The sequence below is a fragment of the Rhizobium sp. LjRoot30 genome, from assembly GCF_964253915.1.
In the GTDB taxonomy this organism is placed as follows: Bacteria; Pseudomonadota; Alphaproteobacteria; order Rhizobiales; family Rhizobiaceae; genus Metarhizobium.
Window position 1 is genome coordinate 1 of sequence record NZ_CAXUSG020000005.1, and the last position, 223,733, is coordinate 223,733.

Annotated in this window: 227 protein-coding genes, 13 tRNA genes and 2 pseudogenes (1 of these 242 running past the window's edge); 161 read left to right on the plus strand and 81 right to left on the minus strand. The window is 60.6% G+C overall.

Going from position 1 to position 223,733, the window contains the following annotated elements:
• The coding region (locus ACSQ3I_RS11705; RefSeq protein ID WP_435999657.1) for a CsbD family protein at positions 1–171 on the minus strand (171 nt) is incomplete at its 3' end.
• 481 nt (positions 172–652) lie between these two features.
• Between ACSQ3I_RS11705 and ACSQ3I_RS11710 the strand changes: the two genes are divergently transcribed.
• The 6 genes from ACSQ3I_RS11710 (at position 653) to ACSQ3I_RS11735 (ending at position 5,748) form a co-directional block, all read left to right on the plus strand.
• Positions 653–2,023, plus strand: coding sequence for a hypothetical protein (locus ACSQ3I_RS11710; protein WP_435999018.1), 1,371 nt, complete (start codon positions 653–655; stop codon positions 2,021–2,023).
• Between the two features lie 21 nt (positions 2,024–2,044).
• Positions 2,045–2,779, plus strand: a complete 735-nt coding sequence (locus tag ACSQ3I_RS11715; protein ID WP_435999020.1) for a hypothetical protein — start codon at positions 2,045–2,047, stop codon at positions 2,777–2,779.
• Between the two features lie 78 nt (positions 2,780–2,857).
• The gene (locus ACSQ3I_RS11720) at positions 2,858–3,118 is read left to right on the plus strand and encodes a hypothetical protein (protein ID WP_435999021.1); all 261 of its coding nucleotides are present in this window, start codon (positions 2,858–2,860) and stop codon (positions 3,116–3,118) included.
• Between the two features lie 122 nt (positions 3,119–3,240).
• On the plus strand, positions 3,241–3,894 hold the full coding sequence (locus tag ACSQ3I_RS11725) for a hypothetical protein (protein WP_435999023.1): 654 nt from the start codon (positions 3,241–3,243) through the stop codon (positions 3,892–3,894).
• A gap of 8 nt (positions 3,895–3,902) precedes the next feature.
• Positions 3,903–4,982, plus strand: coding sequence for a helix-turn-helix domain-containing protein (locus ACSQ3I_RS11730; RefSeq protein ID WP_435999025.1), 1,080 nt, complete (start codon positions 3,903–3,905; stop codon positions 4,980–4,982).
• Between the two features lie 277 nt (positions 4,983–5,259).
• Positions 5,260–5,748 (plus strand): hypothetical protein, encoded by a 489-nt coding sequence (locus ACSQ3I_RS11735; protein ID WP_435999027.1) that lies wholly within the window; start codon positions 5,260–5,262, stop codon positions 5,746–5,748.
• 463 nt (positions 5,749–6,211) lie between these two features.
• Here ACSQ3I_RS11735 and ACSQ3I_RS11740 read toward each other — a convergent pair.
• Positions 6,212–6,287 (minus strand) — tRNA-Val (locus ACSQ3I_RS11740).
• A 16-nt stretch (positions 6,288–6,303) separates the two neighbouring features.
• Here ACSQ3I_RS11740 and ACSQ3I_RS11745 point away from each other — a divergent pair.
• The 26 genes from ACSQ3I_RS11745 (at position 6,304) to ACSQ3I_RS11870 (ending at position 30,783) form a co-directional block, all read left to right on the plus strand.
• Positions 6,304–6,477 carry a hypothetical protein gene (locus ACSQ3I_RS11745; protein ID WP_435999029.1) on the plus strand — a complete coding sequence of 58 codons (174 nt, stop codon included), beginning with the start codon at positions 6,304–6,306 and terminating at the stop codon, positions 6,475–6,477.
• 236 nt (positions 6,478–6,713) lie between these two features.
• A tRNA-Asp gene (locus ACSQ3I_RS11750) sits at positions 6,714–6,790 on the plus strand.
• A 61-nt stretch (positions 6,791–6,851) separates the two neighbouring features.
• Positions 6,852–6,928, plus strand: a tRNA-Asp gene (locus ACSQ3I_RS11755).
• Positions 6,929–7,362: 434 nt separating this feature from the next.
• A complete protein-coding gene (locus ACSQ3I_RS11760) occupies positions 7,363–7,728 on the plus strand; it encodes an NADH-quinone oxidoreductase subunit A (RefSeq protein ID WP_435999659.1) in 366 nt (121 codons plus the stop codon).
• The gene (locus tag ACSQ3I_RS11765; protein ID WP_435999031.1) at positions 7,719–8,300 is read left to right on the plus strand and encodes a NuoB/complex I 20 kDa subunit family protein; all 582 of its coding nucleotides are present in this window, start codon (positions 7,719–7,721) and stop codon (positions 8,298–8,300) included. The genes ACSQ3I_RS11760 and ACSQ3I_RS11765 overlap by 10 nt, the downstream gene beginning before the upstream one ends.
• A gap of 17 nt (positions 8,301–8,317) precedes the next feature.
• The gene (locus ACSQ3I_RS11770; protein WP_435999033.1) at positions 8,318–8,920 is read left to right on the plus strand and encodes an NADH-quinone oxidoreductase subunit C; all 603 of its coding nucleotides are present in this window, start codon (positions 8,318–8,320) and stop codon (positions 8,918–8,920) included.
• 155 nt (positions 8,921–9,075) lie between these two features.
• Entirely contained in the window at positions 9,076–10,266 is a 1,191-nt protein-coding gene (locus ACSQ3I_RS11775) for an NADH-quinone oxidoreductase subunit D (RefSeq protein ID WP_435999034.1), read from the plus strand.
• Positions 10,266–10,517, plus strand: a complete 252-nt coding sequence (locus tag ACSQ3I_RS11780) for a hypothetical protein (RefSeq protein ID WP_435999036.1) — start codon at positions 10,266–10,268, stop codon at positions 10,515–10,517. The genes ACSQ3I_RS11775 and ACSQ3I_RS11780 overlap by 1 nt, the downstream gene beginning before the upstream one ends.
• Positions 10,518–10,534: 17 nt before the next feature.
• The gene (locus ACSQ3I_RS11785; protein WP_435999038.1) at positions 10,535–11,656 is read left to right on the plus strand and encodes an NADH-quinone oxidoreductase subunit E; all 1,122 of its coding nucleotides are present in this window, start codon (positions 10,535–10,537) and stop codon (positions 11,654–11,656) included.
• Positions 11,657–11,729: 73 nt separating this feature from the next.
• On the plus strand, positions 11,730–13,034 hold the full coding sequence (gene nuoF / locus ACSQ3I_RS11790; RefSeq protein ID WP_435999040.1) for an NADH-quinone oxidoreductase subunit NuoF: 1,305 nt from the start codon (positions 11,730–11,732) through the stop codon (positions 13,032–13,034).
• Between the two features lie 5 nt (positions 13,035–13,039).
• Entirely contained in the window at positions 13,040–13,747 is a 708-nt protein-coding gene (locus ACSQ3I_RS11795) for a 5' DNA nuclease (RefSeq protein ID WP_435999042.1), read from the plus strand.
• Positions 13,748–13,811: 64 nt separating this feature from the next.
• Complete coding sequence (gene nuoG, locus ACSQ3I_RS11800) at positions 13,812–15,893, plus strand: NADH-quinone oxidoreductase subunit NuoG (protein ID WP_435999044.1); 2,082 nt, start codon at positions 13,812–13,814, stop codon at positions 15,891–15,893.
• 11 nt (positions 15,894–15,904) lie between these two features.
• Positions 15,905–16,948 carry an NADH-quinone oxidoreductase subunit NuoH gene (gene nuoH / locus ACSQ3I_RS11805; RefSeq protein ID WP_435999046.1) on the plus strand — a complete coding sequence of 348 codons (1,044 nt, stop codon included), beginning with the start codon at positions 15,905–15,907 and terminating at the stop codon, positions 16,946–16,948.
• A gap of 39 nt (positions 16,949–16,987) precedes the next feature.
• A complete protein-coding gene (gene nuoI / locus ACSQ3I_RS11810; RefSeq protein WP_435999048.1) occupies positions 16,988–17,479 on the plus strand; it encodes an NADH-quinone oxidoreductase subunit NuoI in 492 nt (163 codons plus the stop codon).
• Positions 17,480–17,618: 139 nt separating this feature from the next.
• Positions 17,619–18,233, plus strand: coding sequence for an NADH-quinone oxidoreductase subunit J (locus tag ACSQ3I_RS11815; protein WP_435999050.1), 615 nt, complete (start codon positions 17,619–17,621; stop codon positions 18,231–18,233).
• Between the two features lie 28 nt (positions 18,234–18,261).
• Positions 18,262–18,570, plus strand: coding sequence for an NADH-quinone oxidoreductase subunit NuoK (gene nuoK / locus ACSQ3I_RS11820; RefSeq protein ID WP_435999051.1), 309 nt, complete (start codon positions 18,262–18,264; stop codon positions 18,568–18,570).
• A gap of 7 nt (positions 18,571–18,577) precedes the next feature.
• Complete coding sequence (nuoL, locus tag ACSQ3I_RS11825) at positions 18,578–20,581, plus strand: NADH-quinone oxidoreductase subunit L (RefSeq protein WP_435999053.1); 2,004 nt, start codon at positions 18,578–18,580, stop codon at positions 20,579–20,581.
• Positions 20,581–22,092 carry an NADH-quinone oxidoreductase subunit M gene (locus ACSQ3I_RS11830; RefSeq protein WP_435999055.1) on the plus strand — a complete coding sequence of 504 codons (1,512 nt, stop codon included), beginning with the start codon at positions 20,581–20,583 and terminating at the stop codon, positions 22,090–22,092. Before nuoL ends, ACSQ3I_RS11830 begins: the two co-directional genes overlap by 1 nt.
• Before the next feature lie 18 nt (positions 22,093–22,110).
• Complete coding sequence (gene nuoN / locus ACSQ3I_RS11835; RefSeq protein ID WP_435999057.1) at positions 22,111–23,553, plus strand: NADH-quinone oxidoreductase subunit NuoN; 1,443 nt, start codon at positions 22,111–22,113, stop codon at positions 23,551–23,553.
• A complete protein-coding gene (locus tag ACSQ3I_RS11840; protein WP_435999059.1) occupies positions 23,553–24,317 on the plus strand; it encodes a biotin--[acetyl-CoA-carboxylase] ligase in 765 nt (254 codons plus the stop codon). The genes nuoN and ACSQ3I_RS11840 overlap by 1 nt, the downstream gene beginning before the upstream one ends.
• Positions 24,318–24,333: 16 nt before the next feature.
• Positions 24,334–26,001, plus strand: coding sequence for a ribonuclease J (locus ACSQ3I_RS11845; RefSeq protein WP_435999061.1), 1,668 nt, complete (start codon positions 24,334–24,336; stop codon positions 25,999–26,001).
• A 23-nt stretch (positions 26,002–26,024) separates the two neighbouring features.
• Positions 26,025–26,429, plus strand: a complete 405-nt coding sequence (mce, locus tag ACSQ3I_RS11850) for a methylmalonyl-CoA epimerase (protein ID WP_435999063.1) — start codon at positions 26,025–26,027, stop codon at positions 26,427–26,429.
• 174 nt (positions 26,430–26,603) lie between these two features.
• On the plus strand, positions 26,604–26,873 hold the full coding sequence (locus tag ACSQ3I_RS11855; protein WP_435999064.1) for a DUF1467 family protein: 270 nt from the start codon (positions 26,604–26,606) through the stop codon (positions 26,871–26,873).
• 566 nt (positions 26,874–27,439) lie between these two features.
• A complete protein-coding gene (gene proS / locus ACSQ3I_RS11860; RefSeq protein ID WP_435999066.1) occupies positions 27,440–28,762 on the plus strand; it encodes a proline--tRNA ligase in 1,323 nt (440 codons plus the stop codon).
• A gap of 14 nt (positions 28,763–28,776) precedes the next feature.
• Entirely contained in the window at positions 28,777–30,084 is a 1,308-nt protein-coding gene (locus tag ACSQ3I_RS11865) for a lipoprotein-releasing ABC transporter permease subunit (protein WP_435999068.1), read from the plus strand.
• Between the two features lie 15 nt (positions 30,085–30,099).
• Complete coding sequence (locus tag ACSQ3I_RS11870) at positions 30,100–30,783, plus strand: ABC transporter ATP-binding protein (RefSeq protein WP_435999070.1); 684 nt, start codon at positions 30,100–30,102, stop codon at positions 30,781–30,783.
• A gap of 21 nt (positions 30,784–30,804) precedes the next feature.
• Here ACSQ3I_RS11870 and ACSQ3I_RS11875 read toward each other — a convergent pair whose 3' ends face one another.
• Positions 30,805–31,389, minus strand: coding sequence for a hypothetical protein (locus ACSQ3I_RS11875; protein ID WP_435999072.1), 585 nt, complete (start codon positions 31,387–31,389; stop codon positions 30,805–30,807).
• Positions 31,390–31,751: 362 nt separating this feature from the next.
• Here ACSQ3I_RS11875 and dnaE point away from each other — a divergent pair, with 362 nt between their 5' ends.
• Positions 31,752–35,252: a DNA polymerase III subunit alpha gene (gene dnaE / locus ACSQ3I_RS11880; RefSeq protein WP_435999074.1), complete on the plus strand. Its 3,501-nt coding sequence runs from the start codon at positions 31,752–31,754 to the stop codon at positions 35,250–35,252.
• A gap of 150 nt (positions 35,253–35,402) precedes the next feature.
• Here dnaE and ACSQ3I_RS11885 read toward each other — a convergent pair whose 3' ends face one another.
• From ACSQ3I_RS11885 to ACSQ3I_RS11900, 4 genes and pseudogenes are all read right to left on the minus strand, one after another.
• Entirely contained in the window at positions 35,403–36,668 is a 1,266-nt protein-coding gene (locus tag ACSQ3I_RS11885; RefSeq protein ID WP_435999075.1) for a L,D-transpeptidase family protein, read from the minus strand.
• A gap of 185 nt (positions 36,669–36,853) precedes the next feature.
• A pseudogene (locus ACSQ3I_RS11890) lies at positions 36,854–38,143 on the minus strand (DNA polymerase IV).
• 132 nt (positions 38,144–38,275) lie between these two features.
• Positions 38,276–38,941, minus strand: a complete 666-nt coding sequence (locus ACSQ3I_RS11895; protein WP_435999077.1) for a hypothetical protein — start codon at positions 38,939–38,941, stop codon at positions 38,276–38,278.
• On the minus strand, positions 38,941–39,249 hold the full coding sequence (locus tag ACSQ3I_RS11900; protein WP_435999079.1) for a DUF3572 domain-containing protein: 309 nt from the start codon (positions 39,247–39,249) through the stop codon (positions 38,941–38,943). Before ACSQ3I_RS11900 ends, ACSQ3I_RS11895 begins: the two co-directional genes overlap by 1 nt.
• A gap of 127 nt (positions 39,250–39,376) precedes the next feature.
• Between ACSQ3I_RS11900 and ACSQ3I_RS11905 the strand changes: the two genes are divergently transcribed.
• Positions 39,377–39,748 (plus strand): response regulator, encoded by a 372-nt coding sequence (locus tag ACSQ3I_RS11905; RefSeq protein WP_028754034.1) that lies wholly within the window; start codon positions 39,377–39,379, stop codon positions 39,746–39,748.
• 18 nt (positions 39,749–39,766) lie between these two features.
• Positions 39,767–41,134 carry a PleD family two-component system response regulator gene (locus tag ACSQ3I_RS11910; protein ID WP_435999081.1) on the plus strand — a complete coding sequence of 456 codons (1,368 nt, stop codon included), beginning with the start codon at positions 39,767–39,769 and terminating at the stop codon, positions 41,132–41,134.
• A 792-nt stretch (positions 41,135–41,926) separates the two neighbouring features.
• Here the strand turns inward: ACSQ3I_RS11910 and rpmG are convergent.
• The 6 genes from rpmG to topA all read right to left on the minus strand — a co-directional run bounded on the left by rpmG (position 41,927) and on the right by topA (position 49,606).
• A complete protein-coding gene (gene rpmG / locus ACSQ3I_RS11915; protein ID WP_003547442.1) occupies positions 41,927–42,094 on the minus strand; it encodes a 50S ribosomal protein L33 in 168 nt (55 codons plus the stop codon).
• Between the two features lie 96 nt (positions 42,095–42,190).
• A complete protein-coding gene (locus ACSQ3I_RS11920) occupies positions 42,191–43,375 on the minus strand; it encodes an MFS transporter (RefSeq protein WP_435999094.1) in 1,185 nt (394 codons plus the stop codon).
• A 12-nt stretch (positions 43,376–43,387) separates the two neighbouring features.
• Positions 43,388–44,083: an NUDIX hydrolase gene (locus ACSQ3I_RS11925; RefSeq protein WP_435999096.1), complete on the minus strand. Its 696-nt coding sequence runs from the start codon at positions 44,081–44,083 to the stop codon at positions 43,388–43,390.
• Positions 44,080–44,535, minus strand: a complete 456-nt coding sequence (locus ACSQ3I_RS11930) for a DUF983 domain-containing protein (protein WP_435999098.1) — start codon at positions 44,533–44,535, stop codon at positions 44,080–44,082. Before ACSQ3I_RS11930 ends, ACSQ3I_RS11925 begins: the two co-directional genes overlap by 4 nt.
• Positions 44,536–44,569: 34 nt before the next feature.
• Positions 44,570–46,927, minus strand: a complete 2,358-nt coding sequence (gene rnr, locus ACSQ3I_RS11935; RefSeq protein WP_435999100.1) for a ribonuclease R — start codon at positions 46,925–46,927, stop codon at positions 44,570–44,572.
• Positions 46,928–49,606: a type I DNA topoisomerase gene (topA, locus tag ACSQ3I_RS11940; RefSeq protein ID WP_435999102.1), complete on the minus strand. Its 2,679-nt coding sequence runs from the start codon at positions 49,604–49,606 to the stop codon at positions 46,928–46,930.
• Positions 49,607–49,636: 30 nt separating this feature from the next.
• Between topA and ACSQ3I_RS11945 the strand changes: the two genes are divergently transcribed.
• Positions 49,637–49,771 carry a hypothetical protein gene (locus ACSQ3I_RS11945; RefSeq protein ID WP_435999104.1) on the plus strand — a complete coding sequence of 45 codons (135 nt, stop codon included), beginning with the start codon at positions 49,637–49,639 and terminating at the stop codon, positions 49,769–49,771.
• A gap of 115 nt (positions 49,772–49,886) precedes the next feature.
• A complete protein-coding gene (locus ACSQ3I_RS11950; RefSeq protein WP_435999106.1) occupies positions 49,887–50,084 on the plus strand; it encodes a hypothetical protein in 198 nt (65 codons plus the stop codon).
• Here the strand turns inward: ACSQ3I_RS11950 and dprA are convergent.
• The 4 genes from dprA to ACSQ3I_RS11970 all read right to left on the minus strand — a co-directional run bounded on the left by dprA (position 50,064) and on the right by ACSQ3I_RS11970 (position 54,232).
• The gene (gene dprA, locus ACSQ3I_RS11955; RefSeq protein ID WP_435999108.1) at positions 50,064–51,215 is read right to left on the minus strand and encodes a DNA-processing protein DprA; all 1,152 of its coding nucleotides are present in this window, start codon (positions 51,213–51,215) and stop codon (positions 50,064–50,066) included. The two genes, ACSQ3I_RS11950 and dprA, sit on opposite strands and share 21 nt — an antisense overlap.
• Positions 51,216–51,833: a glycerol-3-phosphate 1-O-acyltransferase PlsY gene (gene plsY / locus ACSQ3I_RS11960; RefSeq protein WP_435999110.1), complete on the minus strand. Its 618-nt coding sequence runs from the start codon at positions 51,831–51,833 to the stop codon at positions 51,216–51,218.
• A 171-nt stretch (positions 51,834–52,004) separates the two neighbouring features.
• Positions 52,005–53,294: a dihydroorotase gene (locus ACSQ3I_RS11965; RefSeq protein ID WP_435999112.1), complete on the minus strand. Its 1,290-nt coding sequence runs from the start codon at positions 53,292–53,294 to the stop codon at positions 52,005–52,007.
• Complete coding sequence (locus tag ACSQ3I_RS11970; protein WP_109461731.1) at positions 53,291–54,232, minus strand: aspartate carbamoyltransferase catalytic subunit; 942 nt, start codon at positions 54,230–54,232, stop codon at positions 53,291–53,293. The genes ACSQ3I_RS11965 and ACSQ3I_RS11970 overlap by 4 nt, the downstream gene beginning before the upstream one ends.
• A gap of 164 nt (positions 54,233–54,396) precedes the next feature.
• Between ACSQ3I_RS11970 and ACSQ3I_RS11975 the strand changes: the two genes are divergently transcribed.
• Complete coding sequence (locus ACSQ3I_RS11975; RefSeq protein ID WP_435999113.1) at positions 54,397–56,055, plus strand: acyl-CoA dehydrogenase family protein; 1,659 nt, start codon at positions 54,397–54,399, stop codon at positions 56,053–56,055.
• Between the two features lie 22 nt (positions 56,056–56,077).
• On the opposite strand, the gene ACSQ3I_RS11980 is transcribed toward ACSQ3I_RS11975, so the two are convergent.
• On the minus strand, positions 56,078–56,323 hold the full coding sequence (locus ACSQ3I_RS11980) for a type II toxin-antitoxin system VapB family antitoxin (protein WP_435999114.1): 246 nt from the start codon (positions 56,321–56,323) through the stop codon (positions 56,078–56,080).
• 166 nt (positions 56,324–56,489) lie between these two features.
• On the opposite strand from ACSQ3I_RS11980, the gene ACSQ3I_RS11985 reads away from it, so the two are divergent.
• Together ACSQ3I_RS11985 and ACSQ3I_RS11990 are read left to right on the plus strand one after the other, a co-directional pair.
• On the plus strand, positions 56,490–56,654 hold the full coding sequence (locus tag ACSQ3I_RS11985) for a hypothetical protein (RefSeq protein ID WP_435999116.1): 165 nt from the start codon (positions 56,490–56,492) through the stop codon (positions 56,652–56,654).
• Positions 56,651–56,980 (plus strand): DUF6105 family protein, encoded by a 330-nt coding sequence (locus tag ACSQ3I_RS11990; RefSeq protein ID WP_435999118.1) that lies wholly within the window; start codon positions 56,651–56,653, stop codon positions 56,978–56,980. Before ACSQ3I_RS11985 ends, ACSQ3I_RS11990 begins: the two co-directional genes overlap by 4 nt.
• Here the strand turns inward: ACSQ3I_RS11990 and ruvX are convergent.
• Together ruvX and ACSQ3I_RS12000 are read right to left on the minus strand one after the other, a co-directional pair.
• On the minus strand, positions 56,920–57,411 hold the full coding sequence (gene ruvX / locus ACSQ3I_RS11995) for a Holliday junction resolvase RuvX (protein WP_435999120.1): 492 nt from the start codon (positions 57,409–57,411) through the stop codon (positions 56,920–56,922). The genes ACSQ3I_RS11990 and ruvX overlap by 61 nt on opposite strands.
• A gap of 8 nt (positions 57,412–57,419) precedes the next feature.
• A complete protein-coding gene (locus tag ACSQ3I_RS12000; RefSeq protein ID WP_435999122.1) occupies positions 57,420–57,728 on the minus strand; it encodes an alkylphosphonate utilization protein in 309 nt (102 codons plus the stop codon).
• Between the two features lie 76 nt (positions 57,729–57,804).
• Between ACSQ3I_RS12000 and ACSQ3I_RS12005 the strand changes: the two genes are divergently transcribed.
• From ACSQ3I_RS12005 to ACSQ3I_RS12035, 7 genes are all read left to right on the plus strand, one after another.
• Positions 57,805–58,509 carry a metal-dependent hydrolase gene (locus ACSQ3I_RS12005; protein ID WP_435999124.1) on the plus strand — a complete coding sequence of 235 codons (705 nt, stop codon included), beginning with the start codon at positions 57,805–57,807 and terminating at the stop codon, positions 58,507–58,509.
• A gap of 98 nt (positions 58,510–58,607) precedes the next feature.
• Complete coding sequence (gatC, locus tag ACSQ3I_RS12010; RefSeq protein WP_435999126.1) at positions 58,608–58,895, plus strand: Asp-tRNA(Asn)/Glu-tRNA(Gln) amidotransferase subunit GatC; 288 nt, start codon at positions 58,608–58,610, stop codon at positions 58,893–58,895.
• 50 nt (positions 58,896–58,945) lie between these two features.
• Complete coding sequence (gene gatA / locus ACSQ3I_RS12015) at positions 58,946–60,427, plus strand: Asp-tRNA(Asn)/Glu-tRNA(Gln) amidotransferase subunit GatA (protein ID WP_435999128.1); 1,482 nt, start codon at positions 58,946–58,948, stop codon at positions 60,425–60,427.
• Positions 60,424–60,939 (plus strand): N-acetyltransferase family protein, encoded by a 516-nt coding sequence (locus ACSQ3I_RS12020; RefSeq protein ID WP_435999130.1) that lies wholly within the window; start codon positions 60,424–60,426, stop codon positions 60,937–60,939. The genes gatA and ACSQ3I_RS12020 overlap by 4 nt, the downstream gene beginning before the upstream one ends.
• Before the next feature lie 179 nt (positions 60,940–61,118).
• Positions 61,119–61,191, plus strand: a tRNA-Lys gene (locus tag ACSQ3I_RS12025).
• Positions 61,192–61,257 (plus strand) — tRNA-Asn (locus tag ACSQ3I_RS12030).
• Between the two features lie 318 nt (positions 61,258–61,575).
• Complete coding sequence (locus ACSQ3I_RS12035; protein ID WP_435999132.1) at positions 61,576–62,721, plus strand: slipin family protein; 1,146 nt, start codon at positions 61,576–61,578, stop codon at positions 62,719–62,721.
• Between the two features lie 190 nt (positions 62,722–62,911).
• On the opposite strand, the gene ACSQ3I_RS12040 is transcribed toward ACSQ3I_RS12035, so the two are convergent.
• The gene (locus ACSQ3I_RS12040; protein WP_435999133.1) at positions 62,912–63,169 is read right to left on the minus strand and encodes a YjhX family toxin; all 258 of its coding nucleotides are present in this window, start codon (positions 63,167–63,169) and stop codon (positions 62,912–62,914) included.
• A gap of 307 nt (positions 63,170–63,476) precedes the next feature.
• Between ACSQ3I_RS12040 and ACSQ3I_RS12045 the strand changes: the two genes are divergently transcribed.
• The 5 genes from ACSQ3I_RS12045 (at position 63,477) to ACSQ3I_RS12065 (ending at position 67,214) form a co-directional block, all read left to right on the plus strand.
• A complete protein-coding gene (locus ACSQ3I_RS12045; protein ID WP_435999135.1) occupies positions 63,477–63,986 on the plus strand; it encodes an N-acetyltransferase family protein in 510 nt (169 codons plus the stop codon).
• 118 nt (positions 63,987–64,104) lie between these two features.
• The gene (gene gatB, locus ACSQ3I_RS12050; protein ID WP_435999137.1) at positions 64,105–65,607 is read left to right on the plus strand and encodes an Asp-tRNA(Asn)/Glu-tRNA(Gln) amidotransferase subunit GatB; all 1,503 of its coding nucleotides are present in this window, start codon (positions 64,105–64,107) and stop codon (positions 65,605–65,607) included.
• 5 nt (positions 65,608–65,612) lie between these two features.
• On the plus strand, positions 65,613–66,107 hold the full coding sequence (locus ACSQ3I_RS12055) for an N-acetyltransferase family protein (RefSeq protein WP_435999138.1): 495 nt from the start codon (positions 65,613–65,615) through the stop codon (positions 66,105–66,107).
• A gap of 187 nt (positions 66,108–66,294) precedes the next feature.
• Positions 66,295–66,693: an NADH:ubiquinone oxidoreductase subunit NDUFA12 gene (locus tag ACSQ3I_RS12060; protein ID WP_435999140.1), complete on the plus strand. Its 399-nt coding sequence runs from the start codon at positions 66,295–66,297 to the stop codon at positions 66,691–66,693.
• Positions 66,694–66,815: 122 nt separating this feature from the next.
• Positions 66,816–67,214, plus strand: coding sequence for a DUF2155 domain-containing protein (locus ACSQ3I_RS12065; RefSeq protein ID WP_435999142.1), 399 nt, complete (start codon positions 66,816–66,818; stop codon positions 67,212–67,214).
• A gap of 56 nt (positions 67,215–67,270) precedes the next feature.
• Here the strand turns inward: ACSQ3I_RS12065 and aat are convergent, their stop codons facing one another.
• From aat to ACSQ3I_RS12095, 6 genes are all read right to left on the minus strand, one after another.
• The gene (gene aat / locus ACSQ3I_RS12070; protein WP_435999144.1) at positions 67,271–67,885 is read right to left on the minus strand and encodes a leucyl/phenylalanyl-tRNA--protein transferase; all 615 of its coding nucleotides are present in this window, start codon (positions 67,883–67,885) and stop codon (positions 67,271–67,273) included.
• 5 nt (positions 67,886–67,890) lie between these two features.
• Positions 67,891–69,234, minus strand: coding sequence for an acetyl-CoA carboxylase biotin carboxylase subunit (accC, locus tag ACSQ3I_RS12075; protein WP_435999145.1), 1,344 nt, complete (start codon positions 69,232–69,234; stop codon positions 67,891–67,893).
• Between the two features lie 11 nt (positions 69,235–69,245).
• Positions 69,246–69,722: an acetyl-CoA carboxylase biotin carboxyl carrier protein gene (gene accB / locus ACSQ3I_RS12080; protein ID WP_435999147.1), complete on the minus strand. Its 477-nt coding sequence runs from the start codon at positions 69,720–69,722 to the stop codon at positions 69,246–69,248.
• Positions 69,723–69,936: 214 nt separating this feature from the next.
• The gene (locus ACSQ3I_RS12085) at positions 69,937–70,704 is read right to left on the minus strand and encodes a DsbA family protein (protein ID WP_435999149.1); all 768 of its coding nucleotides are present in this window, start codon (positions 70,702–70,704) and stop codon (positions 69,937–69,939) included.
• 314 nt (positions 70,705–71,018) lie between these two features.
• The gene (locus ACSQ3I_RS12090; RefSeq protein ID WP_435999151.1) at positions 71,019–71,267 is read right to left on the minus strand and encodes a hypothetical protein; all 249 of its coding nucleotides are present in this window, start codon (positions 71,265–71,267) and stop codon (positions 71,019–71,021) included.
• A gap of 161 nt (positions 71,268–71,428) precedes the next feature.
• On the minus strand, positions 71,429–74,347 hold the full coding sequence (locus ACSQ3I_RS12095; protein WP_435999153.1) for an Rne/Rng family ribonuclease: 2,919 nt from the start codon (positions 74,345–74,347) through the stop codon (positions 71,429–71,431).
• A 621-nt stretch (positions 74,348–74,968) separates the two neighbouring features.
• Here ACSQ3I_RS12095 and ACSQ3I_RS12100 point away from each other — a divergent pair.
• From ACSQ3I_RS12100 to ACSQ3I_RS12115, 4 genes are all read left to right on the plus strand, one after another.
• Positions 74,969–76,246, plus strand: coding sequence for an N-acetylmuramoyl-L-alanine amidase (locus ACSQ3I_RS12100; RefSeq protein ID WP_435999155.1), 1,278 nt, complete (start codon positions 74,969–74,971; stop codon positions 76,244–76,246).
• Between the two features lie 263 nt (positions 76,247–76,509).
• Positions 76,510–78,969: a penicillin-binding protein 1A gene (locus tag ACSQ3I_RS12105; RefSeq protein WP_435999157.1), complete on the plus strand. Its 2,460-nt coding sequence runs from the start codon at positions 76,510–76,512 to the stop codon at positions 78,967–78,969.
• Positions 78,970–79,070: 101 nt separating this feature from the next.
• Positions 79,071–80,202, plus strand: a protein-coding gene (gene prfB, locus ACSQ3I_RS12110; RefSeq protein ID WP_435999159.1) for a peptide chain release factor 2 whose coding sequence is annotated in 2 segments (ribosomal slippage) — positions 79,071–79,139 and positions 79,141–80,202 — 1,131 coding nt in all. Because the reading frame shifts where the segments join, the coding sequence is not laid out codon by codon here.
• A 258-nt stretch (positions 80,203–80,460) separates the two neighbouring features.
• Positions 80,461–80,865: a hypothetical protein gene (locus ACSQ3I_RS12115; RefSeq protein WP_435999161.1), complete on the plus strand. Its 405-nt coding sequence runs from the start codon at positions 80,461–80,463 to the stop codon at positions 80,863–80,865.
• A 147-nt stretch (positions 80,866–81,012) separates the two neighbouring features.
• Here ACSQ3I_RS12115 and ACSQ3I_RS12120 read toward each other — a convergent pair whose 3' ends face one another.
• Together ACSQ3I_RS12120 and ACSQ3I_RS12125 are read right to left on the minus strand one after the other, a co-directional pair.
• On the minus strand, positions 81,013–81,480 hold the full coding sequence (locus ACSQ3I_RS12120; RefSeq protein ID WP_435999660.1) for a hypothetical protein: 468 nt from the start codon (positions 81,478–81,480) through the stop codon (positions 81,013–81,015).
• 41 nt (positions 81,481–81,521) lie between these two features.
• On the minus strand, positions 81,522–82,295 hold the full coding sequence (locus ACSQ3I_RS12125) for an NAD kinase (RefSeq protein WP_435999163.1): 774 nt from the start codon (positions 82,293–82,295) through the stop codon (positions 81,522–81,524).
• 168 nt (positions 82,296–82,463) lie between these two features.
• Here ACSQ3I_RS12125 and ACSQ3I_RS12130 point away from each other — a divergent pair.
• Positions 82,464–82,539 (plus strand) — tRNA-Thr (locus ACSQ3I_RS12130).
• 286 nt (positions 82,540–82,825) lie between these two features.
• Here the strand turns inward: ACSQ3I_RS12130 and ACSQ3I_RS12135 are convergent.
• Positions 82,826–83,728, minus strand: a complete 903-nt coding sequence (locus ACSQ3I_RS12135; protein WP_435999165.1) for a flagellin — start codon at positions 83,726–83,728, stop codon at positions 82,826–82,828.
• Positions 83,729–84,321: 593 nt separating this feature from the next.
• Here ACSQ3I_RS12135 and ACSQ3I_RS12140 point away from each other — a divergent pair.
• From ACSQ3I_RS12140 to ACSQ3I_RS12150, 3 genes are all read left to right on the plus strand, one after another.
• The gene (locus tag ACSQ3I_RS12140) at positions 84,322–84,531 is read left to right on the plus strand and encodes a cold-shock protein (protein WP_435999167.1); all 210 of its coding nucleotides are present in this window, start codon (positions 84,322–84,324) and stop codon (positions 84,529–84,531) included.
• Between the two features lie 128 nt (positions 84,532–84,659).
• Positions 84,660–84,902, plus strand: a complete 243-nt coding sequence (gene rpsU, locus ACSQ3I_RS12145; protein WP_435999168.1) for a 30S ribosomal protein S21 — start codon at positions 84,660–84,662, stop codon at positions 84,900–84,902.
• Between the two features lie 26 nt (positions 84,903–84,928).
• The gene (locus ACSQ3I_RS12150) at positions 84,929–85,141 is read left to right on the plus strand and encodes a hypothetical protein (protein WP_435999170.1); all 213 of its coding nucleotides are present in this window, start codon (positions 84,929–84,931) and stop codon (positions 85,139–85,141) included.
• Positions 85,142–85,169: 28 nt separating this feature from the next.
• Here ACSQ3I_RS12150 and ACSQ3I_RS12155 read toward each other — a convergent pair whose 3' ends face one another.
• Positions 85,170–86,333, minus strand: coding sequence for a GNAT family N-acetyltransferase (locus ACSQ3I_RS12155; protein WP_435999172.1), 1,164 nt, complete (start codon positions 86,331–86,333; stop codon positions 85,170–85,172).
• 201 nt (positions 86,334–86,534) lie between these two features.
• Between ACSQ3I_RS12155 and ACSQ3I_RS12160 the strand changes: the two genes are divergently transcribed.
• Entirely contained in the window at positions 86,535–87,275 is a 741-nt protein-coding gene (locus ACSQ3I_RS12160) for a hypothetical protein (RefSeq protein ID WP_435999174.1), read from the plus strand.
• A gap of 54 nt (positions 87,276–87,329) precedes the next feature.
• Here ACSQ3I_RS12160 and rlmB read toward each other — a convergent pair whose 3' ends face one another.
• Positions 87,330–88,199 carry a 23S rRNA (guanosine(2251)-2'-O)-methyltransferase RlmB gene (rlmB, locus tag ACSQ3I_RS12165; RefSeq protein ID WP_435999176.1) on the minus strand — a complete coding sequence of 290 codons (870 nt, stop codon included), beginning with the start codon at positions 88,197–88,199 and terminating at the stop codon, positions 87,330–87,332.
• A 199-nt stretch (positions 88,200–88,398) separates the two neighbouring features.
• Between rlmB and ACSQ3I_RS12170 the strand changes: the two genes are divergently transcribed.
• From ACSQ3I_RS12170 to rpoC, 14 genes are all read left to right on the plus strand, one after another.
• Positions 88,399–88,483 (plus strand) — tRNA-Tyr (locus ACSQ3I_RS12170).
• 24 nt (positions 88,484–88,507) lie between these two features.
• A tRNA-Gly gene (locus ACSQ3I_RS12175) sits at positions 88,508–88,581 on the plus strand.
• 128 nt (positions 88,582–88,709) lie between these two features.
• Positions 88,710–89,204 (plus strand): histidine kinase, encoded by a 495-nt coding sequence (locus ACSQ3I_RS12180; RefSeq protein WP_435999178.1) that lies wholly within the window; start codon positions 88,710–88,712, stop codon positions 89,202–89,204.
• 289 nt (positions 89,205–89,493) lie between these two features.
• Complete coding sequence (gene tuf / locus ACSQ3I_RS12185) at positions 89,494–90,669, plus strand: elongation factor Tu (protein WP_435999180.1); 1,176 nt, start codon at positions 89,494–89,496, stop codon at positions 90,667–90,669.
• Between the two features lie 129 nt (positions 90,670–90,798).
• Positions 90,799–91,692, plus strand: coding sequence for an NAD-dependent epimerase/dehydratase family protein (locus tag ACSQ3I_RS12190; RefSeq protein ID WP_435999182.1), 894 nt, complete (start codon positions 90,799–90,801; stop codon positions 91,690–91,692).
• Positions 91,693–91,879: 187 nt separating this feature from the next.
• A tRNA-Trp gene (locus ACSQ3I_RS12195) sits at positions 91,880–91,955 on the plus strand.
• 196 nt (positions 91,956–92,151) lie between these two features.
• On the plus strand, positions 92,152–92,352 hold the full coding sequence (gene secE, locus ACSQ3I_RS12200) for a preprotein translocase subunit SecE (RefSeq protein ID WP_435999184.1): 201 nt from the start codon (positions 92,152–92,154) through the stop codon (positions 92,350–92,352).
• 17 nt (positions 92,353–92,369) lie between these two features.
• Positions 92,370–92,900, plus strand: coding sequence for a transcription termination/antitermination protein NusG (gene nusG / locus ACSQ3I_RS12205; RefSeq protein WP_435999185.1), 531 nt, complete (start codon positions 92,370–92,372; stop codon positions 92,898–92,900).
• Positions 92,901–93,050: 150 nt separating this feature from the next.
• Entirely contained in the window at positions 93,051–93,482 is a 432-nt protein-coding gene (gene rplK / locus ACSQ3I_RS12210) for a 50S ribosomal protein L11 (protein ID WP_435999187.1), read from the plus strand.
• A 1-nt stretch (position 93,483) separates the two neighbouring features.
• Positions 93,484–94,182 (plus strand): 50S ribosomal protein L1, encoded by a 699-nt coding sequence (rplA, locus tag ACSQ3I_RS12215; RefSeq protein WP_435999189.1) that lies wholly within the window; start codon positions 93,484–93,486, stop codon positions 94,180–94,182.
• A 344-nt stretch (positions 94,183–94,526) separates the two neighbouring features.
• Positions 94,527–95,048 carry a 50S ribosomal protein L10 gene (rplJ, locus tag ACSQ3I_RS12220; protein ID WP_435999191.1) on the plus strand — a complete coding sequence of 174 codons (522 nt, stop codon included), beginning with the start codon at positions 94,527–94,529 and terminating at the stop codon, positions 95,046–95,048.
• A 57-nt stretch (positions 95,049–95,105) separates the two neighbouring features.
• Entirely contained in the window at positions 95,106–95,483 is a 378-nt protein-coding gene (rplL, locus tag ACSQ3I_RS12225) for a 50S ribosomal protein L7/L12 (protein WP_435999193.1), read from the plus strand.
• Between the two features lie 254 nt (positions 95,484–95,737).
• A complete protein-coding gene (rpoB, locus tag ACSQ3I_RS12230; RefSeq protein ID WP_435999195.1) occupies positions 95,738–99,874 on the plus strand; it encodes a DNA-directed RNA polymerase subunit beta in 4,137 nt (1,378 codons plus the stop codon).
• 189 nt (positions 99,875–100,063) lie between these two features.
• On the plus strand, positions 100,064–104,272 hold the full coding sequence (gene rpoC / locus ACSQ3I_RS12235) for a DNA-directed RNA polymerase subunit beta' (protein WP_435999197.1): 4,209 nt from the start codon (positions 100,064–100,066) through the stop codon (positions 104,270–104,272).
• An 80-nt stretch (positions 104,273–104,352) separates the two neighbouring features.
• On the opposite strand, the gene ACSQ3I_RS12240 is transcribed toward rpoC, so the two are convergent.
• Positions 104,353–104,646, minus strand: a complete 294-nt coding sequence (locus tag ACSQ3I_RS12240; RefSeq protein ID WP_435999199.1) for a transcriptional regulator — start codon at positions 104,644–104,646, stop codon at positions 104,353–104,355.
• Positions 104,647–105,153: 507 nt separating this feature from the next.
• On the opposite strand from ACSQ3I_RS12240, the gene rpsL reads away from it, so the two are divergent.
• The 31 genes from rpsL (at position 105,154) to rplQ (ending at position 124,484) form a co-directional block, all read left to right on the plus strand.
• A complete protein-coding gene (gene rpsL, locus ACSQ3I_RS12245) occupies positions 105,154–105,525 on the plus strand; it encodes a 30S ribosomal protein S12 (RefSeq protein ID WP_003547537.1) in 372 nt (123 codons plus the stop codon).
• 78 nt (positions 105,526–105,603) lie between these two features.
• Positions 105,604–106,074 (plus strand): 30S ribosomal protein S7, encoded by a 471-nt coding sequence (rpsG, locus tag ACSQ3I_RS12250; protein ID WP_109459251.1) that lies wholly within the window; start codon positions 105,604–105,606, stop codon positions 106,072–106,074.
• 30 nt (positions 106,075–106,104) lie between these two features.
• Entirely contained in the window at positions 106,105–108,204 is a 2,100-nt protein-coding gene (gene fusA / locus ACSQ3I_RS12255; RefSeq protein WP_435999207.1) for an elongation factor G, read from the plus strand.
• 72 nt (positions 108,205–108,276) lie between these two features.
• Entirely contained in the window at positions 108,277–109,452 is a 1,176-nt protein-coding gene (gene tuf, locus ACSQ3I_RS12260; RefSeq protein WP_435999180.1) for an elongation factor Tu, read from the plus strand.
• Between the two features lie 291 nt (positions 109,453–109,743).
• Positions 109,744–110,052: a 30S ribosomal protein S10 gene (gene rpsJ / locus ACSQ3I_RS12265; protein WP_003507767.1), complete on the plus strand. Its 309-nt coding sequence runs from the start codon at positions 109,744–109,746 to the stop codon at positions 110,050–110,052.
• Between the two features lie 172 nt (positions 110,053–110,224).
• A complete protein-coding gene (gene rplC / locus ACSQ3I_RS12270; protein ID WP_435999222.1) occupies positions 110,225–110,866 on the plus strand; it encodes a 50S ribosomal protein L3 in 642 nt (213 codons plus the stop codon).
• A gap of 12 nt (positions 110,867–110,878) precedes the next feature.
• The gene (rplD, locus tag ACSQ3I_RS12275; protein ID WP_435999224.1) at positions 110,879–111,499 is read left to right on the plus strand and encodes a 50S ribosomal protein L4; all 621 of its coding nucleotides are present in this window, start codon (positions 110,879–110,881) and stop codon (positions 111,497–111,499) included.
• Positions 111,496–111,789 (plus strand): 50S ribosomal protein L23, encoded by a 294-nt coding sequence (locus ACSQ3I_RS12280; protein WP_435999226.1) that lies wholly within the window; start codon positions 111,496–111,498, stop codon positions 111,787–111,789. Before rplD ends, ACSQ3I_RS12280 begins: the two co-directional genes overlap by 4 nt.
• An 11-nt stretch (positions 111,790–111,800) precedes the next feature.
• Positions 111,801–112,637 (plus strand): 50S ribosomal protein L2, encoded by an 837-nt coding sequence (rplB, locus tag ACSQ3I_RS12285; RefSeq protein ID WP_109459245.1) that lies wholly within the window; start codon positions 111,801–111,803, stop codon positions 112,635–112,637.
• Between the two features lie 15 nt (positions 112,638–112,652).
• On the plus strand, positions 112,653–112,931 hold the full coding sequence (rpsS, locus tag ACSQ3I_RS12290) for a 30S ribosomal protein S19 (RefSeq protein ID WP_028735901.1): 279 nt from the start codon (positions 112,653–112,655) through the stop codon (positions 112,929–112,931).
• Positions 112,932–112,933: 2 nt separating this feature from the next.
• Positions 112,934–113,323: a 50S ribosomal protein L22 gene (gene rplV, locus ACSQ3I_RS12295; protein WP_435999228.1), complete on the plus strand. Its 390-nt coding sequence runs from the start codon at positions 112,934–112,936 to the stop codon at positions 113,321–113,323.
• Positions 113,323–114,060, plus strand: coding sequence for a 30S ribosomal protein S3 (rpsC, locus tag ACSQ3I_RS12300; protein ID WP_109459243.1), 738 nt, complete (start codon positions 113,323–113,325; stop codon positions 114,058–114,060). Before rplV ends, rpsC begins: the two co-directional genes overlap by 1 nt.
• 37 nt (positions 114,061–114,097) lie before the next feature.
• Complete coding sequence (gene rplP, locus ACSQ3I_RS12305; protein WP_003573792.1) at positions 114,098–114,511, plus strand: 50S ribosomal protein L16; 414 nt, start codon at positions 114,098–114,100, stop codon at positions 114,509–114,511.
• 11 nt (positions 114,512–114,522) lie between these two features.
• A complete protein-coding gene (gene rpmC, locus ACSQ3I_RS12310; RefSeq protein ID WP_109459242.1) occupies positions 114,523–114,723 on the plus strand; it encodes a 50S ribosomal protein L29 in 201 nt (66 codons plus the stop codon).
• 11 nt (positions 114,724–114,734) lie between these two features.
• Positions 114,735–114,971: a 30S ribosomal protein S17 gene (rpsQ, locus tag ACSQ3I_RS12315; protein ID WP_435999233.1), complete on the plus strand. Its 237-nt coding sequence runs from the start codon at positions 114,735–114,737 to the stop codon at positions 114,969–114,971.
• A gap of 233 nt (positions 114,972–115,204) precedes the next feature.
• Positions 115,205–115,573 (plus strand): 50S ribosomal protein L14, encoded by a 369-nt coding sequence (rplN, locus tag ACSQ3I_RS12320; protein ID WP_007770138.1) that lies wholly within the window; start codon positions 115,205–115,207, stop codon positions 115,571–115,573.
• Between the two features lie 12 nt (positions 115,574–115,585).
• The gene (gene rplX, locus ACSQ3I_RS12325; protein WP_435999236.1) at positions 115,586–115,894 is read left to right on the plus strand and encodes a 50S ribosomal protein L24; all 309 of its coding nucleotides are present in this window, start codon (positions 115,586–115,588) and stop codon (positions 115,892–115,894) included.
• Positions 115,887–116,444 carry a 50S ribosomal protein L5 gene (rplE, locus tag ACSQ3I_RS12330; protein ID WP_435999238.1) on the plus strand — a complete coding sequence of 186 codons (558 nt, stop codon included), beginning with the start codon at positions 115,887–115,889 and terminating at the stop codon, positions 116,442–116,444. The genes rplX and rplE overlap by 8 nt, the downstream gene beginning before the upstream one ends.
• Before the next feature lie 32 nt (positions 116,445–116,476).
• Complete coding sequence (rpsN, locus tag ACSQ3I_RS12335) at positions 116,477–116,782, plus strand: 30S ribosomal protein S14 (RefSeq protein ID WP_109459239.1); 306 nt, start codon at positions 116,477–116,479, stop codon at positions 116,780–116,782.
• Positions 116,783–116,794: 12 nt separating this feature from the next.
• The gene (gene rpsH, locus ACSQ3I_RS12340) at positions 116,795–117,193 is read left to right on the plus strand and encodes a 30S ribosomal protein S8 (protein ID WP_435999240.1); all 399 of its coding nucleotides are present in this window, start codon (positions 116,795–116,797) and stop codon (positions 117,191–117,193) included.
• A gap of 44 nt (positions 117,194–117,237) precedes the next feature.
• Positions 117,238–117,771 (plus strand): 50S ribosomal protein L6, encoded by a 534-nt coding sequence (rplF, locus tag ACSQ3I_RS12345; RefSeq protein ID WP_435999242.1) that lies wholly within the window; start codon positions 117,238–117,240, stop codon positions 117,769–117,771.
• Between the two features lie 12 nt (positions 117,772–117,783).
• A complete protein-coding gene (gene rplR / locus ACSQ3I_RS12350) occupies positions 117,784–118,146 on the plus strand; it encodes a 50S ribosomal protein L18 (RefSeq protein ID WP_109459236.1) in 363 nt (120 codons plus the stop codon).
• 144 nt (positions 118,147–118,290) lie between these two features.
• Positions 118,291–118,860 carry a 30S ribosomal protein S5 gene (rpsE, locus tag ACSQ3I_RS12355; RefSeq protein ID WP_435999244.1) on the plus strand — a complete coding sequence of 190 codons (570 nt, stop codon included), beginning with the start codon at positions 118,291–118,293 and terminating at the stop codon, positions 118,858–118,860.
• Positions 118,861–118,874: 14 nt separating this feature from the next.
• On the plus strand, positions 118,875–119,075 hold the full coding sequence (gene rpmD, locus ACSQ3I_RS12360) for a 50S ribosomal protein L30 (protein ID WP_435999246.1): 201 nt from the start codon (positions 118,875–118,877) through the stop codon (positions 119,073–119,075).
• Between the two features lie 13 nt (positions 119,076–119,088).
• Positions 119,089–119,559 (plus strand): 50S ribosomal protein L15, encoded by a 471-nt coding sequence (rplO, locus tag ACSQ3I_RS12365; protein ID WP_435999247.1) that lies wholly within the window; start codon positions 119,089–119,091, stop codon positions 119,557–119,559.
• A 234-nt stretch (positions 119,560–119,793) separates the two neighbouring features.
• The gene (gene secY, locus ACSQ3I_RS12370; protein ID WP_435999249.1) at positions 119,794–121,134 is read left to right on the plus strand and encodes a preprotein translocase subunit SecY; all 1,341 of its coding nucleotides are present in this window, start codon (positions 119,794–119,796) and stop codon (positions 121,132–121,134) included.
• Positions 121,131–121,781 (plus strand): adenylate kinase, encoded by a 651-nt coding sequence (locus tag ACSQ3I_RS12375; RefSeq protein ID WP_435999251.1) that lies wholly within the window; start codon positions 121,131–121,133, stop codon positions 121,779–121,781. The genes secY and ACSQ3I_RS12375 overlap by 4 nt, the downstream gene beginning before the upstream one ends.
• Positions 121,782–122,007: 226 nt before the next feature.
• Positions 122,008–122,376, plus strand: coding sequence for a 30S ribosomal protein S13 (gene rpsM / locus ACSQ3I_RS12380; RefSeq protein WP_435999253.1), 369 nt, complete (start codon positions 122,008–122,010; stop codon positions 122,374–122,376).
• Between the two features lie 135 nt (positions 122,377–122,511).
• On the plus strand, positions 122,512–122,901 hold the full coding sequence (rpsK, locus tag ACSQ3I_RS12385) for a 30S ribosomal protein S11 (protein WP_435999254.1): 390 nt from the start codon (positions 122,512–122,514) through the stop codon (positions 122,899–122,901).
• Positions 122,902–123,004: 103 nt separating this feature from the next.
• Positions 123,005–124,015 (plus strand): DNA-directed RNA polymerase subunit alpha, encoded by a 1,011-nt coding sequence (locus tag ACSQ3I_RS12390; protein WP_109459229.1) that lies wholly within the window; start codon positions 123,005–123,007, stop codon positions 124,013–124,015.
• Between the two features lie 43 nt (positions 124,016–124,058).
• Entirely contained in the window at positions 124,059–124,484 is a 426-nt protein-coding gene (gene rplQ / locus ACSQ3I_RS12395) for a 50S ribosomal protein L17 (RefSeq protein ID WP_435999256.1), read from the plus strand.
• A gap of 175 nt (positions 124,485–124,659) precedes the next feature.
• Here the strand turns inward: rplQ and msrQ are convergent, their stop codons facing one another.
• Both msrQ and msrP read right to left on the minus strand, forming a co-directional pair.
• Positions 124,660–125,301 (minus strand): protein-methionine-sulfoxide reductase heme-binding subunit MsrQ, encoded by a 642-nt coding sequence (gene msrQ / locus ACSQ3I_RS12400; RefSeq protein ID WP_435999258.1) that lies wholly within the window; start codon positions 125,299–125,301, stop codon positions 124,660–124,662.
• Positions 125,301–126,251 (minus strand): protein-methionine-sulfoxide reductase catalytic subunit MsrP, encoded by a 951-nt coding sequence (gene msrP / locus ACSQ3I_RS12405; protein WP_435999259.1) that lies wholly within the window; start codon positions 126,249–126,251, stop codon positions 125,301–125,303. The genes msrQ and msrP overlap by 1 nt, the downstream gene beginning before the upstream one ends.
• A gap of 308 nt (positions 126,252–126,559) precedes the next feature.
• On the opposite strand from msrP, the gene ilvD reads away from it, so the two are divergent.
• Complete coding sequence (gene ilvD / locus ACSQ3I_RS12410; RefSeq protein ID WP_435999260.1) at positions 126,560–128,395, plus strand: dihydroxy-acid dehydratase; 1,836 nt, start codon at positions 126,560–126,562, stop codon at positions 128,393–128,395.
• Between the two features lie 88 nt (positions 128,396–128,483).
• Here the strand turns inward: ilvD and ACSQ3I_RS12415 are convergent.
• Positions 128,484–128,833, minus strand: a pseudogene (locus tag ACSQ3I_RS12415) (lysozyme inhibitor LprI family protein).
• 284 nt (positions 128,834–129,117) lie between these two features.
• On the opposite strand from ACSQ3I_RS12415, the gene ACSQ3I_RS12420 reads away from it, so the two are divergent.
• Positions 129,118–130,518: a DegQ family serine endoprotease gene (locus ACSQ3I_RS12420; RefSeq protein ID WP_435999261.1), complete on the plus strand. Its 1,401-nt coding sequence runs from the start codon at positions 129,118–129,120 to the stop codon at positions 130,516–130,518.
• A 98-nt stretch (positions 130,519–130,616) separates the two neighbouring features.
• A complete protein-coding gene (locus tag ACSQ3I_RS12425) occupies positions 130,617–131,909 on the plus strand; it encodes a replication-associated recombination protein A (RefSeq protein ID WP_435999263.1) in 1,293 nt (430 codons plus the stop codon).
• A gap of 25 nt (positions 131,910–131,934) precedes the next feature.
• Here the strand turns inward: ACSQ3I_RS12425 and ACSQ3I_RS12430 are convergent, their stop codons facing one another.
• From ACSQ3I_RS12430 to ACSQ3I_RS12450, 5 genes are all read right to left on the minus strand, one after another.
• A complete protein-coding gene (locus tag ACSQ3I_RS12430; protein WP_435999265.1) occupies positions 131,935–132,258 on the minus strand; it encodes a DUF1883 domain-containing protein in 324 nt (107 codons plus the stop codon).
• Between the two features lie 96 nt (positions 132,259–132,354).
• Positions 132,355–132,621, minus strand: coding sequence for a hypothetical protein (locus tag ACSQ3I_RS12435; RefSeq protein WP_435999266.1), 267 nt, complete (start codon positions 132,619–132,621; stop codon positions 132,355–132,357).
• A 26-nt stretch (positions 132,622–132,647) separates the two neighbouring features.
• Positions 132,648–132,839 (minus strand): hypothetical protein, encoded by a 192-nt coding sequence (locus tag ACSQ3I_RS12440; protein WP_435999268.1) that lies wholly within the window; start codon positions 132,837–132,839, stop codon positions 132,648–132,650.
• Positions 132,840–132,984: 145 nt separating this feature from the next.
• The gene (gene dapA, locus ACSQ3I_RS12445; RefSeq protein WP_435999269.1) at positions 132,985–133,917 is read right to left on the minus strand and encodes a 4-hydroxy-tetrahydrodipicolinate synthase; all 933 of its coding nucleotides are present in this window, start codon (positions 133,915–133,917) and stop codon (positions 132,985–132,987) included.
• Between the two features lie 26 nt (positions 133,918–133,943).
• Positions 133,944–134,132, minus strand: coding sequence for a hypothetical protein (locus ACSQ3I_RS12450; protein WP_435999271.1), 189 nt, complete (start codon positions 134,130–134,132; stop codon positions 133,944–133,946).
• A 219-nt stretch (positions 134,133–134,351) separates the two neighbouring features.
• Here ACSQ3I_RS12450 and ACSQ3I_RS12455 point away from each other — a divergent pair, with 219 nt between their 5' ends.
• Positions 134,352–135,251, plus strand: coding sequence for an alpha/beta fold hydrolase (locus ACSQ3I_RS12455; protein ID WP_435999661.1), 900 nt, complete (start codon positions 134,352–134,354; stop codon positions 135,249–135,251).
• Positions 135,252–135,466: 215 nt separating this feature from the next.
• Here the strand turns inward: ACSQ3I_RS12455 and ACSQ3I_RS12460 are convergent, their stop codons facing one another.
• The 8 genes from ACSQ3I_RS12460 to ACSQ3I_RS12495 form a co-directional block, all read right to left on the minus strand.
• On the minus strand, positions 135,467–135,895 hold the full coding sequence (locus tag ACSQ3I_RS12460; RefSeq protein ID WP_435999273.1) for a GNAT family N-acetyltransferase: 429 nt from the start codon (positions 135,893–135,895) through the stop codon (positions 135,467–135,469).
• A 94-nt stretch (positions 135,896–135,989) separates the two neighbouring features.
• Complete coding sequence (locus ACSQ3I_RS12465; protein WP_435999275.1) at positions 135,990–136,334, minus strand: helix-turn-helix domain-containing protein; 345 nt, start codon at positions 136,332–136,334, stop codon at positions 135,990–135,992.
• Positions 136,315–136,593 (minus strand): BrnT family toxin, encoded by a 279-nt coding sequence (locus tag ACSQ3I_RS12470; RefSeq protein ID WP_435999277.1) that lies wholly within the window; start codon positions 136,591–136,593, stop codon positions 136,315–136,317. Before ACSQ3I_RS12470 ends, ACSQ3I_RS12465 begins: the two co-directional genes overlap by 20 nt.
• A gap of 27 nt (positions 136,594–136,620) precedes the next feature.
• A complete protein-coding gene (locus ACSQ3I_RS12475) occupies positions 136,621–140,427 on the minus strand; it encodes a vitamin B12-dependent ribonucleotide reductase (RefSeq protein ID WP_435999279.1) in 3,807 nt (1,268 codons plus the stop codon).
• A 625-nt stretch (positions 140,428–141,052) separates the two neighbouring features.
• On the minus strand, positions 141,053–141,640 hold the full coding sequence (locus tag ACSQ3I_RS12480) for a hypothetical protein (protein ID WP_435999281.1): 588 nt from the start codon (positions 141,638–141,640) through the stop codon (positions 141,053–141,055).
• A gap of 72 nt (positions 141,641–141,712) precedes the next feature.
• Positions 141,713–142,210: a xanthine phosphoribosyltransferase gene (gene gpt, locus ACSQ3I_RS12485; RefSeq protein WP_435999283.1), complete on the minus strand. Its 498-nt coding sequence runs from the start codon at positions 142,208–142,210 to the stop codon at positions 141,713–141,715.
• A gap of 237 nt (positions 142,211–142,447) precedes the next feature.
• On the minus strand, positions 142,448–143,290 hold the full coding sequence (locus tag ACSQ3I_RS12490; RefSeq protein WP_435999285.1) for a universal stress protein: 843 nt from the start codon (positions 143,288–143,290) through the stop codon (positions 142,448–142,450).
• A gap of 111 nt (positions 143,291–143,401) precedes the next feature.
• Positions 143,402–144,175 (minus strand): competence/damage-inducible protein A, encoded by a 774-nt coding sequence (locus ACSQ3I_RS12495; RefSeq protein ID WP_435999287.1) that lies wholly within the window; start codon positions 144,173–144,175, stop codon positions 143,402–143,404.
• A gap of 226 nt (positions 144,176–144,401) precedes the next feature.
• On the opposite strand from ACSQ3I_RS12495, the gene wrbA reads away from it, so the two are divergent.
• From wrbA to ACSQ3I_RS12520, 5 genes are all read left to right on the plus strand, one after another.
• Positions 144,402–145,001, plus strand: a complete 600-nt coding sequence (gene wrbA, locus ACSQ3I_RS12500) for an NAD(P)H:quinone oxidoreductase type IV (RefSeq protein ID WP_435999289.1) — start codon at positions 144,402–144,404, stop codon at positions 144,999–145,001.
• Positions 145,002–145,163: 162 nt separating this feature from the next.
• Positions 145,164–146,222, plus strand: a complete 1,059-nt coding sequence (locus tag ACSQ3I_RS12505) for a GNAT family N-acetyltransferase (protein WP_435999291.1) — start codon at positions 145,164–145,166, stop codon at positions 146,220–146,222.
• A 52-nt stretch (positions 146,223–146,274) separates the two neighbouring features.
• Positions 146,275–146,359 (plus strand) — tRNA-Leu (locus ACSQ3I_RS12510).
• 182 nt (positions 146,360–146,541) lie between these two features.
• Positions 146,542–146,814, plus strand: coding sequence for a hypothetical protein (locus tag ACSQ3I_RS12515; RefSeq protein ID WP_435999293.1), 273 nt, complete (start codon positions 146,542–146,544; stop codon positions 146,812–146,814).
• Between the two features lie 179 nt (positions 146,815–146,993).
• A complete protein-coding gene (locus ACSQ3I_RS12520) occupies positions 146,994–147,848 on the plus strand; it encodes an AraC family transcriptional regulator (RefSeq protein WP_435999295.1) in 855 nt (284 codons plus the stop codon).
• 43 nt (positions 147,849–147,891) lie between these two features.
• On the opposite strand, the gene ACSQ3I_RS12525 is transcribed toward ACSQ3I_RS12520, so the two are convergent.
• Together ACSQ3I_RS12525 and ACSQ3I_RS12530 are read right to left on the minus strand one after the other, a co-directional pair.
• The gene (locus ACSQ3I_RS12525; protein WP_435999297.1) at positions 147,892–148,515 is read right to left on the minus strand and encodes a glutathione S-transferase family protein; all 624 of its coding nucleotides are present in this window, start codon (positions 148,513–148,515) and stop codon (positions 147,892–147,894) included.
• Between the two features lie 199 nt (positions 148,516–148,714).
• Complete coding sequence (locus ACSQ3I_RS12530) at positions 148,715–149,929, minus strand: NADP-dependent isocitrate dehydrogenase (protein ID WP_435999299.1); 1,215 nt, start codon at positions 149,927–149,929, stop codon at positions 148,715–148,717.
• A 226-nt stretch (positions 149,930–150,155) separates the two neighbouring features.
• Here ACSQ3I_RS12530 and ACSQ3I_RS12535 point away from each other — a divergent pair, with 226 nt between their 5' ends.
• The 4 genes from ACSQ3I_RS12535 (at position 150,156) to murI (ending at position 154,400) form a co-directional block, all read left to right on the plus strand.
• Positions 150,156–150,695: a hypothetical protein gene (locus tag ACSQ3I_RS12535; protein ID WP_435999301.1), complete on the plus strand. Its 540-nt coding sequence runs from the start codon at positions 150,156–150,158 to the stop codon at positions 150,693–150,695.
• Between the two features lie 10 nt (positions 150,696–150,705).
• A complete protein-coding gene (locus ACSQ3I_RS12540; RefSeq protein WP_435999663.1) occupies positions 150,706–152,721 on the plus strand; it encodes an FUSC family protein in 2,016 nt (671 codons plus the stop codon).
• Positions 152,722–152,788: 67 nt separating this feature from the next.
• Positions 152,789–153,619: an RNA methyltransferase gene (locus ACSQ3I_RS12545; protein WP_435999303.1), complete on the plus strand. Its 831-nt coding sequence runs from the start codon at positions 152,789–152,791 to the stop codon at positions 153,617–153,619.
• A complete protein-coding gene (gene murI / locus ACSQ3I_RS12550; protein ID WP_435999304.1) occupies positions 153,591–154,400 on the plus strand; it encodes a glutamate racemase in 810 nt (269 codons plus the stop codon). The genes ACSQ3I_RS12545 and murI overlap by 29 nt, the downstream gene beginning before the upstream one ends.
• Before the next feature lie 80 nt (positions 154,401–154,480).
• Here the strand turns inward: murI and ACSQ3I_RS12555 are convergent, their stop codons facing one another.
• From ACSQ3I_RS12555 to ACSQ3I_RS12585, 7 genes are all read right to left on the minus strand, one after another.
• Positions 154,481–155,032, minus strand: a complete 552-nt coding sequence (locus ACSQ3I_RS12555; RefSeq protein WP_435999306.1) for an OmpA family protein — start codon at positions 155,030–155,032, stop codon at positions 154,481–154,483.
• Positions 155,033–155,137: 105 nt separating this feature from the next.
• Positions 155,138–155,701, minus strand: a complete 564-nt coding sequence (locus tag ACSQ3I_RS12560) for a GNAT family N-acetyltransferase (protein ID WP_435999308.1) — start codon at positions 155,699–155,701, stop codon at positions 155,138–155,140.
• A gap of 1 nt (position 155,702) precedes the next feature.
• On the minus strand, positions 155,703–156,557 hold the full coding sequence (gene sseA / locus ACSQ3I_RS12565; RefSeq protein ID WP_435999310.1) for a 3-mercaptopyruvate sulfurtransferase: 855 nt from the start codon (positions 156,555–156,557) through the stop codon (positions 155,703–155,705).
• A 17-nt stretch (positions 156,558–156,574) separates the two neighbouring features.
• Positions 156,575–157,312, minus strand: a complete 738-nt coding sequence (locus tag ACSQ3I_RS12570) for an alanyl-tRNA editing protein (RefSeq protein WP_435999312.1) — start codon at positions 157,310–157,312, stop codon at positions 156,575–156,577.
• Between the two features lie 8 nt (positions 157,313–157,320).
• Positions 157,321–158,358, minus strand: coding sequence for a cysteine synthase A (locus ACSQ3I_RS12575; RefSeq protein ID WP_435999314.1), 1,038 nt, complete (start codon positions 158,356–158,358; stop codon positions 157,321–157,323).
• 233 nt (positions 158,359–158,591) lie between these two features.
• On the minus strand, positions 158,592–158,882 hold the full coding sequence (locus ACSQ3I_RS12580; protein WP_435999315.1) for a type II toxin-antitoxin system ParD family antitoxin: 291 nt from the start codon (positions 158,880–158,882) through the stop codon (positions 158,592–158,594).
• 63 nt (positions 158,883–158,945) lie between these two features.
• A complete protein-coding gene (locus ACSQ3I_RS12585) occupies positions 158,946–160,205 on the minus strand; it encodes a class I SAM-dependent methyltransferase (RefSeq protein WP_435999317.1) in 1,260 nt (419 codons plus the stop codon).
• 208 nt (positions 160,206–160,413) lie between these two features.
• On the opposite strand from ACSQ3I_RS12585, the gene ACSQ3I_RS12590 reads away from it, so the two are divergent.
• On the plus strand, positions 160,414–160,662 hold the full coding sequence (locus tag ACSQ3I_RS12590; RefSeq protein WP_435999319.1) for a hypothetical protein: 249 nt from the start codon (positions 160,414–160,416) through the stop codon (positions 160,660–160,662).
• Here ACSQ3I_RS12590 and ACSQ3I_RS12595 read toward each other — a convergent pair.
• The 5 genes from ACSQ3I_RS12595 to ACSQ3I_RS12615 form a co-directional block, all read right to left on the minus strand.
• Positions 160,646–162,091, minus strand: a complete 1,446-nt coding sequence (locus tag ACSQ3I_RS12595; RefSeq protein ID WP_435999321.1) for a cryptochrome/photolyase family protein — start codon at positions 162,089–162,091, stop codon at positions 160,646–160,648. The two genes, ACSQ3I_RS12590 and ACSQ3I_RS12595, sit on opposite strands and share 17 nt — an antisense overlap.
• Before the next feature lie 146 nt (positions 162,092–162,237).
• Positions 162,238–162,423 carry a hypothetical protein gene (locus ACSQ3I_RS12600; protein WP_435999323.1) on the minus strand — a complete coding sequence of 62 codons (186 nt, stop codon included), beginning with the start codon at positions 162,421–162,423 and terminating at the stop codon, positions 162,238–162,240.
• Between the two features lie 168 nt (positions 162,424–162,591).
• Positions 162,592–162,759, minus strand: a complete 168-nt coding sequence (locus ACSQ3I_RS12605) for a hypothetical protein (protein WP_435999325.1) — start codon at positions 162,757–162,759, stop codon at positions 162,592–162,594.
• Positions 162,760–162,886: 127 nt separating this feature from the next.
• Complete coding sequence (locus tag ACSQ3I_RS12610) at positions 162,887–163,891, minus strand: anion permease (RefSeq protein WP_435999327.1); 1,005 nt, start codon at positions 163,889–163,891, stop codon at positions 162,887–162,889.
• The gene (locus ACSQ3I_RS12615; protein ID WP_435999329.1) at positions 163,891–164,535 is read right to left on the minus strand and encodes a DUF47 domain-containing protein; all 645 of its coding nucleotides are present in this window, start codon (positions 164,533–164,535) and stop codon (positions 163,891–163,893) included. Before ACSQ3I_RS12615 ends, ACSQ3I_RS12610 begins: the two co-directional genes overlap by 1 nt.
• Before the next feature lie 148 nt (positions 164,536–164,683).
• Here ACSQ3I_RS12615 and ACSQ3I_RS12620 point away from each other — a divergent pair, with 148 nt between their 5' ends.
• Complete coding sequence (locus tag ACSQ3I_RS12620) at positions 164,684–166,330, plus strand: Na/Pi cotransporter family protein (RefSeq protein ID WP_435999331.1); 1,647 nt, start codon at positions 164,684–164,686, stop codon at positions 166,328–166,330.
• A 24-nt stretch (positions 166,331–166,354) separates the two neighbouring features.
• On the opposite strand, the gene ACSQ3I_RS12625 is transcribed toward ACSQ3I_RS12620, so the two are convergent.
• The gene (locus ACSQ3I_RS12625) at positions 166,355–167,083 is read right to left on the minus strand and encodes a response regulator (RefSeq protein ID WP_435999333.1); all 729 of its coding nucleotides are present in this window, start codon (positions 167,081–167,083) and stop codon (positions 166,355–166,357) included.
• 135 nt (positions 167,084–167,218) lie between these two features.
• Here ACSQ3I_RS12625 and ACSQ3I_RS12630 point away from each other — a divergent pair, with 135 nt between their 5' ends.
• The 6 genes from ACSQ3I_RS12630 (at position 167,219) to ccoP (ending at position 173,705) form a co-directional block, all read left to right on the plus strand.
• A complete protein-coding gene (locus tag ACSQ3I_RS12630; protein WP_435999335.1) occupies positions 167,219–167,968 on the plus strand; it encodes a cyclic nucleotide-binding domain-containing protein in 750 nt (249 codons plus the stop codon).
• A 22-nt stretch (positions 167,969–167,990) separates the two neighbouring features.
• Positions 167,991–169,913, plus strand: a complete 1,923-nt coding sequence (locus ACSQ3I_RS12635) for a PAS domain S-box protein (RefSeq protein ID WP_435999337.1) — start codon at positions 167,991–167,993, stop codon at positions 169,911–169,913.
• 399 nt (positions 169,914–170,312) lie between these two features.
• Positions 170,313–171,932, plus strand: a complete 1,620-nt coding sequence (ccoN, locus tag ACSQ3I_RS12640) for a cytochrome-c oxidase, cbb3-type subunit I (RefSeq protein WP_435999338.1) — start codon at positions 170,313–170,315, stop codon at positions 171,930–171,932.
• A gap of 10 nt (positions 171,933–171,942) precedes the next feature.
• Positions 171,943–172,674: a cytochrome-c oxidase, cbb3-type subunit II gene (gene ccoO, locus ACSQ3I_RS12645; protein WP_435999340.1), complete on the plus strand. Its 732-nt coding sequence runs from the start codon at positions 171,943–171,945 to the stop codon at positions 172,672–172,674.
• Positions 172,675–172,686: 12 nt separating this feature from the next.
• A complete protein-coding gene (locus tag ACSQ3I_RS12650) occupies positions 172,687–172,839 on the plus strand; it encodes a cbb3-type cytochrome c oxidase subunit 3 (RefSeq protein ID WP_435999342.1) in 153 nt (50 codons plus the stop codon).
• A gap of 2 nt (positions 172,840–172,841) precedes the next feature.
• On the plus strand, positions 172,842–173,705 hold the full coding sequence (ccoP, locus tag ACSQ3I_RS12655; RefSeq protein WP_435999344.1) for a cytochrome-c oxidase, cbb3-type subunit III: 864 nt from the start codon (positions 172,842–172,844) through the stop codon (positions 173,703–173,705).
• Between the two features lie 2 nt (positions 173,706–173,707).
• Here the strand turns inward: ccoP and ACSQ3I_RS12660 are convergent, their stop codons facing one another.
• Positions 173,708–174,139 carry a type II toxin-antitoxin system VapC family toxin gene (locus tag ACSQ3I_RS12660; protein ID WP_435999346.1) on the minus strand — a complete coding sequence of 144 codons (432 nt, stop codon included), beginning with the start codon at positions 174,137–174,139 and terminating at the stop codon, positions 173,708–173,710.
• Complete coding sequence (locus ACSQ3I_RS12665) at positions 174,126–174,524, minus strand: hypothetical protein (protein WP_435999348.1); 399 nt, start codon at positions 174,522–174,524, stop codon at positions 174,126–174,128. The genes ACSQ3I_RS12660 and ACSQ3I_RS12665 overlap by 14 nt, the downstream gene beginning before the upstream one ends.
• A gap of 109 nt (positions 174,525–174,633) precedes the next feature.
• Between ACSQ3I_RS12665 and ccoG the strand changes: the two genes are divergently transcribed.
• From ccoG to ccoS, 4 genes are read left to right on the plus strand one after another with little or no spacing between them, the layout of a single operon-like run.
• Positions 174,634–176,217 (plus strand): cytochrome c oxidase accessory protein CcoG, encoded by a 1,584-nt coding sequence (ccoG, locus tag ACSQ3I_RS12670; RefSeq protein WP_435999350.1) that lies wholly within the window; start codon positions 174,634–174,636, stop codon positions 176,215–176,217.
• A complete protein-coding gene (locus ACSQ3I_RS12675; protein WP_435999351.1) occupies positions 176,214–176,714 on the plus strand; it encodes a FixH family protein in 501 nt (166 codons plus the stop codon). Before ccoG ends, ACSQ3I_RS12675 begins: the two co-directional genes overlap by 4 nt.
• Positions 176,711–179,002, plus strand: a complete 2,292-nt coding sequence (locus ACSQ3I_RS12680) for a cation-translocating P-type ATPase (protein WP_435999353.1) — start codon at positions 176,711–176,713, stop codon at positions 179,000–179,002. The genes ACSQ3I_RS12675 and ACSQ3I_RS12680 overlap by 4 nt, the downstream gene beginning before the upstream one ends.
• On the plus strand, positions 178,999–179,142 hold the full coding sequence (ccoS, locus tag ACSQ3I_RS12685; protein ID WP_435999355.1) for a cbb3-type cytochrome oxidase assembly protein CcoS: 144 nt from the start codon (positions 178,999–179,001) through the stop codon (positions 179,140–179,142). Before ACSQ3I_RS12680 ends, ccoS begins: the two co-directional genes overlap by 4 nt.
• Before the next feature lie 51 nt (positions 179,143–179,193).
• Here the strand turns inward: ccoS and ACSQ3I_RS12690 are convergent, their stop codons facing one another.
• From ACSQ3I_RS12690 to ACSQ3I_RS12715, 6 genes are all read right to left on the minus strand, one after another.
• Entirely contained in the window at positions 179,194–179,952 is a 759-nt protein-coding gene (locus tag ACSQ3I_RS12690) for a FadR/GntR family transcriptional regulator (protein WP_435999356.1), read from the minus strand.
• A 17-nt stretch (positions 179,953–179,969) separates the two neighbouring features.
• Positions 179,970–180,932 (minus strand): galactofuranose ABC transporter, permease protein YjfF, encoded by a 963-nt coding sequence (gene yjfF, locus ACSQ3I_RS12695; RefSeq protein WP_435999358.1) that lies wholly within the window; start codon positions 180,930–180,932, stop codon positions 179,970–179,972.
• A 5-nt stretch (positions 180,933–180,937) separates the two neighbouring features.
• Positions 180,938–181,951, minus strand: coding sequence for an ABC transporter permease (locus ACSQ3I_RS12700; RefSeq protein ID WP_435999360.1), 1,014 nt, complete (start codon positions 181,949–181,951; stop codon positions 180,938–180,940).
• On the minus strand, positions 181,948–183,465 hold the full coding sequence (gene ytfR, locus ACSQ3I_RS12705) for a galactofuranose ABC transporter, ATP-binding protein YtfR (protein WP_435999362.1): 1,518 nt from the start codon (positions 183,463–183,465) through the stop codon (positions 181,948–181,950). The genes ACSQ3I_RS12700 and ytfR overlap by 4 nt, the downstream gene beginning before the upstream one ends.
• 137 nt (positions 183,466–183,602) lie before the next feature.
• Positions 183,603–184,565, minus strand: a complete 963-nt coding sequence (gene ytfQ / locus ACSQ3I_RS12710; protein WP_435999364.1) for a galactofuranose ABC transporter, galactofuranose-binding protein YtfQ — start codon at positions 184,563–184,565, stop codon at positions 183,603–183,605.
• A gap of 814 nt (positions 184,566–185,379) precedes the next feature.
• Entirely contained in the window at positions 185,380–185,559 is a 180-nt protein-coding gene (locus ACSQ3I_RS12715) for a hypothetical protein (protein WP_435999366.1), read from the minus strand.
• Positions 185,560–185,721: 162 nt separating this feature from the next.
• Between ACSQ3I_RS12715 and ACSQ3I_RS12720 the strand changes: the two genes are divergently transcribed.
• Positions 185,722–185,982, plus strand: coding sequence for a hypothetical protein (locus ACSQ3I_RS12720; RefSeq protein WP_435999368.1), 261 nt, complete (start codon positions 185,722–185,724; stop codon positions 185,980–185,982).
• Between the two features lie 150 nt (positions 185,983–186,132).
• Here the strand turns inward: ACSQ3I_RS12720 and ACSQ3I_RS12725 are convergent.
• A tRNA-Cys gene (locus ACSQ3I_RS12725) sits at positions 186,133–186,206 on the minus strand.
• A 51-nt stretch (positions 186,207–186,257) separates the two neighbouring features.
• The gene (locus ACSQ3I_RS12730) at positions 186,258–186,611 is read right to left on the minus strand and encodes a hypothetical protein (protein WP_435999369.1); all 354 of its coding nucleotides are present in this window, start codon (positions 186,609–186,611) and stop codon (positions 186,258–186,260) included.
• Positions 186,612–186,761: 150 nt separating this feature from the next.
• Here ACSQ3I_RS12730 and ACSQ3I_RS12735 point away from each other — a divergent pair.
• From ACSQ3I_RS12735 to exoR, 8 genes are all read left to right on the plus strand, one after another.
• Positions 186,762–186,836, plus strand: a tRNA-Asn gene (locus tag ACSQ3I_RS12735).
• Positions 186,837–187,053: 217 nt separating this feature from the next.
• On the plus strand, positions 187,054–187,704 hold the full coding sequence (locus ACSQ3I_RS12740; RefSeq protein ID WP_435999665.1) for a protein-L-isoaspartate O-methyltransferase family protein: 651 nt from the start codon (positions 187,054–187,056) through the stop codon (positions 187,702–187,704).
• A 310-nt stretch (positions 187,705–188,014) separates the two neighbouring features.
• The gene (locus ACSQ3I_RS12745; protein WP_435999371.1) at positions 188,015–189,394 is read left to right on the plus strand and encodes a TolC family outer membrane protein; all 1,380 of its coding nucleotides are present in this window, start codon (positions 188,015–188,017) and stop codon (positions 189,392–189,394) included.
• Positions 189,395–189,587: 193 nt separating this feature from the next.
• A complete protein-coding gene (locus tag ACSQ3I_RS12750) occupies positions 189,588–190,520 on the plus strand; it encodes a PopZ family protein (RefSeq protein ID WP_435999372.1) in 933 nt (310 codons plus the stop codon).
• A gap of 124 nt (positions 190,521–190,644) precedes the next feature.
• On the plus strand, positions 190,645–193,572 hold the full coding sequence (locus ACSQ3I_RS12755; protein WP_435999374.1) for a valine--tRNA ligase: 2,928 nt from the start codon (positions 190,645–190,647) through the stop codon (positions 193,570–193,572).
• A 525-nt stretch (positions 193,573–194,097) separates the two neighbouring features.
• Positions 194,098–195,249: an OmpP1/FadL family transporter gene (locus ACSQ3I_RS12760; protein ID WP_435999376.1), complete on the plus strand. Its 1,152-nt coding sequence runs from the start codon at positions 194,098–194,100 to the stop codon at positions 195,247–195,249.
• 229 nt (positions 195,250–195,478) lie between these two features.
• Positions 195,479–195,910, plus strand: coding sequence for a hypothetical protein (locus tag ACSQ3I_RS12765; protein WP_435999378.1), 432 nt, complete (start codon positions 195,479–195,481; stop codon positions 195,908–195,910).
• Complete coding sequence (exoR, locus tag ACSQ3I_RS12770) at positions 195,904–196,701, plus strand: exopolysaccharide production regulator ExoR (RefSeq protein WP_435999380.1); 798 nt, start codon at positions 195,904–195,906, stop codon at positions 196,699–196,701. The genes ACSQ3I_RS12765 and exoR overlap by 7 nt, the downstream gene beginning before the upstream one ends.
• A gap of 15 nt (positions 196,702–196,716) precedes the next feature.
• On the opposite strand, the gene xth is transcribed toward exoR, so the two are convergent.
• Both xth and erpA read right to left on the minus strand, forming a co-directional pair.
• Entirely contained in the window at positions 196,717–197,502 is a 786-nt protein-coding gene (gene xth / locus ACSQ3I_RS12775; protein ID WP_435999382.1) for an exodeoxyribonuclease III, read from the minus strand.
• Positions 197,503–197,623: 121 nt separating this feature from the next.
• Positions 197,624–197,956, minus strand: coding sequence for an iron-sulfur cluster insertion protein ErpA (erpA, locus tag ACSQ3I_RS12780; protein WP_435999384.1), 333 nt, complete (start codon positions 197,954–197,956; stop codon positions 197,624–197,626).
• Positions 197,957–198,177: 221 nt separating this feature from the next.
• Here erpA and ACSQ3I_RS12785 point away from each other — a divergent pair, with 221 nt between their 5' ends.
• From ACSQ3I_RS12785 to ACSQ3I_RS12845, 13 genes are all read left to right on the plus strand, one after another.
• The gene (locus ACSQ3I_RS12785) at positions 198,178–199,395 is read left to right on the plus strand and encodes a deoxyguanosinetriphosphate triphosphohydrolase (RefSeq protein ID WP_435999386.1); all 1,218 of its coding nucleotides are present in this window, start codon (positions 198,178–198,180) and stop codon (positions 199,393–199,395) included.
• A 65-nt stretch (positions 199,396–199,460) separates the two neighbouring features.
• Positions 199,461–201,221 carry an arginine--tRNA ligase gene (gene argS, locus ACSQ3I_RS12790; protein ID WP_435999388.1) on the plus strand — a complete coding sequence of 587 codons (1,761 nt, stop codon included), beginning with the start codon at positions 199,461–199,463 and terminating at the stop codon, positions 201,219–201,221.
• 60 nt (positions 201,222–201,281) lie between these two features.
• Positions 201,282–204,662: an SPOR domain-containing protein gene (locus tag ACSQ3I_RS12795; RefSeq protein WP_435999390.1), complete on the plus strand. Its 3,381-nt coding sequence runs from the start codon at positions 201,282–201,284 to the stop codon at positions 204,660–204,662.
• 252 nt (positions 204,663–204,914) lie between these two features.
• The gene (gene nagZ, locus ACSQ3I_RS12800) at positions 204,915–205,928 is read left to right on the plus strand and encodes a beta-N-acetylhexosaminidase (protein ID WP_435999392.1); all 1,014 of its coding nucleotides are present in this window, start codon (positions 204,915–204,917) and stop codon (positions 205,926–205,928) included.
• A gap of 70 nt (positions 205,929–205,998) precedes the next feature.
• Positions 205,999–206,796, plus strand: a complete 798-nt coding sequence (locus tag ACSQ3I_RS12805) for a segregation and condensation protein A (RefSeq protein ID WP_435999667.1) — start codon at positions 205,999–206,001, stop codon at positions 206,794–206,796.
• A 3-nt stretch (positions 206,797–206,799) separates the two neighbouring features.
• Complete coding sequence (scpB, locus tag ACSQ3I_RS12810) at positions 206,800–207,522, plus strand: SMC-Scp complex subunit ScpB (RefSeq protein WP_435999394.1); 723 nt, start codon at positions 206,800–206,802, stop codon at positions 207,520–207,522.
• Between the two features lie 220 nt (positions 207,523–207,742).
• Positions 207,743–207,937, plus strand: coding sequence for a twin-arginine translocase TatA/TatE family subunit (locus ACSQ3I_RS12815; protein ID WP_109459111.1), 195 nt, complete (start codon positions 207,743–207,745; stop codon positions 207,935–207,937).
• A gap of 54 nt (positions 207,938–207,991) precedes the next feature.
• Positions 207,992–208,576, plus strand: a complete 585-nt coding sequence (gene tatB / locus ACSQ3I_RS12820; protein ID WP_435999668.1) for a Sec-independent protein translocase protein TatB — start codon at positions 207,992–207,994, stop codon at positions 208,574–208,576.
• Positions 208,573–209,397 (plus strand): twin-arginine translocase subunit TatC, encoded by an 825-nt coding sequence (tatC, locus tag ACSQ3I_RS12825; protein WP_435999396.1) that lies wholly within the window; start codon positions 208,573–208,575, stop codon positions 209,395–209,397. Before tatB ends, tatC begins: the two co-directional genes overlap by 4 nt.
• A 114-nt stretch (positions 209,398–209,511) precedes the next feature.
• Positions 209,512–210,792 carry a serine--tRNA ligase gene (gene serS, locus ACSQ3I_RS12830; RefSeq protein WP_435999398.1) on the plus strand — a complete coding sequence of 427 codons (1,281 nt, stop codon included), beginning with the start codon at positions 209,512–209,514 and terminating at the stop codon, positions 210,790–210,792.
• 19 nt (positions 210,793–210,811) lie between these two features.
• Complete coding sequence (gene surE / locus ACSQ3I_RS12835) at positions 210,812–211,585, plus strand: 5'/3'-nucleotidase SurE (protein WP_435999399.1); 774 nt, start codon at positions 210,812–210,814, stop codon at positions 211,583–211,585.
• Positions 211,582–212,235, plus strand: a complete 654-nt coding sequence (locus ACSQ3I_RS12840; protein WP_435999401.1) for a protein-L-isoaspartate(D-aspartate) O-methyltransferase — start codon at positions 211,582–211,584, stop codon at positions 212,233–212,235. The genes surE and ACSQ3I_RS12840 overlap by 4 nt, the downstream gene beginning before the upstream one ends.
• A gap of 170 nt (positions 212,236–212,405) precedes the next feature.
• Positions 212,406–214,019, plus strand: coding sequence for a peptidoglycan DD-metalloendopeptidase family protein (locus ACSQ3I_RS12845; RefSeq protein ID WP_435999403.1), 1,614 nt, complete (start codon positions 212,406–212,408; stop codon positions 214,017–214,019).
• Positions 214,020–214,085: 66 nt separating this feature from the next.
• Here ACSQ3I_RS12845 and ACSQ3I_RS12850 read toward each other — a convergent pair whose 3' ends face one another.
• Positions 214,086–214,952 (minus strand): ATP-binding protein, encoded by an 867-nt coding sequence (locus ACSQ3I_RS12850; protein WP_435999405.1) that lies wholly within the window; start codon positions 214,950–214,952, stop codon positions 214,086–214,088.
• 218 nt (positions 214,953–215,170) lie between these two features.
• Between ACSQ3I_RS12850 and yajC the strand changes: the two genes are divergently transcribed.
• The 4 genes from yajC (at position 215,171) to ACSQ3I_RS12870 (ending at position 217,530) form a co-directional block, all read left to right on the plus strand.
• Positions 215,171–215,521 (plus strand): preprotein translocase subunit YajC, encoded by a 351-nt coding sequence (gene yajC / locus ACSQ3I_RS12855; protein WP_435999406.1) that lies wholly within the window; start codon positions 215,171–215,173, stop codon positions 215,519–215,521.
• A gap of 35 nt (positions 215,522–215,556) precedes the next feature.
• Positions 215,557–215,943 (plus strand): Mth938-like domain-containing protein, encoded by a 387-nt coding sequence (locus ACSQ3I_RS12860; protein WP_435999408.1) that lies wholly within the window; start codon positions 215,557–215,559, stop codon positions 215,941–215,943.
• 20 nt (positions 215,944–215,963) lie between these two features.
• Positions 215,964–216,818, plus strand: coding sequence for a phytoene/squalene synthase family protein (locus ACSQ3I_RS12865; RefSeq protein WP_435999410.1), 855 nt, complete (start codon positions 215,964–215,966; stop codon positions 216,816–216,818).
• Between the two features lie 253 nt (positions 216,819–217,071).
• Entirely contained in the window at positions 217,072–217,530 is a 459-nt protein-coding gene (locus ACSQ3I_RS12870; protein ID WP_435999412.1) for a hypothetical protein, read from the plus strand.
• 6 nt (positions 217,531–217,536) lie between these two features.
• Here the strand turns inward: ACSQ3I_RS12870 and trmFO are convergent, their stop codons facing one another.
• From trmFO to ACSQ3I_RS12890, 4 genes are all read right to left on the minus strand, one after another.
• Positions 217,537–218,949 (minus strand): methylenetetrahydrofolate--tRNA-(uracil(54)-C(5))-methyltransferase (FADH(2)-oxidizing) TrmFO, encoded by a 1,413-nt coding sequence (gene trmFO / locus ACSQ3I_RS12875; protein ID WP_435999413.1) that lies wholly within the window; start codon positions 218,947–218,949, stop codon positions 217,537–217,539.
• A 121-nt stretch (positions 218,950–219,070) separates the two neighbouring features.
• Positions 219,071–219,466 carry a DUF1236 domain-containing protein gene (locus tag ACSQ3I_RS12880; RefSeq protein WP_435999415.1) on the minus strand — a complete coding sequence of 132 codons (396 nt, stop codon included), beginning with the start codon at positions 219,464–219,466 and terminating at the stop codon, positions 219,071–219,073.
• A gap of 198 nt (positions 219,467–219,664) precedes the next feature.
• Complete coding sequence (locus ACSQ3I_RS12885) at positions 219,665–219,808, minus strand: DUF1127 domain-containing protein (RefSeq protein WP_109459097.1); 144 nt, start codon at positions 219,806–219,808, stop codon at positions 219,665–219,667.
• A 295-nt stretch (positions 219,809–220,103) separates the two neighbouring features.
• Positions 220,104–220,250, minus strand: coding sequence for a DUF1127 domain-containing protein (locus tag ACSQ3I_RS12890; protein ID WP_109459096.1), 147 nt, complete (start codon positions 220,248–220,250; stop codon positions 220,104–220,106).
• 714 nt (positions 220,251–220,964) lie between these two features.
• Between ACSQ3I_RS12890 and ACSQ3I_RS12895 the strand changes: the two genes are divergently transcribed.
• From ACSQ3I_RS12895 to tig, 4 genes are all read left to right on the plus strand, one after another.
• Positions 220,965–222,068, plus strand: a complete 1,104-nt coding sequence (locus ACSQ3I_RS12895; protein WP_435999417.1) for a DUF2157 domain-containing protein — start codon at positions 220,965–220,967, stop codon at positions 222,066–222,068.
• On the plus strand, positions 222,065–222,634 hold the full coding sequence (locus ACSQ3I_RS12900; RefSeq protein ID WP_435999419.1) for a GDYXXLXY domain-containing protein: 570 nt from the start codon (positions 222,065–222,067) through the stop codon (positions 222,632–222,634). The genes ACSQ3I_RS12895 and ACSQ3I_RS12900 overlap by 4 nt, the downstream gene beginning before the upstream one ends.
• Positions 222,635–222,770: 136 nt before the next feature.
• Positions 222,771–222,855: transfer RNA gene (locus ACSQ3I_RS12905), tRNA-Leu, on the plus strand.
• Positions 222,856–223,037: 182 nt separating this feature from the next.
• On the plus strand, positions 223,038–223,733 hold the start of the coding sequence (gene tig / locus ACSQ3I_RS12910) for a trigger factor (RefSeq protein ID WP_435999421.1). The gene runs 783 nt beyond the window's last position; the window shows 696 of its 1,479 coding nt (coding positions 1–696); it begins with the start codon at positions 223,038–223,040; its stop codon lies off the right edge, out of view.

Below are 223,733 nucleotides of genomic sequence, written 5' to 3' on the forward strand. Positions count from 1 at the left end.
GTCCTTGCGGGCGCGGTCCTTTTCAATGCCGTAGCGTTCCTGGATCTTGCCTTCCAGCTGGTCGCGCTTGCCGGCGATCACATCCAGATCGTCATCGGTGAGCTTGCCCCACTGTTCCTTGACATTGCCCTTGAACTGCTTCCAGTTACCTTCGACGCGGTTCCAGTCCATGGATTACTCCTTTCGTTGTGTCCTAAAGGGTAAATGCGTGAAAAGGAATTTTGTTCGACTGAACTTCAAGTGGGATGAAATCCAAAAAGAGGGTGCGGGGAGTAGGGGGTGACCCGCACCCACATCGCGCAAATGTCCGATCACACTCACGCGACGGGTGCGGGATAACAATCCAGATGTACTAAAGCAATACCTAAAGTACGGACAGATTGTCTCAGCCGCCTGCATCAACCCATGGCGTTGACGACCATCCAAAGCGGCAGACCGGCTGTCACGACCGTCGCCAGCAACACAATGAGAAAACTGCTGTTTTCGGACAATCACGGGATTTTCCCGTGTATCCCAGGCGCGACAAATTGTTCAATAGGCAATCTTCTTCATCTTCATCGCCTCAAGTTCGGAGATCAACAGGAACTCTCATTTCTCGTAATTGCCAAGCCCTCAACCGCTGACTACTGTTCGGAAAATATGGGAGGGTCAAATGCCAATTTCTCGATGCAGCAGAGGAAAAAACCCGTTCAAGCGATCGGCTATGTACCTCGCGGTAATCGGCTTGACGGCGCCTTTTCTTTTGATGATCTCCGCTTCTGCAACATCTGCCGCGGATCTCCAACTATCATCTGTCGAGCTTGGAATGGAAGCTTCGGATGCGATCGAGCACATCAAGACTTTTTACTCCGGTGCCACACTCACCGAGACAAAATACTACACCGGTAAAAACTTTGGTTCATTAACCCCCTGTGAAGATCTGGCAGAAAGGGGTGGCGCGCTCACTGCAGAATGTGAGGACGAGTTGAAGCGGAAGCTTGAACTCGTCGCAGCGTATGATGTTGATCTGTCAGGCGGCAAACGCGAGAGAATTGAGATCTACACTGCCGGCAAGCCAGGGATCGCAGCGATCTACAGGCAGATCGATACCGCCTCAAAACCTTCGATGTCTCAACAAATCATTTCTGCTCATGGAAAAGGCGTTGATCTGGGCGCAAAGGAAGGGATGATCTGGGGACCAAGCTGGACGAAAAGCGATGCCTTTGGTGAGCGAGGTGATCCGCGATGTAAAGATATTTGGGGCGATGCACCTTTCCCAAAACAAAACATCCACGTTGATTGTGGCCAGTATCTGCGAACGGACTACTATCGAGCAGTCCTTATCGACAGTTCGCAAACCTCGGAATTCCTTGGCGGTGTGAAAGCGGTGCTTAAAGAGCCGCCGAAGCAGGAAGTGGTCGTAGCGGAGCAGCCAGTGGCGGATGGCGCAATCGCTTCAAGCCGCCAACCGGTACTGAGATCATCGGGCTATGAGCAACACGCGGCGCGGATATCAGGCGGCCAGCCGTTTGAGTTTTCGGACGTAAGCTATCTCTTTACAGGAGGTGTTGCCTACGAGCTTTTGTCGACCTGCAGCCGCGGAAATCTGAATGACGATGATCTCGCTGAAGCGCAGACGTTCGCGTATGCGGTCGCTCAAAGAGCCATGGTCGGCAACCAGTGGGGAAATGACGACCTTGGCAAAATGATGGGCTCTCAAGCCCAAGGGATGACGGTTTTTTCCGCCGGAAATTTGTCGGCCCGCGCACTGAAATGCGAGGGCGCGGACATCATTCTCCAGAATGTTGCGACTATCATCAGGTCGAACAAATTAGGCAACTCGGGTGGCGAGGCCATTTTCATCAGCACTTGCAGCCCGGTTCACGGTGAAGCGGGATGCGGATGCTTGGCGCGCCTTGGCAGTGCCGTTTATCCCAACATCTATCAGCTGCAATACTCTCATGACCTCATGGCAGGTATCGTTCAAGGCAATCCCATAGTCGCCCTTCAGATCGTGGGTGCGTGTGGCATCATGAATTACTAATTCGACGTTTTCGGAGAGCTCATGCGATCGACAGCAATCGGAACCCTCTGCTTTTCACTCCTTTCGATGCCGGTTTTCGCGGAGGAAGATCCGATGGAGTTGCAGCGCTGCATCTGGCAATGCCAAGCGAACTACGGCACGGAGAGTTCCAAGTACCCTGAATGTGTCGAGAAACTTTGCGAGGGTGGTGGAGTAGAGGAGCAGCCCAAGGCAGCCGTCAAACAGGAGGGCCGCTGGACGTACGGTGATCATCCAGTTTTGGGCCGATCAGCTTACGTCGAAGTCGGAGATGCTGCTCTCGGTATCGCTTGCGTCGGCGATCAAGGAAGCTTTGTCGTGTCGCACAGAATGACCTCTGGCATCGTCAATGATCCCGCCCAGCCCGACGGTGGGGTGATGACGATGTTTCAGAAGCCCTTTTCTGTTGGTGGGGCGTTCGTGTATCAAAAAAATCCCGCCGGATTCTTCGAGAGGATCGCAGCATATTGCGATAGCGAAATTGCAGAAATGCAGCGTTCCACATCAATCGTATTTCTGAGCGGAAAGTTCGTCGGGCTGCATTTTGAAAACGATGGTAGCAAGATGACGGTGGAACAGGCCGGGCAGTCAATCGTCGTCGCCAGTGAAGCCGATCTCGAGAAGCTCTCGGATTCCCGAACGATCTCCCTGTCTGGGTCTTCCGCGGCGATCAAACAACTGACCAAGGAATGTCCGGCATTGCGGCAGCAAATTGCCGAGGGGTGCGACGAGTTCTGATTTGCGCTGCGCTCCTGTATTCGGTGCGAGCTAGTCCAGTTGCCCAGCCGCACTATCTCCTTGTCGGAGGAGATAGCAATGCCCGAACTCAAAGACATTCCCGGTCCCCGCCATCACGGCGCCTATCCAGAGCGAGCCGCAGATTGCCGAAATGCGATCGAGCCGGCGTACATGGACCATGTAAACGCCGGCACCGAGGACGAGGAGAAGCTGGCGGCCGGAGAGCTTTCCGACGTCATGATCGCCCTCAGTAACCGGGCCAGCCATGCGGGCTGGTCGACAGAAGAAGCTGACGCCGCGATCACGGCGATTGCCGCCCAGCGCGTTGCTGGCGGCTGACAGGCGCGATTAAAAATTCTCGTTGTTGGTTATTTTGTGCACGGAGATCCCCGCTGCTGTCTTGACCGTGTTAATTTTTGCGTCCACAAATGAGGGGCGGAAAATTAACAAGGGATTCGCAGATGCGTCGTGCAGCACCGTCCTCTGAGTACCACGAGAGCACAATCATTGCCGATCCCTCGGAGGTCGCGCAATATGTTGAAGATCTCAACTTGTCGGTTCCAGGCTTGCTGGCGGTTCGTGATGCTGCCTATGCGCAACGAAACGATGCAAGCCCACTGATGGCCATCAACGCCCCTGGGTCGCTGGCCTACCACTATGGTGTTCTCGAAATCCGGCAGCAGTTTCTCGGCGAATTCTGGCAAATTGACCGCATCGCCGGCATTGAAGGGATTTCGCACACTTCTCGCAACATGAAACTCGCGTTTCAAAACGTTGACGAGGCCTGTTCGAAAATTTTCGACCCGAAGCCATGTTCGGACAAGGGTGCGGGTGCAGAAAGAGAGTGCGAGGGTAACCTTTTCGAGGCCAGTGGCGTGTCCGCACCGAAAATGGTGCGGATCACTAAAGTCCATAAAGCCAGCTACTACGTTATGGTCGATGAAAAGGGTGCGGTTGAGCTTTCGCGACCCGTCATCGAGAATGGACGCTACTCTGGTTTCATCGAGCGTGTGTTTATCTCCGACGGCAGCGATATCGGCGGCCTCAAGTTGGATATCGACGGCGGCGCACCGCCGCCGATCAACGACTTCGACGTTACTATCGCGCGGCGATAGGAAACAAAATGTTCAATCGCAAACGCTTAACCCTCGCCCGTCAAAGGCGAGGGCTTTCAGGCATTCAACTCGCTGAGAAATCGGGGATCACCGCGGTCACCATTTCTCGTCTCGAGAGCGGACAAACCCGGAATCCAGACGAAGATACGATCGCCAGTCTTGCGCATGCGCTGGATTATCCCGCCGCATTCTTCACCTTGGCCCAAGATGTCGAGGAATTGGACCCGGATACGGTCAGTTTCCGAAGTCTCAAAAAGATGAGTTCCAAAGAGAAGGATGCCGCCCTGGCTGCGGGATCCCTTGGGCTAGATCTCTATGATTGGGTAGAGACAGAATACAGTTTGCGCTCCCCTGATCTTCTGGACTTGGGAAGGATTGGTGACCCCGAAAGCGCTGCGCGCCTGCTAAGACAGCACTGGGGTTTGGGTGATCGCCCAATCGGCAATGTCCTTAGGCTCCTCGAATCCAAAGGTGTCCGAGTGCTTTCACTCTCTGAGAGGACGCATAACGTGGACGCATTTTCCTTTTGGCGGAAAAATCTCCCATTCGTATTCCTCAATACATTTAAGACACCTGAACACACAATCTTTGATTGTGGACACGAATTGGGACACCTTATTCTTCATCAACACGCAGGACCGAGACAATCAAAGTCGGCCGAGATGGAGGCAAATCGGTTTGCAGCGGCATTTTTGATGCCTGAACACGACATTAAGGCGGTTGTTCCCCGCCATGGGTTAAGCGTTGGTCTCATTATCAAGGCCAAGCAGCGTTGGCGTGTATCCGCGATGGCGTTGACAGTTCGTCTCAACCAGCTTGGCTGGCTGTCCGATTGGCAGTATCGGACATTCTGTATTGAACTAGGCCGGCGCGGTTTTAGAAGTTCTGAGCCGAACGGTATTGAGCGCGAACGCTCAGAGATATGGCAACAAATTTTGGCCGATCTCTGGAAACGAAGGATGACAAAGAAGGATATCGCACAGCAGCTCAATCTCCCGCACGATGAAGTTGAAAGCTTGATTTTTGGTCTTGCGGGAATGACAACGGCGCCGTCAATCTTCGAGAAACCGCGCCTGGTATCAAAATAGGAAGTTGAGAGCCGATGCCTCTCACGGAGGCATGTATCCACGCTCATCTTAAACTAAACGTGAGGTTAGCCTTCCTTATAGCGGAAGAGCAGGCTTCGCAGTGTGTAGATTATGCGTAGACTCCGCAACCACCAAAAAAGCCGACAGCTTTCGCGGCAGAACTGCGCTTTCAACGCGTTGGAATGAGCACGACCGCTGACGGATGAGAAGCTTTCCTAACGCCCTGTGCTCCTGTTACGATCAGTCATGTTTGGTCCGCGCCACTAGCGAGGAAGATATGGTTTCAACAGACGTGTGGCAGGTTGAGCAAGAAGCTGAGCTTCTAACCGAATACGGTAAGGTGTGTGTTCGATGGGCCGCTGTGGACTTCAAGCTTTACCAAATGGCGGCAATCGCGCTCAACAACGACTTGGCGGCACAAAGGCTGATCATGGGAAACGCTGTTTCCGGACGCCAGAGGTTTGAGGCTCTAAAAGATATAGTCGGGGCTTCCGGCTTTGACCAAACGGATAGAGCTGAAATTTTCCGTTTTGCAGATAATCTTCTCAGGTTGCAAAAAACTCGAAATGACATTGTCCATTCGCCGCTCTTATCCCGATTGGAGGTCACCGAGGGAAAGCTTCGTTGGTATCTAGTGAAATTTGATAGGAAGGGGCGGCAAATCCAAATCAACCTCGGTGAGGTCCGAGAGCATGTCGCTCAAGTCGGTGACCTCTTGAGGCAGATCGAGGACTTCATCGACACGTTGATCGATAAGTATGTTTGATACTCAACTGCGCGTCATGCCAGCTACTCTGAAGCCGGGTTCGCGTCGGCTAACTTCCGCACCGCCTGTCTTAAACCCTGGCTGCCATTTCCGGGATTTGTCACGACCGGCAGGCCGCGGTGAAGTCGCATTCTTTTTTAATAGGGCCGTCTAAGCCTCGCCCCGAAGAGTAATTGGCGGGTTTCCCGAAGCGTCATTAAAGTTGTCCGGCGCCAAATCGTCGCCGAAAGGATTTACCGCTTTCGATTCGCCTTTCGCAAGGAATCAATTGTGGCAGTCCACTGCTGCCCCGACTCACGAATCCTTCCGCCACACACTTTATACATAGGGCCTGAAATAGGTGAGGGACACGTTTCAGGATTCGCAATGAAAACAATGGTCCTGGCCGGGCACTAGGTGAGGGGAAAATAAAGCCCAAAAAAGCAAAAAGCCCTGTAAAAACAGGGCTTTAGAATAGGGTATTTGGTGGGCGATGAGAGACTCGAACTCCCGACATCCTCGGTGTAAACGAGGCGCTCTACCAACTGAGCTAATCGCCCGTCTGCGGTGCGGATCATGTCCGCCGCTTCGGTGGGCGTGATGTATGCGGAGCCGACAAAAACCGCAAGAGCGATTTTGATTTTTTTTGAATTTTTTCTGTGCTGCAATTTTCGCAGCACGGAAGAGGGGAGTGAAAAAGGGCCAGGTGCAGGATTTCGGTCGGTGGCCTGTCGTGCGTCACCCGATTGAGAAGAGCCTGTGGATAATTTTGTTCCGCAACGCTTTTCTGGTCACCGGCGATGCGCAGCCGTGTCCCGCAAAGGGCAGCCGCTGGGCCGCGCCAACGAAATTCCCATCTGTCATGGATTTGTATTCAAACCCGCTTGACACCCAAAGCCGAACCCCGTAGTTAGCCGCTCATCGAAACGGCAAGTCCGGTTCGGCGCCGGGGAGCAGATGATGTTCGTCGGGTTTGAAACGAAAGTGCGGGTGTAGCTCAGTCGGTTAGAGTGCCGGCCTGTCACGCCGGAGGTCGCGGGTTCGAGCCCCGTCACTCGCGCCAGTTTCAAAGAAAATGCCGCAAGTTTGCGGAATGAAGATGGATCGCTCCTGCGATCCGATGCGCGGGTGTAGCTCAGTCGGTTAGAGTGCCGGCCTGTCACGCCGGAGGTCGCGGGTTCGAGCCCCGTCACTCGCGCCATTTCTTCTCTTCCCGTTTTCCTTCTCTTTGCTGTCGTGGATTGCGCTGCTGCGCGGCAGTCCAGTTTTTTCCGTTCTGCGGTGTTGCCGTCGAATCGCTGCCGGTGATTTTCCGGATGGACTGATTCTCCTTTCATTCGTCTTTTGGTGTGCGGGAAGGGGTGCGGGAGGGCGGATTCTTTTCCGCACGTGCGTGCCTTCATCAATGCCTTAAGAAATTGTGATTTTATCCGCGCATGGCTGCCTTGCATTGATTTGCCGCGACATTTTTTCCTTGGCTTGATAAAGTCTTGGCAGGCATGGTTGAAATGATGGTCCAAGTCTTGCATGAAGCCACGGCCTGCGCTAACCACGGCTTGTTGCAACGCTCTTTTCGGCTTGTCGGCCAGCGCCTGGGTATCGCCCGATACCTGAAGACAAGCATGGATGGAAATGATGACAGAACTTCTCAGTTCCTACCTTCCGATCGCGATCTTCATCGGCATTGCCATGGTGATCGGTCTCGCTCTTTTGATCGCGCCTTTCGCTGTCGCGTATAAGGCGCCCGATTCGGAAAAGCTCTCAGCCTATGAATGCGGCTTTAATGCATTCGACGATGCCCGCATGAAATTCGACATCCGCTTCTATCTGGTGTCGATCCTTTTCATCATCTTCGACCTCGAAGTAGCCTTCCTGTTTCCGTGGGCCGTGTCTTTCGGCGATATCGGCTGGTTCGGCTTCTGGTCGATGATGGTGTTCCTCTTCGTGCTGACCATCGGCTTTATCTATGAATGGAAAAAGGGAGCACTCGAATGGGCGTAGCTCAAGGCGGAAGCACTCTGGTCGCGCCGCAGCCGAAGGGGATCATCGATCCCTCTACCGGCAAGCCCATCGGTGCCAATGATGCATTTTTCGGCGAGATCAACAACGAGCTCGCCGACAAGGGTTTTCTGGTCACCTCGACCGATGAACTCATCACCTGGGCCCGTACCGGATCGCTGATGTGGATGACCTTCGGTCTCGCCTGCTGCGCGGTCGAGATGATGCAGCTCTCGATGCCGCGTTACGACGTCGAGCGTTTCGGTTTTGCGCCGCGCGCCTCGCCGCGCCAGTCGGACGTAATGATCGTCGCGGGCACGCTGACCAACAAGATGGCGCCGGCGCTGCGCAAGGTCTACGACCAGATGCCCGAGCCGCGTTACGTCATCTCGATGGGATCGTGCGCCAACGGCGGCGGTTATTACCATTATTCCTATTCGGTGGTGCGCGGTTGCGATCGCGTCGTGCCGATCGACGTCTATGTGCCGGGCTGTCCCCCCACGGCAGAGGCGCTTCTTTACGGCGTCTTGCTGCTGCAGAAGAAGATCCGCCGCACCGGCACGATCGAGCGGTAAGTTAGGGGATCGAGCAAATGAGTGAAGCCCTGAACGAGCTTGCATCCCACCTTGCCGAAGCGCGCGGTGCGTTGATTGCCAATTCGGAGATCCGCTACGGCGAACTGACGTTGACGACGACTGCAGAAAACGTTCTGCCGTTGTTGACCTTCCTGCGCGACGACGTGCAGTGCGGTTTCGTCAACCTCGTCGATATCTGCGGCGTGGACTGGCCGAAGCGCGAGCAGCGTTTCGATGTCGTCTATCATCTCCTCTCTCCCCGCCAGAACCTGCGCATCCGCGTCAAGGTCGCGACGGCAGAGGAAGAGCCCGTGCCGTCCGCCACCGCCGTCTATCCGGGCGCCGACTGGTTCGAACGCGAAGCCTGGGACATGTACGGCATCCTTTTCACCGGTCATCCCGATCTTCGCCGCATCCTGACGGACTACGGTTTCGAAGGTCATCCGCTGCGCAAGGATTTTCCGACCACCGGTTTCGTTGAAGTTCGTTATGACGACGCGGCAAAACGTGTGGTTTACGAGCCTGTCGAGTTGAAGCAGGAATTCCGCAACTTCGATTTTCTCAGTCCTTGGGAGGGTACGGATTACGTTCTCCCGGGTGACGAAAAAGCGAAGCAATAGTGTGCGGCCAGCCGGTTGGGCTGGCTCGGAGTTTTGGGTGCGAATGCCGGATACGCCCGTCAGGGCGAGCCGGTGACGACAAATCGAGAATAGGTGTTTGAGGCGATGTCGTTTCACTGCACGCTATTCGCTGCTGAGGCGCGGAGCTGACCGCCATGACTGAACATAACGTCCGCAATTTCAACATCAATTTCGGACCGCAGCATCCGGCGGCACACGGCGTTCTGCGTCTGGTGCTGGAGCTGGACGGCGAAATCGTCGAGCGCGTCGATCCGCATATCGGCCTCTTGCATCGCGGCACCGAAAAGCTGATCGAGACCAAGACCTACCTGCAGGCCTTGCCCTATTTCGACCGCCTCGACTACGTGGCGCCGATGAACCAGGAGCATGCCTATTCGCTGGCGGTCGAAAAGTTGCTCGGTATCGAGATCCCGATCCGCGGCCAGCTGATCCGTGTGCTGTATTCGGAAATCGGTCGCATCCTGTCGCATCTGCTCAACGTGACGACCCAGGCCATGGACGTCGGCGCACTGACGCCGCCGCTCTGGGGTTTCGAAGAGCGCGAAAAGCTGATGGTGTTTTATGAACGTGCCTCCGGCTCGCGCATGCACGCTGCTTACGTCCGCCCGGGTGGTGTCCACCAGGACCTGCCGGACGCGCTGGTCGAGGATATCGGCAAGTGGTGCGACCCGTTCCTCAAGACGCTCGATGACATCGACGACCTTCTGACCGGCAACCGCATCTTCAAGCAGCGCAACGTCGATATCGGCGTCGTGTCGCTGGAAGATTGTTGGGCCTGGGGTTTTTCGGGTGTCATGGTCCGCGGTTCCGGCGCTGCCTGGGACCTGCGCCGTTCGCAGCCTTACGAATGTTATTCCGACCTCGAATTCGACATTCCGATCGGCAAGAACGGCGACTGTTATGACCGCTACCTGATCCGCATGATCGAGATGCGCGAGTCGGTAAAAATCATGCGCCAGTGCGTCAATCGCCTGATGAGCGATGCCAAGGTCGGGCCGGTGTCGTCGCTGGACGGCAAGGTGGTGCCGCCGAAGCGTGGTCAGATGAAGCGCTCGATGGAAGCCTTGATCCATCACTTCAAGCTCTACACCGAAGGGTATCACGTGCCGGAAGGCGAGGTTTATGCCGCCGTTGAAGCGCCGAAGGGCGAATTCGGCGTCTATCTCGTGTCCGACGGCACCAACAAGCCTTATCGCTGCAAGATCCGCGCCCCGGGCTATGCGCATCTGCAGGCGATGGACTTCATGTGCCGGGGTCACCAGCTCGCGGACGTGTCCGCCGTGCTCGGTTCCCTCGACATCGTGTTCGGTGAGGTGGATCGCTGATGCGTCTTGCGCTTGCCATGGCTGCGACGTTGCTCGGATCGTCTATCGCTGTTGCCCAGCAACAGGATGATGCTCTCGGTGCATCGGCGGCGCAGTCGGCAAGCATGGCGCAACTGCTGTCACAAGGATATGAAATCAAGGCTGCCGTGCCGAACGGCAGCCGGTTCGTAGTGTTTATGCAAAAAGACCAGTCGGCCTACGCCTGCGAATTCGCGTCGATCGCGAATACCCGGTGTAGATCCATAAACTGAGATAGGCGTGAGGAAGAATGTCCGTTCGTCGACTAGCCGAAGAGAACGTCCAGCCGGCAAGTTTTGCCTTCAACGCGGAAAACGCGGTCTGGGCCGAGGCAACCATCAGGAAGTACCCAGCGGGCCGTCAGCAATCGGCGGTGATCCCGTTGCTCATGCGTGCGCAGGAGCAGGATGGCTGGGTGACGCGTGCCTGTATCGAGGCGGTCGCCGACATGCTGGATATGGCCTATATCCGCGTGCTCGAAGTCGCGACCTTCTATACCCAGTTCCAGCTGAAGCCGGTCGGTACGCGCGCCCACATTCAGGTATGCGGTACGACGCCCTGCATGCTGCGCGGTTCGGAAGAGCTGATCAGCCTCTGCAAGCGCAAGATCCATCCCGAGCCGCTGCACCCCAATGAGAGCGACACGCTGTCGTGGGAAGAGGTGGAATGTCAGGGCGCCTGCGTCAACGCGCCGATGGTGATCATTTTCAAGGATGCCTACGAGGATCTGACGCCTCCGCAGCTTGAATACATCATCGACCGTTTTGAGGCAGGCCGTGGCGGTGACGTCAAGCCGGGTCCGCAGATCGACCGGCAGTTCTCGGCGCCGTTCGGCGGCGCGACGACGCTGACCGAAGAGATCGTGCCGCCGAAGTCGCAGCTCGCTGTCGAACAGGAAGCGGCTGCCGATGCGGTCAGCATTCCGCCGTCGAATGCCGGCCGCGCCAATACGGCTGCTGAAGAAACCAATCCGACGCTGAAGACGCCGGCAACGGCGCCCGCCGCGGCTGCGGAAAACGTCAAGGCCGTTGAAGCCCAGGCGCCGTCGGGCACAGCGGATGCCGAGAAGGCGAGCACCAAGCCGTCTCTCGACGATCCGAATCGCCCGAAGGGGATCGAGAAGCCGGAGAAGGCGGACGATCTCAAGATGATCTCCGGCGTCGGCCCGAAGATCGAAGGCACGTTGCACGAACTCGGTATCTTCACCTTCGCGCAGATCGCAGGCTGGCAGAAGGCCGAATGCGACTGGGTCGATGGTTACCTGAACTTCCGGGGCCGCATCGAGCGCGACGACTGGATTCACCAGGCCAAGGTTCTCGCCGAAGGCGGTGAAGAAGAATATATCAAGGTCTTCGGCAAGAAGCCCCGATAAGTGTATGTAGAAACTCGGTTGAAGCGCATCGGAAGCGTCTCGACAATATCGACGAACCGGCGGAATAAGAGCCATGCTAGCTGATCAGGATCGCATCTTCACCAATATCTACGGCCTCAAGGACAAGTCCCTGAAGGGCGCCATGAGCCGTGGCCATTGGGATGGCACCAAGCAGATTCTCGAAAAGGGTCGCGACTGGATCATCAACGAGATGAAGGCGTCGGGCCTGCGCGGCCGCGGCGGCGCCGGCTTCCCCACCGGCCTGAAGTGGTCCTTCATGCCGAAGGAAAGCGACGGCCGGCCGCACTACCTCGTCGTCAATGCCGACGAATCGGAGCCCGGTACCTGCAAGGACCGCGACATCATGCGCCACGATCCGCATACGCTGATCGAAGGCTGCCTGATTGCCTCCTTCGCCATGGGCGCCCACACCGCCTACATCTATATCCGTGGCGAATATATGCGCGAGCGCGAAGCCCTGCAGGCGGCGATCGACGAATGCTATGACGCCGGTCTGCTCGGCAAGAACAACAAGCACGGCTGGGACATGGACGTGTTCCTGCACCATGGCGCCGGCGCCTATATCTGCGGCGAAGAAACCGCGCTGCTCGAAAGCCTCGAAGGCAAGAAGGGCCAGCCGCGCCTGAAGCCGCCGTTCCCGGCCAACATGGGTCTCTACGGCTGCCCGACCACGGTCAACAACGTCGAATCGATTGCCGTTGCGCCGACGATCCTGCGCCGCGGTGCCAGCTGGTTCTCGGCCATCGGCCGGCCGAACAATGTCGGCACCAAGCTGTTCATGGTTTCCGGTCACGTCAACAAGCCGTGCACCGTCGAAGAAGCGATGGGCATTCCTTTCCGCGAACTGATCGAGCGCCATTGCGGCGGCATCCGCGGCGGCTGGGACAATCTTCTCGGCGTCATCCCCGGCGGCTCGTCCTGTCCTGTGGTGAAGGGCGAGGATATTCTGGATGCGCCGATGGATTTCGATGGCATGCGTGACGTGAAGTCGTCCTTCGGTACGGCCGCCGTCATCGTCATGGACAAGTCGACGGATATCGTGAAGGCGATCTGGCGCCTGGCGGCTTTCTACAAGCACGAAAGCTGCGGCCAGTGCACGCCCTGCCGCGAAGGTACCGGCTGGATGATGCGGGTGATGGAGCGCATGGTGAAGGGCAATGCCCAGAAGCGCGAGATCGACATGCTCTTCCAGGTATCGAAGCAGGTGGAAGGTCATACGATCTGTGCGTTGGGCGATGCTGCGGCCTGGCCGATCCAGGGCCTGATCCGCAACTTCCGCCCGGAGATGGAAAAGCGTATCGACGAGTTCACACGCAACGCCACGGCGCATGGCGCCGTTCTGGAAGCAGCGGAGTAAACGACATGACGGAAACGGCAGGCAAGAGCACGAAAGAGACGGCGAACGACACCGCTGGCACCGCGCTGCCGCCGTTGCATCCGTTCGCCGCGCATCCGGCTGCAGCATTTGCGGCCGCCGCGACCATCGGCTTCGGCTTCTCCACGCAGATGGCCGGTGCGTTTCTCGGCGCGCTGCAGAGCGCGGTCGAAACCAGCCAGCGTTTTTCCGCTCTTCTCGAAAAACAGATGGCGGAAGGGCAGGGGGCGGCTGCGAAGGTTGAACCCGTCGCCAAGGAAGCCAAGCCAGTCGTGGTGCGGACGGAGACCGCGAAGGTCGTTCCGTTGAAGCCGGTGCTGCGTGCGGTCGAAGAGCCGGTGGTGGAAGCCAAGGCTGAACCCGTTGCCAAGCCAGTTTTGAAAGAGAAGGTAAAGCCGGTCGTGACCGCCAAGGCCACGCCGAAAGCCAAGGAAGAGAAACCGGTTGTCGCCACCCCCGTTAAGGCGGTGCGGCGGACGAAGGCGGACGATCTCAAGCGTATCGACGGCATCGGCCCGAAGCTGGAGCAGGTTCTGAACGGTAAGGGTGTTTCCCGTTTCGCCGATATTGCCGGCTGGAGCGAGGACGACATCAAGCGGTTTGACGCCGAACTCGGCGTCGAGGGCCGCATCGGCCGTGACGACTGGATCGGCCAGGCCAAGGCGCTTGCCGGCACGAAGACGACGAAGAAATAAGACGCCCCGGCGGGCGGACGAAGGACAGGTTTGCGGCAGCAGACAAAACAGGACGTAAGGTACGATGGCGAAGCTAAAAGTTGACGGTAAAGAGATCGAGGTACCGGATCATTTCACGCTGCTGCAGGCGTGCGAAGAAGCCGGCGCCGAGGTTCCGCGCTTTTGTTTTCACGAGCGTTTGTCGGTTGCCGGCAATTGCCGCATGTGTCTCATTGAAGTAAAGGGCGGCCCGCCGAAGCCGGCAGCCTCCTGCGCCATGGGTGTGCGCGACGTCCGCGGCGGCCCGAACGGCGAACTTCCCGAGATCTTCACCAACACGCCGATGGTGAAGAAGGCCCGCGAGGGCGTAATGGAATTCCTGCTGATCAACCACCCGCTGGATTGCCCGATCTGCGACCAGGGCGGCGAATGCGACCTGCAGGACCAGGCGATGGCCTTCGGCATCGACACGTCGCGCTATCAGGAAAACAAGCGCGCCGTCGAAGACAAGTATATTGGCCCGCTGGTCAAGACCGTGATGAACCGCTGCATCCACTGCACGCGCTGCGTCCGCTTCACCACCGAAGTCGGCGGTATCACCGAGCTCGGCCTGATCGGCCGCGGCGAGGATGCCGAGATCACCACCTATCTCGAGCAGGCGATGACCTCCGAGTTGCAGGGTAACGTCGTTGACCTTTGCCCGGTCGGCGCGCTGACCTCCAAGCCCTTCGCCTTCACCGCCCGTCCGTGGGAACTGAACAAGACCGAATCGATCGACGTCATGGACGCGCTCGGCTCGGCGATCCGCGTCGATACCCGCGGTCGCGAAGTCATGCGCGTTCTGCCGCGCGTCAACGAGGCGATCAACGAAGAGTGGATCTCCGACAAGACCCGCTTCATCTGGGACGGCTTGAAGACCCAGCGTCTCGACCGGCCGTACGTGCGCCGCGACGGCCGCCTGCAGCCCGCCACGTGGGGCGAAGCTTTTGGCGCTATCAAGGCTGCTGTCGCCGGCACCTCTGGAAACAAGATTGGTGCGATTGCCGGCGATCTTGCTTCCGTCGAAGAAATGTACGCCCTGTCGGAACTGATCAAATCGCTCGGCTCGGAAAACCTCGACTGTCGCTTGGACGGGACGGCGCTTGATCCGTCGCTCGGTCGCGCAAGCTACCTCTTCAATCCGACCATTGAAGGCATCGAAGCCGCTGACGCCCTGCTGATCATCGGTGCCAATCCGCGCTTCGAGGCTGCCGTTCTCAACGCCCGCATCCGCAAGCGCTGGCGCCGCGGCGGTTTCCCGATCGGCCTGATCGGCGAAGCCGGCGAACTGCGTTATGATTACGAATACATCGGTGCCGGCACCGACAGCCTGGCGGATCTCGTCGCCGGCAACCACTCCTTCCTCGACAAGCTGAAGGGCGCCAAGAACCCGCTGATCATCATCGGCCAGGGCGCGCTCGCCCGTGCGGACGGTGCGGCGATCCTGTCGCAGGCAGCTGCACTTGCCGTTTCGGTCGGTGCGATCACCGAAGAGTGGAACGGTTTTGCCGTGCTGCACACCGCAGCATCGCGCGTCGGCGGCCTGGATCTCGGCTTCGTGCCGGGCGCCAATGGCGTCAACGCCGCCGAGATGCTGAAGTCGATGGACGTGCTTTTCCTGCTCGGCGCCGACGAATTCGACACCTCGGCCAAGACCGCCAAGTTTACCGTCTATATCGGTTCGCACGGCGACAACGGCGCGCATGGCGCCGACGTCATCCTGCCGGCTGCGACCTACACCGAAAAGTCGGGCATCTGGGTTAACACAGAAGGCCGCGTTCAGATGGGCAACCGGGCCGGCTTTGCACCGGGCGACGCCAAGGAAGACTGGGCAATCATCCGCGCTCTGTCGGACGTGCTCGGCAAGCGTCTTCCCTTTGATTCGCTTGGCGCTTTGCGTGCAAAACTCTATGCCGCGCACCCGCATTTCGCCCACACGGACGAGATCGCCGCAGGCAATGCAGGCGAAATTGCCGCACTGGCGGAAAAAGGCGGTGTCATCAACAAATCCGGGTTTGCGTCGACCGTGAAAGACTTCTATTTGACGAACCCGATAGCGCGCGCTTCGGCCGTCATGGCGGAGTGCTCGGCGCTTGCCCGCAACAATTTCAAAGTCGCGGCAGAGTAAGGGCAGGGACCATGGACTCTTTCGTTTCTAACTACGTCTGGCCGGCGGCCATCATGGTCGGACAGTCGCTGCTGCTTCTCGTCTGCCTGCTCGTCTTCATCGCTTACATCCTGCTTGCCGACCGCAAGATCTGGGCTGCCGTGCAGCTTCGTCGCGGCCCGAACGTCGTCGGTCCTTGGGGTCTGTTCCAGTCCTTTGCCGACCTTCTGAAGTTCGTCTTCAAGGAGCCGATCATTCCGGCCGGCGCCAACAAGGGCGTCTTCCTGCTCGCCCCGCTCGTCGCCGTGACCTTGGCGCTCGCCACCTGGGCGGTGATCCCGCTCAACGAGGGCTGGGTGGTCGCCAACATCAACGTCGGCATCCTCTACGTCTTCGCGATCTCGTCGCTGGAAGTCTACGGCATCATCATGGGTGGCTGGGCTTCGAACTCGAAGTACCCGTTCCTCGGCGCGCTCCGCTCCGCCGCGCAGATGGTGTCCTACGAAGTCTCGATCGGCTTCGTCATCGTCACCGTGCTGCTCTGCGTCGGTTCGCTGAACCTTACGGACATCGTCATGGCCCAGAAGGATGGTCTCGGCACCATGATGGGCATGCCTGCCTCGTTCCTCGACTGGCACTGGCTGGCGCTGTTCCCGATGTTCATCATCTTCTTCATTTCGGCGCTGGCAGAAACCAACCGTCCGCCCTTCGATCTTCCGGAAGCGGAATCGGAACTGGTCGCTGGCTTCATGGTCGAATATTCGTCCGCGCCCTACATGATGTTCATGCTCGGCGAATATGCGGCGATTGTGCTGATGTGCTCGCTGACAACGATCCTGTTCCTCGGGGGCTGGTTGCCGCCGCTCGATATCGCGGTCCTCAACTGGGTGCCGGGTATCATCTGGTTCGTCATCAAGGCGACAATGGTGTTCTTCATGTTCGCCATGGTGAAGGCCTTCGTACCGCGCTACCGCTATGACCAGCTGATGCGTCTGGGTTGGAAGGTCTTCCTGCCGATTTCGCTCGCCATGGTGATCATTGTTGCATTCGTGCTGAAGCTGATGGGTTGGGCCTGATCATGAACCCATCCGTTTCTGGCAAATTTGGAGATTAAGATGGCCGGTCTTTCGCAAGCCGTCAGTTCGCTCTTCCTGAAGGAATTCGTCGGCGCCTTTTTCCTGTCGATGCGTTACTTCTTCCGCGCCAAGGCGACGGTGAACTACCCGTTCGAAAAGGGACCGGTTTCTCCGCGCTTCCGCGGCGAACATGCACTGCGCCGTTATCCCAACGGTGAGGAGCGCTGCATCGCCTGCAAGCTGTGCGAAGCCATCTGTCCCGCCCAGGCGATCACCATCGAAGCCGGGCCGCGCCGCAACGACGGCACCCGCCGCACGGTGCGCTACGACATCGACATGGTGAAGTGCATCTATTGCGGTTTCTGCCAGGAAGCTTGCCCGGTCGATGCCATCGTCGAAGGTCCGAACTTCGAGTTCGCGACGGAAACGCGCGAAGAGCTCTATTTCGACAAGGCCCGTCTGCTCGACAATGGCGACCGCTGGGAGCGCGAAATCGCGCGCAACATCGCGATCGACTCGCCGTACCGCTGATCGGCTTTTGAATGTATGCCGCCCCGGGAACATCCCGTCGCGGTTCAATTAAAACGGAGCGCCGGCAGCGTCATCGAGGCCGGCAAAACTCCATCGGGCAGGGGACAGTCCGCCCGGGGGAAGACGAAAAGGCACCAACATGGGTCTGCAGGCTCTTTTTTTCTATCTCTTCGCCTTCATCGCTGTGGCGTCGGCGTTCATGGTGATCTCGGCACGGAATCCGGTCCATTCGGTTCTGTTCCTGATCCTCACCTTCTTCAACTCCGCCGGCCTTTTCCTGCTGACGGGCGCTGAATTCCTGGCGATGATCCTGCTGGTCGTTTATGTCGGCGCTGTGGCGGTTCTCTTCCTCTTCGTCGTGATGATGCTCGATATCGACTTCGCGGAGTTGCGCTCGGGCGTTCTCGAATATGCGCCAATCGGTGCGCTGATCGGGGTCATCCTGGCGGCGGAACTGATCATCGTCATCGGCGGCAGCGTGATCTCGCCGGAAATCGGCAAGACGGTGGCGATGCCCATTCCGGCGCTGACGGAACGCACCAACACGGCGGCGCTCGGCGACGTTCTCTATACCCACTATGTCTATTTCTTCCAGATCGCCGGCCTTGTGCTCCTGGTCGCGATGATCGGCGCCATCGTGCTGACGCTGCGTCACCGCCAGAACATCAAGCGGCAGGATATTTCCCAGCAGGTCGCCCGCACGCCGGCAACCGCCGTCGAGGTGGTCAAGGTCAAGCCGGGGCAGGGCGTCTGAAGCGCGCACGAGGTCAAGGAAACAAAATATGGAAATCGGTCTTTCCCATTACCTGACGGTCAGTGCCATCCTCTTCACGCTCGGTGTTTTCGGCATTTTCCTCAACCGCAAGAACGTCATCGTCATTCTCATGTCGATCGAACTGATCCTGCTTGCGGTCAATATCAACATGGTCGCCTTCTCTTCCTTCCTCAACGACATCACGGGTCAGGTCTTCGCCCTGTTCATCCTGACGGTGGCGGCGGCGGAAGCGGCGATCGGTCTTGCAATTCTCGTGGTCTTCTATCGTAACCGCGGCTCCATCGCCGTCGAAGACGTCAATGTGATGAAGGGCTGAACCGGCTATGATCCTTTACAAAGCCATCGTTTTCCTTCCCCTGATCGGCGCCATCATCGCCGGCCTGTTCGGTCGCGCCATCGGCGCCAAGGCTTCGGAATACGTCACCACCGGCCTGATGATCGTGGTGGCGATCCTCTCGTGGATCGCATTCTTCACCGTGGCGCTCGGCCATGGCGAAGGCCATGAGGTGATCAAGGTCTCCGTCCTGCGCTGGATCCAGTCCGGCGGCATCGACGTCGAGTGGGCCTTCCGCGTCGATACGCTGACCTCGGTGATGTTCGTCGTCGTTAACACCGTCTCGACCCTGGTGCACCTCTATTCGATCGGCTACATGCACCACGATCCGCATCGGCCGCGCTTCTTCGCCTATCTGTCGCTGTTCACCTTCATGATGCTCATGCTCATCACGTCGGACAACCTGCTGCAGATGTTCTTCGGCTGGGAAGGCGTGGGCCTGGCGTCCTACCTGCTCATCGGCTTCTGGTTCAAGAAGCCCTCAGCCAATGCGGCGGCGATGAAGGCCTTCATCGTCAACCGTGTCGGTGACTTCGGCTTCATCCTCGGCATCTCCGGCGTCTTCGTTCTGTTCGGCTCGATCAACTTCGAGACGATCTTCGCAACGGCTGCGACCTACCTGCCGGCCGAAGGTGCTGTCGAGGGCGGCGAAGCCGTGATCAACCTCTTCGGCATGCATCTCGACAAGGCGCATGCGCTGACCGCCGTCTGCCTGCTGCTCTTCATGGGCGCCATGGGCAAGTCGGCGCAGTTCCTGCTGCACACCTGGCTGCCGGACGCCATGGAAGGGCCGACGCCGGTATCGGCGCTCATCCACGCCGCAACCATGGTCACCGCCGGCGTGTTCCTCGTCGCCCGCATGTCGCCGCTGTTCGAACTGTCGCATGATGCGCTGACCGTCGTCACCGTCATCGGCGCCATCACCGCCTTCTTTGCGGCGACCGTCGGCCTGGTGCAGAACGACATCAAGCGCGTCATCGCCTATTCGACCTGCTCGCAGCTCGGCTACATGTTCGTGGCGCTGGGCGTCGGCGCCTATGGCGCTGCGATCTTCCACCTGTTCACGCACGCCTTCTTCAAGGCGCTGCTGTTCCTTGGCGCCGGCTCGGTCATCCATGCCGTCGACGGCGAGCAGGACATGCGCTACATGGGCGGCCTGCGCAAGCACATCCCGGTGACCTTCTGGATGATGACCATCGGCACGCTGGCACTGACCGGCGTCGGCATCCCCGGCACGATGTTCGGCTTTGCCGGATTCTTCTCCAAGGACGTGATCATCGAATCCGCCTACGCCTCGCATTCGGCGGTTTCCGGCTTTGCCTTCACGCTGCTGGTCATCGCCGCGCTGTTCACCAGCTTCTATTCCTGGCGCCTGGCCTTCCTCACCTTCTTCGGCAAGCCGCGTGCGTCGCACGAGGTCATGCATCACGTGCATGAATCGCCGATGGTGATGTTGCTGCCGCTTTATATCCTGGCAGTCGGCGCGGTTCTCGCCGGCGTGATCTTCGAAGGTTACTTCTTCGGTCACCACTATGCCGAATTCTGGAAGGGCGCATTGTTCACCCTGCCGGAAAACGAGATCCTCGAACACTTCCATCATGTGCCACTGCTGGTGAAGTGGAGCCCGTTCATCGCGATGGTCACCGGTTTCGTCACCGCCTGGTACATGTACATCAAGTCGCCGGAAACGCCGAAGATCCTGGCCCAGCAGCATCGCGTGCTCTACCAGTTCCTGCTCAACAAGTGGTACTTCGACGAACTCTACGACTTCCTGTTCGTCCGTTCCGCCAAGGCGCTTGGCCGCTTCCTCTGGAAGAAGGGTGACGTTGCCGTGATCGACACCTACGGCCCGAACGGCATTGCCGCCCGCGTCGTCGACGTGACCAACCGCGTTGTGCGCCTGCAGACCGGTTACCTCTATCATTATGCCTTTGCCATGCTGATCGGCGTTGCGGCGCTCGTCACCTGGATGATGCTCGGGAGTTCCTTCTGATGACCGATTGGCCCATTCTTTCAACGGTCACGTTCCTGCCGCTGGTCGGCGTCCTCTTCCTGCTGCTCACGAGGGATGACACGCCGAACGGCCGGCGGAACGTGCTGAACGTCTCGCTGTTCACGACGCTGTTCACCTTCCTCGTGTCGCTGTTCATCTGGATCGGTTTCGACAATTCGAACCCGGGCTTCCAGATGGTAGAAAAGGCTGCATGGCTCGGCACCGGCATCGGCTATCACGTCGGCGTCGACGGCATTTCTATGCTGTTCGTCATCCTGACGACGCTTCTGATGCCCTTCTGCATCCTCGCCAGCTGGCTCTCGATCGAGAAGCGGCTGAAGCAGTATATGATCGCCTTCCTGATGCTGGAAACGCTGATGATCGGCGTCTTCGTGTCGCTCGACATCGTGCTGTTCTACGTCTTCTTCGAAGGCGGCCTGATCCCGATGTTCCTGATCATCGGCGTCTGGGGCGGCAAGGATCGCGTCTACGCCAGCTACAAGTTCTTCCTCTATACGCTGCTCGGCTCGGTGCTGATGATGCTCGCCATCATGGCGATGTACTGGCAGGCTGGCACCACCGACATCACCGAACTGCTGAAGTACCAGTTCCCGGCAGGTCTGCAGACTTGGCTGTGGCTCGCCTTCTTTGCTTCGTTTGCGGTGAAGATGCCGATGTGGCCGGTACACACCTGGCTTCCGGATGCGCACGTTCAGGCGCCGACCGCAGGGTCGGTCATCCTGGCCGGCATTCTCTTGAAGCTCGGCGGCTACGGCATGATCCGCTTCTCGCTGGCCATGTTCCCGCTCGCTTCCGACTATTTCGCGCCGATGGTCTTCGCCTTGTCCGTCATCGCCATCATCTACACCTCGCTGGTGGCGCTGATGCAGGAGGACATGAAGAAGCTGATCGCCTACTCCTCGGTCGCCCACATGGGTTACGTGACGATGGGTATCTTCGCGGCCAACGTCCAGGGCGTCCAGGGCGCGCTGTTCCAGATGATTTCGCACGGCTTCGTGTCGGGCGCGCTCTTCCTCTGCGTCGGCGTGGTCTATGATCGCCTGCATACCCGCGAGATCGCTGCCTATGGCGGCCTGGTCAACAACATGCCGAAGTATGCCTTCGCCTTCATGGTCTTTACCATGGCGAACGTCGGCCTGCCCGGTACGTCCGGCTTCATCGGTGAATTCCTGACCCTGATCGGCGTCTTCCGCGCCAACACCTGGGTTGCGCTCTTCGCCGCGACGGGTGTGATCCTGTCGGCTGCCTATGCCATGTGGCTCTATCGCCGCATGGTTTTCGGCGCGCTGGAGAAGGAAAGCCTGAAGGCGCTGTTCGATCTCTCCCCGCGCGAACAGGTTCTTCTCTACCCCCTGATCGTTCTGACGATCTTCTTCGGCGTCTACCCGGCACCGATCTTCGATGCGACGGCAGCCTCCGTGGATCTGCTGGTCAACAATTATACTGCAGCCTTGCAGGCAGCGCACGATGTCGCGCTGTCGGTGAAATGACGACAGGAATCTTAGGACATGACGGCTGAAATTCTGCTCGCAAGTCTGCATCTCGCAACGCCGGAAATCATTCTGGCGATAGGCGCCCTGGCGCTTCTGATGATCGGTGTGTTCTCCGGCGAAAAGTCGGGGACCACGGTAACCGTGCTCGCCATCCTGCTGCTGGTCGTCTCCGGCGGCTGGATGCTGCTGTCGGGTGCCGACGGCCTGGCGTTTGGCGGTGTGTTCGTATCGGATGCCTTTGCCCGCTTCCTCAAGGTCGTGGCGCTGATCGGTTCGGTGGTGGCGATCATCATGACGCTCGGTCAGTCGCGCTCCGAACATCTCAACCAGTTCGAGTTCCCGGTACTTCTGGTGCTGGCGACGCTCGGCATCCTGTTGATGATCTCGGCCAACGACCTGATCTCCGCCTATCTGGCGCTCGAACTGCAGTCGCTGGCGCTCTATGTCGTCGCGGCCATCAACCGTGATAGCCTGAAGTCCACCGAAGCCGGCCTGAAATATTTCGTTCTCGGCGCTCTGTCTTCGGGCATGATGCTCTACGGCATGTCGCTGGTCTACGGCTTCACTGGCCATACCGGTTTTGCCGAAATCGCTACCGCGCTTTCCAGCGAAACCCGCTCCGTCGGCCTGCTGTTCGGCCTCGTTTTCGTGCTGACCGGTTTTGCCTTCAAGATCTCGGCCGTGCCGTTCCACATGTGGACGCCGGACGTATACGAAGGTGCGCCGACCCCGGTGACCGCCTTCTTTGCCGCAGCACCGAAGATCGCCGCCATGGCCATGCTCGTGCGCATCGTCGGCACCGCCTTCGAGCCGATCAAGCTCGACTGGCAGCAGGTGATCTCCTTTATCGCCATTGCCTCGATGGTGCTCGGTGCCTTCGCTGCCATCGGCCAGCGCAACATCAAGCGACTGATGGCCTATTCCTCCATCGGTCACATGGGTTACGCGCTCGTCGGTCTCGCGGCCGGCACCAAGACCGGTGTTTCCGGCGTACTGATCTACATGACCATCTACATGGTCATGACGCTCGGCACCTTCGCCTGCATCATGGCGATGCGCCGCAAGGACGGCGGCGTGACGGAAAACATCGACGATCTCGCCGGTCTTTCCGCCACCAACCCGTTCATGGCGGTCGTGCTGACGGCGCTGATGTTCTCGCTTGCCGGCATTCCGCCGCTCGCCGGCTTCTTCGGGAAGTATTTTGTCTTCGTCGCGGCCATCGAGGCCAAGCTCTATGCGCTGGCGATCATCGGTGTGCTCGCTTCCGTCGTCGGCTGCTACTACTATCTGCGCGTCATCAAGCTGATGTGGTTCGATGAGGCCAAGGGTGAGTTTGCCCGCACCTCCGGCGTGCTGCGTCTGGTCTTTGGCCTGTCCGGCCTGTTCGTCGCAGGCTACGTGCTGATCGGCGGCCCGCTCGGGGCTGCTGCGGAAGCGGCCTCCGCTTCGTTCTTTTGATGGATGACAGGAGACATAGCCGGGCGACGCAGACCGATGTCCGGCACGAGGCGCTCGGCGATGTCTCTTCCACCAATACCGAATGCCTGGCGCGTGCGCGCGCCGGCGATCCGGGGCAACTCTGGATCACAGCCCGCCGTCAGACCGGCGGGCGCGGCCGCCGCGGGCGGCCCTGGGCCTCGGAGCCCGGCAATCTCTACGCTTCCCTTCTGCTGATCGATCCCGCGCCGCTTGACCGGCTGCCATCCCTGCCGCTTGCCGTGGCTGTTGCCGTGCACGATGCAATCCGCAAGGTGGTGCCGCCTGGCGCCGAACCCGTCGAGATCAAATGGCCGAATGATATCCTGATCGGCCGCAAGAAGACCTGCGGCATCCTGCTCGAAAGCGAAAACCTTTCCGACGGACGCCAGGCGCTGGTCATCGGCATCGGCATCAACATCGCCGTCATGCCCGATAGCGCTCAATATCCGGTCACCTCGTTGGCTGCACAGGGTGCCGCCGTTTCTCCCGACGAACTGTTTGCGCATCTCTACGTTTCGATGAACGATATGTTGGTGCTTTGGAACCGCGGACGCGGTATCGCTTCGGTGGTGGAGTTGTGGCGTCGGGGCGCCTGCGGGGTTGGAGAAAAGATTACCGTCAACCTGCCGGACAAGTCGCTTTCCGGGCAGTTCGCAGGTATTGATGACAACGGTTTGCTGATGCTCGATACCGGCGGCGGGCGGTTGTTGCCGATTGCTGCGGGCGACGTCTTTTTCGAATGATTTGGAACCAGATAATATGACAAATAAAGAAGAACTGGTGTTTGTGCCGCTCGGCGGCGTCGGCGAGATCGGCATGAATCTCGCGCTCTACGGTTATGGGGCGCCTACCAATCGTCAATGGATCATGGTCGATTGCGGCGTGACCTTTCCGGGTCCGGACCTGCCGGGCGTGGACCTCGTCCTTCCGGACATCAGCTTCCTCGCCAGTGAGCGCAAGAACCTCAAGGCGATCATCATCACCCATGCGCATGAAGACCATTATGGTGGCCTGAACGACCTCTGGCCTGGCCTCAACGTGCCGGTCTACGCCTCCGGTTTCACGGCCGGCCTGCTGGAGGCCAAGCGCCGTTACGAGGAATCGCGTGGCGATATTCCGGTAACGCCGTTCAAGGCGGGTGACGTGATCAATGTCGGCCCGTTCAGCATCGAGGCTGTTGCCGTCAATCACTCGATCCCCGAGCCGATGGCGCTGGTGATCCGCACGCCGCTCGGCAATGTCGTCCACACCGGCGACTGGAAGATCGATGCTCAGCCGTCGCTCGGTCCGCTGACCAACGAGAAGCGCTTTCGCGAGATCGGCGACGAAGGCGTCCTCGCCCTGATGTGCGACAGCACCAATGCGCTGCGCGATGGCGTTTCGCCCTCGGAGCAGGAGGTTTCCGACAGCCTGCAGAAGGTCATTGAAACCGCTGAGGGCCGGGTGGCGATCACCACGTTCTCCTCGAATGTCGGCCGTATCCGTTCGGTCGCCGAGGCCGCCGACAAGGCAGGCCGCGAAGTCCTGCTGCTCGGCAGTTCGCTGAAGCGCGTCGTCGACGTGGCCCGCGACGTCGGCATCATGGAAGGCATCAAGCCGTTTATCGGCGAGGACGAATACGGTTACATCCCCCGCGACAAGGTCGTCGTCATCCTGACCGGCAGCCAGGGCGAACCCAGAGCGGCGCTGGCCAAGCTGGCACGCGACGAGATGCGCAACATCGCGCTCACCGCCGGCGACCTCGTGGTTTTCTCCTCACGCGCCATTCCCGGCAATGAGAAGGCGATCCAGGACATCAAGAACGGCCTCATCGAGCAGGGCGTGCAAGTGCTGACCGATTCCGAGGCGCTCGTGCACGTCTCCGGCCATCCGCGCCGCAGCGAGTTGCAGCAGATGTATGCGTGGACGCGGCCGGAAATCCTCGTTCCCGTCCACGGCGAGGCGGCGCATCTGACGGCGCAGCGCGAACTCGGCCTGCAGTCCGGCATCGCCAATTCGCCGCGCGTACGCAACGGCGACATCCTGCGGCTTGCTCCGGGGCCGGCCGAGGTGGTGGGCGAGGCGCCGCATGGCCGCATCTTCAAGGATGGCAAGCTGATCGGCGATTTCGACGAGATGGGTATCGGCGAACGCCGCAAGCTGGCCTTCGTCGGCCATGTCGCGGTGAATGTGCTGCTCGACAGCCGTTTCGATTTCGTTGGCGACCCGGTTGTCGTGCCGGTGGGCCTGCCGGAATTCGACTATGAAGGCGAGGACATGAACGACACGCTGTACGATGCCGTGCTCGGCGCCGTCGAAAGCATCCCGCGTGCCCGTCGCAAGGATCTCGACACCGTTCGCGAGGCGGTCCGTCGTGCCATTCGCGCCGCTGCAAACGAGGCATGGGGTAAAAAGCCTGTCGTCACTGTCTTCCTGACGAAGATCTGACCGGACCTGGGGAGGAGACCGTCATGCTCGGACGCATCAACCACATCGCCATCGCCGTGCCGGATATCGGCAAGGCCTCCGACGCCTATCGCGACACGCTGGGTGCTGCGGTGTCGCAGAAGCAGGCCCTACCGGAACACGGCGTTACGGTGGTTTTCGTGGAACTGCCGAACACCAAGGTGGAACTGCTGGAGCCGCTTGGCGAAAACTCTCCGATAGGTGCCTTCCTGGCGAAGAACCCGGACGGGGGTATGCATCATATCTGCTACGAAGTGGATGACATCCTTGCCACCCGCGACCGCCTTGTCGCTGCCGGCGCTCGGGTACTCGGTAACGGCGAGCCGAAGATCGGTGCGCATGGCAAGCCGGTGCTTTTCCTGCATCCCAAGGATTTTTTCGGCACCCTGATCGAGCTGGAACAGCTGTGACAATAAGGCCGGTTTGAGCTTGGCCGGCTTTGGCCCTATAAGGCCTCTCCATTGCCGCGTGCCTCTCGAGACGTACTAAAGCACTGTAGCACCATGCAGTAAGCCGTTCGCCCGGCTGAAACCAAGCGATGGGCAACTCCGCATGCAGAGCGGCAAGGCCCGGAAGGACGACCGATGCAGCTTTTTTCCATCTTTGCAGTGTATTTCATCGTCTGGTGGATCACGCTTTTCGCAATCCTGCCGATTGGCCTGCGCACGCAGGCGGAAGACGACCATGTCGTGCCAGGTACCGTGGAAAGCGCCCCGACGCGCTTCCAGGCGAAAAAGGTGCTGCTGCTGACGACGCTGGTCTCGGCTGTGCTCTACGGCACGTGGTATCTCTGTTCCGTCTATCTCGGCTTCGGCCTCGATTCCTTGCCGCGCTTCGTGCCCAAATTCGATTGAGTTTGCCGTGCCGGGCCGAAAACGGCCGATTGCAGCCTTTCGTCATACGGATTTCATAAAATCCTGCGAAGAGGGGCTGCTTTTGAAAAGCGGCGTCGCGAAGGCTGCGCAGACGGTTAAAAGCAAAAAAAAACAAGGCTAGAAGCCTTGTTTTTGAAGTATCGCGTGATCTTTGACCGTTACCGGGGCTGCGAGCGAGCGCGCCTAAGACCTAATCCTCCCAAGACTTTGACCGCGAAACGACAAGAATTTAATCTCCTTGCCTCTTTTGTGAGCCGAAACTAGCTCAGAGATTGGGCTTTGTCATCCGATTTTTTTGCATTTTTGCTACACTTCGGTACATTTTTTCTGTTGACAAGCGGTGAGTGTAATTTCAATCCTAGCTCGCCTCAATTCTGCCGTGAAATCATATTTCGAGTGGCCGCTATTCGAGCTTGACGCCTTAAATGCATGTTTTAGGCGGGTTTCTTTCGCCCCGCGAAGCGGCTAAGAACATCTTCCAAAATTGCCCCTGTTCATTGATTCCCGGCTGTCGAGGAATCTTAAAAATTTCCGGACCAGAGCTTATGCGCCTTTCCCGCTTTTTCATGCCCATACTGAAGGAAAATCCCAAGGAGGCCGAGATTGTCTCCCATCGGCTGATGCTGCGTTCCGGCATGGTCCGCCAGCAGTCTCAGGGCATCTACAGCTGGCTGCCGATGGGCAAGCGGGTTCTGGACAAGGTCAACAAGATCATCCGCGAGGAGCAGAACCGCTCCGGCGCCATCGAGCTTCTGATGCCGACCCTGCAATCCGCCGAACTCTGGCAGGAAAGCGGTCGTTACGACGCTTACGGCAAGGAAATGCTGCGCATCAAGGACCGCCAGGAGCGCCCGATGCTCTACGGTCCGACCAATGAGGAGATGATCACCGACATCTTCCGCTCCTACGTCAAGTCCTACAAGAACCTGCCGTTGAACCTCTATCATATCCAGCTGAAGTTCCGCGACGAGATCCGTCCGCGTTTCGGCACCATGCGTTCGCGCGAGTTTCTGATGAAAGACGCCTATTCCTTCGACCTGACGAAGGAAGGCGCCGAGCACTCCTACCGCAAGATGTTTGCTGCCTATCTGCGCACCTTCTCGCGGCTTGGCCTGCGCGCCATTCCGATGCGCGCCGACACCGGCCCGATCGGCGGCAATCTCAGCCACGAATTCATCATTCTTGCCGATACCGGCGAATCGGAAGTCTTCTGCCACAAGGATTTCGTCGATTTCGACATTCCGGCTGAAAACACCGATTTCGACAGCGTCGCCGGCATGCAGTCGATCTTCGACCAGTGGACGTCGGTTTACGCTGCGACCTCGGAGATGCATGACGAGGCTGCGTTCAACGCCATTGCCGAAGGCGACCGGCTTTCGGCCCGCGGCATCGAGGTCGGCCATATCTTCTATTTCGGCACGAAATATTCCGAGCCGATGGGCGCCAAGGTGCAGGGACCGGACGGCAAGGAACACCTTGTCCACATGGGTTCCTACGGTATTGGCCCCACCCGCCTTGTTCCAGCCATCATTGAAGCATCGCATGACGAAAATGGAATCATCTGGCCGGCATCCGTCGCGCCTTTCGATTCCGTTATCATCAACATGAAGGCGGGCGACGAGGCCTGCGATGCGGCCAGCGAACGGCTGTATGCGGCTCTCGGCAATGCCGGTCAGGATGTGCTTTACGACGATACGGACGATCGCGCCGGCACGAAGTTCGCCGCCGCCGATCTGATCGGTGTTCCGGTCCAGGTCATCGTCGGTCCGCGCTCCATCGCCAATGGCGAGGTGGAACTCAAGGACCGCAAGACCGGGGCACGCGAGACGCTGACCGTTGAAGCGGCATTGAACAAGCTCATCGGCTGACAGAAGGGGAAGACATGGCGGTGGATGCGGTGAAGGAAACGGCGGAGAAGCCTGGCAAGAGCAAGGCCGGCCGACCGTTTTCCGCCTTCGAACGGATCGTGGCCTGGCGTTATCTCCGGGCGCGGCGCAAGGAGGCCTTCATCTCCGTCATCGCCGGCTTCTCCTTCATCGGCATCATGCTCGGTGTCGCGACGCTGATCATCGTCATGGCGGTGATGAACGGTTTCCGCACCGAGCTGATCTCCCGCATTCTCGGCGTCAACGGCCACATGATCGTGCAGCCGATCGACACGCCGCTCGACAACTACGACGAACTGGCCAAGAAGTTTGCGGCCGTTCCCGGCGTCACCATGGCCTTGCCACTGGTCGAAGGGCAGACGCTCGCTTCCGGCCGCGGCGGCGCAGGCACCGGCGCGCTGGTGCGCGGTATCCGTCCTGAAGACATCGAATCCCTGAAGACCGTCTCCGGCAATATCAAGAGTGGCGATCTCGTCGGTTTTGCCGCCGGGCAGGGCGTGCTGATCGGCTCGCGCATGGCGAACCAGTTCGGTCTCAACGCCGGCGACCAGATCACGCTGATGTCGCCCGAGGGCGATATCACGCCGCTCGGCGTCAATCCGCGCATCAAGTCCTATGTCGTCTCCGGCATCTTCGAGATCGGCATGTCGGAATATGACTCCTCCATCCTCTACATGCCGCTTGAGGAGGCGCAGCTCTATTTCAACGCCGAAGGCGTGGTGCAGTCGATCGAGCTGTTCGTCGCCAATCCCGATGCCGTCGACGAACTCCGTCCGAAACTCGAGGAAGCCGCAGGCCGGCAGGTGTTCATCACCGACTGGCGGCAGCGCAACCAGACCTTCTTCTCCGCCTTGCAGGTGGAGCGCAACGTCATGTTCATGATCCTGACGCTGATCGTGCTGGTGGCGGCGCTCAACATCATCTCCGGCCTGATCATGCTGGTGAAGGACAAAGGCAGCGATATCGCCATCCTGCGCACCATGGGAGCCACCTCCGGCTCGATCATGCGGATCTTCTTCATGACGGGGGCCGCCATCGGCATCGCCGGCACGCTGGCCGGCGTCCTGCTCGGCGTCATCGTCTGTCTCAACATCGAATCGATCCGGCAGTTCTTCTCGTGGATTTCCGGCACGGTGCTGTTCGACCCGGAACTCTATTTCCTCAGCCAGCTTCCCGCCGATATGAATGTCGGCGAAACGGTCTCTGTGGTGATCATGGCGCTGACCCTGTCGTTCCTCGCCACGATCGTTCCCGCCTGGCGCGCTTCACGGCTCGATCCCGTGCAGGCGCTGCGTTACGAATAAGGACGACACGCATACATGAAACGCAAAATCGCACTGCAGCTATCCGGGGTCGAGCGCCATTATGGCCAGGGCGACACGGTTCTGTCGATTCTCAAGGGCGCGGATTTCACGCTGCATTCCGGCGAGATCGTCGCCCTGGTGGCGCCATCCGGCACCGGCAAGTCGACGCTGCTGCACGTCGCCGGGCTGCTGGAGCATCCGGATAAGGGCGACGTCTTCATCAACGGCAAGAGCTGCAACAATCTCTCCGACGAGCAACGCACCGCGATCCGGCGTTCGGAAATCGGCTTCGTCTACCAGTTCCATCACCTGCTGCCGGAATTTTCGGCGCTGGAAAACATCATGATGCCGCAGCTGATCGGCGGTCTGCCCTGGAACGAAACCCGCGAGCGCGCCAGCCAACTGCTCGACTACATGCGCATCGGCCACCGCGCCTCCCATCGCCCGGCGGAGCTTTCCGGCGGCGAGCAGCAGCGCGTGGCGATTGCCCGTGCCGTTGCCAATGCGCCGCTGGTGCTGCTGGCCGACGAGCCGACGGGCAATCTCGACCCCGAGACTGCCCACTACGTCTTCGACGCGCTGGAGGCGCTGGTGCGCCAATCCGGCCTGGCCGCCGTCATCGCCACGCACAATCTCGACCTTGCCCGCCGCATGGATCGTCGCGTGACGATCAGCGACGGCAAGGTACACGAACTCTGATCCTGCGATTTCCCTTGCGGTTCAATCGTTACCGCAGGGGCCACGGTCCTTGGTGTCGTCCCAATTCTGAATGGTGATGAACTTCGGTTCGACGCGCAATTCCTTGTCGTTCACCTTCGCCTTGCCCGTCAGCACGTTGTAATCGCAATTCGTTCCGGCATCCGGATCGAGCGTGTCGTAATCGTTGTATGTATAGCCGGCGACGACGAAATCGCCGTTGCGATAAGCGAGCGTCATCTGCTGTTCCCAGCGGTTGCGGCCGATACCGCTGTTTTGCGAATGCACGGCGAGCGAGCCGTTCGGCAGAGCGGTCAGCGACGGGTCCTGCCCGAACATGCCTTCTAGGCTGCTGTTGCCCCAGATCTTGCCCGGCGCCTCGGCCACGAGCTTGAGCAGAGGATGATCCTTGTCGCGGACATAGATATAGATGCCGATCATGTCCTCGCCTTCCGGCGGCGCCACAAGGAGTGCGAGATCGGACTGGTCGTCCTTATTCCAGTCGCCAGTCACGGCATCGATGATGCGCTCCGGAGCGATCGGTTCTGCGGCGAAAGCGACGGAAGCGCAGGTGGCAACCGCCAGGGCGGCGAGCAAGGCTCGGATCATTCTCGTACTCCTCTTTTTCGACTGTGTTTTCATAGCCAAAGCCTGGGGAAGGGTCCAGCATCCGCGTGACGGGAGAATAGCGGGGAACGGCTCAAAATTGGGATTGACACGTGAACCAAAAGAGAACAAAATAAAAACATAAGAGGTAAGGAGAGGTGCAATGACTGATTTTATTCGTGATATCGCTGCCTTCGCTTCCATCGTGACGTTTATCGCCAGCCTGTCCGTCATCATGATGGCGATGTGAGATTATTCCCTAAGCCTGCCATAAATCTCTGCAGAACCTTTTGGCCTTACTGGACTCTGTTGCCGGGCAGGCCGACAATCGAGCTTGATTCAGCTGAGTGATTGGAAGGCATGCGATGGGTACGGTAGAGGCTATCTCGGGCGGCAATGGCGAAAACCGGGGTCCACTGCAATTTGTCCACCTCCGGGTTCATTCTGCCTATTCGTTGCTTGAGGGGGCGCTGCCCCTCAAGAAGATCCTGAGCAAGGCTGCCGCCGATGGACAGCCGGCCATCGCCGTTACCGACACCAACAATCTGTTCGTCGCGCTGGAGTTTTCCGAAAAGGCAGTCAGCGAGGGCTTGCAGCCAATCATCGGCTGCCAGGTCTCGATCGACATGGAAGACGGTCAGGAGACCGACAAGCGCGGGCTGCAATCGTTCGTCAAGCTGCCATCCATTGTGTTGCTGGCCGCCAATGCGAAGGGGTATGAAAATCTGGTCGATCTCGTCAGCCGTGCCTATCTCGGCGGTGAGGGCAACGGCTCCGTCAATATCCGTCTGTCCTGGTTGCAGGAAGGGAACACCGACGGGTTGATCGTGCTCACCGGTGGTGTCGGCGGTCCGGTCGATATGGCCTCGAAGGAGGGGCAGGCGGCAATGGCCGAACAGCGTCTCTTGACGCTGAAGGGGCTTTTCGGCGACCGGCTTTACATCGAGTTGCAGCGGCACGGCAGCTACGACCGGCGACATGAGGCGAGGATGATCGACCTCGCTTATGCCCATGACGTGCCGCTGGTGGCCACCAACGAAGCATTTTTCCCATCTCCGGACGATTTCGATGCCCATGACGCGCTGATGGCGGTGGCACACAATGCAATCGTCTCCGACGATAGCCGGTTCCGCCTGACGCCGGACCACTATCTGAAAAGCCGGGCAGATATGGCCAGGCTGTTTGCGGATCTGCCGGAGGCTTTGGAAAACACGGTCGAGATCGCCCGGCGTTGTTCCTTCGTGCTGAAGACCCGCAAGCCGATCCTGCCGCGCTTTACCAGCACGGCTGCAAGCGATGCGGAAGAAGCCGAACGCGCCGAGGCGGGGGAGTTGCGCCGGCAGGCCGAAGAAGGACTGGATCAGAGGCTGGCGACCCTCGGCCTGGCGGAGGGATACGACGAAAAGGAATATCGCGAACGCTTGCAGTTCGAACTCGGCGTCATCGAGCGCATGAAGTTTCCGGGCTACTTCCTGATCGTTGCCGACTTCATCAAATGGGCCAAGCTGCAGGACATCCCGGTCGGCCCGGGTCGTGGTTCGGGTGCCGGTTCTCTCGTTGCTTATGCATTGACGATTACCGACGTCGATCCGTTGCGGTTCTCGCTGCTGTTCGAACGTTTCCTCAATCCGGACCGCGTGTCGATGCCGGACTTCGATATCGACTTCTGCCAGGACAGGCGCGAAGAAGTCATCCGCTACGTGCAGCAGAAATACGGCCGCGAGCAGGTGGCACAGATCATCACCTTCGGTTCGCTGCAGGCGCGTGCGGCGCTGCGCGACGTCGGCCGCGTGCTGGAAATGCCTTATGGCCAGGTCGACAAGATCTGCAAGCTCGTGCCCAACAACCCGGCCAATCCGACCCCGCTGCACAAGGCGATCGAGGAAGAGCCGAAACTGCGCGAGGAGGCGGAGAAGGAGCCGGTCGTCGCCCGCCTGCTCGACATCGCCCAGAAGATCGAGGGCCTGTATCGTCACGCCTCGACGCATGCCGCCGGCATCGTCATCGGCGATCGGCCGCTGTCGAAGCTGGTACCGATGTATCGCGATCCGCGTTCGGACATGCCGGTTACCCAGTTCAACATGAAGTGGGTCGAGCAGGCCGGCCTGGTGAAGTTCGACTTCCTCGGCCTCAAGACGCTGACCGTGCTGAAGACCGGCGTCGATTTCATTGCCAAGCGTGGTGAGGAGGTCAAACTCGAAAGCCTGCCGCTGGATGATGCAAAAACCTACGAGATGATGTCGCGCGGCGAAACGGTCGGCATCTTCCAGGTGGAAAGTGCCGGCATGCGCAAGGCGCTGATCGGCATGCGCCCGGACTGCATCGAGGACATTATCGCGCTGGTGGCGCTGTATCGCCCGGGGCCGATGGAAAACATCCCGGTCTATAACGCCCGCAAGCACGGCGAGGAGGAGATCGAGAGCATCCATCCGATGATCGACCACCTGCTCAAGGAGACGCAGGGTGTCATCGTCTACCAGGAACAGGTGATGCAGATTGCCCAGGTGCTTTCCGGCTATTCGCTCGGCGAAGCCGATCTTCTGCGCCGCGCCATGGGCAAGAAGATCAAGGAGGAGATGGACAAGCAGCGCGAGCGTTTCGTCACCGGCGCCGTCAAGAACGGGGTGTCGAAGCCGCAATCCGACCTGATCTTCGACCTGCTGGCCAAATTCGCCAATTACGGCTTCAACAAGTCGCATGCGGCTGCCTATGCCATCGTTTCTTACCAGACGGCCTATCTCAAGGCGCATTACCCGGTGGAATTCCTCGCCGCGTCGATGACCTACGATATGTCGAACACCGACAAGCTCAACGATTTCCGGCAGGATGCCAAGCGGCTGGGCATCAAGGTCGTGCCGCCATCGGTGCAGACCTCCTTCCGGATGTTCGAGACCGGCGATAACTGCATCTTCTATTCGCTCGCCGCCATCAAGGGTGTCGGCGAGGCTGCCGTCGAGCACATCGTTGCGGTGCGCGGCGACAAGCCGTTCGCCAGCATCGAGGAATTCTGCCTGCGCATCGATCCGAAGCAGGTGAACCGCCGGGTGTTCGAAAGCCTCATCTCGGCCGGTGCCTTCGATTGTTTCGGCCGCGACCGCGCCGAGATGATCGCCGGGCTTGATCGCATCATCGGTTATGCCCTGCGGGCGCAGGAAAACAAGACGAGCGGCCAGTCGGACATGTTCGGCTCAGGGGCTGCGACCGGGCCGGAAATCATCACTTTCCCGACGTTCGCGCCATGGCTGGCCTCCGAAAAGATGCACCGCGAATTCCAGGTCCTCGGCTTCTATCTGTCGGCACACCCGCTGGACTCCTATGCGAGCCTTCTGTCGAAGATGCGGGTGCAGAGTTTTGCAGATTTTTCCGCCGCGGTAAAACAGGGCGCCTCCGCCGGACGGCTGGCCGGCACGGTGACGATGAAGCAGGAGCGCAAGACGCGTACGGGCAACAAGATGGGCATCGTCTCCTTTTCCGATCCCTCCGGTCAATATGAAGCCGTGCTGTTCTCCGAAGGCCTCAATCAGTACCGTGACCTGCTGGAACCCGGTAAATCGCTGATCCTCACCGTCAATGCCGAGGAGCGGCCGGAAGGTATCGGCCTGCGGATCCAGACGGCACAATCGCTCGAGGAAAAATCGATCCAGATGCAGAAGGCCCTGCGCATCTATGTGCGCGATGCCGGTCCGCTCAAAACCGTTGCCGCCCATCTCAATGCCAAGGGGGATGGGCTTGTGTCGTTTGTCGTGATCAAGGAAGACGGCCAGCGCGAGATCGAGGTGGCGCTGACGGAGAAGTATCGCATCTCGCCGGAGATCGCCGCGGCATTGCGCTCCGCTCCGGGGGTCGTCGACGTCGAACTCGTCTGACCGGATTTTGAAAAGGCTTGGAGCAATTCCTGCAAAAATGTAGAGCGGTTTTGCGTCCGGAAATGCTCTGATATTACAGAGATATAACAAAGGCGCCTGAATCAATGTTTCAGGCGCCTTTGCTTTTGGGTGAAGTTGCAGCCTTGCGGCTCAGCTCTTCGATTTTCCCTTCGGTGTCCTTTTCGTCAACGTGATGAAATCGGTGCCCTGGCCGGTTTCCGAGCCAAGGCCGACATCGGCAATCGTCAGCGACGAGCCGTCGCTCAGAAGCGTTTCGATTTTGCGGCGCACGTCGTCGGGGATGCGGATGCGATCGAGCGTCTTGGACATCAAGTCAGGATCCTTGGCATCGGCGCCGGCGGTGATGCCGAGACGCTTCATTTGCTGGTCGCTAAGATGGTTGTCGAGGCTGAGCGCATGCCATTCCACCTTGCCAGCAGTCCGCATCACGTCTGTCGCTTCGAAGAACAGTGTGCCGAGCGCCACTTCCGGCTGGTCGATGACCACGGGCGCCTCGATGATCGGCTTGAATTTCTGGCGCACAAGGATCTGGCCGGAGGGCGGCGTGCCCTTGCCGGCGGCCTTGTAAAGAGCCGCCATAAAGTCCGAGCTGAGCAATTCGCCCTTGGCCGGCAGGTTGTTGGCTGTCTTGAAGGCGTTGATGGCGGCGATCGTCACGCTGCCGGCCTGGCCATCGACATCGCCGGCGGCATAACCGAGGGCATTGAGCAGTGTCTGGGCGTCGATCATCGCTTCACGCGCCCCGCGGCGGGTGATGAGGATACGAATCGGCGGCATTTCCTCGATCACGGCGGTTGCCGTGGCGCCGATCTTCGGCAGCACCTCGTTCATGGCGAGTTCGACCGGCCGCAGAACGGGGTCGGGCGTCGTCGGGCGCAGTTCCGCATCCGACATCAGTTGTTCCTCGACCAGCGGATTGTGCGGCTTGAAAAGGTTTGCGTGGCTGAAGGCGACAGGCACCACCGGCTCGTCGGTGATGATCACATGCGCGCCGCGTTCCGTCATCTGGAACAGCGCCTTGGCGAATTTCCCCGGCATGCGTACGCAGCCATGCGAGGCCGGATAGTTCGGCACATGGTTGGATTCGTGCAGGGCAACGCCGGACCAGGTGATGCGCTGCATGTAGGGCATCGGCGCGTTCGAATAGAGGTTGGATTCGTGATACTTCTTCTTCTCCAGGATGGAGAAGATACCGGTCGGCGTCGAATGGCCGGGCTTGCCGGTAGAGACCTTCGACGTCGCCACCACCTGGTCGCCATTATAGACGACGAGCGACTGGGTGTCGCGCGAAACGATGATCTGCAACGTTCGGCCATCATTCGCCAGTGCCGGCGGCGTGAAGGCGGTTGCAGCAAGCAGGGAAAGGCTGACGCCCAAGATCAAACGTGAAACCATCGTGCTATTCCTGACGCAAAACATATGCCGACAAAATATGTCGTGAAGTTTAAGGAAGTTTTGAAGCGTAGAGGAATTCCGGAAAGCAGCTGAAACAATCGAAAATCGCCGTTCCACATAACAACTAAGCATCCGTAAACGATTTTGTACACATGCGTCGCGGAGCGGTTTCGAAACATCACGAATTATTGATCGCGTCGGCCCGTCCGGAAGGTATAACCGGTTTCGACGGTGTTTTTCCCGAATTTTTCGCGAAGCTTGTCGACCGCCGCTTCGGCGGCAGCGCGACGGGAGGCGTGGGCATCCACGAGGTCGGGCGGGTCGGCCCGGCCGGGGTCGGTGAGATCCGTGACGCCGATGCCGAGAAGACGAAATTTCGTTCCATCTGTCTCTTTCTCCAGCATCGCCAGGCCGGTGCGGAAAATGCGGTCGGCAAGCTGCGTCGGGTCTTCCAGCCGCTTGTTGCGGGTGCGGATCTTGAAATCCGCGGTCTTGAGTTTGAGCACGACGGTGTTGCCGGCAATGGCGCTCTTTTTCAGCCGCCAGGCCACCTTTTCGGAAAGACTGCGCAGGAGAGGCACGAGGTCGTCGAAGCGGGCGATGTCGTCGAAGAACGTCGTCTCTGCCGAGACGCTCTTGGCGGCGTCGTTGAGGTGCACTTCGCGATCATCGATGCCCCGCGACAGGCGATACAGGCGCTGACCCATGGTGCCGTAGCGGCGCATCAGTTCGGCTTCCTCCATCGTCTGCAACTGTCCTATGGTGCGGATACCGTCGCGTTCCAGCGTTGCCGCAAAAGCCTTGCCGACGCCCCAGATCGTCGTGACCGGGCGCGGAGCCAGGAAATCGAGCGCTTCCCGCTGACCGATGACCGAGAAACCACGCGGCTTCTGCAGGTCAGAGGCGACCTTGGCGAGAAACTTGCAGTAGGAAAGACCGATGGAGATGGTGATGCCGAGCTCGCTTTCCACGCGTTTGGCAAAGCGGGCGAGGGTGCGCGCCGGCTAGTCGTGATGCAGCCTTTGCGTTCCGTCGAGTTCGAGAAATGCTTCGTCGATCGACAGCGGTTGCACCAGCGGCGTCAGATCCTGCATCATCGTCCGCATCTGCCGGCCGACTTTTACGTATTTTTCCATGTCGGGGCGGATGACCACGGCATCCGGACAGGCTTCGAGCGCCTTGAACATCGGCATCGCCGAGCGTACGCCGTGGATACGGGCGATGTAGCAAGCAGTGGAGACGACGCCGCGCTTGCCGCCACCGATGATGATCGGCTTGTCGAGAAGGTCGGGATTGTCGCGTTTTTCGATCGCCGCATAAAAGGCGTCGCAATCGATATGGGCGAGCGTCAGATCGTAGAGTTCGTCATGATAGACCAGCCGCGGACTGCCGCAGGCGCGACAACGACGGGCGGATGCCTGTTCGGACAGGCAGTCGCGGCAGAATCCGGTTTGGGACTTGGGCTCGGCGCTCATGTTCGGAACAAAGGTTGAACAAATCGACGCTACGCCAGGACGGGCGAATCCTCAAGGCCCGGCTTTATTCGGCCGGCTTTTTCCCGGGGAAAGGCATCGGGCCGGTGCCTCGTGTTGCTTGCGCAGCCGCTCTCAACCAGCTTGTGGACGAATGTCGGTGCAGACATGTGCCTGCAACAGACCGAAGGCCTCGGGCCATCCGGCCACGGTGCGAATACCGGCGCAGGGCTGCGGGGCGAGGGCGCGGAAATCGGCGTTGGCGATCATCGTCAGCAGCAGGCACTCCGGCACATGCTCGCGGACGGACAACAGATTGCGTTCGATATCGTCGATGAAGGCGACCGGCAGCGGGCGGGCGCGGTGCAGGGCTGTGACGACAAGGCCTTTCGGCCCCTCCGTCGCCACCATGGGAAAATGCAGATCGAACCGGTCAAGCAGGCTGCGTCGGACAATCCGGTGACGTGGCGACATGGCGGTCAGGAAAACGATATCGGCATCGTCCGCCAACCGATGCAGCGTCTCGACCGCCTGTTCCGCCGGCATCTGCCACTTGTCCTGGGCGGCAAAGAAGGCATCGAGGAAGCCGGAGACAATGGCGGCCTCCGGAAATGAGCCGTCCAGCGTCGAAACGATATTGCCGTGCAGGTGGAATGAACGCGGCAGAAGCTCGTGATCCTGGCTGCGCAGGAAGGCGGCAAACGGTGAAATGAACTCCAGCACCACCTCGTCGATGTCGCAGACGATCAGCGGCCTGTCAGTCAGCTGGATGTGGCTGAGATCGCAATCCAACGCTGCCATCAGTATTCTCCGGAGTCCAGCCCCGGCTTCGAGAGCTTGTGCCAGGCGGCCATGACGGTTTCGGGAGCCGTGTCCGTCGCAGCGCAGAAGGCCATCAGGGTGGGTTCGTGTCCCATGATGAAATCGATCAGCCCGGCGAGAAAGCCGGTGTCGTTCATGGCATGGCGCAATTCGCCGGGTGCAACGCCCGTCAGGGCCAAGAAACGCGACAGCATGTCCGGTTCGTTTGCCAGCCAGGACAAGACGGCGATCGCCGTTTCCTGCGGATCAGCGGCTTTCGCCGCGCCTATTTTCGAACTGTTATGCATTTTGACGATCGGTTACCTTTTTCTCAACCAAATCCACCTAATCTGCCGGGCGAGATTGTAGAATGAATCCGCCGGACACCTATATAGATGATGTGCCGGCCGGAAAAGGATTCAAGGACAAGCCGTAATGCCAAAACAGGTCATGATCGTAGAAGACAATGAGCTCAATATGAAGCTCTTTCGGGATCTGATCGAGGCCTCCGGCTATACGACCATTCAGACCCGAAACGGAATGGAAGCCCTGGACCTTGCGCGCAAGCACCGCCCGGATCTCATTCTCATGGATATCCAGCTTCCGGAAGTCTCTGGCCTGGAAGTCACCAAGTGGCTGAAGGAAGACGACGACCTGCACGTCATTCCGGTGATCGCCGTCACGGCCTTCGCCATGAAGGGTGACGAGGAGCGGATCAGGCAGGGTGGATGCGAAGCCTATGTTTCCAAGCCGATTTCCGTGCCGAAATTCATCGAAACGATCAAGACCTATCTCGGCGATGCCTAAGGGAGCGGGAACGACACGATGACTGCACGTATCCTGGTGGTGGACGACATTCCTGCCAACGTCAAACTGCTCGAAGCGCGTCTTCTCGCCGAATATTTCGATGTGTTGACCGCTGCAGACGGCAAGTCGGCGCTGGAGATCTGCGATCGCACCCAGGTGGACCTCATCCTTCTCGACATCATGATGCCGGGCATGGACGGTTTCGAGGTCTGCGAGCGCATCAAGGCCAACCCTCGCACCACGCATATTCCGGTCGTCATGGTGACGGCGCTGGACCAGCCCTCCGACCGGGTGAGGGGCCTGAAAGCCGGGGCTGACGATTTTCTCACCAAGCCCGTCAACGACCTGCAGCTCATTTCGCGCGTCAAGAGCCTGCTGCGCCTCAAGACCCTCAGCGACGAATTGCGTTTCCGCGCCGAGACCGCACACAATATCGGGCTCGAGGAAATGCTGAAGACAGACGGCAGGAGCGAAGAGGCGGCCCAGGTGCTGCTGGTCGACGGCCGCGGCAGCTCGCAGGAGCGTATCATCAGGGCGTTGAAGCCGATCGCCGATGTCATGGCGATGTCGGATCCGCAAGCGGCGCTGTTCGAGGCGGCGGAAAACCCGTTCGAACTCGTCATCGTCAATTCGAATTTCGACGACTACGATCCGCTGCGTCTGTGCTCGCAGCTGCGATCGCTGGAACGGACGCGCTTCATTCCGATCTTGCTGATCACCGAACAGGGTGCCGACAGCATGATCGTGCGGGCGCTCGATCTCGGCGTCAACGACTACATCGTCCGGCCGCTCGATCCGAACGAACTCGTCGCCCGCTGCCTCACCCAGATCCGCCGCAAGCGTTTCAACGACCGCCTGCGCACGAGCGTCAAGCAGACCATCGAACTGGCGGTGACCGACGGCCTGACTGGGCTGAACAACAGGCGTTACCTCGATAATCATCTGAAGCTGTTGTTCAGCCGGGCCATTGCTCGCGGTCGGCCGCTGTCCGTTTGCATTACGGATATTGATCGCTTCAAGAGCGTCAACGACACCTACGGCCACGATGCCGGCGATGAGGTGCTGAAGGAATTTGCCCAGCGCATACGCGGAACGGTGCGCGGTGCCGATCTCGCCTGCCGCTATGGCGGCGAGGAGTTCGTTCTGGTGATGCCGGATACACCGCCGGAAATGGCAGCGGCCGTGGCCGAGCGGTTGCGTGGCCGTATCGAAGGCGAGCCCTTCCGCCTGCCGGGTGGCGATCTGCTGAAACTCACCGCCTCGATGGGCATATCGTCGACCACCGGCGGCATGGAAGCCCCGGAACAATTGCTCAAGCAGGCCGACCGGGCTCTCTACGAGGCAAAGAACGGCGGACGCAACCGCGTCGTGGCGGCAGCGGCCTGAGCGAATCAATTACCGTCGTTACGACAGTATTTTGAAGAACAGCCGGGTTGGCTGGAGCATTGGTGCGTCTGTGGATAACCTTCCCGAAGGAACGCAACCCGCTTTGCTACAAGGTCGCGCAGACGGTGCCGGTTTTTGCCAACTATTAATCGATTGTATAGTGCGTGAAGATTCTCACAATTGTGACCGTGAAAATTTCACGCCTACAACACAATTGAAGCGAAATGGCGCAAGCACGTCACCCTCGACATCTGTCCGGACTTTCACTGTGACAATTAAGCTTTGATTCGATTGGGTATTTAAAAACTTAATGAAATATTGTTTTTCAAGGTTTCAAAATGTACGTGCGGCGAGTGAATCAATATTGATAGTATTTTGTTTGTTTTAATTGGAAAATAAATCGCTCTCCTTGCCATTATCCGTCGTTTTTAACCATAAAGGGACAAGGGTTTGCGCAGGCATTAAGAATTTGTTGATTTTCTTTTCAATTTGGGCAAATTATGCGTCATACAAAGAGACAACGCTCCTCGCAAAGAGGGCAGTCTTACCCCATGATGCTCAGGTCCGCCGCATCTCCTGGGTCGTGGGGTTGGCCGGTTGATATGCTATACGCGGTTCCTCGTGCCGCTGCGTATCAGCCGGCCCCCTTTTCAAACGCCGCTTCCTTCGGGAGGCGGCGTTTTTTATTTCCCGCAAGCCATTTTCACAAAGAAAGATGAAGCCGGCGCAAGGCAACAAAAAAGCGCGACACCCGAAGGCTCGCGCTTTTTTTATAGTCCTGAAACCGAGATCTTACTTGATCTTGGTTTCCTTGAATTCGACGTGCTTCTTGGCAACCGGGTCGTACTTGGTCTTCGTCATCTTATCCGTCATCGTACGGCTGTTCTTCGTCGTGACGTAGAAGAACCCGGTGTCAGCGGTCGACAGCAGCTTGATCTTGATAGTTGTAGCTTTCGCCATGGTCGTGGTCCTGCCTTTAATAAAAACGAAGCCGTGGACGGCCGGAAAGGGTCCACGGCTATTTCTGGCGCGAAACTACAAATCGCGCGTGAAAAGTCAAGTCTGTTTTGGCCTGAAAAGCAGGCGAGCCACCGAAAGCAGCACGTAGAGGCCAAAGAAGGCGGTAATTGCCCATGCAAATCCGTTATTGCCGGTCATATCGATGGTGGCGCCGATGACTTGCGGACCGGCAACGGTGCCGATGGCATAACAGAAGATGAAGGCCGCATTGGCGGCCGCCAGATCCGCACCGGTGAGTCGCGAGCCGAGATGGCTGAGCCCGACCGTGTAGAGGCCGGCAACGCAGCCGCCCCAGAACAACAGCACGGCCGCCATCATCAGCCAGTTGCCCGCCAGCAGCGGCAGCGTCAACGCGCCGGCGAGGCCAACGACGGCCATGATCGAAAGCAGCGTACGCCGGTCGGCGATGCGGTCGGACAGCATGCCGAGCGGGATCTGGAAGATGACGTTGCCGATGCCCATGATGGTCAGCAGCAGCGCCGCCTGTGTTTCCGTGAAGCCGGAACGGGTGGCATAGATCGGAAACAGCGATAGGCCGCCGGCCTCGACCGCACCGAAGACGAAAACCGCCGCCGTGGCGCTCGGAACGAGGAAGACGTAGCGGAAGAAGTGCAGCTCCGGTTTCTCGTCCAGAACCGGACTTTCGTAACGGGCAATGAAGATCGGTATGGCGGCAAGCAGGATCGCACCAGCGCCGATCAGGAACGGAAATACGCCCTCGCTGCCGACGATGGAGAAGATGAGCGGCCCGGCAGCAAAGCCGAGCGACAGCACCGTGGAATAGATGCCAAGCACCATGCCGCGGCGGGAGGGCGGGGAGGCGGCGTTGATCCAGAATTCCGAGAGCACGAAAAGGGTGGTGGTGGCGCCGTGGAAGACCACACGCAGCGGAAACCACATCCAGAAGGCTTCGGCATAATAGAAGCCAAGCGCGCTGACGGCGGCCAGCAGCACGGCCCACAGCATGGTATTGGCGACACCGAAGCGGTGGGCGAGCCAGGTGGTCACAGGCGCCGCGGCCATGGCGGCGACGCCTGCCATGGCCGAGTTGAAGCCGATCAGCGTCGAGGAAATGCCGCGCTTTTCCAGGATGATGCTGAGCAAGGGCAGGCCGAGGCCGATGGCGATGCCGACGGCGCTGATCGCCGAAATGGCGGCCACCAGCGACGGCCAATGAATTTCCTCGACGTGACCCGAAGCGCCGTTGGGCGGCTGAGACATAAAATGATCCTGCTACACTGTGCTGCGGAATGACTGCCCGCGACGGCTATAATAAAACGGCACTGGGCTGCCAAACGGTAAAGCCGGGTCCATGCTCATCAGTTTTTTCAAGTCTTCGAGAACGGTGCGGGTTATCAGGGGCATGGTCAGGCTGTCGACATCGCGTAGATCGAGCCAGCGCAGATCATGCAGTTCCCCTGTATCACGGATGAGATCGGGATTTATTCCGGCTTCGTCGGCAAAGGTCGAAAAGAAGCGGGTGTCGAAACGCCGCACGTTGCCGGGTGGCGTCACCGCACGCGCGACATAACGCAACGTGTGCAGGCTGGCCCTGAGTTGGCCGCTGGCGGCATCCCCCAGCGTCAAGCCGGTTTCCTCATGCAGTTCGCGAAGGGCTGCCAGCGCGATTGCCCGGGCGCTGCGTTCCGTTCCCCGTTCGCCTGTGAGCTTGGCGAGCACCAGGGGGTGAAGGTCGGATGCAAAGGGCAGCGCATGGTCGGATGCATCCCGCCGCCCGCCGGGAAAGACGTAGGTATCCGGCATGAACACATGGCGGCTGCTGCGTTTGCCGACCAGCACGCGCGGATGGCCGGTCGTGCGGTCGATCAGGACGATCGTCGCGGCGTCGCGCGGCCGAACGGAGGGACCGGCCGGGCGCTCGGCGGAGACTTCGACGCCCCATTCGGTCTTTTCGCCCGGTCGTTTCACTCGCGTTGTTCTCCGCTGTTGGGCTCGTCGAGCTCGTCCTTGTGCCCACCGAAGCCGTGCATACGCAGCGCCCATTGCAATCCGATGACGCCCCCCTTGATCGGCTGGATCGACAGCATCGCCGTCAGCACCGTAATGGGTGCCCAGATCGCCAGGTGCGTCCACATCGACAGCGGCCAGACCAGATCCGTCATCATGTAGCCGCCGACCGTAACGTGGCCGATGATGAAGATGACGAGATAGGGCGGCAGGTCATCGGAGCGCTGATGGAACATTTCTTCGCCGCAAGCGGCACAATGATCGACCGGCTTTAGAAACGCACGGAACAGTCGGCCGCTGCCGCAGGCGGGACAGCGGTTGAGGATGCCCCGGGCAATGGAGCGCCCCACGGGTCGCTCCGCCACATCCGGACCGCCGAAGCGGATCGGTTCGTTGTGCTGTTGCGTGGCCATAGACGATCCTTCCTGAAAGCGTTTCTTGGCGGCCTTAGCGGCGACCGCGCGGCGGGCGGGTGCCCGCCTGTTTGCGCTGTCCGGCACCGCGCCGCGACGTCTTGTGGAACGAGCGCACTGCCGTCGGCATCTTGCGCCCTTCGCTCAGCATCTCGAACCGCAACGCGCCGGCAAGCGGCACTGCCTCGGCCAACCGCACCTGTACCGGGTCACCAAGGCGATAACCGAGACCCGTGCGTTCGCCCGAAAGCGCCTGATGCGCCTCGTCGTAGATGAAGTAGTCGTTGCCGAGCGTCGAGATCGGCACAAAACCGTCGGCGCCGTAATCCGGCAGGCTGATGAACAGGCCGGATTTGGTGACGCCCTGGACGCGGCCGGCAAACTCCTCGCCGATGCGCCCGACGAGGTGATGGGCGATCAGCCGGTCGACGGTCTCACGTTCGGCCGCCATGGCGCGACGCTCGAAGGTGGAGATTTCCGCGGCGATGTCGTCGAGCGAGGCTTCTTCGTCCGGCGTAATCCCGCCTTCACCGAAGCCGAGCGACCCCACCAAGGCGCGATGCACGATCAGGTCGGCATACCGGCGGATCGGCGAGGTGAAGTGGGCGTACTTCATCAGGTTGAGACCGAAATGGCCGATATTTTCCGGGCTGTAGATCGCCTGGCTCTGCGAGCGCAGCACCATCTCGTTGACCATGGTCTGGTGCGGCGTGTCTTCCGCTTTCGCCAGAATGCCGTTGAAGGAGTTGGCGCGCACGTTGCCGCCCTTGGCCAGCGGAATGCCGAGTGTCGCCAGGAACTCCCGCAGCGTCTCCTGCTTGGCAAGCGACGGCGCGTCGTGGATGCGGTAGATCAGCGGCTGGCGCTTCTTCTCCAGCGTTTCGGCGGCGGCGACGTTCGCCTGGATCATCATCTCCTCGATCAGCTTGTGGGCGTCGAGACGCGGCGGCACGAAGACGCGGTCCACCGTGCCGTCGGGCTTGAGCAGGATCTTGCGCTCCGGCATGTCGAGGTCCAGCGGCTGGCGCCGGTCGCGACCGCGCTTCATCACGCGGTAGGCATGCCACAGCGGCTTGAGGATCGGCTCGAGCAGCGGACCGGTCTTGTCGTCGGGCGCGCCGTCGATGGCGGCCTGCGCCTGCTGGTAGGAGAGTTTCGCCGCACTCTTCATCATGATGCGATGGAAGGTGTGGCCGATCTTGCGGCCTTCGGAGGAAAACATCATCCGTACGGCCAGCGCCGGCCGGTCGACGCCTTCCTTCAGCGAGCAGAGGTCGTTGGAGATGCGTTCCGGCAGCATCGGCACGACGCGGTCGGGGAAATAGACCGAGTTGCCGCGCTTCAGTGCTTCTTGGTCGAGCGGCGATTTGGGCCGCACGTACCAGGAGACATCGGCGATCGCCACCGTGACGATGACGCCGCCTTCATTGTCCGGCGAGGGATCGGCTTCGGCATAGACGGCGTCGTCGTGGTCCTTGGCATCGGCCGGGTCGATGGTGATCAGCGGCAGGCTGCGCCAGTCCTCGCGGTAGGCCATGGTCGCGGCCTTGGCCGCTTCGGCTTCGGCCTCGACGGCCGGCGGGAAGATGTGGGGAATGCCATGCGCATAGATGGCGATCATCGAGATCGCCTTTTCCGAGGCGACCGAACCGACCACCGAGAGCACCTTCGCCCGCGGCAGGCCGAACCGGCCGAGCCGCGCCACTTCGACCTCGACGAGATCGCCGTCCTTGGCCTCGCCGGTCGAGTCCGGATCGATGACCATCTCCTCGCCGCGCTTTTCGATCGGCATCAGCCGCCCGCCGCCACCCGGCGTTTCGCGGAAAACGCCGAGCACGGCGTTCATGCGCTTGTCGATGACCTTGATGATGCGGGCGGTATAGGCCGGGCCTCCACGCTCGCTCGCCGGGAAGATCTTTGCCAGGATGCGGTCGCCGAGGCCGGCTGCCGGCGTCTTGCCCTTGCCGCGTTTTTCGGAGGATTGGCGGATCAGCACCGCCGGTGCGACACCGGCATCCTCGGGCCATTCGGCCGGGCGGCCGATCAGTTCGCCGTCCTTGTCGCGCGTGGTGATGTCGATGACGGTGACCGGGGGCAGGGCGCCGGGGCGGATCAGGGATTTGCGGCTCTTCTGGACGAGGCCGTCTTCTTCGAGCGAACGCAGGAGGTTCTTCAGCTCGACGCGGCTTTCGCCTTTCAGGCCGAAGGCCTTGGCCAATTCGCGTTTGGAGGCTTTTTCGGGATGATCGGCGATGAAGCGCAGGATCACGTCCCGCGGCGGCAGCATGCCTTGAATGATGCTGTCGCCGCTTGTGGCAGTCTCCGCGCGGGCGGCCCTGCCAGCCCGTTTGCCGGTCTGTGCTGCCTTGCCGCGCGGTTCTCTATTCGTCATTTAACTCTTCTTTGTCTTCGAGGCCGTCTTGGCCTTCGGTTTTGCCGCAGCCTTTGGCTTGGCGGCCTTCTTTGTTTCGCTCGTCTCGCCGTCGGCTTTGGCCTTTGCCGCCTTGGCGGGGGCCTTCGCCTTTTTGGGGGCCTTGCCGGTGGAAGGCTTGCCGCCCTTCTCGACGATCAGCGCCAGCGCTTCCTCGACCGTCACAGACTGCGGGTCCTTGCCCTTCGGCAGGGTGGCGTTGACCTTGCCCCAATTGACGTAGGGGCCGTAACGGCCATCACGCACGGTAATGGCGCCGCCATCGGGGTGATCGCCCAGTTCCTTGAGCGCTGCGAGGGCCGCACGTCCACGTCCGCCCGCACCCTTGGTCTGCTTGTCGGCGAGTACGGTCACAGCCCGGTTGAGGCCGATGGTGAACACGTCCTCGATGCCGTCGAGATTGGCATAGGTGCCGTCATGCAGCACGAAAGGACCGTAGCGGCCGAGGCCGGTTGAGATCATCTTGCCGCTCTCGGGATGGGCGCCGACGTCTCGCGGCAAGGAAAGCAACGCCAATGCCTTTTCGTAGTCGATCGTCGCCGGTGTCCAGCCTTTCGGCAGCGAGGAGCGCTTGGCCTCCTTGCCGTCGCCGCGCTGTATATAGGGACCGAACCTGCCGCTGCGCAAGGTGATCTCCTCGCCGGTCAGTGGGTCCTTGCCGAGCGCCTTGGGTTCGTTGAGCGCTGCCGCATCCGCCTCGCCGCCGTTTTCCGACGACAGCTGACGGGTAAAGTTGCACTCCGGATAGTTCGAGCAGCCGACGAAGGCGCCGTACTTGCCGAGCTTCAACGACAGCTGGCCAGTGCCGCACACCTGGCAGACGCGAGGATCGGAACCGTCCTCGCGCTTCGGGAACACCAGCGGCGCCAGCATCTCGTTCAGCGCGTCGAGCACGTTGGTAACGCGCAACTCCTTGGTGTCCTCGATCTGGGCGAAGAAATCGCGCCAGAAGTCGCGCAACACGTCTTTCCAGTTCAGCTCGCCGGCGGAAATGCGGTCGAGCTTTTCTTCCAGGTCGGCAGTGAAATCGTATTCGACATAGCGGTTGAAGAAGCTTTCGAGGAAGGCCGTCACCAGCCGGCCCTTGGCCTGCGGCATCAGCTTGCGCTTGTCGATCGTCACATAGTCGCGGTCGCGCAGCGTCGCCAGCGTCGCGGCATACGTAGAGGGGCGGCCGATGCCGAGTTCTTCCATCTTCTTGATCAGCGAGGCTTCCGAGTAACGCGGCGGCGGCTCGGTGAAATGCTGGGTGGCGTTGACCTTGCGCTTGGCCAGTTGCTCGCGGGCATTGATCTCCGGCAAGCGGCCATCCTCGTCGCCGTCGTCGCTCTGCTCGCCGTCTTCCTTCTGGTCGGTATAGGCGGCGATGAAGCCGTCGAAGCGGATGACCGAACCCACAGCACGCAGCCCGGCCTTTTGGCCGCCATTGTCGGCGAGGATTTCTACGGTGGTCCGTTCGATTTCAGCCGATGCCATCTGGCTGGCAATGCCGCGCTTCCAGACGAGGTCGTAGAGGCGAAGCTGGTCGTCATCGAGGTAGCGGCGGACGGAATCCGGCGTGCGGTTGAAATCCGTCGGGCGGATGGCTTCGTGGGCTTCCTGGGCGTTCTTGGCCTTGGTGGAGTAGAAACGCGGCTTTTCCGGCAGGTAGCGGGCGCCGAACTGGTCGCCGATGGCATGGCGCGCTGCGTCGATCGCTTCCGGCGCCATCTGGACACCGTCTGTACGCATATAGGTGATGAGACCGACCGTCTCGCCGCCGATATCGGTGCCTTCATAGAGCTTCTGCGCCACCTGCATGGTGCGCGATGCCGAGAAGCCGAGCTTGGAAGAGGCGGCCTGCTGCAGCGTCGAGGTGGTGAAGGGCGGCGAAGGGTTGCGCTTGACGGGTTTCGCTTCGACGCTTTCGACGACGTAGCTCGCACCTTCCAGCAGCGACTTCAGCCGGTTGGCATCCTCGCCGTTGCCGATGGCGCGCGGCTGCAGCCGCTTGCCGTCGGCCGAAACCAGCCTGGCCTCGAATTCGTCGCCGCGCGGCGTCTTCAAAAGCGCCGAGATCTGCCAGTATTCTTCCGAAACGAAGCGCTCGATTTCCGACTCGCGGTCGCAGACCAGGCGAAGCGCAACCGATTGCACGCGCCCGGCCGAGCGGGCGCCCGGCAGCTTGCGCCACAGGACGGGCGACAGATTGAAGCCGACGAGATAATCAAGGGCGCGGCGGGCGAGGTAGGCATCCACCAGCGGCACATCGATGTCGCGCGGCTGCGCCATGGCATCGAGCACGGCCTTTTTGGTGATGGCGTTGAAGACGACACGTTTCACCGGCTTGTCGCCGAGGACCTTCTTTTTCTTGAGAAGATCGAGAACGTGCCAGGAAATGGCTTCGCCTTCGCGATCCGGGTCGGTTGCCAGAAACAGGCCATCGGAGGATTTTACCGCGTCGGCAATATCCTTGATACGTTTGGCCGACGCGCCGTCCACCTCCCAGAGCATCTCGAAATCCTGGTCGGGAAGCACGGAGCCGTCCTTGGCAGGCAGGTCGCGAACATGGCCGAAGGACGCCAGAACCTTGTAGCCGGGGCCAAGATACTTGTTGATCGTCTTGGCCTTCGCAGGCGATTCTACCACAACAACATTCATCACGGGTCTCTAATACACTAGGATTGCGCCATGAAACCGGAACTCATGGAAGGATGGAACGCGGTTTTCCGGATTTCCGACATGGACAGTGATTTCGCCGCGGTCAAGAGGCATAGGGCAATTTATATGCCGTTTTCGGGCTGCGCAACGAAATACAACCATTGAGAGCTTCGTCATATATTGCAATTTGAGATAATTGCTCTATCTTCCAAGATGTACAGAATCGAGCATGTTTCGGTTCTGCAGTTTAATATCGGTTCTTATGAAGGCGAGAGTGGAAATGGCTCCCAAGACAGCACAGGCCGATGATGGTGAAGCTTGGCGGCAGAACATCGCCTATATCAGGCAAATGCTCGGCGAGTTGCGCCAGGTTGCCCAGAGCGAAGGGGCCGAGATGTTATGCTACTTCATCGAGATGGCTTACATGGAGGCCGGCGATATCCAGGCGGGCCGCCGCTCAATCCGGCATCACCAGTGATACCAGGCCGCCGGCATGGCGATGCAGCCGTCCGGCAAGATCGAGTTCCAACAAAACCAGATAAACTGTTGCCGCCTGAATTTGCGTATGCCGGATGATATCGTCGATCTCTGCCGGTGTCGGGCCGAGGGCATCGACGATCCGGTCGCGCTCCTCTTCCCCTGGTGGCAGCAGCATCGGCTTTTCGCTTTCGTAGGGCGGTTCGCGCACGGCGGGGTCCGAAAACAGATCGATGCGTGAGATCGGCGACAGTGCATCGAGCACGTCCGCCGCCTCCGTCGTGACGATCGCCCCGTCCTTCAGCAGGCCGTTCGTGCCGTGGCAACGCGGGTCCAGCGGCGAACCGGGAACGGCAAACACCAGCCGTCCGAACTCGCCCGCCAGCCGCGCGGTGATCAGCGAGCCTGATCGGCTTGCCGCCTCGACAACCACCACGCCGAGCGCGGCGCCGGCGATCAGCCGATTGCGCCGCGGAAAATCGCGTGCCCGCGGCTCCCATCCGAACGGCATTTCACTGATGGCCAGTCCCCGCCCGTCGCAGATTTCTTGCATCAGGCCGATGTTTTCTGGCGGATAGGGCTGGTCGAGGCCGCCGGCCATTGCGGCGATCGTGCCGGTCTCCAGGCTGGCACGGTGCGCGGCGGTGTCGATGCCGCGGGCGAGGCCGGAAATGACGGCATATCCCGCCCGGCCCGTATCCCGGGCGATCATCGCGGCAAATTTGGCACCGCTGATCGAGGCATTGCGCGAGCCGACGATACCGACGGCGGGTAGGGTGGCTGCGGAGAGATTGCCCTTGACGGCGAGCAGGGGCGGGGCGCCGTCGATCTGGCGCAGGGCGGGGGGATAGTCCGGTTCGCCGATGCCGACGAAGCGTGCGCCGAATTTCCGGGCGACCGCCAGTTCGCGTTCGGCTTCTTCCACGGTGGCGATCCGCATGGCGCGGGCGGCGCCGCCACGCCGGGAAAGGTCCGGCAGCATCTCCAGCGCCAGTTCCGCCGATCCGCAATGATTGATCAGATCGCGAAAGGTTACGGGTCCGACATTTTCGGTGCGGATCAGCCGGAGCCAGGCGATCCTTTGTTTGTCCGTCAGCGCAATTCCCGTCTTCCTTGCGCCGGCGTTGGACATTTATCCCTTCTTTCCGATCTTGCTTTCGGTGCCGAGTATCAGCCGCTCTATGTTTGGCTTGTGTTTCCACCAGGTGATGATGGTCATTAGTGCCAGAACGAGTGCTACTTTTTCGGCACCCAGTATCCACAATGCAACCGGAATGACAAGGGTTGCAACCAGAGCGGACAGGGAAGAATAACGGCTGAGGAAAGCGATCGTCAGCCAGATGACGGCGAAGACCACCACCATCCACGGTGCGAGGCCGAGCAAGATGCCGATATAGGTGGCGACACCCTTGCCGCCCTTGAAGCCGAGCCAGACCGGAAACAGATGGCCGAGAAAGGCTGCAAAACCGGCGATCAACCCGGCTTCGGCACCAAAAGCCGCATCGGCGAGCAGCACCGCGGCCGTGCCCTTGAAGGCGTCGAGCAACAATGTGGCGAGCGCCAGCTTGCGGTTGCCGGTGCGCAGAACGTTGGTGGCGCCGATATTGCCGGAGCCGATCTTGCGGACGTCACCGAGGCCGGCGGCCCGCGTCAAAAGCAGGCCGAAGGGAATGGAGCCGAGCAGGTAGCCGAGCAGCAGGGAGGCCAGCGCCAGCGGCAGGGTGATCTGCCATGTCAAAAATTCGGTCATTGCGTCTCGCTCCCCATATTCGCATCGCGATTTTCAACGGCTCGCGACCACCGTCAACTACTCGCTCGCCGCAGCCCCTTATCTGCCTGCCGGCATCTTCTTCCTGCAAGCGGGAGGAAGGGTAGGGTTAGGGGCAAAGCGGCAACCGCCAAGCCTCTCAGCCTCGAACTCTCATGCCCCGAAAACCTGCTTGCCCGCCACATAGGTCGCAAGCGCCCGGCCGCTGAAACGGGCATCGTCGAACGGCGTGTTCTTGGAGCGCGACAGCAGCTGTTCCTTGGAGACCAGCCACGGTTCGTCGAGGTCGATCAACGCGATATCCGCCTTGGCGCCGGGTTTCAGCGTGCCGGCATCGAGGCCGAAAATTTCTGCCGGCCGCGTCGACATGGCGGCAATCAGCCGGGCGAGCGGCACACGGCCGTTGTGGTGCAGCCGAAGGGCGGCGGCCAGCATGGTTTCCAGTCCGACGGCGCCATCTTCCGCATCGGCAAACGGCAGCCGCTTGGTATCGACGTCCTGCGGATCGTGCGACGAGACGATAATGTCGATCGTGCCGTCGGCCAGTGCATCGACCATGGCGCTGCGGTCATCTTCAGAACGCAGCGGCGGCGAAAGCTTGAAGAAGGTACGGTATTCGCCGATGTCGTTCTCGTTGAGCGACAGGTGGTTGATCGAGATGCCGCAGGTGACATTGGCGCCGCGTTGGCGCGCGACGCGGATCGCCTCGGCCGATTCCGGCACGGAGATCTTGGCAGCATGATATTTGGCACGCGTCAGCGCGGCGATGCGCAGGTCGCGCTCCAGCGGGATGATTTCCGCTTCCTTCGGCACGCCGGAAAGTCCGAGCCAGCTGGCGAACAGTCCTTCGTTCATCACGCCGTTGGCGCCGAGATATTTGTCGCGGCTCTCGAGCGCGATGACGGCGCCGAATTCGCGCGCATAGGTCATCGCCCGGCGCAGCACCAGCGTGTCGTGGATCGACTTGCGGCCGTTGGTGAAGGCGACGGCGCCCGATTCCATCAGCAGGCCGAATTCGGTCATTTCGACGCCGGCCAGACCTTTGGTCAGGGCCGCGGCCGGATAGACGTTGATCACTGCCTTGTCGCGCGCCGTCTTCAGCACGAACTCAACCAGCGCGATGTCGTCGATGACGGGATCGGTATCCGGCATCATGATGAAGGAGGTGACGCCGCCCGCCGCCGCGGCGCGACTGGCAGAAGCGATGGTCTCGCGGTGCTCGGCACCGGGTTCGCCGACATAGACGCGGGCATCGACGAGGCCCGGGACTGCGACCAGACCGTTGCAATCACGCACGATCGCGCCTTCCGGCGCGCCCTGATTCAGCGCTGCGGCGCCGGCCGCCGCAATCCGGCCGTTTTCGATGACGATCGTGCCGACCTCGTCGAGATTGCGCGAAGGATCGATGATGCGGGCGTTTTTCAGGACGGTGGTCGTGCTCATGCCCGTTCTCCGTTGTTCTGAGAGAGAAGCAAAGCTTCCATGACGGCCATGCGTACGGCGACGCCCATTTCCACCTGTTGCTCGATGACGCTCTGTGGCCCGTCGGCGATCTCGGAGGCGATTTCGACGCCGCGGTTCATCGGCCCGGGATGCATGACCAACGCATCCTCCTTGGCATATTTCAGCTTCTCGGCATCAAGGCCGTAATAATGGAAATATTCCCGCACCGAAGGCACGAAGGAACCGGACATGCGTTCGCGCTGCAGGCGCAGCATCATCACCACATCGGCATCCTTCAGGCCTTCCTCCATCGAGTGGTAGACCTCGACGCTCATGTCGGCGATGCCGGCCGGCAGCAGTGTCGCCGGGCCGACGACGCGCACGCGGGCACCCATGGCATTCAGCAGCAGGATATTGGAGCGTGCCACGCGCGAATGCAGCACGTCGCCGCAGATGGCGACGATGATGCGGGCGAGCTTGCCCTTGGCGCGGCGGATGGTCAGCGCGTCGAGCAGCGCCTGCGTCGGGTGCTCGTGGGCGCCGTCGCCGGCATTGATCACCGAGCAGGAAACTTTTTGCGCCAGAAGCGCGGCGGCGCCGGCGGAGGAGTGGCGCACCACCAGAACGTCCGGATGCATGGCATTCAGCGTCATCGCCGTGTCGATCAGGGTTTCGCCCTTCTTCACCGAAGAATTGCCGACCGACATGTTCATGACATCGGCGCCGAGGCGCTTGCCTGCCAGCTCGAAAGACGATTGAGTGCGTGTCGAGGCTTCGAAGAACAGGTTGATCTGGGTGAGGCCGCGCAGGGTCGAGGTTTTCTTTTCCCGCTGCCGGCTGATCTTCACGGCTTCATCGGCCTTGTCGAGAAGATAACCGATATCCTGCTGGCTGAGACCCTTGATACCGATGAGGTGGCGGTGGGGAAAAAAGACCATGAGGCGCCTCCGGGCAATGTTCAGGCGGTCTATAAAGACTGGCGGCACGGCGGGCAAGCTTCTGCTATGAGGATTGGCATGTGATCCCCAGTGCAATGCACTCCCCAATGCATTCTTAAACAAATGGCACTAGACGCAGGGCTGCGTACAGGAAACGAAGACCCATGACCAAGATGAGCCGGACGGAAGAAAAACTCGCCGAACTGAACCAGCCGAAACCCTGGTCCGGCGTCAATGCCTATCGGCTCGACCCGCTGCTGATGGACCTGACGAACGGCCTGCCGCATGGCTTGCGCGACGATTTCGATGCCATCGGTCGCTACGTCACCTCGCCGGAGGTGCAGGATCTGGCGCGTATGGCCAATGAGGGCGTGCCGAAGCTGCGCACCCACGGACCGCGCGGCGAACGGCTGGATGTCGTCGAATTCCACCCCGCCTGGCATGCGCTGATGCGTCGTTCGATGGCGAATGGGCTGCATTCCTCCCTATGGGACAGCCAGGCGGATCCGGTGGCGAAAGGCAAGGCGCACAAGGTGCGCGCCACCCGCTTCTACCTGACGGCGCAAGCCGAATCCGGCCATCTCTGCCCGCTGACGATGACCAGCGCCTCCGTCGCCGCCCTGATGGCCTCGCCAGCGGTGCAGAAGGAATGGGCGCCGAAAATCCTGTCGCGCAAATATGATTCGGCCAACAAGCCGGCGATGCAGAAGACCGCCGTCACCATCGGCATGGGCATGACGGAAAAGCAGGGCGGCACCGACGTGCGTGCCAACCGTGCCACGGCGGAACGTGTCGGCGAGGGCATCTACCGGCTCTCCGGCCACAAATGGTTCATGTCGGCGCCGATGAGCGATGCCTTCGTCATGCTGGCGAAGACGCGGGAAGGCATTGGCTGCTTCCTCGTGCCGCGGCTTCTGGAAGACGGATCGGGCAACGGCCTGCAGTTCCAGCGCCTCAAGGACAAGGTCGGCAACCGCTCCAACGCCTCCTCGGAGGTCGAATTCACCGATACGTTCGGTTTCCTCCTCGGCGAACCGGATGCCGGCGTGCGCACCATTCTCGACATGGTGACGCTGACGCGGCTCGATTGCGCGCTGGCCTCTGCCGGCATCATGCGCGCCTCGCTGGCCGAGGCCGTCCACCACACACGTGGCCGCAGCGTCTTCGGCAAGATGCTGGTCAGCCAGCCGATCATGACCCGCGTACTCGCCGACATGGCGCTCGACGTAGCGGCGGCCACAGCACTTGCCTTCCGCCTGTCGGATGCCTTCGACCGGGCGCGCGACAGCGCCGAGGACGCGGCCTATGCCCGCGTCATGACGCCGGTGACGAAATACTGGTGCTGCAAGATTGCCCCGGCACTGATCTATGAAGCGATGGAATGCATCGGCGGCAGCGGCTACATCGAGGAGCGGCCGATCGCCCGGCATTATCGCGAGGCGCCGGTCAACGCCATCTGGGAAGGCTCGGGCAACGTCATGGCGCTCGACGTGCTGCGGGTCCTGAGCCGCGGCCGCGATCTCTTCGAAACGGTCTTCGCCGGCATCGCCCGCGATATCGGCCCGTCGGGCCGCAAGACGGTCGAGGTGCTGCGTGCCGCAATGGCGCTGTGCGAACGCGACGAGGGGGCAGGGCGCCTGCTGATCGAGCAACTGGCGCTCGCCGCCGCCGCCGCCGAACTTTACCGCCTCGGCGCTGGACGGATTGCGGATGCTTTCCTGGAAACGCGGCTGGCGGCCGGCTGGCGCTCGACGTACGGCATGCTCGATTCCCGCTTCGACGCGGGGCATATCGTGGATCTGTTGTATCCGCCGGCGGGGTAGGGATGTTGACGGATTTTTGATGTTAGGGGGTGACGGTCCGGAACTCGGCATGCTGGGCCGTTGGTGAAAAACCCCTGGCGTCGCGCATCACGTCGAGATCACCGTCCCAGCCGATACCCCAGAGTTCATCCAGCGCCTGGCGCTGGGAATGGCGGCGGATCATTTCCTTCAGCGCTGCCTCGATTGCTGCCTTCTTCGTCGGCAGGCCACTGGTTTCCATTGCCTCGCGTATGAGTTCGTCATCGATATCGACATTCGTACGCATCATTGTCTCCGATGTGTATGAGCGGATAAAAATATACACATCGGTGGGACCCGGCGAGCCGTCCACAGGCCGCCCACCATGCCGTTAACCTTAACAAAGGGTTTACGTTGCGTGGAAACGGTTAACGCGCCAAGGTCTGGTTAACGAAAATTTAACGACCGGGCATTCCATGCGGAGCCGTTTGGCAAGATATGCGTTGCTGTTCATCATGATGATGTTCTTCGCAGCGCTCGCTCTCGATATCGCAGTGCCGGCAACGGTGCTGGGCGTCATGGCGCTGGTCAACGGGCTGGTGCTGTCCGGCTCGGACGAATGGAAGGAGGAGGCCGCATGAAGTGGTTTCTGATCTTTTGGGCCGGTCCAATCCTGCTGCTCGGCGGCTGGTACGGACTTTCCTACTACGACATGAGCTTCGGCATCTTCATGCTGACCCGCAAGGCGCATGATCTCGTTTTCCAGATCTACGGCAACGTGCTCGGCATTCCACCGGAAACCATTCCGCCGCTCGTCGCCCGCGCCATCGTCGTCGATAGCCTCGTGCTTTTCGCCATTATCGGTTTCCGTCGGCGTAAAACCATCGTTGCCTGGTGGCGTCGGCGTCATCCGGCCTCGTCGGAGGCTGCCCTTGCCAGGGAAGACAGCCTGTCGAGCGCGCCCTGAAGAATGAAGCTGGCGGCAGCCGAATCGATACGTTCGGCCCGCTTCTTGCGTGACACGTCCATTTCCAGCAGCGCCCGCTCGGCTGCGACGGTCGATAGCCGCTCGTCCCAGTAGACGAAGGGCAGGGCGGTTTTTTCACTCATCAATCGCACGAAGGCGCGTGTCGCCTGGACGCGCGGCCCGGCACTGCCGTCCATGTTGACGGGCAGGCCGATGATGAAGGCCGCAACCTTTTCCCGAGCAGCGAAATCGAGCAGCACTTCGGCATCCTGGCCGAACTTGACGCGCTTGATGACCGGCCGCGGGTTGGAAAAACGCCTGCCGACATCCGATATCGCCAGCCCGATCGTCTTGGTGCCGAGGTCGAGGCCGGCAATGGCCTCTCCTTGAGAAAGAGCGCCGGCCAGTTCCTCGATGGTGAGCGTTGCCATGCGGTCGCTCAGCGCTTGCGGACGAATTCGGTGCGCAGCACGAGGCCCTTGATGGCATCGTGCTTGCAGTCGATCTCGTCCTTGTTGTCCGTCAGGCGGATGGATTTGATCACCGTGCCTTGCTTCAGCGTCTGCCCGGCGCCCTTGACCTTGAGATCCTTGATCAGCGTCACCGAGTCGCCGTCGGCGAGCACATTGCCGGCGCTGTCGTAGACGAGAGCCTCCTTCGCCGCAGCCGCGGCAAGTTCGGAAGCCGGGCGCCATTCGCCGGTTGCCTCGTCATACACATATTCGTCATCGTTGGTCGCCATGGTCATTTCCAATTCACAGTCACTGTCATTTGCGTATATCCACCTATGTCATATTCTTCCCGAGAATCCAAAGGAGTACACCATGAAGATCACATGGCTCGGCCACTCGGCCTTCCGTCTCGACATTGCCAAGGCAAGCATTCTGATTGATCCCTTTTTCAACGGTAATCCCGGTTTCGGCGGCCTCGACGCTAAGGAGGCTGCTGCCGGCGTCACCCACATTCTCCTGACGCACGGTCATGGCGACCATGTCGGCGATACGATCGCGCTCGCGCAGGAAACCGGCGCCACCGTACTGGCCAATGCAGATCTTGCGTCCTGGCTGGGCTCGAAGGGCGTCTCCAAACTCGAAATGGGCAACACCGGCGGCACCATCGGTTTCGGCGGCTTCACCGTCACCTTCACCAATGCGCTGCATTCCTCCGCCCAGATCACCGAGGACGGCGTGTCGCATGCACTCGGCAATGCCAACGGCCTGATGTTGCATTTCGACGACGAGCCGGCGCTGTTCCACATGGGCGATACCGACATCTTTTCCGACATGGGCCTGATCAACGAATTGCACCAGCCGGAAATCGGTCTGGTCCCCATCGGTGACCGGTTCACCATGGGCGGTGCCGTTGCAGCACTCGCCTGCCAGCGCTTCTTCTCGTTCCAGACGGTCATCCCCTGCCACTACGGTTCGTTCGGCATCATCGACCAGACGCCGGAAAAATTCGTCGCCGGCATGGATGGCGCCAAGACGAAAGTCGAGACGCCGAAGGCCGGTGTCAGCCTGTCTCTCTGACAAATCCCCGTTGCGCGGGCGCGGCTGGGCATTTATAGCGGTTTCATCCGGGGTGCCTCGATAAAAGAGGCATCCCTTCCTGCAGCCGGAGAAGATGGATGTCCGTAGACCTCGCCACCGTGAAGCGCGTTGCGCGCCTTGCCCGTATCGCCGTCAGCGAAGAAGAAGCTGATCGCTTTGTGGGCGAGCTGAACGGTATCCTGGGCTTTGTGGAGCAATTGTCCGAAGTCGACGTCGATGGCGTCGAAGCCATGACGTCGGTGACCCCGATGGCGATGAAGAAGCGCATTGACGGTGTCACCGATGGTAACAAGGCCGCCGATATCGTCGCCAATGCGCCGGTGACCGACCAGAATTTCTTCCTGGTGCCGAAAGTGGTCGAATAAGTCGATCCGTTCCGCCGAAAAACGCCCGCGATTCCGAAAGCTTGACCCCCATGACCGACCTCATCCGCCTGACCATTGCCGAAGCGCGCGAAAAGCTCCTTTCCAAGGAGATCAAAGCGACCGAACTGACCGAAGCCTATGTTTCGGCAATCGAGGCGGCAAACGACAAGATCAACGCCTACATCAAGGTAACGCCGGAAAAGGCGCTGCAGATGGCGGAAGCTTCCGATGCGCGCATTGCCAGCGGCAAGGCCGGCGCTCTGGAAGGCATTCCGCTTGGCATCAAGGACCTGTTCGGCACCGAAGGCATCCATACCCAAGCCTGCAGCCACATCCTCGACGGCTTCAAGCCGCATTACGAATCGACCGTCACCCAGAACCTCTGGAATGATGGCGCCGTCATGCTCGGCAAGCTGAACATGGACGAGTTCGCCATGGGCTCCTCCAACGAAACCTCCTATTATGGCCCGGTCATCAACCCATGGCGGGCCAAGGGTTCCAACCAGCAGTTGGTGCCGGGTGGCTCGTCGGGCGGTTCGGCCGCTGCCGTCGCCGCCTTCCTCTGCGCTGGTGCCACCGCCACGGATACCGGCGGTTCGATCCGCCAGCCGGCTGCCTTCACCGGCACCGTCGGCATCAAGCCGACCTATGGACGCTGCTCGCGCTGGGGCGTCGTCGCCTTCGCGTCGTCGCTCGACCAGGCTGGCCCGATCGCGCGCGACGTGCGCGATGCCGCCATCCTGCTGAAGTCGATGGCGAGCGTCGATGCCAAGGATACCACGTCGGTGGATCTGCCGGTGCCGGACTACGAGGCCTCGCTCGGCAAGTCGCTCCAGGGCATGAAGATCGGTATTCCCAACGAATACCGCGTCGACGGCATGCCGGAAGAGATCGAGACCCTCTGGCAACAGGGCATCGCCTGGCTGAAGGATGCCGGTGCCGAGATCGTCAACATCTCGCTGCCGCACACCAAATACGCCCTGCCGGCCTATTATATTGTCGCCCCTGCCGAAGCCTCGTCGAACCTCGCCCGTTACGACGGCGTGCGTTACGGCCTGCGCGTCGATGGCAAGGACATCGTCGATCTCTACGAGAAGACCCGCGCAACCGGCTTCGGCAAGGAAGTCAAGCGCCGCATCATGATCGGCACCTACGTGCTGTCGGCCGGTTATTACGACGCTTATTATCTGCGCGCCCAGAAGGTCCGCACGCTGATCAAGCGCGACTTCGAACTGGCCTTCAACGCCGGCGTCGATGCCATCCTGACGCCGGCCACGCCGTCGTCCGCCTTTGGTGTCGCCGACGAGGATCTCGCTTCCGATCCGGTGAAGATGTACCTCAACGACATCTTCACGGTGACGGTGAACATGGCCGGCCTGCCGGGCATCGCCGTTCCCGCCGGCCTCGACCACAAGGGCCTGCCGCTCGGCCTGCAGCTCATCGGCAAGCCGTTCGAGGAAGAAACTCTGTTCAAGACGGCCCATGTCATCGAGCAGGCCGCCGGCCGCTTCTCGCCGGACAAGTGGTGGTGAGCGAGGGGTTTTTCCTTCGCACAATAACATCGGAAGATGCCGATGCGGTTGCCCGCATCGGCTATCAAGCCTGGGTGGAGCACCGGTTCCACCCCGAATGGTTCGAGCCCGAAATCGAAAGACGGGTCTTGGAGAGTTTTCATAACTTCGCGCTGGGTCCCCAGGCAGACGTGGTCGTCTGCCAGCTTGCCGGAAAAATTGCCGGCTGGGGCGCACGTGACAGCCGCGATCATGGCGGCGATCGCTCACATCCCTGGAATTACATTTCCGATCTCTGGATCAGCCCGCCTTGGCAAGGCAAAGGCATCGGTTCGGCCATCATCGACGAATTGCTGTCACGCATGCGCGCCGAAGCGATCGAGAAGGCGACCATCGAGGTCGTGGAGGCCAATCACAAGGCGCACCGCCTCTATTTGCACCGCGGCTTTGCGGAGATCTGGCGCGGCGATACCTTTTCCGAGACATTGGGGCTTCCCGTCCGACGTATTCTCCTGGAGCGGGCGGTCGGCTGATCCTCTGTTGCCGAATGGCAACATATTCGTATCATCGCAGAAAATATCGTCCGGCGGCAGAATAAAGCGGCCAGACCCTGCGTATAGGCAGGGTGCGCACATCAACGGATGAGATCAAAACCTCCTCCCGCGCAGGCGGCTTTGCCGTCCTGTGTACGGATGACGCATCGGACGTCTTTGCGGATGTAGCTCAGTGGTAGAGCGCCGGACTTTGTCCGGAAGTCGCGGGTTCGATTCCCGTTGTCTGCTCCAGGATAGCTCAAAGGTGAGAGCATCAGACTGTTAATCTGATTGTTGAAGGTTCGAATCCTTCTCCAAGCTGGGTAATACCAGCACCAGCCACCACGCTGTTCATTAGGGTCCGGGAACCGGAATGCGGAGAGTTTAGGGCAAAGCCGGAAGGCGGAACCCGCGACTTGATGCCGGAGGCTGTTTGCCGTCCGGCGGTGATGATCAAGCTGCCTTTCGGCCAGCAACGGAGATTTCTCCCGCGCCCGCCGCAAGCCTGCACGATCCGCTCCCGCTGGTCCGCAGGCTGCCCCGCCACCGGTTTCCGGATCGCAGGCGTCCGGAACCTGAAGAGAAACAGAAAGGAAGATCGGTTCATGCCGTAAGCCATGCCGAGGAGTAGGAACGATGACGAGCATTTTTGAATTGATGATTGGGCGCCAGCGCGTCCTGGTGATGGAAAACGAACGGGTTGTCGCTTTGCACAAGGGCCGGGTCCTCGGGATCTACGGGCCGGGCGAGCACATGCTGCCGCGGCGCGGTGGCGACCTGGAAGTGATCCGTCACGACCTCGCATCCGTCACGTTCACCTCGGCCTATGAAAAGGTTTTGTTCGACAAGCTGCCGGAGGTGGCGTCCCGTCATCTGACGGCGTACCGCACGGGAACCGGTGAGGTGATGGTGCTGGAACGCGACGGCCAGATCTACACGGTCTTTGCGCCGAACCAGAAGATGACCGTCTGGAACGATGCCGGTCCGTGGAAGGAGACGCGCTACGATGTCACCGGCGATCTTTCGGTCGATCCGGTGCTGGTGCGCCGTCTGGTGGCTGCCCGCCGCGCGGAACTCCTGACCAACAGCACCGTGCAGGATGGGCAGGTGGGTCTGTTGTTCATCGACGGTGTCTACCAGCGCCTGTTGCAGCCGGGTCTGCACGGTTTCTGGAGCGTTGGACGCAGCATCCAGGTCAAGGCCGTGGATCTGAAGCGGCAGTCGCTCGACGTTGCCGGTCAGGAACTCCTGACCCGCGACCGCGTGACGATCCGCGTCAACATCACGGCCGAATACCGGGTGGTGGATGCGGTGAAGGCCGTGACGTCGGTGAAGGATTTTGCGGATGCGCTGTACCGCGCCCTGCAATTTGCCTTCCGCCGGACGCTGGGCACGATGACGCTCGACCAGATCCTCGAGCGTAGCGTTTCTGCGCATGCCGAAGCGGCCGACAAGGTGCGCGAGGACATGGCGGAGATCGGGTTGGAAATCCTCGGCATCGAGCTCAAGGACGTGATCCTGCCGGGCGACATGCGCGAGATCCTCAACCAGGTGGTCGCGGCTGAAAAGCAGGCCGAGGCCAACGTTATCCGCCGTCGCGAGGAAACGAACGCCACGCGTTCGCTGCTCAACACGGCGAAGGTGATGGCGGAGAACCCGGTGATGCTGCGGCTGAAAGAGCTGGAGGCTCTGGAAGCCATTGCCGGCAAGGTGGAACGCCTGACCATCCACAACGGTACGGGTGGTCTGATGAACGACATCGTCAAGCTGCGCGGTGAATGAATGGGGCGCCGCCGGGAAACCGGCGGCGCTTTTGTCGCTTGCGGCGGCCCCTCATCCCCCTGCCGGGACCTTCTCCCCGTTCTGACGGGGAGAAGGGGCTTGTGGCACTGTCGGCGCTCCATCCTCCTTCGCCCCGCTTGCGGGGAGAAGGTCCCGGCAGGGGGATGAGGGGCGGGCACCCACCGTTGCACTACCGATTGTCGAGTTGCGACCGCACCAGCCGCAAACCCTTGTCGGTGATGCGGTAGGGTTGTCCGCCGGACGAGCGGATCGCCTTCAGCCGTTTCAGCTTTCTGAAGAGCGTCATGTCGAAATCCGGATAGAGCCAGCCGTCACGTGTAAAACAACTGACGGTTTCGACCTTCTTGCGGTCATCGCGTTCGATTTCGATGCGGCCGCCCTGGGCCATGAGATGCAGGATGCGCTGCTCTGCGCGGGAAATATCCATTGATGTGAGATCCGAGGTCGCGTCGTGAAGACGCAGAAAAACGATCTGCCGTTCTTGCAAACGTCAGGGCTTTCGTTTTTCGGGCCCGTGCCCGCGGAAATCCGCGAGCAGGGGCCTTTACCGGGTCTCAGGCGATAACATCAAAGCTCCATGATTGGACGGGTTTTTCTAGAAGTTCGGGGATCGCAGGTCAAGCTTGTGGTGGTGATGCGGCCTGCGCGGCAACCGTGGAATGTTGAAAATCCGCACCGATGCTGGAAAAACCGAAAAGTGGATGGTTTAATGTTGGAATAACAAAGGGGTGCCTATGATCATCATCCGCCACGCACGCGACGACGAAGCGAGCCTGCTGGCCGAGGTCGGCATACGCGCGTGGGGCAGGGCGATGCTGAACGTCGGCGATATCGAGGCGATGGAGAAGGGCGCCGAAAGTGCCTTTATCAATTTCACCCGTGGCTCCTGGCGCACCATCATGGTCATCGAGCGTCATGGCATGCCTGCCGGTTGGGCTGCCCGCGAAACCCTTGACGAAAACATCACCGATTTCTGGATCGACCCGAGCCAGGAAGGCCAGGGATTGGGAAAGGCGCTGCTGGAGGTGGTGGAAGAGGAGATTCGCGGCCGGGGTTTCGACAAGGTCTGTCTGCAGACCCACGCCCGCAACGAGCAGGCAGTCCGCTTTTTCACCGCGCGCGGTTATTCGGTGCAATGGCTGTCCTTCGTCTATTCCCCGAAACTCGACCGCGATGTCGAGACGGTCGGCCTCGTCAAATATTTCGCCGTCGAGGAGCCGGATACCTACGGGCCGGGTTTCTAAGCCTGCCACACCTGTTGCAGAGTGGTGTTCTCGCCCGGTTTACTGTCAGAAGCCTTGCGCGGCCTGCGCAATTGCTCTACCTCACGGATCTGAAAAAACAGCCTATCACGAGCGTAAGATGACCCTTGTTGACGTCCGCACACCCGATCCGAAGCGCTTTATTCCCGGTGCCACTGGCGACTGGGAAGTCATCATCGGCATGGAAGTCCATGCGCAGGTCCTGAGCCAGTCCAAGCTCTTCTCCGGGGCCTCGACCGAATTCGGCAAGCCTGCCAATTCCAACGTGTCGCTCGTCGATGCCGCCATGCCCGGCATGCTGCCCGTCATCAACGAGGAATGCGTCCGCCAGGCGGTGCGCACCGGCCTCGGCCTCAAGGCGCAGATCAACAAGCGTTCGGTCTTCGACCGCAAGAACTATTTTTATCCCGACCTGCCGCAGGGCTACCAGATCTCGCAGTTCAAGGATCCGATCGTCGGCGAGGGCCAGATCGTCATCTCGCTCGGCCCCGATCGCCAGGGCAATTTCGAGGATATCGAAATCGGCATCGAGCGCCTGCACCTGGAGCAGGATGCCGGCAAGTCGATGCACGACCAGCATGCCACCATGTCCTATGTCGACCTGAACCGTTCCGGCGTGGCGCTGATGGAGATCGTCTCCAAGCCCGACATGCGGTCGTCCGACGAGGCGAAGGCCTACATGACCAAGCTGCGCTCGATCGTGCGTTACCTCGGCACCTGCGACGGCAACATGGATGAAGGCTCGATGCGTGCCGACGTCAACGTCTCCGTCCGCCGGCCCGGCGAGGCTTTTGGCACGCGCTGCGAAATCAAGAACGTCAACTCGATCCGCTTCATCGGCCAGGCGATCGAATATGAAGCGCGTCGCCAGATCGGCATCCTCGAAGACGGCGGCAGCATCGATCAGGAAACCCGGCTCTTCGACCCGAACAAGGGCGAGACGCGTTCGATGCGCTCCAAGGAAGATGCGCACGATTATCGCTACTTCCCCGATCCGGACCTGCTGCCGCTGGAATTCGACGATGCCTTCGTCGCCGAGCTGGAACAGCATCTGCCGGAACTTCCCGACGACAAGAAGACGCGTTTCGTGCGCGAGCTTGGCCTGTCGGTCTATGATGCCTCGGTGCTGGTGTCGGAAAAGGCGATTGCCGATTATTTCGAAGCCGTTGCCGAAGGCCGGGACGGCAAGATCGCTGCAAACTGGGTAATCAACGACTTGCTTGGCGCGTTGAACAAAATCGGCAAGGACATTGAAGAGACTCCGGTTTCGCCTGCCCAGCTCGGTGCCATCATCGACCTGATCAAGGCCGAAACCATCTCCGGCAAGATCGCCAAGGATCTGTTCGAGATCGTGCTCGCCGAAGGCGGCGATCCGGCCGAGATCGTCGAAACGCGCGGCATGAAGCAGGTCACGGATACCGGCGCCATTGAAAAGGCTGTGGACGAGATCATCGCCGCCAATCCGGATCAGGTCGCCAAGGTGCAGGCCAAGCCGACGCTTGCCGGCTGGTTCGTCGGCCAGGTGATGAAGGCGACGGGTGGCAAGGCCAATCCGCAGGCGGTGCAGGCGCTGGTCAAGGCCAAGCTCGGCATCGAGGAGTAAGCCCCGTGTTTTTCGTCCGCACCGGCGGCGAGCGCGATCTTGCGCAGGTGAGCAAGCTGCTGACGGAAACGCTGCACGCCACCTACAACGCGCTCTACAGCGCCGACGAGGTCGAAGCGATGGTGACCGCCATCGCGTCGCCGGCGGCGCTGAAGGCCACACTGCGCGAAAAGGGTGGCGAATTTCTCGTTGCCGATGACGGCCGCAAGATCGGCGGCATGGCGTTTGCCCGAATGTCCGACCGGCTGGCCAAGACGGCGGTCATTCGTCAGCTCTATGTTCATCCGTCGCATCAGCGGCAGGGTGTCGGGCGCGATCTGTTCGCCGAAATCGAGACCTGCTTTCCCGATGCGGAAATCCTCCGGCTGGAAGTCGATGCCCGCAATGCCGGTGCCATCGCCTTCTTCCAGGCGCATGGCATGCGCGAGATCGATCGTATCGAGGTGGCCGGCGATCCCGCGCCCTTGACGGTGGTTCTGGAAAAACCGCTCGGGCTTTGAGCGGCAAGTGTTGTGTCGAGTCGTCGTCGCATGGAGACGAAACCGCGGCGATTTGACCTCTCCCGCGCGGAGAAATGAGGCGGGCCGGCGGCGGGAATCACTAGACAATTCCGGCCTCAGGCGGCATAAGCGAAGGAACAGATTTCGCGCGCTTTAGAAGCGTTCTTGCGAAGCCGAAGGAAAAGACATGAAGAATCTCCTGTTGCAGATTTTCACCTGGTGGAGCGGCCAGACCATCGGTACGCGCTTCCACACCTGGCGTCACGGCGAGCGCGTCGGCCAGGACGATTTCGGCAATGTCTATTACCAGGGCGGCAAGGATTCCGAAGGCCGCACGCGGCGCTGGGTGATCTACAACGGTTATGCCGAAGCCTCGGCGATCCCGCCCGGCTGGCACGGCTGGATGCATCACCGCACCGACGTTCCGCCGAGCAAGGAAAACTACGTCGCTCGCGACTGGCAGAAGCAGCACCGTTCCAACCCGACCGGAACGGCGCAGGCTTACCGCCCGCCGGGTTCGCTGGCTGTCCCCGGCGAACGGCCGCGCGTCACTGGCGATTACGACGCCTGGACCCCGGGGAATTGACCCCGGTTTTGGCCACATTTGGGGTTTAGCTCCAAAGCCGATCGTATAGGGTTGGCATACGCTGGAGACGGGCGAATATGGGTCTTTTCACGCAAGATCGTTCTTGGCGTGTGTCATTGGTTATGATGATGACGGTGGCTTCAGGTGCGTTTCTGGCCGCCGTGGATAGCCATGCGGCGCGCATTACCAATACCGTCGCGGTATTTTCCGGCATCGACAAGATCACCGGTCGCATCACAACTTTCGACGTCTACATCAACGAGACCGTTCAGTTCGGCGCGCTGCAGGTGACGCCGAAGGTCTGTTATTCCCGCGATGAAACGGAAGCGCAGAAGATCGACGCTTTTGTCGAGGTCGATGAGATCACCCTTGATCGCAAGATCCGCCGCATCTTTTCCGGATGGATGTTTGCCGATAGCCCCGGCCTGAATGCCGTCGAGCATCCGATCTATGACGTCTGGCTGAAGGAGTGCAAGCAAAACTCCGAAGTGCCGCCGCCGGATTCATCGGCGTCGCAATAAGCCCTGTCGTTTCAAAGCCAGTTTAAGAGAAACGCCCGCGCTTCGCGTCGGTGTCGTCAGAATTCCAGATGTGGCGAATCCATCGCCTGCTCCAGTATCCGGCCATAATCCTCTTTCGGAACGTCGATGGCGCCGAACGTCTTCAGATGGTCGGTGGTGAATTGCGTGTCGAGCAGCAGGAAACCTTTCTCCCGCAAGCGCTCGACGAGGCGAACGAGGCACATCTTCGACGCATTGGTGCGCCGGGAAAACATGCTTTCACCGAAGAAGGCGGCGCCGAGCGACACGCCATAAAGCCCGCCGATCAGTGTTTCTCCATCCCACGCCTCGACGGAGTGTGCGTGGCCGTATCGGTGTAGTGTTGAATAAAGAGAACGGATTGTGCTGTTGATCCAGGTTGTCGGCCTGTCGCCCGTCGATTCGGCGCAGGCCGCGATAACCTCGTCGAAAGCGGTATCGAAGCGGATGTCGTAGGTCGTGCGGCGCAGGTCCTTGGCGAGGCTGCGGGAGACGTGGAAGGCGTCGAGCGGGATCACGCCGCGCATTTCCGGCTCGACCCAGAAAATCTCCGGATCGTCTGCCGATTCGGCCATCGGGAAGAGCCCGATGGAGTAGGCGCGCAGCAGGATCTCCGGCGTGATCGTCGAATATCTGCCGCGCTTCGTTGCCATGCGCCTCAGGCGGAGGTGTTGGCCAGGTAGTTTTCCAGCCAGTGGATATCATAATCGCCGTTGGCGATATCCTGGTTGGAAATCAGGTCCTGGAACAAGGGCAGGGTGGTCTTGATGCCGTCGATGACGAACTCGTCGAGCACGCGGCGCAGTCTCATCATGCATTCGACGCGGGTGCGGCCGTGAACGATGAGCTTGCCGATCAGGCTGTCGTAGTAGGGCGGGATGCGATAGCCCTGATAGGCGCCGGAATCGACACGAACGCCGAGACCGCCCGGAGCGTGGAAATGCGTGATCGTGCCGGGCGAGGGCACGAAGGTGCGCGGGTCCTCGGCATTGATGCGGCACTCGATGGCGTGACCCTGGAAGGTGATGTCCTCCTGGGTGACCGACAGGCCGCCGCCGGAGGCGACGCGGATCTGCTCGTGCACCAGGTCGATGCCAGTGATGGCTTCGGTGATCGGGTGCTCCACCTGCAGGCGGGTGTTCATTTCGATGAAATAGAACTCGCCGTTCTCGTAGAGGAACTCGATGGTGCCGGCGCCGCGATATTTCAGCTTCTTCATCGCATCGGCGCAGACCTTGCCGATCGCCATGCGCTGCTCGACGTTCAGGGCAGGAGAGTTGGCCTCTTCCCAGACCTTCTGGTGGCGGCGCTGCAGCGAGCAATCGCGTTCGCCGAGATGGATGGCGTTGCCTTCGCCGTCACCGACAACCTGCACTTCGATGTGGCGCGGCTTGCCGAGGTATTTTTCCATGTAGACGGCGTCGTTGCCGAAAGCGGCCAGCGCTTCCGCACGGGCGGTCGAGACTGCTTCTTCGAGATCGGCCTCGGTCTTGGCGACCTTCATGCCGCGTCCGCCGCCGCCGGCGGTTGCCTTGATGAGAACCGGGAAACCGATCTTGCGGGCAACTTCGATGGCGTTTTCCGGCTTCACTTCGCCGTCGGAACCCGGGACGACCGGAATGCCGAGCGCTTCAGCCGTCTTCTTGGCGGTGATCTTGTCGCCCATGATGCGGATATGGTCCGCGGTCGGGCCGATGAAGGTAATACCGTGCGCGTCGAGGATATCGGCGAACTTGGCATTTTCCGAAAGAAAGCCATAGCCCGGATGAACGGCGTCGGCACCGGTGATCTCGCAGGCGGCGACGATCTGGTGAATGTTCAGATAGCTCTCGCGGGAGGGCGGCGGGCCGATGCATACGCTCTCGTCGGCGAGACGCACATGCATCGCATCGGCATCTGCGGTGGAGTGAACCGCCACCGTCGCAATGCCGAGCTCCTTGCAGGCGCGCAGCACGCGAAGGGCAATTTCCCCGCGATTGGCTATGAGGATCTTCGAAATCATGCGGTCCAGCCTTATTCGAGGACGATCAGCGCTTCGCCATATTCAACAGGGCGACCGTCATCCACCAAGATTTCCTTGACGACGCCGGAACGCGGCGAGGGGATCTGGTTCATGGTCTTCATCGCTTCGATGATCAAAAGCGTCTGGCCTTCCTTGACCGTCGCGCCGACTTCGATGAACGGGCGGGAGCCGGGAGCCGGAGCCATGTAGCACGTGCCGACCATCGGCGCCGTGACGACGTTTGCCGGGTCACGGGTTGCGACAGGCGCTGCGGCAACCGATGCGGTGACCGGAGCGGAAGCCGTTGCGGCGAAAGCCGGCTGACCGACTGGCACAGGCGCCTGGATATATTGCGGAGCGCGCTCGCGCGAAACGCGGATGCGCATATCTTCCTGTTCGACTTCGATTTCGGTGAGGTCGGTTTCGTTGAGGATGTTCGCGAGTTCGCGGATCAACGACTTGTCGATACCCGTTTTCTTTTCAGCCATGGATCTATGCCCTGTATTCTTGTTCTTAAGTTCTGTTTCGAAGCGCCAGGCGCTGTCTCGTCTCGCCGGCCGACCATGGAAAAATGGCCGCGGGCCTGAAATTCAAGGCGCACCTATAGACTGCCGGGCGTCCAAGGGAAAGCCCTTTGACGCCCGGGTCCACCTGTCTCCACCGCTCAGGAGCAATTCTCGCCGCACAAAAGGGCGCAGGGCCTCAGCATGTGGCCTTGCCGCAGCTTCTGACATTGCTGATCTTCGCTTCCAGCGCATCGGCGCCGATGGCGCCATAAACGGCCTCGCTGCCGACCACGTAGGACGGCGTGCCGCTGACGCCCAGTGCCGTCGCTAGTTTGTATGCCTGCTTGACGGCCTCGTCGTTCGGCTTGTCGGCCATCATCTTGCGCAACGCGTCTTCGCTGACGCCAAGCGACGTGGCGACTTCGATCGCCTTCTCTTCATTGGCGCGGCCTTCGCCGCCGAGCAGGGCGCGATGGAATTCGCCGTATTTTTCCGGAGCGATGTGGCGGAAGGCCGCCGAAACCTTATGCGCGGCAAGCGAATCCGGTCCGAGGATAGGGAATTCCTTCAGCACGAAACGCACATTGGTATCCTTGGCAAGGATGGTGTCCATGTCGGCGAGGGCGTGCTTGCAATAGCCGCAATTGTAATCGAAGAACTCGACGATCGTGACGTCGCCGTTCGGGTTGCCGAGCGAGATGTCGTCGGCGGAGGTGAAGATCGCCGCCTTGTTTTCAGTGACGGCCTGCTCGGCCATCTTGGCCTGGGCTTCTTCCTGCTTCTTCTTCAGTGCGTCCTGGACATCCAGCATGATCTCCGGATTGGCGATCAGGTATTCCTTGATGAAGGCGCCGATCTCTTCCTTCTGCTTGTCGTCCAGCGCGTAGGCGGGAGCGATGGATGCCAGCGCGAAGGGCATGGCCATCAGGGCGGTTGTGGCAAGGGTCTTGATAGTGAAGGCCATGGAGTTCCTCAAAAAATATCGGCTGCGGCTTTCCCGGATATACCGGTGCTCGACCGGCATCAATGCTTGTGCAGCTTAGGATGCCTGCCTTTCCCGGAAAACATGAAAATAGTCTTCAAGCCCGCCGGTCGCTGAATTGTGATGACCGGAGCAATGCGGCAAATCTCGGGCGCAGTCGGAGGGGAAACGTCGAAATCGCATGCCGGGCCGCCGGCGGATCGTGACGATCCGGCGGTGAACGGCATGCGAGTTGGCAAGGGAGGAAGCCCGGCTCGAAATCACGGACTTCCCCGGTCATTGTCGTCGATCACGCGTTAGTGGCGGCAGACGCGGACACGTTCCCAATAGCGGTTGCCGTACTCGTCGTAGCGGCGAACCTTCTTCCACCAGCAGCGCTTCTTGCGGTGATACCCGTTGTAGTACTGGACCTCCTGCACGCCGGTCTGGCGGTTGTAACCTTGACCGGCATCCAAGCTCAGGGAAAGACCTGCGGCATAGGACGGTACGGCCGCTCCGGTGATCGCCGTGGCAGCAACAGCCATGGCGATGATTAACTTGCGCATGCGTGTTCTCCTTATGTCGTCTTGGATGAGCCGATCTCACCCAATGACATTTATATCGCAAGTTTTTGAGGTCGGCGCTGTTTCCGACGGCACAGGCTGTCCCGGAACAAAAAAAGTCGGCCACGAGGGCCGACTTTCATGCGTAGGGATGATTGTGTTTCTCAGAAGAAACCGCGGCGCTGCCACCATCCGGCTTTTTTCGGCTTGGATGGCTCATCGTCGCCATTGCCGTCGGTTGCCTTGTTGGAGGTTACTACCGGTGCCGACGAGGAAACGTTGGACTCCCGGTTGGCGCGTGCCGGCTTGTCTGCGTCGCTGGTTTCGGCCGCCTGCGGTGCAGCGGCGTCTTCCGCCTGTTCCGGTTCGTCGGCAAGGGCTGCGGCATTGCCGGCAAGCACCTCTACTTCCTCGACGTCGACCGTCACCGCTTCGACGATCGGCTCTTCAACCGGCGACGGGGCGGCCTTCTTGCGGCTGCGGCGCGGCTTTGCGCCCTTCGGTTCCTCGACGACGACGGCTGCGGTTTCGACGGCAGCCATCGCGACCTGGGCTTCCACGGCCTCTTCCGCGACGCTTTCGACCAACTCGGCCGTTACGACAGGCTCCTGGCGGGCGGTTTCGTCGAGATCGGCATCACCTGCCTCGGCGTCATCCGTTTCGGCAGCTACACCTTCCACACCGTCTTCGTTTCGGCTGCGGCGTCCGCCGCGCTTGCCGCGACGACGGCGCTTGCGCTTGCCGTTTTCGTCAGACGCATTTGCCGTCGCGTCCTGCTCGGCGGCATTGTCGCCGTCTTCGTCCTCTTCGTCGCCGTCCTCATCGTCAGCTTCGCCGGCTGCGAAGGATTCCGAGCGGACTGCCTGCTCGTCACCGGCCGCGGGATTACCCTTGTTGCCACGACGGCGGCGGCGGCGCTTGCGCTTGCGGCCGTTCTGGTCGTCGCCGGTCGATGACTGCGGCTGCTCGGCAGCTTCCGCCTTCTCGACGATTTCTTCGTCTTCGTCCTCATCCGCCTCGATGACGATGTCGTCGTCGTCATCGTCCGGCTCGGGCGCGAACTGCAGCAGGCTCTCGATCTTGACGGGGTTTTCAACCGGCTCGCCACGCTCGATGTTGAAGTGCTGCGCGCCGACGGCACCGTCGGATTCGATGATGATCGAAACGCCGAAGCGGTTTTCGTAATCGACGATGGTGCCGCGCTTGTGGTTGAGCAGGTAGAGCGCCGTTTCCGGCGTGGTGCGCACGGTGATGTCGTGCGTCGTGTTCTTCAGCAGGTACTCCTCGATACCGCGCAGCACGTGCAGGGCGACGGAGGACTGCGAACGGACGTGGCCGGTGCCGGCGCAATGCGGGCAGACCTGTGTCGTCGATTCCAGCACCGAGGCGCGGATGCGCTGGCGCGACATTTCCAGAAGGCCGAAATGCGAGATGCGGCCGACCTGGATGCGGGCGCGGTCGTTCTTCAGGCAATCCTTGAGCTTCTTTTCGACGGAGCGGTTGTTGCGCTTCTCCTCCATGTCGATGAAGTCGATGACGATCAGGCCGGCAAGGTCGCGCAGGCGCAGCTGGCGGGCGACTTCTTCGGCCGCTTCCAGGTTGGTCTGCAGTGCCGTGTCCTCGATCGAATGCTCGCGGGTCGAACGGCCGGAGTTGACGTCGATGGCAACCAGCGCTTCCGTCTGGTTGATGATGATGTAACCGCCGGACTTCAGCGTCACCTGCGGCTGCAGCATGCGGTCGAGCTGCGCCTCGATGCCGGAGCGCGAGAAGATCGGATGCAGGTCTCGGTAAGGCTGGACCACCTTGGCGTGGCTCGGCATCAGCATCTTCATGAAGTCTTTCGCTTCACGATAGCCTTCTTCGCCGGCAACGATGATTTCGCCGATATCCTTGTTGTAGAGGTCGCGGATCGAACGCTTGATCAGCGAGCCTTCCTCGTAGACGAGGCACGGCGCGATCGAATTCAGCGTCAGCGTCCGGACGTTTTCCCACAGGCGCATCAGATATTCGAAATCGCGCTTGATCTCGACCTTGGTGCGGTTGGCGCCGGCGGTGCGCAGGATGACGCCCATGCCCAGCGGCACTTCCAGCGAGCGGGCGACTTCCTTGAGGCGCTTGCGGTCCTGCGGCTGGGTGATCTTGCGGGAAATGCCGCCGCCGCGCGCCGTGTTCGGCATCAGCACCGAATAGCGGCCGGCGAGCGACAGGTAGGTGGTCAGCGCCGCGCCCTTGTTGCCGCGCTCTTCCTTGGCGACCTGCACGAGCAGGATCTGGCGGCGCTTGATGACTTCCTGGATGCGGTACTGCTTGCGCGGCTTGCGGATGACACGATCCGGAACCTCTTCCATCGCGTCTTCGGCGCCGACCGACTCGATGACTTCCTTTTCGCCATCATCGTCGTCATCGTCATCGTCGTCATTGTGACGGCGGCCGCGGGCGTCTTCGGAAATGGAGTCGGAATCGACCATTGCCGCCATCTCGCCGGGCTTGCCGTCATCGTCCTCGCCTTCGGCGGGCGCTTCGACGCTTTCGACGGCCTCAGGGGCAGCTTCGGCAACGGCTTCCGCGGCCGGCTCTTCCGTCTTGCGCTTGGCGCGGCTGCGGCGCGGCTTGGCCTTCGGCTTGACGTCTTCTTCCGCGACGGCGGCTGCTTCGGCTTCGACCGGAGCGGTTTCGACAGCTACTTCTTCGGCAGCCGGTTCGTCGGCAGCGACGATGCCGATATCCGGCTGGTCTTCCTTGGCGAGATCAAGCGCCGTCTCGACATGCTCGATGTCGTCGTCCTTGCGATGCTCTTCAGCCTCGGCGCGCAACAGCGCCTGCCGGTCGGCAAGGGGGATCTGATAATAATCGGGGTGGATTTCGGCAAAGGCCAGGAAGCCGTGGCGATTGCCGCCGTAATCGACGAAGGCCGCCTGCAGGGAAGGTTCGACGCGGGTGACTTTCGCCAGGTAGATATTACCGCGGATCTGCTTCTTGTGCTGCGATTCGAAGTCGAATTCTTCTATGCGGTTGCCGCGTACGACAACAACGCGCGTCTCCTCTTCGTGAGACGCATCGATAAGCATTTTGTCTGCCATGTAGATTGTGCTCCTCGGCGCAGGTGCGAGCGAGCAGACCAATCACGCCTGGAGGCGAATTGGATATGCAAAGCGGCCGGTGCGCCGGAAATGATGATTCGCGTAACGGTCGGTTCCGAGGGCAGCAGCCAGACACTGTCGGGGGTGTTCTTTCCCCCGGGCCTGTTCATTTCTGACGAAAACTGCTGCAACGACATCAATGACCAAACGAGAACGACGATAACTTGAACCCATATCTGGGTCCGATGAATTTGCTCTGCGAGCAACGGTGGCATGCCACCGAGTAATTGCTTCCGGCCACCGCCGGCTCTTGATCCAGTTTCAGGTCGAGGTGCGGTGACGGCGGATGAAGCCCCCGTTTCCAGCGCCAGGTCCACTTACGGCTGGCTGCTCCTTCGGCGATTCTATCCCGTTAACACCTTAAACCTTCACCTGCGTTTTATGTTTTATCTGTCACAATAGCAAGGGAAAACCCAAGTTTGCCATAATATTGATGGATTCGCTCGCGGGCAGCAGTGGATAAATCCGTGCCGGAATGGCACAGGAGGATGGAGGCCAATTTCCGACACTTTTGATCGCTAGGTCGGTCGCCGCCGGACGGAACGGATAGCATCGGGGACCATGCGGAAGATTTTCAGCTGCGAAGGGTGGGGGATGAGGAGAGCGGGGCGTATTGGCAGGTTCGGCAGGCAACATCTGTCATTTGTCCTGTCGTTGCTCTTTTTCGCATTCGCTTCGTTTCCCGTAGTCGCAGAGGGGGAGACATCCGAACCGCTGCTCGCCTATGGCGCCCGCATCGCAGGCGACAACGCCCGCACGCGTATCGTCGTCGATTTCGACCGCGAACTAAAAATCTCCGTCCACTATGTTGCCGACCCGGTTCGGGTGATCGTCGATCTGCCGCGGACCGCATTCGGTTTTGCCGCGGACGATCTGGCGCCTCGTGGCCTGTTCACCGACATCCGCTACGGCGCAATGGACGAACACAGTGCGCGCATCGTGCTCACCGCCAGCCGCCCGGTGCGCCTCGCCATGGCGGAGGTGCAGCCCGATGAAACGGGCAAGGGATACCGGCTGGTGCTCGATGCCGAAACCGTGACGGATGCCGGTTTTGGCCAGCTGCTGAAGACACAGGATTGGCAGGATACGCTTCCCGCTGCAGAGGCGGAGACGGCGGTGCCATCCACTGCCGAGGCGCAGGACAGTCGCTTCGTCATCGCGGTGGATGCCGGCCATGGCGGGATCGATACCGGCGCTGTCGGCAGCGACTCGAAGACGGAGGAAAAGAACGTCACGCTTTCTTTCGCCCGTATTTTCGTCGAACGTCTCAACCGTGAACCGGGCATCGAGGCGTTTCTGACCCGGGACAAGGATGAATTCCTGTCCCTGTCCGAACGCGTGCAGATTGCTCGGGGACGCCATGCCAATCTGTTGATTTCGCTGCACGCCGACACGCTGCGCCAGCGCAATATCCGCGGCGCCACCGTCTACACCATCTCCGATACCGCTTCGGACAGCCTGGCGGCCGATCTCGCCAAGCGCGAAAACCTGTCCGACGAAATCGCCGGCGTGGCGTTGAGCAACGAGCCGGCCGCCGTCGCCGACATCCTTCTCGATCTGACCCGCCGCGAGACGCAGGCCTTTTCCATCGCCATGGCGCGGGCCGTTGTGTCCTCTTTCGAGGGCCAGGTATCGCTAATCAACAATCCGCATCGTTACGCCGGCTTCCGCGTGCTGCAGGCGCCGGACGTGCCGTCGATTCTGCTGGAACTCGGTTTTCTCTCCAATCTCGAAGACGAAAAGTTGCTGGTGGATGAAAAATGGCGGGAAAAAGTAGCCGATCTGCTGGCGGCGGCGGCTATGCGCTATCGCGAAAGAACCGTTTCTGGCGGGGGATGAGGCGGAGCAGGACCGTTGCTATACGGTCACTCTGCACAGAAATGGCGATTTAAGCCCTATTTTGCGCACATTCACGCCTTTAGTCCTAACCCATTGTAAACCCCGCGCGACTCGCGTCTCTGTTTCAGAGACTTGTCTTGCAAACGGGGATGTCTCGTGCAAAACGCGACCGAATATGCGATTGTGCTTTGGCACGCGCGAAGATTGGCGGAGGATGGAGCGTCCATGGCGTTTTCCAGTCCTGGAGACCGGTAGCTCAGACTATGATCAGACTGATTGGATATTTGTTCGGCATTGCCTGCGTCATGTTCTTCGGCGTGGCCGCCGTCGTGGCCGTCTACCTCAATGGCGTTTCCAAGGACCTGCCCGATTATGCCGTGCTGAACAGCTACGCGCCACCCGTCACCACCCGCGTCCACGCCGGCAACGGCGCGCTTATGGCCGAGTATGCCCGTGAACGCCGCCTGTTCCTGCCGATCCAGGCGATACCCGACCGTGTGAAGGCCGCCTTCCTCTCGGCAGAAGACAAGAATTTCTACAATCACCCCGGCGTCGACCTCTCCGGTCTGGCGCGCGCCATCCTGGTCAATATCCAGAACATGGGCTCCGGCCGCCGCCCCGTCGGCGCATCGACGATCACGCAGCAGGTGGCCAAGAACTTTCTCTTGACGGCCGACCAGACGTTTGACCGCAAGATCAAGGAGGCCATCCTCTCCTTCCGCATCGAGCAGGCCTACAGCAAAGACAAGATTCTCGAGCTTTATCTCAACGAGATCTTCTTCGGCATGAATTCCTACGGCATTGCCGGTGCCGCGCTGACCTATTTCGACAAGTCAGTGACGGAACTGACGATCGCCGAGGCCGCCTATCTTGCTTCGCTGCCGAAAGGCCCGTCGAACTATCATCCGTTCCGTCATGCGGAAGCCGCCCTCGAGCGCCGCAACTGGGTCATCGACCGCATGGTCGAGAACGGTTACGTCAGCCAGAGCGACGGCGCCGATGCCAAGAACCAGCCGCTCGGCGTGACGCTGCGCCGTGCCGGCTCCCACCTGTTCGCATCGGAATTTTTTTCCGAGGAAGTGCGCCGGCAGATCATCGAGCGTTATGGTGACAATGCGCTTTATGAGGGCGGCCTGTCCGTTCGCACCTCCCTTGATCCTGTCATCCAGACCTATGCCCGCAAAGCGTTGCATGACGGTTTGATCGGCTATGACGAGCGCCGCGGGTTTCACGGCCCGGTCGCGACGATCGACATGACGAAGGATTGGGGCGAGGAACTGGCAAAGGTGCCAGGCCTCAGCGACGTGCCGGAATGGCGCCTTGCCGTGGTCATCTCGGTTGACAAGAAAGTTGCAGAGATCGGCTTGCAGCCTGGCATGGAAGCCAACGGCAAGGTCAAGGCCGAGCGCAAGCTGGCGCGGATCGAAGCCGAAAACATGCAGTGGGCCTATCGCTCGTCCAAGGGTGACCGCAAGACGGCGAAGAGCCCGGACGGTGTGTTTTCGCCCGGCGATGTCGTCTATGTCGAGCCTATCGGCGATGCGGAGACGACCGACACCTTCCGCCTGCGGCAGCCGCCGAAGGTGCAGGGTGCGCTCGTCGCCATGGACCCGCATACGGGCCGTGTTCTCGCCATGGTCGGCGGCTTCTCTTATGCGCAGTCGGAATTCAACCGCGCAACACAGGCCAAGCGCCAGCCCGGTTCGTCCTTCAAGCCCTTCGTCTACGCCGCAGCCCTCGACAACGGTTATACGCCGGCCTCGGTCATCATGGACGCGCCGATCGAGATCGTCTCGGGCGGCACCGTATGGCGGCCGGAAAACTACGGCGGCGGTTCGGCTGGCCCGTCGACGTTGCGCCTCGGCATCGAGAAATCGCGTAACCTGATGACGGTGCGTCTTGCCAACGACATGGGCATGAACCTCGTTGCCGAATATGCTGAACGTTTTGGCATCTACGACAAGATGCCGCCGCTTCTCTCCATGTCGCTCGGCTCCGGTGAAACCACCGTCTTGCGCATGGTTTCTGCCTATTCGGTGCTGGCGAATGGCGGCAAGCAGATCAAGCCGTCGCTGATCGACCGCATCCAGGATCGCTATGGCAAGACGATCTTCCGTCACGAGGAGCGGGTCTGCGAAGGCTGCAATGCCGGCTCCTGGGACAATCAGGAAGAGCCGACCGTGGTCGATAATCGCGAGCAGGTTCTCGATCCGATGACGGCCTACCAGATCACTTCGATGATGGAAGGTGTCGTCACCCGCGGTACGGCCGGCGGCAAGATCAAGCTCGATCGCCCGGTTGCCGGCAAGACCGGCACGACCAACGACGAGAAGGACGCCTGGTTCGTCGGCTATACCGCCGATCTCGTCGCTGGTCTTTATATCGGCCTCGACAATCCGGCCCCGCTTGGCCGCGGTGCGACGGGTGGTTCGCTTTCCGCGCCGATCTTCAACGAGTTCATGCAGATGGCGGTGAAGGATACGCCGGTGACGAAGTTCATCCTGCCGGAAGGCATGACGCTGATCGCCGTCAACCGCAAGACCGGCATGCAGGCCTTCGAAGGCGATCCGGACACGATCATGGAAGCCTTCAAGCCCGGCACCGGCCCGGCCGACAGCTTCTCGGTGATCGGCATGGAGGGCACGGTGGATCCGGAAGAGATCCTGCGCACCTCGCCACAGGCCAACCAGGCCGTGACGTCGGGCAGCGGCGGCCTGTTCTAAACCACGACGGATGGGGCAAAGCAGGCTCCGGGTCTTTACATCCCGGGCCTGCGACACTATTCACGGGCAAACTTTTTCACAGAGGTAGCGAAGTCAGCATCATGCGTGCGGAAATCGAAAACGTTGTCGACGAAATCAAGCAGGCCATAAGCCTGCTGAGGAGGCATCTTTGACTGGGACCAGGCGATAAGACGACTGGACTGGTTGAACAACAAGGCAGAGGACCCGACCCTCTGGAACGACGCCTCCGAGGCGCAGAAGCTGATGCGCGAGCGCCAGCAGCTCGATGAAAGCATCGGCGGCGTCAAGCGTCTGGAGCAGCAGCTCCAGGACAATATCGAGCTGATCGCCATGGGCGAGGAAGAGGGCGATCAGGCGATCGTCACCGAGGCCGAGGATGTCCTCAAGGCGCTGAAGGCCGAATCCGGCAAGCTGCAGGTCGAAGCCATGCTGTCCGGCGAGGCCGACGGCAACGACACCTATCTCGAAGTGCATTCCGGCGCCGGCGGTACCGAAAGCCAGGACTGGGCCAACATGCTGTTGCGCATGTACAGCCGCTGGGCGGAAAAGCAGCGCTTCAAGGTGGAAGTGCTGGAAATACACGACGGCGAAGAAGCCGGCATCAAGTCCGCGACCATTCTCGTCAAGGGCCACAACGCCTATGGCTGGCTGAAGACGGAATCGGGCGTGCATCGCCTGGTGCGCATCTCGCCCTACGACAGCAACGCGCGGCGGCACACGTCGTTCTCGTCGATCTGGGTCTACCCGGTCGTCGACGACTCGATCAACATCGAGGTCAACGAAAGCGATTGCCGCATCGATACCTACCGTTCGTCGGGCGCCGGCGGCCAGCACGTCAACACCACCGATTCGGCGGTGCGCATCACGCACATGCCAACCGGCATCGTCGTGCAGTGCCAGCAGGAACGTTCGCAGCACAAGAACCGCGCCAAGGCCTGGGACATGCTGCGCGCCCGTCTCTACGAGGCGGAGCTGAAGAAGCGTGAAGATGCGGCCAATGCCGAGGCGGCCTCGAAGACCGATATCGGCTGGGGTCACCAGATCCGCTCCTACGTTTTGCAGCCGTACCAGCTGGTCAAGGACCTGCGGACCGGCGTCGAAAGCACGGCCCCCAGCGACGTTCTCGATGGCGACGTCAGCCCCTTCATGGAAGCAGCGCTCGCTCACCGCATCAGCGGCAAGGCGGATGCGGTCGTCGGCGATATCGACTGAACCGCTGCTTCACGGCAGACAAAGAAGAACGGCCGCCGGACATGGTCCGGCGGTCGTTCTCGTTTACGGGGTTGCGCCACCCGGACCGCATGCTATTCTTCCCGGTATGGGTTATGACTGGTCAGGAGCGCGCACCCGGCGCAGGAAGATATGGACGGCGATCGCCATTGCCGGCTCGACGGTCACGATCGCTTCCATGATGGCGTCCGCGCTGTTTTCGGCGCAGTGACAACAGCAGATCATCGCGTGGAGAGAGTGATGTTTGGCCGCATAGTGATGGCAGCGATCCTTCTTGCAGCATCGACCTCAGCCGTGATGGCGGAAACCATTTCCAAGAAAAACTTGCGCGCACTCAGCGGCATGGATCGGCGACTGGCGCTGTTGGGGGCTGCCGAAGCGGGTTGCAAACCGTCGCCGCTGAAAGTCTCCATCGTTACCCAGCCGTCGAATGGCAGCGTCGAGGTCAAGAAGGGCCTGTCCAAGCCCGGCGCCCTCAGCGAATGCCCGGCTTTGCGGGTGAGGGTGGAGGCGGTGATCTATCGCTCGAATGCCGGTTACTCCGGTAGCGATACGACGGTGGTACGGATCGAGGATCCGCGCGGCAACGTCCAGATCATGCAGTTCGAGATCGACGTCAAGGCCTCCGACATCGCGCCGATGTAAGCAATTCCGACCGGCGAATCAGTCTCTTTGCGAAGTGCCGAGAGACAGGTCGATTTTCAGCATCGACATGGAGGTTTTTGCGGTCGGCAAGCGGATCTCGTTGGCCTGTTCGCCAATGCGGCGGTTGCTTTTGACCGCGACACCCTATCAGTTCGTTGCGCGCTCGACGGTCATTTCGCCCAGGTCGTCTATCAGCACCGTCCAGCCTTCGGCTTCCCGCGCCTGTGGATCGGTCTTCAGGTAGACGGTTGCAAAAAGGCCGGGCTGGCTCGTCGGCCCAGAGGAGCTTTCCGGCCGGATGTCGGTGACGTACGGCTTGAGCACGGTCAGCTGTTCGATTTCGACACTGGACACCACCTGCGGGCCTGATGCGCCAAGCGTCATCTGCTGCAGGTAGACCTTGGCCGTGCGGTCCGGCTGCCGCACGGAGACGAGCTTGTAATAACCTTGGCGTTTGGTCGCCGTGTCCCCGGATGCTGTCCCGGTTTCCCCCGCATCCTCCCAGTATCCGCTGCTGACGACAAAGGTCACGGTCGCGGGCAGGGCGTCGATGTCTTCGGCGGCGACGGTGCCGGCACCCAAAAGCAGCGCGGCACAGAGCAGCGCGCACCACATTTTCGGTTTCGTTGCCGTTGTTTTCACCAAAAATCCCTTCGTCATGTCGGAAACTGTTCTGCAAGAATGCGATCCGACCAGGAGCGGTCGGGATCGGAGAGAATGCGTGCCGTCGTATCGTCGGTCTGGGCGATACGGACATGAATCACGGTCTTCGCCTCGGTGTAGTCGGCCACGGCATTCACCGGCCGCTTGGCATGTTCCAGAACATGAATGTCCACCGTGACCTTGTTCGGCAAAAGCGCGCCGCGCCAACTGCGCGGGCGAAACGGGCTGACCGGTGTAAGGGCGAGAAGCGGGGCATCGAGCGGCAGGATCGGTCCATGGGCGGAGAGATTGTAGGCGGTCGAACCTGCCGGCGTCGCCACCATGACGCCGTCACAGATCAGCTCCTCCAGCCGGGTCTTGCCGTCAATATCGACCTTGAGTTTTGCCGCCTGATGCGACTGCCGGAACAGCGCCACCTCGTTGATCGCCAGCGCCATGGATTGCGAGCCGTCCAGGTGAGTCGCGGTCATGCGCAATGGCTGGATCTCGTTCGCCACCGCTTTCGAGATTCGTTCCTGCAGATTGACCGTATTATAGTCGTTCATGAGAAACCCGACGGAACCGCGGTTCATGCCGTAGACCAGCTTGCCGGAATTCATCGTGCCGTGCAACGTCTGCAGCATGAAACCGTCGCCGCCGAGAGCGACGATGACATCGGCCTCTTCCGGATCGGAATTCCCATAGATGCGAATCAATTCGTCGCAAGCCGCCTGGGCGCCATCGGCCGTCGAGGCCAGGAAAGAAAGCAGATAGGGCGATCGAGCCATGAACCGGTCCTTTGACGAGCGCTCCTTGGTATCGATAAACCGCTTTTGCGACAAGACGTTTCGCGCCGGGAGCCGATGCCGATACGGTGCGAAAAACAAACAGTTACGTCCATCATTCCAGTTTTGGCTTTACACGATGCGAAAATCTGCTAACTGGACGTCACCAATGCCCTTGTAGCTCAGTTGGTAGAGCACCTGATTTGTAATCAGGGGGTCGCGGGTTCGAATCCTGCCGGGGGCACCATTTTTTCCCGAATTTTTTAATCGAGATATCGCTTCGGCTGATTGTCCGTATCCAACGGTAAAATCACCGAATTCGCTCTAAGCCGAAATCAGGCAGAAGTGCCACTGATCTCCGCCGTGCAGATGTCACGAGCCGCTTCTCATCGGAAGAATTGCGGAGTTTGCGGGGTGGATATGATGCGCACCGTGCAGCGAAGGTGCCCTTGGGAGCGTGACGCGGTGAGATCACAGGTAGCTTCAGCAGAGTGACGAGTGCGCGATTGGGGTGCGCGCACTCGTCTATATGTTCAGCGCAGCAGATCGCGCAAGAAGATAGCGTTTTCGTTGGTCCGGCTCAGGATCGACACGCTCGCCTGCTGGCGGATTTGATCCAACGCCAGATTGGCCGTTTCACGTACTACCTCGATGTCCATAATGCTGCTTGTCGACTGAGAAAGCTGGCTGGCATTCAGTGCGCGGCTTTGCATGTCGTAGTTCAACACAGATTGAGTTGCGCCGACGGTTGCTCGCGCTGAACTGACGCCGTCGATCATGCCTTTCAGCGCGACCACCATGTCAGTGGCTTCTTCGACAGTCGTCTCCGCGGTAATTTTCATTTCCTTGGACGATGCCGGAGTATTGCCTGACGACAGCAGGTGATAATCGCCATAGGACCGCGTGAGGATACCATCCTCTGCGTTGCTGCTGTAGAGCGCGTTCTTGCTCAGATCGATCTGTTCGGTCGCGGTTTCGGAGGTCCTATACGTCAACACCCCTGTCGCCCCTTCCGACACGCTGAGCAATTTTTCGCCATTGAAAGAGGTGTTCTTCGAAATAGATTCGATAGCCGACTTTACCTTCGAAAACTCGGCTCCGATGTTTTCTTTCTGGGCAGCGCTCGTGGTTCCGTTGGCCGCCTGCTGTGCCAGTAGCAGCATTCGCTGCAGCGAGTCTGTCGTAGAAGATAGTGCGCTGTCCGCGACGCTTAGCATATTGGTGACATCGTGGGCCGAGTTCCCGGCGAAAGACGATGATTGGCCCAATGTCCCAGATCCAGCTAGAGCTGCAGCTAAACGTTCAGCTGGATCTGAGCCAGAGATCCGCAGTCCAGCCGACAACCTGGTCATGCTGTTGGCCAGGGAATTGGCTGTCTTCGACAGATTGTATTGGGCGTTCAAGCTGGCAATGTTCGTATTGATGGAAAGGGGCATGTTTTCTCTCGATTTGAATAACATCTTGAATAAAGAGCGGCGTCATGCCGAAAACCGCGCTCTGTCATTTGCGCGCTGCGTATCGCAAGGGACATAAAGCACACCAAGCATTTTTATTGCCTGTATTGATTTGATTGAATTTTATGGAATTTTACTTTTTTACTGATGGGATATTCAACAGAAGCGTCTGTTGTTCCACCTGGCTCAAAGCAGGCTGACTGGGCGCCCCCACACGTGCACCGATATGGCTGGGATTGCATGTGGCTATCGGTTCGATGTCGCGCGCTGATCCTTGGGTTGGGTGCACGCCTTGTCCGATGGTGGAAATCGCCGCAGTAAAATTTCAGGTATTTAGCCTCGTTGTGGACATATTCCCGATATAGAGAGAAGAAATGTAATGCCTATCGAGGGGCGGTTTGATCGAAAATCGGTCGTTACCCTTGTCTTTTCCTCGAAAAGCACTACGTCTCATATATCGAACTTTGCTAGAGACTCTTGTACGACGCCTTTCTACGGCTCTTTCCGATCTCCTCTCATCGTCGATCTATCATGGCCAATCTGGCCAGTTCTCCAGCGATTGAAAGGAAATCGTTATGAATACAGGTACCGTAAAGTGGTTCAACAGCACCAAGGGTTTTGGCTTCATTCAGCCCGACAACGGCGGCACGGACGTCTTCGTTCACATTTCTGCCGTTGAGCGTTCCGGCATCCGGAACCTCGTCGAAGGCCAGAAGATCCGTTACGACATCGTACAGGATCGCCGTTCGGGCAAGAATTCTGCGGACAATCTGCAGGCTGCTTAATTCGATCGTTGTCCCGCGTGACCACGGATGTACTGGCACGCTTGAGACGATGACGTCGGAAGGTCGGGGTCTCCCCGGCCTTTTTGTTTTTTATTTCGGCCCAATTCCATTGCTTGAAAGGAAACGTTTTGCAGATACTCGTGCGTGACAACAATGTCGAACAAGCCCTCCGAGCCCTGAAGCGCAAGATGCAGCGTGAAGGCATATTTCGTGAAATGCGCGCCCGGACCGCCTATGAAAAGCCGTCCGTGAAGCGGGCGCGGGAAAAGCAGGAAGCTGTTCGCCGCGCGCGGAAACTGGCGGTCAAGCGGGCACAGCGCGAAGGTCTTCTCCCGGCGCCCAAGAAGAAAATTGTCACGCGTAGCAGATAAGGGTAGGGCAACAGAGGAGAGCCGTGATGGTCGACAAAGATCAGTTGTTCAACCCCGTGAAAATGTCGGCCCAAGCCAAAGCGGCACAAACCGACAAGACGGCAAAAGATATCCTGGCTGCCGAAGCGGCCGCGCGTGCGGCCAAGACGGCAAAACTTCGTTCGGCGCGCCTCGATCAGGCTCCCGTGCCCGACACCGGCGAGAACGGTAAAGCCACACGCCGGACCAAGGCAAAATAATCCCGGCATCGCCGTCCTCGGAAAAATCTCAGATCATGGGCACGGCTGAAAGCAGGATGCAGGCAGTCTGGCCCCAGCTGCGCGGCGCATTCATCAGTTTCTGGTAGAATTTCCTGGCGGCGCGCAGCAGCGTGTGTGTCAGCACCGCCAGTTTGCCGGGAACGCTACGCGGCCGTTCGATCATGTAGATCGTCGTCGGGATCGTGCCGAACTCCCGTTTATAGGGTTCGTCGCCGATAGTGAAATCGAACACCTTGTCTTCCGCCGCAATGCGTTTTTCGATCAGGCTGTCGAGAAACACGAATCCCGGCGAGTGACGGCCATAATTCTCGTAGTCGCAACCGATCAGCAGCATGTGGTACCGGCCGGCATGGGTCAGTCCGAAGATTCGGCCGATGGGTGCGCCGTCGCACGTCATCATGCTTGTATGCGACAGGCCGGCGTCGGCGCCATTGCAGGCCACCGTCGAATAGAAGTCGCGCACTGCCTGCCGGTTGAGCGGATCGTTCTTGAAACGGCCGCGCCGGACCTCGGCAAGGCCGACCAAGGCCTGCCGGATGTCCGTGCGATCGGCGATTTCCTTGAGTTGCACATCCCCAGAGCGGAAAAGGCGGCGCTTCTTTCGATCGAGATATCGGCGAAAGCTGGTGGTCATCGCGCCGGCGCGCCAGCTCTGATGGTCGCCGCCGAGGGGCGTGCTGTGCGCGGTAAAATCGTGCTGGCGGAAATTGGCGGGGAAAAACAAGGCCCACTGGCTGATGTCCCGTTTGCGGATATGCCGGATGCGCAGGATGTCGTGATCCGGCAAAAGTGCGGCAATCCTTTCCTTCAACTCGTCCATCCGCCTCAGGCTGCGGCGGTTGTCGCGACGAACGACAGGGGCGTTGTAATCGCTGACACCGAGATCCGCCGGCTCGATGACCGAGAGGCCGCTGACGGTGCGGACCACCAGCGGCAGCAGAAATTGCAATTGACCGCCGCCGTCGTAGCCGCAGATGATCAGCGGTCGTGCCTTGGCGTCGTGAAGCAGGTGGTCGTAGATCGCCTGCAGCCAGACCGGATGCTGGAAGACCGTCGCGCCGCTTTCTCCGAACAGCTTTCCGTAGGGCTCGCCGGTGAAATCGAAGCCCTCGAGACGTTCCAGACGCAGGCCCTCCAGAGCGTCGTCGCGGTTGACGTGCGGCAAGATCATGATTCCCGTTTCAATTTTAAAGTTAGCTTAGCATCCGCCGGGCCGGCCTGCGTTCAAAAGCTTTTATTAACGTTAAAACCTCATGGCACCTGTGATGGTTGCAAAGGCGTGGCAACGGTACGCATTGCAATCTTGCAGCTTTTGCGGCGATAGTCGCGCTTGATCGGCGTGTGGCGCCGCGGTTCTTTTGGGGAGACGTGCATGCGTGTAAAAGCCCTCTTGCTGCTGGGCATCCTAGGCGGCATTGCCGCGCCGGTTCTGGCGGAAGAACTGGGGCCGTTCGACGAACCGGTCAGCGAGGAAACGCTGGAATTGCCGGCCAGCGATCTCAATCCCGATGCCAAGCCCCAAGTTGCCTGCAGCCGGTTCGCTGCCTTTGCGGTCAAGGAAGTCGATATCGGCGAGGTCGGTGCCGAGAAACTGTCGCTGATGGCGCCGACAGATGCCTGCACTGTCGATACGCCCGGCGAAAAGATCGTCAAGGACGACGCGGCAGGCTATTTCCTGGGTGTTTCCGGCGACTACGTGTTTTTCCAGGCGCCCGATGGCTGGAACGGCGGGTTGCCCTTCGTCGTCTACGACCGCCGGACGGCGGGGCGGCTTTTCGACGATGCCTTTGCCGGTGATGGATTTACCGAGATCAAGGCCGCTGCCGATACGCTGATGTTGCGCTACCGGCGGTCTATGACGACGGAATGTTCGCTGTACAAGGATACCGGCAGCTGCGCCGCCGCGATCGCCGCGAAAACCGGACTGACGGCAAAACGCATTCCCGATTGCACGGCAGTTTACGAAGCGGAAAAGAAGCGTACGCCGGATTTTACGTCCGAGATCGAGAAACTGCCGACGGTTATCAACTATCCCGTCGAGATGCAGTGGACCAGCGGCAAGGCAACGTTTTCGCCGATGGACGGGGACGTGACCTGCAACCTGCCGTCCTGACCGACGCGCCAGCCGGAGAGGCCGGCGCGCGGTATTGTCCCGCCGGGCGGCGGCTTATCGTTTCAGGTGCCGTCGCGTTGCATAAAGCGCGATGGCGGCTGCGTTCGAAACGTTGAGCGACTTGATCCGGCCGGGCATGTCGAGCCGCGCCAGGGTGTTGACTGTCTCGCGGGTCTTCTGACGCAGGCCCTTGCCTTCTGCGCCGAGCACCAGGGCGACCTTTTCGCCTGCAAGACTTTCTTCCAGCGGGGCGGGGCCTTCCGAATCGAGGCCGACGGTATGGAAACCGAGCTCGTGCAGCTCGCCGAGCGTATCTGCCAGGTTGGTGATCTGGATATAGGGAATCATTTCCAGCGCGCCGGAGGCCGATTTGGCGAGCACGCCCGATTCGGTCGGGCTATGGCGCATCGTCGTGATGACCGCTCCGGCGTCGAAAGCGACGGCCGAGCGCATCAGGGCGCCGACATTGTGCGGATCGGTCACCTGATCGAGAACCAGGAGCAGCGGGCTTTGTTTCAAAGCCTCTAGGCGGCGAACGGGCAGGGGACGGGTTTCGAGCATGACGCCCTGATGAATCGCCTCGGGGCCGAGGATCTTGTCGATATCCTGCGGCGAGACCATCTGCACGGGAATGCCAAGGGCCTCTGCGTCGATGTCCAGCCGTGCCAACGCATTCTGGGTCACCGACAACTGGATGTTCTTGCGCTCCGGGTTTTCAAGAGCGGCGCGAACCGTGTGCAGGCCATAAAGAAAGACCTGGTTGGCTTCGAGCGCCGGCGGCTTCCAGTCATCGCTGCCGGGGCGTTTGCGCTTCTGTTTCTGAGGGGTCGGGATTTCGCCGCGCTCGCGTTTGGCGTCGCGGTGGGCGCGGCGCAGCGTGGCGTAGTGGGTGTCCCGGGCGGACGGGTCTTTATCTTTGCTCATGCGGTCTTATAGCGGCGCGCGGCTCCAGCGCATAGTCCCGTCTATTAAGGGCCTTTCCACAGGGCTTGAAATTTTTCAGCAATTTTCCACTGTCATCGTGTTGACAGAAACGGAACGGGCGGTCATATACGCGGCGCAGACGACGGGCGGCAACGCTTCACAGTCTAGCAAACTTGGTCGACCGATCCGGACGAATACTGGAGAGATGCCCGAGTGGTTAAAGGGGACGGACTGTAAATCCGTTGGCTCAGCCTACGTTGGTTCAAATCCAACTCTCTCCACCATTCGTTCCAGATCGGACCATCCCCGCGGGTATAGCTCAATGGTAGAGCAGCAGCCTTCCAAGCTGAATACGCGGGTTCGATTCCCGCTACCCGCTCCAGCCTTGACCCCAAAAATAGTAGCGCATTGAACGGCATCGTAGCGATGTCTGTCGTGGGTTCTTAATATCTTTCCGGATAGGTCTTCTCCCGCAGAACATTTTCGTTCTCCAGTTTTGGGATCCGACTTATGAAAAAGACAATTTTCGCCGCTGCTCTGGCAGCCATGCTCCTTCCGTCTGTCTCCTTTGCCGCTACACTCCATTTCCCCAGTGACGACCCGGTCGCCGAGATCACGATCCCGGATGCCTGGAACCCGAAGGAAACCGACAGCGGCATCGACGCCACCTCGGACGACAACTCGATCTATCTGTCGATCGACGTTGCCTCGGCCGGGACGTCCGACAAGGTCATCGATGACGTCTTTAAGTTTCTCGCCGACAACGGCGTGACGGTCGATCCGGCCACCCAGAAGCAGTCCGAGGACGAGATCAACGGCATGACCATGACCAGCTTCGACTGGAGCGGCACCGACAAGGACGGCGACGTTTCGATCAGTGTTGCGCTTGTCGCTCCGAAGCCGGACAAGCTGCTGGTCATTACCTATTGGGGCACGAAGGGCGAGCAGGAAAAGAATGCTGCGGCATTGGTTGCCCTGATCACGTCGCTGAAGCCCGCGAACTAAATCTGAACTGCATGCCGCGTACGGCCTCCGGCCGTGACGTCGGCTATCGCACCGCCTCCGGCGCGCCGCTTTTCGGCTGTCGGGGGCGTTGTTTTTTCAAAGCCCGGCACAAGCGGTCCGGCTTGGCGCCAGCGAAAAACGCCGGCTGCCGTTTTTCTCGCTTTTGCAGGGAGATGCCTGTCCGGGCGTCCCTTGTAATTAGGTCTTGCGCATTTGTTGCGAAAGCCTTAAACGGCGGCACTAAACCCGCTCGCCGGGTCCCCCTTATCGATCCATAGGAAGCATTCAAATGGCAAAGAGTAAGTTTGAGCGCAACAAGCCGCACGTCAACATCGGTACGATCGGCCACGTTGACCACGGCAAGACGTCGCTGACGGCGGCGATCACGAAGTACTTCGGCGAGTTCAAGGCCTACGACCAGATCGATGCGGCCCCTGAAGAAAAGGCTCGCGGCATCACGATCTCGACGGCACACGTCGAATACGAGACGCCGAACCGTCACTATGCGCACGTTGACTGCCCCGGCCACGCCGACTACGTCAAGAACATGATCACCGGTGCCGCACAGATGGACGGCGCGATCCTGGTCTGCTCGGCTGCTGACGGCCCGATGCCGCAGACGCGCGAACACATCCTGCTCGCCCGCCAGGTTGGCGTTCCGGCGATCGTCGTGTTCCTCAACAAGGTCGACCAGGTTGACGACGCCGAGCTTCTCGAGCTCGTCGAGCTGGAAGTTCGCGAACTTCTGTCGTCCTACGACTTCCCGGGCGACGATATCCCGATCGTCAAGGGTTCGGCTCTGGCCGCTCTCGAAGATTCGGACAAGAAGATCGGCGAAGACGCGATCCGCGAGCTGATGGCTGCCGTTGACTCCTACATCCCGACGCCTGAGCGTCCGATCGACCAGCCGTTCCTGATGCCGATCGAAGACGTGTTCTCGATCTCGGGCCGCGGTACGGTTGTTACGGGCCGCGTCGAGCGTGGTATCGTCAAGGTTGGTGAAGAAGTCGAGATCGTCGGCATCCGCGCGACGTCGAAGACGACGGTGACCGGCGTTGAAATGTTCCGCAAGCTGCTCGACCAGGGCCAGGCTGGCGACAACATCGGTGCACTGGTTCGCGGCGTCACCCGTGACGGCGTCGAGCGTGGTCAGATCCTGTGCAAGCCGGGTTCGGTCAAGCCGCACAAGAAGTTCATGGCAGAAGCCTACATCCTGACGAAGGAAGAAGGCGGCCGTCATACGCCGTTCTTCACCAACTACCGTCCGCAGTTCTACTTCCGTACGACGGACGTGACGGGCATCGTCTCGCTGCCGGAAGGCACGGAAATGGTTATGCCTGGCGACAACGTCACGGTTGCCGTTGAGCTGATCGTTCCGATCGCGATGGAAGAAAAGCTGCGCTTCGCTATCCGCGAAGGCGGCCGTACCGTCGGCGCCGGCATCGTTGCCTCGATCGTCGAGTAATCGAAAGATTATTCCTTAAAGAGAACCCCGCCGGCAACGGCGGGGTTTTTTGTTTGCCCGCCTGGGCGGAGTTGTGATGGCGGGCAGCCGAATTGCATAATGACGAAAATGATATGAGGGAGGAAACCCATGAAAAAGCGTATTCTTTTCACCGGCGGCTCCGGCAAGGCGGGGCGGCACACGGTGCCGTGGCTGGTAGCGCATGGCTACGAGGTCCACAATGTCGACCTGGTGCCGCTCGACAGCCCCGGCGTCACCAATCTCATCGCCGACGTCACTGACCAAGGACAGGTTTTTAACGCGCTGTCGATGCACCGCGATTTTCCAGATCTCGATACCGGCAAGGGCGTGTTGCCTTTCGACGCGGTCGTGCATTTTGCCGCCGTGCCGCGCATCCTGATCAAGCCGGACAATGAAACCTTCCGTATCAACACGATCAGCACCTACAACGTCATCGAAGCGGCGGTGAAGCTCGGCATCCGCAAGATCATCATCGCCTCGAGCGAAACCACCTACGGTGTCTGTTTTGCCGAAGGCCATCGCGACTTTCACCAGTTCCCGTTGGAAGAGGATTACGACGTCAATCCGATGGATTCCTACGGCCTCTCGAAAGTCGTCAACGAGAAGACGGCGCGGGCCTTTGCGGAGCGTTCGGGTTTCGACATTTATGCGCTGCGCATCGGCAATGTCATCGAGCCGCATGAATATGCGCGCTTCCCGGAATTTTTCGAAAAGCCGGAAATGCGCAAGCGTATTGCCTGGAGCTACATCGATGCGCGCGACCTCGGCCAGATCGTGCATCTCTGCATCGAGAAGGATGGGCTGGGATACGAGGTCTTCAATGCTGCCAACGACACTGTATCGGCCAACACGCCGTCGCGGGAACTGGCACGACGTTTCTATCCGAACGTACCGTTCACGCGGGAGATCGGCGAATTCGAGGGATTTCTCTCGAATCGCAAGATTCGCGAGGTGCTTGGCTTCAAGGAAGAGCACGATTGGCGGAATTATGTGAACGTTTGAAACGGCAAAGGCGGGATTTCCCGCCTCTGTCGCACCGGCGGTAGGTGACCTCGGCCAAGCTTTACACCGTTCTTATCACGAAAACGAAAAAACGGACTTGCCAAGCCGGCGCTCCCGCCTTAAAGAGCGCCTTGTCCAACGGCGAGGCGGCTCAATCGGCCCTCTCGATAAGCCTGAAGACAGATGAAGGGGTATAGCTCAGTTGGTAGAGCGGCGGTCTCCAAAACCGCAGGTCGGGGGTTCGAGCCCCTCTGCCCCTGCCATTTTTCCGGAAGACACTGGCGCGGCATGTTCGCAGCCTTGATGGAAATTGGCAGCCGGCTTGTCCGGTAAAGTTCGCTAAACACGGATTTGCCTCTTGTTAAAAAGGGAATCGGTGTTTATGTAGGGTTCAAACAGACACGCGGTGCGTGGGGCTGAGCTGGTCAGCTTTACGCGCCGTAATTGCGTGGGCGGTCAATGGCATCTAAAACCAATCCATTTGCGTTTCTGCAGCAGGTTCGCTCCGAGACGTCGAAAGTTACGTGGCCGTCGCGCCGCGAGACGCTGATCTCCACCGCGATGGTGTTGGTGATGGTGGTTTTTGCTGCGCTGTTTTTCTTTGCTGCTGACCAGCTTATCAGCTGGCTGCTCAGCTTTGTGCTGAACGTCGGCAAATAATTTAGGCGGAGATGATCATGGCGGCGCGTTGGTACATCGTCCACGCATATTCGAATTTCGAAAAGAAGGTGGCGGAATCGATCGAGGAGAAGGCGCGCCAGAAGGGCCTGACGCATCTCTTCGAAAAGATCCTGGTTCCGACCGAAAAGGTCGTTGAAGTGCGCCGTGGCCGCAAGGTCGATTCGGAGCGCAAGTTCTTCCCGGGCTATGTCATGGTTCGCGCCAACCTGACGGATGAGGCTTATCACCTTATCAAGAACACGCCGAAGGTGACGGGTTTCCTTGGTTCCGACAACAAGCCGGTTCCGATCCCGGACTCCGAAGCCGAGCGTATCCTCGGCCAGGTCCAGGAGGGTGTGGAGCGCCCCAAGGCTTCGATCTCCTTCGAGATCGGCGAGCAGGTTCGCGTTTCCGATGGTCCTTTCGCGTCGTTCAACGGCACCGTTCAGGATGTCGATGAAGAGCGTTCGCGCCTCAAGGTCGAAGTTTCTATTTTTGGCCGGGCTACTCCGGTCGAGCTGGAATACAGCCAGGTCGAAAAGGTCTGACTGTCGCAGGGTCGTTGACCCTGCAATCGCGTGGAAGGTGAGGGGTCTGTAGCCGGACCTCAACGATCCGCACCACGCAACCGCAGCCGCCGGACGAGATGTTCGGCATAAAGGGTCGGGCAACCGGCCATCAATGAAAGGCAGAGAGTTATGGCTAAGAAAGTTATGGGCCAGCTCAAGTTGCAGGTTAAGGCTGGGTCGGCCAATCCGTCCCCGCCGATCGGTCCTGCACTTGGTCAGCGCGGCATCAACATCATGGAATTCTGCAAGTCGTTCAACGCAGCGACGCAGGAAATGGAAAAGGGTATGCCGATTCCGGTCGTCATCACCTATTACCAGGACAAGTCCTTCACTTTTGTGATGAAGCAGCCTCCGGTCACGTATTTCCTGAAGAAGGAAGCGAAGATCCAGTCCGGTTCCAAGACCCCGGGCAAGGGCGCAACCGTTGGCAAGCTCACCAAGGCTCAGATCAAGTCGATCGCCGAAGCCAAGATGAAGGACCTCAACGCTGCCGATATCGAAGGCGCAATGGCAATGGTAGAGGGCTCCGCCCGCGCCATGGGCCTGGAAGTGGTGGCATAACATGGCAAAGCTTGCAAAGCGTATCCAGAAGATCCGTGAAGGCATCGACCCGACCAAGCTGGTCGCGCTTACGGACGCCATCGCTCTCGTCAAGGAGCGTGCCGTCGCCAAGTTCGATGAAACCGTCGAAATCGCGATGAACCTCGGCGTTGACCCGCGTCATGCCGACCAGATGGTTCGTGGCGTTGTCAACCTGCCGAACGGCACCGGCCGCGACGTTCGCGTTGCCGTGTTCGCTCGTGGCGCCAAGGCCGACGAAGCCAAGGCCGCTGGTGCTGACATCGTCGGCGCTGAAGACCTCGTCGAAATCGTCCAGGGCGGCAAGATCGATTTCGATCGCTGCATCGCGACCCCGGACATGATGCCGCTCGTCGGCCGTCTCGGTAAGGTTCTCGGCCCGCGTGGCATGATGCCGAACCCGAAGGTTGGCACGGTCACCATGGACGTCGCCGGCGCCGTCAAGGCATCCAAGGGCGGTGCTGTCGAGTTCCGCGTCGAGAAGGCTGGTATCATCCACGCCGGCATCGGCAAGGCTTCCTTCGACGCCAAGGCTCTGGAAGAAAACATCAAGGCATTTGCCGACGCCGTCATCAAGGCGAAGCCGGCTGGCGCCAAGGGCAACTACGTCAAGCGCGTTGCGATCTCCTCGACCATGGGTCCGGGCGTCAAGATCGATCCGTCTTCCGTAACGGCAGCCTGATCATGAATTCTCCGGCCCTTGCGGGCCGGATAAACTGAATTTCCGGCCCGCAAGGGCCGGAAATTTCCGGAGAAATCCGGAACTCCTGTCCGAGATTGCAGGTGGTTTTCCCTTAATCACTTGGCCTGCATGAGACGGGTAAGACCCGATATTCACGGTGCTTTGCACCTGTTTCGGTTCGAGCCTGATGTGCCTTGTGCCTGACGCCCCCTAGGGAGCGCAGTGCGGGGGGACAGGATCCTCAAGCGTCGCTTGGGATCTTGAAGTTTTTTTGAGATCCCGAGAGGCAAAGGCAAACCCGATGGGGCCTGCAGGATTGCGGTCCCGTCTACTGGAGACAGACAGTGGAAAGAGCGGAAAAACGCGAATTCGTCACGGAGCTGAACGAAGTCTTTAAGGCTTCCGGTTCGGTTGTCGTGGCCCACTATGCTGGTGTCACAGTTGCGCAGATGAACGACTTCCGTTCGAAGATGCGCGCTGCTGGCGGCACCGTCAAAGTCGCGAAGAACCGTCTGGCCAAGATCGCTCTTCAGGGTACGGAGTCGGAAGGGATGTCGAATCTCTTCAAGGGTCAAACGCTGATTGCATACAGCGAAGACCCGGTAACGGCTCCGAAAGTCGTCATGGACTTCGCCAAGACCAACGACAAGGTCGTTGTTCTCGGTGGTGCCATGGGCGCAACCACGCTCTCTGCGGATGCAGTCAAGTCGCTCGCGACCCTGCCTTCGCTGGACGAGCTTCGTGGCAAGCTGCTGGGCCTCCTGAACGCCCCGGCTACCCGCGTCGCTACGGTTGTCGCTGCACCGGCAAGCCAGCTTGCCCGCGTGTTCGCGGCTTACGCCAAGAAGGACGAAGAAGCCGCTTAAGGCGGTTTTTCGCTGTTTAAAACCAAAAGTTCGAACCGAATTAAAGGAACTAAGAAAATGGCTGATCTCGCAAAGATCGTAGAAGACCTCTCTGCTCTGACCGTTCTGGAAGCTGCTGAGCTTTCCAAGCTGCTCGAAGAGAAGTGGGGCGTTTCCGCAGCTGCTCCGGTAGCTGTTGCTGCTGCTGGCGGTGGCGCTGCTGCTGCTCCGGCTGAAGAAGAAAAGACCGAATTCGACGTTATCCTGGTTGACGCTGGCGCCAACAAGATCAACGTCATCAAGGAAGTTCGCGCTATCACCGGCCTCGGCCTCAAGGAAGCCAAGGACCTCGTTGAAGGCGCTCCGAAGCCGGTTAAGGAAGCCGTTTCGAAGGCTGAAGCTGCCGACCTCAAGAAGAAGCTTGAGGATGCCGGCGCTAAGGTCGACGTCAAGTAATATCGAATGCCTTGGGAGAGGGGTCACCCTCTCCCATCGTCTTCGTCGAGAACGGATTACCCAAAAGCCGCGTGAAAACGGCTTTTGGGTAATGGGTTCTTCAAGAGGATGGTCTCGAACCGAACCGTGCAGGCGCTCCGGCCCACGGAATTCGGGATGTGAGACGAGATTGAACTGTCCCATGTTCGACGGGATCGACTGGCCATCGACACCCGTCCGTTGCAGGCCCGGATGCATATATTGAAGGAGCGACGATGGCTCAGACCCTTTCGTTCAATGGTCGCAGGCGCGTACGCAAGTTTTTCGGCAAAATCCCCGAAGTCGCTGAAATGCCGAACCTCATCGAGGTTCAGAAGGCTTCTTATGACCAGTTCCTGATGGTGGACGAACCGCAAGGCGGCCGTCCGGATGAGGGACTTCAGTCCGTCTTCAAGTCCGTCTTCCCGATCACCGACTTTTCCGGTGCTTCGATGCTCGAATTCGTCTCCTACGAATTCGAACCGCCGAAGTTCGACGTCGAGGAATGCCGTCAGCGCGACCTGACCTACGCGGCACCGCTCAAGGTGACGCTGCGCCTCATCGTGTTCGATATCGACGAGGATACCGGCGCGAAGTCGATCAAGGACATCAAGGAACAGTCCGTCTACATGGGCGACATGCCGCTCATGACCAACAACGGCACGTTCATCGTCAACGGCACCGAGCGCGTCATCGTCTCCCAGATGCACCGTTCGCCGGGCGTGTTCTTCGACCACGACAAGGGCAAGAGCCATTCTTCCGGCAAGCTGCTCTTCGCCGCACGCGTCATCCCGTATCGCGGTTCCTGGCTCGATATCGAATTCGACGCCAAGGACATCGTCTACGCCCGTATCGACCGCCGCCGCAAGCTGCCGGTGTCGTCGCTGCTGATGGCGCTCGGCATGGATGGCGAAGAAATCCTCGAAACCTTCTACTCGAAGTCCGTCTACCAGCGTGACGGCGAGGGCTGGCGGATTCCGTTCCAGCCGGAAGTCCTCAAGGGCACCAAGGTTCTGAGCGACCTGATCGACGCCGATACCGGCGAAGTGGTCGTCGAATCAGGCAAGAAGCTGACGCCGCGCCTGCTGCGCCAGCTCACCGAAAAGGGCCTCAAGGCACTGAAGGCGTCGAACGACGACCTGTACGGCAATTACCTGGCCGAAGACATCGTCAACTACCGGACGGGTGAAATCTACCTGGAAGCCGGCGACGAAATCGACGAGAAGACCCTGCCGGTCATTCTCGATGCCGGTTTTGACGAGATTCCGGTTCTCGGCATCGACCACATCAATGTCGGCGCCTACATCCGCAACACGCTGGCCGTCGACAAGAACGAGAACCGTCAGGACGCTCTGTTCGACATCTACCGCGTCATGCGTCCGGGTGAACCGCCGACCATGGAATCGGCCGAAGCCATGTTCAACTCGCTGTTCTTCGATGCGGAGCGTTACGATCTCTCCGCCGTCGGCCGCGTCAAGATGAACATGCGTCTCGACCTCGATGTTGCCGATACGGTCCGCATCCTGCGCAAGGACGACATCCTGGCCGTGGTCAAGATGCTGGTCGAACTGCGCGACGGCAAGGGCGAAATCGACGACATCGACAACCTCGGCAACCGCCGCGTCCGTTCGGTCGGCGAATTGATGGAGAACCAGTATCGCCTGGGTCTGCTGCGCATGGAGCGCGCCATCAAGGAACGCATGTCGTCGATCGAAATCGACACCGTCATGCCGCAGGACCTGATCAACGCCAAGCCGGCGGCCGCCGCTGTCCGCGAATTCTTCGGCTCCTCGCAGCTGTCGCAGTTCATGGACCAGGTGAACCCGCTGTCGGAAATCACCCACAAGCGCCGTCTTTCGGCTCTTGGTCCGGGCGGTCTGACCCGCGAACGCGCCGGCTTCGAAGTCCGCGACGTGCATCCGACCCACTACGGTCGTATTTGCCCGATCGAGACTCCGGAAGGTCCGAACATCGGTCTGATCAACTCGCTGGCGACCTTTGCCCGCGTCAACAAGTACGGCTTCATCGAATCGCCTTACCGCAAGATCGTTGACGGCAAGGTGACGTATGACGTCGTCTACCTGTCGGCGATGGAAGAAGCCAAGTACCACGTTGCGCAGGCCAACTCCGTGCTCAACGAAGACGGCTCCTTCGGCGAAGAATTCGTCGTTTGCCGTCACGCCGGCGAAGTTATGCTGGCACCGCGCGACAACATCAACCTGATGGACGTTTCGCCGAAGCAGCTCGTTTCGGTCGCAGCGGCTCTCATCCCGTTCCTGGAAAACGACGACGCCAACCGCGCTCTCATGGGCTCGAACATGCAGCGTCAGGCCGTTCCGCTCGTTCGTGCAGAAGCACCGTTCGTCGGTACCGGCATGGAGCCGATCGTTGCCCGTGACTCCGGCGCGGCCATCGGTGCCCGTCGCGGCGGCGTGGTCGACCAGGTCGACGCGACGCGTATCGTTATCCGCGCCACCGAAGACCTCGATCCGTCGAAGTCGGGCGTCGATATCTATCGACTGCAGAAGTTCCAGCGTTCGAACCAGAACACCTGCGTCAACCAGCGCCCGCTGGTCACCGTCGGTGACGTGGTCAACAAGGGCGACATCCTCGCTGACGGTCCGTCGACGGATCTCGGCGATCTGGCGCTCGGCCGCAACGCGCTCGTCGCGTTCATGCCCTGGAACGGCTACAACTACGAAGACTCGATCCTGCTTTCCGAGCGTATCGTTGCCGACGACGTGTTCACCTCCATCCACATCGAAGAATTCGAAGTGATGGCGCGCGACACCAAGCTTGGTCCGGAAGAAATCACCCGCGACATTCCGAACGTTTCGGAAGAAGCGCTGAAGAACCTCGACGAAGCCGGCATCGTGTACATCGGTGCGGAAGTGCAGCCGGGCGACATCCTCGTCGGTAAGATCACGCCGAAGGGCGAAAGCCCGATGACGCCGGAAGAAAAGCTTCTGCGCGCCATCTTCGGTGAAAAGGCTTCCGACGTTCGCGACACCTCCATGCGCATGCCTCCGGGCACGTTCGGCACGGTCGTCGAAGTTCGCGTCTTCAACCGTCACGGCGTCGAAAAGGACGAGCGTGCGATGGCGATCGAGCGTGAGGAAATCGAACGCCTCGCCAAGGACCGCGACGACGAACAGGCGATCCTCGACCGTAACGTCTACGGCCGCCTTCTGGACATGCTGCGGGGCCAGACCTCGATTGCCGGTCCGAAGGGCTTCAAGAAGGGTGTCGAACTGGCCAACAACGTCGTCTCCGAATATCCCCGCTCGCAGTGGTGGATGTTTGCCGTCGAAGACGAGAAGGTCCAGGGCGAGCTCGAAGCTCTGCGCACCCAGTACGACGAATCCAAGTCGCGCCTCGAACAGCGCTTCATGGACAAGGTCGAAAAGGTCCAGCGCGGCGACGAAATGCCTCCGGGCGTCATGAAGATGGTCAAGGTCTTCGTCGCTGTGAAGCGCAAGATCCAGCCGGGCGACAAGATGGCCGGCCGTCACGGCAACAAGGGTGTCGTGTCGCGCATCGTGCCGATCGAAGACATGCCGTTCCTCGAAGACGGTACGCATGTCGACGTCGTTCTGAACCCGTTGGGCGTGCCTTCGCGCATGAACGTCGGCCAGATCCTCGAAACCCATCTTGGCTGGGCTTGCGCTGGCATGGGCAAGAAGATCGGCGCGATGCTCGATGCGTACCGCGCAGGTGCAGACATCCAGCCGCTCCGCGACGTCATCGACGGCGTCATGGGCACGGGTCCGAAGGGCGAGCCGATCAAGCAGTACGACGATGAATCCATCGTTCGTCTCGCCGAGCAGACCCGCCGCGGCGTATCGATCGCGACCCCGGTCTTCGACGGTGCCGTCGAGAAGGACGTCAACGAGATGCTCAAGCTGGCGGGCCTCAAGGAGTCCGGTCAGTCGACGCTCTATGACGGCCGTACCGGCGAGCAGTTCGACCGCCAGGTCACCGTGGGCTACATCTACATGCTGAAGCTCAACCACCTGGTCGACGACAAGATCCACGCCCGTTCGATCGGTCCGTACTCGCTCGTCACGCAGCAGCCGCTGGGTGGTAAGGCGCAGTTCGGCGGTCAGCGCTTCGGGGAAATGGAAGTCTGGGCTCTGGAAGCTTACGGCGCCGCCTACACCCTGCAGGAAATGCTGACGGTGAAGTCGGACGACGTCGCCGGCCGTACCAAGGTCTACGAAGCCATCGTTCGTGGCGACGATACGTTCGAAGCCGGTATTCCGGAAAGCTTCAACGTTCTCGTCAAGGAAATGCGCTCTCTGGGTCTGTCGGTCGAGCTGGAGAACTCCAAGATCGACGAAACGGCGGCGCAGCTGCCGGACGCAGCCGAGTAAAGAGAATAGGTGTGCGCTGATATCCGGCGCACACCGCTTCCCGCCCGGGGTGCCGTTCTCTCGTGCGCCGGGGTCGGGAAATTTCGCCGCATTTAGCGGTTATTCTTGTTTTAAGCGTTGGGCCGGTTCCCGGGAATTGCCGGACCTGAACGCAAGCCGAGGGCGTCTTCGCCCCATAAGGAGACAGGCATGAACCAAGAGGTCATGAATCTTTTCAATCCGCAGGTGCCTGCGCAGACCTTCGATTCCATCCGGATCTCGATCGCGTCGCCGGAGAAGATTCTTTCCTGGTCGTACGGTGAGATCAAGAAGCCGGAAACGATCAACTACCGCACGTTCAAGCCGGAACGCGACGGTCTCTTCTGCGCGCGCATCTTCGGTCCCATCAAGGACTACGAGTGCCTGTGCGGCAAGTACAAGCGCATGAAGTACAAGGGCATCATCTGCGAAAAGTGCGGCGTCGAAGTGACGCTGTCGCGCGTTCGCCGCGAGCGCATGGGCCATATCGAGCTCGCAGCACCCGTTGCCCACATCTGGTTCCTGAAGTCGCTGCCGAGCCGCATCTCCACGCTGCTCGACATGACGCTGAAGGATGTCGAGCGTGTTCTCTACTTCGAGAACTACATCGTCACCGAGCCGGGCCTCACCGCGCTGAAGGAAAACCAGCTTCTTTCCGAAGAAGAATACATGATCGCCGTCGATGAATATGGTGAAGACCAGTTCACGGCGATGATCGGTGCCGAAGCCATCTTCGAGATGCTGGCCTCGATGAACCTCGAGAAGATCGCTGGCGACCTGCGCTCCGAGCTTGCCGACACCACGTCGGACCTCAAGCAGAAGAAGCTGATGAAGCGCCTGAAGATCGTCGAGAACTTCATGGAATCCGGCAACCGCCCGGAATGGATGATCATGAAGGTCGTCCCGGTCATCCCGCCGGACCTGCGCCCGCTGGTTCCGCTCGACGGCGGCCGTTTCGCGACGTCGGACCTGAACGATCTGTACCGCCGCGTCATCAACCGTAACAACCGTCTGAAGCGCCTGATCGAACTGCGCGCTCCGGGCATCATCATCCGCAACGAAAAGCGCATGCTGCAGGAATCTGTGGACGCGTTGTTCGACAACGGCCGTCGCGGCCGCGTCATCACCGGCGCCAACAAGCGTCCGTTGAAGTCGCTGTCCGACATGCTCAAGGGCAAGCAGGGCCGCTTCCGCCAGAACCTGCTCGGCAAGCGCGTCGACTATTCCGGCCGTTCGGTCATCGTGACCGGTCCGGAGCTGAAGCTGCACCAGTGCGGCCTGCCGAAGAAGATGGCGCTCGAACTGTTCAAGCCGTTCATCTACGCCCGCCTCGACGCCAAGGGTTACTCCTCGACCGTCAAGCAGGCCAAGAAGCTCGTTGAAAAAGAGAAGCCGGAAGTCTGGGATATCCTCGACGAGGTCATCCGCGAGCATCCGGTTCTGTTGAACCGCGCTCCGACGTTGCACCGCCTGGGCATCCAGGCCTTCGAACCGATGCTGGTCGAAGGCAAGGCTATCCAGCTGCATCCGCTCGTCTGCACGGCCTTCAACGCCGACTTCGATGGTGACCAGATGGCCGTTCACGTGCCGCTGTCGCTCGAAGCCCAGCTCGAAGCCCGCGTTCTGATGATGTCGACGAACAACATCCTGCATCCGGCCAACGGTGCACCGATCATCGTTCCGTCGCAGGACATGGTTCTCGGCCTGTACTACCTCTCGATCCTGAACCAGAACGAGCCGGGCGAAGGCATGGCCTTCTCCGACATCGGCGAACTGCACCACGCGCTTGAAAACAAGGTCGTGACGCTGCACTCCAAGATCAAGGGTCGTTTCAAGACCGTTGACGAGGATGGCAATCCGGTTTCGAAGATCTATGAGACGACGCCTGGTCGTATGCTCATCGGCGAACTGCTGCCGAAGAACTTCAAGGTGCCGTTCGACACCTGCAACCAGGAAATGACCAAGAAGAACATCTCCAAGATGATCGACACGGTTTACCGTCACTGCGGCCAGAAGGACACGGTGATTTTCTGCGACCGCATCATGCAGCTCGGCTTTGCCCATGCCTGCCGCGCCGGCATTTCGTTCGGCAAGGACGACATGGTCATTCCGGAAACCAAGGCGAAGATCGTCGGTGACACCGAAAGCCTGGTGAAGGAATACGAACAGCAGTACAATGACGGCCTGATCACTCAGGGCGAAAAGTACAACAAGGTCGTCGACGCCTGGGGCAAGGCGACGGAAAAGGTCGCGGAAGACATGATGGCCCGCATTAAGGCCGTCGAGTTCGATCCTGCCACCAATCGCCAGAAGCCGATGAACGCCATCTACATGATGTCCCACTCGGGTGCCCGTGGTTCGCCGAACCAGATGCGCCAGCTGGGCGGCATGCGCGGCCTGATGGCCAAGCCGTCGGGTGAAATCATCGAGACGCCGATCATCTCGAACTTCAAGGAAGGCCTGACCGTTAACGAGTACTTCAACTCGACCCACGGTGCCCGTAAGGGTCTGGCAGACACCGCCTTGAAGACCGCCAACTCCGGTTACCTGACCCGCCGTCTTGTCGACGTCGCGCAGGATTGCATCGTCAACCTCGTGGATTGCGGCACCGACAAGGGCCTCACCATGACGGCGATCGTCGATGCCGGTCAGGTCGTTGCGTCCATCGGCGTGCGTGTTCTGGGCCGTACGGCACTGGACGATATCGATCATCCGTTGACGGGTGAGCGCATCGTCGATGCCGGCCGCATGATCCTCGAGCCCGATGTCATCGAAATCGAGAAGGCCGGTATCCAGTCGATCCGTATCCGCTCGGCTCTGACCTGCGAAGTCCAGACCGGCGTTTGCGGCGTCTGCTATGGTCGCGACCTTGCACGCGGTACCCCGGTGAACATGGGCGAAGCAGTCGGTGTTATCGCTGCACAGTCGATCGGCGAACCGGGCACCCAGCTCACCATGCGTACCTTCCACCTTGGCGGTACGGCAACTGTGGTTGACTCCTCGTTCCTCGAAGCGTCGTACGAAGGTACGGTGCAGATGAAGAACCGCAACATGCTGCGCAACTCGGATGGCGTTCTGGTTGCCATGGGTCGTTCGATGGCGATCACCATCCTCGACGAGCGTGGTGTCGAGCGCTCGTCGCAGCGCGTTGCCTACGGTTCGAAGATCCATGTCGACGACGGCGACAAGGTGAAGCGCGGCCAGCGCCTCGCCGAGTGGGACCCGTACACCCGTCCGATGATGACGGAAGTCGAAGGTACGGTCGAATTCGAAGATGTCGTCGACGGCATCTCCGTTCTCGAAGCGACCGACGAATCCACCGGCATCACCAAGCGTCAGGTTATCGACTGGCGCTCGACCCCGCGCGGTTCGGACCTGAAGCCGGCCATCGTGATCAAGGACAAGAACGGCGCCGTTGCCAAGCTGGCGCGCGGCGGCGAAGCTCGCTTCCTGCTCTCGGTCGATGCGATCCTCTCGGTCGAGCCGGGCACCAAGGTCAGCCAGGCTGACGTTCTTGCCCGTTCGCCGCTGGAAAGCGCCAAGACCAAGGACATCACCGGTGGTCTGCCGCGTGTTGCCGAACTGTTCGAAGCTCGTCGTCCGAAGGACCACGCCATCATCGCTGAGATCGATGGTACGATCCGCTTCGGCCGCGACTACAAGAACAAGCGTCGCGTTCTCATCGAGCCTTCGGAAGACGGTGTCGAGCCGGTCGAATACCTGATCCCGAAGGGCAAGCCCTTCCATCTTCAGGATGGCGACTACATCGAAAAGGGTGACTACATCCTCGACGGTAACCCGGCACCGCACGACATCCTGGCGATCAAGGGCGTGGAGGCACTCGCTTCCTACCTCGTGAACGAAATCCAGGAAGTCTACCGTCTGCAGGGCGTTGTGATCAACGACAAGCACATCGAAGTCATCGTGCGCCAGATGCTGCAGAAGGTGGAAATCACCGATGCCGGCGACTCGCACTACATCGTGGGCGACAACGTCGATCGCATCGAACTCGAGGACAACAACGACCGCCTGATCGAACTGGGCAAGAAGCCGGCCTACGGCGACCCTGTCCTGCTCGGCATCACCAAGGCGTCGCTGCAGACCCCGTCGTTCATTTCGGCCGCATCCTTCCAGGAAACCACCAAGGTTCTCACGGAAGCTGCGATCGCCGGCAAGACCGACACGCTGCAGGGCCTCAAGGAAAACGTCATCGTCGGCCGCCTGATCCCGGCTGGTACCGGCGGCACCATGACGCAGATCCGCCGCATCGCCACCTCGCGCGACGAGCTCATCCTCGAAGAGCGCAAGAAGGGTTCCGGCGTTGCCGTCGCCACGCCGATGCTGCAGGACCTCGCAGGCGAGAACACTCCGGCCGAATAATCGGCCGGACAGTCTTCAGACAAAAAAGCCGCCCGGAGCGATCCGGGCGGCTTTGTTCGTTTGCGGCAGGTGAGGGCGGTTCAGCCGAAGCGGATGATCGCGACCTCGCCTTCAAGGGCGCCCTGGTAGGCGGAGGCATGCGGCTCATCGACGGGGGCTTCGGTGATCGTGCCGATCTGGTCGAGATCCGCCTCGAGGAAACCTTCCTCGGACAAGGCGTTGAGTGCTTCCCGCACGGCGGAATCGTCGTCAGGTGCCCGCAGCATGATATGCAGGTCGATACCCTCGCCACCGTCCTGTTCATAGGCCTTGCCGATGATGATGAAGACCATCGGGTCATCGCTGTTGTTGTCGTTGTCGGGGAGAGTAACCATACCATTTTCCTTTTATGGCGAATCGAAGAGGCGAATCGAGAATCCCGCGTCTGGCCGCAGGGGGCGAGGTGATTGAGAAATATTTAAACGCAAATGCAGCATATGCATAAAACATATTGCGCGGCGTTGGCGTTTTGTCGACGGTGGTGCGGAGAAGCCTTGTGGAACAGGGCTTCCGGAGGTCCAAAAGCGAGATTGTTCGCGAATGGCCTTGACGAGACGGGGTTAAAACAGTAGTACGCCGCACATCGAAACCCATGTGAGGCATGGCTTTTCGGGGCGACGCGTCCTGAAGTATACCTCAAACAAGGTTTCATACGCACGTTGAATACAAATGCTGCACGCAAGACGCACCACGAAGTGCGTCCTCTGCCCTTATTGTGGTTCATCCGTTGACGGCGGATCGGGCCACGTTTTGCGCATGAGAGAAGCGTGTGGTCACCGCCGGAAACGGCTAGAGTGGAGCCCGGAAGGGTTCTAGAGATAAGTTTTGCAAGGGATGGTTATATGCCTACCGTAAACCAGCTGATCCGCAAGCCGCGCCAGGCGAACGTAAAGCGCAACAAGGTTCCTGCCCTTCAGGAAAATCCGCAGAAGCGCGGCGTTTGCACCCGCGTCTACACGACGACCCCGAAGAAGCCGAACTCGGCACTTCGTAAGGTTGCAAAGATCCGCCTGACCAACGGCTTTGAAGTCATCGGTTATATTCCGGGCGAAGGTCACAACCTTCAGGAACACTCCGTGGTCATGATCCGCGGCGGCCGCGTCAAGGACTTGCCGGGCGTTCGCTACCACATCATCCGCGGCGTTCTCGACACCCAGGGCGTCAAGAACCGCAAGCAGCGCCGTTCGAAGTACGGTGCGAAGCGTCCGAAGTAATCTTCGGTTTTTTTGAATTCGGCGCCGCGCGAGGTACTCCGCGTGGTAAGGCGCCTTAACTATTGAGAGACAAGTCGTATGTCCCGTCGTCACAGTGCAGAAAAGCGCGAAATCAATCCGGACCCGAAGTTCGGTGATCTCGTTGTTACCAAGTTCATGAACGCCATCATGCTTCACGGCAAGAAGTCGGTTGCTGAAAGCATCGTTTACGGTGCCTTCGATGCGGTTCAGTCCAAGACCAAGCAGGAACCCCTCGGCATCTTCCACAGCGCGCTCGACAATATTGCGCCGCACGTTGAAGTCCGTTCGCGCCGCGTTGGTGGTGCGACCTACCAGGTTCCCGTCGATGTTCGTCCGGAGCGCCGTCAGGCTCTGGCCATCCGCTGGTTGATCACGGCTGCCCGCAAGCGCAACGAAACCACCATGGTCGATCGCCTGTCCGGCGAGCTCATGGATGCCGCCAACAACCGTGGCAGCGCCGTCAAGAAGCGCGAAGACACCCACAAGATGGCCGACGCGAACCGCGCATTCTCGCACTATCGCTGGTAATCGACGGAAATTTTTGAAAGGCAGTCCACAATGGCTCGCGAATACAAAATCGAAGACTACCGCAATTTCGGTATCATGGCGCACATCGACGCCGGCAAGACCACGACCACCGAACGTATCCTGTACTACACCGGTAAGTCGCACAAGATCGGCGAAGTGCACGACGGCGCAGCCACGATGGACTGGATGGAGCAGGAGCAGGAGCGTGGCATCACGATCACCTCTGCTGCCACCACGACCTTCTGGAAGGGCCGTGACGGCAAGGCTCGTCGCTTCAACATCATCGACACCCCCGGCCACGTCGACTTCACCATCGAAGTCGAGCGTTCGCTGCGCGTGCTCGACGGCGCCATCGCTCTCCTCGACGCCAACGCCGGCGTCGAGCCGCAGACGGAAACCGTCTGGCGCCAGGCTGAAAAGTACAACGTCCCGCGGATGATCTTCTGCAACAAGATGGACAAGACCGGTGCTGACTTCTACCGTTCGGTAGAGATGATCAAGACCCGTCTCGGCGCCACCGCAGTCGTCATGCAGCTCCCGATCGGTGCCGAAACCGAATTCAAGGGCGTTGTCGACCTGATCGAGATGAACGCTCTCGTCTGGCGCGACGAATCGCTCGGCGCACAGTGGGACGTCGTCGAAATTCCGGAAGACCTGAAGGCCAAGGCTGAAGAATACCGCGAAAAGCTGATCGAGACGGTTGTCGAGATCGACGAAGCCGCGACCGAAGCCTACCTGGAAGGCAACCTTCCCGACAACGATCAGATCCGTGCGCTCGTGCGTCGCGGTACGATCGAAGTGAAGTTCCACCCGATGTTCTGCGGCACCGCCTTCAAGAACAAGGGCGTTCAGCCGCTGCTCGACGCCGTTGTCGACTACCTGCCGTCGCCGCTCGACATTCCGGCGATCAAGGGTATCGATGCGAAGACGGAAGCCGAAATCGAGCGTCACGCTGACGACGCCGAGCCGCTTTCCATGCTCGCGTTCAAGATCATGAACGACCCCTTCGTCGGTTCGCTGACCTTCGCTCGTATCTATTCCGGCAAGCTCGAAAAGGGCTCGTCTGTCATGAACACGGTCAAGGACAAGCGCGAGCGCGTCGGCCGCATGCTGCAGATGCACTCCAACAGCCGCGAAGACATCGAAGAAGCCTTTGCAGGCGACATCGTTGCTCTGGCAGGCCTGAAGGAAACCACCACGGGTGACACGCTCTGCGATCCGCTGAAGCCGGTTATCCTTGAGCGCATGGAATTCCCCGAGCCGGTCATCCAGATCGCGATCGAGCCGAAGTCCAAGGGCGACCAGGAAAAGATGGGCCTCGCGCTCAACCGTCTGGCTGCCGAAGACCCGTCCTTCCGCGTCAAGACCGACCAGGAATCCGGCCAGACGATCATCGCTGGCATGGGCGAACTTCACCTCGACATCATCGTCGACCGTATGCGTCGCGAATTCAAGGTCGAAGCCAACGTCGGTGCTCCGCAGGTTGCTTACCGTGAAACCATCACGAAGAAGCACGAAGAAGACTACACCCATAAGAAGCAGTCGGGTGGTACCGGTCAGTTCGCCCGCGTCAAGCTGGTGTTCGAACCGAACCCGGATGGCGAAGATTTCGTCTTCGAATCCAAGATCGTCGGCGGTGCTGTTCCGAAGGAATACATCCCGGGCGTTCAGAAGGGTATTGAAAGCGTTCTGAGCTCTGGTCCGCTCGCGGGCTTCCCGATGCTCGGCGTCAAGGCCACCCTGATCGACGGCGCATTCCACGACGTCGACTCGTCGGTCCTCGCCTTCGAAATCGCCTCGCGCGCCTGCTTCCGTGAAGCGGCCAAGAAGGCTGGTGCACAGCTTCTCGAGCCGATGATGAAGGTGGAAGTCGTGACCCCGGAAGATTACGTCGGTGACGTGATCGGTGACCTCAACTCCCGTCGTGGTCAGATCCAGGGTCAGGAATCGCGTGGCGTGGCCGTTGTCATCAACGCGCACGTTCCGCTCGCCAACATGTTCAAGTACGTGGATAACCTGCGCTCCATGTCGCAGGGCCGTGCACAGTATTCGATGACCTTCGATCACTATTCGCCGGTCCCGTCGAACGTTGCCACGGAAATCCAGGCCAAGTATTCCGGCCAGAAGTAATCGGCCCTCGGGCTTCTGAAAGAAACAGAGATAACCCCCTTCACGGGGGACTAAGAAAACGGAGAGCCGAAAATGGCAAAGAGTAAGTTTGAGCGCAACAAGCCGCACGTCAACATCGGTACGATCGGCCACGTTGACCACGGCAAGACGTCGCTGACGGCGGCGATCACGAAGTACTTCGGCGAGTTCAAGGCCTACGACCAGATCGATGCGGCCCCTGAAGAAAAGGCTCGCGGCATCACGATCTCGACGGCACACGTCGAATACGAGACGCCGAACCGTCACTATGCGCACGTTGACTGCCCCGGCCACGCCGACTACGTCAAGAACATGATCACCGGTGCCGCACAGATGGACGGCGCGATCCTGGTCTGCTCGGCTGCTGACGGCCCGATGCCGCAGACGCGCGAACACATCCTGCTCGCCCGCCAGGTTGGCGTTCCGGCGATCGTCGTGTTCCTCAACAAGGTCGACCAGGTTGACGACGCCGAGCTTCTCGAGCTCGTCGAGCTGGAAGTTCGCGAACTTCTGTCGTCCTACGACTTCCCGGGCGACGATATCCCGATCGTCAAGGGTTCGGCTCTGGCCGCTCTCGAAGATTCGGACAAGAAGATCGGCGAAGACGCGATCCGCGAGCTGATGGCTGCCGTTGACTCCTACATCCCGACGCCTGAGCGTCCGATCGACCAGCCGTTCCTGATGCCGATCGAAGACGTGTTCTCGATCTCGGGCCGCGGTACGGTTGTTACGGGCCGCGTCGAGCGTGGTATCGTCAAGGTTGGTGAAGAAGTCGAGATCGTCGGCATCCGCGCGACGTCGAAGACGACGGTGACCGGCGTTGAAATGTTCCGCAAGCTGCTCGACCAGGGCCAGGCTGGCGACAACATCGGTGCACTGGTTCGCGGCGTCACCCGTGACGGCGTCGAGCGTGGTCAGATCCTGTGCAAGCCGGGTTCGGTCAAGCCGCACAAGAAGTTCATGGCAGAAGCCTACATCCTGACGAAGGAAGAAGGCGGCCGTCATACGCCGTTCTTCACCAACTACCGTCCGCAGTTCTACTTCCGTACGACGGACGTGACGGGCATCGTCTCGCTGCCGGAAGGCACGGAAATGGTTATGCCTGGCGACAACGTCACGGTTGCCGTTGAGCTGATCGTTCCGATCGCGATGGAAGAAAAGCTGCGCTTCGCTATCCGCGAAGGCGGCCGTACCGTCGGCGCTGGCATCGTTGCCTCGATCGTCGAGTAATTGACACACTTGCAAGCGCGGTCTTCAAGGCCGCGCTTGCTTGAATAATTGCTGGTCGAAGCTTGGGTTTTGAAGACTTGAGCCTCTCGAATTAACGAAAGCGAAAAAATTCGCTTTCGTAGGCGTTCGGTCATTGTATCGGACGTCAAATCCGTATATGTGCGGGTCGAATTGCAGAAACGGACAGAGAGCGATTTGCTCTTTGTGTTCTTTGAAGCATCAGCACCCGGAAACGAACGACGAACGGCCCCACGGGGTGTTCGCTTAACAACGATAACAAGGATAACTCGAATGAACGGCCAGAATATCCGTATCCGCCTCAAGGCGTTTGATCACCGGATTCTTGATGCCTCCACGCGGGAAATCGTTTCGACGGCCAAGCGCACGGGCGCTTCGGTCCGTGGTCCGGTGCCGCTTCCTACGCGGATTGAAAAGTTCACTGTCAACCGCTCCCCCCACGTTGACAAGAAGAGCCGCGAACAGTTCGAGATGCGCACGCACAAGCGTCTCCTGGATATCGTTGATCCGACCCCGCAGACCGTCGATGCGCTGATGAAGCTCGACCTTGCTGCCGGCGTTGATGTCGAGATCAAGCTCTAAGCAGAAATTCCGGCGAGAGCCGAAATAACAAGGAAGGTACGTGGCAGTTGCTGCCAACGACTTCTCGAAACGGGAAACCCGAAAGTCCGTGAGGACTCTAGCGGAATCCTTAAACAAGGAGGCGGGCAGGGATCTTTTCGATCCCGACGCGACTCTCAAGAGGATTGAACCTATGCGTTCAGGTGTGATTGCACAGAAAGTGGGAATGACCCGGGTCTATAACGACGCCGGCGAGCATATCCCGGTAACGGTACTGCGCTTGGAAAACTGCCAGGTGGTTGCTCAGCGCACCGCCGACAAGAACGGCTACACGGCCGTGCAGCTTGGTGCAGGCCAGGCAAAAGTAAAGAATACGACGAAGGCCCTGCGTGGCCAGTTCGCCGCAGCGAGCGTTGAGCCCAAGGCCAAGATGGTCGAGTTCCGCGTTTCCGAAGACAATCTGATCGACATCGGCACCGAGCTGAAGGCAGATCATTTTGCCGCCGGCCAGCTGGTCGACGTGACCGGTACCACGATCGGTAAGGGTTTTGCGGGCGCCATCAAGCGTCACAACTTCGGCGGTCTGCGTGCGACGCACGGTGTTTCCGTATCGCACCGCTCGCACGGTTCGACCGGTTCCAACCAGGATCCGGGTCGTGTCTGGAAGGGCAAGCGCATGGCTGGTCACATGGGCCAGACCCGCGTGACGACGCAGAACCTCGAGGTCGTTTCGACCGACGGCGAGCGTGGCCTGATTCTCGTCAAGGGCGCAGTACCGGGTTCCAAGGGTTCCTGGATCGTCGTTCGTGATGCCGTCAAAGCGGCCGCGAAGTAAGGAGCCATACCGATGGAATTGAACGTCAAAACACTTGAGGGCAAAGACGCCGGTACGGTTTCCATTTCGGATGCCATCTTCGGTCTCGAACCCCGCGAAGATATCCTCGCTCGCATGATTCGCTGGCAGCTTGCCAAGAAGCAGCAGGGTACGCACCAGTCGCAGACTCGCGGCGAAGTTTCCCGCACCGGCGCCAAGATGTACAAGCAGAAGGGTACGGGCCGCGCCCGCCATCACTCCGCTCGTGCTCCGCAGTTCCGCGGCGGTGCCAAGGCTCACGGCCCGGTTTCCCGCAGCCACGAACACGACCTTCCCAAGAAGGTTCGCGCTCTCGCCCTGCGTCACGCCCTGTCGGCCAAGCTGAAGTCCGAAGACGTCATCGTCCTCGACCAGCTGGTTGCTTCGGAAGCCAAGACCAAGGCTCTGTCCGGTGCTTTCGCATCGCTTGGCCTCACCAACGCCCTCTTTATCGGTGGCGCGGAGTTGGACAACAACTTCAAGCTCGCTGCCCGGAACATCCCGAACATCGATGTTCTGCCGATCCAGGGCATCAATGTTTACGATATCCTGCGTTGCGGCAAGCTCGTGCTTTCCAAGGCTGCAGTCGAAGCTCTGGAGGAGCGGTTCAAATGACGGATCTTCGCCACTATGATGTGATCGTCACCCCGTCGATCACCGAAAAGTCGACGCTGGTTTCCGATCATAACCAGGTTGTGTTCAACGTTGCCAAGACTGCGACGAAGCCTGAAATCAAGGCTGCCGTCGAAGCGCTCTTCGGCGTCAAGGTCAAGGCTGTCAACACGCTCGTCCGCAAGGGCAAGACCAAGCGTTTCCGCGGCATCCCTGGTCGGACCAAGGACGTCAAGAAGGCGATCGTCACGCTGGCCGAAGGTCAGTCGATTGACGTGTCCACCGGCCTCTGAGGGTTAAGAAAATGGCATTGAAGACTTTTAATCCGACGACCCCGAGCCAGCGTCAGCTGGTTATCGTCGACCGGTCGGGCCTGTGGAAGGGCAAGCCGGTCAAGACGCTCACCGAGGGTCTCTCCAAGAAGGGCGGCCGTAACAACCTCGGCCGCATCACCGTCCGTTTCCAGGGTGGTGGTCACAAGCGTACCTACCGTCTCGTTGACTTCAAGCGTCGCAAGTTCGACATCGAAGGCACCGTCGAGCGTCTGGAATACGACCCGAACCGTACCGCATTCATCGCGCTGGTGAACTATGCCGACGGCGAACAGGCCTACATCATCGCTCCGCAGCGTCTCGCTGCCGGCGACAAGGTCATCGCTTCGGACAAGGCCGTCGACGTGAAGCCGGGCAACACCATGCCCCTGCAGTACATCCCGGTCGGCTCCATCGTTCACAACGTCGAGATGAAGCCGGGCAAGGGCGGTCAGATCGCTCGTTCGGCAGGCACCTACGCCCAGCTCGTCGGTCGTGACCAGGGCATGGCGATCCTTCGTCTCAACTCCGGCGAACAGCGCCTGGTGCACGGCTCCTGCCTTGCTTCCATCGGTGCCGTTTCGAACCCGGACCACGGCAACATCAACGACGGCAAGGCCGGTCGCTCCGTATGGCGTGGCAAGCGTCCGCACGTTCGCGGCGTCGTCATGAACCCGGTCGACCATCCGCACGGCGGTGGTGAAGGCCGCACCTCCGGTGGCCGTCATCCGGTTACCCCGTGGGGCAAGCCGACCAAGGGCAAGCGGACTCGTTCGAACAAGTCGACCGACAAGTTCATCATGCGTTCGCGCCACCAGCGCAAGAAGTAAGAGAGGTAGTCAGGAATGGCTCGTTCAGTATGGAAAGGCCCGTTTGTTGACGGCTATCTTCTCAAGAAGGCTGAGAAGGTTCGTGAAGGCGGTCGCAGCGAAGTAATCAAGATCTGGAGCCGTCGCTCCACGATCCTGCCGCAGTTCGTCGGTCTCACCTTCGGCGTCTACAACGGCAGCAAGCACGTTCCGGTCAGTGTCAACGAAGACATGGTCGGTCACAAGTTTGGCGAATTCTCTCCGACCCGGACCTATTACGGTCACGGTGCGGACAAGAAGGCGAAGAGGAAGTAATTATGGGCAAGGCTAAAGCCGAACGCCGGCTGAAGGATAATGAAGCGCAGGCTGTTGCGCGCACGATCCGCGTCAGCCCCCAGAAGCTCAACCTGGTTGCCGCGCTGATCCGCGGCAAGAAGGTTGACCGTGCACTCGCAGAGCTGGAATTTTCGCGCAAGCGGATCGCCGGCACCGTCAAGAAGACTCTTGAATCGGCCATCGCGAATGCTGAAAACAACCACGATCTCGACGTTGACTCGCTGATCGTCGCGGAAGCCTATGTCGGCAAGTCCATCGTCATGAAGCGTTTCCACGCTCGTGGTCGTGGCCGCGCATCGCGCGTCGAAAAGCCGTTCGCGCATCTGACGATCGTCGTTCGCGAAGTCGAAGCAGCCGGGGAGGCCGCATAATGGGTCAGAAAATCAATCCGATCGGTTTCCGCCTCGGCATTAACCGTACCTGGGACAGCCGTTGGTTCGCCGACAACGCCGAATACGGCCAGCTGTTGCACGAAGACCTGAAGATCCGCGCTTACCTGATGGAAGAGCTGAAGCAGGCCGGTATCGCCAAGGTGGTCATCGAGCGTCCGCACAAGAAGTGCCGCGTCACGATCCACTCGGCTCGTCCGGGCCTGATCATCGGCAAGAAGGGCGCCGACATCGAGAAGCTTCGCAAGAAGCTTTCCGAGATGACCAATTCGGAAACGCACCTCAACATCGTTGAAGTGCGCAAGCCGGAAATCGACTCGACGCTCGTCGCCCAGTCGATCGCCCAGCAGCTCGAGCGCCGCGTGGCTTTCCGCCGCGCCATGAAGCGCGCCGTTCAGTCGGCCATGCGTCTCGGTGCCGAAGGCATCAAGATCACCTGCGCCGGCCGTCTCGGCGGTGCGGAAATCGCTCGTACGGAATGGTACCGTGAAGGTCGCGTGCCGCTGCATACGCTGCGCGCCGACATCGACTACGGTACGGCCGAAGCTGAAACCGCTTTCGGTATCTGCGGCATCAAGGTCTGGATCTTCAAGGGCGAAATCCTTGAGCACGACCCGATGGCTTCCGAGCGCCGCGCGCTCGAAGGTGATGCGCAGGGTTCCGGTGGCAGAGATCGTGACCGGGATCGCGACCGCGATCGTCGTCGCGAAAACGCTTGATTAGCGTTGGCGAAAGATAAGTTCGGAGAATAAGAAAATGTTGCAGCCAAAGCGTACCAAGTACCGCAAGCAGTTCAAGGGCCGCATCAAGGGCGTTGCCAAGGGTGGCTCTGACCTGGCGTTCGGCGAATTCGGCCTCAAGGCGCAGGAACCGAACCGCGTCAATGCCCGCGAGATCGAAGCGGCTCGCCGCGCGATCACCCGCTACATGAAGCGCGCGGGCCGAGTCTGGATCCGCGTGTTCCCTGACGTTCCGGTCACGGCGAAGCCGACCGAAGTTCGTATGGGTAAGGGTAAGGGTTCCGTCGAATACTGGGCTTGCAAGGTCAAGCCTGGTCGTATGATGTTTGAGATCGATGGCGTAAGCGAAGAAATCGCCCGTGAGGCACTTCGCCTGGGCTCTGCCAAGCTCTCGGTCAAGACGCGCTTCGTACAGCGCATCGCAGAGTGAGGATTGAGACCATGAAAGCATCCGACGTTCGGGCGTTTAGCGCCGATCAGCTCAAGGACGAGCTTGCCAAGCTGAAGAAAGAGCAGTTCAACCTGCGCTTCCAGCAGGCCACGGGCCAGCTCGAAAAGTCCTCTCGCATCAACGAAGTCCGCAAGGACATCGCGCGAATCAAAACCATTGCCCGCCAGAAGGCGGCAGAAGCCAAGGCCTAAGGAAGAACAATATGCCGAAACGCATTCTGCAGGGCGTCGTCGTCAGCGACAAGAACGACAAGACCGTCGTGGTCCGGGTCGAGCGCCGATTCGCTCACCCGCTGCTCCAGAAGACCGTCCGTCGCTCCAAGAAGTACAAGGCGCACGACGAAAACAACCAGTACAAGACCGGCGACATCGTTTCCATCGAGGAATGCGCGCCGATCTCCAAGGACAAGCGCTGGACGGTCGTAGCCTCCCACGCTTAATTTCAGAAGTTTCGCGCCCGAGGCCTTGCTTCTGGCGCGAAATTCTGTATGAAGCAGCGCAAGGACGCTCGTTCGCGGGCGTCTTTTGCTTTAATGCGCACGGAAGGTCCCGTTGGGAAACCACCCTGGCACGATCGATCCCGCGCGAGAATTAGAGAATTTCATAAGCTGGAACAGGGGGCTGTCGCGAGGCGTGCCCAACCGGTCCGGTAACAACAAGAAGGCGACCTGACATGATTCAGATGCAAACAAACCTCGACGTGGCGGATAATTCCGGCGCACGTCGTGTCATGTGCATCAAGGTGCTGGGCGGCTCCAAGCGCAAGTACGCTTCGATCGGCGATATCATCGTCGTCTCGATCAAGGAAGCGATCCCGCGCGGCCGCGTCAAGAAGGGTGACGTGATGAAGGCGGTTGTCGTGCGCACCGCCAAGGACATCCGTCGTCCGGACGGCAGCGTCATCCGTTTCGATAACAACGCAGCTGTTCTTATCGACAACAAGAAAGAGCCGATCGGCACCCGTATCTTCGGACCGGTTCCGCGCGAACTTCGCGCCAAGAACCACATGAAGATCATCTCGCTGGCTCCGGAAGTACTGTAAGGAGCGATGGCGATGCAAAAGATTCGTAAGGGCGACAAGGTCGTCGTATTGGCCGGCAAGGACAAGGGCCGCACCGGCGAAGTTATCCAGGTTATGCCGAAGGAAGACCGTGCGGTCGTCCGCGGCGTCAACGTCGTGAAGCGCCACCAGCGCCAGACGCAGACGCAGGAAGCCGGCATCATCAACAAAGAAGCCTCGATCCACCTGTCGAACCTCGCGGTTGCCGACAAGGATGGCAAGCCGACCCGCGTTGGCTTCCAGGTGATCGAAGGCAAGAAGGTCCGTGTGGCCAAGCGTTCGGGAGAAGTGATCGATGGCTGAGACAAAGTATGAGCCGCGGCTCAAGACGGAATACGTCTCTCGCATTCGCGCTGCCCTGCAGGAGCAGTTCTCGTTCGCAAACGAGATGCAGATCCCGAAGCTTGAGAAGATCGTGATCAACATGGGTGTTGGCGAAGCCACGGCTGATTCGAAGAAGCCGTCCGTTGCTGCTGCCGATCTTGCTGCGATTGCTGGCCAGAAGCCGGTTATCACCAAGGCACGCAACTCTATCGCTGGCTTCAAGGTCCGCGAGCACATGCCGATTGGCGCGAAGGTCACCCTGCGCGGCGCCCGCATGTATGAATTCGTGGATCGCCTGGTCAACATCGCGCTGCCGCGCGTTCGCGACTTCCGCGGCCTGAATCCGAAGTCCTTCGACGGCCGTGGCAACTTCGCCATGGGCATCAAGGAGCACATTGTGTTCCCGGAGATCAACTACGACAAGGTTGATCAGATGTGGGGCATGGACATCATCGTTTGCACGACGGCAAAGACGGACGACGAAGCACGGGCTCTCCTGAAAGAGTTCAACTTCCCGTTCCGTACGTAACCGTAACGACGAGCGTAGAAAAGGAACTCGATATGGCGAAGACAAGCGCAGTCGAAAAGAACAAGCGCCGCCGCAAGATCGTCGCAGGCCAGGCCTCCAAGCGGGCCGCCCTGAAGGCGATCATCATGAACCAGTCTCTTCCGATCGAAGACCGGTTCAAGGCAACCCTGAAGCTGGCAGAACTGCCGCGTGACGGATCGAAGACCCGCATTCGCAACCGTTGCGAAGTGACCGGTCGTCCGCGTGCGTTTTATCGCAAGCTGAAGATGTCGCGTATTGCATTGCGCGAACTGGGCAATACCGGCAAGGTTCCGGGCATTGTCAAGTCGAGCTGGTAAGGAGACGGGCACATGACTATGACTGATCCTTTGGGCGATATGCTCACCCGTATCCGTAACGGCGCTGCCCGCCGCAAGAACTCGGTATCCACCCCGGCTTCTAAGCTCCGCGCGCGCGTTCTCGATGTCCTGCAGGCCGAAGGCTACATCCGCGGTTATTCCGAAGTCGTCTTCGACAACGGCAAGACCGAGCTGGAAATCGAACTGAAGTATTATGAAGGTGCGTCCGTGATCCGTGAGATCGGCCGCGTCTCCAAGCCGGGCCGCCGGGTTTATGTCTCGGTCAAGTCCATTCCGCAGGTCGCGAACGGCCTCGGCATCACCATCCTTTCGACTCCGAAGGGCGTGATGGCCGATCACCAGGCTCGCGAACAGAACGTTGGCGGCGAGGTTCTTTGCTCTGTCTTCTAAGACAGGGCAGGGATCTCTCCATAGCGAACAGACAGGATTGAAAAATGTCTCGTATCGGTAAGAAGCCCGTTCAGGTTCCTGCAGGGATCACGGCCACTGTTGATGGCCAGAAGGTGACTGCTAAGGGCCCTAAGGGCGAACTGTTTTTCGTCGCGAATGACGACATCACCGTGAAGCTGGAAGACAACGCTGTTGTTGTCAAGCCGGCGAACGAAACCAAGGGTGCTCGTTCCAAGTGGGGCATGTCCCGCACGATGGTCGAGAACATCTTCAAGGGTGTCAAGGACGGCTTCGAGCGCAAGCTTGAAATCAACGGCGTCGGTTACCGCGCGTCTCTCCAGGGCAAGAACCTGCAGCTGGCACTCGGTTTCTCCCACGACGTGGTGTATGAGCCGCCGGTCGGCATCACCATTGCTGTGCCGAAGCCGACGGAAATCATCATTTCCGGCATCAACAAGCAGCAGGTTGGCCAGGTTGCGGCCGAAATTCGCGAATACCGCGGCCCCGAGCCCTACAAGGGCAAGGGCGTCAAGTACGCGGAAGAGCGGATTGTCCGCAAAGAAGGCAAGAAGAAGTAAGGATCACGCGAAATGGCTAGCAGGAAAGAAGCACTTGCACGTCGCGCCAACCGCGTGCGCCGTCACCTCAAGTCGGTGGCCAATGGCCGTCCGCGCCTGTCGGTTCATCGCTCGTCGAAGAACATCTACGTACAGGTTATCGATGATGTCGCAGGTCGTACGCTCGCGTCCGCCTCGACCCTCGACACCACTCTGCGTCCGTCTCTGAAGACGGGCGCTGATACGGCAGCAGCTGCTGCCGTTGGCAAGCTGGTTGCTGAACGTGCCGTCAAGGCTGGCGTCAAGGACGTCGTCTTCGATCGTGGCGCGTTCATCTATCACGGCCGCATCAAGGCTCTTGCAGAAGCTGCCCGCGAAGGCGGTCTGAACTTCTGACGAGTTTCTCCTCCGGGTGTCATGACCCGGAGGAGATTTTTGGGTATTGCCAATCGCCGGACCGCATTGGATCTCGAAAAGAGAGCAATGGGGTCCTATTCATGATTTGCCAATTGCACCCGCAAAAGAAAAAGGAAAAGGACAATGGCACAGGAAAGAAGGGGCCAGCGCGAAGATCGCCAGGCCCGCGAAGAGCGCGATAGCGAGTTCGTCGACAAGCTGGTCGCGATCAACCGCGTTGCGAAGGTCGTCAAGGGTGGTCGTCGCTTCGGCTTCGCCGCTCTCGTTGTTGTCGGTGACCAGAAGGGCCGCGTTGGCTTTGGTCACGGCAAGGCACGCGAAGTGCCGGAAGCAATCCGCAAGGCAACGGAAGCTGCCAAGCGCGAACTGATTTTCGTTCCGCTGCGCGATGGCCGCACGCTGCATCACGACGTCAACGGTCGCCACGGCGCAGGCAAGGTTCTGCTTCGTTCGGCCAAGGCTGGTACCGGTATCATCGCCGGTGGTCCGATGCGCGCCGTTTTCGAAACGCTCGGCGTTCATGACGTTGTCGCCAAGTCGACCGGTTCCTCGAACCCCTACAACATGGTTCGCGCAACGTTCGACGCTCTGAAGCATCAGGTTCACCCGAAGGACATCGCGGCACAGCGCGGCTTGAAATACGCCACGCTCCAGGCACGTCGCGTCGCCTCCGGCAATGCTTCTGAAGAATAAGAGGAGCATTCCCAATGGCTAACAAGACTGCTGAAAAGACGGTTACCGTCGAACAGATCGGTAGCCCCATCCGCCGCCCGGCTATTCAGCGTCAGACGCTGATCGGTCTCGGCCTGAATAAGATGCATCGCCGCAGCACGCTGGAAGATACTCCTTCTGTTCGTGGCATGATTCGGGCTGTCCAGCATCTCGTCCGCGTCGTCGACGAGAAGTGAGGGAGATAAGATCATGAAACTGAATGAAATCAAGGACAACGAAGGCGCAACCCACAGCCGCAAGCGGCTCGGTCGCGGTATCGGCTCCGGCTCCGGCAAGACCGGTGGCCGCGGTGTCAAGGGTCAGAAGGCTCGTTCGGGCGTTGCCATCAACGGCTTCGAAGGCGGCCAGATGCCAATCTACCGTCGCCTGCCGAAGCGCGGCTTCAACAACATCTTTGCAAGCGAATTTGTTGTCGTGTCGCTCGGCCGCATCCAGACGGCAATCGATGCCAAGAAGCTCGACGCTTCGAAGACCATCGATGCAGCAGCCCTCAAGGCTGCCGGCGTCATCCGTCGCGAAAAGGACGGCGTCCGCGTTCTCGCTGACGGCGAACTGACGGCAAAGGTTGCCATCGAAGTTGCCGGCGCCTCCAAGCCTGCGGTCGAAAAGATCGAGAAGGCTGGCGGTTCGGTGAAGCTTCTCCTGGCTGCCGCAGAATAAAGTTGACTTGAACCGCCCGGGGTGGCTTCACACCGGGCGGTTTTGCTCCCATATGTGGGCCTCACGTTCCTCAAGACGAATCTTCGTCTTCCGGGATTTAAACGGAAAACAAGGGTGAGGCATCCGATTGCGCCGCAATCTGTCCGAAGCCCGGTTTTTTGAACAGGATTGAGAAACTGCTTCCGGACGTGGCCGGTTCGTCTTGCCTCCGGAGTTGGTTGCGCGGAGAATTGCATGGCGTCTGCAGCGGAACAATTAGCATCAAATCTGAATTTTTCGACTTTCGCCAAGGCTGAGGATCTGAAGAAGCGGCTGTGGTTTACCCTCGCAGCGCTCCTGGTCTATCGCCTCGGCACACATATTCCGCTTCCGGGTCTCAATCCCGATGCTTATGCCCAGGCCTTCCATGGCCAGGCAGGCGGTATCCTTGGCCTTTTCAACATGTTTTCGGGCGGCGCCGTGCAGCGCATGGCGATTTTCGCGCTCGGCATCATGCCCTACATCTCCGCTTCTATCATCGTGCAGCTCATGACTTCGGTCGTGCCGGCGCTCGAAAACCTGAAGAAGGAAGGCGAGCAGGGCCGCAAGATCATCAACCAGTACACCCGTTACGGCACCGTGCTGCTCGGCGCGCTGCAGGCCTATGGCATTGCAGTCGGCCTTGAAAGCGGCAGCGGCATCGTCGTCGATCCAGGCTGGTTCTTCCGTATTTCGACCGTCATCACGCTGCTCGGCGGCACGATGTTCCTGATGTGGCTCGGCGAGCAGATCACGTCGCGCGGTATCGGCAACGGTATTTCACTGATCATCTTCGCGGGCATTGCCGCAGGCCTGCCGTCGGCTCTGGCCGGCACGCTGGAACTCGGCCGCACAGGCGCGCTGTCGACGGGGCTGATTCTCGCCGTCATCATCGTTGCCATCCTCTGCATCGCGCTGATCGTCTTCGTCGAGCGCGCCCAGCGCCGGCTGCTGATCCAGTATCCGAAGCGCCAGGTCGGCAACCGCATGTTCCAGGGCGATACCTCGCACCTGCCGCTGAAGCTCAACACTTCGGGCGTTATTCCGGCGATCTTCGCGTCGTCGCTGCTTTTGCTGCCCGCAACGGCCGCCGGTTTCACCAATTCGACGGAACTGCCCGGCTGGGCGACCTCGATTGTTGCTGCGCTCGGCCACGGCCAGCCGCTTTACATGGTACTTTACGGTGCCCTGATCGCGTTCTTCGCCTTCTTCTACACGGCCATCGTCTTCAACCCGAAGGACACCGCCGATAACCTGAAGAAGCATGGTGGCTTTATCCCGGGGATTCGCCCCGGTGAGCGCACTGCCGAGTACATCGACTTCGTGCTGACCCGTATTACCGTGATCGGCGCCATCTATCTCGTATTCGTCTGTATCCTTCCCGAAATTCTGGTTTCTCAGACGGGTGTACCGTTATCCCTTGGTGGTACGTCGCTTTTGATTGTTGTCAGCGTCACCCTTGATACTGTAGCACAGGTTCAAGGACATCTGATTGCCCAGCAATATGAAGGCCTGATCAAGAAATCGAAATTGCGTGGAGGAAAGAGGGGACGATGAGACTTATTCTTTTGGGGCCGCCGGGTGCGGGTAAGGGAACCCAGGCCCAGAGAATTGTGGAAAAGTACGGGATTCCCCAGCTTTCCACCGGCGATATGCTGCGCGCGGCCGTCGCTGCCGAAACGGAAGTTGGCAAGCGCGCCAAGGCGGTGATGGATGCCGGCAAGCTCGTCTCCGACGAGATCGTCAACGCCATCGTCTCGGAGCGAATCGATCAGCCGGACTGCGCCAAGGGTTTCATCCTCGACGGTTATCCGCGCACACTGGTGCAGGCTGACGCTACGGAAGCGATTCTCAAGGCCAAGGCCCTGGATCTTTCCAAGGTCATCGAGATCCGCGTCGACGACGCTGTGCTCGCAGACCGCGTTTCGGGCCGTTATACCTGCGCCAACTGTGGCGCCGGCTATCACGACACGAATCTGAAGCCGAAGGTGGAAGGGGTCTGCGACCGCTGCGGGTCGACGCACTTCAAACGCCGGCCGGACGACAATCGCGAGACCGTCGTTACCCGCCTGCAGGCCTATTACAAGGAAACGTCTCCGCTCATCGGCTACTATCATGCCAAGGGCAAGCTCGCTTCTGTGGACGGTATGGCCGACATCGATCAGGTGACGGCGGATATCGACAGGATTCTGGCATCCGTCTAGGCGGTTGGCGGAAATTACTTTGGCGAGGCAGTTGCTTTTTTGCAGCGATTCCGCTAAACACCGCGCCAACTCGCGACATACCATGCGATCGGCGCGGATTTCTTCGGGAAATCCGGGTTCGGTCGTTTGTTGTTGTGAACCTGATTTTTGAACTGGTGGCTCTCAGGGCCGCGTAACGAAAAAAGCCCTTTTGTCGGATGACAACTGGAACGCAAGGAGAATAGACGTGGCACGTATCGCTGGCGTCAACATCCCGACGGCAAAGCGCGTTGTTATCGCGTTGACCTACATTCACGGGATCGGTCCGAAATTCGCGCAGGAAATCATGGAGAAGGTTGGTCTTCCCGCTGACAAGCGCGTCCACCAGCTGACGGATTCTGAAATCCTTCAGATCCGCGAAACCATCGACCGCGATTATCAGGTTGAAGGCGACCTGCGTCGCGAGACCTCGATGAACATCAAGCGCCTGATGGACCTCGGCTGCTACCGCGGCCTGCGTCATCGCCGCGGCCTGCCGGTTCGCGGTCAGCGCACGCACACCAACGCCCGCACCCGCAAGGGTCCGGCGAAGGCGATCGCTGGTAAGAAGAAGTAATTTCCGGATCATATCCGGGAAGGGGAGGCTGGCGCAGGTCGCCGGCCTCCTTTTTGAATTTGGTGAAGGGCTCTCGCCGTTCACCGGTGTAGCCGCTGGTGTTACGGCGGTGAAGAGATCAACGAAAGGTAAGACATGGCCAAGGAAGCCGCACGCGTTCGCCGCCGCGAACGTAAAAATATCACGTCGGGCGTCGCTCACGTCAACTCGACTTTCAACAACACGATGATCACCATCACCGACGCGCAGGGCAACGCCATTGCCTGGTCGTCCGCTGGTGCCAAGGGCTTCAAGGGTTCGCGCAAGTCGACCCCGTTCGCTGCCCAGATCGCTGCCGAAGACTGCGCCAAGAAGGCCCAGGAACACGGCATGAAGTCGCTGGAAGTGGAAGTCTGCGGTCCGGGTTCGGGTCGCGAATCCGCCCTGCGCGCGTTGCAGGCTGCCGGTTTCGTGATCACGTCGATCCGTGACGTGACGCCGATCCCGCACAATGGTTGCCGTCCGCGCAAGAAGCGCCGCGTCTGATCATTCCTTTATCCGCCGGTGAGCGCCCATCAGGCGCTCCTCCCGGCGTTTCTAATGCTCGGTTGCCACGATTGGATGGTGGCAGCGAACGGAAGGAAAACACATGATTCAGAAGAACTGGCAAGAACTGATCAAGCCGAACAAGGTCGAGTTTACCTCTTCCGGCCGGACGAAGGCGACGCTCGTCGCCGAGCCGCTGGAGCGGGGCTTCGGTCTGACGCTCGGCAACGCGCTGCGTCGCGTGCTGCTGTCGTCGTTGCGCGGTGGTGCAGTGACTGCCGTGCAGATCGACGGCGTATTGCATGAATTCTCCTCGATCCCGGGTGTTCGCGAAGATGTCACCGACATCGTCCTGAACATCAAGGAAATCGCCATCAAGATGGACGGCGACGATGCCAAGCGCATGGTTGTCCGCAAGCAGGGCCCGGGCGTCGTTACCGCCGGGGACATCCAGACGGTTGGCGACATCGAGATCCTGAACCCGAACCATGTCATCTGCACGCTCGACGAGGGCGCGGAGATCCGCATGGAATTCACCGTGAACAACGGCAAGGGTTACGTTCCGGCAGAGCGCAACCGCGCGGAAGATGCGCCGATTGGCCTTATCCCGGTCGACAGCCTGTATTCGCCGGTCAAGAAAGTGTCCTACAAGGTGGAAAACACCCGTGAAGGCCAGGTTCTCGACTACGACAAGCTGACGATGACGATCGAGACCAACGGTTCCATCACCGGCGAAGATGCGATCGCATTTGCGGCCCGCATCCTGCAGGACCAGCTCGGCGTATTCGTCAACTTCGACGAACCGCAGAAGGAAGCCGAAGAAGAAGCCGTCACCGAACTGGCCTTTAACCCGGCGCTCCTCAAGAAGGTCGACGAACTGGAACTTTCGGTCCGTTCGGCCAACTGCCTGAAGAACGACAACATCGTTTATATCGGCGACCTCATTCAGAAGACCGAAGCCGAAATGCTTCGCACGCCGAATTTTGGTCGCAAGTCGCTGAACGAAATCAAGGAAGTCCTGGCTTCCATGGGTCTCCATCTCGGTATGGAAGTGCCCGCATGGCCGCCGGAAAACATCGAAGATCTCGCCAAGCGATACGAAGACCAATATTAACCATTAGACTGCGGGCTTTGCCTGCAAGTGAAGGAGAGTAGCCATGCGCCACCAGAAAGCCGGTCGCAAGCTGAACAGAACCGCCAGCCATCGTAAGGCAATGTTTGCCAACATGGCTGCCTCGCTCATCACCCATGAGCAGATCGTCACCACCCTGCCGAAGGCGAAGGAAATTCGCCCGATCGTCGAAAAGCTCGTCACCCTCGGCAAGCGCGGCGACCTGCACGCTCGCCGCCAGGCGATCTCGCAGATCCGCGACGTTGCTGTCGTTTCGAAGCTGTTCGACACGATCGCTTCGCGTTACGCCACCCGCAACGGCGGCTACCTGCGCATCATGAAGGCCGGCTTCCGCCAGGGCGACAACGCTGCCCTCGCTGTTGTCGAGTTCGTCGAGCGCGACGTCGATGCCAAGGGCGCAGCCGACAAGGCTCGCGTTGCCGCTGAAGCAGAAGCTGCCGAAGCCGCTTGATCTTTTCCGCCTTGCGGAAACAAAACAGCCGGGTCGAAAGACTCGGCTGTTTGCGTTTGGGACCATGTTTGTTTTAGAGCATTTCCGCTTTTCTCCGAAACGCGAAAACGCTCTATCTCTTTGTTCCTGCGCAATTCCGGACGCAAAACCGCTGCGCACTTTTGCTGGAATTGCTCTAGGCGGTGCGTTGGGTGACCGGCATCCGCTTCCGGTCGTTTTTGCGGGCACGCAGAACCGGTCGCAAGGCCCGATAAAGCAACAGGACGACGATCAGGCCGATGTAGATATATTGCTCCAGCGTCAGCACCTTGGTCGAGAGTGCGAAATGCAAGGCTCCGAGTGCGGCGATCGGATAGATCAGCCGGTGAAGGCGGATCCAGTTTTTCCCGAGCTTGCGGATGGACGCCATGTTCGAGGTGACCGCCAGTGGTACCAGCAGCAGCAGGGCGCCCATGCCGAACATGATGAAGGGACGCTTGAGGACATCGGCAACGATGGCGTTGAGCACCAATGCCTGGTCGAGGATCGCATAGACCGAGAAATGCATCAGCGCGTAGTAGAAGGTCAGTAGCCCGAGCGCACGTCGATAGCGGATCAGGTTCCAGCCGGCGAGTTCGCGCAGGGGGCTGACGGCAAGCGTTGCGATCAGGAACCGCAGCGTCCAGATGCCGAGCAGCAGTTCGAATGTCTTGACGGGATCGGCACCGAGATTGCCGCTCGCGCCGAGATAAAAGGACCAGGCTGCTGGCAGCAGCCCGACGATGTAGAGCAGCCAGACGGACGCCGGCTGCCAGCGTTTGGGAAGACCTGTCGCCATCAGTAGTTCGCCCTGAGGTCCATGCCGGAATACAGGCTTGCGACCTCTTCGGCATAACCGTTGAAGGGCAATGTGGGACGGCGTTCACCCGACGAAAAGAAGCCGCCTTCGCCAATGCGCCTCTCCGTCGCCTGGCTCCAGCGCGGATGATCGACCTCGGGATTGACGTTGGCATAGAAGCCGTATTCCTGCGGATTGGTGACCTGCCAGGTGTTTTTCGGCTGCTGGTCGGTCAAGGTGATGCGCACGATCGATTTGATGCCCTTGAAACCGTATTTCCACGGCACGACCAGGCGGATCGGAGCGCCGTTCTGGTTCGGCAGCGTTTCGCCATAGAGACCGACGGCAAGCAGGGTCAGCGGATGTCGGGCTTCGTCGAGCCGCAGGCCTTCGATGTAGGGCCAATTGAGCGACTGGAAATAACCGCCCTGGCCCGGCATTTCTTCCGGCCGCACGACGGTTTCGAAAGAAACGTATTTTGCGCTTCCGAGCGGCTCCACCTTGTCGAGCAGGGCAGCGAGCGGAAAGCCGTTCCAGGGGATCACCATCGACCATGCCTCGACGCAGCGCATGCGGTAGACACGCTCCTCGACTGGAAAATCCTTGATCAACTGGTCGATGTCGAAGGTGCCGGGCTTGCCGACCATGCCGTCGACGGCAACCGTCCAGGGCCGTGGCTTGAAATCGCCGGAAAGGGCAGCCGGGTCGCCCTTGTCGAGGCCGAATTCGTAAAAATTGTTGTAGGTGGTGACGTCCTTCTGCGGCGTCAGCTTGTCGTCGACCTTGTATTGGCTCGGAACGACGGCAAGGGCGGCCGCCGCGGCCTGTGCGCCGCCAAGCATCGCAGCACCCGCAAGCGTGGCGGCGCCGAAAAAATTGCGGCGGTTGAGATAGAGGGACTGCGGCGTGATTTCCGAGGCGGCAATTCTTGGCGGGCGATAGGCGGCCATGGCACGTTCCTTTCAGCGTGATGCGCATCATACCGCCAATACGTGCCCGAGGATGTTTTTGTTACGGCGTTTGTGCCGGAATTCTTCCGTGGTTAAACCACATTTTCGTGTTTTGTCGTGAGGCGCCGTGTGCTGCACTGTTGTCGCTGCGCCTTATCAGACCCTCGCGGCTTGTACCGTACCGGATTCGGCCTACCTGATAGTGACAGATTCCAGCATTTGCGTTAGGACCTGAGAAAATTGGGCTGCGGTAGAGACGCCTTGCCCCGCATTCCCCGGATAGATTGAAAGACGTCGAGGAAAACACCATGCCTGCTTATCGTTCGAGAACCACGACCCACGGCCGCAACATGGCCGGTGCCCGCGGCCTTTGGCGCGCGACGGGCATGAAGGACAGCGATTTCGGCAAGCCGATCATTGCGGTGGTGAATTCGTTCACGCAGTTCGTGCCCGGCCACGTCCACCTCAAGGATCTCGGCCAGCTCGTTGCCCGCGAAATCGAAGCGGCCGGCGGCGTCGCCAAGGAATTCAACACCATCGCCGTCGATGACGGCATCGCCATGGGCCATGACGGCATGCTCTATTCGCTGCCGTCTCGCGAAATCATCGCCGACTCGGTCGAGTACATGGTCAATGCCCATTGCGCCGACGCCATGGTCTGCATCTCGAACTGCGACAAGATCACCCCCGGCATGCTGAATGCCGCCATGCGCCTGAACATTCCGGCCGTCTTCGTGTCCGGCGGTCCGATGGAAGCCGGCAAGGTCGTCCTGCATGGCAAGACGCACGCGCTCGATCTCGTCGATGCGATGGTCGCAGCCGCCGACGACAAGATTTCCGACGAGGACGTCAAGGTCATCGAACGCTCGGCCTGTCCGACCTGCGGTTCCTGTTCCGGCATGTTTACGGCCAACTCGATGAATTGCCTGACGGAAGCGCTCGGCCTGTCCTTGCCCGGCAACGGTTCGACGCTTGCCACGCACGCCGACCGCAAGCGGCTGTTCGTCGAGGCCGGTCACCTGATTGTCGATCTTGCTCGCCGCTATTACGAGCAGGAAGACGACAGCATCCTGCCGCGCAACGTCGCCAACAAGCGCGCCTTCGAAAACGCCATGTCGCTCGACATTGCCATGGGCGGCTCGACCAACACCGTGCTGCACATCCTCGCTGCTGCTTATGAAGGTGGCATCGACTTCAACATGGACGACATCGACCGCCTGTCGCGCAAGGTGCCGTGCCTCTCCAAGGTCGCGCCCGCCAAGCAGGACGTGCACATGGAAGACGTGCACCGCGCCGGCGGCATCATGCGCATCCTCGGCGAACTCGAGCGGGGCGGGCTGCTCCACCGCGACACGCCAACCGTACACGCCGAAACGCTGGGTGACGCCATCGATCGTTGGGACATCACCCGCACCAGCAGCGAGACCGTGCGCAAATTCTTCCGTGCTGCCCCCGGTGGCATCCCGACTCAGGTTGCTTTCAGCCAGGAAGCCCGCTGGGACGAATTGGATACCGACAGTGAAAAGGGTGTCATCCGCTCCGTCGAACATCCGTTCTCGAAGGATGGCGGCCTGGCCGTGCTCTCCGGCAACATCGCGCTCGACGGCTGCATCGTGAAAACGGCCGGCGTTGACGAGTCGATCCTGAAATTCTCCGGCCCGGCGGTCGTTTACGAAAGCCAGGACGCGGCGGTGAAGGGCATCCTCGGCAACGAGGTCAAGGCCGGTGACGTCGTCGTCATCCGCTACGAAGGCCCGAAGGGCGGCCCGGGCATGCAGGAAATGCTCTATCCGACCAGCTACCTGAAATCCAAGGGCCTCGGAAAGGCCTGCGCGCTGATCACCGACGGTCGCTTCTCCGGCGGCACGTCCGGTCTCTCCATCGGTCACGCCTCGCCGGAAGCGGCGCAGGGCGGCGCCATCGGCCTGGTGCGCAACGGCGATATCATCAATATCGACATTCCGAACCGCACCATCGACATCGCGATTTCCGACGCTGAACTCGCAACGCGCCGCGCCGAACAGGACAAGCTCGGCTGGAAGCCGGCTGCACCGCGCAAACGCAACGTCACCACGGCGCTGAAGGCCTATGCCGCCTTCGCCGCCAGCGCCGACAAGGGCGCCGTCCGCATCCTGCCGGAATAAGTGCCGGCGGCATTTGCCGTGCTATCGATCAGAACCCTTCCTTCGCCAGCCGAGGGAAGGGTTTTTCTTTGCGCAGGCCGCAACGCCCTTACAGCGGCCGGTTGATGTTCTTATAGGTTCCCCCAGCTGCGTCATGCGCTCGTCGTAGGCTGCCGCGATACAGGCGGCATCTGCGCTGCACGCCTGGCGCTTCTGCAGCCAGGCCGATTGTTCATCCTGCAAGGTGCCGCGGGCACCCATGGCAAGCAGGCCGGTGAGCAACTCGAATGTGGTGACCATTCGAACATCGGCATCGTTCAACGCCCTCGTATCGCAGATCGTCTTCTCGTCAGCCTTCAGTTCCGACGCTTCTCAATCGAAACTGGCGGCTATGGCACCGGTGGTCGTGCCCGAGACCAGCAGCAGCGCAAGGACGAGGGCAGTTGAAAAATGCGTCATAAGACTACTCCATGCTCAATCGGTGACATCCGGGTCTGCCGGCATATCTCGGTATTAGAGATGATGCAGTCTGCCGTTATGACAAGGAAGGATGGCCGCCGTGATGTTGCAGCCCCTTCCAAAGAAGGATCCCACGGGCGAATGCCGCCGGGACATGAAGGCTATCTGGCGGGCGTGTTTTCGTCTGGTGGTCCTGCCTGCCGTTTTCCATGCTTCCGCCCTCTTCCTTTTCTAGCGTCGAGCGTTAAAACCTGCCTGACCTGATATTTTCAAAAGGATCTCCCATGCGCGGCTTCACGATGCGCCTTTCGGCTTCCGTCCTGTCGTTTTTCCTCGTGATGCCGGCGGTGTATGCGCAAGACACGGCCAAAACCGTGCCCGAGAGCCAGCTGCAGATGCAGCTCTCCTTCGCGCCGCTCGTCAAGCAAACGGCCAATGCCGTCGTCAACGTTTACGCCGAGCGCATGGTCGAACGTCGCTCGCCTTTCGACGACCCGTTCTTCGAACAATTCTTCGGCCAGCGCATGCCGAACCGTACGGAGAAACAATCCTCGCTCGGTTCCGGCGTGATCGTCGAGGCCGATGGCACCGTCGTCACCAACAACCATGTCATCGAGGGCGCCGACGACATCAAGGTGGCGTTGGCCGATGGCCGCGAGTTTCCCTGTGAAGTGATCCTCAAGGACGACCGGCTGGATCTTGCCGTGCTGAAGATCAAGAACGGCGGCAACTTCCCGAGCCTGCCGATCGGGAACTCCGATGCGGTGGAGGTGGGCGATCTGGTGCTCGCCATCGGCAATCCGTTCGGTGTCGGCCAGACGGTGACGAGCGGCATCGTTTCGGCATTGGCGCGTAACCAGGTGGTCAAGTCGGAGTTCGGCTTCTTCATACAGACGGACGCATCGATCAATCCCGGTAATTCCGGCGGCGCGCTGATGAACATGAAAGGCGAACTGATCGGCATCAATACGGCGATTTTTTCGCGCGGCGGCGGCTCCAACGGCGTCGGTTTCGCCATTCCCGCCAATCTGGTGAAGGTGTTCCTGGCTTCGGCCGAAAGCGGCGCGCAACGTTTCGAGCGTCCGTATGTCGGCGCCACCTTCGAGCCGGTGACATCTGAAGTGGCCGAAGCGCTCGGGTTGAAGACCGCGCGGGGAGCGCTGGTGGTCAAGGTTGCCGGTGACGGACCGGCGGCAAAGGCCGGGCTGAAGCCGGGCGAGGTGGTGACGGCGGTCAACGGTGTGCCCGTCGAGCATCCCGATGCCCTGGGTTACCGGCTGACCACGGCGGGTCTCGGCATTGCCGTCGATCTGACCGTCCTCGACAACGGCAAGGAAGAGACGGTGAAGCTGACGCTCGACGGTGCTCCGGAAACGGCGCCGCGGGACCAGCGGCAGATCGAGGGCCGCAACCCGTTTGCCGGCGCTGTCGTTGCAAACCTCTCGCCGCGGGTGGCCGACGAGTTGCGCATGGCCAGCGACACGACCGGCGTGGTGGTCATGGAAGTCAAGCCGGGTTCGCCCGCCGACCGCCTCGGTTTTGCGGCGCGCGACGTGATCGTTGCGGTCAATGGCAATGCCGTCGATTCGACGAAGGCGCTGGAAGCGGCGCTGGAGGACGATCCGGGTTTCTGGCGGATCGAGATCGACCGCGACGGCCAGCGCTTGCGGCAGTTCTTCCGGTAACGGCCATCCGCTCGCGTGCTGCGGTTGCCGGCAGGCGCATCGTTTGAAAACAACAGCTTCGCTCCCCATTTATCCGGAGTGTAAGTTTGGAGATATGCGTGTCACTTTTCGAATCGCAGGCGCCCATACCGCTGGCCGAGGCGCTACGTCCCAGCACGCTGGCTGACGTGGTCGGTCAGGATCACCTGCTGGGTGAGGGCGGGCCGATCGCCCGCATGGTGAAGTCGGGATCGATTTCCTCCTTCATCCTCTGGGGGCCGCCGGGCGTCGGCAAGACGACGATCGCGCGGCTGGTCGCGGCGGAGGCGAATGCGCGGTTCGTGCAGCTTTCGGCGGTCATGTCGGGCGTGGCGGACCTGAGAAAGGTTTTCGAAGAAGCGAAGAAGGATCGGTCGCTGGGGCGCCAGACGATCCTGTTCATCGACGAGCTTCATCGCTTCAATCGCTCGACGCAGGATGCCCTGCTGCCGCACGTCGAGAGCGGCGTGATTACGCTGGTCGGCGCCACGACGGAGAATCCGAGTTTCAGCCTGGTCGGCGCCTTGTTGTCGCGCGCCAGGGTGTTCACGCTCAATCCGCTGGACCGGCAGGCGCTTGTCAAACTTCTGGAACGGGCAGAAGAACATGCGAAAAAACCGCTGCCGATCACCGCGTCGGCAAGAGATGCCCTGGTCGATCTGGCCGATGGCGACGGTCGTTATCTGATCGGCATGGTGGAGGAGCTGTTCCGGACCAATGTTGCCTCGCCGCTTGCCGAAAGCGACCTGGCGGTGTTCCTGCAGAAACGCATGCCGCTCTACGACAAGGCCAATGATGGGCATTACAACCTGCTGAGTTGTTTTCACAAAAGCCTGCGTGGCAGCGATGTCAACGCCGCCCTGTATTGGGCGGCGAGGATGATCGAAGGCGGTGAAGACCCGAATGTGGTTTTCCGGCGCCTGGCATGCGCCGCCTCCGAGGACGTCGGGCTGGCCGACCCGCAAGCCTTGCAGCAGGTCATCACCGCGTGGGAAGCCTTCGAGCGCATCGGCTGGCCGGAGGCTCGGCTTTTCCTGGCGCAGGCGATCGTCTACGTCGCGACGTGCCCGAAATCCAATGCATCATACCGGGCATTCGATGCCGCGACCGCGCTTGCACGGCAAACCGGGTCGATCCCGCCGCCGAAAAACATTCTCAACGCCCCGACGAAACTCATGAAGCAACTGGGTTACCACGAGGGATATCTTTACGACCACGATTTTCCGGATGCCTTTAGCGGACAGATGTTCTTCCCCGCCGAGCTGGGCGACAAGGACCTCGATTTCTACAAACCCAATGAACGAGGCTACGAACGCGAGCTTTCGAAAAGGCTGCATTACTGGAAAAGGCTGAAAGGCCAGAAGTCGGATTGAGGAAACGTCCCGGCCGGCCGTGCCGTCAGCCGGCCGCAGGTTCCGCCGGCTGGTAGCGAGCAGGGCTGACGCTGTCGATCATCTTGACGCTTGATTCCGCCAGGCCGTGCTGGCCTTCCATATCGACGACCAGATGCCACGGGCCGGTTTCCGGAATGGTCAGCTTGATGGGCGAGCGCCGTGCGACGCCGCCGATGAATTGATGTTTCAGCACTTCCTTGAAGGCCTGGAAGTTCCAGGGGCTCATGAGCCTGACGTTGCAGACGGCTGAGAGCGTGACTTCGATGACGGTGCCTGCACGTAAGTTGCCCAAGTCATAATGCGTATAACGGAAGGCCGGCTTGGGCATTCTACTTCTCTTCATCCCTTCATGGATCGTGGGGTCACATGCTAGATTTTCAGAGTTAAGGAAAAGTTTCCCAGCGGTTGCAACGCCGGCAATAATTCACTTATCCACAGGTATCGGACCGCGCCGAGGAGTTTTTGCGAAATCGGCATGGAGATCGGGCAACGTGCCTTCCGGTATGCGACGGACCTGCCGTGGGTCATGTCCTGCTTCCTCCGTCGCAAAATGGATTGCGGCTCCTTCATTGGCAAAAAGACCGCCGATCCGACCCAGCCGGTCGTGGACGACCCAGAATCCGTGACAATCGCGCCCCACGAGAAAACGGGCGGCGATTGTCGGATCGATGCGGTGTGCTTCATGCATCATGGTCGTGTTCCTTCGTTGTTCGCGTATCAACGGCCGAGCCAGTGAACCAGGATCTGGATGAGGCCGGCATAAAGCAGTACCGCGCCGAATTGCAGCGCCACCGTCAGCAGACCGAAATGCCATGCCTGGAAGGGTGAGGGTTTGATCATGCCTGACAGGGCAATGGCGGTTCGCCGCTGGACCGAAGCGTGGTCGACATGGCGGTGATGAGACGACATCTTCAAATTCCTTTCGATGGAATGTTTTGGTGCGCAGCGATTTCTTCGTGCCCGCGTCATATTCCGGAATCTCGGGCTGGGGAGAGGTGGATTTCCATGCGGCGAAAACGGCAAAGAGATTAAAGCCGCATAAGAAAACAGGGGCCTATATATCCAGGCGCGCGAGGGGACCGGGCCTGTTCGTTGCTTCTGCCGCCTCGAGAAACGGCGCAAGCGCCATGCGCAATGCAATCGTCGTTTCCGGCTCGATGGGGGTCAGCGGCAGGCGCGTATCGCATTCCAGCCCGCGCAACAGCATCAGCGCATATTTCAGCGTTGCGGCAAGCGGTTCGCGCTGCAACGCCTGGCGAAGTGGGGCGAGACGATCGTCGATGTTCAACGCGGCGTCGAGCTGGCCGCTGGCCGCGGCCCGATAGGCCGACACCGTCAGTCGTGGGGCGATATTGGCGAGCGCCGAGAGCACCCCGCAGCCGCCGGCAATGGTAAAGGCGAGCGCCGTATCATCATGTGCGGACAATATCGGCAGACGGTCCCTGACGGCGCGGGGCAAGGTTGCGATCCGGGTGATGTCGCCGGAGGCGTCTGCCAGCGCGGCAATGCCCGGAATATCCGCCAGGCAGGCGATGCTGGCCGGGGTCAGGTCGACGGCGGTTCGTGCCGGCGCATTTTCGACGATGACAGGCAAGCTGCCATTGGCGGCGACCGCGCCGAAATGATGGAGGATGCCGGCCTGCGTCGGCTTGTTGTAGAACGGCACGGTTACCAGCACTGCGTTTGCGCCCAGCCGGGCAGCCTGCCGGGAAAGGCCTATGGCGGCCTCCGTATTGTTGCTGCCGACGGCGACGATGACCTGCACGCGGTTTTCCGCCACATCGACCGCCAGCGTGATCAGCCGCTCCCGTTCCATGGCGTCGATTGCCCAGCCTTCGCCGGTCGTACCGCAAAGCAGGATGCCGTCGATGCCGTTGCGGATCTGGCATTCGAGCAGCGCCATCCAGCCGACGGTATCGATTTCGCCGTCCTTGAAGGGCGTGATGAGCGAGGTGATCACACCGCCCGGTCGGAATTCTTTGTGCATGGGGGTCATCCTTCAGGAAGTTCGGTTCACCGGCTGCCGCAAAACAACAGGAGCGCGAGGCCGCCGGAAACGGCGAGGATCAGCAGCAGTGCTTTGGCGCGGTACCGGCGCTGCTCCCGACGTGTCGGGACGGTTGTGCCCGGGCAGGCGCGACGGGCTGTCGGAAAGCGGCAGCGGATGGCCTTGGGCATGTCGGCGAGGACGGGGGAACGCATCAGGGGGCACCGGTTGATCTGCCGACAACCTAGTCCCGTCCTTCGTAGGAAAGCCATTCGGCGGCGGCAGCGAAGAAATAGGCAAAGCATAGGCGAAAAATTCGTCTCGGCTGTCGGCTGCATGGCGGTCCGGACGTCCTTGGGGCGACAGACGACAAAAGGAGGATCGCCATGAGAAAGCTGACACTGATCGCCCTGATTGCCGCCGCGTTCGGCGCAATGGCTTTGCCGCAAAATCTGAAGGCACAAGAGGAGAATACCCCCATGACCGACACCACAACCGCCGCCGCACCGCAAAAGAGCGGCCGCCTTTCCATCAATGGCATCGATTATTATTACGAAATCCGCGGCAAGGGCGAACCGCTGCTGCTCCTGCACGGCGGCCTCGGTTCGACCGGCATGTTCGAGCCGGTGATGCCGGTCTTCACCGACCATCGCCAGGTCATCGCCGTCGATCTCCAGGGCCACGGCCGCACGCCGCTGGGCAACCGGCCGATCGACCTGGTGGCACTCGGGGCCGACATGGCGGGGCTGACGAAAGCACTGGGCTACGACAAGCTCGATGTACTCGGTTATTCCTTCGGGGCGGGCGTGGCCTTGCAGTTCGCCGCCCAGGCGCCGGCACAGGTGAACAGGCTGGTGCTGGTTTCCGCCCCTTATGCCCGAGACGGTTTTTTCCCCGAGATGTTGCCGCAGCAGGCTTCGGTCGGTGCCGGCATGGCCGAGATGATGAAGGGCACGCCGATGTACATCTCTTATGCGGCGGTTGCTCCCGATATATCGGAGTTCCCAAGGCTCCTGGATGCCATGGGTGCGCTGATGCGCAAGCCCTACGATTTTTCCGCCGATGTCGAAAAGCTCGCCATGCCGGTCATGCTGATCTTCGGCGACAGCGACATGGTGCGGCCGGAGCACATCGTCGACTTCTACCAAAAGCTTGGCGGCGGGCTGAAGGATGCCGGTTGGATGCGGGAAAACATGTCGAAGAACCGGCTGGCCATCCTGCCTGACCTGACCCACTACGAGGCCTTCGCCTCGCCGCTGATGGCGACGGTCGCCATGGGTTTCCTCGACGGCAAGAGCAATGCACCGAATTGGGCAGAGCAGGTTTCCAAATAGGTGAAATGGGGAACGGAGGCGCGCGGACCGGCGCGCCTCGCTTTTTGTGGAACCGCAGGGATAGCTGGTGTGAGTGCCGGTTGCAGGCAGGCCAGATCAGGGCTCCGCAGGCTCGACCACGATAAAAATCATCGATCTTTCAATAGCCTGCCGACATATCCCGACTCAACCTGCGAAGCGCTTGAATCAATCTGTGAGCAGCCGGCAGGGCTGCGTCAGAATTTCTTCTTGAGAAAATAGCGCGGTACGGCGCCATCGCCGCCTTCGAGTTCGCCGAACAGCGTGTAGCCGAGCTTTTCGTAAAAAGGGCGTGCCTGGAATTCGAACGTATCCAGCCAGACGCCGATGTAACCGCGCGCCCTGGCGATGTTTTCGGCTTCGGTGATCAGCCGTGTGCCGAGCCCCATGCCGCGATACTGCTCCGGGATGACAAGGAGTTTCACGAAAGCCCAGCCATACCCATCGATGCCATAGAGACCGCCGGTGACGGAATTGGTTTCCGGGTCGCGGATGGCGATGGCGAAATCCGGCTCCTCGGGCATGAAGTCGCGCATCTTGACGTTAAACGCCGTCAGGGCGGCATCGATGCCGGCTCTGACATCCGGGGCGGGGTCGGTGGGGATGATGTCGATGATGGGGAGCATGGCGCGACAATAAGGGTTCCAGCGGGGTTAGAACGGGATCTCGATAGTCATCATAGCAGGCGGCGGCTTCATCGCATGCCTTGAGAAGCTTCGCCTACGCCGCACCCCGTTGCAAGGCTTCCGCCGTTTCTTCCGGACGCGTTGCAATTACTTTCAAATAGGCTTTTGCCGTCTGGTCCGGTTCCGACCGACCTTGTTCCCAATCCCGCAGCGTGCCGAGCGGGATCTGATAGCGTGTGGAAAATTCTTCCTGCGTCAGGCCCAAGGCACGACGAATGACCTTGACGCGGGCCATCGTCGCGGCAGCGCGGATTTCGGTGGCGCTCAGCGGCGGGTTGTCCGCATCCGACAGCGCATTGATTTCGGCTTCGGCATCGTTCATCTGGCCCAAATGTTGCCAGTTCGTGCCGTCCGACGATTTACCACCGTGCCCGCTCATATTCGTGTCGCTCCGTCTTCGTCGATCTTCGCGCCGAGATGAGGCGAACCTTGTCGCCGCGTTCCGTATAGATCACCGTCAGGAAAATGCCGTTTCCCACGCCGATGATCCGGCGGCGCAATTCGCCGTAGTCCATGCTGCGCTCTTCAATATCCAGAGCGAACGGATCGTGAAAAACAGCAGAGGCTGCGGCAAAGCCGACGCCATGTTTGGCGAGGTTTGCCACAGCCTTCTGTTCTTCCCATTCGAACTCTAGCATGAGTTCCTACTGGTTACCAGTAGTGCCTCAGCTGCAGCCGCTGGTCGCACCGCATGTGTCGCACTTCTCGCAGGTGCCGTTGCGCACCATGGTGAAGTTCTGGCACTCGGTGCACATGTTGCCGGTGTAGCCTTGCATGATCGAGCGGGCGCGGCGTTCGGCTTCCAGCTTCTTGGCTTCCGTCTTGGCGGTCGCGGCATCGGCTGCGGCCTTGTCGGAGAAGAGGGCGGTTGCTTCCTGTTCGGTCTCTTCCGTTACCTCTTCGGCGATTTCTTCGGCCAATTCACGGGCGCGTTCCTCGTAATCGCGCTTGAAGGCGACGATTTCGGAGGTGGACGTCGAGGCGATCGGCTCCAGCTTGCGGGCGGCGTTGCCGGTGAAGGCGGTGATCGTCGCGCCGCTGGAGGCCTTGGCGGGAGCAGCCGTGGCAGAACCCTTCGGCTCGGCGAGCTGGCGTTCGGAACCGGTGCCGGGAACGAGCGTCGGCTTGTAGCCGCGGGTCCAGCCGGTCGAGAGCAGGTTGGTGCGGCCTTCCTGGATGCCCTTGCCGAGTGCGGTGTTGGAGAAATCCGACGTATCGACATGGGCGAGGTCGTGGCGGCCGAGATAGGAGACGGCGAGTTCACGGAACACGTAGTCGAGGATCGACGTGGCGTTCTTGATCGCGTCGTTGCCCTGGACCATGCCGGCCGGCTCGAACTTGGTGAAGGTAAAGGCCTCGACATATTCTTCGAGCGGCACGCCGTACTGCAGGCCGAGCGAGATGGCGATGGCAAAATTGTTCATCATGGCGCGGAAGGCGGCGCCTTCCTTGTGCATGTCGATGAAGATTTCGCCGAGGCGGCCGTCACCGAACTCGCCGGTGCGCAGGTAGACCTTGTGGCCGCCGACGATGGCCTTCTGGGTGTAACCCTGGCGGCGGTTCGGCAGCTTTTCGCGGTCGCGGACGACCTTCTCGATGATCCGTTCGACGATCTTTTCCGTGACCGTGACGGCCTGAACGGCGGCCGGCGCCTGGATCAGTTCCTCGACGGCATCCTCGTCGTCCTCATCCTCGATCAGCGAGGCGTTGAGCGGCTGCGAAAGCTTGGAGCCGTCGCGATAGAGCGCATTGGCCTTGAGGCCGAGCTTCCACGACAGCATGTAGGCGTTCTTGCAATCCTCGACGGTCGCCTCGTTCGGCATGTTGATCGTCTTGGAAATGGCGCCGGAGATGAACGGCTGGGCGGCCGCCATCATGCGGATGTGGCTTTCGACCGAGAGGTAACGCTTGCCGATCTTGCCGCAGGGGTTGGCGCAATCGAAGACGGCGAGGTGCTCGTCCTTGAGATGCGGGGCGCCTTCCAGCGTCATCGCGCCGCAGACATGCACGTTGGCCGCTTCGATGTCCTTGCGCGAGAAACCGATATGCTCGAGCAGGTTGAAGCTCATGTCGGAGAGCTGCTCGTCGGTGACCTTGAGAACCTGCTTCAGGAAGTCGGCGCCGAGCGTCCACTGGTTGAAGACGAACTTGATGTCGAAGGCCTGTCCGAGTGCGGCGTTGACGGCATCAATTTTCTCCTGCGTAAAGCCCTTGACCTTCAGCGTCGAGGGATTGACCGCCGGCGCCTGGTTCAGGTTGCCGTGGCCGACGGCATAGGCCTCGATCTCGGCGATCTGGCTTTCGGTGTAGCCGAGCGTGCGCAGGGCTTCCGGAACGGCACGGTTGATGATCTTGAAGTAGCCGCCGCCGGCGAGCTTCTTGAACTTCACCAGGGCGAAATCGGGTTCGATGCCGGTGGTGTCGCAATCCATGACCAGGCCGATGGTGCCGGTGGGGGCGATGACCGTCGTCTGGGCGTTGCGGTAGCCGTGCTTTTCACCGAGTTCCAGCGCCTTGTCCCAGGCGGCCTTGGCATGGGTTATGAGGTCCTGGTCCGGGCAATCGCCGTGGATCAGTGCCACCGGATTGACCGACAGCGCCTCGTAACCGGAAGATTTTCCGTGGGCGGCGCGGCGGTGGTTGCGCATGACGCGCAGCATGTTGTCGCGGTTCGGCTTGAAGTTCGGGAAAGTGCCCAGTTCGGCAGCCATTTCCGCCGAGGTGGCGTAGGAGATACCGGTCATGATCGCGGTCAAGGCACCGCCGATGGCGCGGCCTTCCGCAGAGTCATACGGAATACCCGAGGACATCAGCAGGCCGCCGATGTTGGCATAACCGAGGCCGAGCGTGCGGTATTCGTAGGAGCGTTCGGCAATCTGTCGCGATGGGAACTGTGCCATCATCACGGAGACTTCGAGCACGATGGTCCACAGGCGGACAGCATGTTCGTAATCGGCGATGTTGATGTTCTTGGTTGCCGCGTCCTTGAACTGCATCAGGTTGAGCGAGGCAAGGTTGCAGGCCGTGTCGTCGAGGAACATGTATTCCGAGCACGGGTTGGAGGCGCGGATCGGGCCGGCCGCCGGCGAGGTGTGCCAGTCGTTCATCGTCGTGTTGAAATGCAGGCCGGGATCGGCCGATGCCCAGGCGGCGTAGGAGATCTGCTCCCAGAGGTCGCGGGCCTTCAGCGTCTTCATGACGCGGCCGTCCTTGCGGGCGGTCAGGTTCCAGTCGCCGTCGTTCTCGACCGCCTTGAGGAAGTCGTCCTTGAGCGAAACGGAGTTGTTGGAGTTCTGGCCGGAAACGGTGAGATAGGCTTCCGAATCCCAATCCGTGTCATAGGTCTTGAACTTCAGGTCGGTGTAACCCTGGCGCGCGAACTGCATGACGCGCTGCACATAGTTTTCCGGCACCTGGTCCTTCTTGGCGGCGCGGATTTCGCGCTTCAGGGCCGGGTTCTTGGTCGGGTCGAAACGGTCTTCGCCGGAAAGCTCCGAGCAGGCCTTCATGATCGCCTTCAGGTGCGAAGCGACGATCTTCGAGCCGGTGACGAGGGCCGCCACCTTCTGCTCTTCCTTGACCTTCCAGTTGATGTATTCCTCGATGTCAGGATGGTCGATATCGACCACCACCATCTTGGCGGCGCGGCGCGTCGTACCGCCCGACTTGATGGCGCCGGCGGCGCGGTCGCCGATCTTCAGGAACGACATCAGGCCGGAGGACTTGCCGCCGCCCGAAAGCTTTTCGCCTTCGCCGCGCAGGTAGGAGAAGTTGGAACCGGTGCCGGAACCGTACTTGAACAGACGGGCTTCGCGCACCCACAGGTCCATGATGCCGCCTTCGTTGACCAGGTCGTCCTCGACGGACTGGATGAAGCAGGCATGCGGCTGCGGATGTTCATAGGCCGACTTGGACTTGGTCAGCTTTCCGGTGAAGGGGTCGACGTAGAAATGGCCCTGGCCGGGACCGTCGATGCCATAGGCCCAGTGCAGGCCGGTGTTGAACCATTGCGGGCTGTTCGGCGCGACACGCTGGGTGGCGAGCATGTAGGCCAGTTCGTCGCGGAAGGCGAGCGCATCCGCCTCCGACGAGAAATAGCCGCCCTTCCAGCCCCAGTAGGTCCAGGTGCCGGCGAGACGATCGAAGACCTGCCGCGCGTCGGTTTCCGAACCGTACTGCTCTTCCTTGGGAAGGTCCTTGAGGGCCGCCGCATCCGGCTCCGAGCGCCACAGCCAGGAAGGAACGGAATTTTCTTCGACCTTCTTCAGCTTGGCGGGAACGCCGGCCTTGCGGAAATATTTCTGCGCCAGAATGTCGGCCGAGACCTGGCTGAACTGCGCGGGAACGTCGATATTGGCCAGGCGGAAAACGATCGAACCGTCGGGGTTCTTGATCTCGCTGGTGGCCTTTCGGAAGTCGATGTCGGCGTAAGGCGACTGGCCTTCCTGGGTGAAACGACGTTCTATGCGCATGTCCGTCAATCCTCGTTTATGACGCGCCCGCCCTCGTTAGCGAGGCGCAAAAAAATCCTGTCCGGCTTCGCAATGAGCTTGCGCAGCCAGTTCGTCTTCCGCTTCCGGTGGGAACACATTTGAAGATGTGGACCCTGTATCTTGTGGTGAATTAGGCTGCAAACCCTAAATATAGTAGAATTCGTTTTATTAACAAGTTGTTGCCGCCCGCTCTCGCATCACGTTTTCTAACAGCGGCAGAAATCGGCGCAAACACAGCGCCGCGCGCGTTCGTGATGAACGCGCAAGCCAGAACACAGCTCATTCCATGAGTAAAACCGGCCTCGTCATCATCCGGTTCCGCCGCCGCCGCAACGTTTCGCCATTAACTTGAAAACAGGTGAGTCCGTCAAGGGCTGGTTTTTAGCGGAAATTTAACCACAACATATTGTAGGTCGAGGCTGTGGAAAATGGGGAAAGCCAAAGACACCAGAGATTTCAAGCGCTTGCTGCGAGCGGTAGTTTTTCGGCGGGAAAAACTGGCTTTCGCCGCGACCTGAAGGGCGAAAAAACGACGATTGCCACGATTGGCGGATTGGCAAACGATCCGCAATGTGCCGTCAGCTTGCTATGGTGAGTCGCAATCTCAGAGGAAGTCGAGATCGATGCCGATGGCGATGGCGCCGATCGGCGTTCCAGCCTCGTCGACGATGGTCAGGCAGGCATGCGACTGCAGCAATTGCGTGGAGAGATCCTTCTCCGGGTCGCTGATGAAAAAGGCGCCCTTGCCGGCGCCGAAGGATTTTTGGAATTTCTGCTCGTCACCCTGCCAGTAGTCGCTGGTCACGGAACTTTGCGCGGCGTTGAGCCCGTAGGCATCCATCAGGATGATCTCGGTCACCGCTCCGCCGAGTTCTCCCTGCTTGTCGTGCAGCATGGACGATATCGGATCGGAAAGAAGCTTGTTGATAAGTTTGTAGTGACCGTCGGCAACCTCGGCACGCCATTCCTTGTCGAGCGTTTCGATATCGCCGGGGCGCAGGCCGGCATGTGCGGCGTTCTGCTGCTTGAGGACCGCGATGATCGCAGGATCGGACAACCAGGGCCGGATGTTGTTTTCGACGAATGCGCGGATCGGCGCCACGTGGCGGCCCTCGCTGCCGGCCAAAGCGCGGCTCCCGGTGGGCGAGGCGATCACCAGCAAAGACAGGAGAAAGGGCAGGAGTTTGCGCATCGATTGTCTCGCAGGAAGTGTCCGCCGGCTGTGATGCCCGCCGGCCGCATGGCGCGACGGCGGGCAGGAGGCTCAGCCGCGGCTGCCCTTGGCGATCGGTTCCTGGTACGTGAAGCCCATGTCCCAGGGGAAGTAGATCCACGTGTCCTGGCTGACTTCCGTAACGAAAGTATCGATGGTGGGCACACCTTTCGGCTTGGCGTAGACGCAGGCGAAATGTGCCTTAGGCAGCATGCCGCGAACTTCCACCGCCGTCTTGCCGGTGTCGGTCAGGTCGTCGACGACGAGGATGCCTTCGCCGCCATTGGCGGCAAGCTCGGGCGCGATCCCCTTCAGGAGGTTCATCTCACCCTGGTTGACGTAGTCATGGTAGGAGGCGATGCACACCGTCTCGATCAGGCGGATGTTGAGTTCGCGCGAAATGATCGCGGCCGGAACCAGGCCGCCGCGGGTGATACAGACGATGGCGCGGAACTCCTGGTCGAGACCGGCAAGACGCCAGGCAAGCGCCCGGGCATCGCGATGGAACTGATCCCAGGAAACGGGAAAGGCTTTTTCGGGAAGCGACATGGAAGTGACCTTAAGCTTCTGTAGGCAAGGGACAACGCCGACACTATCGGCGACTGTTGGAAAACGACAAAGGCAGCCACCGCAAACGGCAGGCTGCCCGGTTCTGACGGCAATGAGGGGCGGTCCAAGACTGCGCCCGGCATCGCCGAGGATCCAGCGTTTCTCTTACAGGTCGTCGCAATTAGCGACATTTGCCCGGCAAAAGCAAGGGCTTCGCATTTTTCCGGCGATGCCGTGTCAGCGCGACAGCAATGTTAGCGCCGTCATCGAATTCAACAGTGTGCGGGTGACGCCACCGAACAGCATTTCCCAAAGCCGCGAATGGGTATAGGCGCCCATCACGAGCAGGTCGATGCTGTCGTCGGAAAGGCGATTCTCGATGACCGCCGAGGCCGGCAGGCCGTTGGTTTCACCGGTCGCCACCGTCACCTTGCAGCCGTGCCGGGCAAGCGTGGCGGCAATTTCCACGCCGGCGAGGGCAGGCGACTGGACACTTGTCTCCTCCGGATCGACGGTGAAGATTTCCACCTCTTCGGCCTGCTTCAGGAACGGCAGGGCGTCGAAGGTGGCGCGGGTCGCTTCGCGCGAGCCGTTCCAGGCGATCAGCACTCGCCTGATCGGGCGCGGTTCGCGGAGAATATAGGGAATGAGCAGCACCGGCCGGCCGCTGTCGAACAGAAAACTTTCAAGGTCGCGCCAGCCGTCGGTCGGATGTTCGGGGTTGCCCTGGCCCGCAACGATCAGGTCGGCGGCACGTGCCGCGTCGATCACGGTCGAGCCGTTGTATCCCGCCGACGAGGACAGGCCGCGCCACTCTGCCGAAACCCCGGCCAGTGCCTGCCGCTCCTTGTAGATACGCCCGACTTCGGCCGTGTCGGCCTGCGCCATGTCCTGCAATGCCTGGATGGCGACGGGATCCGGAATTTCCATCGGCGCGACGATCGCGACGCTGGCAAGCGTTTCCGCATGCAGGCCGATCAGGTGCGCGTCGAAGGCGCGCGACAGCGAGATGGCGAAATCGGCCACCTGGGCGGTGTTCCTGGGGGAATCGAGAACGGCAAGAATTGTTTTATAGGTCATGGCAATCGTCTCCGTGGGAGGCGGAATATCCTGCGCCTCACCTCTATAATGTCGGCGTGTCGGCGCAGGTTCCTTGATCGCCGTCAAATGTGGCATGCCAGTTTGCCGCAGTCAGGCTTCCGCGGAGGTGTTTTGGGCAATCTTGGCGGCCCGGATCGTCTCCACCATGGCGAACACGGCTTCAACTGCCGGCGTGAGCACGTCCTCGCTGCGTGCCCGCACGACGATTTCCGTCGAAAAAGTCTTGCCGTCGTATTTCGGATAGGAACCGATGCTGGTTTCCGGATGCGCCTTCTGGATTTCGGCAAGCGGCGTGCCGATATCGCCTTCGCCGAACGGGCAGGGAATGGCCCGCGACAGCATGCGGGCGCCCGTATCGAGCGTTGGAACGACAGCGTCGAGCATCGCCTGGAAAACCTGCGGCACGCCGGCCATGACGTAAACGTTGCCGATGGTGAAGCCAGGCGCGGTGGAGACCGGATTGGCGATATGGGCAGCGCCTTCGGGCATGCGGGCCATGCGTTTGCGCGCTTCGGTGAATTCCATGCCGCGCTTGGCATACATGTCGCCGAGCAGCGTCATCGCGGCCGGGTCGTGCAGGCAGGGGACGCCGAAAGCGGCCGACACCGCGTCGGCGGTGATGTCGTCATGGGTCGGGCCGATGCCGCCGGAGGTGAATACGTAGGTGTAGCGGGTCCGCAGCGCATTCAGCGCCTCGACGATGGCGCCTTCCTCATCCGCAACGATACGCACTTCCTTCAGGTCGATGCCGGAAAGCGTCAGGATATCCGCGAGATGACCGATGTTCTTGTCCTTGGTGCGGCCGGAAAGGAGTTCGTCGCCGATGGCGAGCATGGCGGCGGTGACGATGGTCTGCGTGGTCATGGAAGTATCCGTGTTTCGATCTGGCGACACCGTAGCCCCGGCCGAAGGGAATGCAAGTCCTGCGGGCGCTTCTTTTCGGGCGTACGGATTCGCGGCTGCAAGCGAAATATCGGTCACGTCCATTGAACAGTGCGTTGTCTCGGTGAACACTGGCTTTGGCGGGCAGGGCTGCTACATCTGTTGCCAGGCAAAACAGCCACGAATTTTTCAATTTCAGGAGCAGGCAATGGCAAAAGTTCTCGTTCTCTATTATTCGGCCTATGGCCACATCGAAACCATGGCCAACGCGGTTGCCGAAGGCGCTCGCGCCGCAGGTGCCGACGTGACTGTCAAGCGCGTTCCGGAACTGGTACCGGAAGACGTCGCGAAGGCATCCTATTTCAAGATGGACCAGGCTGCCCCGATCGCCAAGCCGGCTGAGCTGGCCGAATACGACGCCATCATCGTCGGCGCCGGCACGCGTTTCGGCACGGTCGCTTCGCAGATGCGCAACTTCTGGGACCAGACGGGTGGCCTGTGGGCCGAAGGCAAGCTGGTCGGCAAAGTCGGCTCGGTCTTCACGTCTTCCGCCACCCAGCACGGCGGCCAGGAATCGACCATCCTCGGCTTTATCCCGACGTTCCTGCATCATGGCATGGTCGTTGCCGGCCTGCCTTATGCCTTCCAGGGCCAGATGGGCACGGAAGAAGTCAAGGGCGGCTCGCCCTACGGCGCCTCGACGATCACCAATGGCGACGGCTCGCGCCAGCCTTCGGCAATCGAACTGGAAGGCGCAAAGTTCCAGGGCGATCTCGTCGCCAAGCTTGCTGCCAAGATTGCCGGCTAAGCATTTTCGATTTTCGAACAGAAGGCGCGGGGAGACCCGCGCCTTTTTGTTTCATTTCGGGATTTTCCATCTGCTCCGGTGCCGGTGTTAACGCTTTTTTCGTGTTTTCCTGAATTTCGCAGCGCGATGTGCTTTCTTGCCGGCAAATCAGGGAGAAGTGGCATGCTCGAAATCATTCGTGATACCCGGCGCCTGGAAGAAGTAACCGAGTCATGGCGGGCGCTTGCGGCGTTCAATCCCGTGCCGATGCTCAGCCATGAATGGACGATCGCGGCGGCTGAGGCTTTTGCGTCCAGGGCAGAGCTTGCGGTTTTTGCCATTTGGGAAGGCGAGCAGCTTCGTGCAGCCGCGCCGCTCGGCCTGTTTCGCGAAGGATTTTCGCGGCGGCTGCATCTGATCCATTATCCTCTGCGGGAGCCCGGCGCGCTGCTCTTTCGCGACGAAAAGGCCTTGGCGGACCTCTCCGAGGCGATCGGCAAGGAAAACCATGCTCTCTCTCTGGCTCGATTGCATGCCGGCAGTCTTGAGGAAAGGGCGATGCGGGAAAACCGGCGGGGCAGCCTGACCCTCTTCGCGGATACCGGCAGCACCCATGCCGCCGTGCTTCCGTCCACCGAAAAGGCGCTGGAGGCCAGCATGTCGTCCAGCGCCCGCACGACGCTTCGACGGAAACTTCGGCGTGCCGAAAAATACGGGACGGTGCGTTTTGTGGTCGAACGGCCGGACGCGCAGCAATGCGCCGACATGGTCGAGGATCTGGTTCGCATCGAGGGTTCCGGGTGGAAAAGACGTAACGGCACGGCCCTTGTTTGCCTGCCGGAACAGCGCGCCTTTTTCGACGCTTACAGCAAGCGCGTCGCTGAAACCGGCGGGCTGCGTGTCTATCGCATGTTGATCGACGGCAGGACGGTGGCGATACGGATCGGCCTGGTCTCCGAAAGGCGGCTTTACGAATTGAAGATCGGTTTCGACGAGGCGTTTCGAGATTGTTCGCCGGGCCTGCTGTTGACGCACGAAACGTTGAAGGCGGCGATCGCGGAAGGGCTGGAACGGCACGAGTTTCTGGGCATGGCCGAAGATTGGCAGCGCCATTGGCCGCTGGAGGTGCGCAATCATGTCTCCGTTCGCCGCTATCCGCTGGCAACGACCGGAACGCTGATCCTCGGGCAGGACATCTATGACCGCGTGCGCGGCCGGCTCCTCTCCCTGGCGAGACGTTAGCCCCGAAAAGGGTACTTGACGGACGTCGCCCAGTCGTTGAAACAAGACGCGCGCGGACGTGGCGAAACTGGTAGACGCAAGAGACTTAAAATCTCTCGGCCTTGGCTGTACGGGTTCGACCCCCGTCGTCCGCACCAGCTGGATGCATCAGCTATCCCATCGGCTCCGGCATACCAAATCCCTCCGATCGATGATGTCGAGATGCGGCTTGCGTCTTCTAGCCTTCCTGTGCCTCCGGGAACTGCGCTGCTGCGGTCTGTGCTGCACAGTGGTGTTCAGGATGATGTGGATCATCCTTTTCACACAAGAGGAGACCGCAATGCGTAAATTTATGATCGTCCTGCTCGCCGCCGCAAGCGCCGGTACCATGTTCGTCACCACGGAAGCCAGTGCTGCCCGCGGAGACCGGGGTGGTGGCCGTGGCGAAGGCAACAAGAGCATGGAACGGATGAGTGCCACCTGGCCGAACGAGCGGGTTCGCTGGGTTCGCAGCGACGGCAAATGTTCTTTTGAACGGATCCGCGTTTTCGACGACCAGGGGAATTCTTATTCTCAACGCGTCAAGGTTTGCGATCGCGATCGCAACATCTAATGAGGCAAGCCTGCCGTCCTGCTTCGTGCCTTGTCGCCTGCCGGCGGCAAGGTCGATGGTGTTGAAAGGTGCCTCACCACCGTCATTCCATAGGGCAAAGCTGCTGGCCGCAAGTCCGCAGGATTTGTCAAATCGGTGTATGGTTCTGTCCGGTCGATCGAATTGCAAGGGACCTCGATATGAACGGCGAAACGGCATGGAGCCTTTATGAACACCGCCTGCGGCGGGTTTCAGCCTATATCCACGACCACCTCGACGAGGATCTGGATATGGATCGGCTTGCCGAAATCGCCTGCCTGTCGAGTTACCACTGGCATCGGATCTACCGGGCGATCTACGGCGAAACGCTGGCGGCCACCGTCAAGCGGCTTCGCCTGCATCGCGCCGCGGGCGACATCGTCCGCACCGGATGGCCGATATCGGAGATTGCGAAACGATCCGGCTATCCCAATCTCCAGTCTTTCAACCGGATCTTCAAGTCGGTCTACGGCATGCCTCCGGCACGCTACCGGAAAGAGGGAAGCCACGTTGTCTTTGAACCAGCAACTCGTGGAAAGGCTATCCTCATGTATGACGTCACCATCAAGACCATCGCCCCGAAAACCCTTGTCGGCGCAGCCCACACCGGCAGCTATATGGATATCGGCCGCGCTTTCGAAACCCTGGCCGGCACATTGCACATCCGCGGCCTGATGCCGCCGCAGATGACGTTGATCGGCGTCTATCTCGACGATCCCGGTCTCGTGCCGACCGAAAAACTGCGGTCCTACGCCTGCATCGAGGCGTCTGCGGATCTGCCGGCGGAAGCGCCGCTGGAGCGGCGGTCGCTGGACGGTGGCGAATACGCCGTGCTGCGCCACAAGGGTCCCTATGCCGACATGCAACTGGCCTATCGCTGGCTTTACGCCGAATGGCTGCCACAGTCAGGCCGCGCGCTGCGTGACGCCTTGATGTTCGAGCATTATCTCAACACGCCGCAGGATGTCGCGCCGACCGAACTGTTGACAGAGATCTACATGCCGCTGGCGGCATGAAACGACAGGGGCGCGCGGCCATGCCGCGCGCTTCCCATCGGTTTCAACCTGGTTGTTTCGGCATCTGCGCATCGTCGATGGCATTGGCGCGCTTGCAGGCTTCGCGACTGCTCACCCGTCCCCAGTAATCGAGGAAGGCCGGACGTTTTTCGATCGTGCCGAAACCGAGGCCCCAGCCGATATGCGAGCCGACATAGACGTCGGCGGCGCTGAAATGGTCGCCGGCGATGTAGGGGGAGGCCGAAACAGCAGCCTCAAGCGTTTCCATGACATCGCCCAAGCGTCCGCAACCTGCCATGCGCAGCTTGTCTTCGGGGATCTGGAAGCCGAGCGAATTGTTGACCACCGCCATCTCCAGCGGCCCGGCCGCGAAAAACATCCAGCGATAATAGCTGCCGCGCTTGTCGGTCGGCGGCGCAAGCCCCGCCTCCGGAAAGGCATCGGCCAGATAGGCGCAGATCGCCGCGCATTCGGTCACGACCGTATCGCCGTGCTTGATCGCCGGCACCTTGCCCATTGGATTGACCGCCTTGTAGTCCGCCGATTTCATCGTGCCGCCGAAAGACAGATATTCCGTCTTGTAGGGTACGCCGGTTTCCTCCAGCATCCAGCGGGCGATCCGGCCGCGCGACATTGGGTTGGTGTAGAATGTCAGGTTCGCAGTCAATGGCGCCTCCTTCTTGTTCCTTATTTGTTCGTATCGTGCACAGCCGTTGGCGGCAAGCGGGGCCATAGCGGATGTGGGGCGATATCGATCGGTATCAAGAGGCAGGCTCGTTGCGACGGACGTCATTGAAGCGGGCAGAAAAAGAAAACGGCGGGGAAAACCCCGCCGTTCGAATGTCTTGCCGGTTGGCCCAAAAACCTCAGGCAGCCATGGCCTTCTGCAGGTTCTCGTCGATCTTGTCGAGGAAGGCGGTGGTCGACAGCCACGGCTGGTCGGGACCGATCAACAGCGCCAGGTCCTTGGTCATGAAGCCGCTTTCGACGGTGGCGACGCAGACGGTTTCGAGCGTCGAGGCGAACTTTGCGAGGTCGGCATTGTCGTCCAGCTTGGCGCGGTGTGCGAGGCCGCGGGTCCAGGCGAAGATCGAGGCGATCGAGTTCGTCGAGGTTTCCTGGCCCTTCTGGTGCTGGCGGTAGTGACGGGTCACGGTGCCGTGCGCGGCTTCGGCTTCCACCGTCCTGCCATCGGGAGACAGAAGGACGGAGGTCATCAGGCCGAGCGAACCAAAGCCCTGCGCAACCGTGTCGGACTGCACGTCACCGTCGTAGTTCTTGCATGCCCAGACGTAGCCGCCGGACCACTTCAGCGCCGAGGCAACCATGTCGTCGATCAGGCGGTGTTCGTAGGTGATGCCGAGTTCGTCGAACTTCGCCTTGAATTCGGTCTGGTAGACTTCCTCGAAGATATCCTTGAAGCGGCCGTCATAGGCCTTGAGGATGGTGTTCTTGGTCGACAGGTAGACCGGCCACTTGCGCATCAGGCCATACATCATCGAGGCGCGGGCGAATTCGCGGATCGATTCGTCGAGGTTATACATCGCCATGGCAACGCCGGCGCCGGGGGCGTCGAAAACGTCCTTCTCGATCACCTGACCGTCTTCACCGACGAACTTGATCGACAGCTTGCCCTTGCCCGGGAACTTGAAGTCGGTTGCCTTGTACTGGTCGCCAAAAGCGTGACGGCCGACAACGATCGGCTTGGTCCAGCCGGGAACGAGGCGCGGCACGTTCTTGCAGATGATCGGCTCGCGGAAGATGACGCCGCCGAGGATGTTGCGGATCGTGCCGTTCGGGCTCTTCCACATCTGCTTGAGGTTGAATTCCTTGACGCGGTCTTCGTCCGGCGTGATCGTCGCGCACTTGATGCCGACGCCATGCTTCTTGATGGCGTGGGCGGCGTCGATGGTCACCTGGTCGTTGGTGGCATCGCGGTTTTCGACCGAAAGGTCGTAATATTCGATGTCGAGATCGAGATAGGGCAGGATCAGCTTGTCCTTGATCAACTGCCAGATAATGCGGGTCATCTCGTCGCCGTCGAGATCGACGACCGGATTTGCTACCTTGATCTTCTGCATGAATAGCCTCTTGAGTGCTGGTGGGACAGGGGTCCCGGGAGGGTGAAGTCAAATCTCGTGCGCTATAGCACTGTCGCCCCGGAACGCAAAGCCGGCAACCGCCGCGGACCCGCTTTTTTGCAGCGGGACGCCACAGAGGCGTCATGCTCTTTCGAGATTGTCAAACCCCGGCGAGTCGCTACTCTCCGGCCCGACTCACTCTTCGGTAAAACAAGGATTTGCCGTCATGCGCATCGTCACCCTCGCTTCTTTCCTGTGCCTTTCTTCCTGCCTGACAGCGGGCGTTGCGCTCGCCGGCGATCCTGTCGTCCCGGTGCGCGAGGTGATGGATGCGACCACCGTCAACTGGCAGGAGGGCGATCACGAATATCAGGATCTGTTCGACGAGCCGCGCCTCGGACGCCTCTACAGCAAGGATTTCGTCGCCAAATACCGGGCCGCCGCCAAGTTTCCGGCCTATGACGAAGGCACGTCGCCATTCGATTACGATGTCATTGTCAACGGCCAGGATGGTTGCCCGCTGCAGGACACGGCCATTGCCGTCAAGGGACCGAAAGACGGGGCGACGGAAGTGGACGCAACCTTCAAGAACATGAGCTGCGCCGGCACCGAGCCGGAATACCAGAAGCTTTCGACGGTAAAATTCCTGGTCGTCGAGGAAGGCGGCAAGCCGGTCATAGACGATATCCTGACGGAAAACTTCGACGACGGGAATTTTTCGTCGTTGAAGGGCATCATGGTGGAGATTGCCAAGCAGGGAGGCTGAGATCGCCGGACTGACGGAGAGCGGAAAGCAGCCGTCCCGCCGTGCCGGGCTGCATGTTCGCGACTGGCTGCTTGCCAACGATCCGGCCTTTTCGCGCCTGCGGCTGGGGCTGCGCGTCACGCTGACCATTGTCATCAGCACGCTGATCCTGGCAGCGGTGCATGTTTTTGCCATGCCGCTGCCGCCGGCCGCCTATTCCATCGGCATCGTGCTGTCGATCCAGGGCGGGTTAACGGTGCGGGATATTTCCGCTGCCGACCAGTTGAAGACGCGGGCGATCGGTTGTCTTTTCGCGGTGGCGGCCATTGCCCTGGCAGCGGTGCTGGAGCCGTGGCGTATCGTTTCGGATGTGGCGTTTCTCGTCATTATCTTCGCCGCATCGCTGCTGCGGGCGTTCGGGACGCGTTGGGCGGCTGTCGGCATGTTTGCCTTCATGTCCTATTTCATCGGCGCCTACCTGCATCCGGCGATGGCGGATATTCCCTACGTGGCGCTCGGCGCCCTGACGGCCGCGGCGACAGCGCATGTGGTGCGTATCCATCTCCTGCCGGATGACTGGCGACGCGATTTCCTGCGCGCCATGGTGAGCGTGCTCGGCCGGGTCGATCATATCGTCTCGGCCCTGCTTGCCATTGCCGAAAAGGGCGAATGGACGGCGGAGGATCGGGCCGAACTGAACCGGCTGGAAGAGCGCCTGAAGGAGGCGGTGCTGATGGCCGATGGGCTGGTGCCGGTCAGCCGCACCGAGGCGCTGCCGGACGAGGACGATCCGGCGGCCGACATCGGCCTGCGGCTCTTCGACCTGCATCTTGCCGCCGAAAGCGCCATTGTGCTGAGCCGGCAGGGGTTGCCACGCCCGCTTCTGCTGCAGGCCCTGCTGAGCCGTGACGAACAGGCGGTCGAGCGGGAAGCTGCGGTCGAGGAGAAGGATGAGCGGCTTGCCGAAACGGTGCGTGCGCTTCTCTGGCTGCAGGCGGCGAGGGCGGCGGCGGTCTCGACGACAGCGAAAATTGAGGCAAGCGACTTTCACGGGCTTGCACAGCCGAAGACGGTGCCCGCGTCACCAGCTGCGAGACCGGAATGGTCGCTCGGCAATCCCGCCGTACGCACGGCGCTGCAGATCACCCTTGCTTCGGGGATCGCCATGATCTTCGGATTGATGCTGTCGCGTGATCGCTGGTTCTGGGCGGTGCTTTCGGCCTTTCTCGTCTTCACCAACACCAATTCACGTGGCGATACGGCGATCAAGGCGGCGCAACGCTCCGGCGGCACGCTGCTCGGCATAAGCTGCGGCATGGTGCTCGCCACGCTGCTCTCCGGTTTTCCGGGGGCTGCCATCCTCGTCGCCATTCTCTGCGTCTTCCTGGCGTTCTACTGGCTGCAGGTCTCGTATACGGCGATGACGTTTTTCGTCTCGATCGTCATCTGCCTCGTTTACGGTCTGACGGGCGCGCTGACCTTGGATTTGCTGCGGTTGCGCCTGGAGGAAACGCTGATCGGCACGCTGGCCGGCGCCGGTGTCGCCTTCCTGGTGTTTCCGACCCGCACGCAGTCGGCGCTCGACACAGCGCTGAACAAATGGTTCGACACGCTGCGCCAGCTGCTTGCCGCCGGCACCACGGGTGCCACCGGGGCCGAACTGATCGGCCTGTCGAAAAAGCTCGATGCCGCCTATCGCGACGTGGCGACGGCCGCACGGCCGCTCGGTGTTTCCTGGCAGATCGTCACCCGGCCGGGCCATATCCGCCAGACGCTGGCGATCCTGATGGCCTCGACCTACTGGGCTCGCGTCTTCGCCAGCCGTTTTGCCTTTGCCGGCGAGGAAGAGCGCGTAGCAGTTCAGCCGGCGATCGCGGCAACACGTGTTTGCCTGGAACGTGTTGCCACCAAAGGAACGGCAAGCTTCTTCATCAAACGCAAGGCGCCGCCGGCGGCCGGACGACACCTGCCGCTGTCACATCAGGGATCGAGGCTTGGTATCGAGATGCTCGGCGCCTCTCTGGATCGGTTGCATCCGGAGAGGTAAGGCTTGCCGAGCGCCGCAGAGGGCGATATTGCGGCATATCCACGTGATCTCAAGGAATTTTTGGCCAATGGCAGGCACCAACAGCGAACGCGAACTTCTGACCGGCGGACCGGCAATCGTTCTCGTCGAACCGCAACTCGGCGAAAATATCGGCATGGTGGCACGCGCCATGGCGAATTTCGGCCTGTCGGAATTGCGCCTCGTCAATCCGCGCGATGGCTGGCCGAGCGAGAAGGCGCGTTCCGCCGCCTCGAAGGCCGACCATGTGATCGACGGCGTGACGGTGTTCCAGACGTTGGAAGCGGCGATCGCCGACCTGAATTTCGTCTATGCCACGACGGCGCGCGAGCGCTACGGCTTCAAGCCGGTGCGCGCACCCGTCGTTGCTGTCACCACGCTGCGTGAACGTCATGTAACCGGCGAAAAGACCGGAATCCTGTTCGGCCGCGAACGCTGGGGCTTGACCAACGAGGAGGTGGCGCTGGCCGACGAAATCGTCACTTTTCCGGTCAATCCGGCCTTCGCCTCGCTGAACATCGCCCAGGCGGTGCTGCTGATGTCCTACGAATGGATGAAGTCCGGCATGGAAGATCTCGGCGAAACGCCGTTCCAGCCGGTCGAGCAGCGCCCGGCGACCAAGGAAGAGCTGTTCGGCCTTTTCGATCATGTCGAAGAGGCGCTGGATGCGCGCGGCTATTTCCGTCCCGCCGCCAAAAAGCCGAAAATGATCGACAACTTGCGGGCTGCTCTCTCCCGGCGGGCCTTCTCCGCCCAGGAAATCAACATTTTTCGCGGCGTGATCTCTTCGCTCGACCGGTTTTCGCGGCAATCGCCGCGCGGAGCGGGAGCGCCGCAGGCAGGGGACAAGGATGGTGACGACGGCCACGAAGACGCTTGAGCTGAAACCTGTCCTCGTTTTCGATTCCGGGATTGGCGGCCTGACGGTTCTGCGCGAAGCCCGTGTGCTGATGCCGGAGCGCAGTTTTGTCTATGTCGCTGACGATGCCGGTTTTCCTTATGGCGGCTGGGAGGAAGATGCGTTGCGCGCGCATATCCTCGCTCTATTTGCCCGGCTATTGAAAGAGCACGATCCGGAAATCTGCATCATCGCCTGCAACACCGCCTTCACGCTGGTCGGTTCCGACCTGCGCGCCGCCTTTCCGGACATGACCTTCGTCGGCACGGTGCCGGCGATCAAGCCAGCCGCCGAGCGAACCCGTTCCGGCCTGGTCTCGGTGCTTGCCACGCCGGGCACGGTCAAGCGTGCCTATACCCGCGACCTCATCCAGTCCTTCGCCACCCAATGCCATGTGCGCCTTGTCGGCTCGCAGAATCTCGCACGCATGGCGGAAGCCTATATCCGCGGAGAGGCGGTCGCCGACGCCGATGTGCTCTCCGAAATCGAACCGTGCTTTCTGAAAAGCGATGGCAGGAAAACCGATATCGTCGTGCTTGCCTGCACGCATTATCCGTTCATGGCCAATGTCTTTCGCCGCCTCGCGCCCTGGCCCGTGGACTGGCTGGACCCCGCCGAGGCCATCGCCCGGCAGGCGCGCCGCAAGGTGCCGCTGATCGAGAACGCCGAACATCCCGATGGTTTCGATCTCGCGGTCTTCACCTCGGGAAATCCCGATTTCTCCACGCGCCGGCTGATGCAAGGTTTTGGATTGCGGGTCTGACCCTGCCAACAGCATGAAAGCGAGACGGCCCCTCAAGCCATTTGAGGAGCCGTTTGGCAAGCGGGTAAGGTGGCCGCTGCTTACCGAAGGAACTCGTCGATGCGGCGCAGCGTGACGCGGCGGTTGCGCCATTCCTCGCGTTCGGTCCGCACCAGCAGGTACTCCTCGCCGTAGCCGACGGTTTCCAGCGCGCGTTCGGGAATGCCGAATTCTTCGACCAGCGCCCATTTCAGCGATTCGGCCCGGTCCTCAGACAGAATCTGGTTGGAGCCGGCAGAGCCGACAGCATCGGTATGACCCTCGATCAGGAAACGGGCGCCGCGCCGGCGGCGAGTGATGCGCTGCAATGCGTTGGCGATGACCCGCACCTTGCGAAATTCCGAGCGAGGGATCTGCGACGAGCCGAACTCGAAATTGATCGACTGGATATCGATCGACGGTGCGCGGTCACGCAGTTCGCGATGGCGCTTGAATTCGCGGATGGTCACGCGCTCTTCCGGCCGCACGCGGCGGCTGGGGGCTGCATCGAGGCGGCGGATGATGGCGTCTTCGGACGGCGTTTCCTGGGCAAAGGCCATGCCGGGCGTAACGGCGAGGGCGGCAAGCCCGGTCAGGAAGAAGCGGCGGTTCATGGTGTCGGTCCCTCTCTATCTGCTGAGGGCTGTACTCTCGCATCTCGAAGCTGAAGAGCCGATGAACCGGATGTTCATACCCCGGCCATCAAGGTAAACCGCCGTTTACATTTGCCGCGCGAAGGCAAGCAGTTCCGCATCGCTGAGCGGCAGGATGCTGCCGCTGCTGGTGGATACCGGCGAGAAGCCGAACATCTGGTAAAGCTGCAGGGCACGCGGGTGATCGAGATTGTTGGTGGTCGTCACCACCTTGTTCGGGCTGGCCTGCCAGGCGGAATACAGTGCCTGCAACAGGAACCATTTGCCGATGCCAAGCCCGAGCGCATGTTCCATCAGGCCGAAATGAATCAACTCGACGGTGTTTTCATCGCTGTTGAGCAATTCGAAAAAGCCAGCCGGTGCGCCATTGACGTAGAGCACGGTGATGCTGTTGGCCTGGGAGTGGATCGTTGCCGCCAGTTCCTCGTCGTTCATCCGCAGCCGGTCGACCCAATGCCAGCGCGCGCCCACTTGGCGGTAGAGGTAGCGATAGAAGGCGAGCGGAATCTCCGGCGCGCGCATGATGGCTGTCTGGATATTGACCGGCACCGGCAGGCTTGCCTTCGGCGGTGCCGTCATTTCCAGGCGGGTGATGTGTACGGGGAGCGCTATTGGCTTCTTGGCCGCCATGTCATTCCTTACCCGTTACCACGGCAGTATCCTCCCGGCTGCCCCATTCGGACCACGAGCCGTCATACAGCTTGTTGTCGGTATGATCCAGCGATTCCAGCGCCAGCGTGATGATCGCGGCGGTGATGCCGGAACCGCAAGTCGTCACGACCGGATTTGACAGGTCGATACCGGCTTCCTTGATGATCTGGCGCAATTCAGGCAGCGATTTGAAACGCCCCTTGTCGGAAAAGACGCCCGAAGGAAGGTTTTTGGCGCCCGGCATGTGGCCGGAGCGCATGCCGGCGCGGGGTTCCGGTTCGCTGCCGGCAAAGCGGCCGGCGCTACGGGCATCGGCCACCTGCATGGAGCCTTCGGCGACGATCTCCTCCATGGCCTCGAAGGAGACGACGCGGTCGGCGTCGAAATTCACCGCGAAGGTCACCGGCTCAGGGCTGGGCACATCCGTCTCCAGCGGCCGGCCTTCCGCCTTCCAGCCGTCAAGGCCGCCATCGAGCACGTAGACATTCTTTGCGCCCATGATGCGGAACAGCCACCAGACGCGCGGCGAAGCGAAGATGCCCGGACCATCGTAAATGACGATACGATCGGTTTCGCGAATGCCGAGCCTGCCGACTTCGGCGGCAAATTCCCGCGCCGAGGGCACGGTGTGCGGCAAGGGCACCGAGTGATCAGCGATCTTGTCCTGGTCGAAGCGGATGGCGCCTGGAATGTGGCCGGCGGCATACTCTGCATCGGCATTGCGGTTCTGCGCCGGCAGGTAGAAGGAGGCGTCGAGGACACGCAGGTCCGGGCTGCCGAGTTCCGCCTGCAGCCAGTCGGCCGAAACGACGAAACGGCTCTTGGTCTCGCTCATGGAATTCTCCTCGTCTATCAGGCGTTGTCGCCGGGCGTTCCGAAACGGATGCGGAACCGGCGGTTCTCCTTGCCCTTTTTCTCGATCTTCGAGATGTAGATCGCTCCGACCTCCTGGGTTTCGGAGACATGCGTGCCACCGCAGGGCTGGCTGTCGATGGCGGAATTTTCGCCGATGCAGACGAGGCTGACACGGCCGAGCCCGACCGGCGGGCGAACGTTCTTCGACTTGACGATGCCCGGATTGGCGGCCAGTTCCTCGTCGGTGATCCATTGCAGATAGACGGGGTGGTTCTGGCTGACCAGTTCCATCATTTTTGCTGTCACTGCATCCTTGTCGGCCAATTCGCCCATGTCGATGTCGACGCGGCTTTCATCTTCTCCCACGGCAGCGCCGGTGATCGGGTAGGGGCAAACGACGGAGAGCAGGTGGCAGGCGGTGTGCATGCGCATCAGCTTGTAGCGGCGCGGCCAGTCGATATGCAGCACCAGCTTTTCGCCGACGAGCGGTGCCGCTTCGCCTTCGAGCGGCACGTGGATGATGATGTCTTTCGTTGCGCCGGTCTTTGTCTGGCCAAGCGCTATCTTCGAGCCGTCGGCCCGTTCGAGAAATCCCGTATCGCCCGGCTGGCCGCCCGAGGTGGCATAGAAGCAGGTCTGATCCAGCTCTATCCCGCCATCTTCATGGACGGCCGTTACCACCGCTTCGCAGGTCGACAGGTAAAAATCATCTCGAAACAGGGCATTGACGGGCATGGGATCACTTATGCGGATTCGTAAGGGACGGAAATATCCGGCGTCCTCGCCATCCAGGCCGGAATTGGCAGGCCCTTGGAGGTCAGGAAATCGGGGTTGAAAAGCTTTGACTGGTATCGATTGCCATAGTCGCAGAGGATGGTGACGATCGTGTGGCCCGGTCCGAGGTCGCGGGCAAGCCGGATGGCGCCGGCGATGTTGATGCCGGTCGAGCCGCCGAGGCAGAGGCCTTCCTTCTCGGTGAGGTCGAAGATCAGCGGCAGCGCTTCCGCATCGGGAATGTTGTAGGAAAAGTCGGGCGTAAAACCGTCGAGATTGGCGGTGATGCGGCCCTGGCCGATGCCTTCGGTGATCGACGAGCCTTCGCTCTTCAACGCGCCGTTCTTGTAGAATTCGTAAAGGGCCGCACCGTCCGGATCGGCAATCGCGATCTTCACCTTGTCGGAAAATGCGCGAAGGCCGGCCGCGACGCCGGCAAGCGTGCCGCCGGAACCGACGGCGCAGACGAAACCATCGACCTTGCCGTCGGTATCCTTCCAGATTTCCGGCGCCGTGGTTTCGACATGCGCCTGGCGATTGGCAACGTTATCGAACTGGTTGGCCCAGATGGCACCGTTCGGCTCCGTCTTTGCCAGCTGTTCGGCAAGCCGGCCGGACACTTTTACGTAATTGTTGGGGTTCTTGTAGGGCACGGCCGGCACTTCGACCAGCTCGGCGCCGAGCAGGCGCAACGCGTCCTTCTTTTCCTGGCTCTGGGTTTCCGGGATGACGATGACGGTGCGATACCCGAGCGCCTTGGCGACGAGCGTCAGGCCGATGCCGGTGTTGCCGGCGGTGCCCTCGACGATAACGCCGCCGGGCTTCAAGAGGCCCTTCTTTTCGGCATCGCGGATGATGAAGAGGGCGGCACGATCCTTCACCGACTGGCCGGGATTGAGGAATTCGGCCTTGCCGAGAATGGTGCAGCCGGTGGCTTCGGAGGCTCCCTTGAGGCGGATCAGCGGCGTGTTGCCGATTGCTTCCAGTACGGAGGGATGAAACGCCATGGAGTCGTGCCTTTTCGTTTGACAATAAGAATAGGTGCCGTCTTTTCGGTTCACAAGGACGGTATGGCAAGAAAATCTGTTTCGCTGAGTGGCGACCCACGGCAAAATTTGTCTTGAGCAGACGAATCCGGCTTCCATGTGCCGGTGACGCTCGCGTGATCGGCCTGCAGGAGGCGCGTTTTGATCGTTTGTTCCTGCCGAGCGGCGGGTGTTCAGGGGGCGCGGAGGGCTCGTCAATGCGGCCCGTGCCGGATGGCGTTCTTGCGGCTTTCTATGAAGTGCCGCATTTCTTTGTCGGCTTCCTTTTCGGAAAGGCTTGGCCGGGTATCTTCCATCGAGGTGCGCAGGCGGCGGCCGATACTGTCGGCCTCCCGCATTTCCTTCATGCGCCGGCGCTGCCACAGCCGCACCGCGTCCTCGAGCGCTTCCTCCGTCGTGGCAAATTCGCCGCTCTCCACACAGGCGTGCAGGGCTTGCCACGTTTCCGGCGTGACACTCACATGTCTTTCGGGCGTTTTCGGCATCGCAACCATCCTTCGCTGTTTGGTCAATGACGACAAAACCTGCTCCGGAGGGTCCGGAGCGGATTATGCTTTGGTAAACACCACCTGCCGCACATCAATGTTGCGGGCGCGGAATCCGGCTTCGCAATAGTAGAAATAGAACTCCCAGAGTCGACGGAAACGCTCGTCGAAGCCAAGCGGTTTCAGCCGGTCCCAGACAGACCAGAATCGCTCGCGCCATTCCCCGAGGGTTCGGGCATAATCGAGGCCGAAGCCGAAGTCCTTGGTCAGCGCCAGATCCGCCTTGCGACCGAGTTCGGCCAGGTGGTCCGGAGTGGGCAGCATGCCGCCCGGAAAGACGTAGCGCTGGATGAAATCGGGATTGTCGCGATATTCCTTGTAGGATTCCGGCTTGATGGTGATGATCTGCAGCCCCGCCTTGCCGCCGGGCTTCAGGCATTGCTTGAGTTTGTCGAAGTAGGTCGGCCAGTATTTTTCGCCAACGGCTTCGAACATCTCGATAGAGACGATTCGGTCGTAGAGGCCGGTCTCGTCGCGATAATCCTGGAATTTCAGGTCGACCTTTTCCGACAGGCCGGCTCTTGCAATGCGCTCCTGCGCATATTTCAGCTGTTCGCGGCTGATAGTCAGCCCAGTCACCTTGCAGCCGATCTCGGAGGCGGCGAATTCGGCAAAACCGCCCCAGCCGCAGCCGATTTCCAGCACGTGATCGCCGGAGCGAATGCCGGCGGCTTCCGCAAGAGCGCGATATTTCGCCGTCTGTGCCGAGCGCAGGTCGTTGGCGCCTGTCGAATAGATCGCCGAGGAATAGGTCATCGTCGGATCGAGCCATTCCTTGTAGAAATCGTTGCCGAGGTCGTAATGGGCGGAAATGTTGCGCTTCGAGCCGGTCTTCGTATTGGCGTTGCGCCAGTGGCGGAAACGCTCGACCAGCCGCAACAGGCCGCGGGCGCCATTGGGAATGTTCGAACCGACCTTGTCGTTGACCAGGAACAGTTCCATGAACGCACCGGCATCCGGGCTGTCCCAGTCGCCGTCCATATAGCTTTCGGCAACGCCGATGGTGCCGCCGGTGAGCGCCCGTTGCGGCAGGTTCCAGTTGTTGAGGCGAATGGCGGCGGCGGGGCCTTGCTTCTTGCCCTTGACCAGCAGGCTGCGACCGTCCGGCAGGTTCAGGGCAAGCGAGCCGTATTCGAGATGGGCCAGCCCGCGCAGGATGATCTGCGCCTTCGCCGGCAAGCCCCAGAGGGCGCGCGAGATATTTTCGGCCGAAAGGTGTTCGGCATTCCGGAAAAGCATGTCCCAGACGGGTGTGTTCTTCATCGAACGGTCTCCAGCAATCATCGCCTGTGCATGACCGGGCTGCGATGGTGCAATGCCTTGGTGCCGTCACCTCCCGGACATAATTTCGCCAACTTAACCTCGGTTTGCCGCATCGACAAACGAAGAATCGCATCCGGCTTGCTGTTTTCGCCGTGAGGGAAGGCGAGAAACCTCGGTGCCCCTTTATCCACAGGCCTCAAAGCGTCCGATGAAGGCCGGCGACAGAGTTGAAGGAGCGCAAAGCTCCACCTTCCGAAAACCTTGCGGCAAGCAGCGGGTTTTCAACATCGGTTTCCGGAAGGTGCCATCGGATCTCCTCCCCGAATGGCGTCACACTGAGATGATAGCGCAGGTTCCTGTCGATGAAAGGCAAGGCGTGGAAATTTTTTTCCTGACGGTATCCGGCCTGATCGAAAGGGCAAGCGTCGGGGCGGACGCCGTCAGGATTTTTCCTTGAGTGCGCCGTAGGCGGCAAGCGCGACTGTGCGCGCCTTGCCATGGTCGACGATCGGTCGGGGGTAGGTTTCCCCAAGCGTGATGCCGGCTTTTTCCAGTGCCTTTGCCGGGGATTCAGAGGGCCGATGGATGTATTTGTTGTCCAACCCGGCGATCTCCGGCACGAATTGCCGGACATAATTGCCCTCGGGATCGAATTTTTCGCCCTGCAGCGTCGGGTTGAAGATGCGGAAGAAGGGCGAGGCATCGGCGCCGGTACCGGCGACCCATTGCCAGTTGGCGCCGTTGGAGGCCGGATCGGCATCGACCAGCGTCTCGCGGAACCAGCGCTCGCCTTCGCGCCAGTCGATCATCAGGTCCTTGACGAGGAAGGAGGCGGTGATCATCCGCACGCGATTGTGCATGAAACCGTGGCGCCAGAGCTGCCGCATGCCGGCATCGACGATCGGATAGCCGGTGTTGCCCTCGGTCCAGCGGCGGAAGGTTTTTTCATTGGAATGCCAGCGCAGGTCGTCGAAGCGGTTGTTCCAGTTCTTGTCGGCAAGCTCGGGGAAGTGGAACAGCAGATGGTAGCAGAATTCACGCCAGGCAAGCTCCTTGCGAAACCGCACCAGATCGCCGCTGGAGACCTTCAGTCCGCGCGTGGCGTGCCAGATGCGATAGGGCGATATTTCACCCAGTGCGAGATGGGGCGAGAGGAGCGACGTCGCCGGTTTGGCCGGGAAATCCCGGCCGGTTTCATAGCCATCGAGCCCGTCTTCCAGGAAGGTTTCGAGTTTTTCGAGGGCTGCGGCTTCGCCGGGCGTCCAGACTTCAGAAAAGGCCGATGCCCAGTCGGGCTTGCGCGGCAACAGGCCGAGGCTTTCCAGTTTTTCGGAGGGTGGCCAGGTGGAAGGTGCTGCGAGGTTGGCCGGCGCCTCCACCGGCTCGCGTGGTTCTCCGCTGCGCTCCAGCGTTTTCCAGAATGGCGTGTAGACGCGGTAAGGCCCGCCGCTTCCCGTCAGCAGTCGGGCAGGATCGTGCAACAATTGGCCGGCGTGGCTTTCCGTCTCGATGCCGTCGTCGGCAAGCGCTGCCGAGACAGCCTTGTCGATGGTCGCGCCGGGCGGATCGTAGCGGCGGTTGCAAACGAGCTTTCGGGCACCCGTCTGCCGGCAAAGGTCCTGTAGTTGCGGCAACGCTTCGCCCTGGCGGATGACCAGACGGCTGCCCAGCGCCTGCAACCTGTCGCCGAGCGCCGCCAGGGAATGATGCAGCCACCAGTCCTGCGCCGCTCCCAGCGATCCTGACCGCCTGTCGTTGGGATCCAGTATGTAGACCGGAACGATCGGGCGGCCGGAACGCGCCGCGGCGATTAGGGCAAGATTGTCATCGAGCCTGAGATCCTTGCGGAACCACAGGAGGGCGGCGGAAGGAGCCTGCGCGGACACTGAAAGACCTCGATTGTTATTGGAAGGCGCTCCGGTCAGCGAAGCACGCGCAGGGGCATCGGAGAAATCTCATCACCGGACGCGGCGATCGGCCGTTTCTGATCGGCGCGGCAAGGGGCTGGAACAGCTGCCTGACCTGGATAGGATCAGCGAAAAATCGCCAGGCGTCGGGCATTGGCGAGCAGTTCTGCCCGCGTCGCAAAGCCGCCGAACAAGGCGACCAGGCGCTCCTCTTCATCTTTTTCGAGACGATGGCGCTTGGAGAAATCCCTGACGCTCAAAACTTCCTGCAGGCCGGACTTTTGCACCTGCTCCGCTTCCACATGCTTCATGAAAAGCCCCATAAAAACAAGTATTCACCCGGAATGTCCAAAGGTAACGCCGGCTTGGTAAAATTGTTCCAAACAAATTAAACAACGTGGATGAGTTTTATTGATTTTTTTAAATCGGTCACAACATGACGCCTGCCGGCCAAACGGCCAGCAGGCGATTCCGAAGTGTCAGGCCGCTTCCGGCGCTCTGCCCTTGGCGCGCATCAGAATGTCGAGATCGACACTGGATGGACCGAATTTTGCAAAGAGCGTTTGCGCTTCTTCCGCGGCCAATCCGTATTTTTCCATGAATTGTTCGATCGTATAGGCGGCCCCGCGAATCTGCTTCGGAGTCATCTCTGCTTCCTTTCATTTTTATTCAAAGGATAGCTGAGATCTAGGGCATCTGCGCCGGAGGGAAAGGTGGGCGGTAAACAAGCCGGGGCAGGCATGCTTCGCCCGCCCACCAGCCCCACCGGCAACCTCAGCTGAAAAAGCCCGCAATGAAATAGAAACCGGCCGAAATCAATGCTGCGGCAGGCAGGGTGACAACCCAGGCGATGACGATGTTGCTGGCAAGACCCCAGCGCACGGCGGTGACGCGGCGGGCAGCACCGACGCCGATGATCGCGCCTGTGATGGTGTGGGTGGTCGAGACCGGGATGCCGAGCCAGGTGGCGCCGAAGAGCGTCAGCGCCCCGCCGGTTTCGGCGCAAAAACCCTGCATCGGGTTGAGCCGCGTGATCTTCGAGCCCATCGTGTGGACGATACGCCAGCCGCCGAACAGCGTGCCGAGCGCCATGGCCGACTGGCAGGTGATGACCACCCAGAAAGGCACGTAAAAACTCTCGCCAAGATAGCCTTGCGAAAACAGGAGCACGGCGATGATGCCCATGGTCTTCTGCGCGTCGTTGCCCCCGTGTCCGAGCGAATAAAGCGAGGCGGAAACGAACTGCATGACGCGGAAGGTCTTATCGACCGCAAACGGCGTCTGCCGTACGAAGATCCACGACACGGCAAGAACCAGCACCAGTGCCAGGAAGAAACCGATTGCCGGCGACATGAAGATCGCCGCGCCGGTTTTCAGAAGGCCGCCCCAGACGATCGACGAAAAGCCCACCTTGGCAAGTCCGGCACCGACCAGCCCGCCGATCAGCGCATGCGACGAACTGGAGGGAATGCCGAAGATCCAGGTGATGATGTTCCAGAGGATGGCGCCCATCAGCGCGGCAAAAATCACCTGCGGCGAAACGATGTTGGGATCGATGATGCCGGTACCGAGCGTTTCGGCCACATGCAGGCCGAAGAACATGAAAGCGATGAAATTGAAGAAGGCCGCCCAGGCGACGGCATATTGCGGCCGAAGCACGCGGGTGGAAACGATGGTGGCGATGGAATTCGCCGCATCGTGCAGGCCGTTGAGGAAATCGAAGAACAGCGCGATGCCGATCAGGCCCGCGAGCAGCGGAAAGGCAAGGGAGGCTTCCATCAGACGTTCTCGATCACGATGCCGCTGATCTCGTTGGCGACGTCCTCGAAGCGGTCGACGACCTTTTCCAGCTCGGCGTAGATTTCGCTGCCGATCATGTAGGCCATGGCGTTGCCGGCCACCCCGTGGCGCTGGAAGAGATCACGCAGCCCCTGGTCGTAGAGCTCGTCGGAGCGGCCCTCGACGCGGGTCACTTCTTCGGCGATGCTTGAAAGCCGCTGGGCATTGGTACCGACCTTGTTGAGCAACGGGATGGCCTCGGCGACGAGATGCGCTGCCTCGACGACGGCCTTGCCCATCTCCTGCATGCCGGGATCGAAGCTGGTCTGCTGATAGAGGCGGATGGTCTTTACCGTCTTGTGCATCATGTCGATGGCGTCGTCCATCGATTGGATCAGATCCTTGATGTCGCCGCGGTCGAACGGTGTGATGAAGCTGCGGCGCACGGCGAGCAACACCTCGCGGGTGATGTCGTCGGCTTCGTTTTCCAGAGCAACGATGCGTTTGCAGTTGCCTTCGATGTCGTTGCCGGAGAGCAGGGCGTTCAACGCCTCGGCAGCGCCGACCACGGTCCGTGAATGCTGCTCGAACATGTCGAAGAAGCGATCTTCGCGCGGCAGCAGTTTCCGGAACAGTGAGAGCATATGGGACTTCCTTGATGTCGCTGACAGTGTCATAAAACTGTCATAAAAGACAAACGCAGCGAAAGGAACCGCTGTAACCTCAAAAGGTTCTCCTGAGTCGCGCGAAGAGCGCGATCTCCACAGCCCAACGATCTTCGAGGAGCGTGCCATGACATCGGCGATCGTCATGATCAATCTGTTCGGAGCGGTCGCCCTGCTTCTGTTCGGCTTGCGCCAGGTGAAGGACGGCGTGACGCAGGCTTTTGGCCTGCGCCTGAGGACCGGTTTGGCGCGGGGCACCAACGGCAGTTTCCGTTCGTTCGTTTCCGGCCTGCTGGCGACGCTTGCCTTGCAGAGTTCGACGGCAACGGCGCTGATCGCCTCCTCCTTCGTCGAGCGGCGGCTGATCGAGCCGCGCATGGCGCAGGTGGTGCTGCTCGGCGCCAATGTCGGCACGGCAATCACCGCCTGGATCGTGGCAACGGGAATCGAGTGGCTGTCGCCGCTGCTGATCATCACTGGTTTCATTCTTTTCCGCAGCGGCTCACCCTCCCGGCAAGGCGTCGGCAACGCGTTGATCGGCATCGGCCTGATGTTGCTTTCCCTGCATCTGCTCGGCATGGCGACCGAACCCATGCGCGAATCGGCCGCGCTTGTCGCCTTCATCCGCCTGCTGGAAGATGCATGGCCTGTCGCCCTGCTGCTATCGGCCGGCATTGCCTGCGCCTCTTCGTCGAGCCTGGCGATGGTGGTGCTGATCCTGTCGATCGCGGCAACCGGCGTGCTGTCACCGGGGCTCGTCATTGCACTGGTGCTGGGCGCCAATCTGGGCGGCGCCGTTTCGCCGGTGCTGGCGACGCTCTCGAGCGCCCCGGCCGTGCGCCGGCTGATGGTCGGCAACCTGTTCGTCCGGGCGCTCGGCTGCGCGCTCGTGCTGCCTTTCGCCGCTTATGAGGGCCGGTTGCTGGCGTCGCTGCCGCTGTCGGTGTCCCACCTGCCGGTCGATGCGCACCTGATCTTCAACATCGTGCTGGCCGTTGTCGCCTTGCCGTTCTCGCGCCTGCTCTCCGTCGGCATGTTGCGGCTGATTCCCGACAAGGACGCCGAACCGGATGGGCCGCGCTTCCTCGACAAGGAGGAACTTGCGACGCCCGTCGTCGCCCTGACCAGCGCGACACGCGAAGTCCTAGGCGTCGGCGACCTGATCGAACGCATGCTCACCAATGCCGCCGATGCGTTCCAGAAAAACGATCTTGCGCGCCTCAAGGACATTCCGACGCTGGAAAAACAGGTGGACCGGCTGCAGCAGGAGGTGAAAATCTATCTCTCCAGCCTTGGGCGCCGCAGCCTGGAAGAGGAGCACAGCCGCCGCTCCATCGTCATCATCGATTATGCCATCAACCTCGAGCATATCGGTGACATCATCGAAAAGGGCTTGTCGGAAGAGGTGAGCAAGAAGATCAGCAAGGGTCTGCGCTTTTCCGAAGACGGTTTCGAGGAACTGCTCGGTCTCTTCAACCTGACGATCGAGAACCTGCGCATTGCGCAGACCATTTTCGTCACCCGCGATTTCACCTTGGCGAAGCGGCTGATGGAGGTGAAGGTGGAGGTCCGCCGGCTGGAAAAGATTTCATCCGAACGCCACCTGCAGCGCCTGCGGGACGACAAGCCGGAAAGTTTTCAGACCAGCTCGCTGCATCTGGATATCCTGCGCGACCTGAAGCGTATCAACGCCCACATCGTCTCCGTCGCCCATCCGATCCTCGACGAAAGCGGCCTGCTGATCGAAAGCCGCCTGCAATCGCGGGCTTCGTAATCCCCGAGCCGGGTTGAAACGCCGTCAGTCCAGCCGGCCGGTGAACACGTAGCCGACGCCGCGAACGGCCTTGATGAATTGCGGCCGTTTCGGGTCTGTCTCGATCTTGCGGCGCAGCCGGACGATCTGCGCATCGATCGTGCGGTCGAAGGCTTCCAGATTGCGTCCGCGCGTCATGTCCATCAGTGTCTCGCGGGTCAGCACGCGGCCGGCATGGCGCAGGAAGGCGACGAGCATATCGAATTCGCCTGTGGTCAGTTCCACCTCGTTGCCCTCAGGGTCGAGAAGCTGGCGACGCACGACATTGAGCTTCCAGTCCTCGAAGCCGATGATTTCTTCCGTCGGCGGCTCGGGGAACGAGGCGGCGGGTCGGCGGCGGCGCAGGATCGATTTCAACCGTGCATGCACCTCGCGCAGATGAAACGGTTTGGAAATATAGTCGTCGGCGCCGACTTCCAGGCCGACGATCCTATCGACGACGTCGTCGCGGCCAGTCAGCATCATGATCGGCACGTCGGATTGCATCCGGATCTCGCGGGCGAGATCCAGCCCGTCCTGCCCGCCGGGCAGCACCAGATCGAGCAGGATGACGTCGAAGCTCCGCAGGCGGAGATGATCGCGCATCTCCGTTCCATCTGCCGCGCCGGTGACGGCATATCCTTCGTCCTGAAAATAGGTGGTCAGGAGCTGGCGGATCCGCGGATCGTCATCGACCACAAGAAGATGTGCATCGTGGCGGGGGGGAACGGACATATCACAACCTGGCGGGCCGGCCGGAAACCGGTTTGTTACAAACTGTTACACGATCGCACCGTGTCTAACACGCGGCTCATTCGCGTGTCACCTGCATATTGTCAATTATCCGCATCGATAACGCGGAGACACATCATGCTGCAGGCACGCTCGATTCATCTGGTCGTGGACAATCGCGACGGCGTTGCGCTCGGTGTCCAGCTGGCGAATCTGAGTGATCTTTTCGTCCGGCAGCCCGTCGAGCAGCTTTCCGCCGGCCAGGCGCTGTTCTTCGAAGGCGATGCCGCCAAGCATCTGTTCCGGGTGGTCTCGGGCACGATCCGGATTTTCAAGATCATCTCCGATGGCCGCCGCGTCATCACCCGTTTCCTGCATGCCGGCGACATTGTCGGTGTCTCCCTCAAGGATCTTTATCTCAACAGCGCCGATGCGGTCGGTGACGTCTGTGTTCAGCGCCTGTCGCGCAAGGCGCTGGAGCAGGAACTGGTCCGCACACCGGAGCTGGGACCGGAAATGTTTGCGCGGATGTGCGACGAGATGGCGGCGGCACAGGACCAGATGGTGCTGTTGTCGCGCAAGAATGCGGAAGAGCGGATCTGTACGTTCCTGAGGGCGGAGATGCGCCGGGTTGCGGCGGGTGGCGAAATCGTCGCCGTGCTCGAACTGCCGATGACACGGCTGGACGTCGCCGACTATCTCGGGCTGACGATCGAAACGGTATCGCGAACGCTGACCAAGCTGGTCAACAAGGGCATCCTGGCGGTTTCCGGCCGACACGTGGTGCGCATTATCCGGCAGGCAGGCCTTGCGCAGCTCTGCGGAGACGACGATGAATATGCCGGCGAGCGCAATCTCGTCGCTTGCTGGGCGCGGCAGCACCACTGAGACTGCCAGCATCGAAGGTAGAATGAAAGACGCGACGAAGACCAAACTCGCCACGGAGGCGGGGCTTGATGAAATTGCCCGGCTTCTCGATGAGGCGAACCTGATTTTTCATGGCCTTTCCGGCGTCATCAGCCGCTGGACGGCCGGCAGCGAACAGCTTTACGGCTGGTCCCGGCAGGAGGCGATCGGCAAGGTCGTCCATGAATTGCTGGAGACGACCTTTCCCATGCCGTTGGACGATATTCGCGAGGAGGTTCGCCGCAGCGGCGCCTGGCAGGGCGAGGTCGTTCACCGCCGCAAGGATGGAACGATCGTCTTCGTCGCCAGCCGCTGGGTGCTGACCCAGCCTTCCACCGCTTCGGAACCGGTGATCATCCAGAGCAACAACGACGTGACCGACATGAAGAGAGCACAAAACGATCTGGCCGAAAGGGAGGCGCATCTTCGCTCCATTCTCGACACCGTGCCCGAATCGATGGTGGTCATCGACGATATCGGCACGATTTCCTCCTTCAGCGCGGCGGCGGAACGGCTGTTCGGGTATCGGGCGGAGGAAGTTTGCGGCAAAAATGTCCGCATGCTCATGCCGTCGCCGGACCAGGAGGCGCATGACGGTTACATTTCCCGCTATCTGCACACCGGCGAGCGGCGAATCATCGGATACGGCCGGGTGGTGACGGGGCAGCGCAAGGATGGCTCGCATTTTCCCATGGAGCTTTCCGTCGGCGAGGCGATCGCCAGCGGCAAGCGCATCTTCACCGGCTTCATCCGCGACCTGACCAGCCGCCACAAGATCGAGGAAGAACTGCGCCAGTCGCAGAAGATGGAGGCGATCGGCCAGCTGACCGGCGGCCTCGCGCATGATTTCAACAATCTGCTCACCGTCATCAGCGGCAATCTCGAAATGATCGAGATGAAGCTGCGCGACGAAAAGCTGCGTCCCCTGTTGCAGGAGGCGCAAAGCGCTGCCGAGGACGGCGCCAAGCTGACGGGGCAGCTGCTCGCTTTCGGCCGGCGCCAGCCACTCAATCCGAAGCTGGTCGATGTCGGCCAGCTCGTTTCCGGATTTTCCGACCTGCTGCGGCGGTCCCTGGGCGAGGCGATCGAGTTTCGCACGATCATTACCGGTGCCGACAACGAGGCGCTGGTCGATGCATCGCAATTGCAGAATGCAATTCTGAATCTGGTGCTCAATGCCAGGGACGCCATGCCGCGCGGCGGCAGGCTGGCAGTGGAAATCACCGGCACGCGGCTGGATGCCGATTATGCCCAGATGTATCCGCAGGTTCGTACTGGCGATTATGTGCTGATCTCCGTCACGGATACCGGCAATGGTATGACGGAAGAAATCAAGCAACGCGCCTTCGAACCGTTTTTCACCACCAAGGGTGTCGGTTCGGGCACCGGCCTGGGCCTCAGCATGGTCTATGGTTTTGCCCGGCAGTCCGGCGGCCATGTGCAGATTTACAGCGAGATAGGGCAGGGCACCAGCGTCCGCATCTTCCTGCCGGCGGCGCAGAAGGCCGATGGAGCCGCCATCGCGACAGAGCCGCAATCGACGTTGCGCGCCAGCATGCCGGGCGGCTCGGAAAAAGTTCTGGTCGTCGAGGATGATGCACGCGTCCGCCGCGTTGCCGTGGCGCGGCTGAACGAACTCGGCTACGGCGTTGTCGAGGCGGAAAACGGTGCGGAAGCGCTCGACCGGCTTCAAGACCATTCCGATATCGCGCTCCTCTTTACAGACATCGTCATGCCGGGCGGCATGACCGGCGATGAACTTGCCAATCATGTGCGGCAGCTGAAACCGGCGATCAAAATCCTGTTCACCTCGGGTTACGCCGAACCGACGATTGCGGGGCGCGAGCTTGCCCAATCCGGAAGCTGGCTCAAGAAGCCTTACACTGCCCGCGAACTCGCTATGCGGCTGCGCGAAATCCTCGACTGAGATCATGGCAATTCGGTAGTTTTCTCTCTCTATTCGGTCGTACTTGCAATCTGAGGAGAGGGTGCCGCCTGCCTCCTTCTCCCCTTGGGGAGAAGGTCGCGGCAGCGGGATGAGGGGCACGAGGGAAAGTTCTGCCTTGTTTCACCCCCTCATCCGACCCTTCGGGCCCCTTCTCCCCAACGGGGAGAAGGGAAACTCGTCCCGTGCGGCATCGGGATAGAGGAAGCCACTGCGCCGCCCCATTTTCCCCCTCCGCAGCAATATAAACGGCAGGCTTTTCCGCCAACCGCCCCACTCTTGATCTAGGTCAAGGCTCTGACGCTTCCCGCGTGTCAGCAGAGGATTACCGGGGGTCTGTTTCACCGCGGACCCGCTCATCTCGCTTCGGGGGCGATATCAATGAATTATACGTTTTCAACCATAAGCTTGGCCGTCGCAGCCTTCCTGGCGCTTCTCGGCGCCGGAATGGCGCACGACAGCCTGTTTGCCGCCCACATGTGGGTGCTCTTTTTCGTGCTGGCCGGCAGCGCGATCGTCATGCTGGGGCGGGTCAAGTTCGCCCCGGCGGGCAAGGTTCTGCCGCAACCGCCGGTGTCCGAATATTTCGACGATGTCGTTCGCTACGGCGTCATCGCCACGGTCTTCTGGGGCGTTGTCGGTTTCCTCGTCGGGGTGGTGATTGCCCTGCAGCTCGCTTATCCCGACCTGAACTTCGCGCCTTATCTCAACTTCGGCCGCCTGCGGCCGTTGCACACCTCCGCCGTCGTCTTCGCCTTCGGCGGCAACGCGCTGATCGCCACGTCGTTTTATGTGGTGCAGCGCACCTGTCGGGCACGCCTGTTCGGCGGCAGCCTCGGCTGGTTCGTGTTTTGGGGCTACCAGCTGTTTATCGTCATGGCGGCCACCGGCTATCTGCTCGGCATCACCCAGAGCCGTGAATATGCCGAGCCGGAATGGTATGTCGATATCTGGCTGACCATCGTCTGGGTCGCTTATCTCATCGCCTTCCTCGGCACGATCCTGAAGCGCAAGGAGCCGCATATCTATGTGGCCAACTGGTTCTATCTCGGCTTCATCGTCACCATCGCCATGCTGCACGTCGTCAACAACCTGGCGGTACCGGTGTCGTTCCTCGGTTCGCGCAGCTATTCGTTGTTTTCGGGCGTGCAGGATGCGCTGACGCAGTGGTGGTACGGCCATAACGCCGTCGGCTTCTTCCTCACCGCCGGCTTCCTCGGCATGATGTATTATTTCGTGCCCAAGCAGGCCAATCGCCCGGTCTATTCCTACCGCCTGTCGATCATCCACTTCTGGGCGCTGATCTTCATGTACATTTGGGCCGGCCCGCACCACCTGCACTATACCGCGCTGCCCGACTGGGCCCAGACGCTCGGCATGGTGTTCTCGGTGATGTTGTGGATGCCCTCGTGGGGCGGCATGATCAACGGCCTGATGACGCTTTCGGGCGCTTGGGACAAGGTCCGCACCGACCCGATCATCCGCATGATGATCATGGCCATCGCCTTCTACGGCATGTCGACCTTCGAAGGCCCGGTCATGTCGATCAAGGCGGTCAACTCGCTCAGCCATTACACCGACTGGACCATCGGCCACGTGCATTCCGGCGCGCTCGGCTGGGTCGGCATGATCACCTTTGGTGCTGTCTACCATCTGGTGCCAAAACTCTGGGGCCGCGAACGGCTCTACAGCCTGCGCATGGTCAACTGGCACTTCTGGCTCGCCACGCTCGGCATCGTCGTCTACGCCGCCGTCATGTGGGTTGCCGGCATCCAGCAGGGCCTGATGTGGCGCGAATACGATAGCCAGGGATTCCTGGTCTATTCCTTCGCTGAAACCGTCGCCGCCATGTTCCCCTACTACCTGCTGCGCGCCGTCGGCGGTGCCCTGTTCCTCGCGGGTGGTCTGGTCATGGCCTGGAACGTCGCCATGACGATCCTCGGCTACCAGCGCGACGAAGCGCCGATGCCGGGCACCGTCCTCGCACAGCCTGCCGAATAAGGAGACATCCATGTCCATCCTCGACAAACACAAAATCCTCGAGCGCAACGCGACGCTTCTCCTGGTGGGCTCGCTGCTCGTGGTGTCCATTGGCGGCATCGTCGAAATCGCGCCGCTCTTCTACCTCCAGAACACCATCGAAAAGGTGGAGGGCATGCGGCCCTATTCGCCGCTGGAGCTTGCCGGACGCGACATCTACATCCGCGAAGGCTGCTACGCCTGCCATAGCCAGATGATCCGGCCGTTCCGCGACGAAGTGGAGCGTTACGGCCACTACTCGCTGGCGGCGGAGTCGATGTACGACCATCCGTTCCAGTGGGGATCGAAGCGCACCGGCCCGGATCTCGCCCGCGTCGGCGGCCGTTACTCCAACGAATGGCATGTGCAGCACCTGGTGCGGCCGCGCGACGTGGTGCCGGAATCGATGATGCCGGCTTATGCCTTCCTCAAGGAGACGGAACTCGAGATCAACGACGCGTCCGCTAATCTCAAGGCCAATCGGGCGGTCGGCGTGCCTTATTCCGACGACATGCTCGCCAGTGCCGATGCCGATATGAGGGCGCAGGCCGATCCGGAAGCCGATACCGCCGGACTGCTGGAGCGTTATCCCAAGGCCAAGATCGGCGATTTCGACGGCGATCCGAAGAAGCTGACGGAGATGGATGCGCTCGTCGCCTATCTGCAGATGCTCGGCACGCTGGTCGACTTCTCCACCTATGACGACGCAACCGGTTACCGCTGAGGAGGACGTCCGATGGAAACCTATACAGCGATGCGCCACTTCGCCGACAGCTGGGGCCTGCTCGCCATGGCGCTGTTTTTTGTCTGCACGGTGCTTTTCACGCTCCGTCCGGGTGCCCGCAAGGGCGCCCAGGAAGCCGCCGACATACCTTTGAAGGATGACTGAGAATGGCTGACAAACATGTTGACGAACTCAGCGGCGTCGAGACGACCGGCCACGAATGGGACGGCATCCGCGAGCTGAACAATCCGATGCCGCGCTGGTGGGTGTGGACCTTCTACGCCACCATCCTCTGGGCGGTCGGTTACGCGATCGCCTATCCCTCGATCCCGCTGATCACCGACACGACGAAGGGCTGGCTCGGTTATTCGAGCCGCGCGGAGTTCACCGCCGAGGTCGATAGCGCCGCGGTGACGCAGACCAAGTTCCTGGAGCAGATCGCCGCCAAGCCGGTGACGGAGATCGATGCCGATCCGACGCTTCGGACGTTTGCCATTGCCGGCGGCGCATCCGCCTTCAAGGTGAATTGCAGCACCTGTCACGGCTCGGGTGCGGCCGGCGGTCCCGGCTTCCCGAACCTCAACGACGACGACTGGCTCTGGGGTGGCAATCTCGACGCGATCTACCACACCATTGCCCATGGTATCCGCGACGATTCCGATGCCGATACGCATTTTTCGGAAATGCCGGCCTTTGCCGGCGTGCTGGAACCGGAGCAGATCCGCCAGACGGCGGCCTATGTCGTCAGTCTGACGGGTACGCCTTCCAATCCGGCACTGGCGGAGGCCGGCAAGCAGCTGTTCATCGACAACTGCGCCAGCTGCCACGGTGAAGACGCCAAGGGCAACCGCGAGATGGGCGCCCCCAACCTTGCCGACGCCATCTGGCTGAAGGGAAAAAGCGAGGAGGCGATCATCCGCCAGATCTCCGCTCCGAAGCACGGCGTCATGCCGGCCTGGACGGCGCGTCTGGGCGATACGACGGTGAAGCAGTTGGCGATCTTCGTCCACTCGCTCGGCGGTGGCGAGTAGGCTCAACCCTCTTCCGACAGCCGACGAATCTCCATACCGGCCGGGGCGCGAATGCCCCGGTCGTTTGTCAGGAAGATAGCGCATCCCAGGGCTTCGGCGGTGGCGACGTGGAGTGCGTCCAGCAGCTTCATCCCCATGGAGACGCCGATCTCCGCGGCCCGCTTGATAAGCTGGAGGGTGACGGGATGCAGTGAAACAAATGCCTGATCCTGCAACAGATCCAGATAGCTTTCCGCGCTGCCGCGATTGCCGAGGCGCAGAGCACCGCGAAGGCACTCGCCAACGGTCATTTCACTGGTGCAGAATGTGGCGTGCGCAGGAAGCGAGGCGATCGCATACCGCGCCTGAGTTTGGTAGCCTGGCTCTCCGTCTACAATGTATATGAAGACATTGCTGTCGAGGTAGACGCGCAACGGCGTGTCATTCGTCACCACGTGACTCTCGGACCTGTTGCATGATTTCAGCATCGGACAGGTTGGACGAATAGCGGGAAGCCCGCTCGAACATCTCGTTCAGGAAGGCCATTCGTCTCTCGATGGCAGCGCGGTCAGTCGCATATTCGGTGGCCGGCTCGGCGGGCAGGTGATCCTTCAGTGTTTCCACCACCACTTCGGCACGGGAATTGTGGGTGCGCGCCGAAATGGAGTCGATCCGCGACAAAAGGTCGTCCGTCAATTCGATTTCCAGCTTGTGCAGGCCCATGGCGATCTCCTGTTTGGCATCAAGATAATGCTCTTTCCGGATTTTCGCCAGCAAAACGGCGCAAGTGCGGACAGCACCAAGGGAACGACGCCCCGCAAGCGCCAGCCCGCGCGACATCCGGTAGACTGGCTGCGCCGGAGGATGTGCGCGGCATGGCGCCGCACTTGATTTAAGTCAAGGGCAGGAACCGCAGGGAGTGCGAAATAGGGGACAAAGGATGGGTCCCATGAATCTCTATACCGCCCCCGGCATCGACCAGAACGAGCCGTCCGTCGAACAGATCGACGTCAAGCCCGTCAATTCGCCGAAGCAACCGCGCCAACCGCTGTACGCCCCGCGCAAGAAGATCCATCCGAAGCGGGCGGAAGGGCGGTTCCGCCGCTTCAAGTGGATCATCATGGCGATCACGCTCGGCATCTATTACCTGCTGCCCTGGGTGCGATGGGACCGCGGCCCGCATGCGCCTGATCAGGCGATCCTCCTCGATCTGGGCGGTCGCCGCTTCTATTTCTTCTTCATCGAGATCTGGCCGCAGGAATTCTTCTACGTTGCCGGGTTGCTGGTAATGGCGGGCTTCGGGCTGTTCCTGGTGACGACCGCCGTCGGCCGCGCGTGGTGCGGCTACACCTGTCCGCAGACCGTCTGGGTCGATCTCTTTCTGGTGGTCGAGCGGGCGATCGAAGGTGACCGTAATGCGCGCATCAAGCTCGACGCCGCGCCCATGAGCCTTTCCAAATTCGGCAAGCGTGTTGCAAAGCATGCGACCTGGCTGCTGATCGGTGTCGCCACCGGCGGTGCCTGGATCTTCTATTTTGCCGACGCGCCGACACTCGCGGCCTCGTTCCTCCGCGGCGATGCCCTGCCGGTCGCTTATGCGACTGTCGCGACGTTGACGGCAACGACCTACGTGCTCGGCGGGCTGATGCGCGAACAGGTCTGTACCTACATGTGTCCCTGGCCGCGCATCCAGGCGGCCATGCTGGATGAAAACTCGCTGGTCGTCACCTACAACGACTGGCGTGGCGAGCCGCGCTCGCGTCATGCCAAGAAGGCCGCCGCCGAAGGCCGGCCGGTCGGCGATTGCGTCGATTGCAATGCCTGCGTTGCCGTCTGTCCCATGGGCATCGACATCCGCGAGGGCCAGCAGATGGAGTGTATCACCTGTGCGCTCTGCATCGATGCCTGCGACGGCGTCATGGACAAGATCGGCAAGCCGCGCGGCCTCATCGCCTATGCGACACTCAGCGAATATGCCTCCAACATGGCGCTGGCTACCGATGGCGGCAAGACGGAGATCCGCCCGCAGGCCGTGCGCGATGCAGACGGCGCCTTCGTGCCCGAAATCCGGCATTTCGATTGGCGCATCATCCTGCGCCCGCGTGTCGTATTCTACGCCGTGGTCTGGGCGGCGGTGGGTATCGCCATGGTCGTGCATCTTGGCATGCGCCAGCGGCTGGAACTCAACGTGCTGCACGACCGCAATCCGCAATTCGTCATGGAATCGGACGGCTCGATCCGCAACGGCTACACCGTGCGCATCCTCAACATGGTGCCGCGTCCACGCACCATCCGCCTGACCCTCGAAGGGCTTTCCGGTGCGACGATGAAGATACCGGAGCTCGCCGATGCCGAGGGCCGGAGTTTTGACATCCCAGCCGACCCCGACAGCGCAAAAACCCTCAAAGTGTTCGTCACCTGGAAGGACACCGACCAGCCGGTCAATGAATTCCTCTTCATTGCCGACGATCTGCAGGAAAAAGAACACGTAACCTACACGGCAGCCTTCAACGCGCCGGGAGAGACGAAATGAGCGCCATTCCAAACAATCCGGCCGGCAAGGGTTTTACCGGGCGTCACATGCTGGCGATCATGCTCGCCTTCTTCGGCGTGATCATCAGCGTCAACGTCCTGATGGCCTGGTATGCCGCCACCAGCTGGAGCGGCCTGATCGTCGAAAACACCTATGTCGCCAGCCAGCAGTTCAACGGCAAGGCGGCGGCGATGCGGGCGATGGCGGCCAGCGGCATTGCTGGAAAGATCTCCGTCCACGACGGCATGATCGAATATGATCTGCGCAACCGCGATGGTTCGCCGGCGGCAGCCGATTCGGTGACCGTGCATTTCAAGCGGCCGGTCGGCGACCATCAGGATTTTGCAACGGAGCTCACCAAGGCGGGCGAGGGCCGTTTCGAGAAGGCGTACGACGTTCCTGCCGGCGAATGGATCGCCGAAATCGTCTCGAAGCGCGGCGAAGAGACCATCATGCACGAGGCGTTCCGCTTTCATGTCGGGGAGGGCGCGTTGTGACCTGCTGCGCCGTCGATACCGAAGGCGTCCTGGCGCTCGGCCCGGACCGCGTTCCTTCCGGGGAGGAGGTCTGGCTGGCAAGCAAGCCGTTGGGGAACGGCTTGCGCCAACTGGATCTCAGCGTGCCCGACATGTTTTGCGGCGCCTGCATCTCGACCGTCGAGGCGGCGGTGCTGCGCCTGCCGTTGGTTCGCAGCGCCCGCGTCAATCTCACCACCAAACGGGTGAGCTGCGTCTGGGCGGAAGAAATCGGTGGCAAGCCCGCCGATCCCGTCGATATCCTCAAGGCAATTTCCGCGACCGGTTACCGCACCCATCTTTTCACCGCCGGGGCGCTGGACGAAAGCGATACGTTGCGCAACAAGCTGCTGGTCGCCGTCGGTATCTCCGGCTTTGCGGCCGCCAACATCATGCTGCTGTCGGTTTCCGTCTGGTCGGGCGCCGATGCCGCGACGCGCGACATGTTCCATTGGATCTCGGCGCTGATCGCCGCTCCGGCGCTGATCTATGCCGGACGTTTCTTCTTCCTGTCGGCCTGGAATGCCCTGAAGCACGGCCGCACCAACATGGATGTGCCGATCTCGCTTGCGGTGATCCTGTCCTATACGATTTCGCTCTGGGAAACGATCAATCACGGCGAACACGCCTGGTTCGATGCCACCGTTTCGCTGCTCTTCTTCCTGCTGATCGGCCGCACGCTGGATCATATCATGCGTGACCGGGCGCGGGCGGCAATCACCGGCCTTGCCCGCCTGGCGCCGCGCGGCGCGCTCGTCATCGATGGAGACGGTTCGCGGCGTTACGTGCCTGTGGACGAAATCCGCGTCGGCGACCGTATCGCGCTGGCCGCCGGCGAGCGCATTCCGGTCGATGCGGAGATCGTTAGCGGCGTCAGCGATGTCGACCTGTCGATCGTTACCGGCGAAAGCGTGCCTCTGCCGGTCGGAACCGGCGACGAACTGAAGTCCGGCAGCCTCAACCTCACCGGCTCCCTGGTGATTGCCGCAAAGGCGACGGCGAAGGACTCGCTGCTTTCCGAGATCATCGGCATGATGGAGGCGGCGGAAGGCAGCCGGGCGAGATACCGCCGCATCGCCGACCGCGCCGCCGGCTATTATTCGCCGGTCGTGCACGTTCTGGCGCTTGCATGCTTCCTCGGCTGGGGATTTCTGGGCGGAGACTGGAAACATGCGATGCTGGTCGCCGTCGCCGTGCTGATCATCACCTGCCCCTGCGCGCTGGGACTGGCCGTACCGGTGGTGCAGGTCGTGGCATCCGGCCGGCTGTTCAAGCACGGCATCATGGTCAAGGATGGATCGGCAATCGAGCGGCTGGGAGAAATCGACAGCGTCGCCTTCGACAAGACCGGCACCCTGACGATGGGACGGCCACGGCTCACCGAGGCGGTGGATGCCGACGACCGCGACTGGGCGATCGCCACGGCGCTGGCGTCACACTCGCTGCATCCCTTGTCGCGGACGCTGGCCGAGCATGCCACCGCGCCGACACGCCACTTCGAAAATGTCACGGAAAAACCCGGCGAAGGATTGGAAGCGGCAACGTCGGAAGGCGTTTATCGGCTCGGCCGGCACGGCTTTGCCTGCCCGGGAGAGACGGTCGAAGACCAGGCCGGACGTGCCGCTTCGGAAGTGGTGCTGTCGCGGGATGGCGCCATGCTCGCCCGGTTCTACTTCGAGGACATGCTGCGGCCGAACGCGTCGGCGGCGGTTCGTGCACTGCAGAAGCAGGGCTTTGCCACCGCCGTGCTTTCGGGCGACCGTGTCGCCGTGGTCGAGGAAACGGCGCGCCGGCTCGCTATCCCGCTATGGTTTGCCGGGCTGAACCCGAAGGACAAGGTGGAGGCGTGCGAAAAGCTGCAGTCTGCCGGACGGCGGGTGCTGATGGTCGGCGACGGCATCAACGACGCCCCGGCGCTCTCGGCGGCCTATGTCTCGATGGCGCCGGCGACGGCGGCCGATGTCGGGCGCCAGGCCGCGGATCTGGTCTTCATGCATGAGGGACTGGATGCCGTGCCGATGGCAATCGATATTTCGCGGCGGGCAGGGCGGCTGATCCGGCAGAATTTTGCGCTTGCCATCGGCTACAACATCATTGCCGTGCCAATCGCCATTGCCGGTTATGCGACGCCGCTGATTGCCGCGGTCGCCATGTCCACCTCTTCGCTGATCGTCGTCGCCAATGCGCTGCGCCTCAACCGGCTCAGTGAACCGGAAGCGCCGCAGAGGCAAATGCGTCCGGTCGCGGCCGGGACAAGGAGAACGGCATGAACATGCTCATCTATCTCATCCCGATTGCGCTTTTCCTGGGCGGGCTTGGCCTGGCGGCCTTCGTCTGGTCGTTGCTCAGCGGCCAGTACGAAGACCTGGAAGGGGCAGCCTGGCGCGTTCTGGACGACGGCGACGATTGACAGGGGTGCTGTTGCGCCTGTGCGCACCGCCGAAGCGGATCCTGGACTGTGTCAGGATTTCGGGTTGCCTTGCTTCTCTTCCAGCGCCGCGACCACCCGGTCACGGCCGACCCGGATGACGTTTTCCATCGCTTCGCGGGCGCCTTGCTCGTCATGCGCGGCGATGGCGTCGACGATCCGGATATGCGCCTGGGCGACATCATGGATGCGGGATTGATCGGCGGCCGGCGAGCTGAGCTTGAAGACGCCGGTCAGCGCTGCCTCGATCAGGCTGCCGACGCTGCGCATGAACGGATTGCCGCAGGCATCGAGGATGGCGAGGTGGAATTTCAGGTCGGCGAAGGCCAGCGTTTCGGCATCGTGCTGCGGATCGTCCATCGCCTGCGCCAGCGTCATGATCCGGGCAATGTCCTGCGATGAGGCCTGGCGCGCCGTCAGCGCCGCCGCATGCGGCTCGAAGGCCATGCGGATCTCGCTGATGTGCAGCATGAATTCTTCGGTCACGCCGACATCGAAGTACCAGTTGAGTACATCCTTGTCGAAGAGGTTCCATTGCTGCAGCGGCGTGACGCGCGTGCCGATGCGGGCGCGGGCGACGATCAGCCCCTTGGCGGCCAGCGTCTTCATGGTCTCGCGCAGCACGGTGCGCGAGACGCCGAACAGGGCGGCAAGTTCGGCGTCACCGGGGAGCGTCGATCCGACCGGATAGCGGCCGGCGATGATCGAGCGGCCAAGCGCCTGCACCACCTGGGCATGACTGTTGCGCGCCCTGGCGCCGCTGATCACGGTGTCGAGAATCCCCCTCTGCAATGCACGCCCCCTTCGTGTTACCCCGCCTTTTTCCGCGACAGATACAGAATGAGTTTCTGCATCAGGATGAAAACAAAAAGCAGCAGGCCAATCAGTATCTTCGTCCACCAGCTCGACAGCGATCCGTCGAAGGTGATGTAGGTCTGTATCAGTCCCTGGATCAGCAATCCCACCAGCGTTCCGCCAACGAAACCGGCGCCGCCGGTCAGCAGCGTTCCGCCGATCACCACGGCTGCGATGGCATCAAGTTCCACCCCCACCGCCGCAAGCGAATAGCCTGCCGATGTGTAGAGCGAAAAAACAATTCCGGAGAGTCCTGCCAGAAAACCGGAGAGGGCATAGATCAAAATCGTCGTGCGGGCAACCGGCACGCCCATCAGTCGCGATGTCTGCGTGCCGCCGCCGAGTGCATAGACGTTAGTGCCGAAGCGCGTGCGGTGGGCAATCACCATGCCGGCGATGAACACCAGCAGCATCAGGCCGCCGATGAGCGTTATGCGTCCGCCGCCGGGAAGCTTGTAATAAAAGGTCTTCATCGTGGCGTAGAACGGATGCTTGATCGGAATGCTGTCGATCGACAGCACGAACGCCATGCCGCGCGCCAGAAACATGCCGGCCAGCGTGACGATGAACGGCGGCATTTCGAGATAGTGGATGATCGCGCCCATGATCATGCCGAACACCGTGGTGATCGCCAGCACCAGCACGAACGCGGCGAGCGGGTGGATGCTGGTATGTTCGAGCACGACGGCAAGGAAGACGCCGGTGAAGGCGATCACCGAGCCGATCGACAGATCGATGCCGCCGGACAGGATGACGAAGGTCATGCCGACAGCGGCAATGCCGAGAAAGGCGTTGTCGGTCAAAAGGTTGCCGACGACGCGGGTCGACAGCATGGCCGGATATTGCAGGGCGCACACGGCGTAGGCGATGATGAAGATCGCGATTGTGGCGGCGAGCGGTAGGTATTTCGGTTTCATGGATTTCAGCGCTCCCCGCCGTTTTGCCGGGCCGGCCGGGCGAAAAAGGACGAGATCGTCCGGATTTTCGGCGACTGGACGACCAGGATGACGACGATGATCACCGCCTTGATGATCAGGTTGAATTCCGGCGGGAAGCCGGACAGCAGGATGCCGGTGTTGATTGCCTGGATGATCATGGCGCCGAGCAGCGAGGCGGCGATGCTGAACCGGCCGCCGAGCAGCGAGGTTCCGCCGACGACCACGGCAAGGATGGCGTCGAGTTCCAGCCACAGGCCGGCATTGTTGGCATCGGCGCCACGGATATCCGCGGCAGCGATGACGCCGGCGATGGCGGCGCAGAGGCCGGACAAGGTGTAGGCGGCGATCAGCAGCACCGGCGTCTGGATGCCGGAGAGGGTGCTGGCGCGCCTGTTGATGCCGATCGCCTCGATCAGCATGCCAAGCGCCGTGCGGCGGACCAGCGCGGTGATGGCGATGCCGAAGACGATCCAGATCACCACCGGCATCGGCAGGCCGCCGAAGGCACCGCCGCCGATGAAGATCAGGCCTTCGTCGTTGAATGTCAGGATGGCGCCTTCCGTTACCAGCTGGGCGATGCCGCGTCCGGCGACCATCAGCACCAGCGTCGCGATGATCGGCTGGATGTCGAGCACGGCGACGAGAAAGCCGTTCCAGATGCCGCAGACGATGCCGGTGGCCAGCGCCAGCGCCAGGGTGACGATCAGCGGATTGCCATGCGTGGCGGAAGCGGCGGCAACAGCGCCGCAGATCGCCATGACGGCGCCGACCGACAGGTCGATGCCCTTGGTGGCGATCACCACCGTCATGCCGATGGCGAGCAGCGCCACGGGCGCGCCGCGATTGAGGATATCGATGACGCTGCCATAGAGCCGGCCGTTCTGCAGCGAGAAGGAGAAGAAGCCCGGAAAGACGGCGGCGATCATGACCAGCACGATGGCAAGGGCGATGACCTGCGGCAGCAGCCGCAAGGCGAGCTGTTGGACGGTGCGGATCATGGTGCGGGGCTTTCGGTCGAGGCGATGGCGTTGACGATATGGCTGGTGGTGATCTCGTCTCCCGACAGTTCGGCGACGTGGCGGTGGTCGCGCAAGACGACGACGCGACTGCTGTAGACCACCAGTTCCTCCAGCTCCGAGGAAATGACGACGAGCGACATGCCCTTGGCACACAGCTCCTCGATCAGCCGGATGATTTCGGCATGCGCCCCGACGTCGATGCCGCGGGTCGGCTCGTCGAGGATCATGAAGCTCGGATCGGTGGCCAGCCAGCGGCCGAGAATCGCCTTCTGCTGATTGCCGCCGGAAAGCAGCCGGATCGGTTTTTCCCGGTCGCTGGTGCGGATGTCGAGCGCCTTGATGTAGCGGTCGGCCAGCCGGTCCTGTTCGGCACGGGAGAGGGGGCGGGACCAGCCGCGCCGGGCCTGCAGCGCCAGCACGATGTTTTCCCGCACCGAGAGATCGCCGACGATGCCGTCGATCTTGCGGTCTTCCGGGCAGAAGCCGAAGCCGTGCCGGATCGCAGCGCGCGGCGAGTTCAGCGCTACGGTCTGGCCGTCGATTTCGGCCGTGCCCTTGTCGGCGCGTACGGCGCCAAAGAGCACTTCCGCCGTTTCCGTGCGGCCCGAGCCGAGCAGGCCGGCAATGCCGATGACCTCGCCTTCGCGCACCTCCATGTCGAAGGGTTCGATCTTGCCGCGCTTGCCATATCCGGAGAAACGATAGCGCACCTTGCCGGCGGCGTTGTGGCGTTTGGCGCCGGATTCGACCTCGGTTTCGAGTTCGCGGCCAAGCATCATCGCCACCAGGTCCTTGCGCGGCAGCGCCGCCGTGTCGCGCACGCCGACGAGGCGGCCGTTGCGCAGCACGGTGATGCGGTCCGATACGGCATAGACCTGTTCGAGGAAGTGGGTGATGAAGACGATGCCGAGACCGCGCGCCTTCAACTGGCGCACGATGCGGAACAACATCTCGACTTCCTGGGCGTCGAGGCTGGCGGTCGGTTCGTCGAGGATCAATACCTTGCCGGAAAGATCGACGGCGCGGGCGATGGCGACAACCTGCTGCACGGCGACCGAACAGCTGCCGAGCGCTGCCGTAACGTCCAGATCCAGCCCGTATTGCGACAGGAGATCCGTCGCCATCCGGTTCATGACGCCGGTCGCAGTAAAACCGAAGCGCCGGGGCTGGCGGTTGAGATAGATATTTTCCGCAATGCTCAGATTGGGAAGGAGGTTGACCTCCTGGTAGACCGTGCCGATGCCCATGTTCTGGGCGTCCAGCGTGTTGCGCGGATCGACCGCGTGGCTGTCGAGCAGGATCGTGCCTTCGTCGCGGTGATAGGCGCCGGTCAGGCATTTGATCAGGGTGGATTTGCCGGCGCCGTTTTCGCCGAGGAGCGCATGCACCTCGCCGCGCCGCAATGTAAAATCGATGGTGTCGAGTGCCCTTGCGCCCGGGAAGCTTTTGCAGATCCCGGTGGCGGCAAGGATGATGTCCGGCTCCGCCTGCATGCGATGTCGTCTCTTCAAGAAGGTGGCATCAGCCGGCGGGCGACAGCCGTTTCTGGGCAGCGCCGTTCGTCCCGCCGTCTTTTCGGGAATGAAGACCGTGCCTCAAGCGGCACGGTCCCGCAAGTGCGGCTCTGGTCCTAGTAGCCGAGACCCTTCTTTTCCTCGTAGACCTTCTTCGGGTCGTCTGCCTGGGTGTAGAGCTTGGATTCCGTCTGGATCCACTTCTTCGGAACGGTACCGTCCTTGAGGAAGGCTTCCAGCGCATCGAAGGCCGGGCCGGCCATGTTCGGCGTCAGCTCGACGGTGGCATTGGCTTCACCGGCAGCCATCGCCTGGAAGATATCCGGAACAGCGTCGATCGAGACGACGAGGATATCGGTGCCCGGCTTCAGGCCGGCTTCCTTGATTGCCTGGATGGCGCCGACGGCCATGTCGTCGTTATGTGCATAGAGGGCGCAGATGTTCTTGCCGCCGTCTTCCGCCTTCAGGAAGCTTTCCATGACTTCCTTGCCCTTGGTGCGGGTGAAGTCGCCGGTCTGGCTGCGGATGATCTTCAGGTTGTCCTTGCCGGCAAGTGCGGCTTCAAAACCCTTCTTGCGGTCGATCGCCGGCGAAGAGCCGGTCGTGCCCTGCAGTTCGACGACGTTGCACGGCTTGCCGGCAACGGTATCGACCAGCCACTTGCCGGCGACATTGCCTTCATGAACCAGGTCGGAGGTGACGGCGGTCATGTAGAGGTCGTCTTTCGAATCGACGGTGCGGTCGAGCAGGATGACGGGGATTTCCGCATCCTTGGCTTCCTGTAGCACTTCATCCCAGCCGGTGGCGACGACCGGCGCGACGAGAATGGCATCGACGCCCTGGGCGATGAAGGAGCGGAGCGCCTTGATCTGGTTTTCCTGCTTCTGCTGGGCGTCGGCGAACTTCAGGTCGATGCCGCGCTTTTCGGCCTGCTGCTTGGTCAGCGTCGTTTCCGCGGCGCGCCAGCCGGATTCCGAACCGATCTGCGAAAAGCCGACCGTCAGATCCGCCGCGTTGACCGGCGACAGAAAGCAGGCAGCCAGAACCGTGGCACTCGCGAGTGCGTTTACAAATTTCATGATTTCCTCCCACAGAGCTGCACTGTGCAGCGAGGAGAAAAAATCATATTATAATACTAATGTAAATGGGAAATTGTCGAAGCACAAATATCGCTGCGAATCTCCTTTGAAAGCAGAGGGATAGAGCGTTTCTGCGGGTGAAAAGCTGTGACTTCAGCTCACAAGCCACATCCGATCAGGGCGGCAATGGATACAGCTATGAATACGGCGATGAAGGAGGCGCGGGAGAGCGTGCATTGAATGAATGCGCGAACTGGACCAGCGAAGAGCATGTTGGCGAAATCACCGAACGTAGCCAGAATTGGTAACGAGGCCGCTTATCCTGCCTGATGTGGGGATGAACTCTCGGCTACGAGCGCTTCCAGGTCCGTCCCGCAAATGATGGGCTCCGGTAGGCTTCCGGCATGGATGAAAAGCTCGATCGAAGACAGATGGGCCAGATGATGTCGACAGTAGCCGAGAGCAAGTTCGAGTGAGTCGAATTTTTTGTTCCCTATGCTTTCAGACCAGCTGTGTACCGTGGCTTGCGTGTTCCGATATGCGTCGAACTCATTTCTCATGACAGCTTCCTCCAGAGGCCTACGCGCTTGAAATTTGCCTTTCTTAACAAACATTAAGCCGTGATTGTGCTGATTTGCATTTCGAAGTTAGCGGTCTATGCGCGTGATGTGATCAATTTGAACGATTCGGAGGGCCGGCCACGGCCTTCCGCCGAGGCTCAGGCCAGCAAGCACACCTAGAAGCGTCATGACGGATGATGGGCACGCCAGCCCTGCGGCGCGTCCACCAGCGATCGTTTTGGCTGCCGGCCATATCAGGCAAATGCGCGGATATAGCCTCTGGTCACCACTCGGTCGCCATCCAGGGGAAGCGAGAATGCAAATGTTGGCAGGTCCGGCAATTCGAGCGCCTGCTTTGCGCTCATGATCCCCAGCGGCCGGCGGCCACGGTGATCGTTGACGGTAACTTCGACGAGTATCGGCTTCGTGTACATTGCGCTCTCCATAGTGATGCGGCGACAAGCCGTTCATGAAGATGTCGTAGCAGCCTCGATCGTCGGATCGTGTTCCTTGAGAAACAGTTCGCTGTGTTCGAAGCCCGGCGCGGGTCTAGCCCGTCCGCCAGGCTGCGCTATCTCCTGTAAGAGGAGGTGACGATGACCGAGTTGAGAAAAATTCCCGGGCCTCGCCACCATGGCGCTTATCCGGAGCGTGGCATGGATTGCCGAAACGCGATCGAGCCATCTTATATGGACCACATCGATGCTGGCACCGAAGATGAGCGCAAGCTCTCTGCTGGCGAATTGTCCGATGTGATGATTGCATTGAGCAATCGCGCAAGCGACGAGGGTTGGTCGATGAAGGAGGCTGACGCTGCGATTGTCGCTATTGCCTCACGGCGTGTTGCCGGCAGTTGATTGCTGCTCCGGACCGATGCGGGGTGTTGTCAGGATTTGCTGCGGCAGCTTGGAGGTGCCTGACATAAAGGGCGATTGGCACGCAACAACACAGCGCTCAGCGTTTTCGGCGCTGATTCCTGTATGTATTTGAAATGTCTGGAAGGTCGGTGGAGGCCTCGCCGAGAATCGAACTCGGGTGCAAGGATTTGCAGTCCTCTGCGTCACCACTCCGCCACGAGGCCATCCGAAGTATTAAAAGCGTGTGGTGACGGGCGTTTAGAACGAATCGAGGTTTAGCGCAAGAGGCGATTTTGCAAATGTACGTCGGAATTTCCGGCTTCCGCTTCGGTGCCCCGTTTTGCCGGCGCATCCCGCTTCTGTCTGCGCTTCGCCCATTTGACGGACCACCGACGACGCAGCCGGCGCGCGAAAGGAAGGTCGTGCGACAGCACGAGGCCGCCGAGCGGGATCATCCAGAAACCGAGAATCGGCAGAAAACCGAGACAGCCGCCCAAAATCAATCCTGCGCCGATGCCGATACGTGCGGCCCGTGATTGCGGCATGGCAATGCGCCAGCGCCCGATGGCCAGCTTGCCCGTCTTGTGATCAATGCCGAAATGGCTTGTTTCCTCGGTCGATCGACCCATTGTCTACCCTTCTGCCGGCCTGAGTTCTCCACAGGGACATGGGGGCCGAAGCAAAAATAAACAAGCCATCCGTCATTTTTTTGAAAAAACCGCTTGGCAAATCGGAAAAGCATTTGTAGAAGCCCACTCACACCGCGGCAAGCGGTACATTCCCTGGTAGCTCAGCGGTAGAGCATTCGACTGTTAATCGACAGGTCGCCGGTTCGAATCCGGCCCGGGGAGCCAATTCAAAAGATAAACGCCTGTTATTGTTGATAATTCCAATAACGGGCGTTTTCTTTTTTAACCCCCGCCTCATCTGTTTTCGACACGACCACCGCCAAATTGCCGATGGGAGAATAAAGCCGTCGGTTTGCGCCTGCGTCTTGAAAGCTTCTCCGCCGGGAAGTAAGAGACGGATATGACGAGGCAACCCGGCTTTCCGAGGGGTGACAGGACAATGATGGACTTCGAAGCAGCACGCACAAAAATGGTCGACAACCAGATCCGAACCACGGATGTCACCTCGCACTCGATTCTGTCGGCCTTCCTCACCGTCCCGCGGGAAGCCTTCGTTCCGGAAAAGCTCAAGCCGCTCGCTTATATTGACACGGACATCGAAATCGCCCCCGGCCGTTATCTGATGGAAGCGTCGCCAATGGCGAAGTTGCTGCAGCTTGCGGCGATCACCAAGAACGATCTCGTGCTCGAAGTCGGCTGTGGCACCGGCTATGCTTCGGCGATCCTGTCGCAGGTTGCTGGTTCGGTGGTTTCGCTGGAAAGCGATGCAGCGCTTGCGGCCGAAGCAGCGACGCGGCTTTCGACGCTCGGCTGCGACAATGTCGCTGTGGTGACCGGCGATCTCGAGGCTGGCTATATCAATGAAGCGCCTTACGACCTGATCTTCATCAACGGCGCTGTGGAGCGCGTTCCGGAAGCATTGCTGTCGCAGGTTCGCGATGGCGGCCGTCTTGTATTGGTCGAGGGGTATGGCAATGCGTCGCATGCCAAGGTCATCGCCCGCGAAAGAGGCGCCTACGCCGAGTCCGTTTTCTTCAATCTTTCAGTCAAGCCGCTGCCGGGTTTCCGCAAGGCCGCTGAATTCGTTTTCTAAAGACGTGGTCATAGCACCCATTTTTGATCCTTCTTCGATCACGATTTAGCCACAATGTCGATTGTTTGTTGCCCCTGCGCAACGACCGGGGTGTTTCTGGCGGTAAGTCGGGGAGAACTGTCGCGAACGCGATTGCGTCAGCGGATCTACGTGCCAACATGGCTCGGTTCGGGACGGTCAAGGGGACACCTTTAAGGAATTGGCTGTACTAAAGCCTGGAATATTGCGCATATCGGTTTGCGCAATTGATCGGGCTGGAAGCTGAGCGCTGGTTGCAAGCGCGGAATCTATATGTAATCGGAGTAAGTTCGTGCCCATTATTCGCAAAGCCATTCTCGCTTCTGCTGTCGCCGCCGTGTTGCTGGCGCCGCAAGTTACGTTGGCCGAAACGATTTTTGGTGCCATGGCCAAGGCCTATGCCAACAATCCCGATCTCAATGCTGCACGCGCCGCGCTGCGGGCGACCGACGAAAATGTCACGATCGCCAAGGCCGGGTTTCGGCCGCAGATCGAGGCAACTTCCAGCCTTACCGCCATCGGTGTCCGAGACATCAGCAATGGCGACGACGGCTATCAATATAATACGGCCTCGGTCGGCATCTCCATCACGCAGCGAATCTTCGACGGGTTCCAGACGCTGAACCGCGTTCGTCAGGCCGAATCCTCGGTCCTGTCCTCACGAGAAACGGTGAAGGCCAACGAGATCCAGACCTTGCTGGCTGCCGCCCAGGCCTATTCGAACGTCGCGCGCGACCAGCAGATCGTGGTGATCCGACAGCAGAACCTGTCGTTTCTGCGCGAGCAAGTGAAGGCAGCCAATGCACGCCTTGAAGTAGGTGAGGGCACAACCACGGATGTGGCGCAGGCGGAAGCCCAGCTTGCGGCTTCGGAAGCCATTCTGGCGCAGGCAATTTCGCAATTGAAGATCGCCGAAGCGACCTATGTGCAGATCGTCGGCGACATGCCGGAAGGGATCAAGCAGCCGTCGCCTGCGTCTAAGGCGATGCCGGGTGGTCTGGACAACGCTGTTGCCATCGCAATCCGGGAAAACCCGACGGTCCTGGCGGCGCTGCATGCCGTGGATGCTGCGGGTTATCAGGTCAAGACCGCCGAAGGCGCTTTGTTGCCCGGCGTCGTCATCCGCGGATCTGTGCAGCGCCTGACCACCAGCGAAGCGCCTTCGGCGCTCAATCCCGATTACAATACCGGTTCCGTGACGGCACAGATCACCGTGCCGATCTATCAGGGCGGCGCCGAATACGGCCAGATCCGCCAGGCCAAGGAACAGCTCGGCCAACGTCGCATCCTCGTCGATTCTGCCCGCGCCGACGTCCGGCAGTCGGTGGTAGCCGCCTACGCGCAGATGGAGGCCGCCAAGGCGGCGATTGCGGCCAACAAGAAGCAGCTTGCCGCGGCACAGCTCGCCTTGAACGGTGTGATCGAGGAACGCAATGTCGGAACCTCGACGACCCTCGATGTGCTGACCTCGCAGCAGAACGTGCTCAATGCCCGCGAAAGCCTGGTGGCTTCGCAGTATAACAGTGTGGTTGCCAGCTACTCGGTCATCGCCGCAACGGGCCGCCTGACAATTCGCGACCAGGGTCTGCAGGTTGCCGAATATCGCTCGGAAGAGCATTACGAGGCAGTCAAGGACAAGTGGTTCGGATTGCGCACGGTGGATGGCCGCTGAGGTTTTCAGGCCGGAGGTCTTTTTGCCGGACGGCCGGCGGATCTATCGTTTCGAAAGCCTTAACAAAACTGTGTATCATCCGCGAATGTTGATTCGCGGTGATTTTTTTCCCCTTTCGAGTATCCTAGACTGGCGATGATTCGGAAGCGATGTCATCGGTTCCGTTGCTGTCTTACCTTATACGGGGATGAAAATGGCTCAGCCAAATGTAGCGCGTGAACCGTCCATGGAAGAAATTCTGGCGTCCATTCGCCGGATCATCGAAAGCAACGAGCCGGGTGCCGGCAAGACGATCTCGAGTTCCCTTCCTCCCGTCTATGCCGAGGAAGATGAAACGGAAGAAGAGATCCAGCTGACCATCGACAATGACAACGGCATGATTTCCGCCTTCGAGAACGATATTCGTGCTGACGAGGATGTGGTTTCCCAACCCGCATTCGCGCGCGAAGATGTGCCGCAGGTGCGCCCTGTCGAAAGGGACAATCTGCGGGTCATCGAGGAACGGAAGGCGATGTCGCTGGCCGACGTGGCAGCGCGCGTGCGCGCCGCCTCCGAACGGGGCGGTGTTCAGCGCAGCGACGCGCAGGAACCGCAGCCGGAAGCTGCCCCGGCGCCCCGCGCCGTTGTCGCGACCCGTCCGGTGGAACTGCGGCAGCCGCCGCAGTTGACGGCGGCAAACGAACCGCGGATCAGCATGCCGAAGCCGGTCACCGCCTATAGCAGCGAACAGAATTTTTCCGACGAAGAGCCGATTGCAGCTTTGAGCCGCGTCATCCAGCCGGTTTCGCGCGCGCCGTCGGCGGAAGCCGCGGACAATGAAACGGCCTCCATCCGGTCCGTGCCCGAGGCCCGGCCGGTTCGGGAACAGGTCGAAGCCGACCTGCCTGAACAGTCCGACACGGAAAGCAAGGCACTTCTTTCCAGCGTTGCCGGCGATATGGTCGCTCGCTCGTTCGGTGAGCTTGCCGCGGCATTCGACAGCAGTTCCCGCCGCTCCTTCGACGAAATTGCCGAGGACATGCTGCGGCCGATGCTGCAGGAATGGCTCGACGACAACCTGCCGACGCTGGTCGAGCGTCTGGTGCGGGAAGAAATCGAGCGCGTGGCGCGCGGCCATCGCCGCTGAACCGAACCGCGACGCTCGTTTGCTTGAAGAGCCGCTCCGGCATCCGGGGCGGCTTTGTCATTGACTCCGCGAGAGCCATCCTATTTAGAACCTGACATCATCAAATATCGAAGTTGGCCAGAAAATGCTCGACAAAACCTACGATTCCGCCGCCGTCGAACCCAAGATCGCGCAGAAATGGGATGAAGCTGATGCATTTCGCGCCGGCGCCAATGCCAGGCCGGGTGCGGAGAGTTTTACCATCGTCATCCCGCCGCCGAACGTGACGGGTTCGCTTCACATGGGCCATGCGCTCAACAATACGCTGCAGGACGTCATGGTCCGTTTCGAGCGCATGCGCGGCAAGGATGTGCTGTGGCAGCCGGGCATGGACCATGCCGGCATTGCCACGCAGATGGTCGTCGAGCGCAAGCTCGCCGCAGAAAAATTGCCCGGCCGACGCGAGATGGGCCGTGAGGCCTTCGTCGAAAAGATCTGGGAGTGGAAAGGCGAATCCGGCGGCTTGATCTTCAACCAGCTGAAGCGCCTTGGCGCCTCCTGCGATTGGTCTCGCGAGCGCTTCACCATGGACGAGGGCCTGTCGCAGGCTGTTCTGGAAGTGTTTGTCACGCTCTACAAGGAAGGCCTGATCTACCGCGGCAAGCGGCTGGTCAACTGGGACCCGAAGTTCGAAACCGCGATCTCCGACCTCGAGGTGGAGAACAAGGAAGCCGACGGCCATATGTGGCACTTCAAGTATCCGCTGGCCGGCGGCGAGACCTATACCTATGTCGAGAAGGATGCGGACGGTAACGTCGTTCTCCAGGAGGAGCGCAATTACATCTCCATCGCCACGACCCGTCCCGAGACGATGCTGGGCGACGGCGCGGTCGCCGTCCACCCCTCGGACGAGCGTTATACTGCAATCGTCGGCAAGCTTTGCGAAATCCCGGTCGGCCCGAAGGAGCATCGCCGCCTGATCCCGATCGTCACCGACGAATATCCGGACCCGACCTTCGGTTCCGGCGCGGTGAAGATCACCGGTGCGCACGACTTCAACGACTACCAGGTCGCCAAGCGCAACAACATTCCGCTGTATCGCCTGATGGACACCAAGGCGCAGATGCGTGACGACGGCGAGCCTTATGCCTTCTACGCCGCGCAGGCGCTGGAGATCGCCAAGACCGGCACGCTGCCAAGCGAGTCGGAAGTCGACGACATCAACCTCGTTCCCGACGAATATCGCGGTCTCGACCGGTATGAAGCGCGCAAGCTTATCGTCGATGCGATCAACGCCGAGGGACTCGCCGTCACCACCGTCGATGCCGAAGGCAATGTCGTGCCTTACGTCGAGAAGAAGAAGATCATGCAGCCGTTCGGCGACCGCTCCGGCGTTGTCATCGAGCCGATGCTGACCGACCAGTGGTTCGCCGATGCCAAGACACTGGCGCAGCCCGCGATCGAAAGCGTTCGCGAGGGGCGCACCAACTTCGTCCCGAAGAATTGGGACAAGACCTACTTCGAATGGATGGAGAACATCGAGCCTTGGTGCATCTCACGCCAGCTCTGGTGGGGTCACCAGATCCCGGCATGGTATGGTCCGGATGGCCAATGCTTCGTGGAGAAGACCGAGGAAGAGGCGCTCGACGCCGCTGTCCAGCATTATCTTGCCCACGAAGGCCCGTGGAAGGCCTGGGTGCAGGAAAAGCTTGAGAATTTCGAGCCGGGCGACATCCTGACCCGCGACGAGGATGTTCTCGACACCTGGTTCTCGTCGGCTTTGTGGCCGTTCTCGACGCTCGGCTGGCCGGAGCAGACACCGGAACTGGCGCGCTACTACCCGACAAGCGTGCTCGTTACCGGCTTCGACATCATCTTCTTCTGGGTCGCCCGGATGATGATGATGGGCCTGCACTTCATGAAGGACGAGGACGGCAATCCGGTCGAACCGTTCCACACGGTCTATGTTCATGCGCTGGTCCGCGACAAGGCCGGCCAGAAGATGTCGAAGTCGAAGGGCAACGTCATCGACCCGCTGGAACTGATCGACGAATACGGTGCCGACGCGCTGCGTTTCACGCTTGCCGTCATGGCGGCGCAGGGACGTGACGTGAAGCTCGATCCGGCCCGCATCGCTGGTTACCGCAATTTCGGCACCAAGCTTTGGAACGCGACGCGGTTTGCCGAGATGAACGGCGTCAAGCGCAACCCGCGTTTCGTGCCGGAAGCTGCCTCGCTGACCATCAATCGCTGGATCCTGACCGAACTGGCGCGCACGCAGCGGGACGTCACCGAGGCGATCGAAAGCTATCGTTTCAACGAAGCAGCCGGCGGCCTGTACCGTTTCGTCTGGAACCAGTTCTGTGACTGGTATCTCGAACTGCTGAAGCCGGTCTTCGGCGGCGAAGATGCTGGCGCCAAGGAAGAGGCGCAGTCCTGCGTCGCCTATGTTCTCGATGAGATCTACAAACTCCTGCACCCGTTCATGCCGTTCATGACGGAAGAATTGTGGGCGCATACGGCGGGTGAAGGCGTGGAACGTCCGTCGTTGCTCTGCCATGCAGAGTGGCCGGCGCCTTCCTATGCCGACGACACGGCGGCCGACGAGATCAACTGGCTCATCGATCTGGTGTCCGGCATCCGTTCGGTTCGTTCGGAAATGAACGTTCCGCCATCGGCAACCGCTCCGCTGGTGGTTGTCGCCGCCAACGAAATCACCCGCGCCCGGCTGGAACGGCACGATGCCGCCATCAAGCGTCTCTCGCGTGTCGAAACCATTTCGACGGCGGATGCGGCTCCGAAGGGATCTGCGCAGATCGTCGTCGGCGAAGCGACCGCCTGCCTGCCGCTCGGCAGTCTGATCGACCTGACGGCCGAAAAGGCGCGGCTCGACAAGGCGACCGCCAAGGTGGATCAAGAGATCGGCCGCATCAAGGGCAAGCTTTCGAACGAAAAATTCGTCGCCAATGCGGATCCGGCCGTTGTCGAGGCTGAACGCGAACGGCTGGTGGAACTGGAGGCCCAGAAGGCAAGCCTGGTCATTGCCGCCCAGCGTGTGGCGGAAGCGAGCTGAATCGACTTCGGCAAAACTGCGCTGCGGTTTTGCCGGAATTGCGGAAAGGCAAAATAGCGGAGAGTTTCCGCAGTTCGAAGCGACCTGGAAATTCTGCTGGCCTTTCCCGGCCAATGGTAAGTAATGGAATACACAAGACCGCGGGTCGTCACGCCCCGCGGTTTTTCTTTGCCGTGATTCGCAAATATAAACAGGGGCTTGGGCAAAGGGCGGCCGGATGACGGGAAATTTGCTCCCAAATCCCGTTTCGCCCTGTTGATGACGGGGACGGCGGAGAGAAAAGCCAACTGTGCCCGGAAAGTGACATGCAAACATCGGTAGGGAATTTTTTACCGATTCTGCGGCACACTTCTTGAAATCCGCGAATAGAAATCCACGGCCGGCAGGTTTTTTGGGAGGAAACTCTGAGACATGCCGGAGGGTTCGGTGTGCCGTGGGGACGGCGCGACCGGCGGCCGGTTGCACGGACCAACGATCTCTTTAGGGTCGCGGTCAATACGCATCTGCATGAATTGGGGGTTAAATATGGCATCGATCGCTTTTCTGAGAGGCGCTCTCGTGGTGCTGGTGGCTGGAGCCTCCGCGCCGGCTTTCGCCGGTGGTTTTTCACGTGGCACCGCAGACACGGATATTTTGTATGAGGACGCGGCGGCGGCTGTGCGCACTGGTGTGACGTATGTCGTTCCCTCGAGCACCTACAGCACCATTGCCGGTGCTCGGGCCCACGACGACGCATTCTCCAACAATTATTTCGTGCCGAGCTTTGCCGCGAAGATCCGGCTGCACGATTCCTTCTCCTGCGCCGCGACCTATGCGCAGCCCTTCGGCGCTTCCGCGACCTTTGGCGACCAGGCGCAGGCGGCAGATTTCGCCGCAACGCGCAATGCGACGATCAACTCGAAATTCCTGACGCATGAATATGGCGCGACCTGTGCCGGTAAATTCGCGGCCGGCATGGGCAATGCCTATCTCATCGGCGGCGTGTTCCTGCAGACCTTCGATTATGACGAGCCGACCACGCTCGGCAAGCTGCATCTCGAAGACGACAGCGCTTTCGGCTACCGTTTGGGTGCAGCCTACGAAATTCCCGAATATGCATTGCGGGCGCAGGTGCTCTATCGGTCCGAGGTGGAGCACAAGGGCGATGGGTATTTTGCGCTTTCGAATGTCGGCGCTGCCTTTTTCCGCCTGCCTGCCGGCTTCTCGGCGCCGGTCACCGGCGGCGGCCGCTTGCCGAAATCTCTGGAAGTCAGCCTCGAAACCGGCATTGCCGAGGGCTGGCTCGCTTATGGCTCCGTCAAGTGGACGGACTGGAGCGTGCTGCCGCAGCTGAACTACAACATTGCCGGCATCGGTCCGCAGCAGAAGAACTTCAACTTCCGCGACGGCTGGACCATCGAGGGCGGCGTCGCCCACGCCTTCACCGACAAGGTCGCCGGCACCATCGGCCTGACCTGGGATCGTGGCGTCGGCACCGGCGCCGACCTGATAAACGACACCTGGACGATCAGCACAGGCACGCAGATCAAGGCAGGTCCTGGCGCCTTCCGTGTCGGCGCCGGCCTTTCCTATATGACTGCCGGCACCCAGAGTCTCGCCAAGGGCGGCTCGTTCGACGCGACGTCGAATGGCGATTGGGCGGTCGGGCTTTCAACGTCCTATCTGATCAAGTTCTGATGATATTCCTGAAAGAGGCGCCGTTTGGCGCCTCAATGGTTTCCCGGCTTGGATCTTCAAGAGGCCGGAGTTGAACGGCGTGGCCCTTTTTTCAATTGTGATGATTCAGCAACACTTTTTTTGAAGAGTTTCGCTATGGTGGTTGCAGGCCAAATCTGTCCATTTCCCGCCACAAACTGGGCGCAGCGGTAAACGGCAGATCAACCGGAATGGGCGCATATCAGAACAGATGAACGAATATGGTTTCGACCAGCGCTGGGGAAATGACGGAGGCGAATTCTTCGCCGTTCCGGCATTTGTTGCAGTTTCTTCGAGCCTTTTCGCGCGTAGTGCCGCCCTTTCGGATGCAGACATGACGCAGCAGCGGCGCGGTTTGTTCGCCGCCGGCACGAAAGGCCGGTTTGCCGGCCCCAGTCTCGCCGGAAATGCGCGTTATCGTCATCAAAACAACGAAACGACAGCGCGCAGCCCTGCTGCGGCTGGCGAAAGAACGACAACCAAGGTGGGAGGAAATCTCGTCGCCGCCGGCCGTCCTTTGGCGCGCCGTGGCGTGGGCTTTTCGCTTTCGGCCTTGCGGATATACACCCGACGGTCAAATGATGCGTGTATCGGCATCATCGGCTCGTTGCGGGAAGCGAAAGAAACTGCACCGCTATGCTGACTTCTGAGTATCGATCCGTAAAAGCATTTCTTCTTGGTCTTTCGCTGACGCTCGCCAGCGGCGTTGGCGGACAGGCCTTCGCCTTTGACATCAAGGCGGGCGTCACCAAGGACTCGGGTCCTTTCGACCTGTTCAAGTTCGGCTTCAAGGCCTACAAGAACGGCCAGAAGGAAGAAGCTGTCGAGGCTTACCGCTACGCCGCCGAAAAGGGGCACACCGGATCGCGCTGGGCGCTCGCCAACATGTATGCCGATGGCGACGGGGTTACCCAGAACGATTTCGAAGCCTTCAAGATCTACAGCGAGATCGCCAGCCAGGGCGTCGAGCCGGGCTCCGAGGATACCGGTTTCTTCGTCAATGCGCTGCTGTCGCTGGCAGGTTATTATCAGAACGGCATTCCGGGCAGCCCGGTGAAGGTCGACCTGTCGCAGGCGCGACAACTCTATTTCCAGGCTGCATCCGCGTTCGGCGTTGCCGAGGCGCAGTTCCAGCTTGCGAAAATGATCCTGAACGGCGAGGGCGGCAAGGCCAACGTCCAGCAGGCGAAGAAATGGCTGAATGCGGCGCGCAAGAACGGCCATGCCGGTGCCATGGCCGTCTTCGGCAACATTCTCTTCCAGGAAGGCCAGTCGGCCCGTGGCCTCGCCTTCATGACGGCGGCGCTCGACAAGTGTCATCCGCAGGATTGCGCCTGGATGCAATCCCTGCAGGAAGAAGCCTTCTCCATCGCCAACGAAGAAGACCGGCGCGTCGCGATTGCCCGCGCCCAGAGCGTCGAGATGGGCGACTGAGGCTGGTCTTCAGCCTCAGAAATCGAAGATACCGATCACCGGCACGTGGTCGGACGGCTTTTCCCAGGCCCGAACATGTTTTTCGATCGCCGTCGAGCGCAGCTTGATGGCGGCTTCCGGCGACAGCATCAGGTGGTCGATGCGGATGCCGTTGTTCTTCTGCCAGGCGCCGGCCTGATAATCCCAGAACGTATAAAGCTTGGTCGCATCCGTCGTTGCCCTGACGGCGTCGGTCAGTCCCAGGTTTTCGAAGCGCCGGAACGCCTGCCGGGTCTGCGGCAGAAAAAGCGCATCGCCGGCCCAGACACGCGGGTCGTGGCAATCATGCGGCTCGGGAATGACATTGTAGTCGCCGGCGAGAATCAGCGGCTCTTCCAGCGTTAGGCGCTGCTCGGCAAACCGCTGCAGCCGCTCCATCCAGGCGAGCTTGTAGGGGTATTTCACCGGATCGTCCGGCGGATTGCCGTTCGGCAGGTAGAGCGAGACGACGCGGATGACGCCGCCGTTGACGGAAAAGACGCCTTCGATGAAACGCGACTGTTCGTCGAGGTCATCGCCCGGCAGGCCGCGGTTGACCTCGTCGGGGCGGATCTTCGAGAGCAGCGCGACGCCGTTGAAACCCTTCTGGCCGTGGGTCTCGACATGATAGCCAAGCTCCTCGATCTCCAGGCGTGGAAAGGATTCGTCCACGGATTTGATTTCCTGCAGGCAGGCGATGTCGGGATTGGAGGCTTTCAACCAGTCCCGGAGATTGTCGATACGGGCTTTGACGCCGTTGATGTTCCAGGTGGCGATTTTCATGCGGGCCTCTTCACTTAGGGTGAAGATCCTTTTAGCCGATGACGCGGCATTTGCCAGCATGCACAAAACAAAAGGGCCGGGACAAACGGCCCGGCCTCATGAAATCGATCGGTGATCTGCGTCAGATGGAGAAGCTCGTGCCGCATCCGCAACTGGCGACGGCGTTCGGATTGTTGATCTGGAACGACTGGCCGAGAAGATTGTCGACGAAGTCGATTTCCGAGCCGAGCATATAGATCAGCGACAGCTTGTCGATCAGAACGGTCGCTTCCCCTTTTTCCACGACGACGTCGTCGTCCTCCTGGGCGTCGACCAGATCGAACTTGTAGGAAAATCCGGAACAGCCGCCGCCTTCGACGGAGACGCGCATGGCGGTCTTGCCGGCTTCGGAGCTGAGGATCTTGGCGATTCGTTTTGCCGCGGAATCGGAAAGCGTGACGGTGTCTGGGTTCATTTTCTGCCTCCTGCCGGGGTCAAGATCCGGAGAGATAATAGATCCAACTTCACTATGGTATGCTTAAACCACTGAACTATAATGATTCCGCGTCGAAAGACACCGGTATCGGCCCGTTTGTGCCCTGTCGTGCGGATGCCGTGGTTTGCTGGCATAGCCAGCTATAGGTATGAATGCGCAATGCGGACGTCAATGGCTTGGCGCCGGGGACAGGATAAACGATGACGATCGACAGGCATGCACTGGGCTTCGGAAGTGGCGAAAGGGCGATCTATGCCGCCGATCCCTGGACGACGCGAGGACGGCTTTATCCCGAATCGTCCAGCCCGACACGGTCGGAATTCCAGCGCGACCGCGACCGTATCGTCCACACCACGGCGTTCCGGCGACTGAAACATAAGACGCAAGTTTTCATCGGCCCGGATGGCGATCACTATCGTACGCGGTTGACGCATACGATCGAGGTGGCGCAGATCGCCCGCGCCCTGGCGCGTGCCCTGAAGCTGGACGAGGATCTGGCAGAAGGCGTGGCGCTCGTCCATGATTTCGGCCACACGCCCTTCGGCCATACCGGCGAAGACGCGCTGCACGAGGTTCTCGAGCCGTTCGGCGGCTTCGACCACAATGCCCAGTCGCTGCGCATCGTCACAAAGCTCGAGCGTCGCTACGCCGAATTCGACGGCCTGAACCTGACCTGGGAGACGCTGGAGGGCCTGGTCAAGCACAACGGCCCGTTGTTGACCCCGGACGGCGAGGGCACTCGCGGCCCAGTGCCGCAGCCGATCCTCGACTATTGCGAAATCCACGACCTGGAACTGCGCAGCTTCGCCAGCCTGGAGGCGCAGGTCGCGGCAATTGCCGACGATATCGCCTACAACACCCACGATATCGACGACGGCTTGCGCTCCGGCTACCTCACCTTCGACATGCTGGAGGATATCCCTTTCCTGGCCGGTCTGATGCGCGAGGTGCGTGACCGCTACCCACATCTGGAGGCAAGCCGCTTTACCCACGAAATCATGCGTCGCCAGATCACCCGCATGGTTGAGGACGTCATCAGCGTCTCGCAGGAGCGGCTGCGCGAGATACGGCCGCAGAGCGCCACCGACATCCGCCAGGCCGACCGTGTCGTCGCGACTTTTTCCGAAAGCATGGCCGAAACCGATAAGCTGATAAAGGCGATGCTGTTCAAGCGCATCTACCGTCATCCGGAGATCATGCGCATCCGCGCCAGCGCCGCCGCCATCGTCACGGACCTGTTCCATGCCTACATGGCCGACCCCGGCTTGATGCAGGGGCACTATTGGGTCGACTGCATCCCGCAGCTCGGCGAAGCGGCGCGTGCGCGCCATGTCGGCGATTACCTGGCCGGCATGACCGACACCTATGCGCTGAAGACCCATGGCCGGTTGTTTGACCATACACCCGATTTGCGCTAGTCAGCGGGCGCGACAGGCGCGCCGGTTTTCGGCGGCCTGCGTTCTTTTTTCCCGTGGATGACGCTATGAACCTTTTCACCGATTTCGAGAACAGAATTAAAAACGCCCTTGAAGCGATTGATATCGTCAAGGAAAAGCGATCGGATCTCGATTTTGGACGCATCACGGTCGAAGCGCCGCGCGATGCAAGCCACGGCGATGTCGCCACCAATGCGGCGATGGTCTTGGCCAAGCCGCTTGGCACCAACCCGCGGGCGCTTGCCGAAATCATCGCCGAAAAGTTGAGGGAAGACAGCGATGTCTCCGAGGTTTCGGTGGCTGGCCCTGGTTTCATCAACATCCGGCTTGGCGTCGGTTACTGGCAGCGTGTGTTGTCGGCGATGATCGCCAGCGGCCTCGACTACGGCCGCTCGACGGTCGGCAACGGCCATAAGGTCAACGTCGAATACGTCTCTGCCAACCCGACCGGGCCGATGCATGTCGGCCATTGCCGCGGCGCTGTCGTCGGCGATGCGCTGGCGAACCTGCTCGCCTTCGCCGGCTACGGCGTCATTAAGGAATACTACATCAACGATGCGGGCTCGCAGGTCGATGTGCTCGCACGTTCGGTGTTTCTGCGGTATCGCGAGGCGCTCGGCGAGGATATCGGCGAGATCCCGTCCGGTCTTTATCCCGGCGACTATCTGGTGCCGGTCGGCAAGGCGCTGGCCGAAGAGTTCGGTACGAAGCTGCGCGGCATGGCCGAGGACGACTGGATGCCGCTCGTCAAGGAGCGGACCATCGCCGCGATGATGGTGATGATCCGCGAGGACCTGAAGGCTCTGAACGTCGAGCACGACGTCTTCTTTTCCGAACGCACGCTGCACGCCAACGGCGCGACGCCGATCCGCACCGCGATCAATGACCTGACCTACAAGGGTTACGTCTACAAGGGCGCGCTGCCGCCGCCGAAGGGTCAGTTGCCGGAGGATTGGGAAGACCGTGAGCAGACGCTGTTCCGCTCCACCGAGGTCGGTGACGACATCGATCGGCCGCTGATCAAGTCGGACGGCAGCTACACCTATTTCGCCGCCGATGTTGCCTACTTCAAGGACAAGTACGACCGCGGCTTCAGCGAGATGATCTATGTGCTCGGCGCCGACCACGGCGGTTACGTCAAGCGGCTGGAAGCCGTCGCCCGGGCGATTTCCGAAGGCAAGTCGAAGCTCACCGTCCTGCTGTGCCAGCTCGTCAAGCTCTACCGCAACGGCGAGCCGGTGAAGATGTCCAAACGTTCGGGTGACTTCGTCACGCTGCGTGAGGTGGTCGACGAGGTCGGCCGTGACGCCGTGCGGTTCATGATGCTCTATCGCAAGAGCTCGGAGCCGCTCGATTTCGATTTCGCCAAGGTGACGGAGCAGTCGAAGGACAACCCGGTGTTCTACGTGCAGTATGCGCATGCGCGCTGCTCGTCGATCTTCCGCCAGGCGAAGGAAGCTTTCCCCGGCCTCGACCTGGGTGCGATCGATTTTGCCGCGGCTGTCTCAGGCCACATCACCGATGCCAACGAGCTGCAGCTGGTCGCCAAGCTGGCCGAATATCCGCGTGTCGTCGAGGCGGCGGCCAACGCCCAGGAGCCGCATCGGATCGCATTTTACCTCTACGATCTGGCAAGCTCCTTCCATGCGCACTGGAATAAAGGTAAGGATTCTCCGGAATTACGATTTGTTAACGATAAGAACAGAGAATTAAGCATTGCCAGACTTGGGTTGGTGAGTGCCGTCGCTTCGGTTTTGAAGTCCGGTCTTGGTATAACCGGGACTGCTGCTCCGGAAGAAATGCGATAGACGTCACCATTTCCCCACAATGCGCTGGCAGTCAGTCCTTGTCGGTGGTGAGTGGAGCGTATGGCAGAAAAACAATTCGCGCGTAGCGGGGGCAATAGCCTGGAGTTCTTTGCGGAGGATGATCCGCTTGCAGAACTCGCCCGTATCGTTGGTTTCGAGCCGAAGCCGGTTGCTGCAAACGACCAGAAGCGCGATTCGCGCGTCGCCGTTGTCCCACCGCCGGTAGCGGCGGTGGTTGAAGTGGCGCCGGAGCGGGCGGTTGAGCAACCCCAGCACCCGCTCTTCAATCTCGAAGACGAACTCACGCGCGAATTCGAACGATACGAGGCGCCCCGCCGGGAGACCTCTGTCGTTGTCGAAGAGCCCTATGTTGCCGTGGACGAGGCCCTGGCGCCGGCCGACGAGGTTCTGCCGGAGCCGGCCTTTGCCGACACTGCAGTGGCGGCGGTCGAAAACGCATCGCCCGTCACTTTCGAGGCTGTTGAGCGGACGGAACCCGTTTTCGAAACGCCGCAGCCCCATTCTCAGGACGAAATCACCGACGGCGACCTGATCGACGACAGCGAGTTCGCGTCGATGTTTGCCGACGCCGAGCCGTTCGATGCGCCGGAGCCGGTGGCCTTTTCCGCCGAACCGATTGCTGCCGTAGAGTCTGGCATCGCTGTCGCCGCCGAACAGGTTGAGGCTTTCGAGCAGCCTGCCGTCGTTTCCGAAGCGCGCGAAGACAATGTGCAGGACACGGACTTTTCGTGGCCTGTCAGTGATGCCCCGCAGGTTTTTGCGGCCGAGGAGCCGGTCACGTCGGCCGTCGAGCCGACTTTTTCGCGGGCCGAGCCGGTTTTCGAGCATGCGGAAGAGCATTTCGATCTCGCCCAGGAACTGGAAATGGCGATCGAAAGTGCCGCTTTGGCGCCGATCCCGGCTATTGAACCCGAGCCCTCCTTCCAGGTGAAGGCGCAACTGCGCCCCCATCTTCCGGTGACCAATTTCAGCGTTCAACGCAGCAACTATCGTGCCGAGCCGCGCGCGCCGGCAGTCGACGAGGTCGTTGCTGGCGATGCCTTGGACATGATGGCGGCGGAGATGCCGGCCGTCGAATTCGACAGGCTTGCCGACGAGGCCCCGGCACGCGCCGTTGCAGAGTCGAGTTTTGCCGGTTCGATCGAGCCGACGTTTGAAGAGCCCGGTTCTCTTGCCGACCCGATGTTCGATTTCGCCATCGATGCCGATCTGACGGCGGAGCGTGCGCCGCAGGACAGCTGGCCCGAGTCACTCGGCGCGGAGGCGGTCGAGGTTCGGGAAACGGCTTCGGCCAAGCGTGCCGATCCCTTCGATGCCGACGACCTGCTGGCCGATGTCGCCCGTTATCCGGTTCCCAATCAACGCCTTTCACCGCTGTTCGGCGACGAGGACAAGGCCGAGGCGAAACATACCGAAAAGCTGGACCGCTCCGAAGAGCGTCGATCCGAGCCGGTTGCCACCCTGCGTGCCCCGGATACGCAACAGGTGTCGGTTGCGGACAAGCGGGCAGAGCCGGCTTTCGATGATCCATTCGCCGACCAGAATTTCGATTTCGATTTTGACGACATCGAGTTCGATCTGGCTGACCTGAGTTTCGACGATCCCGAGACGCTTGCGCCGGCAGTGCAGAAGCCCGCCGAAGAGGTCAAGCCGGTCGCCGAGATCAGGCAGGCGGAAACCCGCGGCCGTGCGGCAGAGCCGGTTGTGCCATTCCGGGTGACGACCAAGATTACCGATCTCTCCGAGACGCCGATGCGGCAACCCGTGGCCCGCCATGCCGAGCCGCGTGTCGAACCGGACAGCGAGGCCGTCCTGCCGTTCGATCCCTCGCAGATTGCGGATGCGGAAGATATTCCCGAAGCGATTGCCGACATGGAAGTGCCTTCGCTGCCGGTCGTCGAACCGGAGGAGAAGGTCGTTCATACGCCGGAATACGACATCGATATCGATGCCGAAATGGCCAATCTGTTCCAGCCCATCGGTCATGCCCCGGCGGCAGCGGCAAAGACCGTTCCGGTCAGCGAGGGCGGTTTTGCCAATCCGGCCTGGGCAGCGGCCCCCGCCGATGCAAACCCGGATCCGGTCAAGGCGTCGTTTGACGAGTTCGATGAATTCGAACGGGCGCTGGAGGAGGATTTCCGCCGCACGTTGACGCAGCCGGCCGAAGAGGATTCCAGCGTTGCCAAGATGACGCTCGGGCCGAATGGCGGTTATGTCGAGCGTGGTCCGCGCCGCGGCCTTTCCCGCGGGCTGGTTCTCAGCCTCGCGCTGCTCCTCGTCTGCGGTACCGCAGTCGGTGCCGGCGCCTATCTCTACCTGTCAGGCGGAAGCGAAACAACGACGGCCCTGACCGGGCCGCGTGTCATCGTCGCCGACAAGGATCCGATCAAGGTTGTTCCGGAAAACCGCGGCGGCGTCACCGTTCCCAACCAGGACAAGGCGGTTTACGACCGCGTCGCTGGCAATGTGGTCGAAGACCCGAAGCAGGATTCGCTGCTCTCCTCCAAGGAAGAGCCGATCGACGTGGTGCAGCGGACCCTTATCCCGGAAACGCTGCCGCTCGAAGGAGCCGAAGACAGCGATGACGTCAGCCCGACGCCTGTCGGCGAGACCGAGGATGCCCGGCTTCTTGGCAACGAGACTGCCACGGATACGACCGCCGAGACGGACGCGACTGCCGGCGTCTCGCCGCGCAAGGTGCGCACCATGATCGTCAAGTCGGATGGCACGCTGGTGCCGCGCGAGACGGTTGTGGAAGAAACCGCGGCTGCGACCGACACGACGGAACGTTCCGTTCTGGCTGAGCCGACCGGAACCACCCGCAGCGCCAACCTCAATCTCGACAACATGAAGCCGGTCACGCAGACGCCGGTCGAAACGGCACAGGATGCCGCGGCAACCGGACAGGACGCCGCCACTCCGGTGACGGCCGAGACGACGACCGATGGTCTTGCGGATCCGCCGGTGCGGGTCGTCAAGACCACCAAGATCGACGAGACCCAGGTCGATAACACCAAGGTCGACGACAAGGCGCCGATCCCGGAAAGCCGTCCGGTTGACCAGCCGGTGAACATCGTCGGCACGGTGACCGATCAGGGGAATGTGCGTGAGTCGAGCAACGAGACGGCGACGGCGGCGGATACCTCGCAGCAGACGCAGGTCGCCGCCGTGCAGCCTGGTTCCTATGTGATGCAGATCGCCTCGCTGCCGTCTGAAGCGGAAGCGAAGAAATCCTATGCCAGCCTGTCGTCGAAGTTCGGCGGCGTGATCGGCGGCCGGGGTGTCGATATCAAGAAGGTCGAGGTTGCGGGCAAGGGTACGTTCTACCGCGTCCGCATCCCTGTCGGCTCGAAGGACGATGCGGCAGCACTTTGCGTCAAGTATCGCAGCGCCGGCGGTACCTGCCTGATCTCGAAGTAACCGTCGGTCTGCCGTTCGCACTGCCGACAGCATCCGAAAAACTCTCCAGCGTCATCCTCGGGCTTGGCCCGAGGATCCAAGCACATCAGATAAATCCTCGATGGTCGATTGCTTGGAAGGCGTGGGCGGATCCTCGGGACGAGCCCGAGGATGACGTGGGTGGGAGAGGCGGTTCGTCCAAAAAACGGCGGCAGACGGGGACGCCGTCGTCGTTCACAAACTGCCCCAACTTCCATTCCGCAGAGTAGAACAATGAGCCAATCGAAAGCCATGATCCTGGGCTGCAGCGGCCTGACGCTGACGCCGGACGAAATCGCCTTCTATCGCGACGAGCAGCCCTGGGGGTTCATCCTTTTCGGACGCAACGTTTCCGAACCGGCGCAGATCGCCGATCTTGTTTCCGCGCTGCGCAACAGCGTCGGCCGTGATGCGCCGGTGCTGATCGACCAGGAGGGCGGTCGCGTACAGCGCATCCGCCCGCCGGTCCTGCCGCACTATCCGTCGGGGCAGGCGCTGGGTGACCTCTACCGGCAGAACAGAGAGGCGGGCCTGCGGGCCGCATGGCTGATGTCGCGCCTGCACGCCTTCGATCTCCTGCGGTTCGGCATCAACGTCGATTGTCTGCCGGTGCTCGACGTGCCCGTCGAGGGTAGCAGCAACGTCATCGGCAACCGCGCCTACGGTTTCGAGCCGGTGACGGTGACGGAGATGGGGCAGGCGGCTTCGGAAGGGCTGAAGGCTGGCGGCGTGCTGCCGGTGATGAAACACATGCCGGGCCATGGCCGCGGCATGGCCGATTCGCATCATGAACTGCCGGTGGTCGGCGCAAGCCGCGCAGAGCTGGAGGCGCATGATTTTGCGCCCTTCGTGGCGCTGAAGGACGAACTGATGGCGATGACCTGCCACGTCGTCTACACCGCCATCGATCCCGACAATCCGGCGACGACGTCCAGGATCGTCATCGATGAGATCATCCGTGGCCATATCGGCTTCCAGGGGCTGCTGATGTCGGACGACACCTCGATGAACGCGCTGAAAGGCACGATCGGCGAGCGGGCCGCCAATATTGTCGCCGGCGGCTGTGATATTGTCTTGCATTGCAACGGTGCGATGGATGAAATGAAACAGGTCGTCGCCAACGTCCCGCCGCTGGCGGGTGCGTCGCTTGCGCGGGCCAAGGCAGTGGAAGCGGCATTCGGCAAGGCCGACGGGCTGGACGAGACGGCAGTCCGGGCCGAATTCGAGGCGCTCTTTGCGATAGTTTGAACGGTCGGATGTTCGGGAGTTCTGCGGCGTGAGTAAGAAGAGAGGCAAGGAACGGGCAGCCGGCGCGCCGATGGACAGCCTCTGGCAGGAAGGGGCTGCCGAACGCGCCACCGGCGAACAGGGACTGGTGATCGATGTCGCCGGTTTCGAAGGCCCGCTCGACCTGCTGCTTCACCTTGCCCGCAACCAGCGGGTCGACCTGTCGCGGATTTCCGTGCTGGCGCTCGCCGAGCAATATCTGCAGTTCGTCGAAAGCGCCCGGCGCATCCGCATCGAGCTTGCCGCCGACTATCTGGTCATGGCCGCCTGGCTCGCCTATCTCAAGTCGCGGCTGCTGATCCCGCAGCAGGCAAAGGATGACGGCCCGTCCGGTGAAGAGATGGCGGCGACGCTCGCCTTCCGCCTGAAGCGTTTGGAGGCGATGCGCAACGCCGCGACGCAACTGGTCAACCGCAGCCGGCTCGGTCGCGACGTTTTCCCGCGCGGTGCGCCGGAACATATTCCCGACACGCGGCAATCGGCCTACGAGGCCAATCTCTACGATCTGCTGACGGCCTATGCCGCCCTGCGCCAGCGTCACGCCGTGACGGCGGTGACCATCGAGAAGCGGCAGGTCTGGTCGCTGGCGGAAGCCCGCGATATCTTGTCGCGGATGCTCGGCGAGACGGACGACTGGATGGCGCTCGACCGTTATCTGCTGCGTTATCTTTCCTCGCCACGCGAGCGCGCCACGGCGATTGCGTCGGCTTTTGCGGCATCGCTGGAGATGGTACGCGAAGGGCAACTGGAGATCCGCCAGGACGGCGCATTCGAGCCGCTCTACATGCGCCGCGGCCAGAAGCGCGATACCAGTGCGGAACGGGAGTAAGGCGTGAGCGATCTGGGTGAGGAGACTGGCGACCTTGCGTCGACCGGTCCGGAAAAGGACGAGGCCGCGGAACGCAATGCGGCCGAGGCGGAACGCATCGCCGAAGCCCTGATCTTTGCTTCGGCGCAACCGGTTTCTGAAAGTTTCATTGCCGAAAGGGTCGCCAAGGGTGTCGATGTCAGGGCGATCCTGCTCCGTCTGAAGGCGTTTTATGCCCTCCGGGGCGTCAATCTCGTTCAGGTGGGCGATCATTGGGCGTTTCGCACTGCCCCGGACCTGTCCTTCTTTATTCGGGCCGACGATACCGAGTTCCGCAAGCTTTCGCGGGCGGCGCTGGAGGTTCTGGCGATCGTTGCCTATCACCAGCCGGTGACGCGGGCGGAGATCGAGGATATTCGTGGCGTTCAGACGTCGCGGGGTACGCTTGACGTTCTGATGGAGGCGGGCTGGGTGCGGTTTCGCGGGCGGCGGCGCACGCCGGGACGGCCGGTCACTCTCGGTACGACCCGCGATTTCCTCGATCATTTCGGCCTCGAGGATGTCCGTGACCTGCCGGGCCTGGAAGAACTCAAGGGCGCCGGATTGTTGTCCGGCCGTATCCCGCCGGGGTTCAACATCCCCGTGCCGTTGACGCAGGACGATTTTGCCGAGGATGAGGATCCGATCACGCAGATGGATCTCGAGGAGCTTGGCCTGCTGCCGCCAGGCGGACCGGGCGACGAATAGCCGACGTTTTCTTGGCCATAATACCGGCGGATAGCGCTGCTATGAAGCGGCATGAAGTACCGTTACCGTAAAGACGTTGGCCGTGGACCGTATCCGTGGAGAGATATCCACCGCGTTTACGCATTCCCGTTGGCGCATTAAGGCTGCGGGCATTTGGTGTTTGAAAAAAATGTGTAAACGTCTTACATCGATACGACGTGAAAACAGGGAGTAACGAGTTATGGGTTCTTTCAGCATGTGGCACTGGCTGATCGTTTTGGCGATCGTCCTGCTGTTGTTCGGCCGCGGCAAAATTCCGGAGCTGATGGGTGATGTCGCCAAGGGCATCAAGAACTTCAAGAAAGGCATGACCGACGAAGAAGCTCGCGATCAAGCGAAGACGGTCGATCACAAGGCTGATGAAAGCAAGTCGTAACGCCCGGTCTGGCGCGGCTGATCACCAGCCGCGATGACTTCTGGAGCCTGAGTGATGTTGGATGTTGGCTGGACCGAGCTTTTGGTCATAGCGGTCGTTCTGATCGTTGTGGTCGGTCCCAAAGATTTGCCGCCGATGCTGCGCGCGTTCGGCAAGATGACGACACGATTGCGGGCGATGGCGGGCGAATTCCGCTCGCAGTTCGACGAAGCCTTGAAAGAGGCGGAGCTCGACGATGTCCGCAAGACCATCGGGGATGCGCAGAAGCTCAACCCGATGAATAGCATTCGTGATGCTATCAATCCTCTGCGCCAGACAGCAAACGAGATCAAGGCCGACCTTCAGCGGGCCGCGACCGTGGAAACGCCGGCCGTTTCGGAAACCAAGGCGACGGCCGAGGCTTCGTCCGGGTCCGTTACCCTGCCGGAAATCGATACGGCGCTGGCGCAACCTCCCGTCGTTTCTCCGGCAACCACTGTGGAAACCGCAGCCGCTTCCGCATCGGTTGCTGCCGCGGAGAATGGCTCGGCGACGGCAGCATCATCTGCCGTGGCTTCGGCCGAAAAGCCTGTTTCGGCAGGATCTTCGCCGGTATCCGAGCCGGCCGTTGCGACTGACAAGAAGGACGGCGCGGCATGACCAACGATATCGACGACAAGCCGCAGCCGCTGATCGAGCACCTTATCGAGCTGCGCCGCCGGCTGATCTGGGCGCTGGCAGCATTCTTCCTCGCCTTCATTCTCTGTTTTGCTTTTGCCAAGCAGCTCTTCAACTACCTGGTCATCCCCTATAAGTGGGCGGTGCTCTGGGCGGGGCTCGATGTTGCAAAATCGGAACTGATCTACACCGCGCCGCAGGAATTCTTCTTCACCCAGGTGAAGGTGGCGATGTTCGGCGCCATGGTCATCGCCTTCCCGGTGATCGCGGCGCAGATCTACAAGTTCGTGGCACCCGGCCTCTACAAGAACGAACGGGCGGCATTCCTGCCGTTCCTGATCGCTTCGCCGCTGCTGTTCCTGCTGGGCGGCGCGCTCGTCTACTTCTTCTTCACGCCGATGGTGATGTGGTTCTTCCTCGCCATGCAGCAGGCGCCGGCGGAAGGCGAGGTGGCGATCTCGCTGATGCCGAAGGTCTCCGAATATCTGAGCCTGATCATGACGCTGGTCTTCTCCTTCGGCCTGGTGTTCCAGCTGCCGGTGGTGACCACGCTTCTGGCGCGGGTCGGTTTTGTCACGGCCGACGGGCTGGCGGGGAAACGCAAGTATGCGATCGTCATCGCCTTCGTCGTCGCGGCCGTTTTGACGCCGCCCGATCCGATGTCCCAGATCGGCCTTGCACTGCCGGCGATCCTTCTCTACGAGATTTCCATCTATGCGGCGCGAGTCATCGAACGCAACCGGGCCCGTCAGGTCGCCGGTGACGAACGATCTTCCGACGTCGTAAATGCCGGCGACGCCTGACGCCGGCTCATGCCGTTGTCGCACTTTCGTGCTCCTGATGACGGCGGACTTCGCCGGCACAGGGTCTGGTCACACCTCGGTCGGTTTGCGTGAATTCAACGACCGGGGACGACGATGCACGATATCAAATGGATCCGCGACAATGCCGAGGCCTTCGACGCCGCGCTGAAGAAGCGCGGTGCGGACGCACAGTCGGAAAGCCTGATCGCGCTGGACGAGAAGCGTCGCGCGGTGATCCAGCGGCTGCAGGACATTCAGTCCCGCCGCAATTCGGCCTCCAAGGAAATCGGCGCCGCCATGGCGCAGAAGAATTCGGAACTGGCCGAAAAGCTCAAGGCCGAAGTGGCCGAGATGAAGACCTCCCTGCCGGCGGCTGAAGAAGAAGAGCGGCTGATCAATGCCGAATTGACCGACGTCCTGTCGCGCCTTCCCAACATCCCGCTGGACGACGTGCCTGTCGGCAAGGACGAGCACGACAATGTCGTCAAGCATGTTGTCGGCCAGAAGCCCGGCTGGAACCATCCGGCGAAGGAACATTACGAAATCGGCGAAGCCCTGGGCTTGATGGATTTCGACCGGGCGGCAAAGCTGTCGGGAGCCCGTTTCACGGTTCTGACCGGTGGATTGGCCCGGCTCGAGCGTGCACTCGGCCAGTTCATGCTCGACCTTCACACGCGCGAGCATGGTTATACCGAGGTCAGCTCGCCGCTGATGGTGCGCGACGAAGCGATGTACGGCACCGGCCAGCTGCCGAAATTCTCCGAAGATCTCTTCAAGACCACCGATGGTCGCTGGTTGATCCCGACTGCGGAAGTGACGCTCACCAATCTGGTCTCCGGCGAAATCCTCGAACAGGACAAGCTGCCGCTGCGCTTTACGGCGCTGACGCCGTCCTTCCGTTCGGAAGCCGGTTCGGCCGGGCGCGATACGCGCGGCATGCTGCGCCAGCACCAGTTCTGGAAATGCGAACTCGTGTCGATCACCGACGCGGAAAGCTCGATAGCAGAACACGAACGCATGACGGAATGCGCCGAGAAGGTGCTGAAACTGCTCGGCCTGCATTTCCGCACCATGACGCTGTGTACCGGCGACATGGGTTTTGGCGCCCGCAAGACCTACGATATCGAGGTGTGGCTGCCGGGGCAGGACACCTATCGCGAAATCTCGTCCTGCTCGGTCTGCGGCGATTTCCAGGCGCGGCGCATGAATGCCCGCTATCGCGGCAAGGACGACAAGGCGACGAAGTTCGTGCACACGCTGAACGGCTCCGGCATCGCCGTCGGCCGGGCGCTGATCGCGGTCCTGGAAAACTATCAGAACGAAGACGGCTCCGTCTCGGTGCCGGATGTGCTGCTGCCCTACATGGGCGGACTGACGAAAATCGAACGGGCCTGAACGCGCCGGCGAGGACAAGATGCGGATTCTGCTGACGAATGACGACGGCATTCATGCCGAAGGCCTGGCGGTGCTGGAGCGCATCGCCCGGACCATTTCCGACGATGTCTGGATCGTCGCGCCGGAAACCGACCAGAGCGGGCTTGCTCACTCGCTGACGCTCTCCGAACCGCTGCGGCTCCGGAAGATTTCCGACAAGCATTATGCGCTGCGGGGCACGCCGACCGATTGCGTCATCATGGCGCTGCGTGAGGTCCTGGGCGGCAAGCCGGACCTCATCCTTTCGGGTGTGAATTCCGGCTCCAACCTCGCCGACGACGTCACTTATTCCGGGACCATCGCCGCGGCGATCGAAGGCACGCTGCAGGGCGTTCGTTCGATTGCGCTGAGCCAGGCGGCAATCTATGCCGATGGCCGCCGTGTTGTGCCGTGGGAGATTGCCGAGACCTTTGGCCCCAAACTTCTGCGGCAGGTGATGGATACGGAACTGCCCGACGGCACCTTCCTCAACCTGAACTTCCCCAACTGCAAGCCGGAAGAGATCCAGGGCATTGCCGTGACATCGCAGGGCAAGACCGACTTCGCCCTGACCGTCGAAGAGCGTGCGGATGGCCGCGGTTTCCCCTATTATTGGCTGCGTTTCGGCGAGCGTGTCGGCAATTTCCGCGACGGCACGGACGTCGCCGCAATAAAGAACAACAAGATCTCGGTCACGCCGCTGAAGCTCGACCTGACGGACTACGCCGTTCAGGACCGGCTTGCCGAAGCGCTCGGCTCCGGAGTTGCGGGTTGACGGCGCGAGTCGCAGAACGTGAGGGTTTTGCCGCCCTTGTGCTGCGGCTGCGTGCCGAAGGCATTTCCGATCTCGACCTGCTGACGGCGGTCGAGCAGACGCCGCGTTCGCAGTTCGTGCCGCCGGAATTTGTCGATAGCGCCTATTCCAGCCGGACGTTGCCGATCCCTTGCGGCGCGTTCATGGAAGGTGCCGATATGGCGGTGCGCCTGCTCGACCGGCTCAAGCTGAAGCCGGGCCATCGCGTCCTGGAGGTGGGAACGGGCAGCGGTTTCACCGCCGCCGTCATGGGCCGAATCGTCGAACGCGTGCTGACCATCGATCGCTATAAGACGCTGACCAATGATGCACAGCAGCGCATGGACGCGCTGTCGCTGCGCAATGTCATTGTCCGGCACGCCGATGGCAGCGTCGGTTTGCAGGGCGAGGGGACCTTCGACCGTATTTTGGTCACCACCGCCTTTCCGGCCATGCCGCGCTTCTACGTCGAGCAGCTCGTTTCCGGCGGCTCGATGATTGCACCGCTGATGGCGTCGGAGGACAGCTGTCGGATGGTACGGCTGACGCGTGTCGGCAGCCGTTTCGAGCGCGACGATCTGTTCGAGGTGCCCTATATGCCGATCGTCCCGAAACTCGCCGCGATCTTGTGAGCATTCTCCCGCAACCAGCGGTATTTCGGGGCGTTTTAGCGGTTTCCCACATTCCGCATGGTTATCAATTTGTCAAAATAGGGCGTTTGGGCCGGCGCTCTTAACCGCGTGGTAACACTAACGCGCTTTAATAAGACCTGTATCAGTCGCGTATTGAGTAGGTCGTTTTCATGCGTAACAGTGTATCGCCGGGTATCGGAAAGTCTGCCGTACGTGTTCTTGCTGCGGCATTGCTGGCCAGCGCGGTAAGTGGTTGCAGCTCCGATGTTTCGCGCTTCGGTGGGCTGTTTTCCAAGTCCGATAACATCACGACGAACTCCATTCCGCGTCGTCCCATCACCGGTTTGAACGGTGAAGCCCCCATTCCATCGCAGGACGTTGCGCAAGGCGTCAATACGCGCCGCGAAACGTTGTCGAATCGCGATGAGGCGCTGAATCAGCCGTTCCCCGAAGAGCGGCAGGTCTCCTACGATCCGATCAGCACGGCCACGGCAAATGGCTCCGGAGCGCGCATGGCGACCACGCCGGTCGAGGTCCAGCGTTCCGAGCTTGCCGATCCGACCGAGGGCAATTCCTCCAAGTCCGAACGCGACGTGGCGCTGGCGCAGCCGTTCCCGACCTCCAAGAAGGAGACGACGGAAAAGGCCACGCCCGATCCGTTGACGACTGGCACCACCTCGAAGGGCGGCTGGACGACCTTCAACGCGCCTAGCGTCAAGCTGAAGCCGGGCGAGTCGGTTGCCACCCTGTCGAAGCGGTATGGCGTGCCGGAGAAGGAAATCCTGCAGGCGAACGGCCTGAAGAGCGCGTCCGCTGTCGTGCCCGGTCAGAAGATCGTCATCCCGACCTATGGCAAGCCGCGCAGCATTGCCAAGGAAACGGCTGAGGCGGGTGATATCCCCACCGACAAGAAGATCCCGATTCCGGAAAAGACCCCGGATCAGGTCGCTGTGCTGCCGACCACCTCGTCGAGCCGCGACAAGTCCCAGGCGACCGCTGACGCCGCAAACGGCAAGCTGACGCCGGCCGATGGCGGCAAGAAGAAGGGCGACAAAGCAGAGACGGCAGCCACCGGCACTTATGTCGTCAAGCCTGGCGATTCGCTTGCCAAGATCGCCAAGGCAACGGGTGTTTCGGTGCAGGAACTAAAAACTGCGAACGGCATGAACACGGCTTCGCTGCGTATCGGCCAGACGCTGAAGGTTCCGGCTGGCGCCGGCAACGCCGACGACGTCAAGACCGCGTCGATCCCGACCGGCAAGGAAACCAAGAAGGGCGACACCAAGAAGGTCGAGACCGCCTCGACCGGCAAGCAGCCCGAAGAATACAAGGCGCCGATTTCCAAGCAGACCGTCGCAGACGTCGAGAAAAAGAGCGACGTTACCGAGGATGCGCCGGAAACCACCGGCATCGGCAAATACCGCTGGCCGGTGCGCGGCGCGGTGGTTGCCGGTTACGGCGCCAACGTCGAGGGCAACCGCAACGACGGTATCGATATCTCGGTTCCCGAGGGCACGCCGATCAAGGCCGCCGAAAACGGCGTGGTCATCTATGCCGGCAACGGGTTGAAGGAACTCGGCAACACCGTTCTGGTGCGCCACGACGACGGTACGGTCACCGTCTACGGCCATGCGGACGCGCTGAACGTCGCCCGTGGTCAGAAGGTGACGCGTGGCCAGGAACTGGCGACCTCCGGCATGAGCGGCAACGCCAAGTCGCCGAAGGTGCACTTCGAGGTCCGCAAGAACGCCACCCCGGTCAACCCGATGACGTTCCTCGAATAGGACCGGTTTCAGGCCCGCATATCGCAAGATGCCGAAACCCCGTCATGATGGCGGGGTTTCGGCGTTTCAGCCGATCCGCACGCGAAGGCGGCCGGCCAGATCCTGGATGTATTGCCATGCCACACGGCCGGACCGACCGCCGCGGGTTGTTGCCCATTCCAGCGCCTCGGCCTTTAGCTTATCCGGATCGATGCCGAGATTGAAGTGGGCGGCGTAGCCGTCGATCATCTTCAGGTAATCGTCCTGGCTGCATTTGTGGAAGCCGAGCCAGAGGCCGAAGCGATCCGACAGCGAGACCTTTTCCTCCACCGCTTCCGACGGATTGATGGCGGTCGATTGCTCGTTTTCCATCATGTGGCGCGGCAGCAGGTGGCGCCGGTTGGAGGTGGCATAAAACAGCACGTTGTCCGGCCGGCCCTCGACGCCGCCGTCCAGTGCCGCCTTCAGCGACTTGTAGGCGGTATCGTCATGGTCGAAGGACAGGTCGTCGCAGAAGACGATGACGCGGTGATCGACGGTCTTCAGCATGTCGAGCAGCACCGGCAGGCTGGAAATATCCTCGCGATGCACCTCGACCAGCTTCAGCGACACGCCGCTTTCACGCCTGACATCTTCATGCACCGCCTTGACCAGCGAGGACTTGCCCATGCCGCGGGCGCCCCAGAGCAGCACGTTGTTGGCCGGGAAACCTTCTGCGAAACGGCTGGTGTTTTCGTGCAGGATATCGCGGACGTGGTCGACACCACGGATCAGCGACAGCGCCACGCGGTTGGGGCGGGCGATCGGCTGCAATTGTTGGCGCGCCGGCGCCCAGACGAAACAATCGGCGACGGCCCAGTCGTTTGCCGCTGGTGCCGGTCCCGCAAGGTGCTCGACGGCATCGGTGAGACGGCGGATTTCAGCGATCAGAGCGTCGTATCTCTTGTGGCCCATGGTGCTCTCCCTTCGATATTTACCGTTTCCCCGGGGCTTATCCCGGCAATTTGCAGCCGGGTAGCATGGCGTTTGGGGGTCGAAAAGGTTAAGAGGCGGGAAATCGGTACTGTCTCCGGCTGTTTTTGTTGCATTCGCCCTGTGCGCAACTATATTCCGGCCACCCGACGAAAGATGGCCCAGAGCCCGGTCGTTCCAGAAGTTTCAAGGAGTTTTTCATGTTCATCACCGAGGCATTCGCCCAATCGACAACCGGCGCAGCGCCTTCCGCTTTCGGCTCGGGCCTGGAAATGCTGTTCCTTTTCGTACCGCTGATGGTCGTCTGGTACTTCCTGCTGATCCGTCCGCAGCGTGCCCAGGCCAAGAAGCGTGAAGAGACGCTCAAGAATATTCGTCGCGGCGACCAGGTCGTGGCTGGCGGTATTGTCGGCAAGGTCACCAAGGTCGTCGACGACAAGGAAGTGGAAGTCGAAGTCGCCGAAGGCGTGCGCATCCGCGTCGTCCGCGCCTTCATCGGTGAAGTCCGCGTCAAGGGCGAGCCGGTCAAGACCGAGGGCGGCAAGGAATAAGGACCGCTGAGTTTCCAGCGGGCAGGTAAGGTCTCATGGCAAAGGGCATAGAAATCCGCGCGGCGCATTTTCCCGGCCGCGCGCCGATCGACAGCTACGGCAACGGTGGTTTCCGTTTCGCAGACATGTCGCATCGCGGCTCCATCCTTTGCCTTCCTTCCGGCATCCATGGCTGGGATATGGCCGCCGACACGCCGTTGACGACCGAGCATTTCGAACGTGTTCTCGACGAGGCAGGGGACATCGAGGTGCTGTTGGTCGGCACCGGTGCCAATCTGCGGATTTTGCCTCCGGCGCTAAAAGCGGCGCTCAAGGCGCGCGGCATCGCTTCCGATCCGATGAGCACCGGGGCCGCCGTGCGGACATTCAACATCATGCTGTCCGAAGCGCGTGCCGTCGCCGCCGCGCTGATCGCTGTCTGATCATCCGGCAAGGCAATCGCTTGAGCGACACCGAGAAAGCCAATTTCGATATCTGCCTGGCGACGTTGCGCGACACGGATCGCGACCGTTATCTCGCCTGCCTGTTATCGCCGGAGGACAAGCGCGGCCCGCTCGCCGCGATTTATGCTTTTGGTGCCGAACTTGCCCGTATCCGTGATCTGGTGCGCGAGCCGTTGCCCGGCGAGGTGCGGCTGCAATATTGGCGAGATCTGCTCGAAGGGCAGGCGCATGGCTCCAGCGAGGCCAATCCGCTCGCCGCAGCCCTTCTGACGACGATCGATCGCTATCGCCTGCCGCGCGCAACCTTCGTGGCGATGACGGAAGCACGCATCTTCGACCTCTACGACGATCCCATGGAGGATCGCACCGCGCTCGAAGGTTATGCCGGCGAGACGGCCTCGGCGCTGATCCAGCTGGCGAGCCTGGTGCTCGATGCCGAAACTGCGGCAAAATCGGCCGAGGCGGCCGGACATGCGGGCGTGGCGCAGGCCATCGCCGGCCTGCTGCTGCTCATGCCGCTGCACCGGCGGCGCGGCCAGACCTACGTTCCCCTCGATCTGCTGGCTGCCACGGGGCTTGACCGCGACACATTCCTGGCCGGCGAAGACAAGGCGCGCATCGCCGCGGCGATCGATGCCTTCGCCGGACTTGGTCTCGATCATCTCGCCAAGGCCCGCCGGGCTGCAAGCCTTTTGCGCTCGACATTTCCGGCCTTCCTGCCTGTCGCACTGGCGGAACCGGTGTTGCGAAAGGCTCAACGCGCAGGCGCATCCTTATTCGACCGCTCGCTGCAGTCCCCGCAATGGCTGAGGCAATTGCGGTTGATGCGAGCTGCCTTCCGCCAGCGATTCTAAAGAATTTCCGGACGCAAAATCGCGAAGCACTTTTGCTGGAATTGCTTTAGGGCGCGCCGGTTCCCCGTAAAATGTGTAACCGCTTGGTTTAGCTGCAGATATTTTCGTCCTTCCGCGATGAAACCATGGCTCGCCCGTCGGCTTGCCGCCCATTGGCGGCCCGGCGGACGCGTCCATCACATCCGCGCAAGCTTCAGCAGCTATCAGACCGCCGAGAGCGGCGCAGGTGCCGCCGGCTGTAAGGAGATGCGATTTGGGTCTGGTGGCTTGGGGCGTGGTCGTTGTTCTCGTCGTAGTCTTTGCTTTCGTGACCACACGAATGACAAAGCAGACCTCCGAGGACAATTTGCATGACATGGGGCTGGCGATCATGGAGTTCGGGCGTGCTTTCCCGAACGAAGCGATCCGCGACCTGCATGCGACAAAGGACGGCAACACCGTTTTCGTGCGCCTGCACGACAACAAGGCCGGTTTCATGCGCAACATGCGCGGCCATTATTCCTGCCATCTGATCGAGCCCGGAATGGCGCGCGTTCGGCCCACGGCAAGCGGCAAGGGCCTGATTGTCGAGTTCACGGAAACGCCCGTTCATAGCGGCCAGTTCGAATTTTCTTCCGCCGAGGATGCTGCCGAGGTTTCGCTGTGGTTGCTCGGCAATCTGGTGGCGATGGCCGACAAGATCGATCTTGCCCGGCCATCCGCCCAATCCTGACGGGCGTCAGGCTTTTCCAAGCCAGCGGGCGCAATCGGCAAGCGCCCGCTTTGAGATCAACTGTCGCTTCATGATCGTCTTGTCCTTGCCGCGGAACCGCTTGACGCCTTCCGGCTTGACGATCGAACCGGGTTCCAGCTCGGGAAACAATCCGAAATTGATGTTCATCGGCTGGAACGAGCGTTTTCCAGGCTCTTCGTCGTTAACCAGGTGTCCGCCGGTGATGTGGCCGAGCAGGGAGCCGAGAGCGGTGGTGGCCGGCGGCAGAGCCAGGCTTTCGCCTTTGCGTTCCGCAGCCGCGAAACGGCCCGCGAGCAGGCCGATGCTGGCACTTTCCACATACCCTTCGCAACCGGTGATCTGGCCGGCAAACCGCAGGCCGGGCCGCGTCTTCAGCGTCAGCGAGTGGTCGAGCAGGGTCGGGGAGTTGATGTAGGTATTGCGGTGCAGGCCGCCGAGGCGGGCGAATTCGGCGTTTTCCAGGCCAGGGATCATTCGGAAGATGTCTGCCTGGGCGCCGTATTTGAGCTTCGTCTGGAAACCGACCATGTTGTAGAGCGTGCCAAGCGCATTGTCCTGGCGAAGCTGGACGACGGCATAGGCCTTGACTGTCGGATTGTGCGCGTTGGTCAGGCCCATCGGCTTCATCGGCCCGTGGCGCAGGGTTTCGCGGCCGCGTTCCGCCATCACCTCGATCGGCAGGCAGCCGTCGAAATAGGGGGTGCCTTCCCACTCCTTGAAGCCGACGGTATCGCCGGCGATCAGCGCATCAATGAAGGCGTGATACTGCGTTTCATCCATCGGGCAGTTGATATAGTCCCGTCCCGTTCCGCCAGGGCCGACCTTGTCGTAGCGCGACTGATACCAGCAGATATCCATGTTGATGCTGTCGCGGTACACGATCGGCGCAATGGCGTCGAAGAATGCCAAGGCATCGGCGCCGGTTTCCGCCTGGATGGCCGCAGCCAGATCCGGCGAGGTCAGGGGGCCGGTGGCGACGATAGCCAGGTCCCATTCCTTCGGCGGCAGGCCGCGGATTTCTTCGCGGCTGACCTCGATCAGCGGATGGTTTCCGATCGCTGCCGTCACGGCAGCCGAAAACCCGTCGCGATCCACCGCCAGCGCGCCGCCAGCCGGAACCTGATGCTTATCGGCGCAGGCCATGATCAGCGAGTTCGCCAACCGCATTTCCGCGTGGATGACACCGACCGCATTGCTGGTGGCATCGTCGGAACGGAAGGAATTCGAGCAGACGAGTTCGGCGAGATCGTCAGTCTTGTGCGCATCGGTGCCGCGCACGCCGCGCATCTCATGCAGGATGACGGGAATGCCGGCTTCGGCGATCTGCCAGGCTGCTTCCGAGCCGGCGAGGCCGCCGCCGATGATGTGGATGGGGGAATAGGAGGATGCGTTTGTCATGGCGGCTGCTTATCACGCCGGCCCGCCGGTTCCAATCACCACCCGGTGAAAACGGCTGCCCAGCTGGCTGCCGGTGACAAGGAAGGCGCCACGCATGGCGCCTTCCAGGATGCAACGTCATTTATTGCAAGACCTGCACGACGGTGTAGGTCTGCGGATCAACGATGACCCGTTGTTCGTTGACGATCGTATAGGCGTAACGCGGATCCTCGGGCACGGGTGTCAGTACCACATCCTGCGGAATGACATGGCCGACCACGACGGGTTGCTCAACAACGATGGATCGCTGCGCCGGTTGTTTTTCGACATAGGTGACGACACGTTCCGGCGGCGGGTCAATGGCCGAACCGATCACGGCACCAGCGACGCCGCCAACGGCCGCACCGACAGGGCCGCCGACAATGGCGCCGGTGACAGCCCCGCCTGCGGCACCGTTCACGGCGCCATCATCTGCGTGGGCTGCGGTTGCAAATGCACCAAGCGCGACAACGGCGCTTGCCAAAATTACCTTCTTCATCGTCTTTCTCCTCGTTTCACTCTTTTCATTTTGTCGAGAGAACGGGGGCAAAACACCGATGCGAGGGAATTGTTCCGGGTAAAATGAGGTCTGGTAGGAGAGCGCTCGAGACTGCCGACCTGCAATTCGAGAAGGCAAAAAACGAAAACGGCGCCAACATGGCGCCGTTTTGGGCATTCCCGAATTCAAGCTTCGCGATTAGCGAAACGAACGGGAAGCGATATTGCGGATATCGTAGCGGGTGATGCCGATGTCGGTCAGGGCCTGGTTGGACAGGTTGCCGAGTTCGGCGAGCGTACGGCGGTAGGAGATCCAGTTCTTGGCGATACGAAGCGGGTTCATGGTGGTTTCCTCTAATCTTTCAGACTTGTTGGGTTGCTGAGCTTGCGGTGTTGTCCGCATCAGCGAGTGACCACTTTATACGCTTGTAAAACAAAAATGTGCAGTGCAAAAAACGAGCGACTGCTATGCGTTTGTGCACTGCAATGTCCAAAAAATCGCCAGAGGCCGCAAACTGGGCATCTTATTTCGGCCGCAGCCGTTAATGCCGATTAATAGATGCACAAACGAAAACGCCCCAGGCGGGTGCCAGGGGCGTTTTTCGAACTCCATTCCGGCAGGGCCGGAGGAGCGATAATCAGAAGCCGACGGCCTGACGGGCAACGCGGCGGATGTCGGAACGGTCGATACCGAGGTCGTGCAGTTCGCGGTTGCTCATGCGGTCGAGTTCGGTAACGGTCTGACGATACTTGCGCCAAGAATTGAAGCTGCGTGCAATGTTCATGGTCTTACCCCTTTTCCTCAGTGTGTCCGGCTGCCCTTCGGTGCCGTTCAATTCGATGAGAGGAATATATGGTGCGGTGCAAAAAACAAAAAGAGCCAATGCAACATGTCACCTATGCGTTTCGCGCATTTCATGGCGGGTGTTTCGCCTTTTTGCTGACCATTTTATGAGCATTCGTGACGGAGTTCGCCACACTGGTTAAGGCGGCGTTAAGGTCCGGCGGCGCGATGCTGTCGAGCAGGATCCATCGTGTGGAAATGGGAGGGCAGAAACAACAACGCCCACCGGGGGAGGAGGTCCGGTGGGCGTGTTTTGTTTGACTGACGACTGGGAGGAGGAGTGCCGTCAGTCCAATCGGAGAAGCGCTGGGAGGAGGAGTGCGCTGCTCCGAAACCGTTTCGCGACGATTGTCGCTGTCAAAGTCTTGCTTGTCGAAGCAACGTGCCTGCCGTTCCGGAACCCTGTCCGGAGGTGCAGATCGCAGAGCCATCATGGCTCTTTCCGCTGCCGTTCGACACAAGAACTATAGGCCATTTTACCCCGCATTGTGCAGCGCAATATACACATGGAAGTCCTGCGTTAAATGCATGGCTCAGCTGGTTGTGGCGCTTTCCATTGCCGATCCAGGCGACAGCACGACGATCTGCGAATATAAAGCCTGCATGGCGCGTTCTTGAGACGGCGCCGATGCGGCGTGCGTGCGGAGGGGCTGGAATGTATCGCGGCAGGTTGGAGAGGGATCTCGGGCTTTGGGTCGAGAAGGGATTGATCGCGCGTCCGGTCGCCGACAGTCTCTTGAAGGAACTGGATTCACGCGAGTCGAGTTTCAGCGTCGGCCAGTTTTTGATCATCGTTGCGGCAGTGCTGATATCGGCAGCCATCCTCCTCCTGGTTGCTTCGAACTGGGAGGCTATTCCGCGCCTTGTGCGCGTCGGTACGCTGGTCGGCCTGATCTGGGTCTTTCATGGGGTCGCGGCGCTGTGTCTTGCCCGCGGGCGAAAGGGGCTGGCGGCGGCCAGCCTGATCATGGGCACGATGACCTTCGGCGGCGCAATGTCGCTGATCGGCCAGATGTACCACCTTTCCGGCGATGCCTCCGATATGATGGTGGCCTGGTTTGCGGCTTCGGCATTTTCGGCGGCAGTCTTCCGTTCCGGCGCCCTGGCGGCGATAACCGGCTTCCTCGCCTGGGGCTATTTCGCCTCTCTCGGCGCCGATTTCGATTTCGAGTGGGATCTGCTGCCGGCGCTCGTCGTGCCGGCCATGGCGCTGGTGGTCATGGCGCTGGTCTACTACACGAAGGCTGATCGGGTACGCCATCTTGCCTATTTGCTGATGATGGCCTGGCTTGTCTGGTATTATCTCAGCCATGACAGCGTGCCGACCGCCATTCTGCTTGCCGTCATTGGCGCGATCGGTTTCCTTCTCGCCGGCCTTCCCCTGTCTCCGCTCTATCCGGCGGCGAAGCGCGCCGGTGCCGCGCCCGCCTTTTATACCTGCCTGCTCTGCATGATCGGTCTCGGCCTGCTGCACGCCGAATATGACGAATCGCTGGGCCGCCTGGTGGTTGGCGTGATGACGATGATTGCCGCCGTCACCTCGATCGTCGTCTGCGGGCGGGATAACGGCGTCGTCCGCTACCTCGGCTACCTCGTGTTTGCCGGCGAGCTTCTTTATCTCTCGTCGGTGACTGTCGGTTCGATCATCGGCACCTCGGGCCTCTTCCTCGTCTCGGGCCTCGTGGTCGGCTTCACGGCCTGGGCGGTGATCCAGCTTGAAAAGCGTCTTTCCGGCAAGCCGGCGGAGGTGAAGGCATGACCCGGTTTTCCCGCATTCTTCTCGCCGCACTTGCCGTCTGCGTGCTGCAGACGGGTATTCTCGGCTATATCATCGGCAGCCGCGCGGCGATCCTGCGATCCGGCACCGAAATTCTCCTGAAGACGGCGCCGGTCGATCCGCGAGACCTGCTGCGCGGCGATTATGTCGTCCTCAACTATGAAGCCTCCACGATTCCTGCTTCTGCCATCGTCGGACCGCAGCCGAAGGAGGCGGAGAGGGCCGTGCTTTGGGTAAGGCTTGCCAAGGGAGAGGACGAGTTTTGGATCGTCAAGGAAGCATCCTTCGAACATTTGGAACCAACGGACGGAAACGTCGTGCTGAAGACCTTGCCGTTCCAGTTCTATCCGTCGTACTCCGAGGCCGGCCTGCAGATTCAGTATGGTATCGAGCGTTTCTATGTGCCGGAAGGCGAGGGCAAGGTGCTTGAAGAAGCCCGCAATGAGCAGGCACTGACGATCGCCGCCCGCGTCTCCTCTAGCGGCAAAGCGCAGATCCGCAGCCTGCTGATGGATGGCAAGCCGGTCTATGATGAGCCGCTTTATTGACGTCGCAGCCCAAAAAAGAGGTTTTTTGACCGTCATTCAAGCTTCATTTTTCCTTTGCGCCGGGGCGAACGGGTGATATAGAGACGCCGCGCTCCGGACGGCCTCATGCGCCAGCAGTGTCATGCGGTTCAGGAACGCGGGTATGGTGAAATTGGTAGACACGCCAGATTTAGGTTCTGGTGCCGCAAGGCGTGGGAGTTCAAGTCTCTCTACCCGCACCAAGACTGCCGCAGCGGCGGGGGAGAGGCTACCTCACGTTTGCTTGGGACCACTGCGCCATTTTGCTCGTCAAAATGACAAGGGATTGCATTTTAAAGCCACGTCCGGGAATTGAATTCCGGCGTCGTGCTCGTCGAAACCAACGGCTGTCTGGGCACGGCCGCCATGAAATGAAGGTAAGAAGATGCAGGTTATCGAAACGCTCGCTGAAGGGCTGAAGCGCGAACTCAAGGTGGTCATTCCGGCCAAGGACATGCAGGCTCGCATGAACGAGCGCCTGGCGGAAGCCAAGGACAAGATCCGTATCAACGGTTTCCGTCCGGGCAAGGTGCCGGTTTCGCATCTCAAGAAGATGTACGGCAAGTCGATCATGGCCGAACTCGTCAACGAGATCGTCCGCGACCAGCCAACGTCGATCCTGTCCGAGCGCGGCGAAAAGTCCGCGACGCAGCCCGACATCAAGATGACCGAGGACGAAGCCGAAGCCGACAAGATCCTCGCCGCCGAGGTTGATTTCGAATTCACGCTCTCCTACGAAGTCATCCCGCCGATCGAGATCCAGTCGACCTCCGGCATCAAGGTCACGCGCGAAGTCGTCGAGATCGCCGATGAAGAAGTCAACGAGCAGATCCTGAAGATCGCCGAGAGCGCCCGCTCCTACGAAGAGAAGAAGGGCAAGGCCGCCGATGGCGACCGCGTCACCATGGATTACCTCGGCAAGGTCGACGGCGTTCCGTTCGACGGCGGCAAGGACGAAGACGCACAGTTGGTTCTCGGCTCGGGCCGTTTCATCCCCGGCTTCGAAGAGCAGCTCGTCGGCCTCAAGGCTGGCGATGAGAAGGTCATCACCGTTACCTTCCCGGCTGAATACCCGGCTGCA

Coding starts and splice junctions, on each gene's coding strand:
- ACSQ3I_RS12475 (WP_435999279.1), bottom strand. CDS start 140,427: ATGCGCATAGAACGTCGTTTCACCCAGGAAGGCCAGTCGCCTTACGCC.
- ACSQ3I_RS12495 (WP_435999287.1), bottom strand. CDS start 144,175: ATGACCACGCAGACCATCGTCACCGCCGCCATGCTCGCCATCGGCGAC.
- nuoG (WP_435999044.1), top strand. CDS start 13,812: ATGGCGAAGCTAAAAGTTGACGGTAAAGAGATCGAGGTACCGGATCAT.
- ACSQ3I_RS12620 (WP_435999331.1), top strand. CDS start 164,684: ATGACATCGGCGATCGTCATGATCAATCTGTTCGGAGCGGTCGCCCTG.
- rplC (WP_435999222.1), top strand. CDS start 110,225: ATGCGTTCAGGTGTGATTGCACAGAAAGTGGGAATGACCCGGGTCTAT.
- ACSQ3I_RS12605 (WP_435999325.1), bottom strand. CDS start 162,759: ATGACTCCGAAGCAGATTCGCGGGGCCGCCTATACGATCGAACAATTC.
- aat (WP_435999144.1), bottom strand. CDS start 67,885: ATGGCAACGAAGCGCGGCAGATATTCGACGATCACGCCGGAGATCCTG.
- ACSQ3I_RS12860 (WP_435999408.1), top strand. CDS start 215,557: ATGGCAAAGGGCATAGAAATCCGCGCGGCGCATTTTCCCGGCCGCGCG.
- ACSQ3I_RS11775 (WP_435999034.1), top strand. CDS start 9,076: ATGACTGAACATAACGTCCGCAATTTCAACATCAATTTCGGACCGCAG.
- nusG (WP_435999185.1), top strand. CDS start 92,370: ATGGCGGCGCGTTGGTACATCGTCCACGCATATTCGAATTTCGAAAAG.
- yjfF (WP_435999358.1), bottom strand. CDS start 180,932: ATGAAACCGAAATACCTACCGCTCGCCGCCACAATCGCGATCTTCATC.
- ACSQ3I_RS12795 (WP_435999390.1), top strand. CDS start 201,282: ATGGCAGAAAAACAATTCGCGCGTAGCGGGGGCAATAGCCTGGAGTTC.
- ACSQ3I_RS12630 (WP_435999335.1), top strand. CDS start 167,219: ATGCTGCAGGCACGCTCGATTCATCTGGTCGTGGACAATCGCGACGGC.
- ACSQ3I_RS12515 (WP_435999293.1), top strand. CDS start 146,542: ATGCGTAAATTTATGATCGTCCTGCTCGCCGCCGCAAGCGCCGGTACC.
- ACSQ3I_RS11900 (WP_435999079.1), bottom strand. CDS start 39,249: ATGCATAACAGTTCGAAAATAGGCGCGGCGAAAGCCGCTGATCCGCAG.
- ACSQ3I_RS12890 (WP_109459096.1), bottom strand. CDS start 220,250: ATGAACATTGCACGCAGCTTCAATTCTTGGCGCAAGTATCGTCAGACC.
- ACSQ3I_RS12120 (WP_435999660.1), bottom strand. CDS start 81,480: ATGTGGTGCGCGCTGCTCTGTGCCGCGCTGCTTTTGGGTGCCGGCACC.
- ACSQ3I_RS11815 (WP_435999050.1), top strand. CDS start 17,619: ATGGGTCTGCAGGCTCTTTTTTTCTATCTCTTCGCCTTCATCGCTGTG.
- ACSQ3I_RS12490 (WP_435999285.1), bottom strand. CDS start 143,290: ATGACCTATAAAACAATTCTTGCCGTTCTCGATTCCCCCAGGAACACC.
- yajC (WP_435999406.1), top strand. CDS start 215,171: ATGTTCATCACCGAGGCATTCGCCCAATCGACAACCGGCGCAGCGCCT.
- ACSQ3I_RS11870 (WP_435999070.1), top strand. CDS start 30,100: ATGAAACGCAAAATCGCACTGCAGCTATCCGGGGTCGAGCGCCATTAT.
- ACSQ3I_RS12625 (WP_435999333.1), bottom strand. CDS start 167,083: ATGTCCGTTCCCCCCCGCCACGATGCACATCTTCTTGTGGTCGATGAC.
- rplD (WP_435999224.1), top strand. CDS start 110,879: ATGGAATTGAACGTCAAAACACTTGAGGGCAAAGACGCCGGTACGGTT.
- ACSQ3I_RS11905 (WP_028754034.1), top strand. CDS start 39,377: ATGCCAAAACAGGTCATGATCGTAGAAGACAATGAGCTCAATATGAAG.
- ACSQ3I_RS12090 (WP_435999151.1), bottom strand. CDS start 71,267: ATGCGCAAGTTAATCATCGCCATGGCTGTTGCTGCCACGGCGATCACC.
- ACSQ3I_RS12650 (WP_435999342.1), top strand. CDS start 172,687: ATGGAAACCTATACAGCGATGCGCCACTTCGCCGACAGCTGGGGCCTG.
- ACSQ3I_RS12190 (WP_435999182.1), top strand. CDS start 90,799: ATGAAAAAGCGTATTCTTTTCACCGGCGGCTCCGGCAAGGCGGGGCGG.
- ACSQ3I_RS12440 (WP_435999268.1), bottom strand. CDS start 132,839: ATGTCGTCTCATCACCGCCATGTCGACCACGCTTCGGTCCAGCGGCGA.
- ACSQ3I_RS12720 (WP_435999368.1), top strand. CDS start 185,722: ATGACCGAGTTGAGAAAAATTCCCGGGCCTCGCCACCATGGCGCTTAT.
- ACSQ3I_RS12845 (WP_435999403.1), top strand. CDS start 212,406: ATGCGTAACAGTGTATCGCCGGGTATCGGAAAGTCTGCCGTACGTGTT.
- gpt (WP_435999283.1), bottom strand. CDS start 142,210: ATGTCGCTTCCCGAAAAAGCCTTTCCCGTTTCCTGGGATCAGTTCCAT.
- ACSQ3I_RS12615 (WP_435999329.1), bottom strand. CDS start 164,535: ATGCTCTCACTGTTCCGGAAACTGCTGCCGCGCGAAGATCGCTTCTTC.
- ACSQ3I_RS12480 (WP_435999281.1), bottom strand. CDS start 141,640: ATGCGCAAACTCCTGCCCTTTCTCCTGTCTTTGCTGGTGATCGCCTCG.
- rplB (WP_109459245.1), top strand. CDS start 111,801: ATGGCATTGAAGACTTTTAATCCGACGACCCCGAGCCAGCGTCAGCTG.
- nagZ (WP_435999392.1), top strand. CDS start 204,915: ATGAGCCAATCGAAAGCCATGATCCTGGGCTGCAGCGGCCTGACGCTG.
- nuoH (WP_435999046.1), top strand. CDS start 15,905: ATGGACTCTTTCGTTTCTAACTACGTCTGGCCGGCGGCCATCATGGTC.
- ACSQ3I_RS12455 (WP_435999661.1), top strand. CDS start 134,352: ATGGCTTTGCCGCAAAATCTGAAGGCACAAGAGGAGAATACCCCCATG.
- ACSQ3I_RS12085 (WP_435999149.1), bottom strand. CDS start 70,704: ATGGCCTTCACTATCAAGACCCTTGCCACAACCGCCCTGATGGCCATG.
- rpmG (WP_003547442.1), bottom strand. CDS start 42,094: ATGGCGAAAGCTACAACTATCAAGATCAAGCTGCTGTCGACCGCTGAC.
- rpsN (WP_109459239.1), top strand. CDS start 116,477: ATGGCGAAGACAAGCGCAGTCGAAAAGAACAAGCGCCGCCGCAAGATC.
- sseA (WP_435999310.1), bottom strand. CDS start 156,557: ATGAGCGAGACCAAGAGCCGTTTCGTCGTTTCGGCCGACTGGCTGCAG.
- rpsS (WP_028735901.1), top strand. CDS start 112,653: ATGGCTCGTTCAGTATGGAAAGGCCCGTTTGTTGACGGCTATCTTCTC.
- ACSQ3I_RS11770 (WP_435999033.1), top strand. CDS start 8,318: ATGAGTGAAGCCCTGAACGAGCTTGCATCCCACCTTGCCGAAGCGCGC.
- ACSQ3I_RS12430 (WP_435999265.1), bottom strand. CDS start 132,258: ATGCCCAAGCCGGCCTTCCGTTATACGCATTATGACTTGGGCAACTTA.
- ACSQ3I_RS12880 (WP_435999415.1), bottom strand. CDS start 219,466: ATGAAGAAGGTAATTTTGGCAAGCGCCGTTGTCGCGCTTGGTGCATTT.
- ACSQ3I_RS12065 (WP_435999142.1), top strand. CDS start 66,816: ATGATGATGACGGTGGCTTCAGGTGCGTTTCTGGCCGCCGTGGATAGC.
- ACSQ3I_RS12610 (WP_435999327.1), bottom strand. CDS start 163,891: ATGGAAGCCTCCCTTGCCTTTCCGCTGCTCGCGGGCCTGATCGGCATC.
- ACSQ3I_RS11965 (WP_435999112.1), bottom strand. CDS start 53,294: ATGAGCACGACCACCGTCCTGAAAAACGCCCGCATCATCGATCCTTCG.
- ACSQ3I_RS11980 (WP_435999114.1), bottom strand. CDS start 56,323: ATGATGCGTACGAATGTCGATATCGATGACGAACTCATACGCGAGGCA.
- rplA (WP_435999189.1), top strand. CDS start 93,484: ATGGCAAAGCTTGCAAAGCGTATCCAGAAGATCCGTGAAGGCATCGAC.
- exoR (WP_435999380.1), top strand. CDS start 195,904: ATGCTGACTTCTGAGTATCGATCCGTAAAAGCATTTCTTCTTGGTCTT.
- gatA (WP_435999128.1), top strand. CDS start 58,946: ATGACCGACCTCATCCGCCTGACCATTGCCGAAGCGCGCGAAAAGCTC.
- topA (WP_435999102.1), bottom strand. CDS start 49,606: ATGAATGTTGTTGTGGTAGAATCGCCTGCGAAGGCCAAGACGATCAAC.
- ACSQ3I_RS11855 (WP_435999064.1), top strand. CDS start 26,604: ATGCAGCTTTTTTCCATCTTTGCAGTGTATTTCATCGTCTGGTGGATC.
- rpsH (WP_435999240.1), top strand. CDS start 116,795: ATGACTATGACTGATCCTTTGGGCGATATGCTCACCCGTATCCGTAAC.
- ACSQ3I_RS11725 (WP_435999023.1), top strand. CDS start 3,241: ATGCGTCGTGCAGCACCGTCCTCTGAGTACCACGAGAGCACAATCATT.
- ACSQ3I_RS12575 (WP_435999314.1), bottom strand. CDS start 158,358: ATGGCGTTTCATCCCTCCGTACTGGAAGCAATCGGCAACACGCCGCTG.
- ACSQ3I_RS11730 (WP_435999025.1), top strand. CDS start 3,903: ATGTTCAATCGCAAACGCTTAACCCTCGCCCGTCAAAGGCGAGGGCTT.
- trmFO (WP_435999413.1), bottom strand. CDS start 218,949: ATGACAAACGCATCCTCCTATTCCCCCATCCACATCATCGGCGGCGGC.
- erpA (WP_435999384.1), bottom strand. CDS start 197,956: ATGAACCCAGACACCGTCACGCTTTCCGATTCCGCGGCAAAACGAATC.
- ACSQ3I_RS12390 (WP_109459229.1), top strand. CDS start 123,005: ATGATTCAGAAGAACTGGCAAGAACTGATCAAGCCGAACAAGGTCGAG.
- rplE (WP_435999238.1), top strand. CDS start 115,887: ATGGCTGAGACAAAGTATGAGCCGCGGCTCAAGACGGAATACGTCTCT.
- ACSQ3I_RS11885 (WP_435999075.1), bottom strand. CDS start 36,668: ATGGTTTCACGTTTGATCTTGGGCGTCAGCCTTTCCCTGCTTGCTGCA.
- ACSQ3I_RS12815 (WP_109459111.1), top strand. CDS start 207,743: ATGGGTTCTTTCAGCATGTGGCACTGGCTGATCGTTTTGGCGATCGTC.
- rlmB (WP_435999176.1), bottom strand. CDS start 88,199: ATGAGCAAAGATAAAGACCCGTCCGCCCGGGACACCCACTACGCCACG.
- ACSQ3I_RS11990 (WP_435999118.1), top strand. CDS start 56,651: ATGAAGTGGTTTCTGATCTTTTGGGCCGGTCCAATCCTGCTGCTCGGC.
- ACSQ3I_RS12635 (WP_435999337.1), top strand. CDS start 167,991: ATGAAAGACGCGACGAAGACCAAACTCGCCACGGAGGCGGGGCTTGAT.
- ACSQ3I_RS11845 (WP_435999061.1), top strand. CDS start 24,334: ATGACAAATAAAGAAGAACTGGTGTTTGTGCCGCTCGGCGGCGTCGGC.
- ACSQ3I_RS12375 (WP_435999251.1), top strand. CDS start 121,131: ATGAGACTTATTCTTTTGGGGCCGCCGGGTGCGGGTAAGGGAACCCAG.
- ACSQ3I_RS12135 (WP_435999165.1), bottom strand. CDS start 83,728: ATGCCCCTTTCCATCAATACGAACATTGCCAGCTTGAACGCCCAATAC.
- ACSQ3I_RS12555 (WP_435999306.1), bottom strand. CDS start 155,032: ATGAACCGCCGCTTCTTCCTGACCGGGCTTGCCGCCCTCGCCGTTACG.
- rpoB (WP_435999195.1), top strand. CDS start 95,738: ATGGCTCAGACCCTTTCGTTCAATGGTCGCAGGCGCGTACGCAAGTTT.
- ACSQ3I_RS11945 (WP_435999104.1), top strand. CDS start 49,637: ATGAAACCGGAACTCATGGAAGGATGGAACGCGGTTTTCCGGATTTCC.
- ACSQ3I_RS12160 (WP_435999174.1), top strand. CDS start 86,535: ATGCGTGTAAAAGCCCTCTTGCTGCTGGGCATCCTAGGCGGCATTGCC.
- murI (WP_435999304.1), top strand. CDS start 153,591: ATGGTGACGACGGCCACGAAGACGCTTGAGCTGAAACCTGTCCTCGTT.
- secY (WP_435999249.1), top strand. CDS start 119,794: ATGGCGTCTGCAGCGGAACAATTAGCATCAAATCTGAATTTTTCGACT.
- rplO (WP_435999247.1), top strand. CDS start 119,089: ATGAAACTGAATGAAATCAAGGACAACGAAGGCGCAACCCACAGCCGC.
- ACSQ3I_RS12765 (WP_435999378.1), top strand. CDS start 195,479: ATGAACGAATATGGTTTCGACCAGCGCTGGGGAAATGACGGAGGCGAA.
- xth (WP_435999382.1), bottom strand. CDS start 197,502: ATGAAAATCGCCACCTGGAACATCAACGGCGTCAAAGCCCGTATCGAC.
- ACSQ3I_RS12545 (WP_435999303.1), top strand. CDS start 152,789: ATGGCAGGCACCAACAGCGAACGCGAACTTCTGACCGGCGGACCGGCA.
- nuoF (WP_435999040.1), top strand. CDS start 11,730: ATGCTAGCTGATCAGGATCGCATCTTCACCAATATCTACGGCCTCAAG.
- ccoN (WP_435999338.1), top strand. CDS start 170,313: ATGAATTATACGTTTTCAACCATAAGCTTGGCCGTCGCAGCCTTCCTG.
- ACSQ3I_RS12035 (WP_435999132.1), top strand. CDS start 61,576: ATGACGAGCATTTTTGAATTGATGATTGGGCGCCAGCGCGTCCTGGTG.
- ACSQ3I_RS12560 (WP_435999308.1), bottom strand. CDS start 155,701: ATGGCGGCCAAGAAGCCAATAGCGCTCCCCGTACACATCACCCGCCTG.
- tuf (WP_435999180.1), top strand. CDS start 89,494: ATGGCAAAGAGTAAGTTTGAGCGCAACAAGCCGCACGTCAACATCGGT.
- rpsC (WP_109459243.1), top strand. CDS start 113,323: ATGGGTCAGAAAATCAATCCGATCGGTTTCCGCCTCGGCATTAACCGT.
- ACSQ3I_RS11720 (WP_435999021.1), top strand. CDS start 2,858: ATGCCCGAACTCAAAGACATTCCCGGTCCCCGCCATCACGGCGCCTAT.
- fusA (WP_435999207.1), top strand. CDS start 106,105: ATGGCTCGCGAATACAAAATCGAAGACTACCGCAATTTCGGTATCATG.
- accB (WP_435999147.1), bottom strand. CDS start 69,722: ATGGCTGAAAAGAAAACGGGTATCGACAAGTCGTTGATCCGCGAACTC.
- rplN (WP_007770138.1), top strand. CDS start 115,205: ATGATTCAGATGCAAACAAACCTCGACGTGGCGGATAATTCCGGCGCA.
- ccoP (WP_435999344.1), top strand. CDS start 172,842: ATGGCTGACAAACATGTTGACGAACTCAGCGGCGTCGAGACGACCGGC.
- ACSQ3I_RS12580 (WP_435999315.1), bottom strand. CDS start 158,882: ATGCCGAAAACGCCCGAAAGACATGTGAGTGTCACGCCGGAAACGTGG.
- rpmC (WP_109459242.1), top strand. CDS start 114,523: ATGAAAGCATCCGACGTTCGGGCGTTTAGCGCCGATCAGCTCAAGGAC.
- argS (WP_435999388.1), top strand. CDS start 199,461: ATGAACCTTTTCACCGATTTCGAGAACAGAATTAAAAACGCCCTTGAA.
- plsY (WP_435999110.1), bottom strand. CDS start 51,833: ATGACCGAATTTTTGACATGGCAGATCACCCTGCCGCTGGCGCTGGCC.
- ACSQ3I_RS12750 (WP_435999372.1), top strand. CDS start 189,588: ATGGCTCAGCCAAATGTAGCGCGTGAACCGTCCATGGAAGAAATTCTG.
- rpsE (WP_435999244.1), top strand. CDS start 118,291: ATGGCACAGGAAAGAAGGGGCCAGCGCGAAGATCGCCAGGCCCGCGAA.
- ACSQ3I_RS11735 (WP_435999027.1), top strand. CDS start 5,260: ATGGTTTCAACAGACGTGTGGCAGGTTGAGCAAGAAGCTGAGCTTCTA.
- ACSQ3I_RS11985 (WP_435999116.1), top strand. CDS start 56,490: ATGCGGAGCCGTTTGGCAAGATATGCGTTGCTGTTCATCATGATGATG.
- ACSQ3I_RS12045 (WP_435999135.1), top strand. CDS start 63,477: ATGATCATCATCCGCCACGCACGCGACGACGAAGCGAGCCTGCTGGCC.
- ACSQ3I_RS11795 (WP_435999042.1), top strand. CDS start 13,040: ATGACGGAAACGGCAGGCAAGAGCACGAAAGAGACGGCGAACGACACC.
- rpsG (WP_109459251.1), top strand. CDS start 105,604: ATGTCCCGTCGTCACAGTGCAGAAAAGCGCGAAATCAATCCGGACCCG.
- ACSQ3I_RS12435 (WP_435999266.1), bottom strand. CDS start 132,621: ATGATGCATGAAGCACACCGCATCGATCCGACAATCGCCGCCCGTTTT.
- rpsQ (WP_435999233.1), top strand. CDS start 114,735: ATGCCGAAACGCATTCTGCAGGGCGTCGTCGTCAGCGACAAGAACGAC.
- ACSQ3I_RS12180 (WP_435999178.1), top strand. CDS start 88,710: ATGAAAAAGACAATTTTCGCCGCTGCTCTGGCAGCCATGCTCCTTCCG.
- ACSQ3I_RS12520 (WP_435999295.1), top strand. CDS start 146,994: ATGAACGGCGAAACGGCATGGAGCCTTTATGAACACCGCCTGCGGCGG.
- ACSQ3I_RS11765 (WP_435999031.1), top strand. CDS start 7,719: ATGGGCGTAGCTCAAGGCGGAAGCACTCTGGTCGCGCCGCAGCCGAAG.
- surE (WP_435999399.1), top strand. CDS start 210,812: ATGCGGATTCTGCTGACGAATGACGACGGCATTCATGCCGAAGGCCTG.
- ACSQ3I_RS11715 (WP_435999020.1), top strand. CDS start 2,045: ATGCGATCGACAGCAATCGGAACCCTCTGCTTTTCACTCCTTTCGATG.
- msrQ (WP_435999258.1), bottom strand. CDS start 125,301: ATGGCGACAGGTCTTCCCAAACGCTGGCAGCCGGCGTCCGTCTGGCTG.
- ACSQ3I_RS12460 (WP_435999273.1), bottom strand. CDS start 135,895: ATGCTCCCCATCATCGACATCATCCCCACCGACCCCGCCCCGGATGTC.
- ACSQ3I_RS12785 (WP_435999386.1), top strand. CDS start 198,178: ATGACGATCGACAGGCATGCACTGGGCTTCGGAAGTGGCGAAAGGGCG.
- ACSQ3I_RS12150 (WP_435999170.1), top strand. CDS start 84,929: ATGGTCGACAAAGATCAGTTGTTCAACCCCGTGAAAATGTCGGCCCAA.
- ACSQ3I_RS12535 (WP_435999301.1), top strand. CDS start 150,156: ATGCGCATCGTCACCCTCGCTTCTTTCCTGTGCCTTTCTTCCTGCCTG.
- ACSQ3I_RS11780 (WP_435999036.1), top strand. CDS start 10,266: ATGCGTCTTGCGCTTGCCATGGCTGCGACGTTGCTCGGATCGTCTATC.
- ACSQ3I_RS12505 (WP_435999291.1), top strand. CDS start 145,164: ATGCTCGAAATCATTCGTGATACCCGGCGCCTGGAAGAAGTAACCGAG.
- ACSQ3I_RS11875 (WP_435999072.1), bottom strand. CDS start 31,389: ATGATCCGAGCCTTGCTCGCCGCCCTGGCGGTTGCCACCTGCGCTTCC.
- ACSQ3I_RS12060 (WP_435999140.1), top strand. CDS start 66,295: ATGAAGAATCTCCTGTTGCAGATTTTCACCTGGTGGAGCGGCCAGACC.
- mce (WP_435999063.1), top strand. CDS start 26,025: ATGCTCGGACGCATCAACCACATCGCCATCGCCGTGCCGGATATCGGC.
- ACSQ3I_RS11865 (WP_435999068.1), top strand. CDS start 28,777: ATGGCGGTGGATGCGGTGAAGGAAACGGCGGAGAAGCCTGGCAAGAGC.
- ACSQ3I_RS12590 (WP_435999319.1), top strand. CDS start 160,414: ATGAAGGCCGGCGACAGAGTTGAAGGAGCGCAAAGCTCCACCTTCCGA.
- dnaE (WP_435999074.1), top strand. CDS start 31,752: ATGGGTACGGTAGAGGCTATCTCGGGCGGCAATGGCGAAAACCGGGGT.
- ACSQ3I_RS12280 (WP_435999226.1), top strand. CDS start 111,496: ATGACGGATCTTCGCCACTATGATGTGATCGTCACCCCGTCGATCACC.
- ACSQ3I_RS11970 (WP_109461731.1), bottom strand. CDS start 54,232: ATGGTCTTTTTTCCCCACCGCCACCTCATCGGTATCAAGGGTCTCAGC.
- gatB (WP_435999137.1), top strand. CDS start 64,105: ATGACCCTTGTTGACGTCCGCACACCCGATCCGAAGCGCTTTATTCCC.
- rpsL (WP_003547537.1), top strand. CDS start 105,154: ATGCCTACCGTAAACCAGCTGATCCGCAAGCCGCGCCAGGCGAACGTA.
- wrbA (WP_435999289.1), top strand. CDS start 144,402: ATGGCAAAAGTTCTCGTTCTCTATTATTCGGCCTATGGCCACATCGAA.
- ACSQ3I_RS12040 (WP_435999133.1), bottom strand. CDS start 63,169: ATGGATATTTCCCGCGCAGAGCAGCGCATCCTGCATCTCATGGCCCAG.
- ACSQ3I_RS11910 (WP_435999081.1), top strand. CDS start 39,767: ATGACTGCACGTATCCTGGTGGTGGACGACATTCCTGCCAACGTCAAA.
- ccoO (WP_435999340.1), top strand. CDS start 171,943: ATGTCCATCCTCGACAAACACAAAATCCTCGAGCGCAACGCGACGCTT.
- ACSQ3I_RS11840 (WP_435999059.1), top strand. CDS start 23,553: ATGGATGACAGGAGACATAGCCGGGCGACGCAGACCGATGTCCGGCAC.
- tuf (WP_435999180.1), top strand. CDS start 108,277: ATGGCAAAGAGTAAGTTTGAGCGCAACAAGCCGCACGTCAACATCGGT.
- ACSQ3I_RS11920 (WP_435999094.1), bottom strand. CDS start 43,375: ATGTCTCAGCCGCCCAACGGCGCTTCGGGTCACGTCGAGGAAATTCAT.
- ACSQ3I_RS11745 (WP_435999029.1), top strand. CDS start 6,304: ATGTCCGCCGCTTCGGTGGGCGTGATGTATGCGGAGCCGACAAAAACC.
- ccoS (WP_435999355.1), top strand. CDS start 178,999: ATGAACATGCTCATCTATCTCATCCCGATTGCGCTTTTCCTGGGCGGG.
- ACSQ3I_RS11895 (WP_435999077.1), bottom strand. CDS start 38,941: ATGGCAGCGTTGGATTGCGATCTCAGCCACATCCAGCTGACTGACAGG.
- nuoN (WP_435999057.1), top strand. CDS start 22,111: ATGACGGCTGAAATTCTGCTCGCAAGTCTGCATCTCGCAACGCCGGAA.
- proS (WP_435999066.1), top strand. CDS start 27,440: ATGCGCCTTTCCCGCTTTTTCATGCCCATACTGAAGGAAAATCCCAAG.
- ACSQ3I_RS11760 (WP_435999659.1), top strand. CDS start 7,363: ATGACAGAACTTCTCAGTTCCTACCTTCCGATCGCGATCTTCATCGGC.
- rplF (WP_435999242.1), top strand. CDS start 117,238: ATGTCTCGTATCGGTAAGAAGCCCGTTCAGGTTCCTGCAGGGATCACG.
- nuoL (WP_435999053.1), top strand. CDS start 18,578: ATGATCCTTTACAAAGCCATCGTTTTCCTTCCCCTGATCGGCGCCATC.
- ACSQ3I_RS12105 (WP_435999157.1), top strand. CDS start 76,510: ATGATCAGACTGATTGGATATTTGTTCGGCATTGCCTGCGTCATGTTC.
- ACSQ3I_RS12115 (WP_435999161.1), top strand. CDS start 80,461: ATGTTTGGCCGCATAGTGATGGCAGCGATCCTTCTTGCAGCATCGACC.
- ACSQ3I_RS11710 (WP_435999018.1), top strand. CDS start 653: ATGCCAATTTCTCGATGCAGCAGAGGAAAAAACCCGTTCAAGCGATCG.
- rplP (WP_003573792.1), top strand. CDS start 114,098: ATGTTGCAGCCAAAGCGTACCAAGTACCGCAAGCAGTTCAAGGGCCGC.
- ACSQ3I_RS12755 (WP_435999374.1), top strand. CDS start 190,645: ATGCTCGACAAAACCTACGATTCCGCCGCCGTCGAACCCAAGATCGCG.
- ACSQ3I_RS12895 (WP_435999417.1), top strand. CDS start 220,965: ATGTATCGCGGCAGGTTGGAGAGGGATCTCGGGCTTTGGGTCGAGAAG.
- rplV (WP_435999228.1), top strand. CDS start 112,934: ATGGGCAAGGCTAAAGCCGAACGCCGGCTGAAGGATAATGAAGCGCAG.
- gatC (WP_435999126.1), top strand. CDS start 58,608: ATGTCCGTAGACCTCGCCACCGTGAAGCGCGTTGCGCGCCTTGCCCGT.
- ACSQ3I_RS12585 (WP_435999317.1), bottom strand. CDS start 160,205: ATGAAGAACACACCCGTCTGGGACATGCTTTTCCGGAATGCCGAACAC.
- rpoC (WP_435999197.1), top strand. CDS start 100,064: ATGAACCAAGAGGTCATGAATCTTTTCAATCCGCAGGTGCCTGCGCAG.
- ACSQ3I_RS12450 (WP_435999271.1), bottom strand. CDS start 134,132: ATGCGTTCCCCCGTCCTCGCCGACATGCCCAAGGCCATCCGCTGCCGC.
- ACSQ3I_RS12730 (WP_435999369.1), bottom strand. CDS start 186,611: ATGGGTCGATCGACCGAGGAAACAAGCCATTTCGGCATTGATCACAAG.
- rpsJ (WP_003507767.1), top strand. CDS start 109,744: ATGAACGGCCAGAATATCCGTATCCGCCTCAAGGCGTTTGATCACCGG.
- ACSQ3I_RS12095 (WP_435999153.1), bottom strand. CDS start 74,347: ATGGCAGACAAAATGCTTATCGATGCGTCTCACGAAGAGGAGACGCGC.
- accC (WP_435999145.1), bottom strand. CDS start 69,234: ATGATTTCGAAGATCCTCATAGCCAATCGCGGGGAAATTGCCCTTCGC.
- ACSQ3I_RS11785 (WP_435999038.1), top strand. CDS start 10,535: ATGTCCGTTCGTCGACTAGCCGAAGAGAACGTCCAGCCGGCAAGTTTT.
- ACSQ3I_RS12005 (WP_435999124.1), top strand. CDS start 57,805: ATGAAGATCACATGGCTCGGCCACTCGGCCTTCCGTCTCGACATTGCC.
- ACSQ3I_RS12675 (WP_435999351.1), top strand. CDS start 176,214: ATGAGCGCCATTCCAAACAATCCGGCCGGCAAGGGTTTTACCGGGCGT.
- rplL (WP_435999193.1), top strand. CDS start 95,106: ATGGCTGATCTCGCAAAGATCGTAGAAGACCTCTCTGCTCTGACCGTT.
- ACSQ3I_RS12850 (WP_435999405.1), bottom strand. CDS start 214,952: ATGGGCCACAAGAGATACGACGCTCTGATCGCTGAAATCCGCCGTCTC.
- ACSQ3I_RS12900 (WP_435999419.1), top strand. CDS start 222,065: ATGACCCGGTTTTCCCGCATTCTTCTCGCCGCACTTGCCGTCTGCGTG.
- tatB (WP_435999668.1), top strand. CDS start 207,992: ATGTTGGATGTTGGCTGGACCGAGCTTTTGGTCATAGCGGTCGTTCTG.
- dapA (WP_435999269.1), bottom strand. CDS start 133,917: ATGCACAAAGAATTCCGACCGGGCGGTGTGATCACCTCGCTCATCACG.
- ACSQ3I_RS11930 (WP_435999098.1), bottom strand. CDS start 44,535: ATGGCCACGCAACAGCACAACGAACCGATCCGCTTCGGCGGTCCGGAT.
- ACSQ3I_RS12740 (WP_435999665.1), top strand. CDS start 187,054: ATGGACTTCGAAGCAGCACGCACAAAAATGGTCGACAACCAGATCCGA.
- ACSQ3I_RS12420 (WP_435999261.1), top strand. CDS start 129,118: ATGCGCGGCTTCACGATGCGCCTTTCGGCTTCCGTCCTGTCGTTTTTC.
- rplQ (WP_435999256.1), top strand. CDS start 124,059: ATGCGCCACCAGAAAGCCGGTCGCAAGCTGAACAGAACCGCCAGCCAT.
- rplR (WP_109459236.1), top strand. CDS start 117,784: ATGGCTAGCAGGAAAGAAGCACTTGCACGTCGCGCCAACCGCGTGCGC.
- ACSQ3I_RS12885 (WP_109459097.1), bottom strand. CDS start 219,808: ATGAACCCGCTTCGTATCGCCAAGAACTGGATCTCCTACCGCCGTACG.
- ACSQ3I_RS12570 (WP_435999312.1), bottom strand. CDS start 157,312: ATGCCCGTCAATGCCCTGTTTCGAGATGATTTTTACCTGTCGACCTGC.
- serS (WP_435999398.1), top strand. CDS start 209,512: ATGCACGATATCAAATGGATCCGCGACAATGCCGAGGCCTTCGACGCC.
- ACSQ3I_RS12665 (WP_435999348.1), bottom strand. CDS start 174,524: ATGTCGCGCGGGCTGGCGCTTGCGGGGCGTCGTTCCCTTGGTGCTGTC.
- ACSQ3I_RS12155 (WP_435999172.1), bottom strand. CDS start 86,333: ATGATCTTGCCGCACGTCAACCGCGACGACGCTCTGGAGGGCCTGCGT.
- ACSQ3I_RS12140 (WP_435999167.1), top strand. CDS start 84,322: ATGAATACAGGTACCGTAAAGTGGTTCAACAGCACCAAGGGTTTTGGC.
- ytfR (WP_435999362.1), bottom strand. CDS start 183,465: ATGCAGGCGGAGCCGGACATCATCCTTGCCGCCACCGGGATCTGCAAA.
- ACSQ3I_RS11975 (WP_435999113.1), top strand. CDS start 54,397: ATGACCAAGATGAGCCGGACGGAAGAAAAACTCGCCGAACTGAACCAG.
- ACSQ3I_RS12100 (WP_435999155.1), top strand. CDS start 74,969: ATGCGGAAGATTTTCAGCTGCGAAGGGTGGGGGATGAGGAGAGCGGGG.
- ACSQ3I_RS12465 (WP_435999275.1), bottom strand. CDS start 136,334: ATGAGCGGGCACGGTGGTAAATCGTCGGACGGCACGAACTGGCAACAT.
- msrP (WP_435999259.1), bottom strand. CDS start 126,251: ATGGCCGCCTATCGCCCGCCAAGAATTGCCGCCTCGGAAATCACGCCG.
- ACSQ3I_RS12700 (WP_435999360.1), bottom strand. CDS start 181,951: ATGATCCGCACCGTCCAACAGCTCGCCTTGCGGCTGCTGCCGCAGGTC.
- ytfQ (WP_435999364.1), bottom strand. CDS start 184,565: ATGAAATTTGTAAACGCACTCGCGAGTGCCACGGTTCTGGCTGCCTGC.
- ACSQ3I_RS12125 (WP_435999163.1), bottom strand. CDS start 82,295: ATGGCTCGATCGCCCTATCTGCTTTCTTTCCTGGCCTCGACGGCCGAT.
- ruvX (WP_435999120.1), bottom strand. CDS start 57,411: ATGGCAACGCTCACCATCGAGGAACTGGCCGGCGCTCTTTCTCAAGGA.
- ccoG (WP_435999350.1), top strand. CDS start 174,634: ATGAATCTCTATACCGCCCCCGGCATCGACCAGAACGAGCCGTCCGTC.
- ACSQ3I_RS12715 (WP_435999366.1), bottom strand. CDS start 185,559: ATGTACACGAAGCCGATACTCGTCGAAGTTACCGTCAACGATCACCGT.
- ACSQ3I_RS12600 (WP_435999323.1), bottom strand. CDS start 162,423: ATGAAGCATGTGGAAGCGGAGCAGGTGCAAAAGTCCGGCCTGCAGGAA.
- rplX (WP_435999236.1), top strand. CDS start 115,586: ATGCAAAAGATTCGTAAGGGCGACAAGGTCGTCGTATTGGCCGGCAAG.
- rpmD (WP_435999246.1), top strand. CDS start 118,875: ATGGCTAACAAGACTGCTGAAAAGACGGTTACCGTCGAACAGATCGGT.
- ACSQ3I_RS12805 (WP_435999667.1), top strand. CDS start 205,999: ATGGACAGCCTCTGGCAGGAAGGGGCTGCCGAACGCGCCACCGGCGAA.
- tatC (WP_435999396.1), top strand. CDS start 208,573: ATGACCAACGATATCGACGACAAGCCGCAGCCGCTGATCGAGCACCTT.
- rplK (WP_435999187.1), top strand. CDS start 93,051: ATGGCTAAGAAAGTTATGGGCCAGCTCAAGTTGCAGGTTAAGGCTGGG.
- ACSQ3I_RS12000 (WP_435999122.1), bottom strand. CDS start 57,728: ATGACCATGGCGACCAACGATGACGAATATGTGTATGACGAGGCAACC.
- ACSQ3I_RS12760 (WP_435999376.1), top strand. CDS start 194,098: ATGGCATCGATCGCTTTTCTGAGAGGCGCTCTCGTGGTGCTGGTGGCT.
- ACSQ3I_RS12240 (WP_435999199.1), bottom strand. CDS start 104,646: ATGGTTACTCTCCCCGACAACGACAACAACAGCGATGACCCGATGGTC.
- nuoI (WP_435999048.1), top strand. CDS start 16,988: ATGGCCGGTCTTTCGCAAGCCGTCAGTTCGCTCTTCCTGAAGGAATTC.
- dprA (WP_435999108.1), bottom strand. CDS start 51,215: ATGTCCAACGCCGGCGCAAGGAAGACGGGAATTGCGCTGACGGACAAA.
- ACSQ3I_RS11830 (WP_435999055.1), top strand. CDS start 20,581: ATGACCGATTGGCCCATTCTTTCAACGGTCACGTTCCTGCCGCTGGTC.
- ACSQ3I_RS12470 (WP_435999277.1), bottom strand. CDS start 136,593: ATGCTAGAGTTCGAATGGGAAGAACAGAAGGCTGTGGCAAACCTCGCC.
- rpsK (WP_435999254.1), top strand. CDS start 122,512: ATGGCCAAGGAAGCCGCACGCGTTCGCCGCCGCGAACGTAAAAATATC.
- ilvD (WP_435999260.1), top strand. CDS start 126,560: ATGCCTGCTTATCGTTCGAGAACCACGACCCACGGCCGCAACATGGCC.
- ACSQ3I_RS11950 (WP_435999106.1), top strand. CDS start 49,887: ATGGCTCCCAAGACAGCACAGGCCGATGATGGTGAAGCTTGGCGGCAG.
- ACSQ3I_RS12530 (WP_435999299.1), bottom strand. CDS start 149,929: ATGCAGAAGATCAAGGTAGCAAATCCGGTCGTCGATCTCGACGGCGAC.
- secE (WP_435999184.1), top strand. CDS start 92,152: ATGGCATCTAAAACCAATCCATTTGCGTTTCTGCAGCAGGTTCGCTCC.
- nuoK (WP_435999051.1), top strand. CDS start 18,262: ATGGAAATCGGTCTTTCCCATTACCTGACGGTCAGTGCCATCCTCTTC.
- rnr (WP_435999100.1), bottom strand. CDS start 46,927: ATGACGAATAGAGAACCGCGCGGCAAGGCAGCACAGACCGGCAAACGG.